This is a genomic window from Roseibaca calidilacus (genome assembly GCF_001517585.1).
Lineage (GTDB): Bacteria > Pseudomonadota > Alphaproteobacteria > Rhodobacterales > Rhodobacteraceae > Roseinatronobacter > Roseinatronobacter calidilacus.
The window spans coordinates 2,294,518-2,525,203 of record NZ_FBYC01000004.1 but is presented as its reverse complement, the minus strand read 5'-3'; the positions used below and the strand labels follow the sequence as shown (position 1 = coordinate 2,525,203).

Below are 230,686 nucleotides of genomic sequence, written 5' to 3'. Positions count from 1 at the left end.
GCCGCGAAAAGGGGTGATTTCATGTCTCAATCTCCATTCTTCACGACAGGCGGAGATGAGCGCGGGCGCGATGCGCCCTGTCCCTTCCCTCCGCCGGTCTTAACCGGTTCAGGTTCAACGGGTTCATGCGTTTCGCACATCTCAGCCCAAAGGGCACCCCGAGGTGATGGGAGAGGTAACGCTTTTGCACGGTCGCGGCAAGCTGTCTGGTTGCAAGCGAAACAAGAACCAAATAGTGTTGTGTGTAGTATAGGACTCCCTAAATGTTGCATGACCGTCTGCCCGATTTCGTAAGACAGCACTACGAAGTGCATGAATGGCGGCATGCCAGCGCAATTCTTGCGTCCGACTATCCAAAAGAGTGGCGTGATATCCTCGATGTTCTTGGGGCATTCAGGCTTCGGAAAAGTTGGATTGCAACGGGTGGTGGGAGCAAGAGTAAGGTCTCTGGCTTCATAGATGACTTTTTGTATGAAAGAGGTTGGATTGAGAAGAAATTCGAGACCGGCGTCCTGTTGGACGGGGTGCGGCTGGATTCACCGACACATCAGATTGACTGCTATCGCAACGAGGTCGCGCTAGAGATTGAATGGAACAACAAGGACCCGTTTTTCGATCGTGATTTGAACAACTTTCGTTTGTTGTTCGACCTGCGGGCAGTAAGCGTTGGGGTGATCGTGACACGTTGCGACGAATTACAAGATATTTTTAAGAAACTTGGGCGAGGATCATCATATGGAGCCTCAACAACGCATATGAGTAAATTGCTGCCGAAGATCGAAGGTGGTGGTGCTGCTGGATGCCCTCTTTTGGTATTTGGCATCTCACCAAGCCTGTATGTAGAGGACGAAGCATGAAAAGCGCCGCAGACGATCTGCTCGACACACTGAGAGGGCAGAAGTTTCAGACAATTCTTGCTGACCCGCCTTGGCAGTTTCAGAATCGCACTGGCAAAATGGCACCGGAACATAAGCGCTTGTCACGTTATCCAACCCTGTCGTTGGAAGAGATTTGCGATATGCCGGTCGAAGCCTTGGCCGGAGAACCGGCGCATCTTTATCTTTGGGTTCCAAACGCTCTTTTGCCCGAGGGACTTAAGGTGATGGAGCATTGGGGTTTCAGTTACAAAAGCAACCTTGTCTGGTATAAGGTGCGCAAAGATGGTGGGCCAGATCGGCGCGGCGTGGGGTTCTATTTTCGCAACGTCACGGAAGTTCTGCTGTTCGGGGTGCGCGGCAAGAATGCGCGGACACTGCCGCCGGGTCGGTCGCAAGAAAATATTCTTGTCACGCAGAAACGCGAGCACAGCCGCAAGCCGGACGAACAATATGACCTGATTGAGCGGTGTAGTTTCGGGAATCGCTTGGAATTATTTGCACGCGGCCCGCGCGATGGATGGACCGTTTGGGGCAATCAATCTGAAGATTACACACCCACATGGAATACCTATTCCAATCACTCCCAGAGCAATGTAGTCCCATTAACCGTGAAAAACCGGTAAAATTCGATGAGCTTCAACACATTCGGCCATTTGTTTCGCGTGACCACATGGGGCGAAAGCCATGGGCCTGCCTTGGGGGCGACAGTCGATGGTTGCCCGCCGGGTGTGGCGCTGGATGAAGCCATGATCCAGCAATGGCTGGACAAGCGTAAACCGGGGCAGAACCGGCACACAACGCAGCGGCGCGAACCCGACGCGGTGGAAATTCTGTCGGGGGTTTACGAGGGCCGCACCACCGGCACGCCGATTCAGTTGATGATCCGCAACGTGGATCAGCGCAGCAAGGATTACGGCAATATCGCCGACACGTTCCGCCCCGGCCATGCCGACATAACATATTACCAAAAATACGGGCTGCGTGACCCGCGCGGGGGTGGCCGGTCCTCTGCGCGCGAAACGGCGGCGCGGGTGGCGGCGGGCGGCGTGGCGCGCGCGGTGCTGGGCCAGCTTTTGCCCGACCTGCATATACTGGCTTACATGGTGCAGATGGGGCCGCACCATATTGACCGCGCCCGGTTCGTTGAGTCAGAGATCGCGCGCAACCCGTTCTGGGTGCCCGATGCACAAGCCGCCGAAGATTGGGCCAGGGCGCTGGACGCCATGCGCCGCGATGGCAACTCCGTTGGCGCCACCATCGAAGTGGTGGCCAAGGGGCTGCCCGCAGGCATTGGCGCGCCGATTTATGCCAAGCTGGACACGGAACTCGCCGCCGCGATGATGTCCATCAACGCGGTCAAGGGGGTCGAGATTGGCGCGGGAATGGATGCCGCCGCCCTGACCGGGGTGGAAAACGCGGACGAAATCGACATGGGTGCGGATGGCCCGGATTATCGCAGCAACAAAGCGGGGGGTATCTTGGGCGGTATTTCGACAGGGCAGGATGTGGTTGTGCGCTTTGCTGTCAAACCGACCAGTTCCATCACCACCCCGCGCGAGTCGATCCTGCGCGACGGCAGCCCCAACAGCGTTGTCACCAAGGGGCGGCACGATCCTTGCGTGGGCATTCGCGCGGTGCCGGTGGCCGAAGCAATGATGGCCTGCGTGCTGCTGGACCAAGTGCTTATGCAGCGCGCGCAAACGGGCGCGATTGGGCCGGTCGGCGTGATCGGTTAACGCCGCGCCGGGTCTGCCGGGTAGCTGCCCAGAATATTCAGGTAGGATGTGAAATAGCGCAACTCGTCCAGCGCCAGTTTGACATTGGCGTCGTCCGGGTGGCCCTCTATCTCGGCAAAGAACTGGGTCGCGGTGAACGACCCGTTCACCATATAGCTTTCCAGCTTGACCATGTTCACCCCGTTGGTGGCAAACCCGCCCATTGCCTTATACAGGGCCGCCGGAATGTTGCGCACGCGGAACAGGAAGCTGGTCATCATGCCGTGATCGCCGCGCCGCGACAGGTCGGGCTCTTGTGCCATGATGAGAAAGCGGGTGGTGTTATCGGGCCGGTCTTCAATCTGTGGGGCCAGAACCTGCAACCCATAGATCTGCGCGGCCATTTCGCTGGCAAGCGCTGCATGGGTCGGGTCGCCGCGTTCGGCAACTTCGCGCGCGGCGCGGGCATTGTCGGAACTGACCACGCCGCGAATGCCATGGGCGCGCAGAAAGCCAGAGCATTGCGGCAGGATTACCGGGTGGCCATGCGCCTCTTGCACTTGGTCCAGCGTGGCACCGGGCACGCCCAGCAGGTTCACATGCACCCGCACGAAGGCTTCGGCCACGATATGCAGCCCGCTTTCGGGCAGCAGCGAATGCACATCTGCCACACGGCCATAGATCGAATTCTCGACCGCGACCATGGCCAGATCGGCCGCGCCAGAGCGCACTGCTTCCATCGTGTCGTGAAACGTTGCGCAGGGAAACGGGTCGTAATCGGGCCGCGTGTCGGCGCAGGCCTGATGGCCATAGGCGCCCAACTCTCCTTGAAAAGCGATCTTGCCGGTCATGTTTCCGCTCGCATCTGTCAAATTCGCCCGAAACGACGTTTCGTCGCGGTAACTATCGCTTGAAACCGAGTATGGGAAGCGGATACATACCGCCAAAATCTCTGGTTTAGGGACTGCGCTATGTTCGACACGATGGTGATTACCAAAACTGTGGCTTCGCTTTGCGGTGCGTTGCTGGTTCTGCTGCTGGGCCAATGGGCTGCCAGCGCGCTGTATGTGCCCCGCAACGCCGATGCGCCCCAAGCCTATGCCATCGATACCGGCGAAGAGGATATGGATGCAGAACCGGTCGCCGAACTGACATTTGAAGAAGCGTTCGAAGTCGCCGATGCCGATGCTGGCTCGCAGGTCTGGGGCCAGTGCCGCGCCTGTCACGCGCTGGAAGCCGGGCGCAACGGTGTCGGCCCTTACCTGCATGGCGTTGTGGATCGTGACATCGCCAGCGTGGACGGGTTCAACTACTCCGGCGCTCTGGCGCAGGTGGGCGAGGTGTGGTCGCCCGAAAACCTGAACACTTTCATCGAATCCCCGGCCAATAGCGCCGAAGGCACGTCGATGAACTTTCGCGGCATTGGCGATGTGCAGGACCGTGCCAACCTGATCGCCTATATCCAAAGCCAAAGCTGATTACACGCCGCGCGCGTGACAACAGGCCGTCCGTTTTTGCGGGCGGCCTGTTTGCTTTTTATCAACCGCGATCAAAATACCTTGTGAAATGATCCGCGCGTGTCGACAGGGGCGCGGAAAACCTGAATAGTAGCCCAAATCCCCGCGTCAGACGGGGCCAGCAGGAGGAGTTGCCGATGTTTCACCGTATGACCCGCGTCGCCGTCTTTGCGCTTGCACTTGGGGCCGCGCCCTTGGCCGCGCAAGATGACGACATCATTCGCGCGCATGGGTATTCCTTTTATGGCGAGTTGAGCTACCCCGAAGATTTCACGCATTTCAACTACGTCAACCCCGACGCGCCCAAGGGCGGGGCGATCGCGCTGCCCGCCCAAGGCACGTTCGATTCGATGAACCCCTTCTCGCGCAAGGGGCGGGCGGGCGCGCTGTCATCGGCGATATATGAAAGCCTGCTGGAAACCGCGGAACCCATGGGTGGCGGCATGGCCCCGGCAGATGCTTATGGCGAATATTACGGGCTACTGGCGCATATGGTGGAATATCCGGCCAGCAAGGAGTGGGTCATCTTCCACATGCGGCCCGAAGCGCGGTTTTCAGACGGTACGCCCGTGACCGCGCATGACGTGGTCTTCAGCCATAACCTGTTCATTGAACAGGGCCTGCCGTCCTACAGCCAAGCGGTCAGCAAGCGCGTTCTCTCTGCCGAGGCGTTGGACGATTACACCGTGAAATTCACCTTTGCCGATGGCATATCGCGCCGGTCGTTGATTGACCAGGTGGGCAGCACGCCAGTGTTTTCCAAAACTTGGTATGAGGAGACCGGCGCGCGGCTGGACGAATCGCGCATGGAAATTTCGCCCGGCTCCGGCCCCTACATGCTGGATGAGTTCGAGGTGAACCGCTCCATCACCTACAAGCGCGACCCGGATTACTGGGGCGCGGACCTGCCCAACAATGTGGGGCGGCACAATTTCGATGAAATTCGCATCGAGTACTTTGCCGATGGGGCGGCGGCCTTCGAAGGGTTCAAAAGCGGGATTTACACCTTCCGGGCCGAGAACAATTCGCGCCAATGGGCGACCGGTTACGATTTCCCGGCCATAGAGCGCGGCCATGTCGTGCGCGACGAATTGCCAACCGGCTTGCCGCCCACGCCCACCGGCTTTGTGTTCAACCTTGGGCGCGAGATGTTCGCCGATGCCCGCGTGCGCGAAGCGATCTCTCTGGCCTTCAATTTTGAATGGACGAATGAAACCCTGCAATACGGGCTGTTCAAGCCGCGCGCGTCCTACACCCAAGGCACCCGCTTGCAAGCCGATGGCCCGCCCGAGGGTCTGGAACTGGAATTGCTGGAATCCTTGGGTGATCTGGTGCCGCCCGCCATGCTGACGGAACCGGCCCGGATGCCGCATCTGTCCAATGCCAACCGATTGGCCGACCGTCGCAACATCCGCCGCGCGCGCGGCCTGCTGGAAGAAGCGGGCTGGACCGTGGATGACGCAGGCGCTTTGCGCAATGCCGATGGCCGGCAGATGGTGATCGAGATCCCGGTATCCTCTGCCGGGTCCGCCACGATGGATTCGATTGTCGAAACCTACACGCAGAACTTGCGGCAGTTGGGCATTGACGCGCAATTCCAGCGTATCGACGCGGCCCAGCACACCGACCGCCGCCGCAACCGCGACTATGACATGATCTTCGACCAGTATGGTGCGTTCATGGACACGGGCACCGGGCTGCACCAGCGCTTCGGGTCGGAAACCGCCGAATTCAGCCTGTTCAACCCTGCCGGCTTGGCCAGCCCGCTGGTGGATGCAATCATCGACGCGTCTTTGGATGCCGACACCCCCGAAGCACGGGATGCGGCGCTGATGGCACTGGACCGCGCGCTGCGGCATGAACTTATCATGGTGCCTGCATGGTATAACGATACGGTCTGGGTCGCTTATTGGGATATCTTCAAACACCCCGAAACCATCCCGCCGTTTTCCACCGGAGAGTTGGATTTCTGGTGGTATGACGCGGACCGCGCCGAAGAACTGCGCGCCTCTGGCGCATTGAGGTAACCCATGGGCGCTTATATCGCGCGACGCTTGCTGCTGATCATCCCCACGCTGCTGGGGGTGATGCTGATAAACTTCTTCCTTGTGCAATTCGTGCCCGGCGGCCCGATCGAACAGGTGATTGCCCGCATGGAAGGGCAAGGCAATGTATTCGGGGCTTTCGACGGGGGCGGCGCGGATGTGAACGCGGGCGCCATGGAAAACGAACGCTATGTCGGCGCGCGCGGGTTGCCACCCGAATTTATAGAAGAGTTGGAACGCGAATTCGGCTTCGACAAACCGCCGCTCGAACGTTTTTTGCATATGATGTGGAACTATATGCGGTTTGATTTTGGCGAAAGCTACTTCCGGTCCATTTCGGTTGTTGATCTGGTGGTGGAAAAGCTGCCCGTGTCGATCACGCTGGGCCTGTGGTCTACGCTGATCGCTTACATGGTTTCCATTCCGCTTGGCATTCGCAAGGCCACGCGCGACGGAACGCGGTTTGACACATTCACGTCGGGGCTGATTATCGTGGCCTATGCGATCCCCGGTTTCCTGTTCGCAATCCTGCTATTGGTGTTGTTCGCAGGGGGGTCGTATTACCAGATATTCCCGGCGCGGGGCCTGACCTCTCCGCAAGAGGTGTGGGACCAGTTGTCGCCCATCGGCAAGGCGTTGGATTACCTCTGGCATATTACCTTGCCTGTGATCGCATCCACCATTGCCGCTTTTGCAACACTGACACTGCTGACCAAGAACTCTTTCCTCGATGAAATCCGCAAACAATACGTCATGACCGCGCGCGCCAAGGGGCTGATGGAAAACCGCGTGCTGTATGGCCATGTGTTCCGCAACGCCATGCTGATCGTGATCGCGGGTTTTCCGGCTGTGTTCGTCAGCGTGTTCTTTGGCGGTTCGCTGATTATTGAAACCATCTTCTCGCTTGATGGCTTGGGCCGTCTGGGGTTCGAGGCCGTCGTGGCCCGTGATTACCCGGTCATGTTCGGCACCTTGTTCGTGTTTAGCCTGTTGGGGCTGGTCGTGGGTCTGCTGTCAGACCTGATGTATGTCTGGATCGACCCGCGAATTGATTTCGAGTCGCGAGAGACCTGACGCCATGGACCAGACAAATTTCCCGCCGCGCACCCAAACCCGTAGCCGTTTTGCGCTGTCGCCGCTGAACCAACGGCGTTGGGCAAATTTCAAGGCCAACCGCCGCGCGTGGTGGTCGCTGATTATACTTGGCACGCTGTATTTTGTTTCGCTTTTCGCGGAATTCATCGCCAATGACCGGCCCATCGTAATCAATTATCAAGGGGCCTATTACTTCCCCATCGGCAATTTCTACGCCGAAACCACCTTTGGCGGCGATTTCCGCACCGAAGCGCAATATACCGACCCGGTGGTGCAATGCCTGATCCGCGCAGGCGGCGCGGAGCTGTGCTTTGACGACCCGGAAGAGGCCAGCGCGCAGGCCGAAACAGGCGTTGTTGACGGGGCAGAGATTACCCAAGGCTGGATGATCTGGCCCCCCATCCCCTATAGCTACGATACCGTGAACGAGATCGGCGGTGCGGCGCCCTCTGCGCCCGATGACCGGCACTTGCTGGGCACCGATGACACCGCGCGCGACGTGCTGGCGCGGATTATCTACGGGTTCCGGCTGTCGATAACCTTCGCGCTTGTCGTGACCGCGCTCAGCTCTGCCATCGGGATCGCGGCGGGGGCGGTGCAGGGCTATTTCGGCGGCGCGTTGGACCTGCTGTTTCAGCGCGTGATCGAGCTGTGGAACTCTGTTCCGTCGCTTTACATCATCATCATCATTTCCAGCATGGTCGCGATGAATTTTTGGCTATTGGTGTTCTTGATAACCCTGTTTGGCTGGACAGGGTTGGTCGGCGTGGTGCGTGCTGAATTCCTGCGGGCGCGGAACTTTGAATATATCCGCGCCGCGAAAGCGCTGGGCGTGTCGAACACGCGCATCATGTTCCGCCATGTTCTGCCCAATGCCATGGTGGCCACGCTGACGATGTTGCCCTTCATCATCACCGGGGTCATCGGCACCTTGGCGACGCTGGATTTTCTGGGCTTTGGCCTGCCGTCTTCGGCCCCGTCGCTTGGCGAACTTACGCTTCAGGCCAAGAACAACCTGCAAGCGCCATGGCTTGGGTTCTCGGCCTTTTTCACCTTTGCGGTCATGCTGTCGCTTCTGGTTTTTATCTTTGAAGGGGTGCGCGACGCGTTCGACCCCAGAAAGACGTTCCGATGAGCCTGCTGAACGTGCAAGATCTGACCGTGACCTTCCGGCAAGACGGTCAGCCCGTGCCTGCGGTGCGCGGCGTGTCCTTCCATGTGGACAAGGGCGAAACCGTTGCGATCGTGGGCGAATCGGGGTCGGGCAAATCTGTCAGCGCCTTGTCCTGCGTGGGGCTGTTGCCCGATGCCGCGCAGGTGGCGGGCTCTGTAACCTTCAAGGGCGCGGAACTGGTGGGCGCGCCTGCGGCCAAGCTGCGGCAGGTGCGCGGCAATGACATCAGCTTCATCTTCCAAGAGCCGATGACCTCGCTGAACCCGCTGCACACGATTGAAAAACAGATCGCGGAAAGCCTGTCATTGCATCAGGGCCTGTCGGGGGCGGCGGCGCGGGCGCGCGTGCTGGACCTGCTGAACAAGGTGGGTATTCACGACGCCGAAAGCCGCCTGTCGGCCTATCCGCACCAGTTGTCGGGCGGGCAGCGGCAGCGCGTGATGATCGCAATGGCGTTGGCGAACGGCCCCGAATTGCTGGTCGCGGATGAACCGACCACCGCGCTGGATGTGACCATTCAGGCGCAAATTCTGGAATTGTTGGTCGATCTGAAACGCGCCGAGGGGATGAGCCTTTTGTTCATCACCCATGACCTGAACATCGTGCGCCGTTTTGCCGACCGGGTGTGTGTGATGCAAGCGGGCGAAATCGTGGAACAGGGGAAAACATCGGAAATTTTCGACGCACCGCAACACCCCTATACCCGCAAGCTACTGGCCGCCGAACAGCACGGCACGCCGCCCCCCGTCCCCGATAGCGCGGCAGAGGTGTTGCGCACCGATGGTTTGCGCATCTGGTTTCCTATAACGCGCGGTTTCCTGCGCCGCACGGTTGGGCATGTCAAAGCCGTGAACGGCGCCAGCCTGACCCTGCGCGCGGGTGAGACCTTGGGCGTGGTCGGCGAATCCGGGTCGGGTAAGACCACGCTGGCGCTGGCCATTTTGCGGCTTATTTCCAGCGAAGGGCCGATCTGGTTTGACGGCGCCGATATTCAGGGCCGCAAATCTGCCGATCTGCGGGCGCTGCGCCGCGATGTGCAGATCGTGTTCCAAGACCCGTTCGGCAGCCTTAGCCCGCGCATGACGGTCGAACAGATCATTTCCGAAGGCTTGGGCGTGCATGGCAGTCCCACCGGGCAGTCGGAACGCGAATTGGTGGCAGAGATCATGACCGAGGTGGGTCTGGACCCCGCCACGATGGAACGCTACCCGCATGAGTTTTCCGGTGGGCAGCGCCAGCGCATTGCCATCGCCCGCGCCATGATCCTGCGGCCCAAGCTGCTGGTGCTGGACGAACCGACATCTGCGCTTGATATGACCGTTCAGGTGCAGATCGTGGAATTGCTGCGCGACTTGCAGCGCCGCCACGGGCTGGCCTATCTGTTTATCAGCCACGATCTGCGGGTGGTGCGGGCCATGTCGCACAAGGTTGTGGTCATGAAGCAGGGCGATGTCGTGGAAAGCGGGCCGGTCGACCAGGTGTTTGACGCGCCGCAACAGGATTACACCCGCGCGCTTTTGGCGGCGGCCTTCGACATGACCGCTATCGGCGCCGATTGACGGGGTGACTGCGTGAAAATTCTGTTCGTCCATCAGAATTTTCCGGCCCAGTTCAAGCATTTGGCCCCTGCCCTTGCCGCGCGCGGGCATGACGTGGTGGCCCTGACTGCCGAGAGCAACCAGCAGCAAAGCCCGATCCGAACCTATCGCTACCCCATGCCCGATCCGGCCCCCAAGCCAGGGCAAGCGCGGCTGGCCACGACCTATATGGCCATGACCGACCGCGCGCACCGCGTGGGCCGCGCGGCGGCGCAGTTGCGCGACAAACTGGGGTTCGTGCCCGATGTGATCTTCGGGCATAGCGGTTGGGGCGAAACCCTGTTCCTGGCAGAGATTTTCCCGCAGGCCCGATTGTTGGTCTATGCCGAATTCTATTATGGCACCACCGGGTTGGATGTAGGGTTTGACCCGGAATTCAGCAGCGCCGACCCGTTTGCGGGGTTTGGCGTGATCGCGCGGCAATCGCATCTGGCGCTGTCCATGGTGCAGGCCGATGCGGCACTTGCCCCGACCGAATGGCAGGCCGACACCTTCCCGCCCGAATTGCGCGCCAAGATCACCATTACCCATGACGGGGTGGATACCGATTTGCTGGTCCCTAACCCGGCCGCGCAGTTCACGCTGCCCAATGGCCGCAGCTTGCGCGCGGGGGATGAGGTTCTGACCTATGTGACCCGCAATATAGAACCCTATCGCGGGTCGCATATCTTTATCCGCGCCTTGCCGCAAATCTTGGCCGCGCGGCCCGGCGCGCAGGTTGTCATTATCGGCGGTGATGGGGTCAGCTATGGCATGGCCCCGCCGCAAGGCACATGGAAAGACCGATTCCTGTCGGAAATTGCAGGCGCGCCGGGGTTGGAGCGGGTGCATTTTCTGGGGCGTGTGCCCTATCGCGACTTTGTCACGCTGGTGCAGATTTCGCGCGCCCATGCCTATCTGACCATTCCGTTCGTGCTGTCGTGGTCGCTGCTGGAATCGATGGCCATGGGCGCGCATGTCATCGCGTCGCGCACCGCCCCGGTCGAGGAAGTTGTGGTCGATGGCGTAAATGGCCAGTTGGTCGATTTCTTCGATATTGACGCTTGGTCGGACGCGCTGATCGCGGCGCTGGGCAACCCAGCCCGCTTTGCCGCGCGCCGGGCGGCAGCGCGCAAGACGATTGTTGAAAACTATGATCTGAAACGGTTGTGCCTGCCGCGGCTTATTCGCTTTACCGAAGGTTAGCGCGGGGTTTTCGGCGCGCGGCTGAACACCATTTTCTGGTTCGCCAGCTTTTCGGTCGCGCCCATCCACGCATAGGCCAGCAGCGACGGCTCGTGGTCGGCCACAGTAATGCGATGCAACTGCCCCGGCTGGTTGAAGATCAGCGAGCCGGGCGCATACACCCCTTGGTCGTTTTCCGATACCGCGCCAGACAGGCACAGGTAGCTTTCGGTAATCCCATCATGCGCATGGGCCGGATAGGTGCAGCCGGGCGCGAACAGCACCAGGCCTAGGATCACCTCGTTCGTGACAACCGGGCCGGTGGGGCCGACCAGTTCGGCATAGGCGTATTTCTGTTCCAGCCCGCGCGGCACTTTTTCGTAGCCATATTGCCATTGCAGTCGCTCGTGCACCGCGTCAATCGTGCGGATGAAGGCGGCGTGCTGGGCTTCGCGCCCTTGGTCAAGCGCGCGGCGGAAATGTTTGGTGACGGGTTTTTCCATCGGCGGCAGATCGGCGATCGGCGGGTTGGCCTTGATGACCTTTGCGATCCGCTCACGCACCCCGCGCTGATGCGCGCGAATCTTGGCGCTGCCACCGGCGGGCAGGTGCCGATACAATTCGTAGAAATCGCGCAGCAGATACCGCCAGTCCGGGCGGTCGGACAGGCGCAACAAGGGCACCGGGGCGGGATCTGGCAAAGGCTCTGACATGGCACGACGCTACTGATTCGGCACAGAAAAACGCCGCCCTGAACGACAGGGCGGCGCCAAATCACGACAACGGGGCGAAAGATCAGCCCTGACGTGCCTTGAATTTCTTCTGGGTCTTGTTGATGACATACACGCGGCCTTTGCGGCGCACGATTTGACAATCACGGTGGCGCTGCTTGAGCGACCGGAGCGAATTCTTGACCTTCATCGGTCTTCTCCTTCTCGCGGCGCGCGTGCGCCTGCCTGTAATCTTGTCCTGCCGGGGCAGGGGTGAAATGGTGGGCACGACAAGGTTCGAACTTGTGACCCCTACGATGTCAACGTAGTGCTCTACCACTGAGCTACGCGCCCGACTGGACTGACATGCGCCCCAAACAAAAGGGACGCGGGCCAAGACCGCGTCTGTGAAACGGGTCTATAAATAGAGTCGCGGGCGGGATCAAGGGCTTTCGCACCGGGAAATTCGCGCTATAACCCGATATGACAAGGAATTATCGGATGCACGCTTTTCATTTCATACCGGCGGAACCGGCGACGACTGCGGTTTTGTTCGCTTCGCCGCATTCCGCGCGTGACTATCCTGCCGAGTTTCTGCAAGCGTCGCAACTGGATGAACTGGCCTTGCGGTCGTCCGAAGATGCCTATGTCGACATGTTTCTGCGTGCTGCCCCTGCTGCCGGGGCGCATGTGCTGCTGGGCGGTGTGCCCCGCGCCTATGTCGATTACAACCGCGCCGCAAGCGAGCTTGACCCGGCGCTGATTTCCGGTGTGACCGTGCGGGCCATGAATGCGCGGATCAGTTCCGGGCTGGGGGTTATTCCGCGCGTCGTGGCCGCGGGGCGGGCCATCTATTCGGGGAAAATCAGCCGTATGCAGGCGCAGGACCGTTTGCGCAGCTATTGGCAACCCTACCATGACAAGCTGGCAGAGTTGATGGCCGACCATGTCCACGACATGGGCCGCGCGATCCTGCTCGATATGCATTCCATGCCGCGCGACGCGGTGATGCTGCGCAACACCACCCGGCCCGATGTGGTACTGGGCGATCGCTTTGGCGCGTCCAGCGATGGCCAGATCGTAGATGCCGTTGCCGCCATCTTTACCGCTGCCGGGTTGCGCGTGGCGCGCAATGCACCCTTTGCCGGGGCCTATGTCGCTCAGCGTTACGGGTTGCCGTCGGTCGGGCAACATGTGGTGCAGGTGGAAATTGACCGCGGCTTGTATCTGGACGAGGCGCGCGTGGCCCCAAATCCCGGTTTTACCGCGTTTCAGGCGCTGATGGATGATATCGTGGCCGCCTTGGCCCAGATCGGGCGCAACGACCGCAAATCTGTGGCGCTTGCGGCTGAATAAGCCTGTGCCGCGTTCCATTCGTCTGGCCAGTGCGTTAGGCTAAACCCCATGGATATCATCGCTTTTTCCGGCGCGGTGGCGCTGCTTTTTGTCGTTATCGGCGTGTCAGAGCCGCTGGCCGAGCGTCTGCGCCTGCCTTTTACAGTGATCTTGGCGATCATGGGCGCGCTTATCGGTGCGGTGGCGCTGACGCTGTCCACCTCTGGCCTTGGGGACACGCTTAGCCCGGTGGTGCGGCGCCTGCTGGATTTGCCGATCCGGTCGAACGTGTTCCTGTATATTCTGCTGCCCACATTGCTGTTTCAGGTCGCGCTTGTGGTCAATGCGCGGCGGATGCTGGATGACTGGGTTCCCATCCTGCTGATGGCGGTGGGGGCGGTTCTGGTGTCTACCGTGGTGATCGGCTATGCGCTGACGCCGTTTACCAGCCTGCCCTTGGCGGCCTGTTTGCTGATTGGCGCGGTTGTGTCCACCACGGACCCGTCTGCCGTGGTCAGCATCTTTCGCAACATCGCCGCGCCGCAACGTCTGACCCGCATTGTCGAAGGTGAAAGCCTGCTGAACGACGCCGCCGCGATTGCGCTATTCGGGTTTTTCTTGACCTTTGTCATGCTGGGCGTGCCCAACCCGACCCTGCAAGAGGCGGCCCTGACCTTTCCGTGGTTGATCGGCGGCGGGGTGGTGCTGGGCTGGGTCTTTGCCCGCGTTGCCATTGCACTTATGGCGGTGCTGCCAACCTTTCCGCGCGCGCAAGTGTCGGTCAGCGTGGCCTTGCCTTACCTGACCTATATTGTCGCAGAACAATATGCCGGGGCCTCTGGCGTTATTGCGGTGGTCGTGGCCGGGCTGGTGCTGAACTTGACCGGTCCAAGCCGCCTGACGCCCGCAAGCTGGGGCTACCTACGAGAGGTCTGGGATATTCTGGCCTATTGGGCGGGGGCGTTCATCTTCATTCTGGCCGCGCTGCTTATTCCGCGCCTGATGGGCGACCTGCGCCCAAGCGATCTGTTGCTGATCGGGGTGATCGTGGTTGCGGCCATCGCGGCGCGCGCGGTCATGCTGTTCGGGGTTTTACCGCTACTGGGCCGGATGCGCCTGTCGCCACGGGTGGACCCAAGCTACCGTGCGGCCATCCTATGGGGGGGCTTGCGCGGTGCGGTTACGCTGGCGCTGGCGCTGGCGGTCACGGAAAGCGCGCTGGTGCCCCCGGCCATCAAGCGCGAGGTGGGTATTCTTGCCACCGGCTTCACGCTGTTCACGCTGCTGGTGCAGGGCACGACCTTGCGCTGGATGATCGCGCGTTTGGGGCTGAACCGCCTGCCCGCGCTGGACGAGGCACTGTCGCGGCAGGTCATTGCCGTTGCGCTGCAAAACGTGCGCGAGGCCGTGTCGGACAGCGCGCGCGACTATCAACTGACGCCCGATGTTATTCGGTCAGAGGCCAAGCGCTTTGCCGGGCGGCTGGACGGGGCGGTGGCCGATGCCGAAAGCGTCGATATTCCGGACCGCGACCGCATTACCTTGGGGCTGGTGGCGCTGGCCGGGCGCGAGCGCGACCTGATTATCGAGCATTTCCGCCAACAGCTCTTCTCATCCCGGTTGGTCGAGCGGATGCTGTCCGATGTTGACGGCCTGATCGAACGCACGCGGTTGGGCGGGCGCAACGAATACCGCAGCACCGCGCGGCGCGCGCTGGGCTTTGGTGGGCGCTACCGGGTCGCGGTGTGGCTGAACAACCGGCTGCGCTGGTCGCGCCCGCTAGAGGCCATGACCGCCGACCGGTTCGAACTGCTGCTGAACCAACAGCTTGTCTTGCAGGAATTGCACGGCTTTATCGCGGGCAAGATTCGCCGCATTCATGGCCGACGCGTGGCCGATCTGTTGCACGAATTGCTGCGCCGCCGGGCCGAGGAAACCGCCAGTGCCATCGAGGGGCTGCGCCTGCAATATCCCGGCTATGCCGAAGAGATCGAACGCCGCTTCCTGCGCCGCACCTCGCTGCGGCTGGAAGAGCGCGAATATGAAACGCTTTTTGCCGATGGGCTGATCGGGCGCGAATTGCACGCCACGTTGCGCACCAAGCTGGATGCGGCCCGCAAACAGTTGGATGAGCGGCCGCGTCTGGATTTCGCCTTGCAGCGCGAGGAATTCCTGCGCGCCTTTCCCGTTTTCGACAACATGCCCGCCGATGCCCATAAACGTCTGGCCCGCGCGCTGACCACCTATTATGTCGAACCGGGTAAGGTTTTGATCCGCAAGGGGGAAGTGCCGCGCTCGGTGTATTTCATCGCCTCTGGCGCGGTCGAGATGGAACGCCGCGGGCAGAAATTGCGGCTGGGCCGGGGCGAGTTTTTTGGCCATCTGGGAATGCTGACCGGCCAACCGCGCCGCGCCATGGTCAGCGCGATCACGCATTGCACCTTGTTTGCGCTGGATGAAGCGCGCTTTCGGCGCCTATTGGCCCGCAACACCGCGCTGCAACAGGCGGTCGAGGCAAGCGCCCGCGCCCGCGGGGCCAATGTTGAAAAGGTCATGTCGCAGGCCCTGCCCCGGTGACATCTGTAAACCCAGCTTGTCATGCGGTCCCCCGCGTGGCACATCAAGGCAAAGCTACAAGGAACCTTGCCGATGACCGATCCTGATTTTGACGACCGCAAGGCCCGCGCCGCTGCATGGTTCCGCGCGCTGCGCGACCAGATTGTCGCGGCGTTCGAGGCGGTCGAGGACAGCCACGGCACCGGGCCCATGTCCGACCGCGCGCCCGGGCGGTTCGAGGTGACCGATACCAAGCGCCACGCGCCCGACGGTTCCGACGCAGGCGGCGGCTTGATGAGTGTCATGCGCGGCGGTCGGGTGTTCGAGAAGGTCGGCGTGAATGTCTCTGCCGTTTACGGCCAGTTGGGCGACGCGGCGCAGCGGTCCTTGACCGCGCGCAAGGAAATTCCGGGGCTGGACAGTGACCCACGCTTCTGGGCCAGCGGCATTTCCTTGGTCGCGCATATGCAAAACCCGCATGTCCCCGCCGTGCATCTGAACACCCGCATGTTCTGGACACCGGGCGCGTGGTGGTTCGGCGGCGGCACCGACCTGAACCCCTGCATCGAATACCCAGAGGACACGGCCGATTTTCACGCCACGCTGAAAGCGCATTGCGACCCGCATGGGCCGGATCTGTATCCGCGCTTCAAGGAGTGGGCGGATGAGTATTTCTATATCCCCCACCGCAAGCGCGCGCGGGGTGTGGGCGGCATTTTTTACGACGATTATTGCACCGGCGATTGGGACGCTGACTTTGCCTTTACCCAAGATGTAGGCAAATCCTTTTTGCCCGCATTTCTGGCGCAGGTGGACCGGCGGCGCGGCATGGCGTGGACGGATGCGGACAAGGAAACGCAGCTTATCCATCGCGGGCTATATGCCGAATACAACCTTGTCTATGACCGGGGCACCAAGTTTGGCCTGCAAACCGGGCACGACCCCGACGCCGTGTTGATGAGCCTACCGCCCTTCGCCCGCTGGGTGTGAATTGGCGCGCTTGGCGCGCGGTTTACTGTCAAATTCCCCCACTTCCCCCGTAGCCGCTTTTCCTGTATGGCACGGCCTATCTGAGACGTGACGCTTCGGCCCCGGCGTGATGCACAAGGATTGGGGTCGGCGGCAATGGGGCCGCCATACACATCAGGAGATCCGGGAAGGGCCCGGAAGTGCTCCGACGAGGAATGACGTATGTTCAACATTACCAAGAAATCCATCCAGTGGGGCCAAGAAACCCTGACACTGGAAACCGGCAAGATTGCCCGTCAGGCTGACGGGTCGGTCATTGCCACGCTGGGCGAAACCAGCGTTATGGCCAACGTGACCTTCGCAAAAGAGGCCAAGCCGGGGCAAGACTTTTTCCCGCTGACCGTGCATTACGTTGAGAAATACTACGCAGCCGGCAAGGTGCCCGGCGGTTTCCTGAAGCGCGAAGCGCGCCCGTCCGACAAGGAAACCCTGACCTCGCGGCTGATCGACCGTCCGATCCGCCCGCTGTTTGTCGAGGGCTTCAAGAACGAAGTTCTGGTGATCTGCACCGTGCTGAGCCACGATCTGGTCAATGAACCCGACGTGGTCGCCATGATCGCCGCTTCCGCCGCGCTGACCATTTCCGGCGCGCCCTTCATGGGGCCGATTGGCGCTGCGCGCGTGGGCTATGCCAATGGCGAATACATCCTGAACCCCGAATGCCAAGACATGGAAAAGCTGCGCGAAAACGCCGAGCAGCGCCTTGATCTGGTCGTCGCGGGCACCAAGGACGCCGTGATGATGGTGGAATCGGAAGCCTATGAGCTGACCGAAGCCGAAATGCTGGGCGCGGTGAAATTCGCGCATGACAGCATTCAGCCGGTGATCGACTTGATTATCGACCTGGCCGAAGACGCCGCGAAAGAGCCGTTCGACTTTACGCCCCCGGATTACTCGGACCTGTATGCCGCCGTGAAGGCCGCTGGCGAAACCCAGATGCGTGCTGCCTTCGCCCTGCGCGACAAGCAAGAACGTGTGGCGGCGATTGCTGCCGCGCGCGACGCGATCAAAGCCGCGCTGACGGAAGAGCAACTGGCTGATGCGAACCTTGGGTCGGCGCTGAAAAAGCTGGAATCCTCCATCCTGCGGGGCGACATCATCAACGGTGCCCCCCGCGTGGACGGGCGCGACACCAAGACCGTGCGCCCCATCGTGGCCGAAACCAGCCTGCTGCCGCGCACGCATGGGTCCAGCCTGTTCACCCGTGGCGAAACGCAGGCTTTGTGCGTTACCACGCTGGGCACGGGCGATGATGAACAATTCATCGACGCGCTGACCGGCACCAGCAAGCAAAGCTTCTTGCTGCATTACAACTTCCCCCCCTATTCGGTGGGCGAGGTTGGGCGCTTCGGCCCTCCGGGACGGCGCGAAGTGGGCCATGGCAAGCTGGCATGGCGCGCGTTGCAGGCAGTTCTGCCTGCGGCAACGGATTTCCCCTACACCATCCGTCTGGTATCCGAGATCACGGAATCGAACGGGTCGTCCTCTATGGCAACCGTCTGCGGCGGGTCGCTGTCGATGATGGATGCGGGCGTGCCGTTGAAAGCGCCGGTTGCCGGTGTGGCCATGGGCCTGATTCTGGAAGATGACGGGCGCTTTGCCGTTCTGACCGACATTCTGGGCGACGAAGACCACCTTGGCGACATGGATTTCAAGGTCGCAGGCACGGAAGCAGGCATCACGTCCTTGCAGATGGATATCAAGGTTGCGGGCATCACGTTCGAGATCATGGAGCAGGCTTTGGCGCAAGCCAAGGACGCGCGGATGCATATCATGGGCGAAATGGCCAAGGCGCTGACCGCGCCGCAGGGCTTTAGCCAATATGCGCCCAAGATCGAAACCATGCAGGTGCCGACGGATAAGATTCGCGAAGTCATCGGCACGGGCGGCAAGGTTATCCGCGAGATCGTGGAAGTGTCGGGCGCGAAGGTCGACATCAACGACGATGGTGTCATCAAGATCGCCTCTAGCGATGCAGAGGCCATCAGACGCGCCTATGACATGATCTATTCGATCGTGGCAGAGCCGGAAGTTGGCAAGATCTACACAGGCCGCGTGGTGAAACTGGTCGATTTCGGTGCCTTCGTGAATTTCTTCGGCAAGCGTGATGGTCTGGTGCATGTCAGCCAGATCGAAAACCGTCGCCTGAACCACCCGTCGGATGTGCTGAAAGAAGGCCAAGAGGTGAAGGTCAAGCTGCTGGGTTTTGATGATCGCGGCAAGGTGCGTCTGGCCATGAAGATGGTCGATCAGGAAACCGGCGAAGAGATTGCGGCAGAGCAGGCCGAATAAGCCTGTTCCTTTGTAAAAATCTGAAAGCCCCGGATGTTGGTCCGGGGCTTTTTAATGCGCGTCGCGTTCATTCACACGCGCCCCACTCTATCCTTTTATGATCGCACGTCTTTTTGCGCAAAACCGGGAACCACTTTTGCGCGACGTGCTCTAATGCCTGCGGTGGTCAGGCGCGTGCAGATCACAAACGCGCATTCATCCTGTCTGCCGGGTTGGCAGATGCGCCAGACTGTAGAAGTTGCCCGTAAGCGGTGCTGACCGTGTCTGCTGCGCCGTTCTTGTCCGCAATGGCGCGAACCGCGCCATCGGGGTCTGCGCCCTGCGGTTCCAGCGATGCTGCCACTTCCGGCGGGTCGTTTCGGGTTTCGCGGATATGCTGTAGCAGGTTCACATCGAATGTCGGCGGTGGGCCGACAAGGCGGTTGCGCTTGTCTGTTACCGGCACAAGGTCGCGTGTGCTCAGCAGCTCTGTCCGGGTTCCGGCCTTGGCCTGTTGCACGGCGGCCTGCGTTTGGGTTGCGCTGATCGCGGGGGTGGCGCGCTGGGCTGCGGTCACAGCCAATGCCGACATGTCGCGCGCCTGTAGGGGCGCAGCACTGGGTATGACGGGCGGTAACAGTGACATTTGGCCCTCCGGTTCCACGGAAAACAGCTTAAGTCACTTACGCTAGCTGATTCGGCTTAATAGTTTGTAAGCGCGCGCAGGTCCGCCCGCGCGCGCCACAAGGGATTAGCGCAGGATTGACCGGCCTGCATAGATCGCCGTTTCACCCAGCATTTCTTCAATGCGGATCAGTTGGTTATACTTGGCCAACCGGTCAGACCGTGCCAGCGAACCGGTCTTGATCTGCCCGCAATTCGTGGCGACAGCCAGATCGGCAATGGTCGCATCCTCGGTCTCGCCCGAGCGGTGCGACATGACGCAGGTCATGCGCGCGCGGTGGGCCATGTCCACGGCGGCCAGGGTTTCGGTCAGCGTGCCGATCTGGTTCACCTTCACCAGCAGCGAATTGCCGCAGCCCTTGGCGATGCCATCGGCCAGACGCGCCGGGTTGGTGACGAACAGGTCGTCGCCCACCAATTGCACGCGGTCGCCCAGACGGTCGGTCAGCAGTTTCCAGCCGTCCCAGTCATCTTCGGCGCAGCCATCTTCGATGCTGATGATCGGGTAATCGTCACATAGCTTGGCCAGATAGTCGACATTCTCGGCCGCACTCAGCGACAGCCCTTCGCCCACCATCTCATACTTGCCGCCCTTGAAATACTCGGTCGAGGCGCAGTCGAGCGCAAGGTAGATATCCTGCCCCGGCGTGTAGCCTGCCTTTTCAATGGCTTTCAGAATGAAATCCAGCGCGTCGCGGGTGCTGGACAGGTTCGGCGCAAAGCCGCCCTCATCGCCAATCCCGGTGGACAGGCCTGCCGCATGCAGTTCCTTTTTCAGCGTGTGGAACACTTCGGCACCCATGCGCACCGCGTCGCGAATGCTATCTGCCGCGACCGGCATGATCATGAATTCCTGAATGTCGATCGGGTTGTCGGCATGTTCGCCGCCGTTGATGATGTTCATCATCGGCACAGGCAAGGTGCGCGCAGAGGTGCCGCCCACATAGCGGAACAGCGGTTGGCCGGTGTAGTCAGCGGCGGCTTTCGCCACGGCCATGGACACACCCAGAATGGCATTCGCGCCCAGACGGCCCTTGTTGGCGGTGCCGTCCAGTTCCATCATGGCGGCGTCGATGGCGACCTGTTCGGTCGCGTCAAAGCCCACAAGCGCCTCTGCCAATTCGCCATTCACGGCGGCGACGGCTTCCAGCACGCCCTTGCCCATGTAGCGGGATGTGTCGCCATCGCGGCGCTCTACCGCCTCATGCGCGCCGGTCGAGGCACCCGAGGGCACGGCGGCGCGGCCCATGGTGCCATCTTCCAGAATGACATCCACTTCCACGGTCGGGTTGCCCCGGCTGTCAAGGATCTCGCGGCCGATTACGTCGATGATAATGCTCATGCTCTGTCCCTATGCGCTGGCAAGTTGGTTGCGCTTGCTATACCTGTCTGGCGCGCCCAAGGGAAGGGCGGCGCGTTTCCCGCCACAGGGTAAACAGGCCAGCCGCCACGATAATCGCGGCGCCGATATAGGTCAGCGTGTCCGGGCGTTCGCCAAAAACCAGCAAGGCCACGAACAGCGCAAAGACCATGCGGGTGTATCGGAAGGGCGTGACAACCGGGATGTCGCCCACACGCATGGCTGCGACGACCATGTAATAGGCAATCACGCCAATGATGAGCGTGCAGGCCAGATAAGCCAGTTGCAGCCCTTCGGGCCAGACCGCGCGACTGCCCATGACCCACATCATGGCAAGGCCAGTGGGGGCCATCAGGCCAAAGGCCCAAGCCGACATCTGAAAGCCAGAGATGCGCATGGGCGCGGCGCGGGTGGCAAGGTCGCGCGTGGCCAGCCCCAGCACGCCGATCACGGCCCAGAGCGAGGCAGGCTCAAACCCCGCCATGCCGGGCCGCACGATGAGCAGGACACCGAACAAGCCCGCCAGAATGGCCATCCAGCGTTTCCAGCCGACCTGCGCGCCAAGGAACAGCGCCGCGCCCAATGTTACGACCAGCGGTGTGGCCTGCAAAATGGCAGAGGCCGTGGACAAGCTGGCCAGCACGAAACCCAGCACGAAGCCGACCGTGCCCACGACCTCTCCGATATTGCGGATAATCATGGCGCGGCTGGCCATATCGGCGGAGAACAGTTTTTGCCCCTTTGCGTTGGCAAACAGCCCAAAGACCAAGGCGCCGCTGGCCCCTAGCATAAACAGGATTTGCCCGACCGGGATTGTCCCGGACAGAAGCTTGATAAACATGTCTTCCAGCGCGAACCCGGCCATGGCCAAGGTCATCAGCAGGGCGCCGCGCAGATTGTCCGACATGATCCGATCTTTCACAGGTTAAGCTTGCGTAACAGCTACACCTGCTGCCACCGGCTGAAAAGCAAAAAGCGCGCCCAGATGGGGCGCGCTTTTCAGGATCGCGGTGGCGGTCCGTCAGTCTTCTTTGGCGGCCCGCTTGATGGGCGCCCAAAGCTGCTTGTTGGTCAGATACAGCAATGCGGCCAGAACCGACAGGAAGATGACACCGACGAACCCGGCCTGCTTACGCTCAACCATCTTGGGTTCTGCGGCCCACATCAGGAAAGCGGCGACATCTTGCGCCTGCTGATCAGCGGTCGCGGTCGTGCCATCGGCATATTCCACCCCGTCATCATACAGCACCGGTGCCATCGACACCCAGCTTGACGAAGCCTCGTTGTAGTAGAACATCGACCCGGCTTCGAATTTCTCGTCGCCGTTAAAGCCGTTGGTGAAGGACGCGATGTATTCTGCGCCGCCCATGCCGTTCATTAGCTGGTTGATGCCCAGACCGTAGGGACCAGAGAACCCGACACGCGACTTGGCCATCAGGCTTAGGTCAGGTGCGCCCTCGAACTGCGATTCGGGGAAATGGTCTGGCGCGGTGGCGGTGCGCCAGTCGCGCAATTCCGGGTCCCAGATTTCGAACATTTCCGCATAGGCGCGCATCTGGTCGTCGGGCAGTTCCGGGCCGTTCGGGTCGCTCAGGTTGCGGAAAGCAACCTTTTCCAGCCCGTGGCACGAGGAGCACACTTCCGTATAGACCTGAAGCCCGCGCTGAAGCTGGTTACGGTCATAGGTGCCGAAAGGGCCTTCGAACGAAAAGTCGTAATCGGTGATCTTCCCCAGCCCCCCGGCCGCAAGGGCCGGAGAACTGGCAAGCAAGGCTGCCGTGATCGTGGAAACGGCGAGTTTCTTGAACATTCTATCTCTCCAATTTCCGTCGTTTATTCAGCCGGGACCGGTTCGGGCGAGGGGCCCTTGCCGCCGCTGGACTTCTTCTTGATCGAGGCTTTGAAGTCTTCCTCGATCGTGGCGGGCTGCGGCAGCGGTTTCTCGATCACGCCCAAGATTGGCAGGATCACAAGAAAATACGCGAACCAATAGGTCGTCCCGATCAGCGATATGACACCATAGATGCCATCCGCCGGCATGGCGCCTGCCCACATCAGCACGAAGAAATCGACGACCAGAAGCCAGAACCACCATTTGAACATGGGGCGGTAACGGCCCGACCGCACCGAGGACCGATCCAGCCACGGCACCAGCGCCATGACGAAGATCGCGCCGAACATGGCCAGAACCCCGAAGAACGCGGCGTCGATGATCCCGAAGGACAGCCAGTTGGCCGCCATCACCACCCAGACATCTGCCGTGAAGGCGCGCAGGATTGCGTAGAAGGGCAGGAAATACCATTCCGGCACGATATGCGACGGCGTCACCAACGGGTTGGCTTCGATGTAGTTGTCCGGGTGGCCAAGGAATTGCGGCATAAAGCCGACCAGCGCCCAGAACAGGGCAAAGATCACGGCCAGTGCAAACAGGTCCTTGATGACGAAATACGGCCAGAAGGGCAGCGTATCTTTCGCGGCTTCCTCTTTCGAGCTGCGGCGCACATCGACACCGGTCGGGTTGTTGTTGCCGGTGGTGTGGAAGGCCCAGATGTGCAGGATCGACAGACCCAGAATCACGAAGGGCAGCAGGTAATGCAGGCTGAAGAAGCGTGTCAGCGTCGCATTGCCAACGGCAGGCCCGCCCAGCAGCCAAGTTTGCAGCATTTCACCAATGCCGGGGATCGCCCCGAACAGACCGGTGATAACAGTTGCACCCCAGAAAGACATCTGACCCCAGGGCAGAACATAGCCCATGAATGCGGTTGCCATCATCGCCAGATAAATGAACATCCCGATGATCCACGTCACTTCGCGCGGGGATTTGTAGCTGCCGTAATACAGGCCACGGAAGATGTGGATGTAAACGGCTGCAAAGAACAGCATCGCGCCGTTCTGGTGCAGGTAGCGCAGCATATGCCCGCCATTCACGTTGCGCATAATGTGCTCTACACTGGCAAAAGCCAGATCAGCGTCAGGCGTATAGTGCATGACCAGCACGATGCCGGTGACAATCTGCAACACCAGACAGAACATCAGCACGATGCCCCAGATCCACATCCAGTTCAGGTTCTTGGGCGTGGGGATCATGATGGTGTCGTAAATCAACCCGACGATAGGAAGACGCTTGTCAATCCACTTCTCGGCGTTGGTGGTCGGCTCGTAATGGTCGTGTGGAATACCAGACATGTATTCTCTCCTTTAACCAAGCTGGACGGTGGTTTCGTCAACAAAAGTTGCCACCGGAATATGCATGTTTTCCGGGGCCGGTCCGCGACGGATGCGGCCAGCCGTGTCATAATGCGACCCGTGGCAGGGGCAGAACCAGCCGCCGAAGTCACCCGCGCCATTGCCCAGAGGCACACAACCCAGATGGGTGCACACACCGGTCATGACCAGCCATTCGCCAGCGTCATCCATGGTGCGGTTTGCGTCGGACGCATCGGTGCCGGGCTTGTTGGGGTTGCGCGATTCCCGGTCGATGCTCAGGTCTTCCACGCTCACGGCGCGCCCGGCTTCGATTTCCTCGGCGGTGCGGCGGCGCAGGAAGACCGGCTTTCCAAGAAAGCTGACGGTCAACTGGCTGCCAGGTTCAAGACCGCCGACATCAACAAAAATAGACGACAGGGCTTGCACGTCGGCCGTAGGATTCATCTGATTGACGAGCGGCCAGACGGCTGCGCCAACAGTCACGGCACCCGCGCCTGCGGTTGCGTAATAGATGAAATCCCGCCGTGTGCTATCGTGGTCATCTGCGTGGGACACGAGCATTCTCCCTTTTCAATGGGTACGAGGGCTGCAATTACCAAGCGGGCCACGTCGGAATGCGGCCCCTCGGGATTGCATTTAGCGGGGAAACAAAGGTGCGTCCAGCTTTCAAAGCGCGCACTTGTGTCGCAGTTGCGGTGAAGTTACCGCATTTTGGGCAGGTTTGCGCTATCTTGGCGGTGCTGTGGCGGTCATGCTGTCACGCTGCACGAAGCCATCCTGCCATTGGGCAAGCTGTGGCGCAGCGCCGCGCCAATCGCGCGTAAGCAGCCGAAAATCGACATAGGCCAGCGCGCAGCCCAGCGCGATTTGCCCCATGCAGGGCGGCCCGGCCAGATAGGCCAGCCAGCGCTCTTCCAAAAGCGCGACGCTGCGCGCGATCTTGGACCATTGGCCATCAACCAGTTCGGGCATTTGCATGCTGTCGGGCCGCAGGCGCGATTCGTAGACCATCAGCAAAGCTGCATCCAGAATGCCGTCTGCCGTGGCTTCCAGTGTCAGGCAATCCCACTGCCGTGGCCCCGAGGGATAGAAACGGTTCCCCGCCAACGCATCCAGATAGCGGCAGATCACCCGGCTGTCATACAGCGCGCCGCCATCGGGCCGTGTCAGAACCGGCACTTTGCCAAGCGGGTTCGCGCCCACGGGCACCGTGCCCGGGTCCAGCGGTGTACCAGAGGCCGGGACCAGCGCGATCCGGTCTATCACCCCCGCTTCATGGGCCAGCACCATGACCTTGCGCACATAGGGCGAGGTCGGGCTATGATACAGCGTCAGCCCGCTCATACCCGGCGCAACCGGATGCGACCCAACAGGCTGGCGTCGATTTCCACGCCGGGGCCGGATGTTCCCAGCCGCACCACGCGCCGAAAGCGCCCGGCCATGTTCCATTGCTGGCGGTCGCGCGCGTGCTGGCCGGTCAGCCCCTCGGGCAGGTCGTCAAACGCGTCTTCGGCGCGCTGATCGACGCGGCCCCGTTCCATCTGCCGGGCCAGAACATATCCGGCCAATGCAATGGCACCATAACGCGCGGCGGTGGCGGCAATCGGAGCAAGGGGGACAGGCATGGCGGGGCCTTTCAGGATGTTTGTTTTGCAAAGGTAGTCAGCATCGTCACGCCTGTCCAATCAAGTTCTTTCAAGCGCGGCGGTTTAACTTTCGACGCGCATGTTTTCGCCCAAGGCCGCGCGTGGGTCCACCGCCAGCCGGGGCAGGGGCCATGTCAGGTCAACCAGCGCGCCATGCAGGACCGGGTTGCCGGGCAGGGTTTTGATAGCCCCGTCGCAGTTCAAAAATTCCAGCCGCGCGCCGGTGCGTTCCAGAAGCGTTTTGGCAATGAACATGCCCAGCCCCATCCCGGAATAGCCCGGACGGCGTTTGGGACGATTCGGATCGCGCCCGCGCCCGATAAACGGCTCCCCGATGCTGCCCAGCACTTGCGGCGAAAAGCCCGGCCCGTCATCGAAGATACGGATGCGCAGGTTTTGCCCGGTCCAACATGCGGTGACCCAAACCTCGGACGCGGCGAAATCCACCGCGTTCTGGATCAGGTTGCGCAAACCATGGATTAGTTCGGGGCGGCGCTGGATCAGCGGTTGCGGCGTTTCGCAATCTTTTGCCGGGTCCAGCAGGAAATGCACGCGCTTGCCGCGGTCCAGATGCGGTTCTGCGGCTTCGCGCAGAACGGCTTCCAGAAGCGCGCGGCGCATATGGGTGTCGTCCTTGCCGCTGCGCCCCATGGACTGCAGGATCGTGCGGCAGCGGTCGGCCTGTTGCACCAGCAAGCGGGCATCGTCGGCAAGGTCTGGCCGGTCGGCCAGTTCTTCGACAAGCTCGGCGCTGACCAGCTTGATCGTGGCCAAGGGCGTGCCCAGTTCATGCGCGGTGGCCGCCACGACGCCACCAAGGTCGGTCAATTTCTGTTCCCGCGACAGCGCCATTTGCGCGGCCAGAAGCGCATCGGCCATGGAATTGGCCTCTGCCGCCACGCGTTGGGCGTAGAACGCCTGAAAGGCTATGCCGATCACGATTGCGGCCCAATGCCCGAAAACTAGGATCGGGACCATTTCCAGAACGGTGCCATCGACAAAGCGCAGGGGCCGATATGTCAGGCTGACCAGCGTAATCAGGGCAATGGCCACAAGCGACAACAGCAAGGTGGTGCGCAGCCGCAGCGCCATGGCGGCCACCGCCACCGGTGCCATGATAAGCAGCGCGAACGGGTTGGTGATGCCGCCGGTCAGATACAGCAGGCAGGTCAATTGCGCGATATCGAACAGGAAGGTCAGCGACGCTTCGGTTTCGGACAGGCGCTTGGCGGCCGGAAACAGGAACAGCGCGAGCAGGATCGAAACACCTGCCGCGCCCACCACCAGCGCGACCAGCCCCGTTTCAAAGCGCAACCCAAAGGCCATATGCGCGGCCACCAGCGCGCCGACCTGGCCGGACAGCGCGACAATGCGCACATAGGTCAGCGTGCGCAGCCGCACCCATTCGGTGCGGTTGTCTTGCGTGATCTCTCCGAAGGTCGGGTCCATGGGGGCGCGTTGTCACATCTTGGGGAAAGGGGATTGTTACGCGCGCGACGCTTTGGCATCAAGCGTCAGCAAGTCACAGGGGTGCGCAGATGCTACGCAAATATTCCATTTTGGCCGCCGGGTTTCTGGCGCTGGTTCTGGGCGGTTTGGGCGGAATGGTGTTTTTCGCGCCCGAAGAAGGGCAGTTCGCGCAATGCCGTGAAACCTCTGTCGCGGGTGGCAGCGGCGCCATTGGCGGGCCGTTTACCCTGACAGACCATACCGGCCAGCAGGTGACGGAAGCCGATTTCGCGGATCGCCCGGTGCTTTTGTATTTTGGCTACACGTTCTGCCCAGATGTCTGCCCCTACGACCTTGCCCGCAATGCCGAGGCCGTCTACGCGCTGACAGAGCGCGGCTATGACGTGACGCCGGTGTTCATCTCTGTGGACCACGGGCGCGATACGCTGGAAGCACTTTCCGAATTCGTCAGCTTCTTGCACCCGGACATGATTGGACTGACCGGGACAGAACAGCAGATCCGTGACGCTGCGCGCGCCTACCGCGCCTATTACGCGGTGCAGGAAACGGATGACGAATTCTACCTCATCGATCATTCCACTTTTACCTATCTAAACCTGCCGGGGCATGGTTTTGTCGAATTGTTCCGCCGCGAAGCGACGCCCGAAGAGATGGCCGATCGTGTGGCCTGCTTCATTGACAATGCAAGAACCGGCACCTGAACCGGGGTAAACCCGGTTCAAATTGACCTTTCCTGCCGCGCGGCCTAACTATCGTGTAACCCAAAAGGGAAGCACGATGACCGAAGCTGCAAAACTAGACCTTGGCCCTGACCCGTCGCTTTTGATTGTTGATGACGACGAGGTGTTCCTGAAACGTCTGGCGCGCGCCATGGAAAAACGCGGTTTTGCCGTGGAAACCGCCGAAACCGTGACCGCTGGCAAAGCCATCGCAACCGCGCGTCCGCCCGCCTATGCCGTGATCGATCTGCGGCTGGAAGACGGCAACGGGCTGGATGTGGTCGAAGTGCTGCGCGCCAAGCGCGAAGATGCCCGGATCGTGGTCCTGACTGGCTATGGCGCAATCGCGACTGCGGTCGCGGCGGTCAAGATCGGCGCGACAGATTACCTGTCCAAACCGGCCGATGCCAATGACGTGGTGCGCGCCTTGCTGGGCGATGGCGAAGCAATGCCGGATCTGCCCGAAAACCCCATGTCCGCCGACCGCGTGCGATGGGAACATATCCAGCGTGTCTATGAGCAATGCGACCGCAATGTATCTGAAACCGCGCGGCGGCTGAGCATGCACCGGCGCACGCTTCAGCGCATTCTGGCCAAACGCTCGCCGCGCTGACATTGCTTGCCGCCGGATGCGGGCTATCCTTGCGCGGCAAGACAGTCGCAGGGAATGGCATGTCGCTTCTGGCGCTAGAGGATATTCGCAAGAGCTTTGCCAGCACCGAAGGCCCGGTGCCGGTGCTGCAAGGCGTGTCGCTGTCGGTGGATGCGGGCCGCGTGGTGGCGCTGACCGGCGAAAGCGGCAGCGGCAAATCGACGCTTCTGCACATTGCCGCCGGGCTGGAAACCCCGGATGCGGGCCGCGTGCTGGTCGGCGGGCAGGACATGGCCGCGCTTCCCGATGCCGGACGCGCGCAGCTGCGGCGCGGCACGGTGGGGCTGGTGTTTCAGCAGTTCAACCTTGTGCCGTCGCTGACCGTTGGGGCCAATCTAGCCTTTCAGGCCCGGCTTGCGGGCGTGCATGACGCGGGCTTTTGCGCCGATCTGGCCGCGCGGTTGGGCCTGTCGGACCTGTTGGCGCGCTACCCCGAGCAGCTTTCGGGTGGGCAGCAACAACGTGTCGCCATTGGCCGCGCCCTTGCCGCGCGCCCCAAGGTGCTGCTGGCGGATGAACCAACCGGCAACCTTGATGAAGCGACGGGCGATGCCGTGTTCGCGCTGATGCTGGAACTGGCCCGCGCCCAAGCCGCTGCATTGCTGCTTGTCACGCATTCGGCGCGGCTGGCCGATATGTGCGACCGCAAAGTGCTGTTGCGCGGGGGGCGTCTGGCATGACGCTGGCTGCGCTTTTGTCGCACTGGGTGCGCAACAAAGTGCAACTGGCCATGTTGCTTGCGGGCCTGACCTTGGCGACAGCGTTGTGGTCGGGTGTGCAGGCGCTGAACACGCAGGCGCGCGGGGCCTATGCAACCGCCGCGGCGCTGGTGTCAGAAGACGGTGCGCCCCGGCTGGACAGCGCGACCGGCCAGCTACCGCAGGCGCGTTTCGTCGAATTGCGCCGCGCGGGGGTGCTGGTGTCGCCGGTGGTGGAAGGGCGGGTCATGCTCGGCGATGCCCGTGTGACCCTGCTGGGAATTGACCCGCTGACCGCGCCCCCCGGCACCGCCGCTGCCTTGGCCGATGGCGATTTGCAAGGCTTCCTGTCGGGCGACGGTTTTGCACATCCCGAAACACTGGCCGAGATTGGCGCAACCGACATCGCGCTAAGCGCGTCGCAAGCCGTGCCAGTTGGCACCGTGCTGGTTGATATTGGCACCGCGCAAGACGCTTTGGGCATGGCGGGCCAGATCAGCCACCTGTTGCTGACCGGCCCCGTGCCGCGAACCATGCTCGACGGGCTGCGCCTGAGCCAGCCCGAAGCGGGCGCGGAACTGGCCGGGCTGACCGACAGCTTTCACCTGAATCTGACCGCGTTCGGCGCGCTGGCCTTTGCGGTGGGGCTGTTCATTGTGCATTCCGCCGTTGGGCTGGCGTTCGAGCAACGCCGCGCCCTGTTTCGCACCCTGCGCAGCCTTGGCGTGTCGCTGCGCGCGCTGACGCTGGCCTTGGCGTTGGAACTGGCCGTCTTCGCGCTGCTGGCAGGGCTGGCGGGTCTGGCCTTGGGCTATGTCATGGCGGCGGCACTGCTGCCCGACGTGGCCGCTACCTTGCGCGGGTTATATGGCGCGCCGGTGCCGGGCAGTTTGCAATTCAGCCCGGTCTGGGCGCTGGCGGGTCTGGCCATGGCGTTCGCCGGGGCCGCTTTAGCAGGGGGGCAGGCGCTGTGGCGGTTGTGGCACATGCCGGTGCTAGCGCCCGCGCAGCCGCGCGCATGGGCCATGGCTTCTGGACGGGCGATGCGCTGGCAGGTGCTGGGCGCGGGGCTGTTGGCCGTGCTGGCCATAGCGCTGGGCCTGTTCGGGCGGGGCCTGTTTGCCGGGTTTGCACTGTTGGCAGCGGCGCTTTTGGCGGCGGCTTTGCTAACCCCGGCCGTATTGGCGCTATGCTTGCGCGGGGCCGCAGCCATGGCACGTGCGCCGGTGCTGCACTGGTTCTGGGCCGATAGCCGCCAGAACCTGCCGCGCTTGTCCTTGGCGCTGATGGCGCTGATGCTGGCGCTGGCCGCCAATATAGGCGTGGGCACGATGGTGGCCAGTTTCCGCGCCACTTTCATTGGCTGGCTGGACCAGCGGCTGGTGGCCGAGATGACCATCACCCCGCGCGACACCGCGCAAGCCGTCGCGTTAGAGGATTTTCTAGCGCCGCGCGTTCAGGCCGTGTTGCCGCTGCGCCGGGTCGAGGCCACGCTTGCAGGCCAGCCCGGCGCGGTGTTTGCCATGCGCGACCATGCCACGTTCCGCGACAACTGGCCGCTGATTCAGGCCGGGCCAGACCCGTGGGACCGTTTGGCGAAGGAACAAGGCGCGCTGATAAACGAGCAACTTGCCCGCCGCGCGGGGCTGTGGCCGGGTGATCGCGTGGCGCTACCCGGTGCGGGCGATGTGCCGATCCTTGGCGTTTATCCCGATTACGGCAACCCGCTGGCGCAAACCATCGTGACCGAAAGCTGGTTCGACCGGCTTTACCCCGACACGCCCACGCGGCAACTGGCCATCCGCACCGACGCCCCCGCCGCTACCCGCGCAGCACTTCTGGATGAATTCGGGCTAAGCGCCCAAGCGATCACCGATCAGGCGCAGGCCAAGGCGCTGTCACTGGCAATCTTCGAGCGCACCTTCCTGATTACCGGCGCGCTGAACGTGCTGACCCTGTCGGTCGCGGCCCTTGCATTGTTCGCAACGTTGGTCACGCTGTCGGGCTTGCGGCTGGTGCAGCTTGCGCCCTTATGGGCGATGGGGCTGACGGTGCGGCACTTGGCGGGGCTGGAACTGGCCCGCGCGCTGGTTCTGGCGGGGCTGACCATGGTTCTGGCGCTGCCCGTTGGGTTGATGCTGGCGCAGGTGCTGCTGGCGGTCATCAACGTGCAGGCTTTTGGCTGGCGCTTGCCGTTGCAGGTTTTCCCCGCCGATTGGGCGCGCTTGGCGCTTTGGGCGGGGTTGGCGATGCTGGCGGCCAGCGCTTGGCCCGCATGGCGGCTATGGCGCGGGGGCGGGGGACCATTGCTCAGGGTGTTTGCCAATGAACGTTAAGGTTTTGATCGCCGCGCTTTTTCTGGCCCCACCCGCTTTGGCGCAAGGGTTCGCGGGCCTTGGGACCGACGCAGACGGGTTCGCCGTTCCCGAACGCGGCCGCGCATTGCAATTCCCGCGCGATCACGGCCCGCACCCGGAGTATCGCATCGAATGGTGGTATCTGACCGCCACGTTGCAGGGCGCGGATGGCCGCGACTACGGCGCGCAATGGACGTTGTTCCGTTCCGCCCTTGCACCCTACGACGCGGAAGGTTGGGACAGCCCGCAAGTCTGGATGGGCCATGCCGGGCTGACCACGCCAGAGCGCCATTTCAGCGCCGAACGCTTTGCACGCGGCGGCATCGGTCAGGCCGGCGCGCAGGCCGACCCCTTCACGGCGTGGATTGACGACTGGCATATGACCAGCATCGCCCCCGAGGGGGCCGATGCCTATTCCGCGTTGCAGATTGCCGCCACCGGCCCCGATTTCGGCTATGATCTGCGTATGCAGGCCCAAGGCCCCTTGGTGCTGCATGGCGCGGGCGGATATTCCGTGAAATCCGCCGCGGGGCAGGCCAGTTACTATTATTCCCAACCCTTCTACACGGTCGAGGGTACGCTAAACCTGCCCGATGGGCCTGTTGCTGTCACGGGGCAGGCATGGCTTGACCGCGAATGGTCCAGCCAGCCCTTGGCCAGTGACCAGACCGGGTGGGACTGGTTTTCCATCGTGCTGGAAGATGGCCACCGGCTGATGGGCTTTCAGTTGCGCGGCGAGCAGACCTTTACGGCGGGTACATGGATTACGCCGCAGGGGCAGGCCACCGCCTTGCCCGATGGCGCGCTGTCCTTCACCCCGCAGGGGACCGAGCGTGTCGCAGGCCGCGAGATCCCCGTGCTCTGGCGCATCGACTGGCCGGAACAGGGGCTTGCCTTGCGGACCGAACCTGTGAACCCGCAATCTTGGATGGACCTGACGGTCAGCTATTGGGAAGGGCCGATTACCGTCACCGGCAGCCACCAAGGGCGCGGCTATCTGGAAATGACCGGCTATTGACGCCGCGTTGCGCTGGACCGACGCGTCGGGCCGCGGCTAGGATTGCCATCTAGCCGGAGGAAACCCATGCCAACCTACCCCCATATGCTTGCGCCGCTGGATCTTGGTCATACCAGTCTGAAAAATCGCGTGCTGATGGGGTCCATGCATACGGGCCTTGAAGAACGTGGCGACTGGGCGCGCGTGGCCGAATACTACGCCGAACGCGCGCGCGGCGGTGTCGGGCTGATCGTGACGGGGGGCATGGCGCCGAATGCCGAAGGCGGTGTTTTCCCCGGTGCGGCGGGGCTGTATACGCCGCAGGATATCGCCAACCACCGGCTGGTCACAGACCGCGTTCATGCCGAAGGCGGCAAAATCGCCATGCAGATTTTGCACGCTGGGCGCTATGCCTATAGCCCCGATTGCGTTGCCCCTTCGGCGCTCAAATCGCCCATCAGCCCATTCAAGCCGCGCGCGTTGGACGAGGACGGGATCGAGAAACAGATCGCCGATATTGCCACCGCTGCCGCCCGCGCACAGCAGGCAGGCTATGACGGGATAGAGGTGATGGGGTCCGAGGGCTATTTCCTGAACCAGTTCCTATGCGCCGCCACCAACCACCGCACTGACCGCTGGGGGGGTGCCTATGAAAACCGGATGCGGCTGCCGGTCGAGGTGGTGCGCCGCGTGCGCGCCGCCGTTGGCCCCGATTTTATCGTGATCTACCGCATCTCGTTGATTGATCTTGTGCCGGGCGGGCAGAGTTTTGATGAGGTGGTGCAACTGGCCAAGGCAATAGAAGCCGCGGGGGCCAGCATCCTCAACACCGGCATTGGCTGGCATGAAGCGCGGGTGCCCACCATTGCCACCTCGGTGCCGCGTGGTGGCTGGGCTTGGGTCACGCGCAAGCTGATGGGGCAGGTGGGGATACCTGTCATCACCTCGAACCGGATCAACACACCCGAACTGGCAGAGGAGTTGCTGGCAAGCGGTGCCGCCGACATGGTGTCACTGGCGCGGCCCTTTCTGGCCGATCCCGATTTCGTGGCAAAAGCCGCGTCGGGGCGGGCCCGCGAAATCGCGCCTTGCATTGCCTGCAATCAGGCCTGTCTGGACCATACGTTTCAAGGCAAGATCTCTAGCTGTTTGGTCAACCCGCGTGCCGGGCACGAAACCGCGCTGCGCTATACCCCGACCGATGCGCCCAAACGCATTGCCGTGGTGGGCGCCGGGCCCGCCGGGCTGATGGCCGCACTGGTGGCCGATCAGCGCGGGCATGATGTGACCCTGTTAGAGGCTGACGCCCGCATTGGCGGACAGTTGAACATGGCGCGCGTCATTCCCGGCAAGGAAGAATTCCACGGGTTGGTCGCGTGGTTCCAGACCATGCTCGACCGCTCTGGAATTGCGCTGCACCTGAACACCCGCGCCACCCCTGCCGCCTTGGCAGGTTATGACGAGGTCATCATCGCCACCGGCGTCACCCCGCGCGATCCGCAGATCGAGGGGCAGGATGCTTCCCATGTGCTGCGATACCTTGATGTGTTGCGCGGCAAAGCGCCCGTGGGCGCGCGCGTGGTGGTTGTCGGCGCGGGTGGTATTGGCTTTGATGTCGCTGAATATCTTGCCCATCAGGGGCCAAGCGCCGCTTTGGACCTGTCCTTGTGGCAGCGCGAATGGGGTGTGAGCGACCCTGCGGAGGCCCCCGGCGGGCTGGCCCCGGACGGCCCGCAGCCCACGCCCCCCGCACGCGACATAACGCTGGTGCAGCGCAAACCGGGCAAACCCGGCAAGGGCTTGGGCAAGACCACGGGCTGGATTCACCGCGCAAGCCTTGCCGCCAAAGGCGTGACCATGCTGGGCGGGATGGCCTATAAGCGCATAACCGCAGATGGGCTGGTGGTAGAGCGCGACGGAGGGGAACATCTGCTTCCCGCCGACACGATCGTGCTGTGCACCGGGCAAGACCCGTTGCGCGATCTGGCAGATGCTTTGCCCTATGCCCATGTCATTGGCGGGGCCGATGTCGCAGCGGAGCTTGACGCGAAGCGCGCCATTGACCAAGGCGCGCGGCTGGCGGCACGGCTTTGATCTGCGCGCCCGCACAGATCACGCATGCGGCGCTATCCTAACGCAACTCTACCTCTACCCGGGCCGCGCGGCCTGCGGCATCGACCACCGACAGTGTGACAAAGCCGGGGCCGGGCAGGGGCAGGTGCGCCTCGCGTTCATGGCTGCGGGTCAGCACAGGCGCGCCATTGGCGAACCATGTAAAGGGCGCGCGGCCGCGGTCCACGCGCGCCAGCACCCGGCCCCCAACCGGGCGCAGCGCCGCGCCTTTGGGCGGGAAGGCCAGTTTCGGCGCATCGGCATCCATGGCCAGTTGCGGGCCGAAGCGGCGCAGGGGCGCGGGCAGCTGGGAATGCGCCACATCCAGCGTGCCCGGCGGGGCGGGTGGTAAGGGTTCTGGGCGCGGGCCAAGGCGCGCGAAGGCCTCGAACAGCACGGGGGCTGCGGCATCCAGCCCGAATGTGCCGGGCAGGGGCGTGCCATCGGCGCGGCCAATCCAGACGCCGGCAACGTGGCTGCCGTCAAAGCCCACGGCCCATGCGTCGCGGTGCCCATAGGATGTGCCGGTCTTGAAGGCCAAGGGCCAGCCCGGCAGATGGGCCGGGCGCGGGGCACGCGCCAAGATCTGCCCCAAATGCCAAGCGGCTTCGGCCCCGATCACTTGCGCGCCGCTTTGCACCGGGCCGGGCGTGCTCTGCAAGGCAACTGCCGCCCCGCCCCGCGCGATCCCGGCGTATAGCTGCACCAGCCCGTCCAGCGACAGGCCCACCCCGCCCAAGGCCACGGCCAAACCTGGTGGCCCGTCAAGCGCGGTTGCCACCCCCGCGCGGCGCAACGCCGCCATCAGCCGGGCGGGGCCAAGCGTGTTCGTCATCTCGACCACTGGCAGGTTCAGCGAGAGTTGCAACGCCTCGCGCACCGAGACCGGGCCACGAAACCGCCCGTCGAAATTCTGCGGCGCATAGCCGCCAAAGCTGGCGGGGCGGTCATTGACCAGCGTTTCGGGGTGCGCCAGCCCGTCGGAGAACGCCAAGCCATAGACCAGCGGTTTCAGCGTGGACCCGGGCGAGCGCAGGGCGCGTGTCATGTCGTTGAACCCGCCGCGCGCGTCATCGCCATAGGCCCCGCCGATATGGGCGCGAACGCGGCCCGTCTGTGCATCGGCCAGCACCAGCGCTATCCCGGCGCGCGGCGGCAGATCGCGCAAGGTATCTTCGGCCACCTGTTCCAGTGCCGCTTGCAGGGTCGCGTCCAGCGTGGTGCGGTGCAGCCTTTGGCCCGGATGCGCGGCCACAAGCCGGTCCGCCAGATGCGGGGCAAGCGCCGGGAAGGCGCGGCGCGCGCTGGGCACGGGTTCGCGTTTGGCGGCATCCGCTTCGGCACGGGTCAGCACGTTTGCAACCACCGCGCGCTCCAGCACCCGGTCGCGGGCTAGGCGCGCGGCATGTGCGTGGCTGTCGGGGCTGCGGGCGGCGGGGGATTGCGGCAGCGCGATCAGCAGCGCGGCCTGCGCGGGTGTCAGCCGCGCGGGGTCTTTGCCAAACCACGCCCGCGCCCCGCTGCGCAGCCCTTCCAGATTGCCGCCCATCGGGGCAAGGTGCAGGTAAAGCGACAGGATCGCGTCCTTTTCCAAGCGCCGCTCCAGCGCCAAGGCCAGCCGGATTTGCCGCGCCTTGCCTGCCCATGTGCCGGTTGGCCCGTCCTCCAGCAGCCGCGCGACCTGCATGGTCAAGGTGGACCCACCCGACACCATGCGCCCTGTCCGCACCGCCGACCACGCGGCGCGCAGCAGCGCCACGGGGTCAATGCCCATGTGGCTGTGAAAGCGCTGGTCCTCGTAGGCCAGCAGCATGGCCAGATAGGTTGCATCCACGCGGGCGGGGTCCAGCGCCAGCCGCCAGCGCCCATCTGCGACCGTGTAGGCGCGCAGCAGCGTGCCATCTTCGGCCAGCACTTCGGCAGAAGTGGCCGGGGCAAGGGGCGGCAGATCGGTCGTGGCCACCCAGCGGTCCAGCACAAACCAGCCCGCGGTGGCACAGACCGCGACAAGGCAAAGCGCCCATCTCATGGCGCGATGGTCACGCGGCCCGTGTCGGTGATGGCGCGCAGGCTGGGGCGATACATATCTTCGACCTGCGCGGCCGGGTGGTGAAAATCGCCCGGTGACACCGCGCGCACCGCATAAGCCAGCCGCAAGGGGGCGCTTTCGGTCCAGTCCACGGCGGCCAGAAAACGGTCGCTGCGCGCTTCGGTCATCTGGGCCGCGCCGTGCAGGTTCAGCCAGTCCAGCGCCCGAATATCACCGCTGCGCAGCAGGTTGGGATTGTCAATCTCCAGCCCTGCGGGCAGCGCGTCATCCACCATCAGCCGACCCCCGGCAATGCCGCGATCAGGCCGCACGTCTAGCACAGCGATCAGCCGGTCGCCCACGCGCAGGCTGTCCAGATCGGCAGGCGCGCCCTCTGGCGTGTAGTAGCTGCGGGTTATGGCGTAGCCGTTGCCTTGGGCGGGCGGGGCGACATCTGGCACCCCGAAGGCCGTTAGCGTCACGGTCGTTGGCGCGTCCCCGGTATTGGTGATGCGGCGCGCGCTACCATCGTAAAGCTGCACCACATTGCCCGCGACCGCGCGACCATCGACGCTAAGCCCCCCGCCATCCGCTGCAAGCGCCACGGCAGCTTGCAGCGACCACGCGGCTTCTTGCGTGGACAATTCATGCACCGCCCCGCGCTGCGAAATTTGCCGCGCCAAAAGCACGCGGTCCACCGCGCCGCTGCCCGCTTCGGAGGCGAGCGCCAAAAGCCCTGCGCGGTCGCGCAGGCCCGTGCCATAATCGCGGCGGTAGCCTTGCGCGCCGTTGGTTTGGGCCAGCGCGGCAGCTTGGCGGAACATCGCATCGGCGCGGGCCTGCTCGCCATAGGCGGCAAGCGCCCCCCCCAGTTGCGCGGCGGCCAGCGGCGTGTCGAACTTTTCGGCCAACGTGTCGGCATAATAGCGCAAATCGCCAATTGCCGCTTCGCCCGCGCGCGCCAGCACATAAAGCGCATAGGCAATGGCGGCGGCGTTGTCGTACAGCTCGCCCGCCTGTGCCACCTCGTTGCGCAGGTTGTCGAGCGCCATGCGCAGCGCGGTATCGGGCACCGTTGCCCCTTGGTCCGCCGCGCGGGTCAGCACATCGGTGACATAGGAATCAAGCCACAGGTCATACCCGCCCGCGCCCCACAGCCCGAAATTGCCGGTGCGCGATTGGCGCGTCAGGATACGGTCGATCGCGGATTGAATGCGCGCTTGCGCCTCGGGTTCGGTGACAAGCCCCAGCTCTATTGCCGCACCCGATGCCAGTAGCAGCGGTTGGATGCCAGAGGCCAGTTGTTCGGTGCAGCCATAAGGGTAGCCCGTCAGCCGTTGCACCAGGCCGGGCAGGTCCAGTGCAGCACCCGCGCCTGCAACCAATGTGGCGCGCGCGCCGTCGCGCAACCCATCCAGCGCGTTGGCGTCAAAGCGGAAACTCTCGCCCGGGGCCAGCACGAATTGCGACGACCGCGCGATGTCCGGGTCGGTGCGTTGCACCGTTAACGTCACTTCGCGGGTCAGGACACGGCCCTCTGGCGTGGTCAGGTCCACGCGGTAGGCATGATCGCCCAAGGCGGTGGGGGAGAGCGCCAGATCCAGCACGGCGCGCCCGCCATCTGCCAGCGTTACGCTGTCTGGCACAGTGCCAAGGCCATGGCCGGTCACGCGCAGCGCCATCTCGCCTGCCACACCTGTTGCATGGGTCAGCTCCAGCCGCATCCGGCTGGTATCGCCGGGCGTCAGGAAGCGCGGCAGGCTGGGCTGCACCACGACCGGGTCGCGGACCAGCACATCGGTGCTGGCTTGGCCGACGCCCGTGTCGGACCATGCCACCGCCATCAGCCGCACCGTGCCGTTGAAGGCGGGCAGGTCAAACCCGACGGTGGCTTGGCCATTTTCCAGCGTGATCGGCCCTTCGAACAGCGCCAGCAGCGCCTCGGTCGGCGCGGGGCCAGCGCGGTCAATGCCCGATGCGTCGCCGCCAGAGCGCACCTGCCCCATCGCGCCCGCCCGCGCATCTATCAGCCGTCCGTAAATGTCGCGCAGCGCCACGCCAAGGCGGCGCTGGCCGAAGTAATGCGCCGCCGGGTCGGGGCTGTCGAAATCCGTCAGCGTCAGAATGCCAAGGTCCACCGCCGCAAGCGTGGCATAGACCGGGCCGTCGCTGTCTGACGTCAGCGTCACTTCCATCCGTCCGCGCGGGTCGGCGGCTTCTGGGGCATCAATCGACACGCTGAGCGCTTTCGCGCCCGGATCAATTGCGGCATGGGCCAGCCCCATGCTGCGGGTGGGCATCTCTTCCACGCTGTCGGCGCCGCGCAGCAGGCTGGCGGTCACATAAGCGCCTGTGCCCCAGTCATCGGTCACGGGCAGGGTGATTTCGGACTCTCCTGCCAATTCAACCAGTTGCATGTCGATCACCCGGTCCGACAGCACGCTGACCAGCGCCATGCCTTCGCCGGTCAGGCGCAGGCGCGCGGTGTCGCCGGGGCGGTAGGCGTCGCGGTCCAGCGCCACGGCCAGCCGGTCGGGCGTGTCGCGCCCTGCCGTGGCCCCATACCATCCGGCAGCAAAGGGAATAGAGGCACTGGCATAGTCCGCACCGTCATGGGTGACGCGCAGCTCATACTGGCCCCAGTCCAACGGCACGGCAATTTGCCCGGTGCCGTCCAGCGACCCCTCGGCCACGCGGTTGCGCTCGGTCACGGGTTCCCAGTTCCAGCGGCCATCGACGCTATACCATTGGTAGCGCGTTTCCACACGGTCGACCTGCCACGCCAGCGCACCCGGCATGGCCTGCCCGTCCGTGCCGACCAGCGCCAGATCGAACACGGCTTCGGCCCCTTGGGGAAGCGTGTCGTCAAAACCCGGGCGAATGCCGATCATGGGGCGCGTGGCGGCGACCGGCGCGGTCAGATTGCGTTCCACAGGCCGCGCGGCCCCGTCCAGCAGCGTGGCGGTCAGCTCAAGCGTGTAGGGCCGCGCATCGAAGGTGGCATCCTCGAAAAGAAGCCGGGTCGACAGGCGGCCTTCGGCATTGGTCACAGCAGCGCCCAATGGAAAGCGCTGCGGGTCCACCCGTTGATCGTGGCGGCCAAAGACATAGCCTGCCCAGCCGTCGCGTGTTGTGGCGGGGCGCAAAATGGCACTGCCGGACAATTCCAACCCCTCGGCGGCAGCGCCGAACAGGTGGCGCGCGGCAATTTCCAGATGCGGCGGGTTCAGCGAATTCACCGGGCCGTCAGCGGAAAGCGACAGGTCAAAGTCGATCCGTTCGGGCAAGAAATCCTCGACCAGCAGCCGCGCGCTGGCCAGCGCGGGGGCATCCGGGTCCGACAGCATATCCAGCCGCCACGCGCCGCGCGGCACATCGGCCCCAAGCGGCAGCGTGAACACGTGGCCCCCCGCGCGGTCGTCGGTGCTAAGTGCGCGGGAATATTCCACGCCATCGGGCCGCATAAGCCGTGCGATCACCGGCAGGCCGGGCAAGGCCGCGGCACGGGCGTCGCGCGCAAGGGCGGTGGCGTGGATCACCTCTCCGGGCCGATACGCACCGCGATCGGTGGCGATGAACATGTCCACCGGGCCGGGGGCTGCGCGCCCTTCGACGCCGCGATCGGACAGGTCGAATTCGGGGTCTTTCAGCGACAGCGCGGTCGTATCCTTGCCTTTCGCAACGGTAATCAGCGCGGGCGCGGCGCTGCCTGTGCCTGCGGCGAGCGCAGCAGGGAAATGCACCATGCCCTGCGCATCGGTCACGGCCTGCCCCAGCACACGGTTTGACCGCGCGACCAGCGCCACGTCGGTGCCTTCCACGGGTTGCCCGGTCGAGAGTGCTTGCACCACCACATGCAACCCGTCGCTGCCCGACAGGCTGCTGACACCCAGATCAGACACCATGAACCATTGCGAGGCTGGGGCCGTTTGATACGGGTCGCGCCCCGGCACGGCGGCTTGCAGCAGGTAAGCGCCCGGTTGCAGCGTTCCGGCTTCGGCCAAGGGCAGGCGCGAGCGGGTTTCGCGGTTCAGCGTGCCCGAAAGCGTGGCGCTGCCCTGCCAGATTTGTTCGGCTAGATCTTCGGTTAGGCGCTCGCCCTCCCACATGTCTAGGGCTTGGGCAAAATTGCCGTCGCGGATAGTGGCAACTAGGTTGCGGTCGGAAATGCGGTAAAGTGTCAGGTCCAAACTGTCGGCATTGACCGTTTCCACCGGCAGGGCGCGCGGCCCGGTGGCGGGCAGCACATAGCCGCGCCCCGGAAAGCGCACCAAGGGCGCGCGGTCGCGGATATAGACGGCCAAGGGCAGGTCGCGCGCCAGCGTGTCGCCCCCCGCTGCGGGCATGCCCGCACGCAGGCGGATGTCATAGCGCGCGCCATAGTCAACGCCGGTCAGGCATAGCTGGCGGTCGTCGACCTCTGGCACCAACCCGCGCACATCCCCCGCCAGAAAAGGCGTGTAATCGCGATTGGCCAGAAGCGGTTCGGAAAATCTTGCGCAAATGCGCGGCGCGGCGCTGCTGCTGTCCACATCATGCGAAAGCAGCCGGAAGCCGTATTTGTCGCGCAGTTCCGTCAGAAGATCGGGGGCGATGCCGGGGCGCAGGGCCTCTGCCAGACGGATCGCGGCCAAGGCATCTTCTCCGCGAAAGCGTTTTTCCAATGCATCGGCCAAGGTGACAAGCGCGGGCGCGGGGCTGTCCAGACGCAGCGCGGCATTGGTCGCGGCAAGGATTGCCCGGCGTTGCAGATCTGCGCTGGGCTGGTTGTCGCGGGCGGCTTGCGCCAGAAGCGCGTTTGCATGGGCCAGCCACGCCGCGCCCGAATCTGCGACGGTCACGGCAGCGCCGGTGAACAGAACCGCGCGGTCTCCGGTCGCGCCCTCTAGCAGCGCGGCTTCGCGCATGCCATTGGCGTAATAGCGCTCTGCCATGGTTTCGGCTTGTGCGCGTGCGCGGTCATGGTCGGCAGCCGAAAGGAATGTCAGGTCGGCACGGGTTTGCGCCGCGCGGGTTTGCGTGGCGCGGTCGTGTTCGGTCATACGCCCGGACAGCGCGCCCTCGAACGGCACTGCCGCACCCGGTTGCGATTTGGGAAAGCACGCGCCCGCACGCTGGTTGAACGTGAAGGCCGTGCATTCGGGATCGCGCAGGCAAGCGGCATGGCATTGCGCCAGATTGGTGTTGAATATCGGCATCAGGTCGCCGCCCGGCAGGTCGGTATTGTCCAGCATTGTGGCAAATCGGGGGGGCAAGGGGTTGTCTTGGGCGGTGGCCTGCGTGGCCCAGACCAGCGCGGCCCCCAGAATCAGCCCAAGAAGGGGGGCTTTGCGCCGCGCGCCATGCACCGCATGGCCCCCCTGCAAACTATGTGTCGCAAGATGAAAAACCGACCGCATGGCACGCCCCTGATGTGACTACATATCCAGACCATAGCACAGCGAATGACCGCTGGCAGCATTGGCGTGGGGTTATCTGTAAAGCAGGTCGCGGTGATACTGCCGCAACAACAAAAGCCCGATGACCATCGGCACCAAGGCACAGGCGGCGGTATAGGCAACAGAGATATAGCCGGGCGAATAGACCGGGTAGAAACCCTCTCGCATCAGCCCGGTGATGTGCATGATCGGGTTATACCACAAGATATCCTGCGCAAAGGGGGGCAGGTCTTCGTACAGAAACAGCACCCCGGAAATGACGAAAAGAGGGGCTGTCAGGATACCCCAAATGTCGTCCCAGACCGGGAACCTTTGGAACAGGTAGCAATTCAAGCACCCGATGCCGAATCCCAACGCACAGATCAGCACCACCGCAAGAAAAATCTGTCCCCAGTCAAGCACGGTTTTCAGGTCTTCGAACAGGATGATGCCAACAAGGATGATGCACGCCGCGGCCAATGACACCAGCGCGTTGAGTAGGAAGCGCGCGATCACCGCGTCTATCCAGCTGACCCGCGGGAAGAACAGAAGCGCGCGCGAGTAGTTCATGGCGCGCCCGACATTGCTGCCCAATGCGTTGAAGGTCTGCAAAACAAGCATCCCGGTCGCTTTGAACAACAAGAAGCTGGTGCCAAGCGCGGGCGATTGCGCGATCAGCGAAAATGCGAAAGCAATGATGATGATGATGCCCAGCGGTTGCAGCACCGCCCAGACATAGCCGCCGGGACGTCGACCATAGCGCGTGCCCATCTCTCGAAGCATCAGCGCCGCAATGCACCGCAGGGCCGACACGGCCGGGCTTTCTGTGGCTGGCAGCGGCAAGTTGTCGATTTTAGGCGGCGTGCCGGGCACTTATCGTCTCTGCGCTGGTTTTTACAACCGCAAGTATGTAGATAATTAAATTTAGAATCAATCTGGCAAGCAAAGCAGGTTCGGAGCTTTGAACACGCAGGCCCCAACGCACAACCCGGCGGCGCAAACTCCGGTCCAGACGCTTGCGCAGAAGATGGCGAAACATGCGGTTTTGCGCAGCCGTCACAAGGGCCTGATTATAAGCCTTTTGCTGATGGTGGCCCTGCCGGTGCTGCTGACATCGCTGTATCTGGTCGTTCTGGCGAAGCCGCAATATGCGTCAGAGACCGGCTTTGTGGTGCGGCAGGACGAAAGCGTGTCAGCAGGCCAGATGTTGGGCGGCCTGTCGCAGGTTCTGGGCACGCCCTCTGCCAGCAATTCCGACCTGTTGTTCGAGTTTATCCAGAGTCAGGAAATTGTTCGGCGCATTGATGCGGAGCTGGACCTTGTCGGCCATTACACCCAGTTCTGGCCGCTGGACCCGGTCTATTCCATCCCGCCCGATGTCACGATCGAGAAACTGTCGCGTTTCTGGCGGCAGATGACCCGGATCACCTATGACAAGTCCTCGGGCGTTATCATGGTGGAGGTGCGCGCGCGCGACGCGGACATGGCCCAACGGATTGCCAGAGAGATCGTGGCCCAGAGCGAAGCCATGATAAACACGCTGAACGCGCAGGCCCGCCGCGACAGTATCGCCAATGCAGAGGCCGATCTGGAACAGGCCCTGACCGATTTGCGCAGCGCGCGCGAGGCGCTGGTGGCATTTCAGGCCCGCACCCAGATCCTAGATCCGCAAGCCGATATTCAGGGGCGGATGGGTGTGGTCGCAAATTTGCAGCAGCAGCTTGCGCAGGCGATGGTCGATCTTGATTTGCTGTTGCAAGCCACCGATGCCAGTGACCCGCGTGTGCGGCAGCTTGATCGCCGCATTCGGGCCATAGAGGAACGCATCGCGGGGGAACGCGCCAGCTATTCTAGCAACGGCACTGCGCAGGATGACGACAGCTATCCCAGCTTGCTGGCAACCTATGAAGGGCTGCGCGTTGATGTGCAATTCGCCGAGGAAATCTACCATGTGTCGCTGACCGCGTTGAACCAGGCCCGTGCAGCGGCGGAACGGCAACAACTGTATCTGGCGACCTTTATCGCGCCCACGGCCGCAGAAACCGACGAGTATCCGCGCAAGCTGTTGCTGGTGGCCTTGACGGCTTTTTTCGGCCTATTGGCGTGGTCCGTGGGCGCGCTGGTCTATTACAGTCTGCGCGACCGGGGCTGACGAGGCCGCATGATCCAGCTTCAGAACCTGTGCAAAACATTCGATATTCCGGGCGGCAAGCATACCGTTTTCAAAGATCTGACACTGGATCTGCCGCCGGGCCGGTCCTTGGGGTTGCTGGGGCGCAATGGCGCGGGGAAATCCACGCTAATGCAGATCATCGCGGGCACCATGCAGCCCACGGCGGGCCATGTCATCCGACGTGGCAAGATTTCGTGGCCCATCGGTGGCGCGAACAGCTTTCACCCCGACATGACCGGGCTTCAGAATACGCGGTTTCTGGCCCGGTGCTACGGCGTCGACACGGATTCCCTAGCCGCGTTCGTCGAGGAATTCGCCCAGATCGGCACGCATTTCAACATGCCTTGGCGCACCTATTCTGCGGGGATGAAGTCGCGCCTGTCCTTCGGGGTGGCCATGGGCATTCCCTTTGACACCTACCTGATTGACGAGGTCACAGGCGCGGGCGACAAAAGCTTTCGCGAACGCAGCCAAACAGTGTTCAAGGCCCGCATGGCGCAAGCCGACGCCATCATGATTAGTCACAATATGTCGGACATGCGCAATTTCTGCAACAGCGGGCTGGTGTTGCACAATGGCGTGTTGGAGTTCTTCGACGATATCGAGACCGCCATCGCGCGCCATGAAGAATTGATGCGCCTTGGCTGACACGGCTTAGGCTTCGCGCAGAAAACCGTTGGCATCGACCGTGGTATTGGCAGAGGTCCAAAGTTTCGACCAAGTTATCGCCCCCGTGGCCGCAGCGCGCGACCCAAGCCAGAACCCTTGCGCGGCCCCGCTGGCAACCGGCAATCCCAGCAGAAAGGTGGCCCCTGCCGCGGCACCCATGACCAGCAGCGTGCCCGCGCCGCTTTGGCCTGCGGGTACGCCTGTTGCCGTGGCCATATCGGGAATGCTGTAGAACCCCGCTGCAAGGGCGGTTGTCAGGTCCGACACCGCCGGGGGCGTCATGGCACCCAGCCCAAAATCGCCGACCTTTAGCAGCCTGTCCGCGCTGGTATCGGTTGCGCTTTGGGTCACGGCGGTCCCGGTCAGCGTGCCGTTCACGTCCAGACCGGCGGGAAAGCTGGCCATACCGTTGGCGGCGTCGATTACCATCGCCTCGTGCCACGCGCTGCCATTGGCGCTGACCTTTAGGCTGAAATCGTCATTGCCTGCTGTCCCCAGTTCGGCCCGCCCCGACCAGTTGGTTTGGAACAACAGGCTTGCGGTATCCGTCACCCCCGCCTTGTTGATCTTGACCTGATGCCCCGCGCCATCATGCGTGAACAAGCTGGCCTCCGAGGACAGCGCCAGCCGGTTCACCGCATCGGCGCTGGCATTGATGCCTATGCCCGTCATATTGTTCAGACTGTCAGGCGCTGCGATTTGCCATGCGGTGCCGTCCCAGATGTATAGCGTTGTGCCCATTGCCGCGCACCACCCCGGCAGCGGCGTGATGAAGTGCCACGCATCGCCCATCCATGCCGCCAACCGCCCGTCATTGCCCGACCAATCGCCAGTCGCACCGGTGCCCAGTGCCCAGACCTGCCCGGTGCCGGGGCTGACCGGCGGAGTGACAGCCGCGATCCCTTCCAGCGTCAGATGCACGACGATATCAAGCGTCTCCAGCGCCTCGTTATGCGTGACGTGTTTCTGAGCCTGCGCGGGCAACAAAAACGGCAGCCCAAGGCGGGGCGATAGCTCTGACATGGTCGGGCCTCCTGAACCGGGAATTCTGGGGCACCTTACCGTGGCCGGGTAATCGAACCGTCAGGGCAGCGCGCGCGGGCCATGCAACATCTCAGACCATCATATTGCGCGGGTCTGCAAGAAGCTGGCAATAGCGCGCCATGAACCGCGCGGCATCGGCACCGTTGATAACCCTGTGGTCATAGGACAGGTCCAGCGGCACCATCGGCACCGGGCGGGGGGTGTCGCCCTCCCAGAGCGTGACGGTTCCGGTGCGGGTGATGCCCAGAATCGCCAGTTCCGGGGGGTTGACGATGGGCGAAAACCCAATGCCGCCAATGCCGCCCAGATTGCTGATGCTCATGGACGCGCCGCCCATCTCATCCGGGCCGATCTTGCGGGCCTGCGCGCGGGCGGCCAAGTCCGCGATTTCGGCGGACAGCTCCCACAGCCCTTTGCGGTCTGCGTTGCGGATAACCGGCACCATCAAGCCATGGGGCGTGTCCACGGCGATGCCGATATGCACGTAATCTTTCAGAATCAACGTCTCACCATCGGCGGAAAGCGAAGCGTTGAACCGTGGAAACGCGCGCAAGCACTGCGCCAGCGCCATGACATGAAACGCAAGCGCGGTCAGTTTTAGCCCGCGCGCCTGCGCCTCTGCGCGCCACGCTTTGCGCAACGCATCCACCGCAGAGATATCGGCGCGGTCATGATGCGTGACCTGCGGGATCAACGCATGTGCCGCGCTCAGGTTCGCGGCGGCAACCTTGGCCATGCGCGACAGCGGTTCTTCGGACACAGGCCCCTGCGCGGCATGGTCCACAGCCCAATAACGGGACTGGTCCGGCCCGCCCATGGCAGGTGCGTTGCCGCCCAGGTGTGCGTCAACATCCTCTCGGCCCAAGGTGCTGCGCCCGGTTTTTCGGGCCAGTTCTTCCAGATCAACGCCCTTGTTGGCGGCGTAGCTCTTGGTGCTGGGGCTTGCTTTCAGGTCCATGATGCCCCCTTACCAACTGGCCGAGATATATTGCGTTTCCATGAATTCCAGCATCCCCTCATGCCCGCCTTCGCGGCCCAGCCCGGATTGCTTGGTCCCGCCAAAGGGGGCTGCCGGGTCGCTGACCAACCCGCGATTGAGGCCAACCATGCCGTAATCCAACCGCTCGCAGACCTGCAACGCGCGCTTGAAATCGCCCGAGAACACATAGGCGACCAGCCCATATTCGGTGTTGTTGGCGCGGGCGATCACGTCTTCTTGGTCGCTAAAGGTCTGTATCGCGGCAACCGGACCAAAGATTTCATCCTGCACGCAATCGGCGTTTTCGGGAACGTTCGACAGCACGGTCGGCGGGTAGAAATAGCCTGTGCCCTCTGGCACCACGCCGCCGCACTCGACCTTGGCGCCCTTGGCGACGGCATCGGCCACGAACGCGGCCACCTTGTCGCGGGTTGCGGCATTCACCAGCGGGCCAACATCGACCGACGGGTCGGTGCCGTCACCCAGTTTCAGCGCCGACATGGCGGCGGTCAGCCGGGCGGTAAACTCTGGGGCAATGTCGGCGTGAACGTATATGCGGTTCGCGGCGGTGCAGGCCTCGCCCAGGTTGCGCATTTTGGCCAGCATCGTGCCCTCGATTGCCGTATCCATATCGGCATCGTCAAACACGAGCACGGGCGCGTTGCCGCCCAGTTCCATCGCCGGTTTCAACACTTGGTCGGCGGCCCCTTTCAGCAATGTGCGCCCGACACCGGTGGACCCGGTGAAGCTGACCACCCGCACGCGCGGGTCATGCAGCATGTGGTCCACAAGCGCCCCCGTGCGCTTCGAGGGCAGCACATTCACAAGGCCGGGCGGCACGCCGGCCTCTGCCAGAAGCGGCATCAGCGCCAGCATGGTCAGCGGCGTCTCTGACGCGGGTTTGATGATGACCGCGCAGCCTGCCGCCAGCGCGGGCGCAATCTTGCGTGTGCCCATCGCAGCGGGGTAGTTCCAAGGCGTAATCAGCACCGCCAGCCCGGCGGGCTTGTGCTGCACCATGATCCGCGCGCCGCTGCTGGGGGCATGGGTAATCATCCCATCGGCGCGGACGGCTTCCTCTGCGAACCAGCGGAAGAATTCGGCGGCATAGGTCGCCTCGCCCCGTGCGTCCGCGCCTGCCTTGCCGTTTTCCAGCGTAATCAGATGCGCGAAGTGATCCAGCCGCGCGGTCATCAACTCCCACGCGCGGCGCAGCACTTCCGAGCGTTCGCGCGGGGTGCGCTTGGCCCAATCGGCCATCGCGGCTTCGGCGGCGTCCAGCGCGGCGTCGGCATGTTCGAGTTCGGCACTGGCGACAGAGGCCAGAACGGTTTCGGTTGCCGGGTTGATGACGTCAAACCGCGTGTCGGTCTGCACCCATGCGCCGTTGATATAAAGATCGGTGTGGTCCATGTCGGTCCCCTTTACTGCAGGTGGCGAAGCGGTTGCGCCACGCGTCCTGCAACAGTGTTCAAAAGCTCGATTGCGTCTGCCGCGCTTAGGTGGTCGGGCGCGCATTCCAGCACCAGCAGTAGCCCTTTGCCTTTTGGCAGCAGCGTCAGCACGGGCGTATTCTCTGCCCCGAGATCCACGTCCTGCACGAAACTGTCGCGCAGATCGCGCAAGATCAGGGCGGGCGCGTCTTGGGTTTCGGCAACCTGCGACAGGCGGTGCGCGATGGTGAAACTTTGCAGGCGGCCTGCCCGCTCTATGCCCAACGTTGCGACATGCCCTTTGCCCAGCAGCCCCGCCAAGGCGGCATCGGGGTTGTCCAGCCCTTGCGCCTGCGCCCAGTTCAGGAACACGTCCAAAGCCGGGTGTTTGACCCGTGCGGTCAGGCGGCGGCTGGTTTGGCTTGCGGCCTGCGGGGCCGCGGCATTGGGCAGGGCGCGCAGCACCTCCAGATCGGCGACATGATAAGGCTGCGGGTGGCCCGCTTTTACCAAGCGCGACAGGTCCAGCCCCTGTTGCAATGCCAAGCGCCGCGCCTTGGGCGACGCCAGAATGCGCCCGCCCTTTGGGACCGGCGCTTTGGGGGGTGTTGCGGCTTCCGCGGCCCTGGGTGGCGGGGCTTTTGGTTCGGGTGGCACCGGGGCGGGGGGCGATGATGGGCCTACATCTGCTGCCGCGCGCGCAACGGGGTTTTCCGGCGCCTCTGCGGTCAGGATCGCCACGGGTGCGCCGACGGCCACATCCTCTCCCGGCTGCGCCAAGGTCGCGGCCAGATAGCCGCTGGCCCCTGCGGGCACTTCCATCGTGGCTTTGTCGGTTTCGACCTCGAACAGCAGATCATCCGGGCCGACCTGCGCGCCCAGTTCGACCAGCCAGCCCACCATCTGCCCGCTATCTTGCGCCATGCCAAGCTGCGGCATGGTGATCTGTTGGCCCTCTGGCAGGGCGTCGCTTACAGGCGCGGCTTCCGGGGCGGCAGCAGGCGCAGGGCTGTCATCCTCGGCACTGTCGGAGATGCGCGCGATCACTTGCCCCACAGGCACGTCATCGCCTTCATCGGCCAGAACGCCGGTCAAGTAGCCCGAAGCCTGCGCCTCTACCTCCATCGTGGCCTTGTCGGTTTCGACCTCGAACAGGGCATCGCCCTTGGCAACCGCGTCGCCCGGCGCTTTCAGCCAGGCGACGATACGCCCCGCGTCCTGCGCCATGCCCAGTTGAGGCATTGTCACATCATGCGGCATGGATCATCTCTCCTGCGCAGAGCTTGCGCGCATTCGCGGCCACGCCTTCGGGCGTCGGCACGGTGATATCTTCCAGCGCGGGGCTGAACGGCACCGGCACATCCATAGCCCCCATGCGCAGCACAGGTGCATCCAGATGGTAGAATGCCTTTTCGTTCAGGCGCGATGCGATCTCGGCGGTTACGCCATAGCTTTGATGGCCCTCATCTATGACAATCGCGCGGCTGGTTTTCTTTACGCTGTCCAGCAACGTTGCTTCATCCAAGGGCACAATGGTGCGCGGGTCGATGACCTCGGCGCTTATGCCTTCGGCGGCCAGCATCTCGGCGGCTTTTTCAGCCACCTGCACCATCGAAGACGTGCCGATCAGCGTAATGTCGGACCCTTCGCGCTTGATATGCGCTTGGCCGAAGGGGATCAGATATTCCTCCTCCGGCACAGGGGCCTTGTCCTGATACATCAGCTTGTCTTCGAAAATCACCACCGGGTTATTGTCGCGGATGGCGGTTTTCATCAGCCCCTTGGCTTCATAGGCTGATGAAGGCATGGCCACTTTCAGCCCCGGAATATGCGCCACGATGGCTTGCAGGCTTTGGCTATGCTGCGCGGCAGAGCGGCGCGTCGCGCCCATATTCGTGCGCAACACCATCGGCACGGTCAGTTTGCCGCCCGACATGTAATGTTGCTTGGCGGCCTGATTACAAAGCTGGTCCATGACCAGATAGATGAAATCGCCGAACATCAGGTCCACGATGGGGCGCGCGCCGGTCATCGCGGCGCCGACGGCCATGCCCACGAATCCGGGTTCGGAAATCGGTGTATCCAATACGCGCTCGGTTCCGAATTCCTCGACAAGGCCCGACAGCACCTTGAAGGGCGTGCCCGCCTCGGCCACATCTTCGCCCATCAGGAACACGGTCGGATCGCGGCGCATTTCCTCGGCAATCGCCTCGTTTACGGCCTGCGACAGGGTAATCTCGCGCATGATCTTTCCTCCTCAGGCGGCGTAAATATGCATGTCCACTTCGGACACATCGGGGTAGGCGGCAGCTTCGGCATAGGCGACGGCATCGGCTGCGTCCTTCTCGACCGCCGCATTGATCGCCTCGATCTCCTCCTCGGATGCGATGCCTTGTTCGACCAAGTAGCCCCGGAACCGCACGATCGGGTCGCGGTTGTCTTTCCAGTCCTTTTCTTCGTCCTTGGATCGGTAATATTCGCGGTTGATGTCGCCGACATGGTGGCCGTGGTAGCGATAGGTCATCAACTCGATGAAGAACGGCCCTTCCCCCTTGCGCGCACGGGCGACCAGCTTTTGCGTCAGTTCATTGACGGCCAGCACATCCTGCCCATCGACCTGGTGGCTTTCGATCCCGAAGGCTTCGGCCCGCGCGGTGATGGACCCGGCGGCGATTTCCTCTGTCTTGGTGTATTCGGAATAGCCGTTATTCTCGCAGGCATAGATGACCGGCAGCTTCCAGAGTGCCGCCATGTTCATCACCTCGTACCACAGCCCTTGCGCGGTCGCGCCGTCGCCAAAAAAACACACGGTCACGTCGTCTGACCCTTGCAGCTTGGCGCGCAGGGCGGACCCTGTGGCAATGCCCATGGACCCGCCGACAATGGCATTCGCGCCAAGGTTGCCGTGGCTTTGGTCGGCAATATGCATTGACCCGCCCTTGCCCCGGCAATAGCCCTCGGCCTTGCCCAGCAACTCGCAGAACATTTCCTTGAATTCCGCGCCCTTGGCCACGCAATGCCCGTGGCCCCGGTGGGTGCTGGTGATGCGGTCGTCATCCGTCAGCGCTTCGCAAATGCCCACGGCCACCGCTTCCTCGCCGGAATACATATGCGTCAGGCCCGGCATCTTGGCGGACAGGTAAAGCTGGTTCGCGTTATCCTCGAAGGTGCGGATGCGCACCATCTGGGTATACATTCGCAAGTAGTCTTCGGTATTGGTCTTGGCCTTGGCCATCGGCTTATCCCTTCAGCCCCCGCAGGGACGCTTGTTTCATCCTTGCAAAAATATCCTCGGGGGGAATCCGGCCCTTGGGCCGGATGGGGGGCAGACAGCCCCCCTTCCACGCCCGATCAGTAGCGGTTCGCAATCGGCAATTCTTCGGCCGGGAACAGGCTGATCACCTCGCAACCGGTTTCCGTGACGACCACCTCTTCCTCAATCCGGGCGGCGGAATAGCCATCGGCGGCGGGGCAATAGGTTTCCAGCGCAAAGACCATGCCGGTCTGGATTTCCATCGGGTGGTCCAGACTGACCGCGCGGCTGATGATGGGCCGCTCGTGCAGCGCCAGCCCCAGACCGTGGCCGAATTGCAGCCCGAAGGCGGCATCCTCGTTCGGGAAGCCCAAGGATTCCGCGGTGGGCCAGACTTCGGCCACCTTGTCGGTGGTGACACCCGGTTTGATCATGGCAATCGACGCATCGATCCATTCACGCGCCTTCACATAGGCGTCGTTCTGCGCCGGTGTTGCGCGGCCCACGTTGAAGGTGCGGTAGTAGCAGGTGCGGTAGCCCTGATAGCTTTGCAGAATGTCAAAGAAGCACTGGTCGCCGGGCCGGATCAGCCGGTCGGTAAAGTTATGCGGATGCGGGTTGCACCGCTCGCCTGAAATGGCGTTGATCGCTTCCACATCGTCCGACCCCATCTCATACAGCAGCTTGTTCGAGAGTGCCACGATGTCGTTCTCGCGCACGCCGGGTTTCAGTTCTTCGTAGATCATGTGGTAGACGCCATCGACCATCGCAGCGGCCTGCGTCAGAAGCTGGATCTCGTCCCAGTTCTTGATTTCGCGCGCGGCAAGCATGATCTGCTGGCCGTCGATGACCTTGATGCCTTCTTCCTGAAGCGCATGGAACATAGCGGTTTCGGCGTAATCCACGCCCACCGGCATATCGGCCATGCCCGCATCCTTGATGAGCTGGGCGATCATCTTGGCGTATTTCTTCATCAGCCCAAATTCGGGCGGGATGGTGCCGCGCATACCGACCACACCGGCCAAGCAATGGTCCGGTTCCAGCCAGTCGGAATGGCGCTGATGGTGCACGGCAGCCGAGCCGAAATCCCACACATAGGGGCTGTCATCGCCGGTCAGCAGGCAGAAACGGCACATCTTGTCGCGTTCCCATTCGCCGATCTTGGTGGCGCTGACATAGCGAATATTGTTCACATCGAACAACAGCAGCGACCCGGCGGGCGAGTTCTGCAAGCTTTGCCGGGTGCGCGCCAGCCGGTAGCGGCGCAGGCGGTCATGGTCGACCCGGCGTTCGAAATCGACCGAGGTATGGCCCCAAGCGGGCAAGCGATCACGCCATTCCCAATTGGGCTTCAGGTCTTGCGGGGTCAGAAGGTTCGGCATCAGGGCGCGTGTCATGAAGGTCTCCTTTCGGGTGTGCAAGGCACGCCCGCTCATGGGTAGGAAGCAAATAAAAACAACGGGTTACTTTGTAACCCAGCCACCATCGATAGAGATCATCTGGCCAGTCATGTAGTCGCTGTCATCGGAGCATAGGAACGACGCCGTGCCGACCACATCCTTGGGGTAGGACACGCGCTTGATGACCAGATTGTTCGCGACAATGTCGTCATAGGCTTGGCCCGCGCGTTCCTTGAAGCCGATTTCGACCAAATCTTTGTCCAGCTGTTCCCATAGCGGCGTGACCACCACGCCGGGCGCGTAGCCATTGACGGTAATGTTATGTTCCGCCAGCCCAAGCGCGCCGCATTCGGTCAGCGCCAGACAGCCGTATTTCGAGGTGCAGTAAACCGTCACATCCACCAGCGGTTTGCGGCTGGCGATAGAGCCGACATTGACTAGCTTATAGGGCTTGTCCTGCGGGCCTTGCGCGATCATCTGGCGCGCGACCTCTTGCATGCCCAGCCACATCGCCTTGGTGTTCACATTCATGATCATGTCCCAGTTGTCTTCATCGATATCCATGAAGAACCGGGGCTTGTTCAGGCCCGCATTGAACAGGCCGACATTGATGGACCCGAAGGCGTCAACCGTGGCGGCAACGACGGCGGCGTTGTCCTCGCGCTTGGTGACATCCATCTTGACCGCGATGGCCTTGCCGTTTCCGGCGGCGTTGATGCGGTCGGCCACCTCTTGCGCTTCTTCCAGCGACAGGTCGCCAAGGCAGACATTGGCACCTTGGGCGGCAAAGGCTTCGGCATTGGCGGCACCCATGCCGCGCGCGGCACCGGTAATCAGGATGTTTTTGCCCTTCAGGCGGTTGGGGTCCATGGTGTCCTCCCTAAGTGACCTTGGATTTCAGGATTTTCTCTGCCTCGGACTGCACACGGTCCAAGGCGTCGCGCGGGGTGACGATCCCCCGCAGCATGTCGTGCAGCTCGCGCCCGCACAGGTCGATGATGTCCGACACTTGCGGAATCGGCGGGCGCGGCCAGAATTGCAGCTCGTCACGCCATGACATCTGGTCCAGCAGCCCGAAAATGGGCGACAAGCGCCGCACCTCTGGGTCTGCGCCTACGGAATAGCGCGGCTCTGTCCGGCTGCCGTTCTGGGCGTATAGCTTCTGCGCGCCGGGCGAGGTGAAGGTGACAAGCGCTTCGACAGTATCGTCAATGCGCTCTTCCGCCAGATTGGCCGGCACGCACAGAACATAACCCCCCACCGGCGCAATCGGGTTGCCTTTCGGCCCATGTGGATGCGGCAGATACCCGGTATTGCCATGCGCGGGGCTGTTTTCGTTCAGCTCAAAATACGGGGCCAGCAGCGTGTAGCCATAGGCCATGGCCACATGGCCCGCACCGTAGGGGCGCACCCTCTCATACCATGACATGGATAGAATATCGGGCGGTGAGTAATCCAGAAGCTGCATCAGGTAATCAGCTGCTTCCAGGGCGCGATCGGTGTTCAGCGTTGGGGTGAACCCGCCTTGCGCCAGACGGTCAGTGTCATACCCGCCAGCAATGCGGGGCATATCGATTATCGGCTGGCCGAAGGCACCGCAGGTCATCATGAATGTATGCCCCAGCGCCGTGCCGCGCGCGGCATTCCATGCCACCCCGTAGCGGCCCCGCTGCGGGTTGTGCAACTGGCGCGCGGCGGCGATCACGGCATCTGTGGTTGTGGGCGGCTCCAGCCCCTCATTGGCGAACCAGTCCTTGCGGTAGAACATCAGTTCCGGCGTGGTCTGGCTGGGCACGCCGTAGGGGCGACCGTCCCAATGCGCAGCGCGCCACCCGGCTGTGTGAAAATCGGCCGGGTCCAGTCGCGCCACGTCCATAACCCCGTCCAGCGGGCGGATGACGCCCTTCTCTACGAACTCGCCCACCCAAGGCAGGTCCACGGCGATCAGATCGTAACGGCTTTTGGGGCGTTCGGCGTTGCGCAACGCTTCTTCGCGCAGCCGGTCGATGCTGAAAGCACGCTGATGAATGGTGGTGCCAACGATTTGTTCAAATTGGCGTTTTAGCCCTTCCATGACCATGAAGGTCGGGTCGCCATGCACCAGAATGCGCAAACCCCCCGACAGTTTCAGCGGTTCTGGCAGGGCGCGCGGCGGGGCAATGGCGGCGCGGCCGGGCTGGTATGATCCGCCGAAATAGTAATCCGTGGTTTCGGGTGCTGGCCCGGCCAGACCAAAGGACTGCCGTGCAAGCCGGTCGATGCGGTCTGCCAATTGGCTGAACCCTTCCAGCAGGTTGGCGCTGGGGTGTAAGGAATGGCTTTTTCCGGTGCGGGTGCGCGCGCGGCGGTCGATCAGGCCAGCTGCTTCCACCTCTGCCAGTTTGCGGGTGGCCGTGGCATAGGGCACGCCCGCAGAGGCAACCAGCGACGAGGGCGAGACGATCCGCCCTTCCGAATGGCTGCGCATCAGGTGCAGGATCATCCGCAAATGCGGGTTGGGCGTGCTGGGTTCTAGCCCGCTGTCCAACTCGACCAGAAGATCGCTTAGAAAATCAGCTACCCGGTCCACATCGGGGTCGTTCAAGGCCACAGCAGCATCGCGCGGCTGGACTGCCACGGATTGTCCGGTTTGAATATTTCGTGCCGTGCTGTGTTTCATTTTCCCAAAATCTAAGTGTTGGTCTGGCGGCAATCTGACGCGCATGGGATCTCTCCTGTTTGAATTCGCTCAAATCGGATGCCAAAAATATCGCCAAAAAATCCAAAATGATAATAAAACTATCCAAAGTTGATAAATTGTCAGAGGCATGACGCGCCAGAATCGCGATGACTCTAGGGGCGTTCGGTCAGAGCCTGTTGTGCTCCGATGCTGGGAGGCTTGCGATCGCATACGAATTCACACGGGAGGAAAACGATATGAAGACAACAGCAAAACTGGCCTTGGCGTGCAGCACGGCGCTGATCGGTGCCGCCGCAAGTGCAGACACCATGAATATCGGCATTACCCAGAACAACGTGGGTGTTGACAGCTATCAGACCACTTATGAGCGGGCTTTCATTGCCGCCGCCGAAGCAAACCCGGACGTGAACGCGGTCGTTCTGGACGCCGGCGGCGACGTGGCGCGCCAGCTGGCGCAGATGGATGACCTGATTCAACAGGAAGTGGACGCAATCATCATCTGGCCGACGAATGGCGAAGCCGTGATCCCGGCTGTGCGCCGCGCGGCGCAGGCTGATATTCCGGTCATTGTCACCAATTCGAACATTGCCGAAAGCGGGTTCGATTTTGTGGCGTCCTTCTCTGGCCCTGACAACATCACCCAAGGGTCCCGCTCGGCAGAGATCATGTGTGACAAGTTCACCGATATGGGGATCGAGGACGAGGCCCGCGTGGTGCAGATTTCCGGTCAGCCGGGCTACACCACCGCAATCGAACGCGCCAAGGGGTTCGAGGATCGTCTGCCCGAAGTCTGCCCTAACGTGATGCTGGTCGAAACCCAGCCGGGCGACTGGAACCGCGAAAAATCTCAGCAGGTGATGGAAGCCTTCCTTGTCAAGTATGACGACATTGATGGCGTCTACGCGGGTGACGACAACATGGGCGTTGGCGCATTGAACGCGGCCAAAGATGCCGGGCGCGACGGGATCATCTTCGTTGGCGCGACCAATTTCGCCGTGGGCTATGACGCCATGGCCGACGGCGACTACTGGGGGTCAATCTACCAGTCCCCGGTAGATGATGCCGAGGCCGCGCTGCAAACCGCCATCGACGTGCTGAGCGGCGAAGACGTGCCGTTCCTGAACTATTTCGACACGCCGAAGATCACCCAAGACAACATGGACGAGTTCACCAAGCCGGTGTTCTGATCCATCCCAGGGGGCGCGGGGCGGCCAAGGCTGCCCCGCGTTTTTTGGCACTTTTCCACACATAACCGACGAGGGCGACATGGCGCGTGTTGCAGGACGGTCCTGTATCGTGACAGGGGCTGCGCAGGGCATAGGCCGCGCAATCGGAGAGGCGCTTCTGGACGAAGGCGCGCATGTCTGTTTTGCCGATATCAACGCGGCAAAGGTGCAGGAAGTGGCCGATGCAAACGCCGCCCGCGCCGCAGCGACGGGCGCAAAGGTCGCTCACGCCGCCGTGGATGTGACCGACCGCGACCAGGTCCGCGCCATGATTGCGCATACCGTGGACCGCTTTGGCCGTCTGGATGTGAAATTCAACAATGCCGGCGTGAACAAGCCGATGAACTTTCTGGATGTGACCGAAGATAACTGGAATTTCATCATGGCCATAAACGGGCTGGGCTGCCTGATCGGAATGCAGGAAGCCGCGCGCCAGATGATCGCGCAAGGCACCGGCGGCAAGATCGTGAACACGGCCAGCATTGCCAGCCGTCAGGGCTTTGGTAACGTGGCACCCTATTGTGCCAGTAAATGGGCCGTGGTGGCGCTGACTCAATCGGGCGCGCGCGATTTGGCGGCGCATGATATTACCGTGACAGGTTTCGCGCCCGGCGTGGTCGCCACGGAAATGTGGGAGCAGGTCGACCAAGACCTGATGGCCATTGGTGCCGCCGAACGGCCCGGTCAGGCAATGGAAGAGTTTTCCGCCGACATTCTGAAAGGGCGTGTTGCCACGCCACATGACATTACCGGAACGACAACTTTTCTGGCCTCTCGTGACAGCGACTACATGACTGGCCAGATCATAATGATTGACGGGGGCATGACGCTGGTCTGAGCGCGGCCTTTGGGAGGAAAGCAAATGCAGATGACAAAGCAGGATATCGGCAGGCTGCTGGGCAAACAGGGCATTCTGATTGCCTTTGCGGTGTTCATGATCGGCTTCGCGCTGGCCAACCAACGGTTTATCGCGGTCGACAATATCGCGGGTGTGATCCGGTCCTCGGCAATTCTGGGGGTCATGGCGCTGGGCGTCACCTTCGTGGTGATCGGCGGCAATCTGGACCTGTCCGTGGGGTCCATGATGTCGTTTTCCACCATCGTAGTGCTGGACTTGCACGACAAGATCGGCCCGGCGCTGGCCATCCCGGCCATGTTCGCGCTGACCTTGTGCCTGGGCGCGTTTATCGGGTTTCTGGTAGGGTATCTAAAGCTCAATTCCTTGATCGTAACGCTGGGAATGCTGTCTGCCATCCATGGGCTGACGCTGACATGGTCGGGCGGCAAGAACATGGATATTGCCGAAAAGTCAGAAACTTGGTTCTCGGTTTTCGGGCAGGAACGCATCATGGGCATTCCCGTGCCGATCCTGATTCTCGCGGCCTTGGCGGCGCTGCTGGCCATACTGCTGGCAAAAACCCCGTTCGGGCGCAAGGTCTATGCCGTGGGCGGCAATGGACAGGCGGCAACCTTTTCCGGCATCCCGCGCGCGCGGGTGGTGTTTTATACTTACCTGATTTCCGCGTTCTGCGTGGCCGTGGCGGGGCTGTTGCAGGCCAGCCGCAGCTTGGGCAGCCAGAACACCGTGGGGCAGGGGATGGAGCTAGAGGTTCTGGCCGCTGTCATCCTTGGCGGGGCGTCGCTTTTGGGCGGGTCGGGCACCGTGTTCAAGACCGTGATCGGTGTGCTGATCCTTGGGTTTATCCAGAACGGACTGTTGTTGGTGGGGCTGGATTTCTACGTTCAGTACATCGTGACATGGGCCATCATCATCCTTGCCGTCTGGCTGGATGTCGCCGCCAAGCGGGGCCGTTTGTGGTCCCCGATTGCATAAGGACGCTGTGACATGACCAACCGCAAAGACCTACTAAAACGCAGCGCGATCTGGGGCTTCATCCTGCTGGAATTGGTGTTTTTCTCTGTCATCGGCGATGTGTTGTCGTCCTCTGACAAACCGTTTCTGGCCGTGGACAACATGCTTCTGGTGCTGAAGCAATCCGCCCCTATCGGGATTATCGCGCTGGGCATGACGATTATCATGATTAACGGCAATATCGACCTAAGCGTGGGGGCAACCTTTGCCCTTGCGGCCATTGTCCTGCTGGAAAGCCTGACATGGCCCTTCATGCAGGACTTGGGCGATTGGGCGATCCTGCTGGCATGGCTGTTCGCGCTGTCGACGGGGGTTATCATGGGGGCGATTAACGGCATCATTGTGTGGAAAACCGGGGTCGATGCCTTCATCGTCACGCTGGGCGCGATGCTGGGCTTTCGAGGCATTGTGTTCATGTTCAACGGTGAACAACCCACCAGCCACCTGAACTGGACCTTGGTCGATTTCGCCGAAGCGCAGTTTCTGGGCCTACATACCGCGACATGGTTCCTGCTGGGCACGGCGCTTGTGCTGTGGCTGCTGATGACCAAAACCGTTCATGGCCGCAACGCCTATGCCATTGGCAACAACCGAGAGGCGGCGGTGAATGCCGGTATCCGCGTGGGTCCGCATTTCTTGTGGAACTTCATACTGATCGGCTTTCTGGCCGCATTGTCGGCGGTTGTGTTCTATTCTGAAAGCGGGTCGGTAAACCCCAATGACGGGATGCTGTATGAACTATGGGCCATCACCGCCGTCGTGCTGGGCGGCACCAAGCTGGCAGGGGGATATGGGTCCATCATCTCTACCCTTGGGGGCGTGATTGCCATTCAATTGTTGCGCAAGGGCTTGGGCCATATCGGCGCCGACACGCAGACCGTGAACCTTGTGATCGGCCTGATTCTGATCGCCGTGCTGGTCTTGGACCGCCAATTGAACCGTCAGGGCCAAGGGGAGTTGAAGATATGACCGAGCAAACACCGGTTCTACGCCTTGAGGGCATTGTCAAAACCTTTCCCGGCGTGCGCGCACTGGATGACGTGTCTTTCGATGTTCGCCCCGGCGAAGTGCACGCCCTGATGGGCGAGAATGGCGCGGGCAAATCCACCTTGATGAAGGTTCTGGGCGGCATTCATTCCCCCAATGAAGGGCAGATCTTTGTTGGCGAAGAACCCGTCACCATGACCTCGCCCAAACAGGCCAAGGCCTTGGGGGTGGTGTTCATCCACCAAGAGCTGAGCCTTGCCGGTGAACTGACCGTGGCCGAGAATATCTTTCTGGGTGAGTTGCCGCTGAAAAGTTTCGGGCGTGTCGATTGGGACAAGCTATATGCCGAGACAGACGCCATCCTGAAAACGCTCAATGTCGGGTTCAACGCGAAAACCCGCGTGGGCGACCTGTCCCTTGCCAACCAACAGATGGTCGAGATCGGCCGCGCGCTGACCGTGTCGCCCCGCGCGGTCATCTTCGACGAACCCACCGCGTCGCTGACCGATTCCGAAAAGGTGGTTTTGTTTCAGGTGATTGCCGGGCTGCAAAAGCAGGGCGTGGGGATCATTTATATCTCGCACCGGATGGAAGAGATCTTCAAGATCACCGACCGCATCACCGTTTTGCGCGACGGGCAGTATCGGGGCACGGTGACCACCGCCGAAACCAACGAAGATGCCGTGACCAAGATGATGATCGGGCGCAGTCTGGATTTGTCGCGCAGGCCTGTCACCCATGACTTGGGCGATGTTGCACTGGAAGTGCAGGGGCTGGCCTGCGGCGATCTGTTCGAAGATGTCAGCTTCAAACTGCGCAAGGGCGAGGTGCTGGGCTTCTACGGGCTTGTCGGCGCGGGCCGGACAGAGATTGCCGAAACCATTTTTGGGCTGCGCACGCCCTCGGCCGGGCAGATTTGGATCAACGGGCAAGAGGTTCAGATCAAGTCGCCCATCGACGCTGTGCGCCACGGCATTTCGCTTGTGCCAGAGGACCGCAAGGATCAGGGCTTGGTGCTGGGTATGAATTGCCGCGACAACATGACCTTGCCGCAGGTCGATGACCTGACGGCGGGGCCTTTCGTCAGCGACGGGGCCGAAATCGCGATTTTCGACCAATACCGCGACAAGCTGGATATTCGCACGCCGGGCTGGCGACAGACCGTGAAGAACCTATCGGGTGGGAACCAGCAGAAGATCGTCATTGGCAAATGGCTGTCCATGCGCCCCGATGTGCTGATCGTGGACGAACCCACGCGCGGCATCGACGTGGGGTCGAAATCGGAAATCCACAACCTGATCCGAGAGCTTGCGGCGCAAGGTTACGCGGTCATCGTCATCAGTTCGGAAATGCCAGAGGTGCTGCGCGTGTCCGATCGGATTGTTGCCATGTTCAGCGGCCGTATCATGCGCGAGTTCACCGCCCAAGAGGTGACAGAGGACAACCTGATTCAGGCAATTTCGGGGTTGGGCGACAAGGTGGCATGACACGCCGCGCAACCTAAGCGGGCCAATGTCTAGCCGTTGGCCAGATGATCCGGCACAATCAGCCGCGTTTCATAGCGAATCCCGCGGGCGATTTGCCGTAAATCGCCCCGGTCCAGCCCGATACAGCCCGCCGTGGGCCGCCCTTGCCCGCGCCATTGGTGGATAAAGATCGCAGAGCCGCGCCCGCGCTCGGCGCGCGGCCAGTTCCAGCCGGTCAGGATAACAAGATCATACATCGGATCGGCGCGGCGCAGCTTTTCATGGCTGAATGGGTAGGGCGCGCGGACCATCAGGTTGTAATCCTCATGCTTTGGGTCGTCCGACCACAGGTCGCGCGGGCCGATGGGCACGGCCCAATCGGTCGGGCGGGCCATGCGGTCGGGCCGATACAGCATGCCGACTATTCGGTGCGTGCCGGTGGGCGTGGCGCCGTCGCCTTCGCGCTTGTCTGTGCGGATGCCGCCGCGGCCGATGGTGCAGCGGAACAAGCGGCCCCGAAAGCGCAGCCCTTGCCGGGTCAGCACCATGTCAAAACGCGTCACAGCAGATGCCCCGATTTCGCAGCCTTGGTTGCAAGATAGCGCGCGTTCTGTGCGGTTTCGCCCACTCGCAGGGCCACGCGGTCAACAACCTTTAGCCCGTGGGCATTTAGCATATCGACCTTGCGCGGGTTGTTGGTCAGCAAACGCACCTGACCGAATCCCATCTGCCGCAACAGCCCGGCACCGATGCGAAAATCGCGCTCGTCATCCTCAAAGCCAAGGCGGTGATTGGCCTCGACCGTGTCAAAGCCCTGATCTTGCAGCGAATAGGCGCGCATCTTGTTTGCCAGACCAATGCCCCGCCCTTCCTGATTCAGGTAAAGCAGCACACCTGCGCCCTCGGCCCCCATTTGCGCCAAGGCCGCGTTCAACTGTGGCCCGCAATCACATTTCAGGCTGCCCAGCACATCGCCGGTAAAGCAGGCCGAATGCAGCCGCGCCAAGACCGGTTTCGTGCGGTCGGGCTGGCCAATTTCGATGGCGTAATGTTCTTCCCCGCCGTCGCGTGGGCGGAAGATGTGTACGCGCCCAGCTTGTGACGCGACCATGGGCAGACGTGCATTGACCACGGGGGCAAGCTGGCTTTCGCGGGCCAGCGCCTCTGCCAACAGGTCAAAGGGCAGTTCGGTCAGATCATTGCCCGCAATCAGCGCGGCGGGCGGGCTTTCCAGCACCAATGCCGCTGGCAATAGCTGCGCTGTTTTCACCAGCGCAATCGCGGCCCGGTGCAGGTCTGCCGTGCCGTCGCGGGCGCAGTGGAACGGGCCTTTCATCGGGTGGCGCAGGTCGTCAGCGGGGTCTGCCATGGCGCGCAACCAGCCCAACCCGCCGTCGCGCGGCACGATGATGCGCGCCAGATCGCCGTCATAGGGGCGGGCTTTCAGGGTTTCGGCCCTGTGGCGGGTGATCGCCAGCACTAGGCCGGGGTCGCGCAAGGCGTCCAGCCGGTCGGCGGTCGCGGTTTCCGCTGCCATGACCAGTGCCGGACCCTGCGCTCCGGACAGCACAATCGGCACACCAAGCCGCAAATCCGCCCGCGCGCGGTTGATCCGTTCCACCAATGAAAGCCCGAACGCCATGCCTGCCCCTTTCCCGTTTCAAGACATCTAGTCCGCTTGCGGTGAAATTGAAACAAAACCTGCAAATACGACACATGGGCGTGACCGGTCTGTAGCATTTGTTGCAGTTGCGGGGCGCGCACCGACATATCCATCAAAGCAACCCGAATGGAGCACCGATACCATGCCCAAGCTGAACCGTATCCTTTTGGTGGATGACGATGACGACCTGCGCGAGGCCCTGGCGGAGCAACTGGTCATGACCGACGAATTCGACGTGTTCGAAGCCGCAGATGGCGCTGCCGCGATGGAACAGGTGCGCGCCGGCCAGTTTGACCTTGCGGTGCTGGATGTGGGCCTGCCCGACACAGATGGGCGCGAGCTGTGCAAGCGCATGCGCAAGGCCGGGTTCAAATCGCCCGTTGTCATGCTGACGGGGCATGATTCGGACGCCGATACCATTCTGGGCCTTGATTCCGGGGCGAATGACTACATCACCAAGCCATTCAAATTGCCGATCCTTCTGGCCCGTCTGCGCGCGCAACTGCGCCAGCACGAGCAATCGGAAAACGCCGTGTTCCAGCTTGGCCCGTATATGTTCAAGCCCGCGCAGAAAATGCTGATCGACGAGAAAGACCGCAAGATTCGCCTGACAGAGAAAGAGACGAATATCCTGAAATTCCTGTATCGCGCACCTGAAGGCGTGGTGCCGCGCGATGTGCTGTTGCACGAGGTTTGGGGCTATAACGCGGGCGTCACGACGCATACGCTGGAAACGCATATCTACCGGCTGCGGCAAAAAATCGAACCCGATCCTTCGAACGCGTCGCTTCTGGTCACGGAATCGGGCGGGTATCGTCTGGCCTCATGACGGTCACGTGACAGTCTTATTGTTGCCAGAATCGATAGCAATGTTAGTGTAATAGGATGATTGTTCTCCAGATCCCTCCTGCGTCGGGGTTATGACGCAGAGTTCCTCCCTGTTGGACTGTCCGGGCATAACTTGCCCGGACTTTTTTCATCTTGCGGGGTCAGGCAATCCGCCGGAAGGTCGACACGCCGGTCGAATTGTCGAAAAACGGGACCGTGGCGGATAGATCCTCGCCCAAGGCCATGGCCTGCACTTCGGCCAGCACCACTTCGGTAATGAAGGGCAAGTTCAGCTTGCGGGCTTCGGCCAGCGGCACCCAATGCAGGTGCGACAACTCTTCACACGCGGCCGAAAAATCGTCCAGATCGCCTGCGATGGCACCCGCATCGGCCAGAAAAAACCGCGCATCAAAACGGCGGGGGCGGCCCGGCGGGGTGATGGCGCGAAAGACAAAGCGCAGGCCCCCGGCATCGGGCCGCAACCCATGCGCGGCGAACCCGGCCCAGTCAGCGGGCGCATCGGGCCAGTCCCCGGGCAGGCCCATCATCAGGCCGGTTTCCTCCCACATCTCGCGGATGGCGGCGGCGGCCAATGCGTCGGGGTTGGCGTGGCCTTGGGCCATTCGGGTGCGGCATGGCTCTGGCATGGCCACGGGCACCAGCGCATCCGTGGCATCCACTGCGCCGCCGGGAAAGACGAATTTGTCGGGCATAAAGGCCGCAGTCGCGCCCCGTTGCCCCATCAGCACCGCAGGGCCGTCCGGCCCTTGGCGCAGCAGGATGATGGTGGCCGCGTCACGGATGACTGTCGTGTCAGTGCTTTGCGTCATCCCCGAACCCGTGCATGCGTTTCGCCCATTGGAACGCCACGATCATGCCCTTGAAGCGGGGCAGAAGAAAGAGGGTCATAGCCACAAGCAGCAGTGCAGATAGCGCGAACAGCAAGGTCGGGTTCATGTTGTGGTTGAACATGACATAAACCATCAGCGGCACGACCGTTTTCAGCGTGACCAGCATGGTCAGGTAGGCGGGGCCGTCATCGGCGCGCTGGTGACTTAGGTCTTCGCCGCAGGCCGGGCAGGTGTCACGCACGCTCAGATAGGCGCGCAACATGGGGGCCGCGCCGCAGGCCGGGCATTTGCAGCGAATGCCGCGCAGCATGGCTTGGCCTAAGGGCCGCTCGTCGTCTGCGATAGTGTCGATCTGCGAGAGGGTCATACGCGCGCTCCTGTTTACGCGCAACGCATACGCCCCTGTGTTTAAAAATGCACCCATAATACCGAATTTGCGTCAGCGTGTCGCAAGATCCTGCTTGCTGCCTGCCCGAATTTTCCGCGACGGAACCGGGCGCGGCCTGCGTTGAACATGTATCAGGCGGCCAGAGGGGCCGCGCAACATGAAGGATGCCGACCATGAAAAAGACAATGATCTCTGCCTTGGCCCTGTCGATTGCCCTTGGCGTGGGGGCTGGCTATGCGCATGGCTCTGGCGGTATGGGACCGCGCGCTCTGCCCAGCTTCGAAGACCTTGACCGCGATGCCAGCGGCGGCATCACGATGGATGACCTTTCCGCTTTCGCCGAGGCGCGCCGCGCCGACCCGATGCCGCAGATTCGCGCAAAGTTGATGGAGCATGCGGGCGAAGACGGTCTGCTAAGCGAAGACGAGTTGCGCGACGGCATGGCAGCCTTGCGCGATGACATGACGCGCCGCCTGCGCGGCGACGCCGAGCGCGACCGTGCCGAGATGGGCCAGCGCATGTTCGACCGGGTTGATGCGAATGACGATGGCGTGGTCGATGCCGAGGAATACGCGGCCTTCACCGACCGCATGGCAGAGCGTATGGAGAAGCGTGGCAAACGCGGCTGGGGCCGCAACTGAGCGCTGTGAATGCGGGTGGGGCAGGGTGCCCCGCCCGATGGAAGGATGACAGGTGCTGTCAGAGCAGGACGAAGCCGAGTTGCTGGCGCGGTTCGCGCAAGGCGATCTGCGCGCGGCGCAGGCGCTGACAGACCTGTTGGCCCCGCGCCTGTTGCGCTTTGCCGCCCGCATGTTGGGGGACCGATCCGAGGCCGAGGACGTTACCCAAGACACCATGTTGCGGCTGTGGCGAATCGCGCCGGAATGGGATGCGGGGCATGCCAAACCCTCGACTTGGGCGTTCCGGGTGGCGCGCAACCTGTGCACCGACCGTTTGCGCCGCCGCAAGCCGATGGTGCCCGACATGCCCGACCTGCCCGATGATGCGGCTGGGGCCGATGCCCGCCTGATGCAAGATGCCCGCGCGCAGGCGCTGGATGCCGCGCTGTCACAACTGCCGGACCGGCAGCGCGAAGCGGTGATCCTGCGCCACATAGAGGGGCTGTCGAACCCCGAGATTGCCGCCATATTGATGGTGGGGGTGGAAGCGGTCGAAAGCCTGACCGCGCGCGGCAAACGCAAACTGACCGCTTTGCTGAGCGGCCGAAGAGAGGAGTTGGGATATGACGCGGAAGACATCTGACGACGATCTGGCGCTGTTTTTCGAAGCCGGGCGGTCTGCCGATCTGCCCGATGCCTTGCGCGCCCGCATTCTGGCCGATGCCGAAGCGCAACTTGCCAGCGCCGCCGGCCCGACATGGCGCGCAAAATTGTTGGCTTGGGCACAGGGCTGGGCCATGCCCTCGGTTGCGGGCGGTGTTGGGGCCACGCTGGCCGGGCTTTATCTGGGGTTGGTGATGCCCCTGTCGGTTTACGATGCGCCGGTCTGGATGGATGGCGCGCTGGGCGTGTTTGAACAGGTCACGGCACCGCTGGTCGGTGTGGATGACCCGCTGGAAATGGGGTTCTTGCAATGACGCAAACAGCCAAGGCACCGGGCCGCTGGAAAACATGGGCGCTGGTCGTCTCTGTCACGCTGAACCTTTTGCTGATTGGCATGATTGGTGGCGTGGCGCTGCGCGGTGGCCCGGATGGCAGCCTGATGCGCGCCGCTATTAGCGCGCTGCCTGACGACGCGCGCCGCGACATGCACCGCGAAGGCCACGAAGTGTTTCGCGGCGCGCGCGATCATGCCGAATTGCGCGCCGCGCGGGCAGAATTGCTGGATGCCTTGCGGGCAGAGCGTTTTGACACTGACCGCTTCCGCGCCGGGCTGGACGTGGCGCAAATGCGGCTGTTGGAGATTGGCGATCGGCTGGAAGGCGCGTTGCTGGTCCGAGTGTCGGGAATGGATGCCGCCGAACGGCGCGCCATGGCCGACCGGCTGGAAGAGCGCACGGCGCGCTTTGCTAGGTCGCGCGATTAGTCCTTGATCTTGCGGCCCAGCAATTCCAGGCGGTGCCCTTCCAGCCTGTAGCCTAGCCGACGCGCGATCTTTTCTTGCAGCGCTTCTATGTCAGGGTCGATGAATTCGATCACCTCGCCCGTGTCCATGTCGATCAGGTGGTCGTGGTGGGCGCGCTGGCTGTCTTCGAACCGGGCGCGGCCATCACCAAATTCCAGACGGTCCAGAATGCCCGCTTCTTGGAACAGTTTGACAGTGCGGTAAACGGTTGCCAGCGAAATGCGCGCATCGCGGGCATTAGCGCGGGCGTGCAATTCTTCCACATCGGGATGGTCGTCGGCGTCTTCCAGAACGGCGGCAATGGTCCGGCGTTGGTCGGTCAGGCGCACGCCTTGCGCCTGTAACCTTTGCATGATCGGTTTTGCCATGTCACGCCTCTTGCCCTGACCAGTAGAGGCCAGAGTTTACGAGGTTCACCCGGCGCTGAAAACCGTCAATCGGTTCAGAGCTTGCCGTTTAGGAAACCGCCCAGCATGGATTGCAGCGACCCGAAATCCATGTCCTGCGCTTGACCTTGCGGGGTTAGTTTGTCGATCATGGCGGGCAGCGCCTGTGACAGCACGTCCGACGCTTCTGACGGGGCCATGTTGGCCTTCTCGGCAAGCTGTCGCAGCACATCGCCGCCAAGTGCCTTTTCAATATCCGCGCCCGCCACGGGCTTGTTCGGGCCTTCGCCCAGCCAGCTTTGCACCGCGTCGCCCAAGCCCGCATTCTGGAATTGCGCCAGCAGGCCCTGCACGCCGCCAACCGGGCTGTCCTTGGACAGCAGGCCCATGACCCCTTCCATCAGCTTGGGGTTTTGCATGACAGAGTCCAGCAGACCGGCCTTTTGGCCACCCGCGTTCAAAACCATGTCGGTAAGGGATTTCAAAAGGCTCATATCGCATTACTCCTTGCGCACTTATACCTTGAACAAGGTTAACACGGCCCTTTCGCGCTGTCACCGCCCGTAATACAGGCCCACGACATGTTCGGCTTCGGCAAAGAACAGCCAGCGCTGCGACAGCATTCCCGCAATATGCAAGCCCAGCGCCGCGAATGCGGCGGCATAGCTGGCAGGCAGCATCAGCAACAGCGCCGGGGCCAATGCGCCAAGGCCCAGCGCGATCAGCCGCAGCTTGTGCGCGTGTTTGCGGCCCACGATATGCACCATTTCGCGCAGCAGGTAGTTGCGGCCGGAATGGGGGGGCTCCAGCAGGCGCACCTTGCCCAGTTTGCCCAAGCCGGTCGCCGTGCCCGCATCGCTGCCCGAGGACGCAAAGCGCCGGTCGCCCGCGACCCAATGCGCGACCATGGCGATGGATAGCGCCAGCATTAGCCATAGCGCAACCGTCAGCTTGGCGGCCAAAAGCGCGCCGCCTGCCAGCCCGGCCAGCAGGAACACCGGCGGGGTAGACCAATGGTGCCAGCGCGGCACGGCGCGGATTTGCGCGTAGATCATGGCGGTGGCCAAGATCGTGGCCAGCGACAGCGCGCCGCCCAGCCAGCCCAGCACGGGCAAAGGGGTGTTCCAGAATGCCGACGCGGCGGCATGAGGGGCCATCACCGCCAGCGTCGCGGCGGACAAAACCGCCTCTCGCGACAGCCAGCTTGACCGCCATTGCGTGAATGCCAAAAGCGCGCGTTCGGGGTGGCCAAGGTGGAAGGCGGCGGCGATCAGGCCAATCCCCGCCAGCCCATAGCCCAGCCCGAAAAACACGATCGCGGCAAAGCCCGTGGGCGCGGTCAGGCCAAAACCCAGCCATGCCAGCAGCCCAAAGCCAAGGCCAGAGAGCGTGGTGAAGATAATCAGCGACGGGGCGGGATGCATGTCAAAGCTTCTCCAGCGCGCGGTCCAGCCAGCCAAGGAAGCCCGTCGCTTCGGGAGCAGGGTCGCACAGGCTGGCAAGGTCGGGGATATCCAGCGCGTCGCGCTCGCGCGGGGGCAGGTATTTGTTGACGGGCGCGGTGCCTTGTTCGGGCATGAGGTCGAACCCCTCGCGCGCGGCCACGAGTTTCGACACATCGCTTTCGGGGTCCGACAGGTCGCCAAAATGCCGCGCGCCTGCCGGACAAGTGCGCACGCAAGCCGGTTCGCGGTCTTCCTCTGGCAGGTTGTCGTTATAGATGCGGTCCACGCAGAGGGTGCATTTCTTCATTACCTTTTCTGCCCCGTCCATTTCGCGCGCGCCGTAGGGGCAGGCCCATGCACACAGGCCGCAGCCGATGCAGGCGCTTTCATTTACCAGCACGATGCCATCTTCGGATCGCTTGTAGCTGGCCCCGGTCGGGCAGACCGTGACACAAGGGGCGTTGTCGCAATGCAGGCAGGATTTCGGGAAATGCACGACCATGGGCGGGGCTGCGTCGCGCGTCACCTCGAAGCTGTGGACGCGGTTCAGGAAGGTGCCGTCGGGTTCCGCGCCGTAGGCGTCCATGTCCGACAGCGGCGCGCCATAGTTTTGCGTGTTCCAGCCCTTGCAGGAAATCACGCAGGCATGGCAGCCGACGCAGGTATCAAGGTCGATGACAAGGCCCAGTTTGCGGTCTGTTTTGGTGGGCAGGCTGGTCATGCGGCGCGCTCCACTTGGGCGGGGACCATTGACATGGGCGCGCGCTCGTCCGGGTTCCACGTGGCCACGAACCAGATGAATGACCCAAGCATCAGCGCGATGAAGGCGAAGATAAGCAAGAGCGTTCGGGTCATGCTGCGCCCTTGGTCAGTGTTGTGTCGTGAGTATTTGGGGCAAGATGAAGCTGCATCGGCCTAGTCCTTTACCACATGCGCCAGATTGCGCGGGGCGGGCGCCACGGGGCTGTCTTGGTGGCCCGTGTCTGGGTAGGCAACGCTCTGGCCTGCGGGCGCTTTTTCGATCCGCACGCGCAGGTCATACCATGCCGCTTGCCCCGTGACCGGGTCGGAATTGGCCCAGCGCAGCCCGTCGCCCTTGGGCGGCAGCAATTCGTGGATCAGGTGGTTTAAGAGCTGCGATTTGGTGGCCTCTGGCGCGTCGTCATCCAGCGCCCAAGCGCCGCGCCGTTTGGCGATGGCGTTCCATGTCCAGACGGTGCGGCCGTTCAGCGCATCCATCCGCACCACGGGCAGGGTAATGCGGCCATGGGGCGAGGTGAGGATCGCCCAGTCGCCCTGCTGGAAGCCGTGCTGCGCCCAGATTTCGCCTGAGACGTAAAGCGGCGTGTGACCATGTATCTGGCGCAGCCACGCATTCTGACTGCCCCATGAGTGGTAATGCGCCATGGGGCGTTGCGTCAGGGCATGAAGGGGGTATTCCGTAGGGTCGGTGGCTGCATCGGTAAAGGTGGGATACCAGATTGGCAGCGGATCCATCGTCTGGCGCAGGCGCGCACGCAGGTGGTCAGGGGGCTGGCGGTGGCCATGCCCTTCGGCGGCAAGCTGGAACTTGCGCATGGGTTCGGAGTAAAGATTGAACAGATAGGGCTGCGGGCTGTCATAGATGCCGCGCGCCACGGCCCAATCCTGATAGGCTGCGTTCCACGGCTTGAAGAACTGCGCCTCTGCCGGGATATGGTCGATCCAGAAGCCGCCATTTTCGATGTAGCGCTGTATCTGGTCAGGGTTGGGGGCGCCGCGGCCCTTGCCGTCGCCATTGCCACGAAAGCCCGCCAACGGCCCGACACCGGGGCGGCGTTCGTGGTGGGTGATGTAATCGGCGTAATCCTTGAACTTGGGCGCGCCGCTATCCGTGACCATGCCGGGCAGGCCCAGCCGTGCGCCAAGCTCCAGCAGCGTGCTCTGGAAGGGGCGCACATCGCGGTCGGGTTCGGTGACAGGCCAGCGGATGGAATCGGCCAGCGCCTCTGCCTCGCAAATCGGGCGGTCGAGGAGCGAGATACAATCGTGCCGTTCCAGATAGGTCGTGTCTGGCAGGATCAGGTCCGCATAGGCCACCATTTCGGAAGCGTAGGCATCGGAATAGATGATGCGCGGAATTTTATAGCTGCCGTCGGCGTTCTGGTCAGTCAGCATATCCATGACGGCGCTGGTATTCATGGACGAATTCCATGCCATATTCGCCATATACAGAAACAGGGTGTCGATCGGGTAGGGATCGCCCGCATGGGCATTGCTGATGACCATATGCATCAGACCATGGGCGGACAGCGGCGCGTCCCATGAAAATGCCTTGTCTATGCGTTTGGGCTGGTCTGCGTCATCCAGCAGCAGATGTTCCGGCCCCAGCGGATAGCCTAAGTGCGGCCCATCCAGCGGCTGGCCCGGCGTGTAGCCTGCATGGGGGCGGGGGTGCGCCTCTGGCGGTTTGGGGTAGGGCGGTTTGAAGCGGAAGCCGCCGGGGCTTTCGACAGACCCTATCAAGATTTGCAGCATATGCAGCGCGCGGGCGGTCTGGAACCCGTTGGAATGGGCCGAAATCCCGCGCATGGCGTGCATGGCCACGGGGCGGCCCACCATTTTGTCGTGCTTGATCCCGCGAAAATCGGTCCAGGGCTGGTCGATGGTGATCTCTTCCTCGAACGCGACACGCGCGATTTCAGCGGCTATGGCGCGAATGCGGGCGGCGGGGATGCCGCAGCGGTCGGCCACCGCATCGGGCGCGTAATCGGGCGACAGGTAGCGATCAGCCAGATGGCGGAATACGGGCAGGTGCGTGACACCGCCAATCTCTACCCCCGCGCCAAGGTCCGGGGAAATGCCGGGGGTGTCCCACGCCACGGCCTGCCCGGTGCGGCGGTCGCGCACCATGGGTTTGCCGTTTGCGTCGCGCAGGAAAAGCCCCTTTTCCGGCCCGTCATGGGCGTTTACCAAATAGGGCGCGTTGGTGTAGCGGATCAGGTAGCCAAGGTCGATCTTGCCCGCGCGCAGCAGTTCATGCACCAACGACAGGATGAACAGGCCATCGGTGCCGGGGGTGATGGCGACCCAGTCATCGGCAATCGCGTTATAGCCCGACCGGATCGGGTTCACGCCAATGACCCGCGCGCCGCGTGCCTTTAGCTTGCCCAAGCCCATTTTTATGGGGTTGCTGTCATGGTCTTCGGCCACGCCGAACAGGATGAACAGCTTGGTGCGGTCCCAGTCTGGCTGGCCGAATTCCCAGAACGCGCCGCCCATGGTGTAGATGCCCGCCGCCGCCATGTTCACGCTGCAAAACCCGCCATGCGCGGCCCAGTTGGGCGTGCCAAAGGCTTGCGCCCACCAGCCGGTAAAGCTTTGCGACTGATCGCGCCCGGTGAAAAATGCCAGCTTTTCCGGGGCGGTGTCGCGCAGGGGTTTCAGCCAATCGACCGCCGTTTGCAGGGCTTCTTCCCAGCTAATCTCTCGGAACTTGCCGGACCCGCGCGGGCCAACACGCTTCAAGGGCGCGCGTAGCCGGGCGGGCGAATTGTGCTGCATGATCCCGGCGCTGCCCTTGGCGCATAGAACGCCCTTGTTCACCGGGTGATCGCGGTTGCCTTCGATATAGGCCACCTTGCCGCCCTTCATATGCACGTTTATCCCGCAGCGGCAGGCGCACATGTAGCATGTGGTTTTGCGGACCTCGTCCGAGACCTGCGGCGACAGGTCCGGGGTTGGCTGGCTTGGCATACCCTGTTCCTCCCTCATCGCGTTCCACGCGGGTGCCGAAGCGTGGAACGGTGTGCCGCTAACAGAGCAGAAACGGAACGGTGTTGTCCAGATGTATCAATTCGCGCCCTTGTCGGCATGCGGGCAGGCGTGCATGTAAGGGTGCAAAAGGAGAGACCGGATGCCCTTTACGCTTGCTACATGGAATATCAACTCTGTCCGCCTGCGTGCCGGGCTGGTGCAAAAGCTGCTGCGCGACGAAGCGCCCGATGTGCTGTGCCTGCAAGAATGCAAATCCCCGGTCGAGAAAATTCCGTTCGAGCTGTTTGCGGCGATGGGCTACACCCATTGGGCCGCACGCGGGCAAAAAGGGTATAACGGTGTCGCCATCCTGTCGCGCATTCCGTTGCAAGATGCAGGGCATATCGACTGGTGCGGCAAGGGCGATGCGCGCCATGTGGCCGCCACGCTGGAAAACGGTGTGACCATTCATAACTGCTATATCCCGGCGGGGGGCGATGTGCCCGACCGAGAGGTGAACGAGAAATTCGGCCACAAACTGGATACGCTGACAGAGATGCGCGATCATTTCAGGGCAAACCGCCCAGAGAAGTCCATCCTTGTGGGGGATCTGAACATCGCCCCGCGCGAGGATGACGTCTGGTCACACAAACAGCTTCTGAAAATCGTGTCGCACACGCCGATAGAGGTGGAACACCTGACCAATGCGCAAGAGGCGGGTGGCTGGGTGGATGTGACCCGCGCCGATATTCCAGAGGGCTTGCTGTATTCGTGGTGGTCCTACCGCGCCCGCGATTGGGACGCCGCCGACAAGGGCCGCCGGTTGGACCATATCTGGGCCAGCGGCGATATTGCGGCGGCGGGGCATGGCTCTCGCGTGTTGCGCGAAGCCCGCGGGTGGGAGCAACCCTCCGACCACGCGCCGGTTTTTGCCAGTTTCGACCTGTAAGCGCCCTTTCGTTTCGGGCCGGTCGCGCCCATATATATCGCAACGCGAATTTTTCGGACCAAGAGGACCAAGATGCTGGAATTTGGGCAAAGCGCCGGTGGCGCGGGTGACGACATCATCAAGGATACAACCGACCAAAACTTCATGGCCGATGTGATAGAGGCCAGCCGCGAGGTGCCGGTTATTGTCGATTTCTGGGCGCCGTGGTGCGGGCCGTGCAAGCAGCTTGGCCCGGCGCTGGAAGCAGAGGTCAAGGCTGCGCGCGGCAAGGTGCGCATGGTCAAGGTCAACGTGGATGAGAATCAGGCCGTGGCCGGGCAGTTGCGGGTGCAATCCATTCCGACCGTGTATGCCTTCTTTCAGGGCCAGCCGGTGGACGGGTTCCAAGGCGCGCAGCCGCCTTCGCAATTGAAGGAATTCGTGAATAAACTGGCTGCGTTGGCGGGCGATGGCGGGCTGGGCGCGGCGCTGGACGAAGCCGATCAGATGCTGGACCAAGGGGCGGCGACAGATGCGGCCCAAGTCTTTGCCGCCGTGCTGTCGGAAGAGCCGGAAAACGCGCGCGCCTTTGGCGGTCTGGCGCGGGCCCATATTGCGGCGGGCAATCTGGAGCAGGCCGAGGCGCTGCTGGCCAACGCGCCCGCGGCCATCGCCAGCGCGCCGGATGTGGACGCCGCACGCGCCAAGCTGGCCTTGGCGCAGCAGGCCGCCAGTGCGGGCCCGGTCGATGATTTGCGCGCGATGGTCGACGCCAACCCCGACAACCATCAGGCGCGGTTCGATCTGGCGCAGGCGCAATATGCCGCCGGGCAGGTGGCAGAGGCCATCGACACGCTTCTGGAATTGTTCCGCCGTGACCGTGAATGGAATGACGGCGCGGCAAAGGCGCAACTTTTCACCATTTTCGATGCGCTTAAGCCGAATGATCCTTTGGCCGCGAAAGGGCGTCGCAAGCTATCGTCTATGATATTTGCCTGAAGGCCGGTTCGGGTTAGATTGACACGCATGACGCGGATCAAAGATTTCCCGGACCTTATATCGGTCTTTCCCTTGCCGGGGGCGCTGCTGTTGCCGCGCGCCCGGTTGCCCCTGCACATATTCGAGCCGCGTTATATCGCGATGCTGGAAGACTGCATGAAAACACCGCACCGTCTGATCGGGATGGTGCAGCCGCGCAACGTGCCGGACGGGTCGGACCGGTGGCACAGCATTGGGTGTGCGGGGCGCCTGACGGCTTTTTCCGAAACCGAGGACGGGCGCTACATGATTACCCTGACCGGAATTTCCCGGTTTCGGGTGCGTCAGGAAGTGGCGGGGTTCACGCCCTATCGCCGCGCAGAGGTAGAGTGGTCCGATTTTGCTCGCGATTGCGGCGCGGCTGAAACGGATCTTGGCTTTGACCGGGAAGAGTTCTTTCCCCTGCTGGAACGGTTTTTCACGCATCATGCGTTGTCAACGGACTGGAGCAGCCTGAAAGAAGCGGATGACGAAATGCTCATCAATTCGCTCTCTATGTTGTGTCCGTTTGAACCCGACGAAAAGCAGGCACTGCTGGAAGCGCCGTCGCTGGCCACGCGGCGGGAAACACTGGTGACGTTAATGCAATTTGCCCTGCATGGCGGCGAAGGCGAGGCGATGCAATGACGCCAGATGAGCGCGGGTTTGACCGTCACATGCTGGAAGCCTTGGTCTGCCCGATCACCAAGGCCCAGCTGCGGTATGACGCGGCGGCGCAAGAGCTGATTTCGCGCCCCGCCCATCTGGCCTTTCCGATTCGCAACGGAATTCCCGTTATGCTTGTGGACGAGGCGCGAGAGATCGAGTGACCTTGAGGATCTGAAAAAGCCCTGGCCAAGGTGGCCAGGGCTTTTGAGTAGAAACCACGCGCCGGTGTTCAGGCGACGCGCTTGGAGATCGGGCGACCGGTCAGCACCTTCTGACCTGCCCGAATAACGATCATGCCGTTTGCCAAGCGCTTCACCAGAATGCCTTGGGCTTGGACGTGACGGCTGATACCGATGGTTGCAAGCATTCCTAATCCCTTTTTGTTACTAAAAAACTACCATGAGGTGAGATATTGCCAACGGGCATTAACCAAGTTTTGCCCCATTTGTGCCACTTTTGGGCGGCGCAAAATCTTGAGATGGTTTTATCGTGAAACGGTTTTCTTAAAGCCGCGCCACTGTTTCCGCACCGGGTGCAAAGCTCACAGCCAGTCGCGCAGGATGGGAATCAATGGCAGGTCGGCTGCGGGCATTGGGTAGTCGCGCAAGCGTTCGGGGCGCACCCATTTCAGGGATTGCCCTTCGCGCGATTGCGGCTGCCCCCCCCATTTGCGACAGGCAAATAGCGGCATCAGCAAGTGGAAGTCGTCATAGCTGTGACTGGCGAATGTCAGCGGAGCAAGACAGGAACCCCATGTCTCAATCCCAAGTTCCTCGTGCAATTCGCGGATAAGCGCAGCCTCTGGGGTTTCTCCGGGCTCGACCTTGCCGCCGGGAAATTCCCACAGCCCTGCCATGGGTTTGCCCGGCGGGCGCTGGGCCAGCAGCACACGCCCGTCCGCGTCGATCAGCGCCACGGCAGATACCAGAACCATTCTCACGAGCGGTAATCCGCGTTGATTTCTATATACCGGTCGGTCAGATCGCAGGTCCAGACCTTGGCCGCCCCCACGCCTAGCCGCAGGTCCACGCCGATCACCAGCTCTTGGCCCTCCATGTAGCTGGCGCCGATTTCTTCTGTATAGCTGGGCGCAACCTGCCCCTGATAGGCAACCAGATGCGGCCCGAAGCGGATGGACAGGCGGTCGCGGTCGGCCTCTGCCCCCGATTTGCCGATGGCCATGACCACGCGGCCCCAGTTGGGATCTTCGCCCGCGATGGCGGTTTTCACCAGCGGCGAATTGGCAATGGCCAAGGCCACGCGGCGGGCATCGGCATCTGACCGCGCGCCGGATACGGCGACCTCGACAAATTTGGTCGCGCCCTCGCCGTCGCGCACAACCTGATGCGCAAGGTCCAGCATGACGCCGTTCAACGCGGCGGCAAAGGTTTTGGCGTTGTCGCTTGTCATGTCATCAATCAGCGGCGCGTTGCTGGCCCCGGTTGCGGCCACCAGCAGCATGTCGGATGTGGATGTGTCGCTGTCCACCGTGATGCAGTTGAAGCTGGCATCCGTGCCGCGCGCCACGATGGATTGCAGCACGCTTTGGGTGATCTTGGCATCGGTGAAAATATAGACAAGCATCGTCGCCATATCGGGCGCGATCATGCCGGAACCTTTGGCAATGCCCGCAATCTGCACGGTTTCACCGTCGATGGTCACGCTGGCGCTTGCACCCTTGGGGTAGGTGTCGGTGGTCATGATGGCGCGGGCGGCATCGGGCAGCGCGTCTTCGTGCAGCGCATCTGCCAGCGTGTCCAGCGCAGCGGTAATGCGCTCATGCGGCAGCGCTTCGCCGATCACCCCGGTGGACGAGGTAAAGACCCGCGCAGCCGGCAGGCCCAGACGCTCTGCCACGGCCCCGGCAATCGCCTGCACCGACCGATCGCCCGCCGCGCCGGTAAAGGCGTTTGCATTGCCGGAATTGACCAGAATGGCCGCGCCTTCCGGGCTGTGCGCGCCGATCTTGGCCTGCGCATCCAGCACAGAGGCGGCGCGGGTGGCTGACCGGGTAAACGTGCCCGCCATAACCGTGCCGGGGGCCAGATGCGCCAGCATCACGTCGGTCCGGCCGCCATAGCGCACACCGGCCATCGCGGTGGCAAAACGCGCACCGGCTATGACCGGCAGCTTGGGGAAGGCGTCTGGCGCCAGCGGCGACACGGTTGGCGCGGCTTTGGCCGCACCGGCCAGCGCGGCTTCGGTCGCGGCCAGCCGTGCTTTCAGCGCGTTGACCTTGGCTTTCAGCTTTTTCTTCTTGCCCATCGGCATCCCCATGAAAAAGCCGGCCCGCGAAGGGGCCGGCGGTCTGTGCCAAGCGTTACACGCTCTGCGAAACCTCGTCCAGAATCTACTGTTGGTCCGGCGCGTCCGGCGTTTCCAGTGTTTCGGGCGCGATCTCGTCCATGTTGCGGGTGATCTCTGCGGTTTCGGTCACGCGGGCAATTTCCGCTTCCACCGCTTCGCGCTGAATGTTCTGCACCAGCGCGTCGCGCACCTCGTCCAATTCGGGCGCGGTGGACATGCGGGTGTCGTTCAAAACGACCAGATGCCAGCCGAATTGGGTCTGCAAGGGGCCCTTGACCTCGCCCACTTCCATCGTGGTGACCGCCTCTTCGAATTCCGGCACCATCGCGCCCAGACCGAACCAGCCCAAAGAGCCGCCATTGGTCGCGGCACCGTCGGTCGAGTTCTCGCGCGCCAGCTCGGCAAAATCTGCGCCTTCGTCCAGTTGCGTGCGCAGGGCCTGCGCTTCTTCCTCGGTTTCGACAATGATATGCGAGGCGTTGAATTCGGGCGTGGGTTCGCGCCCGTCAAATTCGGTGACAAAGGCGTCATAGGCTTCGGCAATCGCCTCTTCGCTGACGGCGGCCTCGGCGGCGCGGGTCAGGGCGGTATTGGCCATGAAGTCACGCCGCCCGTTTTCCAGCGCAACTTCTTCTGCCGTGGTCAGGGTTCCGTCAACCGATTGCATCAGCGCGGTCTGGTCGATCAACTGGTCCACCAGCGGCTCGAACAGCGACTCCATCGGCATGTCCTGAAACTGCTCGGGCAAGCTGGTGCGGGCCTGAAGCACATGGCCCAGTGTTATCTCTACCCCGTTCACGGTGGCGACAACCGTTTCCGGGTCGCTGTCTTGGGCTGTGACCGGACCGGCAAGTCCTAGAACAAGGGCGGCTGCGGGCAATGTTCGCAAAAAACTGACCATATCGGGCTCTCCATTCTGCGCAGGCAAGGTGCGCTTTGTTGACTATCTCATGGCCGCCCATTACATCGCTGCCAAGGTTCTGCGATGCTCGGGGCCGTGCGGTTCACCTGCCCTTCTATGGAAGCCTGCGCGTGCCGACAACCCCGGCGCGTGGTCAACGGCAATGACGATTTGGTCAGAGGCGCGTGCAAGCGCCGAAAGGTGGAGTGAGCATGCTGGGTCTTGGGGCAGTATCGAAAAAGATCTTTGGCACGGCGAATGACCGCAAGGTCAAGGCGGTGCGCCCGCTTGTCGACAAGATCAACGCATTGGAGCCGGAGTTCGAGGCGCTGTCCGATGACGGCCTGATCGCCAAGACACAAGAGTTGAAAACCCGTGTGGCAGAGGGCGCCAGCCTTGACGATGTGCTGCCCGAAGCCTTCGCAAACTGCCGCGAAGGGGCGCGCCGTGCACTGGGCCTGCGTGCCTTTGATGTGCAGTTGATCGGCGGCATCTTCCTGCACCAAGGCAATATTGCCGAGATGAAAACAGGTGAGGGCAAGACACTGGTCGCCACCTTCCCCGCCTATCTGAACGCATTGGCGGGCCAAGGCGTGCATGTCGTGACGGTGAACGACTACCTTGCCAAGCGCGACAGCGCCTGGATGGGCAAGGTGTTCGAGAAGCTTGGCATGCGCACGGGCGTTGTCTATTCGCAGCAGCCCGATTCAGAGAAGCCAGACGCGTATTCCGCCGATGTGACCTATGCCACGAATAACGAACTGGGCTTTGATTACCTGCGCGACAACATGCGGATGCGGCTGGAGGACATGAACCAGCGCCCGCATTTCTTTGCCATTGTGGATGAGGTCGATTCGATCTTGATCGACGAAGCGCGCACCCCGCTGATTATTTCCGGCCCTGCCGATGACCGCTCGGAACTATACGTCAAGGTCAACGCGCTGATCCCCGGCCTGACCGAGGAACATTTCACGCTGGACGAAAAGCTGCGCAACACCACGCTGACCGAAGAGGGTAACGAGTTCATCGAAGAGCGCCTGCGCGATGCGGGGATGCTGGAAGATGGCATGTCGCTCTACGACCCGGAAGCGACCTCGCTGGTGCACCATGTGAACCAAGGCCTGCGTGCGCATAAACTGTTCCACAAGGACCAGAATTACATCGTCCGCGATGGTCAGGTCGTGCTGATCGACGAATTCACCGGACGCATGATGACGGGCCGCCGCTTGTCCGAAGGGCTGCATCAGGCGATCGAGGCGAAGGAAGGCGTGGCCATCCAGCCGGAAAACGTGACCTATGCCTCTGTTACCTTCCAGAACTATTTCCGCATGTATAAAAAGCTGGCGGGCATGACCGGCACCGCCAGCACCGAAGCGTCGGAGTTCCGCGAAATCTACAACCTTGGCGTGGTTGAAATTCCGACCAACCTGCCGATCGCGCGCAAGGACGAAGACGACCAAGTCTACCGCACCGCCGCCGAAAAGCTGCAAGGCGTGTTGGAGGAAATTCGCACGGCGCATGACAAAGGGCAGCCTATTCTGGTCGGCACCACCTCTATCGAGAAATCGGAAGAGTTGTCGGCCATGCTGAAACAGGCCGGTATTACCCATAACGTGTTGAACGCGCGCCAGCATGAACAGGAAGCGCAGATCGTGGCCGATGCGGGCCGTTTGGGCGCGGTCACGATTGCCACCAACATGGCCGGGCGCGGCACGGACATTCAGTTGGGCGGCAATGTGGATATGCGCGTGATGCAGGCCCTGGCCGCAAACCCCGAGGCCGACCCCGCGGAAACACGCGCCCGGATTGAAGCCGAAGTTGCCGACGAAAAGCAAAAGGTGAAAGACGCGGGCGGGCTGTTCGTGCTGGCCACCGAGCGGCACGAAAGCCGCCGGATTGACAACCAGCTGCGCGGGCGGTCCGGGCGTCAGGGCGATCCGGGGCGGTCCGTTTTCTTCCTGTCGCTGGAAGATGACCTGATGCGCATTTTCGGGTCCGAACGTCTGGACAAGGTGCTGTCCACGCTTGGCATGAAAGAGGGCGAGGCGATCGTCCATCCATGGGTGAACAAGTCGCTGGAAAAAGCCCAGGCCAAGGTCGAAGCGCGCAATTTCGACATGCGCAAGGAGCTGTTGAAATACGACAACGTCATGAACGAACAGCGCAAGGTCATCTTCGACCAGCGGCGTGAGATCATGCAGGCCGATGACCTGTCAGAGATTACCGGCGACATGCGCCACCAGGTGATTGACGACCTGATCGACGAATTCATGCCGCCCAAATCCTATTCGGAACAATGGGACATGGAGGGGCTACAAGCCGCGTTGCGCGACAAGATGGGGCTGAACCTGCCCGCGCCCGAATGGGGCGAAGAAGATGGCGTCGATCAGGACGTGGTGCGCGAGCGTGTGGCCGAAGCCTCTGATGCGCTGATGGCGCAGAAAGAAGAGCAGTTCACGCCCGACACGCTGCGTTCATTGGAAAAGCAGATCCTGCTAGAAACCATCGACCGCAAATGGCGCGAACATTTGCTGACGCTGGACCATCTGCGCTCTGCGGTGCGCTTCCGCGGCTATGCGCAGAAAGACCCGCTGAACGAATACAAGGCCGAAGGTTTTGTCCTGTTCGAATCGATGCTGAATTCGTTGCGCGAGGATGTAACGCAATATCTTGCGCGTATTCGCCCGCTGACCGAAGCCGAACAACAGCAGATGTTGCAGAAAATGGCCTTGCAGCAACAAGGCCAGCGTGTTGCCGAAGAGAATGGCGGAACCGCGCCCAGTCCGCTGGTGGATGGGTTCGACGAAAGCGACCCGGCGACATGGGGCAATCCGGGCCGGAACGACCCGTGCCCTTGCGGTTCGGGCAAGAAATTCAAGCACTGCCACGGACAAATTCTGTAGAAACGGTCGGATTGAACCGGTTTCGGCGCTATAACGCCGAAGCGCCAAGCTTTGGCCCCTTTCCTGCCAGATTCCCACGTCAGCCTGAGTGTAGGTGAAATAGTGGGTGTGACGATGGATCGGCAATTGATTATTCGCGGGGCTGCGGTTTCTGTCGCGGCGATTGCGGCATCGGTTTTTCTGGCAGGGCAGTTTCTTGGCGACAAGCAAACACTTGCAGGCGGGATGATTACCGAAACCCCGGACGAAGTGCGCGGGGCCAGCGTGGTCAATTCCTTCGGGTCTGCCGACAAGGTCGATGAGATAGCGCCAGAGCTTGAATTCTCGGCGTTGGACCGCTCGACCGCCCCAGCCACTGTGCCAAGCGTGCAGGACGGGTTCCAACCGGAACTGACCTTCGCAGATGCAACGCCTGCGACCGAAACACCACTATGTGACGCAAGTTTGACCGCCGCGCCCGCAATCGACGGGTTGATCGAAATTCGCCTGTCCGCCCCGTGCAGCGCCAATGAACGCGTGGTTATCAGCCATGCGGATCTGGCCTTTACGGCGACATTGGACAATGCTGGCGTGTTTGCGGCCTATATCCCCGCGCTGGCAGAGACAGCCGCTGTCGATGCGTTCATGTCCGATGACACTTTGTTGCAAGCGCAAACGCAGGTTCCCGATTTTGACCTTTATGCGCGGATGGTCGTGCAATGGACCGGGCCGGATGCCGTGGCGCTACATGCCTATCATCGTGGCGCAGACTACGGCGAGCCGGGGCATATCCACGCCCTGAACCCGTTTGACCCAGAGTTGGAGGATGCGTTCCTTGTGGCCTTGGGCGACAGCACCGCGCTGGAACCGTTGCTGGCACAGGTTTATTCCGTGCCTTTGGCGCAAGCGTCAACGTCGCGCATGCAGCTAGAACTGGCGGTCACCGACGCGACCTGTGGCAAAGACATGACCGCATTCATTCTGCCCACGCACGGCCCGGATGCCGGGACCTCGCAAGAGGTGTCGGTGGCGATGCCTGATTGCGCGAATGGCGCGGGTTTCGTGCTTATGGACCTTCCTTTTGATACGGCAACGCCGCCACCGGCCGATGTGCTGTTGTCTTTGGATGCGCCGCAGGAAACCGACGCACCGGAACTGGTTATATCAGACCCGTCGCCCGAAAGCTGATTTCACAGGATTTGCCGATGACAAGGTGATCGTGCAACGTAATGGACAGGCATTCCGCGGCACGCTTCACTTGCTCTGTCATCGCGATATCTGCCTGAGAAGGTGTCGGATCACCCGAAGGGTGATTGTGCACAAGGATCAGCGCGGTTGCGTTCAGTTCTAGCGCGCGGCGCATAATCTCGCGCGGGTAAACCGGGACATGGTCCACCGTTCCACTGCCTTGCACCTCATCCGCGATCAGCGTGTTCTTGCGGTCCAGAAACAGCACGCGGAATTCTTCCGTTTCCTTATGCGACATCGCTGTATGGCAGTAATCCAGCAAGGCGGCCCAACTTGAAATTGCCGGGCGGTTTATGATTCGGGCGCGGGCCATGCGCTGCGCGCAGGCATCGGCCAATTTCAACTCGACCAGAACCGCGTCGCCAATGCCCGACACTTTGCGCAATCGCGCTTCGGGCGCGGAAATGACCCCGGCCAGATCGCCGAACAGGTCGATCAATTCGCGCGCAAGTGGTTTGACATCTTGCCGCGGGATGGCACGAAACAGCAGCATCTCAAGCAATTCGTAATCCGGCATGGCCTGTGCGCCCCCGGCCATGAACCGGTCGCGCAAGCGTTTGCGGTGGTCGCGCAGATAAGACGGTTGGCGCGCGGCGACAGGTTTTTCAGGTGCCCCCGCCTGCGCCACAGGGGCCTTGGAAAACAATGGCAGACCGAAGTCCTGAAACCCTGGGGATGCTTGTGTCATGCGCCGCAGTTTGCATCGTCAGCCCTAACAATTGGTTAACCACGCCAGATCAGTTGCCTGCCTGAAACGCTGGTGCTAGCATTTTCCAACTGCTTGATCTTGGTGAAGAAGACCATGCCTCTTGCAGTGCTGCGAGGCAGCGGCGGTAAATGTAAAAATTTGTTTCAGGAGATGTATCAATGACAAGAATCGCGCTTCCGGCCTTGGCTTTGGCCATGGCCCCGTTTTTCTCGGCACCGGCGGCAGCATGGGAAGGTCACGTTCAGGAATGCTACGAAACGGTTTATGTTGCCCCGGAATACAAATACAGCAAACGCTTGATAAAACGTGCTGAAACGGTGCTGGAATATCGCGGCAAGGGCAAGAATCGGCAGGTCGTGCGGGTGCACTACCCCGCGGTTTACGAAGAAATTCGCAACTTGGCGCAGCCCGGCCATTATGTGTTGCGTCCCGCCAAGTGCCGGAACTGACCAACTGAAAGCTGGGGCGCGGTTGCGGGTAACAGCTTGCGCCCCAGATTGGCCTGTCAAGCTGTGCAGACCGCGCCTGCCGCTGATTGAAAGACGGATTGACCCTTTGCTTGAACCGGGCGAAGTGCAAGGCGAAAGATCACGCCACAAGGGTCAAGAACAATGCGCTATACTGCGTCCCATTGGGGGGCTTACCAGTTTGACGGGGACGGGCTGGCCCCCATCGCCGATGATCCGTCACCGGCCCGCATTGGGCGCGGGTGGCTGAGTGCGGCGCGTGACCGCAACAGCCGTATCCTGACGCCTGCAATTCGCGACGGCTGGTTGGCGGGTGATGGCGGCGCTGGGCGCGGGCGCGACGGGTTCGTGGCCGTGTCATGGGACCGTGCCGCCGCACTGGCCGCGCAAGAATTGGCGCGCGTGCGCGAGACGCACGGCAATGGCGCGATCTTTGCGGGGTCGTATGGCTGGGCCAGCGCGGGCCGCTTTCACCACGCGCAAAGCCAGTTGCGCCGTTTCCTGAACCTGTGCGGTGGTTTTGTCAGTGCGCGCGACACTTATTCTCATGCGGCCGCCGAAGTGCTGTTTCCGCATGTTCTGGGGCTTAGCAACCGCGCGGTGCAGGATGGTCAGACAAGTTGGCCGCTGGTGGCAGAGCATTGCAGCTTGCTGGTGGCCTTTGGCGGGATTTCACCGCGGACTGCGCAGATCAATTCCTCGGGCACTGCGGGGCACGAGGTGGCGCATTGGCTGGGGCAGATGCGCGCGCGGGTGGTCAATGTCTCTCCGCAAGAGAGTGATTATCCGGGTGCCGATTGGTGGGCCATTCGGCCGGGGACCGACACCGCGCTGATACTGGCGCTGGCCCATACGCTTTGGGCCGAAGGCTTGCAGGATGACGCGTTCCTGACCCGCTGCACCAGCGGATGGCCCGAATTTCGCGACTATCTTTGCGGGGCTGCCGATGGCGTGGCGAAAACCGCCGATTGGGCCGCGCCCATCTGCGACCTGCCCGCAGCACGTATTCGCGCGCTGGCCCGTGACATGGCGGCGCATCGCACCATGATTGCGCTGAATTGGGGTATGCAGCGCGCCGACCATGGCGAGCAGCCGCTTTGGGCCGGGCTGGCCTTGGCGGCCATGCTGGGCCGGATCGGGCAACCGGGCACAGGCTTTGCTTTTGGCTACGGGTCCACAACGGCCGTGGGCCGGCCCGCGAAGCTGTATGATTGGCCCTCGCTGCCGCAGGGGCGCAACCCGGTGGCAGATTTCATACCCGTGGCGCGCATTGCCGATATGCTGGAACAGCCCGGTGCGCCCTACCGTTACAACCTAACGGACCGGACCTACCCGGATATTCGGCTGGTCTGGTGGGCAGGGGGTAACCCGTTTCACCACCACCAAGACCTGTTCCGGCTGGAGCGCGCATGGCGCCGCCCCGAAACCGTCATCGTGCAGGACCATAGCTGGACCGCCACGGCGCGGCGGGCCGACATCGTGCTGCCCGCCACCACGCCACTGGAACGTGATGACCTGATGTTGTCGCGCCGCGACCCGTCGCTGATCTACATGTCGCAACGGATGGACCGGGTGGGCATGGCGCTGGACGATCATGAGATTCTGCGCCGGATCGGGGCGGAGCTTGGGGTTGCAGAGGCCTTTACCGAAGGGCGCACCGCCGAGGGTTGGCTACGTTGGCTGTGGGATGGCGCGATCGCGCAGGCGGCGCAGCATGGGGTCACGTTGCCGGGCTTTGACCATTTCCGCCAGATGGGGCGCTTCGACATGCCCGATGCCGCAGAGGCGCGCGTGTTTCTGCGCGACTTTGCCGCCGATCCGGACCTGCACCCTTTGCCCAGCGAGAGCGGAAAGATCACCTTGTTCAACCGCGCAATTGCCCGGGCAAATCTGCCCGATTGCCCCGGTCATCCGGCATGGATGCCGCCGTTCGAATCTTTGCTGACTGCGCCGGAAGGTATGCTGCACCTGATTTCGGGCCAGCCTGACACGCGTCTGCATTCGCAAAATGACCGTGGGTGCGAATCGCAATCTGACAAGATCGCCGGGCGCGAAGCGTGCTATTTGCATCCTGATACCGCGCGGGCTGCGGGGCTTGCAGAGGGGGCGGTGGTCAAGCTGTGGAACGCGCGTGGTGCGTGCCTTGCAGGGCTGCGCCTGACCAGCGGCATTCGCCCGGATTGCGTGGCCCTGCCGACCGGGGCGTGGTTTGACCCAGATAAAACCGGGCCAGATGAAACTGGGTTGGAACGTGCGGGCAACCCAAACGCGCTGACCCGCGATGTCGGATGTTCCAGCCTAAGCCAAGGCAACAGCGCACATACAACGCTTGTGCGGGTTTCGGCATGGGATGGGGCGCTTCCGCCCCTGTCCATTGACCAACCGCCGCCGATCCGCGGTGCTTAGGCCATGGCGCGCAAACTGACCTGCGATTTGCCTTAAATCGGCAAACCGCGCATCAGGCGCGGCAGATCCCCCGTCAGGCCAGCCGCCTCGCGGATGCTGGCCCGGCGCAAGGCGGGAACTGCGTTGACCACCCCAAGCCCGATGTCACGAATACCACGCAACAGCGGGTTGTCGTTGGAAAACAGCCGGTTCACGCTGTCCGTGCCCACGGCCATTACCATCGTGTCGAAGCGTCGCCATTGCTGGTAGCGTTCCAAGACAAGCGGGCTGGCGATATCTTCGCCGCGGCGCGCGGCGTCTGCGATCACCTCGGCCAAGGCCGCGATATCGCGCAGCCCGAAATTGAACCCTTGCCCGGCAATCGGGTGCATTCCATGCGCAGCGTCCCCCACCAGCGCAAGGCGCGGCGCAATGAACTGGTTGGCGATGGTCAATTTCAGCGGATAGGCATAGCGCTTGCCTGCCAAGGCGATATCCCCCAGAAAATCGCCGAAGCGTGGGCGCAGAACGTCCAGATAGGCGGCATCCCCCATGGCGGCGATTTCTGCGGCGCGTTTGGTCGTCTCGCTCCAGACAATGGATGAACGATTGCCCGGCAAGGGCAGAATGGCCAACGGACCCGGCGGCATGAAGAACTGATGCGCCGTGCCGTGATGTGGCAAGTCGTGCTCGACCGCGCAGACCAGCCCGGTCTGGCCATAATCCCACCCCGTGCGGCGAATTCCGGCGCGCGCGGCGGTGCCGCTGTCGCGCCCGTCGCAGCCCACCAGCAGGCGTGCGCGCAGACTGCGGCCAGAGGCAAGCTGCACGGTCGCCGCGCGCTCATCCACGGTTTGCGCGACCACGGTTTCGCCGGAAAGCTGGGTAATCCCGGCGGCATCCATCGCGGCCAGCAGGGCCGGGCGCAAATAGCGGTCTTCCAGCATGTGGCCCATCGGGCCTTCTTCGATTTCTGCATGGTCGAAGGCCAGAAAGAACGGCGCGGCACCTTCGCCTGCGCGCCCATCGCTGGCCACGATCTTTAGCATTGGTTGTGCGTGGTCGGCCACATGCGACCACAAGCCGATGCCGTCCAGCACCCGGATAGAGGCCAGCGCCAAAGCATAGGCGCGCCCGTCGAACTCGGGGTCCGCGCGCATGTCGCGCGGCAGTGCATCGACCACGGTTACGCTCTGCCCGGTGCTGGCCAGCGCCAAGGCCAAGGCCGGGCCGTTCAGCCCGCCGCCCACGATCAGGATATCGGTGTTATAACTCATGGTAGCAGATATGCGGCAGACTTGGCCGCAAGTCCATGTGGCATATTGATCGTTCCGGTGTCATCTTGCCACAAATAGCCTGACATAACAGGATGTCATTTCAAGTCCGGGGGGATGATGCAGGATTGGCTGAACAAAAGCGCGGTGTCGCAGGGGCGCGCGATCGAACGGGGGGCGCTGTGCCCGCTTGCCCTGACAGAAGCCTATCTTGCACAAATTGCCACGGATCCGTTGCGCGACCGCATTTATTCCGCCGTGACCGAAAAACGCGCCCTGCTGGAAGCGATGACGGCGCGCGATCGCGCGCGTGACGGGGTGCGCCGCGGGCCTTTGGACGGGGTGGCGCTGTCATGGAAAGACCTGTTTGACAGCGCGGGCACGCCTACAGCGGCAGGGTCGGACCTGCTGGCCGGGCGCATTCCGTTGCGCGATGCGCAGGTGCTGCGGGTGGCGCGGCAGGCGGGCACGATCTGCCTTGGCAAAACCCATATGACCGAATTTGCCTATTCCGGGCTTGGCGTGAACCCTGTCACTGCCACGCCACCTTGCGTGAATGACCATGGCGCCGCACCCGGCGGGTCGTCGTCCGGGGCGGCAGCGTCGGTGGCCTTCGGGCTTGCGGCATTGGGGGTCGGGTCCGACACGGGCGGGTCAGTGCGCATTCCGGCGGCATGGAATGACCTTGTCGGGTTGAAAACCACGCATGGCCGCCTGCCGCTTGAGGGCGTCGTGCCGCTGGCGCGCCGCTTTGATACGGTTGGGCCGCTGGCCCGCAGCGTCGAGGATTGCGCCGCGTTCTTGGCCACCTTGGAAGGCCGCGTGCCGCCCGATCTGCGCGGAGCAACCCTGACCGGGCGGCGCTTTCTGGTACTTGACGGCGTGCCTTTCGACGGCATTCGCACAGAACCCGCGCGGGCGTTCGAGGATGCGGCGGACCGCATGGCGCACGCGGGCGCTACCCTGACCCGTGCCAAGCTGCCAGTGGTGGAGGAGGTGCTGGCCCTATCCGCCATCATCTACACGCCAGAGGCTTGGGCCGAATGGCGCGACCTGATCGAAACCCGACCGGAAGCGGTGTTCCCGCCCATTCTGGCGCGGTTCCGTTCGGGCGCAGAGCATTCCGCCGCCGATTACAGCGCAGCCTGGGCCAGCCTGGACGGGCTGCGCAAACGCTATCTGGCGCAGGTTGCGGGCTATGATGCTGTTTTGCTGCCCACCGCACCCAACATGCCGCCCAATACCGAGCGCCTGCTGGCGGATGAGGCCTATTACACCACCGAAAACCTGCTGACCTTGCGCAACACGCGCATCGCCAACATGCTGGGGCTATGTGCGCTGACATTGCCCACAAATACGCCCTCTGCCGGGATCAGCCTGATGGTCGGACCGATGGAGGAGGACCGCCTGTTGCGTTTGGGTGTCGCAGCGGAATCCGTGGTGCGCGGCTAGAGCTAGGGTTTGCGCGGGCTATGTGCCGCTATATCTGGTAGGTGGCAAAGATCCTGCGAAAATACCACAATTTCGCGGGGTTATGGCGCAGCTTTCATCCAAGATGCTGGACGCAAACGCGTCTGCGCGCTATTCTGCATTCAACATCGGGGCAAAAGATCCCGAAACACAGAGGCAGTCCATGCAAGGTCCAGAGCGGTTTTCGAACCTGCCTGAATACGCGTTTCCGCGCTTGCGCGCGTTGCTCGACCATCACGCCCCCGGCGGCGCGGTCGTGGCGATGACGATTGGCGAACCGCGCCACGAGATGCCGCCGTTTCTGGACGAGGTGTTGCAGGCGCACACGCATCTATTCGCCAAATACCCGGTCAATGAGGGTATCCCCGAATTGCTGGACGCCATCAGCGCATGGCTGGGGCGGCGTTACGGTGTGGCCTTGCCGCAAAATCAGATCATGGCGCTGAACGGCACGCGCGAAGGCTTGTTCAATGCCGCATTGGCGCTTTGCCCGGAACAAAAGAACGGCCAACGTCCGATCATTCTAACGCCGAACCCGTTTTACCAAGTCTATGCTGTCGCCGCTTTGGCCGTGGCGGCAGAACCGGTCTTTGTGCCAGCAACGGCGGAAACCGGTTATCTGCCCGATTATGCGGCGCTTGGCCCTGACCTGCTGGACCGTGTGGCGATTGCCTATGTCTGCTCGCCATCAAACCCGCAAGGTGCTGTGGCCGATGCCGCCTATTGGCGCGACCTGATCGCATTGGCTGAAAAGCATGATTTCCGCATTTTCGCGGACGAATGCTATTCCGAGATTTACCGCAGTTCCCCGCCCCCCGGCGCTTTAGAAATTGCCGCCCGGATGGGTGCCGACCCTGAGCGCGTGCTCAGCTTTCATTCGCTGTCGAAGCGGTCGAACCTGCCGGGGCTGCGTTCCGGTTTCGTGGCCGGCGGCCCGGACAGCATCCGCCGCCTGCGCCAGTTGCGCGCCTATGCGGGCGCACCGCTGCCCGAACCCTTGCAGCATGTCGCCGCTGCCGCTTGGGCGGACGAGGCGCATGTCGACCGGTCGCGCGCGCTTTACCAGCAAAAATACGCGCTGGCGGACCGGGTTTTTGCCCATGTTCCGGGTTACCTGGGGCCGGAAGGCGGGTTTTTCCTGTGGTTGCCCGTGCCCGATGGCGAAGCCGCCGCGTTGCAGCTTTGGCGGGAAACCGGCATTCGCGTGCTGCCGGGGGCTTATCTGGCGCGCGATGTTGATAGCCAGAACCCCGGCAAAGGGTTCGTCCGAGTGGCGATGGTCACGCCGATAGATGAAATACAAGCCGCGCTGATCCGCTTGCGCGACTGTCTGTATCGCTGAGAGGTCTTTCGATGGCATCCTACAACATCAACCAACGTGAACCGCTTTTGGACAGCAACCTGTCTGCCTTGGTGCAGAAACGCGGGCGCGAATTGGTCGGGCTGTGCTTGGTGGGGCTGGCCATGTTGTTCGCGGTGATGCTTGGGTCCTACACCCCCGATGATCCCGGCTGGATGGCCGCGTCCGATGAGCCGGTGCGCAATTCGCTGGGCCGCGTGGGGGCCACTCTGGCCGCGCCTTTGATGGTGATCCTTGGCTGGGCAAGCTGGGGCCTGGTGCTGTTCACGGCGGCGTGGGGTCTGCGGCTTGTGCTGGCGCGCGGGCATGAACAGTTGATGGCGCGCGCTGTGTTCCTGCCCATCGCGCTGGCGGTCGCCGCGGTCTGGTGCGCAACGCTTGTGCCGGGTGAAAGCTGGCAGCCCGTGACCGGCTTGGGCGGCGTGTTCGGTGACACGGTGCTGGGCGCGGTGGTCAATGCCTTGCCAATGAGCGCGGGCGCAGGCGTGCGCTTGATGTCGCTGTTGATGCTGGTTGCCAGTATGGCAATTTTTGGCTTTGTGCTGGGCGTGTCATGGCGGGAAATGCAGCGGTTCCTGACCTTCACCATATCGGGGATCGTGCTGCTATATGCCGGGCTTGTCGTGCTGTTGCGGGGCGGTGTCGGGCAGGGTGTGAAAAGCGCGCAGCGCGCTGGCGGGGCGATGCTGGACCATGCCCGGCAAAAAGTGCAAGCGCGCGCTATGCAGCGCGAAGCCGCAGCCGCAATGCCGCCTCAAGCCCCTGCACAGACCCACGACTGGCAAGAGCCGCCCCTGTCGGTGGCCCCTGTTGCCGCGCGTCGCGCGCCACCTGTTATCCGCGCCACGCCCGCTTTTGCGCAACCGCCGGTCACGGCACACCGCGCGCCAGAGCCGCAGTTGAACACCCCTGCGCCTGCGCAATACGCGGATGACCATGACGAGCTTGGCGAACGTCCCAGCCTGCTGGCGCGTCTGAAATCGCTAAGCGCGCGCCCGGCCCCCATGCCCGAGCCAGAATTGATCGAACCGCCCCTGACACAAAGCGCGGCCGCTGCCCATGCGCCCGAGGGCGAGCATATTCGCTCGCGGATTGCAGATGCGATCCGCCACCGCAAGCCGTCGAAGCCTGTCTTCCAGTTCAACCGCGACCAGCGCCCTAGCGAGCCGCGACTGGAACCGCAGCCGGACCCTGCGCCGCAAGTTGTTGCGGAGCCGCATTTTGCCGCGCAGCTTTCCGCCAGCCTGTCGCCGGATATGCCGCCCGTGCCCATGCCCGATTGGATGCGCGCCGCCGCCCCCGCGCACACGCTCCATGCGCCAGAGCCTGCGGCGCACCATGCGCCCGATATGCCCTTTAGCGCCGAACCCGAACCGTTTGCTGCGGCTGCCCGCTCTGGCGCTCATGTGTTGCAACGCCGCGTTGTGACGCCAGCCGGGCGCAAAGCGCAGCCTTCGCGCCAAGCCAAGGCCGAAGCCGAACCCGCCTTCCGTTTCGACCAAGATGCGCCGGGTTTCGAGCTGCCGCCGCTGGGCTTGCTGCAAAACCCGTCAGAGGTTGAACGCTTCACCCTCAGCGATGACGCGCTGGAGGAAAACGCCCGCATGCTGGAAGCGGTGCTGGATGATTACGGCGTGCGCGGCGAGATTGTCAGCGTTCGTCCCGGCCCCGTGGTCACGCAATACGAACTGGAACCTGCGCCGGGCCTGAAGGCCAGCCGTGTCATCGGTCTGGCCGACGACATCGCGCGGTCCATGTCGGCGCTGTCGGCGCGGGTGTCTACCGTGCCGGGACGGTCGATCATCGGGATTGAACTGCCAAATGCGCACCGCGAAAAGGTGGTGTTGCGCGAAATCTTGGCTGCGCGCGATTTTGGCGATAGCAACATGCGCCTGCCCTTGGCGCTGGGCAAGGGCATTGACGGCGAGCCGATTGTCGCCAATCTTTCCAAGATGCCCCATTTGCTGATCGCGGGGACCACCGGGTCGGGCAAGTCGGTTGCGATCAACACCATGATCTTGTCGCTGCTGTATCGTCTGACGCCGGATGAATGCCGGATGATAATGATCGACCCGAAAATGCTGGAATTGTCTGTCTACGACGGCATTCCGCACCTTCTGTCGCCGGTTGTGACCGATCCGAAAAAGGCGGTCGTTGCCCTGAAATGGGTCGTGGGCGAGATGGAAGAGCGCTACCGCAAGATGTCGAAAATGGGCGTGCGCAATATTGACGGCTATAATGGCCGCGTGCGCGAGGCTTTGGCCGCGGGCGAGATGTTCAAGCGCACCATCCAGACCGGGTTCGACGATGAAACCGGCGATCCGGTGTTCGAGACAGAGGAATTCGCGCCCGAGATCCTGCCCTTCATCGTTGTCGTGGTCGATGAGATGGCCGACCTGATGATGGTTGCGGGCAAGGAAATCGAAGCCTGCATCCAGCGCCTTGCGCAAATGGCGCGGGCGTCGGGCATCCACCTTATCATGGCCACGCAGCGCCCCTCGGTCGATGTGATTACCGGCACGATCAAAGCGAACTTCCCGACGCGGATTTCGTTTCAGGTGACCAGCAAGATCGACAGCCGCACCATTCTGGGCGAACAGGGGGCCGAGCAGCTTCTGGGCATGGGTGACATGCTGTATATGGCAGGTGGCGGACGCGTAAACCGTATTCACGGGCCGTTCGTCAGCGATGAAGAAGTGGAAGAGGTCGTCAACCACCTGAAATCCTTCGGGCCGCCCGATTACAAATCCGGCGTGGTGGAAGGGCCGGAATCCGACAAGGAAGCCGATATCGACGCGGTTCTGGGCCTTGGCGGCAACACGACGGGCGAGGACGCGCTTTACGATCAGGCCGTGCAGGTGGTCATCCAAGACCGCAAATGTTCGACCAGCTACATCCAGCGCAAGCTGGGGATTGGTTACAACAAGGCCGCGCGTCTGGTGGAACAGATGGAAGACGAGGGGCTTGTCACCCCTGCCAACCATGTCGGCAAGCGCGAGATTCTGGTGCCAGAGCAGGGGTAACGCGCCCCGCCATGACCCCCGCGTGGCGCACGGGTTCGGGGGGCGGGCGGCGGCTTGTCGGCAACTCTCTGCCTTGTGTGGCGGCGTGAGCGCATCTCGTCTTCCGTAGAGCGAAAAAACCGCTATCTAAGGCACATGAGTATCACGCGTCGTTCCCTGCTTATGTCCGTGCCCGCGCTTGCGCTGGTGCGTCCCGCCTTGGCCGATCGTATCCCGCTGGATGAGATATCGCGCTATTTCAACAGTTTCACCACGGCCGAGGGTGAGTTTACCCAGATCAACCCAGATGGCAGCTTGGCCACGGGGCGGATTTACATTCGCCGCCCGGGGCGGGTGCGGTTCGAATATGACCCGCCGGAAGAAAGCCTTGTCATGGCCGGTGGCGGGCAAGTCGCAATCTTCGATGGGCGGTCCAACCAAGGACCAACCCAGTACCCGCTAAGCAGAACACCGCTGAACCTGATTCTGGAAGAGACTGTCGATTTCGGCAATCGCGACATGATCGTTGACCACATGGATGATGGCACCACCACCACCGTGGTCGCCCAAGACCCCGAGAACCCGCAATACGGGTCGATCCGGCTGGTCTTTTCGGCGCAGCCCACCGAACTGCGCCAATGGGTTGTCCGTGACGATACCGGGGCAGAGACGACCGTGATCCTTGGCAATATGCGTTTTGACGGCGATCTGCCGGCACTGTTGTTCAACATCACGGCAGAAGTTGACAAGAGGGGGCGCTGACGAGACCTTCAGCTGCACGACAGGCAGCAGGAACCCCGCATGACAGACCCGAAAATCGTTCTGATTACCGGCGCAAGCCAAGGCATTGGCCGGGCTTGTGCGCTGGCCTTCGCACAGGCCGGGCACAAGGTTGTTCTGGCCGCGCGCTCTGCCGACAAGCTGGCCGCGCTGGCCGACACCGCACCGGGGCAGATGCTGGCTCACCCCTGTGACGTATCGGACCCAGACGCCGTGGATGCCCTGTTCGCGACAATCCGTGACCGCTTCGGGCGGCTGGATGTTGCGTTCAACAATGCAGGGCTTGGCCTGCCCGCGACAGAGATTGCCGATATTTCGTGGCAAGACTGGCGGCGCGTGGCATCGGTCAATCTGGATGGCGCATTCCTGATCGCGCGCGGGGCCTACGCCATGATGCGCGCACAAGACCCCAAAGGCGGGCGGATCATCAACAACGGGTCAATCTCGGCGCATGTGCCGCGGGTGGGGTCGATGCCCTACACCGCCACGAAACACGCGATCACCGGGCTGACCCGAACGCTGTCGCTGGACGGGCGGCAGCACAATATTGCTTGCGGGCAGATCGACATTGGCAATGCCGCGTCAGAGATGACCGACGCTTTCACGCGCGGCGTGCCGCAAGCCGATGGCAGCCTGCGCGCAGAGCCAGTGATGGATGTGCAGCATGTGGCCGATGCGGTGCTGCATATGGCCAGCCTGCCGTTGGATGCCAATGTCCAATTCATGACCATCATGGCCACGGCCATGCCCTATATCGGGCGCGGGTAATGAAAATACCCCGCCGGGCGCTGGGCCGGGCGGGGTTTCTGGGGTTCGCTGTGCTGGCGCTTAGGCCATGGCAGCTTTTGCTTTTTCCACGATCTGGCCGAAGGCCTCAGGCTCGTGCACGGCCAGATCGGCCAGAACCTTGCGGTCCACTTCGATCCCGGCCAGCATCAGCGCGTTGATGAAGCGCGAATAGGTCAGGGTCGGGTCGATAGCGCGGACAGCAGCGTTGATACGCTGAATCCACAATGCGCGGAAGTTGCGTTTGCGCACCTTGCGGTCGCGGGTGGCGTATTGGTTCGCTTTGTCCACGGCCTGCGTGGCGGTGCGGAAGTTGCGCGAGCGCGCGCCATAATAGCCAGCGGCGGCCTTGATGACCTTGCGGTGGCGGGCGTGGGTGACTGTGCCGGATTTAACGCGTGACATGTTCCGCTCTCCTTACCGGTTATAGGGCATGTAGGTCTTGACGATACGGGCATCCTGCTCTGACAGCAGGGTGGTGCCGCGCGCGTCGCGGATGAATTTCTTCGTCCGCTTAATCATGCCGTGCCGCTTGCCCGCTTGCCCGGCTTTGACTTTGCCGGTCGCGGTCATGGAGAAGCGCTTTTTCGCGCCCGATTTTGTCTTCATCTTGGGCATTTCCGACTCCTTCTTCGGTCAGGGGGGCGACTCGGCATGCCACAACGGCCGGACGCCCCTTCGAATGGAAACCGCGCAGTAAACCAGAAACCGCGCGGGTGCAAGGGTCAGAACGCCTGCCACAGTCGAACGATCAGGGCCGCGCTTAGTTCCGGGATGTCGCGCAATCCGTATCTGCCATCCGGGCGCAGAACTGACGCCAGCACTGCCAGCCCGACACCCACAGCCCCCAGCCCAAGCGCGACATAGGGCTTGCGCCCATCGGCCCAAGCCCCAACGGCGCTGACCAGTGCCAACGGGACAAGATAAACACCCAGCAGAAAGATGATCCCGGTATCCATGTTGCCCCTTGTCGGTAGGGGAACAGGTTACTCGGGTTCGCCCGACACGATCAAGTGTTCTGCGCAGGGCGCGACCCGCAAGATGTTCGTGGTGCCCGGCTGGTTGAACGGAATGCCCGCGGTCACAAGGATCTGGTCCTTTTCCGTGCCGAAGCCGTATTTGCGGGTCACACGCACGGCATTGATGACCGCTTTCTTAAAGCGCTCGACCTCTGCCACTTCCTCGCAATGCACGCCCCAGACCAGTTGCAGGCGCCGCGCGGTCTTGGTGATGGGGGTCAGCGCCAGAATCGGCACATGCGGACGTTCACGCGCAACAAGGCTGGCTGTGGTACCAGATTCGGTGAAACAGCAGATCGCGGCAATATCGGTTTTCTCGGCCAGTTCACGCGCGGCGGCCACGATGCCGTCGGCGATGGAACTGTGCTTGTTCTTGCGCGACGCGTCGATGATCTCGATGTAGGTCGGATCGCTTTCGACCTCACGCGCGACATTGTCCATGGTGAGCACGGCCTCGATCGGGTAATCGCCCGCTGCCGATTCTGCCGACAGCATGATCGCATCCGCCCCTTCGTAAATTGCCGTGGCCACGTCCGACACTTCGGCGCGGGTGGGCATGGGGCTTTCGATCATCGATTCCAGCATCTGCGTGGCCACGATTACCGGCTTGGCGGCGGCACGGGCGCGCCGGACAAGACGTTTCTGGATAGGCGGCACGTTTTGCACCGGCAGTTCCACGCCCAAATCGCCGCGCGCAACCATAATGCCGTCTGACACGGCCAGAATTTCGTCAAAGGCTGCGACAGCGGCGGGTTTTTCGATCTTGGACAGGATCGCGGCGCGGCCCTGCGCCAGCGTGCGGGCTTCGGCCACGTCGGCGGCGCGCTGCACGAAGGACAGCGCCAGCCAATCCACGCCCAGACGGCAGACGAATTCCAGATCCTTGCGGTCCTTGTCTGACAGGGCCGCGACCGGCAAAACCACGTCCGGCACGTTCACTCCCTTGCGGTTGGAAATGGTGCCGCCCACGGTCACGGTGCAATTGGCGAAATCCTTGCCGCAGTCGTTCACTTTCAGACGAATTTTGCCGTCATTGACCAGCAGGTCCGCGCCGGGTTCCAGCGCAGCAAAGATTTCCGGGTGGGGCAAGGTCACGCGGCTTGCGTCGCCCGGCTTGTCGGTCAGGTCCAGCCGGAACGCAGCGCCTTCGACCAGTTCCTCCGCTTCGTTCGCGAAAACGCCCACGCGCAATTTCGGCCCTTGCAGATCGGCCAGAATGGCTATCGGGCGGCCCGTGTCAGCTTCGATCTTGCGAATGATCGCATGCCGCGCGGCGATGTCGTCATGGGTGCCATGGCTCATGTTCAGTCGGAACACGTCAGCGCCCGCTTCGAACAGGGCGCGAATGGTGTCATAATCGGATGAGGCCGGGCCAAGCGTGGCGACGATCTTTATCATGCGGTGACGGCGCAAAGGCGTCATGGGCTGTCCTCTCTGGTTTTGCGTGCCTGACGGCATATGGCCCTGATATGACAGGGCCTGATGTCAGGAAGAATTCGTTAGCGCAAACATCTACCGATTATGACTGAAAAAGCAAGCCTGCCGCGCTTGACCCGCCCCGCGCGAACGCGCACCTTTGACTATATAACGGAGGATCGCACATGGACACCACCACCCGCACAGAGCTGGAGGCTGCCGCCTTTCGCGCGCTGCTGGCCCATCTGGACAAGCGCAGCGATGTGCAGAACATTGACATGATGAACCTGACCGGCTTTTGCCGCAACTGCCTGTCACGCTGGTATATGGAAGCCGCGCAGGAACGCGGGCTGGACATGACAAAGGACGCCGCACGAGAAGCGATTTACGGCATGCCCTATGACGACTGGAAGGCCAAGCATCAGACCGAAGCCGACGCCGCGCAAAAGGCCGCTTTTGACAAGGCCTTTGCCGAGAATGTCGGCGCCAAGGGCTGACGGGTGAAGCCCTCGGAACAGCTGGCGGCCTTTGTGCAGGACGGCTTGCGCGCCGGGCATGGCCCAAATGCTTTGCGCAAGGCGCTTTTGGCAGAAGGCTGGTCATCTGCGGAAGTGACCGCCGCGCTGAATGGGTGGTCGGATCAGGGGCTTGGCGTGCCCGTGCCACGCCCCCAGCCCCAAGCCAGCGGGCAAGAGGCGGTCTTGTATGGCCTGATGTTCGTGGCCTTGCTGACAATCACCTATAACCTAGTCCAACTGGGTTTCGACCTGATCGAGGCGTGGTTGCCCGACCCGTTGCGGGGCGGTCATAGTTTTGGAAATGCAGGGTCTATGCGCTGGTCCATCGCGGTGCTGATCGTTGCCTTGCCGGTGTTCTTGTGGTTGGACCGCCGCGCCGCGCGCGGGCTTGTCCGCGATCCGGGCCAACGCCGCACACCGCTGCGCCAGAAATTCGGTGCGCTGACCCTGTTCTTGTCCACGCTGGCCCTGTTGGGGGCTGCGGTCGCGGTGGTCTATGCCGGATTGACCGGTGTTGTGACCGCGCAATTCATGGCAAAAGTCGCGCTGGTGGTGGTCATGGCATTGCTGGTCATCGCATGGTTCCGCGATTTTCTGGCAGAGCCATGATGCAGCCGGTTTTGCGCAAATTGCTGGTGCCTTTCACGCTTGTGGTGATTGCGCTTGGACTGTGGCAGGTCGGCGGCCCGGAACAGGCGCGCCGCGACTACCGCGACGATCAGCGCGCCAGCGACCTATATTCACTGGCTGCCCATATAAGGTGCGAGCGCAGTCAGCAAGCGCAGGCAGAGTTGCCATGCGGCACCGCGCCGCGTGACCGTGACCGTTTCACGAACGCCCCTTACCGGATCACCCCGGACGAGATCTGCGCGCAATTTGAAAACCCAGTTCGAATCGCTTCATTGCATAATGGCGACATTGTGGCCGGATGCCTTTCCATACGGTGATCGGGCTGGAAATTTTCCGATATTCATCTGGAAATTATAAACAATCATTAACCAATTCTGCGATTGTCGTGCTTGCCGAACCAATCACGGGGAAAGCCGGTGGCTGGGCCTGAAACTGGCTTGCCAATCATGCCTCTACGGTTAAGATTTTGCTAGTTTTAGTTTTTGGGGTTAAAGATGTTTGGAACGGGTCTTCTTGCCTTGTTGTTCGCTTTTGGTGCGCTCGCCTTCATCGGCGGTTCAGGGAATGATGCTGCCGACACGGATGATGATCCTCGGCCAAACGACAATCCCGACACTCCCAACAATCCGGACAACGACCCCGGCATGACCGGTCAGGGCGGGCCCGGCAACGACCTGATCAACTCGCGCGACGATGTGAGCGTTTATAACGGCTTTGGTGGCAACGACACGCTTGTCGGCTTTCTGGAATTCGGCGTGCGCCTGAATGGCGGGACCGGAAACGATCTGTTGCTCGTTCTGGACAATGACCACGGGTATGGTGGCGACGGCGACGATCTCATTCTTGGTGAGAATGTATCCAATTCCGGCTCTGAGCAGGTCATGCGTGGCGGTGCGGGCAATGACGTGCTGGTTAGTTCGGGCGGCTCTATCATGGTCGGCGGCAATGGCACGGATAGTTTTGTCATCTCACCCGGTGGGCTGGACGAGAATGACAATATGCAAAGCGTGTATGGGGATCCGCTGGGCCCGCCATTGATCCGCGACTTCAACCCCGACGAAGATCGGCTTGTCATTGACCTAGAGCGCAGCTTTCAGGACTCATTCGATCAGATTTTCCGCACCGAACTTGGGGCACCAGACGGTGCGCGCGATCCCATCGACTTTGACGGCCGTGTAAGCCTGACCGCAGAACGTAGCGACGATGGCAGCGCCGTGGTGATTTTGGCAAATGGCGTTCCCATGGCGCATCTTGAAGGGTTTGCCGATCTTGCGCCAGAGGATCTGCTGAACCAGATTGACGTGGCCGTGATCGGCGCTTCGGAGGGCGAAACAACTTTGGCCCCGGGGCTGATTTATCAGGATGCGGGTAATGACAATGTGCGGCTGTTGCTGACCGACGAATTCGAAGGCGGCGGCAATTTTGGCGGCGGTGACCGCTTCAGCGTGCTGGACATGTCGCAGCTTTCGGCGGACATGCGCGTCACTGTGGCCGAAACGGGCATCATCACGGTAGAACCGGCCGATGGCAGTTGGCCCGCCGTCACCTTTGAAGAAATCGATCAGGTCGTGCTGGGCGATGGGGATGACGTGTTTGATGGCTCTAACGGCCCGGGTTGGGTGACAGCAGTTGCCGGGAATGGCGAGGACACGCTGATCGGCGGTGACAGCGCCGATATTGGCGACCGCTTGGCCGGTGCCGGGTTCGCCTTGTTCGAAGACGGTCCCGAAGCGCGGGGCCGTGTTGGCGCAACCTCTATCTTTGGTGGAGAGGGCAGGGACAACCTGCTGGCTGGCTTGGGCGACACCGTGACAGGTGGCGCAGGCGAAGATCAGTTTGTGGTCTACGGCTTTGGCACCGAAGGAGCAGGCCCGACGATTATTACCGACTTCAACCCGGAAGAGGACTTCTTGGAATATAACTGGGTTGATACGGCCGATGACACCGATGGGCCGCACGAGATTGTTGTTGAAGATGGCGAGGACGGTCTGGTGATTACCGATAATGGCCGGATCGTGGTGCGTGTGCCCGGCGTGACCATGGCCGACAATCCGATCATTGCCGCGGGCGACCGCAGCGTTGTCTGGTAGGCCGGGCACATGCCGCAGGCAAAGCCATGCGGCATGTCATGGGTTGCCCGTCAGATCGCGGCTTTGCGGCTTTCTTCGATGTAAATCTCGCGCAGGCGGGTGGCCAAAGGACCGGGCACGCCGCCGCCCAGTTCGGCGCCATCAATCGACACCACTGGCATCACGAAAGCGCTGGCAGAGGTGACGAAGGCTTCATCCGCTGCTTTTGCTTCGTCCACGGTGAAGTTGCGCTCTTCGACCTGCATCTGCGCTTCACGCGCAAAGCGCAGCACGGCGGCGCGGGTGATGCCGTGCAGAATGTCGTTCGACAGCGCCCGCGTGACGATCTTGCCATCTTTGATGATATAGGCGTTGTTTGACGTGCCCTCTGTGATCGCGCCGTCCTGCACCATCCAGGCATCATCCGCGCCTTGTTTGATGGCCATCATCTTGCCCATGCTGGGGTAAAGCAGTTGCACCGTCTTGATGTCGCGCCGTCCCCAGCGAATATCGTCTATGGTCACGACCTTCATGCCCCTGCGCGCTTTCGGGCTATCGACCAGCGCGGGGTTCGACTGGGTGAACAGCACGACCGTGGGCGCAGTTGTGTCGGGGTCGGGGAAAATGAAATCCCGGTCGCCCGGTGCGCCGCGCGTCACTTGCAGATAGACCATGCCCTGATCGACCGCGTTCTGTGCGACCAGTTGGCGGTGCACTTCCAGCCATTGGTCGCGGTCCATCGGGTTGGCGATGTCCAACTCATTCAGCGACCGTTCCAGCCGGGTGAAATGCCCGTCAAAGTCGATCAGCTTGCCGTCGAGGACGGTCGTCACTTCATAGACGCCATCGGCCATCAGGAAGCCACGGTCGAAAATCGACACCTTGGCCTCGCCTTCGGGCAGGTAGTCGCCATTCACATAAACGATGCGGGTCATTCGGTTCACCATCCTTCAGGCAATTTGCGCACGGCCCCCATGGCCGCCGATGTGGTCAGCGCCGCGTAGGCCCGCAGCGCGGTCGACACCTTGCGCGGGCGCGGCTTGGCCGGTTTCCAGCCTTTTTCATCCTGCGCGGCGCGGCGCTCGGCCAAGGTCGCATCATCGACCTTCAGCTCAATCCGGCGCTCGGGGATGTCGATCTCGATCAGGTCGCCATCCTCGACCAGCCCGATCAAACCACCTTCCTCTGCCTCTGGCGAGACATGGCCGATCGACAGCCCCGACGTGCCGCCCGAGAAGCGCCCGTCGGTCACAAGCGCACAAGCCGCGCCCAAACCCTTGGATTTCAGATAGCTGGTCGGATACAGCATTTCCTGCATTCCCGGCCCGCCGCGCGGCCCTTCATAGCGGATGATGACCACCTCGCCCGCCACGACCTTGCCAGTCAGAATGCCGCTAACCGCGTCGTCCTGAGACTCGAACACCCGCGCGGGGCCGCTGAATTTCAGGATGCTGTCATCCACGCCTGCGGTTTTCACGATGCAGCCTTGTTCCGCCAGATTGCCGAACAGAACCGCCAGACCGCCATCTTGGCTGAAGGCGTGTTCCTTGCTGCGGATGACACCCTTCTCGCGGTCTGTATCCAGCGTCTTGTAGCGGTTTGCCTGCGAAAACGCCTGCGTGGTGCGCACCCCGCCGGGGGCAGCGCGGTAAAACTGGTGCACGTCCGGGTCTTGCGTGCGCGACACGTCCCACATGTCCAGCGCCATGCCCATGGTCGGGCTATGCACGGTTGGCAAATCGCGGTGCAGCAGCCCTGCATTGTCCAACTGCCCAAGGATCGACATGATGCCCCCGGCGCGGTGCACATCTTCCATATGCACATCGTCCTTGGCCGGTGCTACCTTGCACAGGCAGGGCACGCGGCGCGACAGTCGGTCTATATCGGCCATGCTGAAAGCGATCCCGCCCTCATGCGCGGCGGCCAACAGGTGCAGAACCGTGTTGGTGGACCCGCCCATGGCAATATCCAGCGACATGGCATTCTCGAACGCCTTGAAGCTGGCAATGTTGCGCGGCAGCACGCTGGCATCATCCTGCTCGTAATAGCGCTTGGCGTTTTCCACGATCAGATGGCCTGCGCGCTTGAACAGCTTTTCACGGTCCGCATGGGTCGCAAGGGTAGAGCCATTGCCCGCCAGCGACAGTCCCAAGGCTTCGGTCAGGCAGTTCATGGAATTGGCGGTGAACATGCCCGAACATGACCCACAGGTCGGGCAGGCGGCTTCTTCAATCGCCTGCACTTGGGCGTCGGTGTATTTGTCATCGGCGGCGACGACCATCGCGTCTACAAGGTCCAGCGCCTTTTCCAGCCCGTCGATCTCTATCTTGCCCGCTTCCATCGGGCCACCAGAAACAAAGACGGCCGGAATGTTCAGCCGCATCGCGGCCATCAACATACCCGGTGTGATCTTGTCGCAGTTGGAAATGCAGACCATCGCATCGGCGCAATGGGCGTTGACCATGTATTCGGTCGCATCCGCGATAACCTCGCGCGAGGGCAGGGAATACAGCATCCCGTCATGGCCCATGGCAATGCCATCATCCACCGCGATGGTGTTGAATTCCTTGGCCACGCCGCCGGCTTTTTCCACTTCGCGCGCAACCAGTTGGCCCAGATCCTTCAGGTGCACATGGCCCGGCACGAACTGCGTGAAGCTGTTGACGATGGCAATGATCGGCTTGTCCCAATCATTGTCGGTCATGCCCGTTGCGCGCCATAATCCGCGCGCGCCTGCCATGTTGCGGCCATGGGTGGTGGTGCGGGAACGATAACGCGGCATCTGGCTCTCCTTGTGGCGGCTGGGCTGTCCTTAGCCTATGCGCAAGCCGTGGGAAAGAGTAGTCAACCCCAGAGCGTGCGCAAGGCAGGATGCACGCCTGCGCTGTCGTAGTGCAGGGGCGGATCGCGGTCTTCGGCCAGCAGAAGCGGGCCGTCCAGGTCCACGATTTCGGCACCTTGCGCGACCAGCACCGCTGGGGCCATGGCCAGCGAACTGCCGACCATGCAGCCCACCATCACGCGGTAGCCTTCGGCGCGGGCCGCCTCGCGCAGCGCCAGCGCTTCGGTCAAACCGCCGGTTTTGTCCAGCTTGATGTTCACCATGTCATACTTGCCGCGCAGGCGCGGCAGGCTTTCGCGGTCATGGCAGCTTTCATCCGCGCATACCGGCAGCGGGCGGGCAATTTCGGCCAGCATGTCATCTTGGCCGGCGGGCAGGGGCTGCTCGACCATCTCCACCCCCAGCCGCAACAAATGCGGGGCCAGATCGGCATAGATATCGGCATCCCAGCCTTCATTGGCATCAATGATGATCCGCGTTGCAGGCGCGCCGCGGCGCACCGCTTCCAGCCGCGGCATATCCTCTGGCGTGCCCAGCTTGATCTTCAACAGGGGGCGCGCCGCATGTTTGCGCGCGGCGGCTTCCATTTTGTCAGGGCTATCCAGGGACAAGGTGAACGCGGTCACAACCGGCTCTGGCGCGGGTAGCTCGGCCAATTCCCAGACAGGGCGCCCGGTGCGCTTTGCCTCCCAGTCCCACAATGCGCAATCCACGGCGTTGCGTGCGGCACCTGCGGGCAGGGCGGCTTGCAGCTCTGCCCGATCCACCGCGTCCGCCAGCCCTGCAATCTGCTTATGCACAGATGCCATCGTTTCGCCATAGCGCGCATAGGGCACGCATTCGCCTTGCCCGGCTATATCGTGCCGCACCAGTTCTGCACGCAACACATCCGCATGGGTCCGCGATCCCCGCGCGATGGTGAAAACTTCCGCCAAGGCAAAGCGATCCTGGAAAACCCGAAACACCCTGTCCCCTTTCATCCTTGCCCAAATATCCTGGGGTGAATGGGGCCGCAGGCCCCAGAGGGGCAAAGCCCCTTAAACCGCTCCCAAAGCATCGACCAACCGTCCGGCCCCATGGCGGAACGGGTCCACCGTTGCCAGGCCCATCCGCGCTTCGATCTCGGCGCAGCAGGCCAATGCGGCCTCATCATCCAATGCGGCCGTATTGACCGAAATCCCCACAACTTGGCACTTGGGGTTTGCCACCCGCGCCAGTGCCAGCGCCGTGTCGCGCAGCACTTCCAGCGAGGGCAGGCCATAGCCCGGCAAACCGCGCATATGGGTGCGCGTGGGTTCGTGGCTCAGGATCAGCGCATCGGGCTGGCCACCATGGATCAGCGCCATCGTCACGCCAGAATAGCTGACATGAAACAACGATCCCTGCCCTTCGATCAGATCCCAATGATCGGGGTCGTTATCCGGCGTCAGCCATTCGACAGACCCGGCCATGAAATCCGCGATCACGGCATCCAGCGGAACGCCATCGCCGGTAATAAGGATGCCGGTCTGCCCGGTGGCGCGGAAACTGGCCTTCATGCCGCGCGCGACCATCTCGCGTTCCATGCACAGCGCGGTATACATCTTGCCCACCGAACAATCCGTGCCCACCGCCAAGCACCGCTTGCCGCGGCGCTTCTCGCCATTGGCGATCGGGTATTGCACGGATGGCACGCGGACATCGTGCAGGGTGCGACCCGTGGCCTCTGCTACGGCTTTCAGGTCCGGCTCGTCGCGCAGCAGGTTGTGCAGGCCGGATGCCAGATCGAACCCTTCCTCCAACGCCGCGATCAGCACCTTTTTCCACGCCGCAGAGATTACTCCGCCCCGGTTCGCGACCCCGATGACCAGTGTTTTCGCGCCTGCGGCCTTTGCCTCTGCCAGCGTCATGTCGGGCAGCTTCATATCGGCACGGCAACCCTCCATCCGGAACTGACCCAAGGCAAAATCGGGCCGCCAATCCTTGATCCCTTGGGCCACTTTTGCGGCCAACGGGTCCGGTGCATCGCCCAAGAACAGCAGATAGGGGGTCTGGATCATCGATGGCTCCATCAGGTCGCAGGTTCGTGTGTGTCGAACTTTACTTCATCCAAGGGGGAAACTGTCGTGAATTTCGAAGGTTTTGCTTTACTATAAACAGGAATTCACGAAAATTTCGCGTTTTGCGCAATATTCCACCAATCGTTATGCCGCAACGCGGCGCAATTCGTGCAGCCGCAGAAAAATCCTTGCATGGCGGTATGCAACAATATACCAAAATTTCGCATCGTTTCGACATTTCCTGTCCTGAAAGGTCACATCATGAGCTTCCGTCTGCAACCCGCACCCGTTGCCCGCCCCAATCGTTGCCAGTTGTTTGGCCCCGGCTCGCGCGTGGCCCTGTTCGAGAAAATGGCCTCCAGCGCCGCCGATGTCATCAATCTGGACCTAGAGGATTCGGTCGCCCCCTCTGACAAGGACAGCGCGCGCGCGAATGTCATTGCCGCCACGCATGACGTGGATTGGGGCAAAAAGACGCTTTCGGTGCGGATCAACGGTCTGGACAGCCCCTTCTGGTATCGCGACGTGGTTGATCTGCTGGAACAAGGCGCGGAGCGGCTGGACCAGATCATGATCCCCAAGGTGGGCTGCGCCGCCGACATCTATGCCGTGGACGCGCTTGTCACCGCCATTGAGGCCGCGAAAGGTCGCCAGAAACCTATCGGGTTCGAGGTTATCATCGAATCCGCCGCCGGCATCACCAACGTGGCTGAAATTGCCGCCGCCAGCCCCCGCCTGACCGCGATGAGCCTTGGCGCTGCAGATTTTGCCGCCTCTATGGGCATGGCCACGACCGGCATCGGCGGCACGCAGGAAAACTACTACATGCTGCGCGAAGGCGCGCAATATTGGTCCGACCCGTGGCATTGGGCGCAATCGGCAATCGTTGCCGCGTGCCGCGCCAATGGCGTGCTGCCAGTCGATGGCCCCTTCGGCGATTTCAGCGATGATGACGGCTTTCGCGCGCAGGCCCGCCGTTCGGCCACATTGGGCATGGTCGGCAAATGGGCGATCCACCCCAAGCAAGTGGCGCTTGCCAACGAGGTATTCACCCCGTCAGAGGCCGCCGTGGCAGAGGCGCGCGAAATCCTTGATGCGATGGAACAGGCCAAGGCACGCGGCGAAGGTGCGACCGTCTACAAGGGCCGCTTGGTCGATATCGCGTCCATCAAACAAGCCGAGGTAATCGTCCGTCAGGCAGAGATGATCGCGGCCTAACCTGCGCCCATTCATCCTTGCAAAAATATCCTGGGGGAGTCCGGCCCGAATGGGCCGGGCGGGGGCAAAGCCCCCTTCAATCCCCCTGTCGGTTTCGCTACTGTCCACGCCACCGTCTTTACCCGGAGCGCCTGCGTGAGCGAGACCGTCACCCCCATGATGGCCCAGTATCTGGAGGTCAAGGCGCAGCATCCCGATGCGCTGTTGTTCTACCGCATGGGCGATTTCTACGAATTGTTCTTCGATGACGCGGTCGCGGCAGCGGCGGCGCTGGATATTGCGCTTACAAAACGCGGCAAGCATCAGGGCGATGATATCGCCATGTGCGGCGTGCCGCATCATGCCGCCGAAGGGTACCTGCTCACGCTGATCCGCAAGGGCTTTCGCGTGGCGATTGCCGAGCAGATGGAAAGCCCCGAACAGGCCAAGAAACGCGGCTACAAAGCGGTTGTGCGTCGCGAGGTCGTGCGCCTTGTCACCCCCGGCACCCTGACCGAAGACAGCTTGCTTGATGCGCGGCGGCATAACTTCTTGGCTGCCTATGCCGAAATCCGCGACGCGGGCGCGCTGGCTTGGGCCGATATTTCCACGGGCCAAGTGCGGGTCATGCCCTGCATCCGCGCACGGCTTGGGCCGGAACTGGCGCGGTTGGCCCCGCGCGAAGTGTTGCTGGCCGACCCGATGGCAGAGGCGCTGCGCCCGGTGATCGAAGATATGGGCGCGGCGCTGACCGCGCTGGCACCCGCCAGTTTCGACAGTGGGTCCGCCGAGCGGCGGTTGTGCGATCTTTACGGCGTTCAGACGCTGGACGGGTTCGGGCAATTCGGGCGGCCCGAGCGTGCGGCGCTGGGCGCGCTGGTCGATTATCTGGACCTGACGCAGCGCGGCAAGCTGCCCCTTTTGCAGCCCCCCACGGTGGAAAGTGCCGATGCCGCGGTGCAGATTGACGCCGCCACGCGCCGCAATCTGGAACTGACGCAGGCGCTGTCGGGGGGGCGTGATGGCTCGCTTCTGGCGGTGATCGATCGGACTGTCACCGCCGCTGGCGCGCGCCTGCTGGAGCGGCGGCTTTCCGCGCCCGCGCGCCGGGTAGATGTTGCGCTGGCGCGGCAGGCTTGCGTCAGCTTCCTGCACGGCCAGTCGCGGTTATGCACCGATCTGCGCGCTGCGTTGAAAGCGGTACCCGATCTGGACCGTGCTTTGTCACGGCTATCGCTAGACCGGGGCGGCCCGCGCGATCTGGGCGCGGTGCGGCAAGCCTTGGCGCAGGCAGGTGCCTTGGCCGCGATGTTGGATGTGGCGGGCCTGCCCGACCTGTTGGGTCAAGCGCGCGCGGCACTTCTGGGACATGATGACGTGCACGATGCGCTCGATGCCGCCTTGGTCGCGGAACCGCCGCTTTTGGCCCGCGATGGTGGTTTCATCGCCCCCGGCCATGACGTGGATCTGGACGAGGCACGCCGCCTGCGCGACGAAGGGCGCAGCGTGATTGCCGCCATGCAGGCCGATTATGCGGCAGACACTGGCATCGGGTCGCTCAAGATCAAGCATAACAACGTCTTGGGCTATTTCGTTGAGGTGACCAGCACCCATGCCGAACGGATGCTGGCCCCGCCCTTGTCGGACCGTTTCATCCACCGCCAGACCACCGCAAACCAGGTGCGCTTCACCACGGTCGAGCTGTCCGAAATGGAAACCCGCATTCTGAACGCGGGCGGGCAGGCGTTGGAAATTGAAAAGCGCCTGTTCGACGGCTTTCGCGCGCAGGTGCTGGATGCCGCCGCCAAACTGTCGCAGGCCGCGCGGGCCTTGGCCGAAATCGACTTGGCCGCCGCCTTGGCCGATCTGGCGCGTGCGGGCGATTGGTGTGCGCCGAAACTGGATGACAGCCGTGCCTTCGCAATCGAAGGCGGGCGTCACCCGGTGGTGGAAGCTGCGCTGAAGCGCGAAGGCGCGCCGTTCATTGCCAATGATTGTGACCTGTCGGCGGGCGACGGTGCGACCATCTGGCTGCTGACCGGGCCGAACATGGCGGGTAAATCGACCTTTCTGCGGCAAAACGCGCTAGTCGCCATTCTGGCGCAGATGGGTGCTTGGGTGCCCGCGCGCGCCGCGCATATCGGGATGGTCAGCCAAGTGTTCAGCCGGGTGGGCGCCAGCGACGATCTGGCGCGCGGGCGCTCGACCTTTATGGTCGAAATGGTCGAAACGGCGGCAATCCTCAATCAGGCGGATGAGCGCGCCTTGGTGATCCTTGATGAAATCGGGCGCGGCACGGCCACCTATGATGGCTTGTCAATCGCTTGGGCGACGCTGGAGCATTTGCACGATGTGAACCGCACCCGCGCGCTGTTCGCCACCCATTACCATGAAATGACGGCCCTGTCAGACCGGCTGGCAGGTGTGCAGAATGCAACCGTTGCGGTCAAGGAATGGGACGGTGATGTCGTATTCCTGCACGAGGTGCGGCGCGGTGCCGCCGACCGCAGCTATGGCGTGCAAGTGGCCAAATTGGCAGGTCTGCCCGCGCCGGTGATCGCGCGCGCGCGCGAGGTTCTGGCGGCGCTGGAAGATGGTGCGCGCAGCAATTCGCCCAAGGCGCTGATCGATGATCTGCCGCTGTTTTCCGCCGTGCAGGCCCCGGCACCTGCGGCCGCGAAACCCTCGCCCGTGCTGGATGCCTTGGCAGAAGTAAACCCCGACACGCTGTCGCCGCGAGAGGCGTTGGATGTGCTGTATCGGTTGAAGGGGATGACCGAACCCTGACGGGGTTATGCGCCCGCGGTCAATTGCGCGCTGTCATGCCCGGCAATCCGCGCCTGCACAATCTGGCCCACGGGTTGATCGGCACCGAATACCACTTCGGCAAATTGCGGCGTGCGCCCCATGCGCGGATTTTCCATAAGCACCGGGTGCGTGGTCCCGACCTGTGCGCCCAGATGGCGCGCAACCGCAGCGTCACCCACGGCGCGTAACCGTGCGGCACGGTCGCGGATGGCGGCACCATTAACTTGCGGCATCCGCGCAGCAGGCGTGCCCTTGCGCGGGCTGAAGGGGAAGACATGCAGCCATGTCAGCCCGCAGTCTTCAACCAGCTTGACCGAGTTTTCGAACATGGCTTCCGTTTCGGTCGGAAAGCCCGCGATGATATCGGCGCCAAAGGCCATATCGGGGCGCAGGCGGCGCGCTTCTTGGCAGAAGGCAATCGCGTCGTCGCGCAGGTGGCGGCGCTTCATGCGTTTCAGGATCATGTCGTCGCCCGCCTGCAAGGACAGGTGCAGATGCGGCATCAGGCGCGGTTCCGTGGCGATGGCGTCCATCAGGGCGGGATCGGCTTCGATGGAATCGATGGATGATATCCGCAGGCGCGCAAGGTCAGGCACCAGCCGCAGAATGCGGCGCACCAGATCGCCCAAGCGCGGTTGGGCTGGCAGGTCCGCGCCCCAGCTTGTCAGGTCCACGCCGGTCAGGACCACTTCCAGATAGCCCTCGGCCACCAGCCGCTTGATCTGTTCGACCACGACACCGGCAGGCACGGACCGCGAATTGCCGCGCCCATAAGGGATGATGCAAAAGGTGCACCGATGATCGCAGCCGTTTTGCACCTGCACATAGGCGCGGGCGCGCGTGCCGAACCCGTCGATCAGGTGGCTGGCGGTTTCACGCACCGACATGATGTCATCGACCATGACGCGCTCTGTCTGTCCAATCAGATCCGGGGTCAGGCTGGCCCATGTCGCGGCCTGCATTTTTTCTGCATTGCCGATCACGCGGGTCACTTCGGGCATGGCGGCGAAGGTTTCTGGTTCGGTCTGTGCCGCACAGCCTGTCACGATAATGGGCGCATCCGGGTTGTCGCGGCGCAGGCGGCGGATTTCCTGACGCGCCTTGCGCACGGCTTCTGACGTGACAGCGCATGTGTTGACAACCAGCGCATCGCGCACGCCTGCATCTTCGGCCAGCCGTTTCATGGCTTCCGTCTCATAGGCGTTCAGGCGGCAGCCTAGCGTGGTAAAGCGCGGCGCGCTCATGCGCCGAATCCTGCGGCCAGCGTCGCGGTGAAAACCGTGGCGACGGGCCCGGTCAGCCAGACGCCATCCTCGCGCCAATCGACCATCAGCGCGCCGCCATCGGCGGTGATGGTCACTTGCCGCCCGGTCAGGCCGCGCAAATGGGCGGCGATTGCGGTGGCACAGGCCCCGGACCCACAGGCGAGCGTTATGCCGGTGCCGCGCTCCCACACCCGCAGGCGCAGGTGGTCGGGGGCAACCACCGACGCGAATTCGACATTGGTTGCTTCCGGGAAAAGCGGGTCATGTTCGACTTGGGCGCCATGCTCTGCCACAGGGGCTGTGTCTGCATCTGCCACGAAGAACACGCAATGCGGGTTGCCCATGCCCACCCCTGCCGGGTCGCCGGGCAGGGGCAGATGCAGTGTATCGCACGCATGCGCTAGCGGAATGCTGTGCCAGTCCAGCACCGGCGCACCCATATTGACCCAGATTTGCCCGTCGCGGTTTTCGGCCAGCAGTAGCCCGCGCGCGGTGCGGATGGTCAGTTTTTGCGCGCCGGTCTGCCCCATGACCATCGCCGCCACGCAGCGCGTTGCATTGCCACATGCCCCGGCACGAGAGCCATCGGCATTCCAAAAATCAAGTGTCAGATCGGCATCATCCGCCGCGCGCAGCTCCGCCAATTGGTCAAAGCCCACGCCGCGATGCCGGTCGCCAATGGCGCGCGCCAGCGCAGATGTCATCACCCCGCCCGCATGATGGCGCGAGTCGATCACGACGAAATCATTTCCCGCGCCGTGCATCTTGATAAATGTTTGGGCCGTGCTGGTCATGCGCGCCATATAGCGACGGGTTTACGGCCTGACCAGCCCCGCGCCACGGTGCATCCAGAAAACATTGCGCGCATGTGGCTTTTGTCCTTGACCCTGTGACGCGGCTTTTCTAAGTAGCGGCTTCAGAGTGAGCCGGTAGCTCAGCCGGTAGAGCAACTGACTTTTAATCAGTAGGTCCAGGGTTCGAACCCCTGCCGGCTCACCATGATCCCCTCAAAGCAAGCCCGCAGTGCCCAGTATGCTGGGGATTTTCGTTTTCACCTTGAAGAACCCGGCGGTGGCATGGGGCCAGACATGGCGGTCCCAGTCGCGCTGCATCTCGGCCAGCGTAATGCCATGTGCTTCCAACGCGGGTGTGGCGCTGTTCAACCAGTCGCGCAGCGGCCCGCGTGGCACGAAGGGCGTGACGATCTGGCGCGCACCGGCCTGCGCGGCCCATTTCGCCAGATCTCCGGGCAGGCCCGCACGCATGTTGACCGCGTTATGGCCCAGCCGTTGCACCGTGTCGTGCAGTGCGGCGCGTTCGAACGCGGCGACATGGTCGCCAACCGGTTCGGGTGAACGCAGATGGCTGGCCGCAAGCGTGGCGGTGGTGACAATGTTCAACCCTTCGGGCAGGGTTGGGGTGCAGTCCTCTTCGGTCAGCAGCAGGGCGGTGGGTTTGGAAAGGTCCGGCACGACCGGGGCGCGCAGGCCCAGACGGGAAGGCAAACCGTCCGGCTCCTCATGTACAAGCGCGGGGGCGTCGGGGGCCAGATCGGCCTCGCGCGGGGCAAAGCGCCCGTCAGTGAACTGAGCGATGTTCCACGCCTGCGCGGCATAGGTCTTGCCGCGCGTGTGCAGCCCTGCGACCCAGCGCCAGCCAAGGGTGTTCGATGCCGGGTCGCCATCCAGCAGGTTGCGCAGAAAGAAATCCGCGCCCACACGCCATGGCAGGCCGAAGGTGAATATCCAGATAGATGCAAACCACATCCGGGCGTGATTGTGCAGATAGCCGGTTTCCAGCAGTTCGCTGGCCCAGGCATCGAAACAGGCCAAGCCGCTGCGCGCTTCGGTCGCGGCCTGTACTTGTGCGCGCAATTTGCGGTCAATCGCCAGTGTTTCGAAATCGCGCTCCAGCCCGTCGCGGTAGCTGTCCCAAGTGGTGGGGCGCTGCTCTAGCCAGCCTTTGAAATAGCTGCGCCAGACCACTTCCTGAATGAACTTCTCGGCCCCTTCCGGGCCATGCGCGGCCAGAGCGGCGGCGATCACTTCATCCTCTGCCACCAAGCGGCGGCGGATATGCGGCGACAGACATGACACCGCGCCATGCCGCCCCGGCCCGTAATCGGTGTTGCGGCGCTTGGCGTAGCGCGTGCCCATATGTGGCGTGAAATCGGCAAGATGCGCAAGTGCCGCAGCACGCGTCGGGGCGGGTAAGGTCATGCTGTCCTCTTTGGCTTTGGGCGGCAAATGGCGCGCCCAAAGCCAAAGTCAAAACCTTAGAACAGCACCCCGGGCAGCCACAGCACAAGCTGCGGGAATATGAACAGCAGCACGATGGCCGTGATCTGCAACAGAACGAAGGGCACCGCACCTTTGTAGATCATGCCGGTCGTCACCGAATTGGGCGCAACCCCGCGCAGGTAGAACAGCGCAAAGCCGAAAGGGGGAGTCAGGAAGCTGGTTTGCAGGTTGACCCCGATCATCACGCCCAGCCAGACCGGATCGACCCCCAGCATCAGCAGGGTCGGCGCGGTGATGGGCAGCACGATGAAGATGATCTCGAACGTATCAAGGATGAAGCCCAGCACGAACATCAGAACCATGACGGTAATCATCGCGCCCAATGCGCCGCCCGGCATGGCCGACAGGAATTCATGCACCAGATCGTCGCCGCCCATCTGGCGGAACACGATGGCAAAGACCGACGCGCCGAACAGGATGATGAAGATCATAGAGGTGATGACCGCCGTGCGCCGCGCCACATCGACAAAGATTTGCGCCTTCAGACGTCCGCGCAGGCCGGCCAGCAGCGTTGCGCCCACGGCACCGACTGACGCAGCTTCGGTCGGGGTGGCGATGCCGCCAAGGATGGACCCCAGAACCGCAAAAATCAGCAGCAAGGGCGGGATCAGCGCGGTCACGATCTCGCGCCCCAAGCCTGCCTTTTCCTCTGGCGGGATGGGGGTGGCCGGGCAGCTTTCGGGGTCGAACACGGCCTTGAACAGGATATAGGCGATATAGAGCGCGACCATCACCAGCCCCGGAATGAACGCGCCTGCGAACAGGTCGCCCACCGAAACGGTGGTGGGCGCGAAATTTCCAAGGCTCATCTGCACCTGGCTGTGCATGCCCGCGATCATGTCGCCCATGAAGATCAGCACAGTCGAGGGCGGGATGATCTGGCCCAGCGTGCCGCTGGCGCAGATGGACCCGCACGCGAGTTTCGGGTCATACCCGGCCCGCAACATGGCCGGCAGCGAAATCAGCCCCATCGTGACCACGGTTGCGCCCACAACGCCGGTGCTGGCCGCCAACAGCGCGCCCACAAGGATGACCGAAATTCCAAGCCCGCCGCGCATGTCGCCGAACAGCCGCCCCATGGTGGATAGCAACTGTTCCGCGATATTGCTGCGTTCCAGCATCACCCCCATGAAGATGAACAAGGGCACGGCGACCAACACCTCGTTCAGCATGTAGCCGGTGTAGCGCCCGGCCAGCGAACGCAGGTTCGACATGTCGAACACCCCGAAATACAGCCCCGCAAAGGCGAACAGAATGGACGTGCCCGCCAGCGTAAATGCTACCGGAAAGCCCAGCAGCAGAAAGCCGATCACGCCAAGGAACATTGTCCCGGCGAGGATCTCGCCAATCAATACCGGATCCATGTCAGGCTTTCTCCAACTCGTATTGGTAGCGGTAGTCGGGCGGCACAAGGTCTTCGCGGCCCGCGATAATCAGGATGGACCGGATCGCCATGGCCACGCCTTGCAGGGCGATCAGCGCCGCGAAAACCAGAATGAAGCTTTTCAGCACGAACAGGCCGGGCATACCACCGGGGTTGGGCGAAGCTTCGAGCAACCCGATGGACCGGTTCACGAAGGTCAGCGAATAGATCCAGACCACGGCGGCGAAGGGCATCAGGAAGATGCACACACCCAGCAGGTCCATCCATGCCTTGCGCAGCGTGCTGGCCGGGCGAAAGAAGATATCCACGCGCACATGGTCATTCCGATACAGCGCGTAGCCCGCAACGGAGGTGAACATCACCCCGTTCATCCATGGATACAAATCCTGCATCCACAGCCGCGTATTGGCGAACAAGTAGCGTTCCACGACGACCCAGAAACAGACCAGCACAATCCCCACCGACAACCACATGAAAATGTTGCCGACAAGTCGGTTCAGCGCGTTAATCGCTTTCATCAAGGTGGCGAGTGCGGTCATCTTGGCCCTCGTGATCGGGTGCTTGATTGCCCAAAAGGCCCCGGATCATGTCCGGGGCCTTCGGGATTATTGTAGCGGATGGCCTTAGCCAAGGTCCGAAATGTCGAAATATTTCTCCCGTGCGAGGGCGAAAGTCTGATCGGTATTTTGCGTGCGCGTGCGAAGAAGGTTGAACGCTTTGATATAGCTGTCCGCAGTTTTGCGTGTGAGTGCATCAGCCCCACCAATGATCTCTTCAAGAAGTTCGCGCGCAGCTTTGGCACCAGCGACGATGATCTCTTCGGGGAATTCTTTGTGAACGATGACGCCATGGTTCTTGACAATATCATCAAGCGCAATCGGATCGTTGTAGTAGAATTCCGACGGCATATTGTCATATTCGGCTTGCGCCGCGTCTCGGATTATCTGCTGCAAATCGCTCGGGAGATCTAAGAACTTGGCCTTGTCGATTGCGACCTCAGTCGCCAATCCCGGCTCGACGAAAGACGACGTGTAATAGTGCTTTCGCACCTGATGGAACCCAAAAGCGCGATCATTGTAAGGACCGACAAACTCTGCTGCATCAAGGGTGCCGGACTGCAAGGCTGGGAAAATCTCGCCCGGTGCAACATTTGTGACCGAAGCGCCCATCTTCTGCCAAACTTGACCACCAAGGCCTGGCGTGCGGAAGCGCAGGCCTTGTATATCGGCAAGACCAGTCAGTTCATTCGCAAACCATCCACCCGCTTGAGTGCCGGTATCTCCCGACAACAACCCAACAAGTCCAAACTGATCATAAATTTCGTCCCAAATCTCTTGACCGCCGCCAAAGCGCACCCACGCGGACAATTCACGCGAAGTCATTCCAAAAGGGACACCCGTGTAGAAGGACAAGCCAACCGATTTGTTTTGCCAATAGTAGGAGGCACCGTGGCTCATTTCGGCCGACCCGTCTATGACAGCATCAAGGGACTGCAAGGCTGGGACGATTTCACCAGCAGCAAACAATTCTACTGTCAAACGCCCGTCAGATGCAGCTGTGATTCGGTCTGCCAACCGTTGGGCACCAGTCCCAAGGCCGGGAAAGTTCTTGCCCCAAGTGGTGACCATGCGCCATGTGATGCGGCCCTGCGCCACAGCAGGCGCAGCCAGTGTGGACGCAGCAGCGGCAGACCCGCCCAGCGCCGACGTTTTCAAAAAGGAACGACGATCCATTCTTACTCCTCCCGAGTTTGTTTTGTTGGGCAGTCAGTGCCCGCGCGATGTGTTAGACCATACGCCACGCACAGAGTGAATAAATAATCTTACCAATGTTATCGATAACATAACGATTCGGAACCTTAACCACCCATATGCAGGGTGCCCCGCTGGACCGCCAAGGCAATCTGGCGCTGGCGCTCGCGAAACCCCTCGCGGCGTTCGGGCGTGAATTCGTCCACGCAATGGTGGCATTGCACGCCGTCCTCATATTCCGGGCGCTTGGTGTCTTCGGGCCAAAGCGGGCGGCGGCAGGCATGGCACATGACATGCGGGCCGGGCTTTAACCCATGTTCCACCGACACGCGCTGGTCGAACACGAAACACGCGCCATGCCACAGGCTTTGCTCTGCCGGCACCTCTTCCAGATATTTCAGGATGCCGCCTTTCAGGTGGTAAACCTCTTGCACCCCTTGCCCCAGCAGGTAATTGGTCGACTTTTCGCACCGAATGCCGCCGGTGCAGAACATGGCAATCCGCTTGTTGTGAAAGCGGTGACGGTTGTCTTCCCACCATTGCGGGAACTCGCCAAATGCCTTTGTGCCCGGATCAATCGCGCCTTCAAACGTGCCGATGGCAACCTCGTAATCATTGCGCGTGTCGATCACCGCCACATCGGGCGCGCTGATAAGGTCGTTCCAATCGGCAGGATCCACATAGTGGCCAGTGCCCGCGCGCGGGTCCACATCGGGCTGGCCCATGGTCACGATCTCGCGCTTCAGGCGCACTTTCATGCGGCCAAAGGGCATGTCGGGGGCGTGGCTTTCTTTCCACTCCAGCGCAGCACATCCCGGCAGCGCGCGGATATGCGCCAGCACCGCGTCGATCCCCTCGCGGCGACCTGCGATGGTGCCGTTGATCCCTTCGCCCGCCAGCAGTAGCGAGCCTTTCACACCGTTGGTGCAGCATAAAGCGGCCAACGGCGCTTTCAGCGCGGCAGGGTTTTCGAACCGGGTGAAGTGATAGAGTGCGGCAACGGTATACATGCCCGCGCTTTACTGCGCGCCGCGCCCGTGCGCAAGACAGCCGCCATTGACGCGCCCGCGCCTGCCCCTTAGCCCTATCACAAAAGGAGAGCCGCCATGTCCCATGCCCTGATCGTGATTGACCTGCAAAACGATTTCTGCCCCGGCGGCGCGCTGGCCGTGGCCGAGGGCGGCCAGATCGTACCCGGCGTGAATGCCCGTATGGCAGAGGCAGAGGCCGTGATCCTGACGCAAGATTGGCACCCTGCTGACCACAGCTCTTTCGCCAGCCAGCACGCGGGGCGCGCGCCCATGCAGATGATTGACATGCCCTATGGTCCACAAGTGCTGTGGCCGGACCATTGCGTGCAAGGCTCGCAGGGCGCGGCGTTTCATCCGGGTCTGGAAACCGACCGCGCTGATCTGATTATCCGCAAAGGGTTTCGTCGCCAGATCGACAGCTATTCGGCGTTCTATGAGAATGACCAGACCACGCCCACGGGTCTGGAAGGCTATTTGCGCACCCGTGGCCTGACAGAGTTGGAATTTGTCGGGCTGGCCACCGATTTCTGCGTGGCATGGTCCGCGATGGATGCGGCCAAGCTGGGCTTCAAGGTGCGGGTGTTGACCAGCCTCTGCCGCGGCATTGATCTTGACGGGTCCATGGCGCGCGCGCTGGATGACATGCGCGCCGCTGGTGTTGAACTGGTCTGACCGATGGATATCGCGACCCGCGTCTATAACCACCGCTGGAAGCTGGACCCGATTGTCCGCTCGCTGATTGACACCGATTTCTACAAACTGCTGATGTGCCAGTCGGTGTTCACCAATCACCGCGACACGCGCGTTACCTTCAGCTTGATTAACCGCGCCACCGATGTGCCGCTGGCCAAGCTGATCGACGAAGGCGAATTGCGCGAACAGTTGGACCATATCCGCAAGCTGCGTCTGTCGCGCGGCGAATCGACCTTTCTGCGTGGCAACACGTTCTATGGCAAACGCCAGATGTTTCGACCCGATTTCATGGAATGGTTCGAAGGCTTCCAACTGCCGCCATACCATCTGGAACGTGTGGGCGACCAGTATGAGCTGACATTCGAAGGCCCTTGGCCCGAAGCAATGCTTTGGGAAATTCCGGCGCTTGCGGTGCTGATGGAACTGCGCTCGCGGGCTGTTCTGGGCCAGATGAAACGCTTTGAATTGCAGGTGCTTTATGCCCGCGCGATGACCCGCGTCTGGGAAAAGATCAAGGCCCTGCAAGGGCTGGACGGATTGCGCATTGCCGATTTCGGCACCCGCCGCCGACATAGCTTTCTATGGCAGGATTGGTGCGTGCAGGCGATGATGGAAGGGCTGGGAGGGTGCTTTATCGGCACCTCGAACTGCCTGATCGCCATGCGCCGAGAGGTCGAGGCCATAGGCACCAACGCGCATGAACTGCCCATGGTCTATGCCGCCTTGGCGCGCGATGACGCGGAACTGGCGCAAGCGCCCTACCGCGTTCTGGCCGATTGGCAGGCCGAACACGACGGCAATTTGCGCATTATCCTGCCCGATACCTACGGCACCCAAGGGTTTCTGGACCGTGCCCCCGATTGGCTGGCCGAATGGACCGGCATCCGCATTGATTCGGGGGCGCCGGAAGCGGGGGCAGAAGCCGCGATTCGCTGGTGGAAGGACCATGGACAAGACCCGCGCGAGAAACTTGTCATCTTCTCGGACGGGCTGGACGTGGAGCGCATTCAATCGCTGCACCGCGCTTTCTTCGGGCGGGTCAAGGTCAGCTTTGGCTGGGGCACCTTGTTGACCAATGATTTCCGGGGCTTGGCCGAAGGTGATGGGCTGGCCCCGTTCAGCTTGGTGTGCAAGGCGATCTGTGCCGATGGGCGACCCACGGTCAAACTGTCAGACAATCCGAACAAGGCGATGGGGCCAGATGCGGAAATCCTGCGTTACAAGCGGGTTTTCGATGTGGGCACGCAGCAGGCACAGACGGTGCAGGTGTAAACACTCTGAGAAGGATGGTGGCATTTTTCAGCGCAGTCGCGGCCCGGTCACACCGATTTTTGCTGACAGGTGGCGATTGCTGTGATGCAATAAAACTGTCGCAATCAGAGAAGGAGGACACCTAAATGTCATTAACCTCGCATCTTGCCACGCTGCGCGCGAAACACGCGCACCTCTCTGACAAGGTCGACATGATCCAGCGAAGCCCCGGTAGCAGCGATCTGGAAATTGCAGAGCTGAAAAAGCAAAAGCTACGCCTGAAAGAAGAAATCGAACGCCTGTCGCACGCATGACGTGCGTCTGAAAGTTGCAAACGGCCCGCTAAGCGGGCCGTTTTTGTTTGGTTTTTCGGTTGTTTACACGAAAAACTGCGCGCCGTTGGCGCTGATCGTAGACCCGTTCACAAAACCCGCATCATCCGACACAAGGAAGGCCACGCAGCGCGCGATTTCTTCTGGCTCGCCCAAGCGGCCCGCAGGGATCCCCGCGATGATCGATTCGCGCACCTTTTCCGGCACGGCCATGACCATTTCGGTCGCAATATAGCCGGGGCAAACCGCATTCGCCGTAATGTTAAAGCGCGCGCCCTCTTGCGCCAGCGATTTCACAATGCCCAGATCGCCCGCCTTGGTCGCGGCATAGTTCACCTGACCAAATTGGCCCTTCTGCCCGTTGATGGAACTGATGACCACCACACGGCCAAATTTGCGCTCGCGCATGCCGGGCCAGATGGGGTGGACGGTGTTAAACACGCCGGTCAGGTTGGTGTCGATCACCTCGCGCCACTGGTCTGGCGTCATTTTGTGGAAGGGCGCGTCGCGGGTAATGCCCGCATTCGCCACGACCACGTCAATCGGGCCAAGGTCCGCTTCGACCTGCGCAATGCCCGCTTTGGATGCGTCATAATCGGCGGCATTCCATTTGTAGGTTTTGATGCCGGTTTCGGCGGTGAAATTCGCTGCGGCTTCGTCATTGCCAGCATAGGTTGCCGCAACGGTATAGCCTTTGTCTTTCAGTTCCTTAGAGATCGCTGCGCCAATGCCGCGCGATCCGCCTGTGACCAATGCCACTCTTGCCATGATGTCCCCCTCTCTAGGTTTTTCCGTGTGTAATATTTGCTATCGAACTAGCAAGGCGTGCGCAAGAATATTGCGCACGCCTTTTCGCTTTAGCGTTCGAGGCACATTGCCACACCCATGCCGCCACCGATGCACAGCGTCGCCAGACCCTTTTTCGCATCCGCGCGCTGCATTTCGAACAGCAGCGTGTTCAGGATGCGGCAACCCGAAGCACCGATGGGGTGACCGATGGCAATTGCGCCGCCATTCACGTTCACCTTGGCCGGATCCCAGCCCATGTCCTTGTTCACGGCGCAGGCTTGCGCGGCAAAGGCTTCGTTCGCTTCGATCAGGTCCAGATCCTCGGGCTTCCAGCCGGCCTTTTCCAGCGCCTTGCGGCTGGCATGGATCGGGCCGACCCCCATGATAGACGGGTCCAGACCGGCGGTTGCGTAGCTGGCGATGCGCGCGAGCGGGGTCAGGCCACGCTTCTCGGCCTCTTCCGCGCTCATCAGCATGACGGCAGCGGCGCCATCGTTCAGACCGGACGCGTTGGCGGCGGTCACAGAGCCGTCCTTGGTGAAGGCGGGGCGCAGTTTTTGCATCGCTTCCATGGTCGCGCCGTGGCGGATATATTCGTCGGTATCGACCACGATATCGCCCTTGCGGGTTTTCACCGTGAAAGGCGCGATTTCATCCTTGAACTTGCCGGCCTTTTGCGCGGCTTCGGCCTTGTTCTGGCTGGCGACGGCGAAGGCGTCTTGCTCATCGCGGCTGATCTGCCATTTCTCGGCCACGTTTTCAGCGGTCTGGCCCATGTGGTAGCCGTTGAACGCGTCCCACAGCCCGTCTTTTATCATGGTGTCGATCATTTTCATGTCGCCCATCTTGGTGCCTGCGCGCATATGCGCGCAATGGGGCGACAGGGTCATGTTTTCCTGACCACCGGCCAGCACGATCGCGGCATCGCCCAGCATGATGTGCTGTGCGCCCAGCGCGACCGCGCGCAGCCCAGAGCCGCAAACCTGATTGATGGACCAAGCGGCGGACTCTATTGGCAGGCCCGCATTGACATGCGCCTGACGTGCGGGGTTCTGGCCCTGACCGGCGGTCAGAACCTGCCCCAGAATGGTTTCCGATACTTCGGATTTGTCGATTCCCGCGCGTGCGACGACCGCTTCCAGAATGGCCGCGCCAAGGTCATGTGCGGGGGTATTGGCGAAAGCGCCGCCGAAAGACCCGACAGCCGTGCGGGCTGCGGATACGATAACTACGTTGGTCATAGGTGCTCCTCTGTCATTGACACTGCGTGCTTTGACCATAGTTCACACGCCTAACATTGCGCTTGTAACACGGGTCTGCGGTCTTGCAATGTGCCAAACTGACCTGTTTGCGCAATATTATTTCGCAAGCCTGCTGCACGGCTGGGTTTGTCACGCGCCATGTCACAAACTGTTTCCGCGAAACGTGGTCCATGGCATGGACTCTGGTGGCGGTTTCGCGCTAGGAGAGCGGCAGAGGCGCTGATGGAAAAAACTTGGGCGAAATACCACTTGGGCCAAGTGGTGCGACATAAAAAACACCCGTTTCGCGGGGTGATTTTCGATGTCGATCCCAAATTTTCGAATACCGAAGATTGGTATCATGCCATCCCCGAGGACAGCCGCCCGCGGAAGGACCAGCCGTTCTACCACCTGTTGGCAGAGAACGAAGATAGCTTCTATGTCGCCTATGTGTCAGAGCAGAACTTGCTGCCCGACGAGTCGGGCGAACCGGTGGAGCATCCGGATTTGTATGAGCTGTTTGGCGAATTCCATAATGGCCGTTACCCGCTGCAAATAGAGATGAACTGACCCCAAATCGCAAGTGGGGTGGTCTGCGTCTTCTGGGTGCAAAGCAGGCCAACCCTGCGAATTCGGCGTCTAATCGCTCAAAAAGCTCTCGGGGAGGCATGTCTCAGTCCGCGAGTTCCGCCACCGGCAATTTGTGGTCGACCGGTACCCAGAAAGTCAGGCAATTGGTGTCGCCGACCCGTTGATAGGTCAGGGCGCGCGCCAGACTGCGGATCAAGAACCAGCCGTAGCCCCCTTCGCGCAGCCGGGCCGGTTCGGGCGAGGTGTGTCCGAACTGGCTGGGGTCGAAAGGGCGGCCCGTATCGCTGACACGGCAGAACAGTTCATTTTTGCCAAGCCGTATTTCCAGGTCAATTCGGCCCGAATGGTCGCTAAACCCATGCCGTGCAATGTTCGATAGAACTTCGGCAAGGATGATGTTCATATCTTCAACCCAGGCGGACGGTGCGCCATTGCTGCGCAAGAATGTGTCGGCCCGCACAAGCAAGACGCGGACATCTTGCAAAGAGCTGGTGCAGCAGGAGGTCAAAACCGGCAGAGGCGTTCGATCGCTTTGGGTCATCGGTCGTTTCCAATTCTGGCCGCGGCACTTCGGGCGGGTATGTTGCCTTCCCGTTTACCCGGCGGCGGGAAGGGCTTGCGCATCTGGCGCGCGGTCGTGAATGCGAAAGACTGTGTCCATCCGTGTCAGTCGGAACACCTTGCGCACACCGGGCGACAAGGCTGCAATTTCCAACGGGCGTTCCGGGCCAAGCAGCTTCATGGCCCCCACAATCGCCCCAAGGCCGCTACTGTCCATGAATTCGACCTTTCCAAGGTCAAGAATAACCGGGCTGCCCGGATGCGCGGTCGCGCTGCGTATCGCATCCTTGAAACGAATGGCGACAGCGGCGTCCAGCCGGGTTTCGCGTAGTTCGATCACAAGGGCGCCGCCTGCTTCGCCGAGTGTCATTTGCATGTGATGTCCTTTTCTGGCTGGTAGGCACCTTAATAGCGTGAAAATGTTACCAACTGCTTGCCAGCTTGCGGCTTCTCTTGCGCCGCGTTACCCAAACTCAAAGCCTGACAAACGGGGAGAGCATGACACATCTTTGGATCCGCGCCGAACAGCGCCCGCAGGAAGAACGGATTGGCATTATGCCCGAAGGTGTGGCACAGTTGCGCGCCAAGGGCTTTCGCGTAACGATAGAAGACAGCCCGCAGCTTGCAGTGCCGATTGATCCTTATCTGCGCGCGGGGGCCGTGCGGGCCGACTGCGCCGCTTGGCCCGGCGCACCCGAGGATGCGATCATCTTCGGGCTGAAGGAGCTGCCGGAAGATGGCCCCCCCTTGCGGCACCGTCACATCATGTTCGGCCATGCGTTCAAGGGGCAGCCCGCCGGACAAGACCTGTTGCGCCGGTTTCGGGCCGGCGGCGGGGCGCTCTATGATCTGGAATACCTGACAGACGATTCTGGGCGTCGGGTTGCCGCCTTTGGGTATTGGGCCGGGTTTGCCGGGGCGGCGGTGTCGCTTCTGGCCTATGCCGCGCAGGCGCGTGGCGGGGTCTGTGCCCCGGTGGCCCGATTTGCCGATCAAACGGCTATGGTTGCGGCTGTGTCGCAGGCGCTGGCAGGGCTGACCCCGCCGCGTGTTCTGGTCATTGGCGCGTTGGGCCGTGTGGGCCGGGGGGCCGCCGATTTATGCGCGGCGGTCGGTGCATCGGTTACCGCATGGGACAAGGCGGAAACCGCCACAGGCGGCCCGTTTCCAGAGGTGCTGGCGCATGATGTGTTCCTGAACTGCATCCTTGCCATGCCGGGCACGCCGGTTTTCGTGCCAGCTGCGGCAGTGACGGCCCCGCGCGCCTTGCGGGTAATCGGCGATATCGCCTGCGACCCGACATCCGATTTCTCTCCGGTCAAGGTCTACACACATGCAACCGATTGGGCGCGCCCCGTCTTGCGGGTGCATGGCGCGCCGGTGCTGGATGTGATGGCGATCGACAATCTGCCGTCATTGCTGCCGCTGGAAGCGTCCGAAGATTTCGCGGCGCAGCTTCTGCCGCATTTGCTGGCGCTTGATGCGCTGAATGCGGGGGTCTGGGCGCGCGCGCGCGCAGAGTTCGACCACCATGTTGCGGCGCTTGGGTCTTGATGTTTCAGGCTTGAAATATAAGCTGGCCGATGAACCGGGGAGGGGTGCATGACCGGGCTGATAGATTGGGACGCCGCGTTCGAGAACGGCGCGCATATTCCCGGCGGGTCGGAGTATCCTGGGCGCTGGCAGGCATTGGCCGCCGACTATCGCGCGACGGCGCATGCGCGGTTTGACCTGCCTTATGGGCCGGGCGGGCGCGAACGGTTTGATCTGTTCTTGCCGGACGGCGCGCCCAAAGGGTTGGCCGTTTTTGTTCATGGTGGCTATTGGAAGGCGTTCGACAAGTCCACTTGGTCGCACCTGGCGCAGGGTGCTGTCGCGCGCGGTTGGGCCATGGCCCTGCCCAGCTACACATTGGCGCCAGAGGCGACATTGGCCCAGATGACGGCCCAGATCGCCCGCGCGGTTGCGGCCGCGCGGGCAGAGGTGCCCGGTCCGGTGCGGTTGGCCGGGCATTCGGCGGGCGGGCATCTGGTGGCGCGGATGCTGTGCGCCGACCAGCCCGATCTGGCGGAACGGGCCGTGTCGATTTCTGGCCTGCACGACCTGCGGCCGTTGCTGCACACAAAGATGAACGATATCTTGTGCTTAACCCCTGACATGGCGCAGGCCGAAAGCCCTGCCTTGCAGCCGCAGCGCCCCGGCACGCATCTTACAGTCTGGGTTGGCGGGCATGAACGCCCTGAATTTTTGCGCCAATCCGCGCTAATGCGAGAGGCGTGGCCCGGCACGCGGCTGGTGGTGGATGGCGATTTCCACCATTTTAACGTGATCTCCGCCATGGCCGACCCGGCCAGCCCCTTGACCGACGCCATCTTGCAGGACGTGCCATGACCGTTTCCGTCACCCAAGAAGGCGATATCGCCTGCGTAACGCTGGACAACCCGCCGGTGAACGCGCTGGGCCAAGCGCAGCGCGCGGGGCTTGCAGACGCGGTGGCGCAGACCAACGCGATGCTGGGCTTGCGCGCCGTGGTGTTGCTGTGCGCCGGGCGCAGTTTCGTGGCGGGGGCGGATATCCGCGAATTCGGCAAACCGCCCATGGAGCCGCATTTGCCCGATGTTCTGGCGCAGATCGAAGGCGCGCGCGTGCCGTGGATTGCGGCCATTCACGGCACCGCGCTGGGCGGTGGGTTGGAACTGGCCTTGGCCTGCCGTTACCGGGTTGCCCTGCGTAGCGCCAAACTGGGCTTGCCAGAGGTGACATTGGGCCTGATCCCCGGCGCGGGCGGCACGGTGCGTTTGCCGCGCGTAATCGCGGCCGCAGATGCCCTGACCATGGTGGCCGGTGGCAAGCCCGTTGGGGCTATGCAAGCGCAGGACATGGGCTTGGTCGATGCGCTGGCAGATGCCGATCTGCTGGATGCGGCCCTGAGATTCGGGGCAACGCTGGCGGATCGTCCCGATCCCGGCCCGGTTCTGGCGCGCCCGGTTCTGAACCCCGACCCTGCGGCATTTGACAGATTGGCGGCCAAGCTGGCCGCGCGCGCGCGTGGCCGGAATTCGCCGAAGGAAGCGATTGCCGCCTTGCGCCGCGCATTAACCCTGCCTGCGTCTGACGCCTTGGCGGCAGAGCGCGCCGCCTTCCTGCGCCTGCGCGACGATCCGCAATCCAAGGCGCTGGCGCATGTTTTCTTTGCCGAACGCGGGGCAGGGCGGCTAGACCGGCTGAAGGGTATAAGCGCACCCGCGCCCGACCGCGTGGGCGTGGTTGGCGGTGGCACCATGGGCGCGGGGATTGCCGCCGCCTGCCTGCTTGCGGGGCGGTATGTGACCTTGCTGGAGCAAACGCCGGAGGCCGCCGAGGCCGCAGCAGCCCGCGTGACGGGCATCTTGCAAGATAGCCTGTCGCGCGGGGTGATCGATACGGGCCAACACGCGGCCTGTCTTAATGCCTTCACCGCCACGTCAAACGCCGCCGACCTGTCGGGCGTGCAACTGGCCATCGAAGCCGTGTTCGAGGATTTCGACGTGAAGCGCGCCGTTCTGGCGCAGCTTGAAACCGTCACCGCGCCCGATTGCGTGCTGGCCACCAACACGTCCTATCTGGATGTGACCGCATTGGCCGCGACCATGGCGGACCCGTCGCGGCTGGTGGGGCTGCATTTCTTCTCTCCGGCGCATGTCATGAAATTGCTGGAAATTGTCGTGCCGGATGCGGTGTCGGATAATGCGTTGGCGAGCGGGGCCGCGTTGGCCAAGGCCTTGGGCAAGATCACTGTTTTTGCCGGTGTCTGTGACGGGTTCATCGCAAATCGCATTATGTCGGCCTACCGTGCGGACTGCGAATACATGCTGGAAGAGGGCGCACTGCCATGGCAGATCGACGCTGCCATGGTTGATTTCGGCTTTCCCATGGGTATTTATCAAATGCAGGATCTGGCCGGGCTGGATATAGCATGGGCCATGCGCAAACGCCGCGCCGCCGAGGGCAAGCGCCCGGCAAATTACGTTCGTATACCTGATATTCTATGCGAAGCGGGGCGCTTTGGCCGCAAGGCGGGGCGCGGCTGGTATGATTACAGCAGCGGCGAACCCTTGCCGGACCCGGAGGTGGAGCGCGTGATTTTGGACGAGTCCACGCGCAAAGGGATTGTGCGGCAAGCATTCGCCGCCGAAGCCATTATGGCCCGCATTCTGTCGGTCATGCAGGCCGAAGGCGACGCCATCCTGCGCGAAGGCATCGCCGCGCGGGCCGAGGATATCGACGTGGTGATGATAAACGCCTTCGGCTTTCCGCGCTGGACCGGCGGGCCGATGTATTTGCGCGACCAGCCACCACGGATTGCAAGCGATTAGTCGTCCCGCCGCCCTTCCAGATGTTTGCGCAACTTGGATGGCGGAGCCTTCTTGCGGCCCTTGAAGGGGTTCTTGTCGGATTGCGACCGCATGAACATGCGAATCGGCGTGCCGGGCATGTCGAAATTGTCGCGCAGCCCGTTGACCAGATAGCGCGTATAGGCCGTGGGCAGGTCTTCGGGGTGCGAGCACATGACCACGAAGGCAGGCGGGCGCGTCTTGACCTGCGTGGCATAGCGCAGCTTGATCCGCTTACCCCCCGGCGCGGGTGGCGGGTGCGCCGTGACCATCGCTTCCAGCCATTGGTTCAGCTTGGCGGTGCCGATGCGGCGGTTCCAGATGTCATGCGCGCGCAGCACGGCGGCGTGCAGGCGGTCCAGCCCCTTGCCGGTCTTGGCTGATACGGTGACCATCGGCGCACCGCGCAACTGCGGCAGCAGCTTTTCGAACTTGTGGCGCAGCTCTTTCAGCTTGTCCTGTTTTTCATCTTCCAAGTCCCATTTATTCACCGCCACAACCACCGCGCGCCCTTCGGTTTCTGCAAAATCGGCAATGCGTAGGTCTTGGGATTCGAACGGGATCGCAGCATCCAGCAGCACCACGACCACCTCTGCAAAGCGCACGGCGCGCAAGCCATCGGCCACAGACAGTTTTTCCACCTTGTCGACAACGCGCGCTTTTTTGCGCATGCCCGCCGTGTCGAAAATGCGGGTGGGCGTGCCCATCCAGTCCAGCGTCAGCGAAATTGAATCACGCGTGATCCCGGCCTCTGGCCCGGTCAGCAGGCGGTCTTCGCCCAAGATCTTGTTAATCAGGGTGGATTTACCGGCATTGGGCCGCCCGATCACGGCCACTTGCAAGGGCCGTGCGGCGCTGGGGGCGTGGTCAGGGGCGTCCTCGTCATCAGACACGTCAAGGTCCACCACCGGGGCGGTGGCTTCGGCGCGCTCTTCGAATTCCTCGGCCAGCGGGCGCAGCATGTGGTAAAGCTCGTCCATCCCTTCGCCATGCTCGGCAGACAGGCGCAAAGGTTCGCCAAGGCCAAGCGCATAGGCATCCAGCAGCCCGGCTTCGCCCGCGCGCCCTTCGGCCTTGTTGGCGCCAAGGATCACGTTGCGCCCGCGCTTGCGCAAGATCTCGGCCAGTCCTTCGTCGCTGGCGGTGACACCCGCGCGCGCGTCGATCAGGAACAGGCAGATATCGGCCATGTCCACCGCGCGTTCGGTCAGGCGGCGCATCCGGCCTTGCAAGCTGTCATCGGTGGCGTCTTCCAGCCCGGCCGTGTCGATCACGGTAAAACGCAGATCGCCCAGTTTGGCGGCCCCTTCGCGCAGGTCGCGGGTGACGCCGGGCTGGTCATCGACCAAGGCCAGCCGCTTGCCGACAAGCCGGTTGAACAGGGTCGATTTGCCGACATTCGGGCGACCGATGATGGCGAGGGTGAAGCTCATGAATCCCTCCGGGGATAAAACGCAGGACGGCCCCGCACCGGGCGGGGCCTGTCAAAGAGCGCGCTATAGCGCAAAGCTTAGCGATAGGCCAGCAGGCTCCCGCTTTTTGAAACGACATAGAGCGAACCACCCACCGCAATGGGCCCGCTGGCCGCGCCGCCCGGCAGGTCAACCTCGTCAAGAAGCTTGCCATCGGTCGGGTCGAAACTGCGGATCAAACCGTCGCTAGAGGCCACGACCAGGCGCCCACCCGCCAGCAGCGGGCCGAAATGTGCATAAATCTCGGCGCGTTTGCGCTCGCGCTCGGTGGTGTGCAGGGGCAGGGGCTGGCCCCAGATAAATTCGCCAGTGGCGGCATCCAGCCGGATAAGGCGGTTGCGGTCAGACATCAGGAACACAGAACCGCCCACCGGCCAAACCGGACCATAGGCCGCTTCTTCTGCGGTCCACAGGCGCGAACCATCGTTTAGGTCCAGCGCCATGACGCGGCCGGACTGGTTGCCGATGATCACGCTGTTGCCAGAGATAACAGGATCGCCGGTAATATCCTTGACCTGTGCATAGGCCACGCCTAGCCGCGTGCCCGCAATGTTGGTGCGCCATTCGATCATGCCGGTGTCGCGGCGTGCGGCGATCAACTCTCCGGCCGGTGTCGGCAGCAGCACAAGCGCGCCGGCGACCGCCGGAGCCGCGCCGCCAACCATGGAAGAGACGGACGGCGTGCCCGGCAACTGCCAGTCTGTCTTGCCGTCACGGGTTTCCAGCGCCCATGCCGTGCTGTCGGCGGCCACGACATAAACCCTGTCACCCGCGATTGTCGGCGGGGCCGTGACCGGGGCATCGAATGCTTTGGTCCAGACCACATCGCCGCTTGCCGCATCCATCACTGTCAGGCTGCCAAAGGCCGAGGTGACATAAAGCCTGCCATCGGCCAATGCCAGCCCGCCGCCAGAAGCGCCATCGGCGCTGCGCGTGGCGGTTGGGGTCAGATCACGCGTCCAGACTGTGGCGCCAGATGTATTGGTTGCAGTCACCTGCGCGCGGCTGTCCAGCGTGTAGATCATGCCATTCGCTGCAACCGGTTCGGCGGTAATGCGGTGGCGACGTTCATCTCCTTGGCCGATGGGGGCTTCCCATTGCTGGGTCAGCGCCGCGCCAAGCGCAGGATGCTCGATTCGGGTGTTAGGTGTGCCAAGGCGGTGGGTCCAAGCGGCGTTGACCTGCGTTCCGGGCAGATTGATCGGTGCGGCACGGTTGGCGGGTGCTTCGCCTGCATCTTCCGCGAAAGGCGCGCGCAACGGAAAGCGTTCCCCCTCAAGGATGAATTCGCGGTCACAGGCTGACACGGCAAGTGCCATGGCAAGCAAGGTTGTGGATGTCCAAAATCTCACCTCAGGCTCCTATCTTGCTTTGCCCGCGCGTTACGCGGCGCCGGTTTCGGCACCCAGGCCGATCAAAAGTTGGGTCACGCGCTGGCGTAGGGACTCTGATACGTCGGACTGCTCCAGCAGGTCTTGCAGAATGGCGATAGCGCCAGCTTCGTCCCCGGCTTCCAATGACAGCAAGGCGCTTTGTTCCAGCGCGAGCGGGCGAAAGGGCTGGCCCGCTTGTGCCAGACCCGCAACGACCGATTGGCGTTCCTCCAAGGGAAGAACGCCCTGCCCCGCGATCACCCGCTTGAGCGCGGCAAGTTGGCGGTAGGCGTCGGGCAGGTTGTCATCCTGTGCCGCGGCCTCCAACGCGTCCAGCGCGGCGACGCGGTCGGTTTCCAGCAATTCCCCGGCGCGCAAAAGCTGCAACAGGCCTTGCTGTGCGCCTGTTGCCTCTATGTCCGCCAAGACCGCAATGCGGTCCGCCGTGTCATTGTTTTCAAGCGCGGATAGAACGCTTTCGCCAAACGCCTCGGCGCTGGCTTGCGCGCTGGCCTTGCGCCATTCGTTCCATGCTGTTCCGCCAACGATCAGCACAACCACCACAACAGCGATCCAGCCGTATTTGCGCAAATACTGCATAGCCCGGTCGCGCCGCAGTTCTTCGCTCACCTCGTCGATGAAACTTTCCGGATTGCTCACGTCGGACACCTTTACGCTTGGTCTTGCGCTGTCTTAGCGTGAAGCAGGGGTAATTGCCAAGCCCCGCCAATCGAAACCGCACAACACAGCGGCTATGGCCAAAAAGAGAGCGGCGCACGATTCTGCGCCTGCGAAACAAATCTGAACTGGTCAGTCTAGCGTATCACGTCTATATAGGCGGACAGTTTTGGACCATGAGGCGGCAATGCGCATTTTTCCCTTGATAACGGCTTTGACCGTGGTGGCTGCTCTCTACCTGCTGGTGATGGAGCGGGGCGCCCTGTTCAGTTTTGCCGGTGTTGTCACCGAGGCAGAGGCTCAGAGCGATGACGCGCCGGCGCGCGATTTGGTCAAGGTGGTCGCGATGCGGTCGGTCGCGCAGCCCGTGGACAGCAGTGTGGTCTTGCGTGGGCGGACCGAAGCGCCGCGCTCCGTAGAAGTGCGGTCTGAAACATCTGGGCTGATCGTGTCAGAACCGTTGCGCCGTGGCGCGCGCATTGCCGCGGGCGAGCCGCTCTGCGAAGTCGCGCCGGGTGTGCGCCGCGCCGCGCTGGATGAGGCCCGCGCGCGCCTAAGCGAAGCAGAGATCAACTTTCGCGCCGCCGAAGGGCTGCGCGAGGGCGGTTTTGCTTCGGAAACGCGCCTTGCCAACGCCCGCGCCGCGCTGCAATCCGCGCAAGCTGGTCTGGACCGCGCGGTCGAAGAGATGGCGCGTCTGGTCATGCACGCCCCGTTCGATGGGCTGTTGGAAAGCGATACGGCGGAATTGGGCAGCCTGTTGCAGCCCGGCGCGCTGTGCGCGACCCTGATCCAGCTGGACCCGATGAAGCTGGTCGGTTTTGCCAATGAATTGCAAGTCGCGCGGCTGACCGAAGGCGCGCGTGCCGGTGCCCGGCTTGCAGGTGGGCGCGAAGTGGTCGGAGAGGTCACATTCATTGCCCGGTCCGCCGATCCGCAGACCCGCACCTTCCGCGTGGAAATTACCGTGCCGAACCCCGATAACAGCATTCGTGACGGCCAGAGCGCCGACATCATGATCGCGGCTGATTCGCGCGAGGGGCATTTGGTTCCGGCCTCTGCGCTGACCTTGAACGACGCGGGCGAATTGGGCCTGCGCTTGGTGGATGAGGATGGGCATGTCAGCTTCGCGCCCGCGACCGTGTTGCGTGATACCGAAGATGGTATGTGGCTGGCCGGGTTGCCCGAAGAAATTGGGGCGATCATCGTCGGGCAAGAATTTACCCGCGAGGGGGCCATGGTCGAAGTGACATGGCGCGAGGAGGCCGCGCAATGATCGGTATCGTTTCTTGGGCCGCGACCCACGCCCGTATGGTGCTGGCCCTGCTGGCCATGACCTTGGGCGCCGGGGCGGCCGCCTATTTCGGCCTGCCCAAGGAAGGCGAGCCGGATATCGAAGTGCCCGCCGTTATCATCACCGTGCCTTTTCCCGGCATCAACGCGGTTGATGCCGAAGATGCCATCGTCAAGCCCATGGAAACCGAATTGGCCGGGCTGGACGGGCTGAAAGACCTGGGGGCTTTCTCTTCCGACGGGATCGGCGCGGCGGTTCTGGAATTCGAATTCGGCTGGAATAAATCCGAAACCATGGCCGATATCCGCGACGCCATGACCCGCGCGGAAGCCCAATTTCCCGAAGGCGCCCAGAATTACACCATTACCGAGATCAATTTCTCTGAATTTCCCATCGTGATCGTTGCCTTGTCGGGCGACGTGTCCGAACGGACGCTGGTGAATGCCACGCGCAACCTGCAAACCCGGATAGAGGCGCTGGATTCCGTTCTGGAAGCTGAAATCGCCGGTGCGCGGGACGAGATGGTCGAGGTGCTGATCGACCCGCTGAAACTGGAAGCCTATAATGTGACGGCGGGTGAATTGATTCAGGTGGTTGGCAATAACAACCAACTGGTCGCCGCAGGGCAGGTCGAAACCGCGAGCGGCGCGTTCTCTGTCACCGTGCCGTCAACCTTCGAGACAACGCAGGACATTTATAAGCTGCCGGTCAAGGTGAATGGCGATTCGATTGTCACCTTGGGTGATCTGGCCGAAATCCGCATGACATTCGCGGACCGCGAAGGCACCGCCCGCTTCAACGGCGAAGAGAACCTTGCCATTCAGGTCGTCAAGCGCAAGGGCTTCAACGCGATCGACACGGTTGCCGCGGTACGTGCAGCCATAGAGGCGGAACAAGCCAGTTGGGACGCAGAATTGCGCAATTCCATCCAGATCACGACGGCGCTGGACCAGTCCGTGCAGGTCGATGAAATGGTCGCGCAGCTAGAAGGGTCGGTGCTGACCGCGATTGCATTGGTGATGATCGTGGTGCTTGCGGCGCTTGGCACGCGCTCGGCGCTGCTGGTGGGGTTCGCGATCCCGGCATCATTTTTGTTGTGCTTCATCCTATTGGGGATAATGGGCGTCGCGGTGTCGAATATCGTGATGTTCGGTCTGATCCTTGCCGTGGGTGTTCTGGTCGATGGCGCGGTGGTTGTGACCGAATATGCCGACAAACGGATTGCGGCAGGCGACGGACCAATGCGGGCCTATGTCCGCGCGGCAGAACGCATGTTCTGGCCGGTCATTGCCTCTACTGCGACAACGCTTTGCGCGTTTTTGCCCATGCTGTTCTGGCCCGGTGTCGCGGGCGAGTTCATGGGAATGCTGCCAGTGACGCTTATCTTCGTGCTGACGGCGTCACTGATCGTGGCGCTTGTGTTCCTGCCGGTCATGGGGGGCGTCACGGGCCGGATGGCACGCCGCGTGGGCCAGATGTCGGACGGGTTGCGCCGCCTGCCATGGCTGCTGCGCCTGCCCTTTGCCGCGCTTTCCGTGGCTGGGATGTGGCTGGGCGCAATGTTGTTGCTGAACCCCGGCTACCTGACCGGCGGCACGCAAGCCGCGCAAACGGCCCTTCAGCTTCTGCCCGGTGCCGCCCTGATGATGGTATCCGCCATCGGCGTCTCTGTCAGCTTTGGCGCGCTTGCCATTCGCCGCCAGCCCAAATCCATCGACGCCAGCCGCCATTACGGGGTGACTGGCTGGCTGGCCAAGTTCTTGGTTAGCAACCCGGTGATGCCGGTCGTGGCGGTTGTGGCGGTGTTCGCCTTCGTGATGTCGGTGTTCCAGTATTACGGTGCCAATAACCGCGGGGTCGAGTTTTTCGTCGAAACCGAACCCGAGCAGGGGATCATCTATATCCGCGCGCGTGGCAACCTGTCGCTGGCCGAAAAGGACGCCTTGGTGCGGCAGGCCGAACAGGTTGCGATCGACACCGAGGGTGTGGAATCCGTCTTTGCCTTTGCCGGGGATGGTGGGCTGAACACCAATACCGGCGGGACGGGTGCCCCGAATGATGCGGTAGGACAGGTTCAGTTCGAACTGACCCATTGGCAGGCACGGACCAATGACCCAGAAATGTCCGGCTCGCGAATTGTCGAGCGGATGCAGGAACGGCTGTCCGACATTCCCGGCATCTATGCCGAAACGCTGATCCAGTCCGGTGGGCCGGCAGGGGCCAAGCCCGTTCATCTGCGCCTGACGGGGCAAGATTTCGGAAGTTTGGAAGCTGCGGTCGAGCAGGTGCGCGCGAAATTTGGTGACACTGCGGGCCTGTTCGGTCTGGAAGACACCCGCCCGGTGCCGGGCATTGACTGGCAGATCAATGTCGATACCGAGGTTGCGGGCCGTTTCGGGGCGGATGTGCAGACCATTGGCGGGATGGTGCAGCTTGTCACCCGTGGCTTGTTGCTGGACACGATGCGCGTCGACACCTCGGAAGAGGAAATCGACATTCGCGTGCGCCTGCCTGAACGTGACCGTCTGCTGTCCACGTTGGAAACCCTGCGCGTGCAGACGAATTTCGGAATGGTGCCACTATCCAATTTCATCACGACGGAAACCGTCTCCAGCCGGTCGCGGATCGACCGTATCGACCAGCAACGGTATTTCGACGTGAAAGCAGATGTGCGCCCCAATCTGGAACAGATTGTCGATGCCGATGGCAATGTCGTGCGCGTCGTCAACCGTGCAGATACGCATCCGGATGACCACGCGCCGGGGTCAGAGGCGTTCAACCGCGCCACCGACCTGCGCGCCGAAATTGCCCGCAATGACTGGCGTGTGGTCCCGATCAACGCGACAGAGCGGATCGAGACCCTGACCAACTGGTTGCAGACCGAGGCCGAGCTGCCCAACGGTGTAAGCTGGGAATGGACGGGCGAGCAGCAAGACCAACAGGAAAGCCAGACATTTCTGATCTATGCGTTTGGTGCGGCCTTGGGCCTGATGTTTGTCATCCTGCTGACGCAGTTCAACAGCTTCTACAACTCGGTTCTGGTGCTGCTGGCGGTGATCTTGTCCAGTGCCGGGGTGCTGATTGGCATGATCGTGATGGAGCAGACCTTCTCTGTCATCATGACAGGCACCGGGATTGTCGCGCTTGCGGGCATTGTGGTGAACAACAACATCGTGTTGATCGACACCTATCAAAGCTATGCCAAGATCATGCCGCGGATCGAAGCGATCATCCGCACGGTCGAGGCGCGGATTCGTCCCGTCTTGATGACCACGATCACCACCATGGCGGGCCTGACCCCGATGATGCTGGGGATCAGTCTGGATTTCGCCAATGGCGGCTACAGCATAGATAGCCCGACCGCGCTGTGGTGGAAGCAATTGGCCACGGCGGTAGTGTTCGGCCTTGGCGTGGCAACAGTGCTGACGCTGATGCTGACGCCCGCGATGCTGGCGCTGCGCGTCTGGATAGAGAAAGGCGCTTATCGCGGTGCATTGGGGCTGCGCTGGCTGTTTGCCAAAGGCGGCAGTGCCGCGCGGCGCGACCGGGAGTTGCACAAAAAGCTGGCGCGCGTGCGCGATACAGAATTGATCTGGGATACGGGCCTGCCTGCGCGGCGCCCTGTCACTGTTGCGCCCGACCCGGAATTGGAACCAGAACTGCCCTTGCGCGCGGCGGAATAGCGGCGCGCAGGGTCAGGTGGCCGCGAGTTTTGCGATCAAGAGCACGGCAAACCCGAAGCCGCTTAGCCCCATCGCGGCCAGCACCCCGTCACGAATGACAAGCGCGCTGGCCAGAATGCTGACGACGATTGCCAAGGTGGTCGCCGAAAAGGGCACGAGTTCGAAAAACGGCATGATAAGACCGCAGGCCATGCAGATAAGCAGCGCAAGGTGACGCCCCGGAAAGCCGAACACCCATTCCGCCCGTGTGCTGGTCTTGCGGTCGATGAAGGCCGCAGCGCGTTCCAACTTGGACAAGGCCCAGATTAGCCGCGCAGTTGGAAGCTGACGTCGCAGCAAGAAACCGGGCAGCCAGATCGCGGGTCTGCCCAGCAGAATCTGCCCCGCGACCAGCGCAATTGTCAGCCCGCCCAGCGATGACAGGCCCGGAATGCCGCTAAGAGGTGACACCAGAATCAATGCGGGGAGCAGCAGCAATACGGGCTGACTGCGGGCATCCATCGCGCGCAGAATGTCACCAAAGGAAATGCTTGGCCCATCGACCGCGCCGCGCACGGTGTCCAGAAGGTCTTGGATGGGGCGGTGCTGCGCATGGGTTGTTTCGGCCACTTCTGGTGACACGGTAATTTTTGCCCCTGTCTTGTGCTCTGTGCCGTCTGCCAGCGTATCCGCTTGGTTGAACATGGTCAGCGGCTATACCCCATAACAGGCGCGGGGCAACCGCACATGGCTAATAGTGTCTGCGCGGGCCGTATCCCGACAAGCCTATCTATATCCGAGTATGAACCGGAATCCTGCCCGCTCAATGCTGGATAACGCCAAGTTGACCGAGCGCCCGACGATTTCAGCTTTCACGCAGGAAAACCGGTCGATCCTGTGTCGACTGCTCTGGCACGAAAGCATAGCCACCGGTGTCGAAGTCGCGCAACCCGGCAGGGTCGGTCAGGCGGTTTTCCAGAATGAAGCGTGCCATCGCGCCGCGCGCTTTCTTGGCATGAAAGCTGATGATCTTCGGCTCTGCCCCGTCCTTGCTGTCCAAAAACTGCGGGGTCACGACGCGCGGGCGCAAGGCACCCATGTCCACCGCGCCAAAGTATTCTTGCGATGCGCAATTCACGATCACCGACGCGCCCACGTCGGTGGCCGCTGCATTCAGCGCCTGCGAAATTCGGTCGCCCCAATAGTCATAAAGTGATTTGCCCTTGGCGGTTTTCAGACGGCTGCCCATTTCCAGCCGGTAGGGCTGCATCGCATCAAACGGGCGCAAAAGGCCATACAAGCCCGACAGAATGCGCAAATGCCCCTTGGCCCAGTCCAACGCATCGCGGTCCAGCGACCCGGCATCCAGCCCGGTATAGGTGTCGCCCGCGAAGGCATGGATGGCGGGGCGCATGGCCTCTGGCGCGGGGTCGGCCTGAAACGCATTGAACCGGTCAAGATTCAGCTCTGCCAGCTTGTCGCTGATATGCATCAGCTTTTTCAACCCCGGCGCGCCAAGATCGCGCGCGATATCTGCCAGCGCGACCGCATCGGCCTGAAAGTCGGGCTGGGTGGTGGCATCGGGCCGGGCGGTCCAGTCCAGTTTCTTGGCAGGTGACAGGATAACAAGCATTCGGGTGTCCTTGTGTGGCAACGTCCCTTACCTAGTGATTGCGTCGCCCATGTCCAGACGGGTGAAATGGTTGCTCTTGCGCGCCTTCGCCCTTAGTTATGGCGCAACCCAACGAAAAAGGCTCAAGATGCTGTCGATTCTTCAGATTATCCTGCTTGTGCTGAACGTGGCGCAATTCATCATCATCATCCATATCATCCTGAGCTGGCTGATAAATTTCAACGTGCTGAGTTTGGGTTCGCCCATCGTGGCGTCAATCTGGGATGGCATCAATCGCTTGGTCGAACCGGTGTATCGCCGCATCCGCCAGTTCCTGCCGGATCTGGGCGGGATCGACCTTGCGCCGCTGGTCGCACTTTTGGCCATTTATGCCCTTCAGATCATCATCACCAACAATGCAGCCATGTTCCTCTGAGGGCGCTGACCCGCAGGCGATCCTCAAACAGGTATTCGGCTTTGACGGGTTCCGCCCCGGTCAGGCAGAGATCGTGGACTCTGTCGCAGAAGGCCATGACACGCTTGCGCTGATGCCCACGGGCGGCGGCAAATCCTTGTGCTTCCAGCTACCCGCGCTATGCCGCGATGGGATGACACTGGTCATCTCGCCGCTGATTGCGCTGATGCGCGACCAAGTGCGCGGCTTGCAGGAATTGGGCGTGGCCGCAGGCGCGCTAACCTCTGGCAATACCGAAGCCGAACGGGACGCCGTGTTCGACGCCATCGACCGGCGTGCGTTGAAGCTTCTGTATATTGCGCCAGAGCGGTTGGCATCATCCGGCACCATCGACCTGTTGCGCCGCGCGCGCTGCACCCTGATCGCGGTGGATGAAGCGCATTGTGTCAGCCAATGGGGCCATGATTTCCGCCCCGATTACCTGCGCATCGGTGATCTGCGCCGCGCTTTGGATGTGCCCATGGCGGCATTTACCGCCACTGCCGACGCCGAAACCCGCGCCGAAATCCTGAAACGCCTGTTCGACGGGCGCAGCCCCAATATCTTTCTGCGCGGCTTCGACCGGCCGAATATCACGCTGAACTTCACCGTAAAGGACAGCCCCCGCAGGCAAATCTTGACCTATGCCAGCGCCCGGCGCGGACAATCGGGCATTGTGTATTGTGCGACCCGTGCGCGCACCGAGGCGCTTGCCCAAGGACTGCGCGAAGCGGGCCATAACGCCCGCGCCTATCATGGCGGGATGGAGGCGGATACGCGCCGCGCCGTGGAAGAACTGTTCCAGCGCGAAGATGACCTGATCGTGGTCGCCACCGTGGCCTTCGGGATGGGCATAGACAAGCCCGATATTCGCTGGGTCGCCCATGCCGATCTGCCCAAGTCAATTGAGGCGTATTATCAGGAGATTGGCCGCGCGGGCCGTGATGGCGCGCCTGCCGACACGTTCACGCTGTATGGCCCAGACGACATTCGCCTGCGCCGCGCGCAGATAGATGAAAGCCCCGCCCCCCCGGAACGGCGCGAGGCGGACCATGTGCGGCTGAACGCGCTTCTGGGGCTGGCAGAGGCGTTGGGCTGTCGCCGTCAGGTTCTGCTTTCCTATTTCGGCGAAGCGTCGGACCCTTGCGGGAATTGCGATCTGTGTGCCCGCCCGGTCAAGCAGTTCAATGCCACGACGCTTGTGCGCAAAGCGCTGTCGGCCATGCTGCGCACGGACGAGCGGTTCGGCGTGGGCCACTTGGTCGATATTCTGACTGGAAATGCCACAGACAAGGTGCGCGCGCGCGGGCATGACCATTTGCCCACCTTCGCCGTGGGGCGCGAGTTAAGCCGCGCCAAATGGCAGGCGGTGTTCCGGCAGATGATGGGGCGCGATCTGGTCCGCCCCGATGCCGAGCGGCACGGGGCCTTGCGCATGACCGAAGCGGCGCGCCCCATATTGCGGGGCGAGGCCGAGATCACCCTGCGCGAAGACACGATCACCGCCGCGCGCGACGGACCTGCGGTGAAAGCGCTGGTCTCGGACGAAGACGCGCCGCTTTTGTCGGCGTTGAAGGCCAAACGCCGCGCGCTGGCCGAAGCCGCGCGCGTGCCCGCCTATGTTATCTTCACAGATCGCACGCTGGTCGAAATGGCGGAAAATCGCCCCGACAGCATGGATGCGATGGCGCGGATTTCTGGCGTGGGGGCGACGAAGCTGGAACGCTACGGGGCAGAGTTTCTGGCCGTCATCACCGGTGCCATGCCCGACGCGCAACACCCGCAGCGCCGCAAATTGGCCGGGCGAGAGGCGGGCGCGCTGTTCGATGACTTGGCCGAACTTGCGCGCGGCTTGGAACGCGGCGCGGGCGGCACCGACAAGCTGCTGACCCTGACGCCCGCCACATTACGCGCCATTGCCGAACGACGGCCCGCCAATAATGCCGAGCTTGCCCGGATAAAGGGCATGGATCAGGCGCGCATGGACCGGTTCGGCGCGGCAATCCTGTCTTGCCTGCACAGCCTGTGACGGGCTGGTTTACGTTGGGGCGGGGCTTGACCCTGCCGCCCAAGCGCGCGACGCAGTCGACGAAAGGACACCCGATGTATCCATTCCTGCGTTTCGCCGCCCAAATGCTGAAATACCGCAACGCCCCCCGTTTGGGCCTGTTGGACACGCATGTCTCGCACCACCGCTGCTGGCCGTGGGATCTGGACCCATGGGTTGAATTGAACAATGGCCGCACGCTGACGCTGTATGATCTGGGCCGCATTCCCATGGCCATGCGCACCGGGCTGGGCGATGTGCTGCGCGCGCAGGGCTGGGGCATTACGGTTGCGGGCAATTCCACGCGCTACCGCAAACGAATTCGCGCCTTTGAACGGTTCGAGATGCGCAGCCGTTGCATAGGCTGGGACGCGCGCTTCATTTATACCGAACAGTCGATGTGGAAGGGCGCGGAATGCGCCAATCACATTCTGATCCGCTCTGCCGTGACCAGCGCCAAGGGAATTGTGCCGCCAGCGCAGGTGTTGGACCGGTTGGGGCATACAGGCGATAGCCCCGCGCTGCCCGACTGGGTTCAGGCCTGGATCACGGCAGATGCGATCCGCCCATGGCCACCTGTGATGTGATAAATCATCTATCATCGATGTTTAATTTATAATCATTCCAAGGTTTGATCTGGGTCAAGGTGCGCCCCGATTCCTCACGCTATAGTTACCTCAGACGCGCGAAAGTTTTGCGGCAGGTGCCGCAGGACCGTCAGGAAACGATCGCATATGGAGGCTGACATGACCCCCCGCAACCTTCCCCGGCTTGGTGCAACGGCGCTTGCCCTTGTGCTTGGCGCAACCGCTGTCCATGCCGAGGATATCGCCGAATATATGGATTTCTTCGAGCCGCTGCCCTATCTGCCGCCGATCCCGGCCGATAACAGCATGGACCAAGTCAAGATCGACCTTGGCCGGATGTTGTTCTTTGAACCGCGCATTTCCGCGTCGGGCGTGATTAGCTGCGCGACCTGCCACAACCCGGCACTGGGCTGGACGGACCGCATCGACCGCGCTGTCGGCCATGCTGGCCAAGTGGGTAACCGCAACACGCCGACCGTGCTGAACTCGGGCTTCCTTGGCGCGCAATTCTGGGACGGGCGCGAGCCTGATCTGGAAGGCCAGTCGCTTGGCCCCATTCAGGCCGATGTGGAAATGAACATGTCGCTGGAAGAAGCCATCCAGCGCCTGAAGGAATTCGAGGTCTACCAAGAGCATTTCGCAACCGCCTTCCCCGACGATGCCGATCCGATCCGCGCCGAGAACGTGGCGCTGTCCATCGCCGCTTTCGAGCGGACGCTGAACACGCCGAATTCGCCGCTGGACCGTTTCCTGCGCGGTGACGTGCAGGCGATGACCGACCAGCAGGTCGAAGGCATGAAACTGTTCGTCGATGCAGGTTGCGTGGCTTGCCACAATGGCCCGGCCCTGACCGACAGCAACTACTATCGGTTCGAGCTGCCCAGTTCCAAGGACGAAGGTCGCTTCCTTGTCACCGGCGACGAATACGACAAATTCGCGTTCCGCACGCCGACGCTGCGGAACGTGGCTGTGACCTACCCGTATTTCAACAACGGGTCTGTCGACAACCTGCATGACGCGGTGAACCTGATGGCGGACCAGATGCTGGGCCGGGAATTCGCGGAAGATGAAAACGACGCGATCGTGGCCTTCTTGCACGCGCTGACCGGCGAAATGCCCGCGGTTGAAATCCCCGCGCTGCCATAAGGCGCTGATACATACAGGGTGCGCCGGTAATATTCGGCGCGCCCGCCGTCTTCTAACAACAGTCTCCCAACATCCTAACGCCCCTTGCGTCCTCCCACGCGGGGGCGCTTTTTTACAAAAGCGGGCTGGCCAGCGCGATGGTGTTGTTGCGCAACCGCCGCCAAAGCGGCCATGCCGCGACATCGGCGCGGTCAAGCGGCGTTGCGCGGTCAACATAGCTTTGTTGGCGCATGTCCAATTCAGCGGTAAACGCCGGGCAGGCCAGCAGCAGCGAGTTTTCGTAGTTCAGGTCGAAACTGCGGTGATCCAGATTGGCCGTGCCCAGCATGGCGAATTGACCGTCCACTGTCACGATCTTGGAATGGATCAGGCCGGGCCGGAACAGATGCACGTGCACGCCCGCGTGCAGCAATTCGGGCAACAGGCTTTCGCTGGCGGCACCCACGATGGCGCTGTCATTGCGTGCGGGCAAGACCAAGTTGACCGCCACGCCGCGTTCGGCCGCCGAACAGATCGCGACATGCAGCGACTGGTCGGGAACATAATAGGGCGTGGTCATGGTCAGCCGCTCGGTCGCGGCGTAGATCATGGCGCATAGCGCATCGGCTGGCGTGGTTTGCACATCGTCGGGGCCGGACGAGATGACTTGCGCGGTCACGGCTCCGGGTGGTGCGTCGACAAGGGGCGCGGATAGGGTGGCGCTAAGGTCTTCGGCGTGATGCGTCATCCAGTCCTGCACGAACACGGCCTGTTGTTGGCGCACGACCGGCCCTTCCAACCGGACAAGGATGTCCACCCAAGGCGCGAATCGGCGCTTGATGGCAAAGGCGGCATCGGCGCAGTTGCGGCTGCCGACCCATGACAGGCGATTGTCCACCACCACGATCTTGCGGTGATTGCGCAGGTCGATGCGGCCAAATAGCAGGCTGATGAACGGATTGCCCAAGGGGGCGGCGCGTTGCAAGGCAACGCCTGCGGCTGCCATCTGCCGCCACAGCGCCGAGCGTATCAGGTGCCGCGCGCCGTGGTCATCCACCAGAACCCGGCAGGTAACGCCGCGGCGAGACGCGCCGCACAGGGCCTGCGCCATGCGGGTGCCGGTGTCATCGGGCAACCAGATGTAATACAGCATGTGCACATGGTCATGCGCGGCGTCTATGGCGCTGATGATGTCATTCATCATGGCGTCGCCCTCTGGCAGCAAGGTCAGCAGATTGCCCGCGACCGGCGGGAACTGGCTGGTGGCCTGCCCGGCCGCGAAAGCCGGACGCGCAGGACCGCTGATTTCTGCCCTTGGGCTGTCTTGTCCGATCTGCGCGGCGTTCAGACGGTGGCGGATGTCGCGGATGCGTTCGCGCTGGGCGCGCGCCATGCGGATTTCGCCGAAAAGCGCATAGGCCCCAAGCCCGACCACCGGCAGCGCAAGGATGATCGTGACCCATGCCAGTCGGGCCGAGGGCGTCAGGCCAGACCGCAACAACGCCCGCAAGACGAAGGCGGCTTGTACCACGAACACCAATAAGACCCAGATCGAGGGCATCGCTGCTCCAGAGTTGATTGCGCTTGGTCCCGGTATTTGCTTGAAGCAGAAAGGTAGGACCTATCTAGTCCCGACATATAAGAAGTTCTTGCCCCGATTGGACAGACCCGATGCCGTTTTCGCAAGCTCAGGATAGATTTGTTGCCCCGGCCCGGTTGCGCCCGCAACTTTGGCGGCTGCTGTTGGGGGTTGGCTTGATCTTGCTGATCTACCTTGTGTGGATGGCGGTGATCGGGCTGGGCGTGACCTTTGCGGTGGGCGTTTCCGGCGCAGGGCGGGCCTTGGGAGAGATGGGGGTCGGATCGTCGCCTGTCTCTATTCTGGTTTTGCTGATGACCTTCGCGGGGCTTGTCCTTGGCAGCTTTGCCGCCGTGCGCTGGGTGCACAAGCGTTCTATCGCCAGTCTGTTCGGCCCGCGTGACCTGCTGATCCGCGATTTTGGCGTGGCCTTTGGCGTGTTGCTTGTGGTGTCGCTGCCGGGCATTCTGTGGCTTCTGGCCTCTGGCACGCTGATGCCCGGGGTGCCCTTCGCGACATGGCTTGTTTTTCTTATTCCCATGTTGCTGGGTCTGCTGGTGCAGACCGGCGCAGAAGAGATCGTCTTTCGCGGCTATCTGCAACAACAGCTTGCCGCGCGTTTCGTGGCGCGCTGGGTGTCGTTCGTGTTTCCATCCGTCCTGTTCGGCCTGTTGCACTACGCCCCCGAACAGATGGGGCAGGGCACATGGTTGCTGGTGGGGCTGACCGGGTTTTTCGGGCTGCTGATGGCCGATCTGACGGCGCGCAGCGGATCGCTGGGGCTGGCATGGGGTATGCATTTCGGCAATAATCTGCTGGCCATTCTGATCTTCACCACCGGAGAGGCGCTGGACGGTATCGCGCTGTTCCGTTTGCCGTATTCGCTGAGCGAGCCCTCTACAGTCTTCGGGCTGGTTCTTGTCGATATGGTCGGGCTGCTGGTGGTTTGGGCTGTTCTGCGGCGTTACCTGCGGGGTCGCTGATTGCAATTACCGCAGGCTTTGCTTATTTCGGCACAAAGCCTGCGCAGGGACGCCCCATGAACTGGATCACCAATTACGTTCGCCCCACGATCAGCTCTTTCTTCAACAAAAGAGAGATGCCGGAAAACCTGTGGGAAAAATGCCCCGAATGCGGGACGATGCTGTTCCACCGAGAGTTGACCGACAACCAGCAGGTCTGCACCAATTGCGGCCACCATATGGCACTGACCCCGCGCGAGCGCTTTGCCGGGTTCTTCGACGGCGGGCTGTATCAGGAAATTGAGGTTCCGGCGCCCCTGCCCGACCCGCTTCAATTCCGCGACCAGAAAAAATACCCTGACCGGATGAAAGCCGCGCAAAAAGGCACCGGCGAGAAAGAGGCGATGCTGGTGGTAGAGGGCGAAGTGCTGCGCACCAAGCTGGTTGCCGCGGCACAGGATTTCAGCTTCATGGCCGGGTCGATGGGCATGTATGTGGGCAATGCGATCATTGCCGCCGCCGAACATGCCGTGGCGCGCAAGCTGCCCTTGGTGCTGTTTTCCGCCGCTGGTGGTGCGCGCATGCAGGAAGGCATCTTGTCGCTGATGCAGATGCCGCGCACCACCGTCGCCATAGACATGCTGCGCGAAGCGGGGCTGCCCTATATCGTAGTGCTGACGCATCCGACGACCGGTGGTGTGACCGCCAGTTACGCCATGCTGGGCGATGTGCAGATCGCAGAACCGGGCGCGCTGATCTGCTTTGCCGGGCCGCGGGTGATTGAACAGACCATCCGCGAGACATTGCCAGAGGGGTTTCAGCGTGCCGAATACCTGCTGGAACACGGCATGTTGGACCGCGTCACGCCGCGCAAGGAACAGCGCGTAGAAATCGCCACCATCCTGCGTATGCTGACCGGGCAAAGCGCCGTTGTGCATGGCGACCTGCCGCCGCCGCCCGCACCCGCACCTGCACCGGCGGTTTGACATGACCACGGGTTCTGACGCGCTGCTGGCGCGGATGATGGAATTTCACCCCAAGATCATTGACCTGACTTTGGACCGTGTCTGGCGCTTGCTGGCCGCGCTGGACCACCCGGAACGCCGCCTGCCGCCGGTCATTCACATTGCAGGCACCAACGGCAAGGGCAGCACGCAGGCCATGATCCGCGCCGGGTTGGAAGGGGTGGGGCTGACGGTCCATGCCTATACCAGCCCGCATTTGGCGCGGTTTCACGAACGCATCCGGCTGGCGGGCGATTTGATCGCCGAGGACGCCCTTAGCACCATTCTGGACGAATGCTTGCAGGCCAATGGCGCGGACCCGATCACCTATTTCGAGATCACGACCTGCGCCGCGCTTCTGGCATTTGCCCGCACCCCCGCCGATTACACGCTTCTGGAAGTGGGGCTTGGCGGGCGGTTGGATGCGACCAATGTGGTCGATGCGCCTGCGCTGACGATCATCACCCCCGTCAGCATGGACCATGAGCAATATCTGGGCAACACGCTTGCCAAGATCGCGGCCGAGAAAGCCGGCATCATGAAACGCGGCGTGCCTTGTGTGGTTGCGGCCCAAGGGGATGACGCGCTTGATGTGATCGAAGCGCGCGCCGCCCGTCTGGGCGTGCAGCTGATGGTGCAAGGCCAGCATTGGCATGTCACGGTCGAAGCCGGGCGGCTGGTCTATCAGGATGAAACCGGCCTGTTGGACCTGCCGTTGCCGCGCCTTGCCGGGCCGCATCAGGTGCAAAATGCCGGAACCGCGATTGCGGCGTTGCGCGCGTTGGGCCACGGGGCCGGGGCCGAGGCCGCCGTCACGCGCGCAGATTGGCCTGCGCGGATGCAGCGCCTGCGCCACGGCCCGCTGGTCAATGCGCTTCCGCAAGGCACGCTCTGGCTGGATGGCGGGCATAACCCGGCGGCGGGCCAAGCAATTGCCGCCACGCTGAAGGCGCAGGGCGACCAGCCGCTCTGGGTTATCTGTGGCATGCTGAACACGAAGGATGTGTCCGGCTTCATGGCCCCGCTGGCCGTTCATGCGCGCCAGCTTTACGCTGTCTCTATCCCCGGAGAAGCCGCTACCCTTAGCGCGCAAGCCACGGCAGAGGCCGCGCGCGCCGTCGGGATCGACGCGGTAGAGGGCAAAAGCGTGCTGGATGCCTTGCAGGACATTGCCGCAAAAGACCCCGCCGCGCAGGTGTTGATTTGCGGCTCGCTCTATCTGGCGGGCAATATTCTGTGCGAGAACGGCTAACAGCCGCGCATGAAAAAGGGGCCATGCGGCCCCTTTTGGTAATCTGTCATCCGGCGGCTTATTCGGCGCCGAACTGTGCGAGATACGCGTAGATGTCTTCGGCAGACCCGCGCAGACGGTGGTTCATGTTCGAACGTGCGCGCGAATCGCCGGTCACTTCGCGCAGATAGCCGGTCGGGTCGGCAACATAGGCGACGAAGTTTTCTTCGGTCCAGGTGATCCCGGCCTCACCCGCAGCTACCATGGCTTTGGAAAAACGCTTGTAACCATCATAAGACCCGGCCACGCGATCGGCGACACCCCAGAGGTTTGGGCCGGTGGGTGCAACGCGGTGGGTCACCTCGCCATCGGGCGAAGCAATGCCATGGCAGGTCGTGCATTGGCGGAAATTGCTTTCGCCAGCGGCGGCATCGCCGGTGGCTTGGGCATTCGCGGTCAGTGGCAGGGCGCAGAATGCGGCTAGGGCGGCGGCTTTAAGCTTCATGGGGTCCTTTTCCTCCTTGGCTTGCAGTCGTCAGAATTCGGTTGGATACCGGACAACACATGCACAATACCCGACAAATTGCCCTGCGCAATGCGGTAAATATGAAATCTTGAATATACCTTTTACCGGCGATGATCGCGAATTTGCGAAAGCCCGCTGGAAACCATGACAGGCAGCCTGTATCGGTTCACATGTGCAGCAAGCCGACGAAAGGGCAGGGCATGGATATTCGCGCGCTGATGATGGGGCTGGCCTTTGCCTTCATGTGGTCTTCGGCTTTCGCATCGGCCAAGGTTATCGTGCATCATGCACCGCCGCTGATGTCGCTGTCGTTGCGGTTTCTGATATCCGGGCTGATCGGCATCGCGCTCGCGCGGGCGCTGGGCCAGACATGGGCCCTGACGCGCGCGCAATGGCGGGCCATTGCCGTGTTCGGACTGTCGCAGAACGCGCTTTACCTTGGGCTGAACTTCATCGCCATGCAAACGGTCGAAGCCTCGCTGGCGGCAATCATCGCATCCTCTATGCCACTTCTGGTGGCCTTTGCCGGATGGGCTTTTGCAGGCGAGCGTTTGCGGCCCTTGGGTATTGCGGGGCTGGCTGCCGGGTTTGGCGGCGTGGCCCTTATCATGGGTGCGCGCATGGGGGGCGGGGTGGACCTGTATGGCGTGGCGCTTTGCGTGGCGGGCGTCATCGCGCTGACGGTGGCGACCCTATCTGTGCGCGGCGCGTCGGCAGGCGGTAGCAACCTGCTGATGATCGTGGGCTTGCAAATGCTGGTCGGGTCGGTGCTGCTGGCTGGCCCCGCACTGGCGCTGGAAAGTTTCGAAGTGCAATGGTCATGGCAGCTTGGCGCGGCCTTCAGCTATACGGTGCTGATACCGGGTCTGGCCGCGACATGGGTGTGGTTTTTGTTGGTCGGGCGCATTGGTGCGGTGCGCGCGGCGACCTTCCACTTCCTGAACCCGTTTTTTGGGGTGGCGGTTGCGGCGGTTCTGCTGGGCGAAAGCCTTGGCATTTATGACGTGATCGGTGTCGCGATCATTATGGCGGGTATCCTTGCGGTGCAACGGTCCCGCGTAGTCACGAAACTGGGCTAGGCCGCGCCCTACGGCGTTGCGACTGCGCAATCCATCCCGCGCGCAGATAGCCTTGCACAGGCGCGGTCGGCTTCGGATTGGGTCAGGCCGGCAAAGCTGGCTTCGAACCGCCCTTTGACCTGCCTAATCCGGCTGATGCCGCTGGCAAGCGCCTGCGATTCGGCCATGCGCACCGTGATAAGGCTGCGCTCTGCATCGTGCCGAGAGTTGAACGCGCCCAGCGACACGCCCCAAAGCCGCCCAGCGTCAGAGGTCGAGACGCGGCTGATAACCTGCGGTTCCGAAGCGGCGAAGCGTTCAGCGACCATGGCCGTTGCCAGTTCTTCGTCGGTTACGGCGCTGCGGGTCAGGATAATGCCGGTTTCCGCCGGAAGCTCTGGCGCGGTCGAGACAGTCGGTTCGGCGTTCAGGTCAATGTCGGTGCCGATGGGTGCCGGCAGAAAGGATTCGGGCGCGCCGGTCCACAGCATGTCGGGCGCGGGGCCTTCATTCTGTGCGACCACTGCGGGCTGTGGCAGCGGATCAGACTCGACCTGTGTTTCGGTGGCAAGAAGCGAGAGGGTCTCTGACGTGTCCGTCACTTGCGCGATTTCTGTCGTGTCCGTCGCATCCGCGACCGGGTCAACCGCGTCTTGGTCGGTCGCTGCGGCATCCAGCGCTTCGATATCGGCATCTGTGGATAGCGCGGCCAAATCTTCAGGGGCGGCCAGTGTGAAACCCGCGGCTTCTGCAAGGGTGGTATCCAGCGTTTCGGCAATCTCGGCAGCGTCGCCGTCTGCTACCGGGCGCGGGGGCGGGCTGACATCCAGCGCTTCGGGGGCAAGTTCTGCAAGGCTCAATTCCGCCGCCGTTTCCGAAATCGAGACATCGACGCCTTCGGCAACGGCCACAAGCATATCTTCGGACAGTTGCGGGGCAGGGCGGGCGCGTGGGCGCAGGCTGGTGCGCACGGCGGTCACGATGCGGATGGTCTTGGCCCCGGCATTGGGGTCGTCATCGCCATTGCGGGGGCTGGCGACAAGCATGTCGCGCCCCTGATAGGCCGGGGTTGCCGGTGCGCGCACCGCCACGCGCGACTTGGCGCGGCTAAAGCCCATATCCAGCAATTCGGCGACCCGCGCATTGCGGGCGGCGGTGGACGACCCGCCGAACATGGTGGCAATGATATGCTTCGACCCGCGCTGTGCCGATGCCGTAAGGTTGAATCCGGCGGCGCGGGTATACCCGGTCTTGATACCATTCGCGCCGCTATAGGCGTCCAGAAACCGGCGGTTGGTGTTGGGCACATTGCCCACGCCCGCAAAATCCGAACGGCGCGAGAAGATGTTGAAATATTGCGGATAGTCGAAGAACAACTGCCGCCCCAGAATGGTCATGTCCCGCGCGGTCGAGACGTGGCCAGCTTGCGTCAGGCCATGCGGGTTTTTGAAGGTGGTGTTGCGCATACCCATCGCGCGGGCGGTGCGGGTCATGCGGTCGGCAAAAGCTTCGACACTGCCGGAAATGCCTTCGGCAATCACGACAGCGGCGTCATTGGCAGAGCGCAAGGCTGCGGCGCGGATCAGGTGGCGTAAAGAAATCCGCTGCCCTTCGCGAAGCCCAAGGCACACGCATTCGGCAAGCGTTGCGCGGCGGCTGACCTTGAATTTGGTGTCCAGCCCAACCTCGCCGTGTTTGACAGCCTCGAACGCCAGATACAGCGTCATCATCTTGGTCAAAGATGCCGGATGCAGCTTCGTATCGTGATTGCGCGCATGGATCACCTCGCCATTGCGGGCATCCATTACCATGGCGGCATAGGGCGCAGCCGACAGCGGCAAGAGTGCGGCCACAAGCGTCCATGCCAGCACCACAATGCCAAGCCCCATGCGCCGCATGATCTGCGCCTGCATATTCATGCCTCTACCTTTTGTCCGCTTGTTTTTGCGCGGTTATTTACTGCTCTGGTTTAAGGTATCATGAACGCGAACAATGGAAAAGCATGTTTATTCAACATGTTTCGGACAATTCTTAATGTTTTTTGCGCAAGTATAGCGGTCTGCCCAAGATTGGCCGCAAGATGCTGCGTCAGCAGCCGTCGATCCAGCCGACAAGATCGGGCAACTCTCCCAAATGGTGCAGCGCGCGAAATCGCGGGTGGGCGCGGGGCGGGTCCGCGCGCTCGATTTCCCATTCCAGCCCTTGCGGCACATGCACGCCCCAAGCCCCGGCCATGATCGGGGCGACCACGTCTGACCGCAGCGAGTTTCCGACCATAAGCGCGTGTTCGGCCCCGTCGCCATGGCGGGCGAAAATTCTTGCATAGGTGTCGGGTGTCTTTTCCGACACGATCTCTATCGCGTCGAACAGATCGCCCAGGCCCGACTGCGCCAGCTTGCGCTCTTGGTCCAGCAAGTCGCCCTTTGTAATCAGGACCAGACGGTGTGATGGCGCCAGCGCGCGGATGCTCTCTTCGGCATGGGGTAGCAATTCGATCGGGTGGCGCAGCATGTCCTGCCCCGCGCTTAGGATGTCAGAGATCACCGATCCCGGCACGCGGCCATCCGTTACCTCTATCGCGGTTTCGATCATTGACAGCATGAACCCCTTTATGCCGTAGCCATAGCGCGCAAGATTGCGCTTCTCTGCGTCCAGCAGGCGGGCCATCAGGGTGGCGCGCTCGGTATACTCTGCCAACAGCCCCGCGAAATGCTCCTGTGTCATGTGAAAGAAGCGTTCATTGTGCCACAGAGTGTCATCCGCGTCGAAGCCGATGGTCGTGATCCTGTCCATTTCGGCTCCTGCCAAGGGTTTTCAGAGGGGTGACTTGCCCTATATTCCCCGTTATATCAGCCAATACAAACCAAGCGGAAGAGCGTGATGCAGTTTGCACCGACCATGACAGAGGGTGATGGACCGGAAAATGATGGCGCGGTCGTCACCAAGACGAAAACCCGCACCCAGCGGCCCCCTATGTATAAGGTCATGCTGTTGAACGACGATTACACGCCAATGGAATTTGTCGTGCATGTGCTGGAACGCTTTTTCGCAATGTCCCACGCGATGGCCTTCGACATCATGTTGACGGTGCATAAAAAGGGCGTTGCGGTTGTTGGCGTCTTCTCGCATGAGGTGGCGGAAACCAAGGTTGCGCAAGTGATGGATTTCGCGCGCCGCCACCAACACCCGTTGCAATGCACGCTTGAAAAAGAATAACTGCGCTTTATGCCCCATAATCCTGTGACCTTGGCCGCTCCGGCCCCGCGCGCCGAGCGCCTTGGCCATGCCATGGACGAGGGGCTGGTGCTGCCCGATGGCGCAGTTACCGTTCTGCGGCCACATGCCGGTGAAAGCTTCGCGCCGCTGACCGTTGACCGCCTGCATCTGGTGCAGGGGTTCCGGCCCGACCATGACGCGCTGGCGGCGGCGGGCCATGATGTTGGTGTCCATGCGCAGCCCGCGCCGACCGTTCTGGTCTGTTTGCCGCGCGCCAAGGGCCACGCCCTGATGCTGATCGCGCAGGCCGCCGGTTTGGCACGCCAGATGGTTCTGGTTGACGGCCAAAAGACCGACGGAATCGATTCCATCCTGAAAGCCCTGCGCACGCGGGTGGCTGTGACCAACATTTCAAAAGCGCATGGCAAGCTGATCTGGTTCGACCCGCGTGGCGCAGATTTTTCAGATTGGGCGGGGGCGGCACAAAGTGTCTCGACCGAATTTGGCCCCATGGTGACAACGCCGGGCCTGTTTTCCGCCGATGGGGTCGATCCGGCCTCTGCCATGCTGGCCCGCGCATTGCCGCCCGAATTGCCCGCCCGCATGGCCGATTTCGGCGCGGGCTGGGGGTATCTGTCCGCCGCGATCCTGTCACGCAAGGGGCCAGAGGTGCTGCATCTAGTTGAATCCGAGCATGACGCGCTTGACGCCGCGCGCCAGAACATTCCCGACCCGCGCGCCCAATTTCACTGGGCCGATGCGACGGGTTTCGCGCTGCCCGATGCGCTTGGCGGGATCGTGATGAACCCGCCCTTCCACGTTGGGCGCGACGCGCGGCCGGAACTGGGGCTGGCCTTTATTGCCAATGCGGCCCGCGCCTTGGGCACACGCGGCCAGTTATGGCTGGTCGCCAACCGGCATTTGCCGTATGAGCAGGCGCTGGAAGATCGGTTCGTGCATCTGACGGTGCTGGAAGAAGATAACCGCTTCCGTGTCTGGCACGCCAAGCAACCGCGCAGGGTGAAACGATGAGTTTTTCGATCTCTGGCAAGACCGCCATCATCACCGGGTCGGCCAATGGTGTTGGTCTGGCGATTGCCCGGCATTTCACCGATCAGGGTGCGAATGTCGTTATGGCCGACCGCGATGAGGGCAAACTGAAATCCGAAGTCGCCACGATGTCGGGCGCTGATGAGAAGGTCATTTTTTTCGCCGGCGATCTGCGCGAGCGTCTGACCATCGCCAACCTGCTATCGGCAACGGTCGATGCGTTCGACCGCGTGGATATTCTGATAAATGCAACGCGGCAATGCGTGTGCTCTGACCCGCTGGATGACCAAAGCGACACCGTCGAAGAGGCATTGCAGCAAAACCTGCTGGCCAGCCTGAAACTGAGCCAGCTTGTCGCCAAGCGCATGATCGCCCAAGCCGAGGATGACACGGATATCAAGACCGCAGGGTCCATCGTCAACCTGTCCTCTATTGCCGCACGGCGCACCCAGCCCGAATTGATGGCCTATTCCATCGCATCCGCTGCGCTGGACCAGATGACCCGCTCTATGGCGGTGGCTTTGGCCGCGTCACGGGTGCGGGTGAACGGGGTGGCGCTTGGGTCGGTCATGAGTGCCAATCTGAAAGACCAGATGCAGGCGAATGATGGCTACCGCGACCGCATTCTGCACCATACCCCGATGGGGCGGATCGGCGCTGCGTCCGAAGCCGCCGAAGCCGTGCAATTCCTGTCCTCGGATGCCGCGGCCTTTATGACGGGGCAGATCGTGACCATCGACGGCGGGCGCACGCTGCTGGACCCGGTGTCGGTTCCGGCGCATTAAAGCGTCGCGGTGCCGCTGCGATCGGCCTGCGTAAATTGGATCAGATCCCAACGGTTGCCCCAAGGGTCGCGCCAGACCGCAACACGGCCATAAGGCTCATCGCGCGGGGTGCTTTCAAACGACACGCCCTTGGCCAGCATGGCGCGATAATCGCGGTCAAAATCGTCTGTGTCCAGAAACAGCCAGACGCGCCCGCCGCCTTGATCGCCGATGGCGGCATGTTGCCGCGCACCCACCGCGCGTGCCAGCAGAATTTCGGTTTCCGCGCCCGGCGGCGCAATGCGCACCCAGCGTTTGCCGCCACCAAGATCGGTATCTTCGCGGCACTCAAAGCCGATGCCGGTGAAGAACGCCAAAGCCGCATCGTAATCCGGCACCAACAGCGAAAATAGCGCAATGCGGCGGGGCATGGCCTATTTATACACGTTGTCCGGCGTGGGGAAGCTGCGGTCCTTGACCTCTTCGGCATAGGCCGACACCGCGCGCTCTATCGCCGGGCCAAGATCGCCGTAGATTTTCACAAATTTCGGCACGCGCGGGTTCAGGCCCAGCATGTCCTCCAGCACCAATATCTGCCCATCGCAATTTTTCGATGCGCCAATGCCGATGGTCGGAATATCCACCGCCGCTGTGATGCGGTCGGCCAGTTCCTCGACCACGCCTTCGACGACCAGCGCAAAAGCGCCTGCCTCTGCGACCGCTTTGGCGTCGTCGATATGCGTGGCCCAAGCGGCTTCATCCCGGCCCTGCACCTTGAAGCCGCCCATCGTGTTCACCGATTGCGGCGTCAGCCCGATATGCGCCATGACCGGAATCCCGCGTTCCGACAGAAAGCGGATGGTGTCGGCCATGCGCGCGCCGCCTTCCAGCTTGACGGCCCCGCAGGCGGTTTCTTTCATGATCTTTGCGGCGTTGCGAAAGGCCATTTGCGGGCTTTCCTCATAGGTGCCAAAGGGCATATCGACCACGATCAGAGCGGCTTGGGTGCCGCGCACCACCGCCTTGCCATGCATTATCATCAGGTCCAAAGGCACGCCGATGGTGCTGTCCATGCCGTGCATGACCATGCCCAGACTGTCGCCCACCAGAATGAAATCGGCGTATTTGTCGACGATCGCGGCGGTATGCGCGTGGTAGCTGGTCAGCGACACGATCGGCTCGCCCCCTTTGCGGGCACGGATTTGGGGCGCGGTGATGCGGCGGATGGGGGCTTGGGCGCTCATGTGCTCTCCTTCGGGGAAACGACGCGGTTGTCGATCAGGAACACCTGACCGAATTTGACCGCCAGCAGGATGACGGCGGGCCGTGTCAGCGGCCCGGAAATGGTTTCGAGTGTTTCGGCATCACGAATATCGACCGATTGCACCTGTGCGCGCGGCTCGGCTTCCAGCGTAGCGCGCACATGGCTGCGCAGCCGCGATGCGGTCACGCCGGCCGGGGCCATGTCGGCGGCCTCGGTCAGCGCACGGGCCAGAACGGGGGCGGCGGCGCGGTCCTCTGGTGTCAGGCGCACATTGCGCGAGGACATGGCCAGCCCGTCCGCCTCTCGCATGATCGGGCCGCCGATAATCTGCACATCCATATCCAGATCGCGCACCATGGTGCGGATGACCGCCAATTGCTGATAGTCCTTTTCCCCAAACACGGCGGCATCGGGGCGGATGATGTTGAACAGCTTTGTCACCACCGTTGCCACCCCGCGAAAATGGCCGGGGCGCAGTTTGCCGATCAGCACCTTGGCCAGGTCTGTGGTTTCAACAATGGTCTGGGCGGCGGGGTCATAAACCTCTGCCACGTCGGGGATGAACACGGCATCGACGCCAGCGTCGCGCAGCATCTCCAGATCGCGGGCCTCGTCGCGCGGGTAGGTGGACAGGTCTTCGGTCGGGCCGAACTGCGTGGGGTTCACGAAAATCGACACCGCAACCTTGCCGCCTTCGGCCCGCGCACGGCGCACCAGCGACATGTGGCCGTCGTGCAGAAAGCCCATGGTCGGAACCAGCGTGACATGGCCCGCAGCCTTGCGCCAAGCCCGGATCGCGGCCTTTGTCCGGCAAATTTCCATCCAGTCCCCCCGGTGTTTGTCTCTGCCTTTTACGGCGCGCCGCGCCCGCTGCCAAGCTGCGACACTCTGTCAAGACGGAACAGTAGGACAGATGCGTTTGTATGACTGTCACAAACAAGGAAACGACACATGAAACTTACCATCCTCGCCGCCGCCCTGCTTCTGCCGCTGCCTGCCTTGGCCCAAGGCAATGGCACGCCGGGCGCAGGCTTTATCGCGGAATGGGATATGTCGGGCACTGGTGCTGTTACGCCCGCTGATGTAGTAGAACGCCGCGCCAGCCTGTTCGAAATGTTCGATCTGGATGGCAGCGGAGTGCTGGACGCGGCAGAGTTGCAGAACATGGCCCAGACGATTGCCGACAGAGAGGCGGTAGAGGCTGAGCAGCGCAAGGGCCAAGGCAAGGGTGACGGGTATGGCAGCAACGGGCCGGGCCAGATCATTCACGACGCGATGGGATTGGCGTTTAACGACACCGATGGCGACGGGCAAGTGACCGCTGCCGAATTCGCGGCGGCCAGTGAGCGGCTGTTCCCCATGATCGACCGCAATGGCGATGGGGTGATCGATATGGCCGATTTCGGTCGCTAAACGCCCAGACATGGCGCGCCTGTCATGGGCGCGTCGTTTTTCTGCTGCGTAGCGTCGCCACGGCAAGGCCCGTGCGTGCGGCGATTTGCGAAGACAGGCGCAAGTTTACCCTTGCCGGAGTCCGCGCCCATGCAAACCCATGTCAAAGCCCTTGTTGTCGGCGGTGGGGCCGTCGGGGCCTCTGTCGCTTATCACCTTGCGAAAGCGGGCTGGCAGACCACGCTTCTGGAACGTGACGAGCTGACCTCTGGCAGCACATGGCACGCCGCTGGGCTGCTTCCGCTGTTCAACATGAGCTATGCGACCAGCCATATCCACGACTACAGCGTGAAGTTCTACAAGACGCTGGAAGAAGAAACCGGGCTGAACGCAGGTTTTGCCGTGGTTGGCAATTTGCGCATGGCGCAGACGGCAGAGCGTATGGACGAATATATGCTCTATGCCTCTACCGCCGAAACCGTGGGCATTCCTTACGAGTGGATGACGCCTGCGCAGATCAAGGAACGGTGGCCGCTGGTCCGCACCGAAGACCTGAAGGGCGCGATCTTCCACCCGACCGATGGTTACATCAACCCCGCCGATGTGACGCAGGCCATGGCCAAGGGTGCCCGCCAGCGCGGTGTTGAGATCGTGCGCAAGGTGCAGGTGGATGGCTACCGCTGGACCGGGTCGGAATGGGTCGTGACCTGCACGCGCATGGTGGAAAAGGGCGGCAATCTGGTTGCCTCTGATGAGCAGTTTGAAATTACCGCCGAACATGTCGTCACCTGCACCGGCAACCACGCACAGCGCACCGCCAAGATGTTGGGTATTAAAATGCCCGCCATCCCGGTGGAACATCAGTTCATCGTCACCGAACCTGACGCGGCGCTGGTCGAGTATCGCAAATCCAACCCCGAACACCCGGTTTTGCGCGATGCCGATGCGAAATGGTATGTCCGCGAAGAACGCGGCGGCTGGATTCTGGGGCCGTATGAACGCAATGCGCCCGCCTGTTTCGAATATGGCGTGCCCGATACCTTCCGCGCCGATCTGTTCCCGCTGGATCTGGAACGGATCGAGGAAGAATACATGTCCATGATCCACCGGATTCCGTCGTCCGAAACCGTGGGGTTGAAAGACGATTACAACGGCCCGATCTGCTACACGCCCGATGGCAACCCGCTGGTCGGCCCGGCGCCGGGCTTGCGCAACATGTGGCTGGCCGAAGGGTTCAGCTTCGGGATTACGGCGGCGGGCGGCACTGGTCACTACCTTGCCCAGATGATGGTTCAAGGAGAGGCCGAGATCGACATGGCCTCGCTTGATCCCAAGCGCTTCGGGTCTTGGATGACCACCGAATACGGCGCGCGCAAGAACGAAGAAGCCTATGAACACGTCTACATCCTGCACCACCCGGATGAGGAACGAGAAGCCTGCCGCCCCTTGCGCACCGCCCCCTGCTACGACCGGGTGAAGGCGCGCGGCGCGCAGTTTGGCTGCGTGAATGGCTGGGAACGCCCCAATTACTACGCGCCCGAAGGGTTCGACGATCACGCCGCGCGCAGCTTCCGCCGGGGCGGCTGGTGGCAATACGCGGTCGAGGAAGCGAAAGCTATCCGCGAAGGTGTTGGCATGATCGACGCCACCGCCTTTACCAAGCACCTTGTGCGCGGGCCGGGCGCGACGCAGTTTCTGGATTGGTTCACTTGCAACAAGCTGCCGAAGGTCGGGCGCATTAACCTGACCTATGCGCTGACCGCCACTGGCACCACGCGCACCGAATACACCATCGTGCGGCTGGCAGAGGATGAATATTACCTGATCTCTGCGGGCGCTTGGACCGCCTATGACAGCGACTACCTGCTGAAAGCCGCCCAAGACAAGATGGGCGAATTCGGCTGGATCGATATTCACGACATCACCACGCAATGGGGTGTGTTCGCGGTCGCTGGCCCGAAATCGCGCGATCTGCTGACCAAGCTGGTGAAAGATGCGGACCCGTCCACGGTCTTGTCGAACAAGCGCTTCCCGTGGCTGTCATGGCGCAATATCGAACTGGGCATGTGCCCGGTCCGCGCCGTGCGCGTGGCCTATACGGGCGAGCTGGGCTGGGAATTGCACCATCCGATCGAGATGCAGACCTACCTGTTCGACCAGATCATGGCCGCGGGCGAGGATGTGGGCCTAAAGCTGGTCGGCGCGCGGGCGCAGAACTGGCTGCGGCAGGAAAAATCCTACCGTGCCTTTGGCAATGAGCTGGGCCGCGATGCGACGCCGATGGAGGCCGACCTGCCGCGCTTCATTGATATGTCTAAGGATTTCCATGGTAAAGCGGCGATGGAGGCAACCGGCATCCGGTCGAAATGCTGCACGCTGCTGATTGACGGACCAGCCGACGCCGACCCATGGGGCCGCGAGGCGCTGTATGATGGCGACACGAAAGTGGGCCGTCTGACATCGGGGGGCTATTCGGTCGCTTTTGGCAAATCCATCGGCATGGGCTATGTGCGCCCCGATCTGGCGGTGGAAGGGACTAAGCTGAAGGTCCGCATGTTCAACGAGTTGTGGGACGCGACCGTCACCTGTGACAGCCCCTATGACCCGGAAAATGCCACCATCCGCAAGGACGGCTAGGCCCTAGCCGCCCAACAGGTTGCGCCAATCGTTATGCTGGGGTGAAAACCCCAGCATTTTCTTGGCCTTGGCGTTGGAATAGAAGCTTTCTTCCGGCCCAAGGCGGCACGTCACCGGCACGTCTGGGTAAAACGCGCCCAGCAGATCATCCGTCGTCATCCCCACCGAATGCGTGTCATTGGCAACGTTGAACACTTCGTAGCCCAACCCGTCTGTGCGCAGGCAGCAGTCCACCATATGCCCCAAGTCGCGCGCGTCGATATAGGCGAAGATATTGCGCCTGCGGCTGGCGGGATTGGCCACATAGCCCGGAAAATCGCGCGCATATTCAGGCGGCTCCACCACGTTGTTTATGCGCAGACCGTAAATATCGGCGCCTGTCCGGCGCTGAAACGACCGCGCCGTGACCTCGTTCACGACCTTGGACATGGCGTAGCTGTCTTCGGGGATGGTGGGGTGGTCTTCGTCTATCGGCAGGTAGTCGGGGTTGCGGGTGCCATCGGCAAAGCAGATGCCGTAGGTGGTTTCGGAGGATGCGAAGATCACCTTGCGCACACCCATTTTCAGCGCTGCATCCAGCACGTTATAGGTGCCTTGGGTGTTGATGCGGTAACATTCGTTGTCGCTGCGCAGCAAGATGCGCGGCACGGCGGCGAAATGCACCACGGCATCGAAGCGGGGCACACCTGTGCCGGGGTCCAACTCGTCAAAGCCCGCATAGCTGTGCATCACGTCGAACATCTGCCCGGCATCGGTGATGTCCGCGATGCGGTTGTCCACCCCCGGCAGGTCCAGCGGGGTCAGGTCCAGGTTCAGCACCCGGTGCCCCTGTTCCAGCAGATAGGCGATGGCGTGGCGGCCTGCCTTGCCAGAGCCGCCGGTGAACAGAATGCGCATGGTTTTCCCTTTGGGTCCGTGGTGTTTGTCGCGGCATAACCTATCGACCCCATGCGCAACAAGCTTTGCCGGTTCCGCCGCCGCGAACCACCGACTGGCGCTGCGCGAAAGGCGGCCTTGTGCGGTGCCCCTGCCCGAAGGCGTTTGCGCGGCCCTGTGCCGCAAAGTCGCATCGCGCATGTCGGTTCCGGGCATTTATGCGGCGGTGCAGCATTAGTCATGCCCCAAGTGCCGCGCTAGGTCTGGCCCAAGATCGCGCGAAAGGTTCCTTGCATGTTTCAGGTGTTCTCCGGCGTCTGGGCGCTGCTTTTGGGCATTGTCCTGATTATGCTGGGCAATGGTATGCATTTTACCCTGATCGGCCTGCGCGGCGGCGTAGAGGGCTTCTCGGCGCTGGAATTGTCCATCGTGGCCTCTGGCTATTTCATGGGCTTCCTCTCGGGCGCGCGGTATACGCCGGTGCTGATCCGCCGGGTTGGGCATGTGCGGGTCTTTGCCGCGCTGGGCAGTTTCATGTCGGCGGCGCTGATCGCCTTTCCGCTGCTGGCGGACCCATGGTTCTGGACGATCCTGCGTATCCTGATCGGGTTCTGCATGTCGGGCATTTATGTTGCCGCCGAAAGCTGGCTGAACAATGCCGCCAGCAACGAAAACCGGGGCAAGGTGCTATCGGCCTATATGATCGCGCAGACCATGGGCATTATTGGGGCGCAAGGGCTTTTGGCGCTGGGCGACGCGGCGGGCCCGGCGCTGTTTATTGGCGCGTCAATCCTTGTGTCGGTGTCTTTTGGCCCGATCCTGCTGTCGGCCACACCGGTGCCCGCCGCCGACGTGTCGCGGCCCATGTCGTTGCGTGCGCTGCTAGAGGCTTCTCCGCTTGGGACGGTGGGCATTTTCCTGCTGGGCGCGGGCTATGCCGCGCAAACCGGCATGGCGGCGGTGTTCGGCAATGAAATTGGGCTAAGCGCCAATCAGATTGCGCTGCTGGTCGCAACGCTGTTTGGCGGCGCGATGATATTGCAATACCCGATTGGCTGGCTGTCCGACCGTATGGACCGGCGCAAGCTGATCGCCATTGTCTCGGCGCTGGGGGTTGGGGCTTGTGCCTTGGGCTTTGTCACGAATGGGGGCGTGAGCTACATGCTGGTCGCGGCATTTTTTGCAGGCGGTGTGGCGACGCCTTTGTATTCGCTGTTTTTGGCCTACACCAATGACACCCTTGCGCCAGAGGATATGGCCGCCGCGTCGGGCGGCTTGGTGTTTACCTTCGGATTGGGGGCCATCCTTGGCCCATTGGTGATAGGTGCCGCGATGGAGCATTTCGGCGCGATGAGCTTTTGGTTCGTGCAGGCGGCGGCCTTCGGGGCGATTGCGCTCTATGCCCTATACCGCATGACACAGCGTGCGGCACCCACGGCGGAAGAAACCGAAAGCTACCTTGGCGTTCTGCCCTCGGCCTCGCCCGTGGCGGTAGAGGCAGCGGCGGTCTGGTCCGTCGAGAATGCAGAAGCCGAGGCAGAGGCAGCAGCCGAAGCGGCAGAAGCAGAGACAGAGGCGCAAGAACCGCGTTGAACCCGGCTTGCATCGGCCCTAGCTTGTGCGGCACCCAAGCATGAAAAGGGCCGATCATGACCAACCCGCTTCTGGCCGACTGGCACAGCGATTTCGAACTGCCCCCTTTTGCGCAGATCACGGATGACCATTTTGCGCCCGCCTTCGACGCCGCCATGGCCGAAGGGCGCGCAGCCTATGCGGCCATCGCCAACAACCCGGAGGCGCCCAGCTACGCCAACACGATCGAAGCGATGGAACAGGCGGATGCGCTGTTGGACCGCGTGGCGGGTGTGTTTTTCAACCTTGCGGGCGCGGACAGCACGCCCGCGCGCGAAGACTTGCAGCGTGATCTATCGCCCAAGCTGTCGGCCTATTCGTCCGAGATCATCAACAACCGCGCGCTGTTCGACCGGATAGAGGCGCTCTGGGCCGCGCGCGATACGCTGGGGCTGGATCCCGAACAAGACCGCGTGCTGATGCTGTATCGGCGCATGTTCTTGCGTGCAGGAGCGGCGCTTCAGGGGGACGCAGCCGCGCGGCTGACAGAAGTGAAATCGCGCTTGGCCAGTCTTGGCACGCAATTCACCCAAAACCTGCTGGCGGATGAACGCGATTGGGTCATGCCGGTCGATGATCTGTCGGGTTTGCCGGATTTCGTGGTCGCAAGTGCTCGCGCGGCGGCAGAAGAGCGTGGATTGAGCGGACATGTCATCACATTGTCACGCTCGCTGATCGTGCCGTTCTTGCAATTCTCGACCCGCCGCGACCTGCGCGAGCGGGCCTATACCGCTTGGGCGGCGCGCGGTGCAAATGGCGGGGCGACTGACAACCGCGCCATCGCCGCAGAGGTGCTGGCCCTGCGCGCCGAGCGCGCCAAGCTTTTGGGCTATAATACGTTTGCCGATTACAAGCTGGAAACCGAAATGGCTGGCACTCCGCAGGCGGTGCGCGATTTGCTAATGCAGGTCTGGACGCCCGCGCGCGCCAAGGCGGTGGCGGATGCCGAAAAGCTGGAAGCGATGCTGCACGCCGATGGCCAGCCTAGCCCCTTGCAGCCGTGGGATTGGCGCTATTACGCGGAAAAGCTGCGCCGCGCCGAACATGATCTGGATGAGGCGGCGCTGAAGCCATATCTAAGCCTAGACAACATGATCGCCGCGGCCTTTGACTGCGCGCACCGCCTGTTCGGGCTGGAGTTCCGCGCCCTCGACGTGCCTCTTTACCACCCCGACGCCCGCGCGTGGGAGGTTACGCGCGCAGGCCGCCACATGGCCGTGTTCATCGGTGACTATTTCGCGCGCGGGTCCAAGCGGTCGGGGGCGTGGTGTTCAACCATGCGCAGCCAGCGCAAACTGGGCGGCGATGTGCGGCCAATCGTTGTCAATATCTGCAACTTCGCCAAGGGCGACCCGGCGCTTTTGTCCTATGACGACGCGCGCACGCTGTTTCATGAATTTGGCCATGCGCTGCATCAGATGTTGTCGGATGTGACGCATGGCTTTATTTCCGGCACGTCGGTGGCCCGCGATTTCGTGGAATTGCCCAGCCAGCTTTACGAACATTGGCTGGAGGTGCCCGAAGTGCTGGCGCAGCACGCCCGCCATGTGACAACGGGTGAACCGATGCCGCAGGATCTGCTGGAACGCCTGCTGGGTGCGCAGAATTTCGACCAAGGGTTTTCGACCGTCGAATATGTCGCCTCTGCCATGGTGGATCTGGAATTTCACGCAGGCCCGCCGCCTTCTGACCCGATGCAAAAACAGGCCGAAGTGCTGGACGCTTTGGGCATGCCCCAAGCCATTCGGATGCGCCACGCGACCCCGCATTTCGCGCATGTGTTTGCGGGCGACGGCTATTCCAGCGGCTATTACAGCTACATGTGGTCCGAAGTGATGGATGCTGACGCCTTCGATGCTTTCGTTGAGGCGGGCGATGCGTTCGACCCGGAAACGGCCGGCAAGCTGGAACGCTTTATCCTGTCCGCCGGTGGCAGCAAAGAGGCCGAGGCGCTTTACACCGCCTTCCGGGGCCGTATGCCGGGGGTGGATGCGCTGCTGCGGGGGCGCGGGCTGGCGGCATAATTTTACATGCTTAGGCAAATTTCACAAAGCTGTGACGGTTGCAGGCCCCACGGACCCTTCCTATATACGCCTCAACCGCCCAGATGGGCAGACATTCGGGCAAGCAGGGGCCGCGTCGGACCTCTTTGCCCCATCGCTTGAAGAAGAGGATGAAGCATATGGCCAAAGTCATCGGGATCGACCTTGGAACAACCAACTCTTGCGTTGCCATCATGGATGGTAGCCAAGCCCGCGTTATCGAAAACGCGGAAGGCGCGCGCACCACGCCGTCCATCGTGGCGTTTACGGAAGATGAGCGCCTTGTCGGCCAGCCCGCAAAGCGCCAAGCGGTGACCAACCCCACAAACACCGTCTTCGCCGTCAAGCGTCTGATCGGGCGCCGCCTGACCGATGCAGAGGTCGAGAAGGACAAGAACCTTGTGCCCTATGCCATCGTCAACGGCGGCAATGGCGATGCATGGGTCGAAGCGCGCGGCGAGAAATATAGCCCCAGCCAAGTGTCGGCCTTCATTCTGCAAAAGATGAAGGAAACCGCCGAAAGCTATCTGGGCGAGAAGGTCACGCAAGCGGTCATCACCGTGCCCGCCTATTTCAACGACGCGCAGCGCCAAGCCACCAAAGACGCCGGTAAAATCGCCGGTCTGGAAGTGTTGCGCATTATCAACGAACCGACCGCTGCCGCGTTGGCCTATGGTCTGGACAAGAAAGACAGCAAGACCATCGCGGTTTATGACCTTGGTGGCGGCACGTTCGACATTACCATTCTGGAAATCGACGACGGGTTGTTCGAAGTGAAATCGACCAACGGGGACACGTTCCTTGGTGGTGAAGATTTCGACATGCGGATCGTCAACTACCTTGCAACCGAGTTCAAGAAAGAGAACGGGGTCGATCTGACCGCCGACAAGATGGCGCTTCAGCGCCTGAAGGAAGCGGCAGAAAAGGCGAAGATTGAACTGTCCTCGTCGCAGCAGACGGAAATCAACCAGCCGTTCATCTCGATGGACAAGAACACCGGCCAGCCGCTGCACTTGGTCATGAAGCTGACCCGCGCCAAGCTGGAATCGCTGGTGGGCGACCTTATCAAGAACTCTCTGAAGCCTTGCGCCGCAGCGCTGAAAGATGCGGGCCTGTCCAAGGGTGACATTGACGAGGTGATCTTGGTCGGCGGTATGACCCGTATGCCCAAGGTGATCGAAGAAGTGACCAGCTTCTTCGGCAAGGAACCGCATAAGGGTGTGAACCCCGACGAAGTGGTGGCCATGGGTGCCGCCATTCAGGCGGGTGTGTTGCAAGGCGACGTGAAGGATGTGGTCCTGCTGGACGTGACGCCGCTGAGCTTGGGCATCGAGACCTTGGGCGGTGTGTTTACCCGCCTGATCGACCGCAACACGACCATCCCGACCAAGAAGTCGCAGGTGTTCAGCACCGCAGAGGACAACCAGAACGCCGTGACCATCCGCGTGTTCCAGGGCGAGCGTGAAATGGCCGCAGACAACAAGATGTTGGGCCAGTTCAACTTGGAAGAAATTCCGCCCGCGCCGCGCGGTATGCCGCAGATTGAAGTGACCTTCGATATTGACGCGAACGGCATCGTGAACGTGTCCGCCAAGGACAAGGGCACGGGCCGCGAGCAGAAGATCACGATCCAAGCCTCTGGCGGGTTGTCGGATGCGGATATTGAACAGATGGTGCGAGACGCAGAGGCAAATGCCGAAGCCGACAAGAAGCGTCGTGAACTGGTTGAAGCCAAGAACCAAGCGGAAAGCCTGATCCACTCGACCGAGAAATCGCTTGAGGAATACAAGGACAAGGTGGACCCGACCACGGTCGAGGCGATTGAACTGGCCATTGTCGCGCTGAAAGACACGCTGGAAGGCGAAGATGCGGGCAAGATCAAGTCCGGCATCCAGAACGTGACCGAAGCGTCGATGAAACTGGGCGAGGCGATCTACAAGGCGCAGGCTGAAAAGGCCGAAGGTGCGGATGCGTCGGATGATGATGGCCCGCGCGAGGTGGACGAAGACATCGTCGATGCCGATTTCGAAGACCTTGAAGACGACAAGCGCAAGTAAGCCTGTCCGCTAAGCAAACAGGACCGGTCTGACTAGGGTCGGGCCGGTCCCCGTGTTCGGAGCCCACAGCCATGGCCAAGCCAGATTTCTACGACCTGCTGGGTGTCAGCCGGTCCGCATCGGCGGACGAGATCAAGAAAGCCTATCGCAAGAAGGCCAAGGAACTGCACCCCGACCGCAATTCCGATAACCCCAATGCCGAAGCGCAGTTCAAGGAAATCAACGAAGCCTATGATGCGCTGAAAGACCCGGAACGCAAAGCGGCCTATGACCGTTACGGCCATGCCGCGTTCGATGGCGGTATGGGTGCCGGGCAGCGTGGCGGCGGCCATCCGGGTTTTGGTGGCGGCAATGGCGATTTCGCCAGTGCCTTTTCCGATGTCTTCGAAGACCTGTTCGGCGATTTCGTCGGCGGGCGTGGCGGTGGTGGCCGTTCGCGTGCAAGCCGCGGCTCCGACCTGCGCTATAACATGCGGATCACGCTGGAAGAGGCGTATGCGGGCACCCGCAAGACCATCCGCGTGCCGCGCCTGTCGGAATGCGACAGCTGTCACGGCAGCGGCGCAGAGGGCGGTGCAGAACCTGTTACCTGCCCGACCTGTTCGGGCATGGGCAAGGTGCGCGCGCAGCAGGGCTTCTTTACGGTGGAACGCACCTGCCCGACCTGCGGCGGTGCGGGCCAAATCGTCAAGAACCCGTGCAAGGCGTGCGGTGGCGCGGGGCGCAAGGAAAAAGAGGCTAATCTGTCGGTGAACATCCCGGCCGGCGTGGAAACCGGCACCCGCATTCGCCTGTCCGGCGAAGGCGAAGCGGGCCTGCGCGGCGGGCCCGCGGGGGATTTGTATATCTTCGTAAACGTCGCTGAACACGCGCTGTTCAAGCGCGACGCAACGACGCTGTTCTGTCGCGTGCCCGTTAGCGTGACCCGTGCCGCCCTGGGCGGCGAGGTTGAGGTGCCGACCATTGACGGTGGCCGTTCGCGCGTGAAGGTGCCAGCGGGCAGTCAGTCGGGCCGCCAGATGCGCTTGCGCGGCAAAGGGATGCCGGCTTTGCGCGGGGCGGGCCACGGGGATATGCTGATTGAACTGGCCGTAGAAACACCGGTAAACCTGACCGCACGGCAAAAAGAGCTTTTGGAAGAATTCGAGAAGCTCAGCGCCGAAAATAATCCCGAGTCCAACTCGTTCTTTGACAAGGTCAAGGGGTTCTGGGACGGGATGAAGGGCTAAAGCTGCGCCAGCAATTCCGCGTGGCGCGCCAGAAAGCGTGCCCGCGCATCGGCGGGCGGTGTCAGGTCCAGCGACAGACCTTGCAGCACGGCCGCATCGGGGCGGCCGAAAAAACGGTTGGCTTCTGGTTCCGAAAATCCGGCGATTTGCGTGGCTTCCAGCCATGCCGACACTTTATCCGCCGCTTTGATGCGGCGTTTAATGGCCATGGGCAGCGCGGCAGGCAGACCGAACCGAATGTGGATCGCGGCGCTCAGGCGCGCATCTAGCGCGCCGTAATCCGGGCCAACCGCGGCCTTGACCGGCGAAATCATGTCCCCGATCACATATTCCGGCGCGTCATGCAGCAGGGCTGCCAATTGCCAGCGCGGTTCCGGTGCTTTGCCCGCGCGTGTGAAAATCCGTTCCACCAGCAGCGAATGTTCAGCCACGGAATAGGGCCAGTCACCCTTGGTCTGCCCGTTCCAGCGCGGGACAAAGGCAAGGCCATGGGCGATGTCCTCTATTTCGATGTCTACGGGCGTCGGGTCCAGCAGGTCCAGCCTGCGACCAGACAGCATGCGCTGCCATGCACGGGGGGGAGGGGGCATGAGATGTCCTTTCAGCCGCTGACTTAGCGCATGGCAATCAAGGCTGGCAAGCACAGAGGTGCGGAGGCATTATGCCCCCAATCCGACCAGCAGCATGGGGGCGATATGACTGCGAAACTGGGCTTGGCCTTGGGCACAGGGGGCGCGCGCGGGTGGTGCCATATCGGCGTGTTGCGCGCGCTAGATGAGATGGGCGTGCGGCCCGATGTGGTCGCAGGCAGTTCCATGGGCGCTTTGGTTGGTGCGGCCTATGCTGGCGGCGCACTGGATGCGCTAGAGGATTGGGCGCGCGCGCTAACCCCGCGCCGCGTCTGGTCGCTGATCGATATGCGGCTGACCGGGGGTGGGCTGGTCGGTGGCACAAGTATTGCCAAGATGCTGGAAGAAATCGGCCTTGATTGCCGGATAGAGGATCTAAGCCTGCCTTTCATAGCCGTGGCCGCCGATCTTTCCAGCGGGCAAGAGGTCTGGCTTCAAGAGGGTCCGCTGGCAAGCGCCACGCGCGCATCCGTCGCCATTCCGGGTATTCTCAGCCCCGTATGCATCGACGGGCGCTGGCTGATTGATGGCGGAGTGGTGAACCCGGTGCCGATCACACCTTTGACTGCCGCAGGTGTCCGGGTGGTTGTTGCCGTGAACCCGAATGCCGCCACCGGAGGGCTGTTCTGGACGCCGGGGCAGGATTGGCCGGGACTGCCGGATTTCTCAGAGATGGTCGACCAAGTTTCAGAGAAACTGCCGGATGCGCTGACGCAGTTCTGGCGATCCGGCACCAATGAGGCCCCGTCCAAAGACCCGAACCCGCCCAGCTATACGGCCTTGATCAATGCCACGATTGACATGATGAGCGACCAGATCCGCCGCGCTAGGCTTGCGGCGGATGCGCCCCATGTCCTGATCTCGGCACGGCTGGCGCATATGAATATCATGCAGTTTCACCTAGCGTCACAGGCAATTGATGAAGGTTACAGGGCGACCATGGCACAGGCTGACTGGATAGATACGTTGATGTCGTCCTAAAGCAAAACCCCCGGCCGGGGCCGGGGGTTGCAACGCTGTCCTAAAGTGTTGGATCAGTTCGGAATTTCCGAGGTGATGCCTTCGACATAGAAATCCATGCCCAGAAGCGTGCCGTCATCGGCCACTTCGCCTTCGGCCAGCCACGGCGTGCCGTCCTGACGGTTGATCGGCCCGGTGAACGGGTGGAAGCTGCCATCTGCGATGGCGGCGATCATGGCCTCGGCCTCGGCGCGCAGGTCTGCCGGGATCTTGTCGCTGAAGGGTGCGAAGCCGACCATGCCTTCGTCAATGCCGTGCCAGACATTGACAGGTTCCCATGTGCCGTCCATCACGGCCTTGACCCGCTCAATGTAATAAGGCGCCCAGACATCGACAATGCCGGTCAGGTGCGAATCCGGTGCAAAGCCCGACATGTCAGATGCTTGGCCAAAGCCCATGACGCCCGCATCCTGCGCAACCGTCAGCGGCGCGGTGGAATCGGTGTGCTGCATGATGATATCCGCGCCCTGTTCAATCAGCGCTTCGGCGGCGGCGGCTTCTTGTGCCGGGTCATACCAAGAATAGGCCCAGATGATCGAGAATTCGACATCGGGGTTCACGGCCTTGGCAGCCAGATAGGCAGCGTTGATGCCCATAATGACTTCGGGAATCGGGAACGACGCGATATAGCCGATCTTGTTGGTTTCGGTCATCTTGCCCGCGATATGTCCGATCACAGCGCGGCCTTCGTAGAAACGCGCGTTATACAGGCTGACATTGGGCTGTTCCTGAATGTAGCCGGTCGCGTGTTCGAATTTGATGTCAGGGAAGCGCGCGGCGACATTGTTCATTTCCGGGCCATAGCCAAAGGACGTGGCGAAAATGATATCCGCGCCGCCAAGCGCCATCTGCGTCATGACACGTTCGGCGTCGGGGCCTTCGGCCACGGTTTCGACATAGGTGGTTTCCACCGCGTCGCCGAATTCAGCTTCGACCGCCAGGCGGCCTTGGTCATGCGTATAGCTCCAGCCATGGTCGCCGATGGGGCCGACATAGATAAAGCCGACCTTGGTCGGGTCTTGGGCAAACGCCGGCGCGGCAAGCGCCAAGCCAAGCGCGGTGGCCGCGCCGAGGATGGATTTGAGGGTCATTTAGGTGTTTCTCCCTGTTTTGGCAGCAAGTTGCCTCAGCCCGAGGCATGGAAAGGCCGGTTCAGCGATCCGGGTGCGTTCAGCGACCCGCGCGCTTTGCCCGACGAGATGAAAACAAGCACAACGATGGTTATCAGGTAAGGCGACATTGACAAGTATTCGACGGGTATCTTGACGCCCGCCGCTTGCAGATTCAGTTGCAAAACCACAATTCCGCCGAACAGATAGGCACCGGCCAGCGCGCGGAAGGGCCGCCAGCTTGCGAACACAACCAGCGCGAGCGCGATCCAGCCTGCGCCCGCGGTCATGCCTTCGGTCCATTGCGGCACGCGAATGAGCGACAGGTAGGCGCCGCCCAACCCCGCGCAGGCGCCGCCAAACACAATCGCCAGCGCCCGCACGCGTTTCACATGGTAGCCCAGCCCATGCGCCGCGTCATGGTTTTCGCCCACTGCGCGCAGGATCAATCCGGCGCGGCTGTATTTCAGAAACCACCAGACGCCGATAACGATGGCAATGGCCAGATACACCAACGCGTCATGGCTGAAAAACGCGCGGCCAAAGAACGGGATGTCCGACAACGGGCCAAGGTCCAGCTTGGGCGTGCGCGGGGGTGAAATGCCGACATAGGCTTGCCCCAGAAGCGCCGACAGCCCCAGCCCGAACAGCGTTAGTGCAAGGCCGGAGGCGACCTGATTGGCCATCAGCGCCTGCGTCAGCAGCGCGAATAAAAGCGCCAAAAGCCCCCCTGCCACCGCCGCGCTGACAAAGCCCAAGGCCGGGTTGCCGGTCTGCACCGCCACGATAAAGCCCGCGACCGCGCCAAGGATCATCATGCCTTCCACGCCAAGATTCAGCACGCCTGCCTTTTCAACCACCAATTCGCCAATGGCGGCCAGCAGGATCGGTGTGGCCGCGACCATCAGCGCGGCGATCAGAACGGCAGGTTGGATAGAGCCAAGGATCATGCGCGCGCCCCTTTCGTGAATCGCAGCCTGTAATTTGTCTGGAAATCCAGCGCCAGCAGGAAAAACAACAGCATCCCTTGGAACACCTGAATGGCCGCGCCGGGAAGTTGCAGCATCATCTGGCTTAGCTCGCCGCCAATATAGGTCAGCCCCAAAAGCAGCCCTGCCAACACAATGCCAATGGGGTTCAACCGGCCCAAAAATGCCACGATGATGGCGGTAAAACCGTAGCCGCTGGCAAAGTCGATCCGCACTTGGCCGGAAGGGCCGCTGACCTCGAACATACCGGCAAGCCCTGCCAAAACGCCAGAGATGCCCAGACAGATCACCACCAGCCGTGCGGGCGAGACACCTGCAAAGCGGGCTGCGCGCGGGGCTTGGCCCGCCAGTTGCACTTGGTAGCCAAGGCTATGGCGGGTCATCATCACATAAGCGAAAATCACCGCTATCATGGCTGCGACAACACCCCAGTGCATACCGGTATTGGCGATCAGGTCGGCATTATGCGCACTTTCATAGCGGCGCAAATCGCGCGAACCGGGAAAGCCTGCCACATCGGGGTTGCGCAACAGCCCCAGCGCCATGCCCGCCAGCAGCCGCTCGGCCACATAGACCAGCAACAACGAGACGAGGATTTCGTTGGTATTGAACCGTGTTTTCAAAATGGCGGGGATCATGGCCCACAGGAAGCCGCCCAAGGCGCCCGCGATCACCATCAGCGGAAAGATATACCACCCCTCGACCGGGTAGAAAGCCAGCGCCACGCCCGCGCCGCACAAAGCCCCGATAATGTATTGCCCTTCCGCGCCAATATTCCAGATACCCGCGCGGAACCCGATGGCCAGCCCCACCGCGATCAAGATCAGGGGGGCCGATTTTATCAGCAGTTGCGGGCGCGAATAGCTGCCGAATTGTTCCGAGAAGATCGGGTCGAAAAAGATCAGCCGGATGGCCGCGACCGGATCTTTGCCAAGGGCTGCGAACATCAATCCGCCCGCGATCATGGTCAGCAGAACCGCCAGAAACGGGTTCAGATATTGCGCGCGTTTCGAGGGTGCGAGGCGTTTTTCCAGCCGGATCATATGCTTGCTCCCTCGGCCACGTCCATGTCATGCGCGCCGCCCATCATCAGCCCGATTGCATCGACGGTCAGACCCTTGGCAGGGCGCGGCGCGGTCAGGCGGCCTTCGTTCAGCGCGGCGAAACTGTCGGCCACTTCCAGCAGTTCATCAAGGTCTTGGGAAATGACAACCACGCCCGCACCTTGGCTGGCAAGGTCCAGCAGCGCTTGGCGGATGGTCGCGGCGGCGCTGGCATCGACGCCCCATGTGGGCTGGTTCACGACAATCACCGCCGGGTTTTGTTCAATCTCTCGCCCAATGACGAATTTCTGCAAATTGCCGCCCGACAGCGCGCGGGCCACCACATGCGGCCCCGGCGTGCGCACATCGAAGCGTGTGATCACCGCTTCCGCGAAAGCGCGGGTCTTGGCCCAATCGACAAATCCGTTCCGGACCAGCCCTTTGCGATATGCACCCGACAGATAGGCATTTTCGGTCAGGCTCATATCCGGGGCGGCAGCGTGGCCCAGCCGTTCTTCGGGCGCGGCGACCAGCCCCAAGGCGCGCCGCCCGTTCGGCCCCAGATGCCCGACCGGCTGGCCCCGCAGGCGCACGCGGTCCGAGGGGCTTTGCAATTCGCCCGACAGCATCAGCAACAACTCGTCTTGCCCATTGCCCGCGACACCGGCAATGCCCAGAACCTCTCCTGCGCGCAGGGAGAAGTGAATGTCTTTCAGCGAGGTGCCAAACGGATTGTTCGACGCCAGCGACAACCCGTCTACCTGCAAGACCACATCGCCAAAGGGGCGTTCGGGGCGTTCGGGCGGGGTCAGAAGCTGGCCGACCATCAGTTCCGCCAGTTCGCGCGCCGATTTCTCGCGCGGGTCGCATGTGGCGACCTTCTTGCCGCCGCGCAGGATGGTTGCTTCCGAGCAAAGCGCGCGAATCTCATCCAGCTTGTGGCTGATATACAGAATCGCCGTGCCATCGTGCGCCAGCTTGCGCAGAGTGAGAAACAGGATGTCCACCTCTTGCGGGGTCAGAACGCTGGTGGGTTCGTCCATGATAAGCAGCTTGGGGTCTTGCAGCAGGCAGCGAATGATCTCGACACGCTGGCGTTCGCCTGCCGATAATTCGCCCACCAAGCGCGCCGGGTCCAATGGCAGGCCATAGGCTTCGGACACGTCGCGGATACGCTTGGCCAGATCGCGCAGGGGCGGCGGGTTCTCCATGCCAAGGGCCACGTTTTCGGCCACGTCCAGCGCATCGAACAGGCTAAAATGCTGAAAGACCATGGCAATGCCACTTTTGCGCGCGTCCGATGGCTGGCCGGGGGCATAGGCCGCGCCGCGCAGCCGCATCTCGCCCGCGTCGGGCTTAACCAGACCATAGATCATTTTGACCAAAGTCGATTTGCCTGCACCATTCTCGCCCAGCAGCGCATGAATCTGGCCCGGCCCAATGTCGAAGGACACATCGTCATTTGCGACCACGCCCGGATAGGCCTTGGTCAGGCCGGAAAGCTGCAACAAGGGTGTGGCGTCTGTCATCTGTGCGGGAACCCCGTGTTGCGCGAAACCGTGCCATAACAAACCGTGACAACGCGCCAAGGGCAAGCGAAAGCTGCGCGCTTTTCGCCCGGTCTGGGAAAATGCCTGTCAGATGGCCATTGCATCTTTTGTGTTGCGACTGGCGGCGGTAACATAAGCAGATGACCCAAGCCCCTCGTTTCATCCATCTGCGCACCCATACCGAATATTCTCTTCTGGAAGGTGCGGTGCCGCTGAAAAAGCTGGTGAAAACCTGCGCGGAAAAGGGCTATCCGGCGATTGCCGTGACCGATACCGACAATATGTTCGCGGCGCTGGAGTTCTCGGTTCTGGCGTCGGGCATGGGGGTGCAGCCGATTCTGGGGTGTCAGGTCTCGGTTGCCTATGATCCGCCCGCGCCCGGCGAAAAGCTCCGGATGCCCGCGCCCGTGGTTCTGCTGGCGCAGTCAGAGGCGGGCTACATGAACCTGATGGCGCTGAATTCGTGCCTATATCTGCCCAAGGACCGCCCCGTGCCTCAGGTCACGCTAGAGGAGCTAGAGACGCATTCAGGCGGCGTGATCTGCCTGACTGGCGGGGCTGAAGGGGCGCTGGGCAAATTGATCCAGACCAACCAGATGCCGAAAGCCCGCGTGCTTCTGGAACGGCTGGCGCGCGCTTTCCCGGACCGGCTGTATGTTGAATTGCAGCGCCACGCGGGCGATGACGGTCAGATGATGGAAGCCGAGCGCCTGACCGAGCGCCCGTTTGTCGAAATGGCATATGAGATGGGCCTGCCGCTGGTGGCCACGAACGATGTCTATTTCCCCAAATCCGACATGTTCGAGGCGCATGATGCGCTGCTGTGCATCAAGGAAGGCGCGTATGTGGACCAATCCGCACCGCGCCGCCGCCTGACGCCGCAGCATTATCTGAAATCGCCCGAGGAAATGGCCGCGCTATTTGCCGACCTGCCCGAAGCGATAGAAAACACGGTCGAGATTGCGCGCCGCTGCGCCTACAAGGCCGAGAAACGCGCGCCTATTCTGCCCCGCTTTGCCGAGGACGAGGTCGAGGAATTGCGCCGCCAAGCCCGCGAGGGGCTGGCCGCGCGTCTGGCCGTGATCCCCCATGCCGCCCCAGTCGAAGATTACGAAAAGCGGCTGGAGTTTGAACTGGGGATCATCGAGGGCATGGGCTTTCCCGGCTATTTCCTGATCGTGGCCGATTTCATCAAATGGGCCAAGGAACAGGATATTCCCGTGGGGCCGGGCCGGGGGTCGGGTGCGGGCAGCCTTGTGGCTTATGCGTTGACCATCACCGATCTGGACCCGTTGCGCTATGCGCTGCTGTTCGAGCGGTTTTTGAACCCCGAACGTGTGTCCATGCCCGATTTCGACATCGATTTTTGCATGGATCGCCGGGAAGAGGTGATCCGCTACACGCAAGACAAATACGGCCATGACAAGGTTGGTCAGATCATCACCTTCGGTGCTTTGCTGTCCAAAGCTGCCGTGCGCGATGTGGGCCGCGTGCTGCAATTGCCGTTCGGACAGGTCGACAAACTGTCGAAAATGATCCCGGTTGAAGGGGTCAAACCCGTCAGCATTGAAAAAGCCTTGGCCGATGAGCCGCGCCTGCGCGAGATGGCCAAGTCGGAAGAGGTGGTCGACCGCCTGCTGACCCATGCGCAAAAGGTCGAAGGGCTGTTGCGCAATGCGTCCACCCATGCGGCAGGCGTTGTGATCGGTGACCGCCCGTTGGACCAGTTGGTGCCGCTCTATCGTGATCCGCGCTCTGATATGCCCGCCACGCAGTTCAACATGAAATGGGTCGAACAGGCGGGGCTGGTAAAGTTCGACTTTCTGGGCCTGAAAACCCTGACGGTCATTCAAAACGCGGTCGACCTGCTGAAACGGCGCGGGGTGACGTTGGATATTTCCGCCATCCCGCTTGATGACAAGGCGACCTATGACCTATACGCCAGTGCGCGCACCGTGGCCGTGTTCCAGGTGGAAAGTTCTGGCATGATGGACGCGCTGCGGCGCATGAAACCCACCTGCATTGAAGATATCGTGGCACTTGTGGCGCTGTATCGCCCCGGCCCGATGGAGAATATTCCAACCTATTGCGAGGTGAAGAACGGGCAGAAAAAGCTCGAATCCATCCACCCGTCAATTGACCATATCCTGGAGGAAACCCAAGGCATCATCGTTTACCAAGAACAGGTGATGCAAATCGCGCAGGTCATGGCGGGATATTCGCTTGGCGGCGCAGACCTGTTGCGCCGTGCGATGGGTAAGAAAATTGCCGAAGAGATGGCCAAGGAGCGCCCGAAATTCGTGAAGGGCGCGATTGAGAACGGGGTGAATGAGAAAAAGGCGGGCGAGGTGTTCGACCTGCTGGAGAAATTCGCCAATTACGGCTTCAACAAATCCCACGCCGCCGCCTATGCGGTTGTCAGCTACCAGACCGCGTATTTGAAGGCGAATTACCCGGTCGAGTTCATGGCCGGTGTCATGAATTGCGATATTCATCTGACAGAGAAGCTTGCGGTCTATAAGCGCGAAGTGGACCGGCTGAATATTGCTGTGATCCCGCCATGTGTGAACCGCTCGCGCGCGCGGTTCGATGTAAAGGACGGTGCGCTGGTCTATGCTCTCGGCGCGCTGAAAAACGTGGGCGTCGATGCCATGCGCCTGCTGGTCGATGGGCGCGGCGACAAACCCTTTGCCACGCTGTTCGACATGGCCCGCCGGGTGGACCTGAAACGCGTCGGCAAACGCGCGCTGGAAATGCTGGCGCGGGCGGGCGCGTTCGACCAGTTGGACCGCAACCGCCGCCGGGTGTTCGACAGTCTGGATGCGCTTGTGACCTATTCAGCCGCCGTGCATGAGGCGCGCGCCTCCAACCAAGTGTCGCTATTTGGCGAAGCGGGCACCGATATTCCCGAACCCCGCATGGCCCAATGTGACGATTGGTTGCCCACGGAACGGCTGGCCGCCGAACACCAAGCCATCGGGTTTTACCTGTCTGGTCACCCGCTGGATGATTACGCGGGCGCGCTGAAACGCAAGAAGGTGCTGACACTGGCCGAGATTGAAAAACAGGCCAAGGGTGGTGGCATTGCCGCGCGGATTGCAGGTGCCGTGTCGTCCCGGCAGGAACGCAAATCGGCGCGGGGCAATCGCTTTGCCTTTGTGCAGCTGTCCGATTCTACGGGCCTTTATGAAGTGACGGTGTTTTCCGAAGCGCTGGAAGCGGGCCGCCAATATCTGGAACCGGGTCAGAACGTGGTCATTTCGGTCGAAGCAACCATGGAGGCCGACACGCTGAAACTGCTGGCGCGCGGCATTCAACCGATTGATGCGGTCGTGGCCGATGCGGGCGCGGCGGGTTTGCGCGTGCATGTGGAAACACCCGATGCCATTGGCGCTGTGGCCAACTTGTTGGCGCGCTATGGGAAGGGCCAAGCGCGCGGGCCTTTGTGGTTTTGCGTGACAGATGCCGAACGCGGGCAGGAATACGACATCGACACCGGCCAGCACTACGCGATCACCCCGCAGGTGAAAGGCGCGGTCAAGTCGCTTGAGGGTGTGGTGCTGGTGGAAGAACTGTAGCCCCGTCCGGGGCTGGACAAGCGCGGCCTTGCGCCACAAAAACGGGGCACAAGCGACAAAGGATCAGACCTATGAGCACTGCACGGATTGTCACGGTTGGCGATATTCAGATCGGGGCCGCAAACCCGTTTGCCCTGATAACGGGGCCTTGCCAGTTGGAAAGCCTTGACCACGCGCGGATGATGGCCGCGCGCATTGCCGAGGCTTGCGCGCCCACCGGCACGCGCTTCATTTTCAAAGCCAGCTACGACAAGGCGAACCGCTCGTCCATCAGCACCCAGCGCGGGTTGGGGATGGAGGAGGGGTTGTCGATCCTGTCGAAAATCCGCGACGAATTCGGCTGCCCGGTGCTGACTGATGTGCACGACGCGCGCCAATGCGCGCCTGCCGCCCAAGCTTGCGATGTGTTGCAGATCCCGGCCTTTCTGTGCCGCCAGACCGACCTTTTGTTGGCTGCGGGCGAAACGGGTGCTGCGATCAACGTGAAGAAGGGTCAGTTCCTTGCCCCTTGGGACATGGGCAACGTGGCCGAGAAGATCGCCTCTACCGGAAACGAGCGGATCATGCTGTGTGACCGGGGCACGTCGTTTGGCTATAACACCTTGGTCAGCGATTTCCGGGGCCTGCCGATCATGGCGCAGACGGGCTACCCGGTGGTGTTTGACGCCACGCATTCGGTGCAGCAACCCGGCGGGCAGGGCACCACATCAGGCGGGCAGCGCGAATTCGCGCCGGTTCTGGCGCGCGCAGCCTGTGCGGTGGGCGTGTCGGCGCTGTTCATTGAAACGCATCAAGACCCGGACAACGCGCCGTCGGATGGTCCGAACATGATCCCAGTGGACCAGATGGAAGGGCTGGTCGCGCAGCTTCGTGCATTCGATGCGCTGGCCAAAGGGCTGGCCGTATGACCGACATCGCCATCATCATCCCGGCGCGCTATGCCTCTACCCGGTTTCCGGCCAAACCGCTGGCCCCGTTGCGCGGGGCGTCGGGGCAGGTGAAATCGCTGTTGCAACGCTCGGTCGAGGCTGGGCGCGCCGCTGTCGCGGATATGGGCGTGCCGGCGGCGCTTTATGTTGCGACCGATGACAGCCGCATCGCGGAAGAAGCCGCGCGCATTGGTGCTGACGTGATTATGACGGATGAGCGCTGTCGAAACGGCACCGAGCGTGTGGCTGAAGCCGTCCAGAACGCCGGAATAAGCGCCGAGATTATCGTAAACCTGCAAGGCGACGCGCCGCTGACGCCGCCGCATTTCGTGACCGCCCTTGTGCAGGCCATGCAGGCAGACCCGGAGTGCGGCATTGCCACACCCATCTTGCGCTGCGACGGGGAAGCGGTGCAAAACTTCATTGCCGACCGTGCCGCCGGGCGCGTGGGGGCGACGACCGTTGTGGCAAACCGGCTGGGCCAAGCGCTTTACTTCTCGAAAGAGGTGATCCCCTTCACCAACGGGCGCGGTGTGGTCGATGGCGTGGTGCCGGTGTTCCACCATGTTGGGCTGTATGCCTATCGCAGCGCGGCGCTTGACGCGTATATGGGCTGGGAGGTCGGCCCGCTGGAAGCGCTGGAAGGGCTGGAACAATTGCGCTTTTTGGAAAACGGCCACCCCGTGCGCGTGGTCGAAGTGTCGGCCCCCGGTGCCGTGTTTTGGGAATTGAACAACCCGTCCGACACCGCGCTGATAGAAGGCTATCTGGCCAAGATGGGGTGGGACTGACCCTGCCCTTGACAGCCCGGAATGCAGGCACATGTGCCGGGTTTCGGAAGATAGGCCAGATTCCGGGTAGCCGCGCTGCGGCATTTCCGGTAACTGTAAGTTTGACGTGACAGATCGGCCAGGCAGGATGAACAAGGCTTTGGCAGAAAACCGGGACAGGCCGCCAGTCGGTTTCAACGCAGGGCGCAGCGCGGGGGTGGTCTGGCAGGTCGCACAGGCCTTGCTGGTTTTCGGGGCGCTGGGCTGGTTGGTCTGGCGTGGAATCGACGCCATGGAGTACCGCTGGCAATGGTTCCGGGTCGAACCGTTCTTTTTCCGTATGATCGATGGCGAAATCATCTGGGGCCCGCTGGTGCGCGGGCTGCTTCTGACCATAGAGATCGCGGCAATCGCGGGGGCGTTGGCCATTGGTATCGGGTTTGTCACGGCGCTGGCGCGCTTGTCGAATTCTTTCGCCGCGCGAATTCTGGCCACGGCCTATCTGGAAGCCATCCGAAACACGCCGCTGCTGGTGCAGTTGTTCCTTGTCTATTTCGTGCTGGCCCCGATCATCGGGATCGACCGGTTCTGGGCGGGGGTGCTGTGCCTTGCCTTCTACGAGGGGTCATTCGCCGCAGAGATCATTCGCGGCGGATTGCGCGGCATTGACCGCGGCCAGTATGAGGCCGCCGATGCCGTCGGCCTGACCACTTGGGACAAATACCGCTACATCATCGTGCCGCAATCCATGCCGCTGATCCTGCCGCCGCTGACGGGCTTGCTGATTTCCACGATCAAGCATTCGGCTATTGTCAGTGTCATTGCGCTGGCGGAATTGACCACGCAGGGGCTGAACCTTGTGTCCAACACATTCATGGCTTTTGAGGTTTGGTTCATTGTCGCCGGGATCTATCTGGTTCTGACGGTGAGCCTGTCTTTTGCAATCACCTTGTTCGAGCACATCCTGAGCAAGCCCAAACGGTAACCAACCAGAGAGTATACCCATGACATTTCCATCCCTGAAAACCATGACCATCGCGGCCACGATGGCGCTGGGCGCCGTGCTGTCCTCCGCCGCCCAAGCCCAAGAAAGCGTTCTGGACACAATTCAAGAACGCGGCACGCTGACTGTTGGCATGTCCACCTTCGTGCCTTGGGCCATGCGCAGCACCGAAGGCGAGCTGATCGGCTTTGAAATTGACGTGGCCACCAAGCTGGCCGAAGACATGGGCGTCGAGGTTGAATTCGTGCCGACCGCGTGGTCAGGCATCATCCCGGCGCTGCTGGCGGGCAAGTTCGACGTGATCATCGGCGGCATGTCGATCACGCCGCAGCGCAACCTGACCGTGAACTTCACCGCGCCCTATGCCAATTCCGGCAACCAACTGGCGGCCAATGTCGAACTGACCGCCGATTTCACCGACATGTCAGATTTTGACGATACCTCGGTGAACCTTGTCTGCCGCCGGGGCGTGGTGGGCTGCGATGTGCTGGCCGCCAGTTTCCCGCGCGCCAATATCCTGCAATTCGATGACAACGCCCAAGCCCTGCAAGAGGTGCTGAACGGCAACGCCCATGCCATCATCGCCAGCGCGCCCGAACCTGCCTTCTGGGTTGAAGATAACGCGGGCACCATTGAACTGGCCTTCGGTGGCGAATACCTCGCCCGCGGCAACGAGGCCTTTGCGCTGCGCAAGGGCGACCCGGACGCGCTGAATTTCTTTTCCAACTGGATTCTGGTGAATCAGGAAAACGGCTGGCTGGAAGAGCGGCATGATTACTGGTTCTCGGGCCGCAAGGCATGGATGGACGTGGTCGCCACAGAGTAACCTGTTTTGACCCGCCGCACCCCACCGCCCCTGCCGCGCCGTCGCCTGACGGTTTTGGACATGGCCCTGTTCGGCCTTGTCGTGGCGGCTGTGGTTTTCGTGGCGTGGCGGGTCAATTCCGTGCTGGTCTATAACTGGGACTGGTCGCGCGTTCTGGGTTTTGTCGCGCGTATTGATGGTGAAACCGGCCAATGGGTCAGCAATCTGTTGCTACAAGGGTTGTTCACCACGATCCGGCTGGCCTTCTGGGGCACCCTTCTGGCCGCGATCATCGGGCTGGTCATGGGCTATTGGCGCACCTGCGACACGCTGGCATTGCGCATCATCAGCCGCACCTATGTGGAACTGATCCGTAATATCCCGCCTTTGGTGTTCATCTTCATCTTCTACTTCTTCATTTCCAGCCAGCTTTTCCCGGCTCTGGGTTTGGACAGCATCGACCGCGACAGCCCTTGGGTGGATAACGCTTTCTTTCGTTTCGCATTTGGCGAACCGGCGCTGTTCACGAATTTCCTGTCTGGGCTGATCTGTCTGGCGCTGTTCGAAGCGGCCTATATTACCGAAATCGTGCGCGCGGGAATTCAATCCATCGACCGTGGGCAATGGGAAGCGGGGCGCGCGATTGGCCTGTCACGCGGCAACCTGCTGCGCGACATCATCTTTCCGCAGGCCATTCGCAAAATCCTGCCGCCATTGGCGGGGCAATTCATCACGCTTATCAAGGACAGCGCGATCATTTCGCTTATCTCGGTGCAGGAATTGACCTTTCTGGCCACCGAAGTTGCCGCCACAACCGGCAAGACATTCGAGACATGGATCTTGGTCGCCGGCATGTATTTCGCGATCTGTTACCTGTTTGCCTTCGTCTTTGCCCGGCTGGAACGCCGCGCAGGCCGCGCCCGCCGCTAGGAGCTTTCCCCATGACACACCCCCCGCTGGTCGAGATTTCCGGCCTGTGCAAATGGTATGACGACTTCTCGGCGCTCTATGACATCAATCTTAGCGTGGCAGAGGGTGAAAAGGTCGTTATCTGCGGCCCGTCCGGGTCGGGCAAATCCACGCTTATTCGCTGCATCAACCAGTTGGAAGAACACCAGCAAGGCAGTATCCGCGTGGCGGGCCAAGAGGTGCGGCCGGGCATGAAAGGGATCGAAGCCATCCGCCGCGAGGTCGGCATGGTGTTTCAAAGCTTCAACCTGTTCCCGCATATGACCATCCTCGACAACCTGACGCTGGGCCCGATGCGCAATCGCGGCATGCGCGGTGACGCCGCGCGCAAACTGGCGATGGAATATCTGGACAAGGTGCGTATTGCCGAGCAGGCCGGGAAATACCCGCCGCAACTGTCGGGTGGGCAACAACAGCGCGTGGCCATTGCGCGGGCATTGTGTATGCAGCCGCGCATCATGTTGTTCGATGAACCCACCTCTGCGCTGGACCCGGAAATGATTGCCGGTGTGCTAGAGGTGATGGAAAATCTGGCCCGCGATGGCATGACCATGATCGTGGTCACGCATGAAATGGGCTTTGCGCGGCGTGTGGCCGACCGTGTGGTGTTCATGGACCAAGGCGAGATTGTCGAGACCGCCCCGCCAGAGCAGTTTTTCAGCGCCCCGCGCAGCAACCGGGCCAAGCAATTCCTTGGGCAGCTTCTGGCGCATTGATAAGGCTTTGAAACCGCCTGCCCGCGCTTCTATACACAGATAACAACCGGAGGAGCCGCCATGCCAAACCCCACCGCCGCCATGCTCGTGATTGGCGATGAAATCCTGTCCGGGCGCACGCGCGACGCCAATATGCATTACCTTGCGGGCGAATTGGCGCGTGTGGGCATTGACCTGGAAGAAGTGCGCATCGTGTCCGACAAGGCCCCGCGCATCGTGGCCGCGTTGAACGCGCTGCGGGGCGGTTACGATCATGTCTTCACCTCGGGCGGCATTGGCCCCACGCATGACGACATCACCGCCGATGCGGTGGCGGCGGCTTTTGGTGTGGGTATTGGCGTGCGCGACGATGCCCGCGCGATCTTGGCCGCGCATTACCAGCGCACCGGGTTGGAACTGAACGCCGCCCGCCTGCGCATGGCGCGCATTCCCGATGGCGCGGCGCTGATCGACAACCCGGTGTCCTCTGCCCCCGGGTTCAGCCTTGGGAATGTGCATGTCATGGCCGGCGTGCCTGCGGTGTTTCAGGCCATGGTCGCGTCTGTGTTGCCGGGGTTGCAGGGGGGGGCGGCGCTTTACAGCCAGACCCTGTGCATCCGGCGCGGCGAGGGAGAGATCGCGGGCGCGTTGTCCGACCTTGCCCGCGCCCATCCAAACGTGTCGATCGGCAGCTACCCGTTCCAGCGCGACGGGGCGTTTGCCGTCAACGTGGTGGTGCGCGGGGCCGACAAGGCGCAGGTCGACGCGGTCATGGTCGCGCTTTGCGCGCAGTTCCCAGAGGCGGTGGCATGATCGACGGCCCGGCCTGCATGGCGGCGCTTGCCGCCACATGGCCTGCGGCGCGGGTCTGGCAGCAAGACGGCTGGACATTGCGGGACGGTGCGGGCGGCGGCAAGCGTGTTTCAGCCGCCAGCGCCGATGACACGGCGCGCGCGGCCAGTCTTGCCGGCCTGATGCCCAAGGGCGCGCTGGCCATGCTGCGCGCAGAGCAAAGCGCGCTTGATGCCGATCTGGCAGCACTTGGCTACAGCATTCTGGACCCGACGCTGATCTATGCCGCGCCTGTGGCCGATCTGGCGCAAAAGCCGCCGCATGTCAGCCTGTTTGACATCTGGCCGCCCTTGGCGATCATGCGCGAAATCTGGTCCGAAGGCGGTATTGGTCCGGCGCGGCTGGCTGTGATGGACCGCGCGACTGGCCCCAAGACCGGGCTGATTGCGCGGCTGTCGGACCGCGCAGTGGGCTGCGGTTTCTGCGCTATTCACAATGGTATCGCCATGCTGCACGCGGTCGAAATTGCCCCCGCCTATCGCCGCCAAGGGGCTGCGCGGACCATGCTGCATGGGGCCGCGCACTGGGCGCAGGGCCAGGGGGCCAATTGGCTGGCGCTGGCAGTGACAGAGGCCAACACCACCGCCCGCGCGCTGTATGAAAGCGCCGGGATGCAGCACATCACGCGCTACCATTACCGGCATTTGCCCGGTTGAAGGATCATGTGTGACCCGAGCTAACAAGGACAAGCCCCCGAAACGCGCGCGGCCACGCAGCGGTTTGCTGCATATTGTCGATGCCGCGGGCTATTCGCTGGCAGGGCTGCGCCGTTTGTGGGGGGAAACCGCCGCGCGGCTGGAAATTGGCGGTGCTGCGGTCGTGGCGGTGCTGTTCGCCCTGCGCGGGGCAGAGCCATGGCACTGGCTGGTTGCCCTGTTCCTGTTCGCGCTGGTGCTGGCCATGGAAGCGATCAACACCGCGCTAGAGGATCTGGCAGACCACCTGTCGCCCGAATGGTCGCAGATGGCGAAAAATGTCAAAGACCTTGGGTCGCTTGCGGTGGGCCTGATGCTGCTTGCGACCAGTGGCTTTGTCGCCGCTGTCTTGCTGGCGTGGCTTTGATAGCAATTCCCATAGCCGTGCCCATCCGTTAACGTGCTGAAAAATTAGCATGGAGCAGAAAATGCATTTTCTGAAAACACTCGCCGTTGCGGCAACACTGATCGGCACCCAGGCGCAGGCGCAAAGCTGTGGCGGCGATTTCGGCAGTTTCATTGGCGGGTTGAAAACAGAAGCTGTCAGCATGGGCTATGACCGCGCCTTGGTGGACCGGTTTTTCGCCGGTGTCAGCCGCGATCCTGCGGTCATCACTGCCGACCGGCGACAAGGCATCTTCCAGCGCCCGTTTCTGGATTTCTCGCGCGCGCTGATTTCGCAGAACCGTCTGGATAACGGGATTCGCAATTACGAGCGTTACAGGGCGGTTTTTGATGCGGCCGAACGCCAATTCGGGGTGAACCCCGGCATATTGCTGTCCTTCTGGGCGTTTGAAACCGATTTCGGCGCGGTGCAGGGCGATTTCAACACGGTGAATGCGCTGGTCACGCTGGCGCATGATTGCCGTCGCCCGGAATTGTTCCGCCCGCAGGTTTTCGCGGCGCTGGAAATGCACCGCCGGGGCGATCTGGACCCGCGCAGCATGACCGGCGCTTGGGCGGGTGAGATCGGTATGGTGCAAAAGCTGCCCTCGGACATTATCAACCACGCAGTCGATGGCGATGGCGACGGGCAGATCACGCTGAAAACCTCTGCCGCCGATGCGATCATGTCGGGCGCGTCGATGCTGCGCGCCAAGGGCTGGCGCGCGAATGAACCGTGGATGCATGAGGTCGCGTTGCCCCAAGGTATGGACCTGACCCGCACCGGCCTGCGCACGAAGATGAGCGTGTCTGACTGGCAAGGCATGGGCATAAACCCCACGCATGGCAGCTTGCCACAGGGCGATCTGCAAGCCTCTATCATAGTGCCGCAGGGCCATCGTGGCCCGGCCTTTATGGTGTTCGACAATTTCAGCACGCTGTTCGAATGGAACCAGAGTTTCATTTACGTCACCACCGCCGCCTATTTTGCCACGCGGCTGACGGGTGCGCCGGTGTATCAGGCCGGAAACCCGGAAACCGGGCTGAACCAGGACCAGATGCGCCAATTGCAAACCAGGCTTGTTGCGCGCGGCTTCGATGTTGGGGCCGTTGACGGTATTCTGGGCGCGAACACCCGCGCGGCGGTGCAGGATGTGCAGGCGCAGCTTGGCCTGCCCGCCGATGGCTGGCCGACGCCGGCCCTGTTGCAGGCGCTTTAGAGCGCGTCGCGTTCATTCGCATTCACGCGCCGCACTCTAACCTTTTATGATTGCACGTCTTTTTGCGCAAAACTGGGAACCACTTTTGCGCGACGTGCTCTAATCATCGGGTTGTAGCCAATAGCTGTGATCGCCACGCTTGGCGCGCTGTGCAGTTTTATTCTGTCCGCCGCGCAGTTGCGGAACCTGCTGTAGCGCCCGGCGCAAGCGTCGTAGGGCAAGCGGTTTCGTCATGACCGGTATGCCCAGATTTTGGGCCTGCTCCATCAAAGCGGGGCCATGATCCGCCGTCACAAGGATGGCGGGTATATCCCCATGCTCGCTGCGCAAGGTTGCGATGGCCGCCAGCCCGGTCGCGCCACCATCAAGTTGATGGTCGGCCATGATGACATCGGGGGCAAGCCCCAGCGCTGCGATCTGCACGCGGGCATCGGGCAGCGAGGTGGCTTCGATTGGGCTTGCGCCCCAGTCTTCCAATATACCCATCAGCGCACGGCGGCTGGTGGCGTCATTTTCCACCACCAGAACCAGCATGTCGGACAACACGCCGGGGGGTGTTTCTGGGCCGGGGGGGCGTGGCGATAGCGCCGTTTCGGCCAGCGCAATCGGGACATGCAGCGCGAACACGGTGCCATGACCCAGCCGCGAGCGTAGGGTCAGCGGGTGGTCCAAAAGCGCACAGGCCTGTTCAACAATCGCCAGCCCCAAGCCCATGCCCGTCTCGGTGGCGGGGTTCAGGCGCGTGAATTCCTTGAAAATCTCTGCCTGCTGGTCGGGCGGAATGCCGGGACCGGTATCCCACACCTCTAGCCGCAGATTGGCGCCGCAGCGCCGTGCGCCCAGCAGCACGCGCCCTGTCCGTGTGTAGCGCAGGGCATTGGACACAAGGTTCTGCAAGATGCGTTTCAGATAGACCGGGTCGCTGCGCACGGCCTGTGCGCAGGGCATGACCACCAGTCGCAGCCCGCGCTTGTCGGCCATGGGCTGAAATTCGTCCCGCAGGCGCGCGAAAAGCGGTGCCAGCGGGACAGCCTCGCGCCGGGCACGCGCCGCGCCGATGTCGAACTTCGACAGGTCCAGCAATGCGGCAAGAATATCCTCTACGCTGGTGAAGGCGCTTTGCACGCGGTCGACCAATCGGCTTTGCGCAGGCGTGTTCTCCAGCGTGGCCAGCGAAGACAGGAACAGTTTGGCCGCGTTCAGCGGCTGCAACAGGTCATGGCTGGCGCTGGCCACGAACCGCGATTTGCTGGCATTCGCGCGTTCGGCGGCATCGCGTGCGGCTTCCAGTTCCATGGTGCGGGCCTGCACGCGGGCTTCCAACGTTTCGTTCAGCCGGTGCATTTCCGCAATAGCCCGGCGTTCGGTTGTCAGGTCGTTGAAGGACATCACAAAGCCGCGGTCGGGCATGGCCTGCGCCGACAGGTGCAGTTCCGTGCCATCCTCTTGCACGATGTCCAAACCCAGCGGCGGGCGCAAGGCCGGGCCATCAACCCAATCGGTCAAGACCTGCCGTATGCGACCCTGCCCCAACTGGCGACGGCGCATCAGGTCATCCAGCACCTGAGTAAAGGGCGTGCCACTGGCTAGCAGCGCACTGGGCGGGGCGAAAACCTCTCGCAGGCGGCGATTCCAGCCAGCAAGCCGGGCTTTCGCATCGAAGATCAGCACCGCTTGGTCAATATGGTCAAGAGTAGCGCGTACCATCTGCGCTTGTTCATCCAGCAGTTTTTCGCGTTCCAGCCGTTCAGTGCGCACCATGGCGGTTACGTCGGTTTGGATAACGGCTGTGCCGCCGGAATTCATGCGCTGTTCGCTGACCTGCAACCAATGATCGCCTTCCAGCGGCACCGTGAAATTGGCGTTGCGCCGTGTGTGGCTTTGCAAGCGCCGTTTGGCCCAATCGCGCCGCTCTGACACGGTGGTCAGGCCAATCCTGTCACTGTCCGACACCATGTGCACATAATCGCGAAATGGCAGGCCCGCGGCCAATTGTGCGCGGATGTCGGGCAGGGCGGCGCAGAACTGGCTGTTCCACATGGTCAGGCGGTCGCGGGAATCGAACATGGCGAAACCTTCGCCCATGGCTTCCAGCGCATCGACAAGGCTGTTGCGCGCGCTCACCGCGTCGCGTTCGGCCTGCGATAGCCGTGCATGTGTGACCCGCAACTTGTCGAGGGCTTCGGCAAGGTCGCGGGTGCGGGTGCGCACCTGTTGTTCCAGCGCTACAACATGGGCCAGTTGCCCCATCGGGCGGCTTTGCATCTGCCCGCGTTCCGCGCGGTCCATCAGCGCCGACAGAATGGCACGCAGGCGCGCATTCTGTTCGGCCAGCGGCAAGGAGGGGTCAATCAGGTCTTGCAGCATCATTCCACCCCGTAGGCGGCCAGATCATCGCCCGAATCGGGCGGGTAGAAGGCCAGCCCGGTAAAGGTCTGGTTCACATGCACCATGTTGAACTGTTCGCCATAGGTATTGAACCCGGTCACACCATGCCGGTCCAGCACATCCGACACCGCGCGCGCGGTTTGGGTATTCTCCGCCTCCAGCCGCCGCAGAATGCAGTCGCAGGCCAGAATGTCGGGGGTCACGCCGCCGGCGCTCAACCCGCCCAAGGCGCGGTCCAGATGCGCCACAAGGTCGGTGCCTTGGGCAAGCCGCAGCACCAGCCCGCGTTCGATTGCGGAAAAGAAACGCAGCGTTCCGTCCGGTTCCACCCGTTGAATGGCCAAAACATGATGGGCGTCCCCGACCTTTGAGACCACTGGGTTTGCGGCGAAGATGAACGGTGACAGCTGGCCGGGATCTTTGCCCAGAATGCGCGCATATTCCGGGCCTGCGGGCATACCGTTTATTTCCAGCACCAGCCGTTGTGCGGGGTCGGCATTTGTCACAACCATGCGGTGCTCGGTTGGTTCCAGATGGTCGAAGCGAAAGGCCGTCACGGTGCAGGGCGTGCGTAGCACCGCCAGCGCGGCGGTATTGGTCTGAAAGCGACGATCGACCAGCACGAAGGTCTGGCCAAAGCGCAAACCGTCACCTGCCGAGCCGCCGACAAGCGGGCTTTGGCCCAGAGCTTCGGACAGGGTCCAGACAAGTTGGTCTTCCATCAGCGACAGCCCGTCCGTCAGCAGAAAGGCCACCTCGTTCGCCCAATCGGCGGTTGAAAAGGTCAGCCCCGCGCGCAGATCGAAAGCCATGGTGCGGGCGCGTTCCGGGTCAAAGGCGCTCAGGGTCGGGACCGACCCGACGGCCACGCGAAACAGGTCGCGCGGCAGGCCAAGCGCGGTGATGCTGTGATCCAGATAGCCGCCCTTGCCGATTTCGCCCGCCGTGGTGCAGCCCATCAGGTGAACCGTCTCTGGCAGGTCGGCCAGCGCGTGTTCAATCTGGCGCAGGTCATGCCCTTCGCCCACGAACAGCACGATCAGCGCCAAGTCCTCTGGGGCAAGCCCGATCAGGACTTCGGCAATCGCATCTGCGGTCTTGGGCCGCACGGATTGCGCGCGGCGCATGATGCCCGGTCGTGTCATTCGCGCCGCCCCCCCCCTTGCTTGCGTTTTTTGCCCCGACGGGGCAAGCCTACGTCATAACGCAGGCAAGGCAAGCCCGCCGCTATTTCCGCAAGATCTCGGCAAAGCTGGCTGAATTGGCGATGCGCACCGCTTGCGTGCGGCTTTGCGCGCCCAGCTTGCGCAAGATCGCAGTCACATGTGCCTTGACCGTGGTTTCGGTAATCGACAGTTCATAGGCGATCTGTTTGTTCAGGTAGCCTTCGCAAACCAACGCCAGGATGCGCGCTTGTTGCGGGGTCAGGTCCGCCAACCGGTCGATGACGCTGCGTTCGGCAGTTTCTGGCGCGCTGGCGCTGGGGGCTGTGTAACCGTCTGGCGTGTAAGTGCCGCCTTGCAACGCGGTGCCAATAGCGGCGACAAAAGCGTCGCGCGGGCTATGTTTGGGCACGAACCCTGCCGCGCCAGCATGCATGACGGCGGCGATGATGCGGTCATCCGACATGGATGACACGACCACCACCGGCACACCGGGGGCCATGTTGCGAAGGCGGGTCAGACCGTCCAATCCGGCCACATCGGGCAAGTTCAGATCCAACACAATGGCATCGGCCATGGGGCCTGCGGCGAGGGCTTGCAGCCCTGCATCCAGCGTTGCTGCGGTCGCCACTTGCGGCAGGCCCAACGACTCTGACAGGGTCATCTGCAAGGCTTCGCAAAACAGCGGATGATCGTCGATGACTAGGATCATCCCGCTGCCTTGTTGTGTCAAATGTCCAACTGTTATCATATCGGAGCGCATGTCGTCGCCGCAACTGTCACAAATTGATAGCATAAGCCATTTTTCGTCAGCCTGCGCCCCCTTCTATCGTCGTAGTTCAACTGCTGCGAGTAGTTGACCGCACCGGGCCTTTGGATAATGTAGCTCCGAGCGGAGTGTGTGGTTCGGGGCTTCCGCTGGGGACCGCTTGAACCCGCGCCTGAGACGGCAGGACAGACATGATTGAGATTTCTCGCCGCGCCCTGTTGGGCACAGGAACAGCTTTTCTGGCGACGGGCTGTGCTGTCGCGCGCGATTCTGCCCGCAAAGCCGAGATCGTCTCTGGGGCGGATGCTGGCGACGGGACGTCAGATGCGGATTTCACCCTGATAGAGGTCACGCCCGAATCGCTGGACGAAATCGCGTCATGGCCGGTGACAGACCCACGCCCGAAACGCCGTTGGCCAAGCCGTGGGGCTGGTGTGACCAGCCAGAAAATTGCACCGGGGGACCGCATTTCCGTGCGCGTCTGGACCACTGAAGACGCTTCTTTGATTACCAGTGCCGGGCAACGCTATGCAGACATTCCCGATCTGGCGGTGTCGCCATCCGGGCATATCGTTCTGCCCTATGTCGAAGAGGTCCATGTCGCAGGATTGGCGCCAGAGGTCGCGCGCACGCGGGTTCAGGAACGTCTGAGCACGGTTATCCCGTCGGCGCAGGTGCAGATCACTTCGCATGCCGGACGGCGGAATTCGGTCGATGTGCTGGAAGGTGTCCGCAATCCGGGCACCTTTCCCTTGGCAGAGCGGAACCTGACAGTGCTGAACCTTGTCAGCGCCGCCGGTGGGGTTGCCGACAGTACTGGAAACCCGCAGATCATGATTACGCGCGGCGGGACCGTCTATCGGATGCCCTATGAGGACGTGCTGGAAGCCCCGGAACTGGATGTTGCCTTGCGCGGTGGGGACCGTGTGATGATCCGCCCCGACGCGCGCGGTTTTACCTCTTTGGGGGCAACCGGGGGGCAACGCATGTTCCCGTTCCCCTCTGAAAAGCTGAGCGCCTTGCAGGCCCTGTCGGTCATTGGGGGTATTGCCGATAATCGGGCCGATCCGCGTGGCCTGCTGATCTTGCGGCGCTACCCCGCCGGAACCGCACTGGGACCGCATGGGCCAAGCCGCGACAAGGTCGTGTTCAGCTTTGACCTGACACATGCCGAGCGCTTGTTCGCCGCTGACCAGTTCCAATTGCAAGATGGCGATGTTGTGTTGGCGACCATGGCTGCTGGGACCACGCTGCAACGCGCCTTGGGCCTGTTTGGCGGTCTTTTGAATGCCGGGCGGGCGCTGCGCGTGGATTGACGCAGTACCATAGTCAGGCAGGCAGGGTGAACCCGGCCTCTGCCATCAATTCGTTCGAACGGCTTTCGACCACCGCTTCCAGTTGCACCAAGAAATCGCGCTGGTTCTGGCCCGCAGGGATGGGCGGCAAAAATTCGACCACCGCAGTGCCGGGCTTGCGATACAGGCTGCGCTTTGGCCAGAACAGCCCGACATTTGTGGCAACCGGCACACAAGGCTGACCCAACTGGCCGTATAGCACCGCAGAGCCGACCTTATACGGTTTGTGGTCGCCCGGCGCGACACGGGTGCCCTGCGGGTAGATAATGATCTGCCCGGCAAGCTCGCGGCCCTGTTCCACGCGGGCCAGCATGTCGCGGATCGCCGCGCCGCCTGCGCCACGGTCAACCGGGATGCAGTTCAGCCATTTCGCATACCAGCCCAGAAACGGCGTGCGCATCAGTTGCTTTTTCATCACGAAGCGAGGGTTCGGCATGGCCCCGAAAATCATGAGGATATCGCAGAAGCTTTGGTGCTTTGCGGCCACAAGCGCGGGGTAATGTGGCACCTCGCCACGAATTTCGATATGCAGGCCCACCATCCAACCGGCGGTCCAACGCACATATCGGCAATAGGTGTGGCAGGCTTTCAGCGCCATGTCGCGGCGCACCATCGCGAAAGGAGCAAAGCCCACGGCCACCACCGCCATGGCCAGATACATCTGCCCGATGAACAGCACCGAGCGAAGATATTGCACCGCGTGTCGCATTCAGGTCACTCCTCTTAGTACGGCAAAAGCCGTCGCCATGGCCGCCGCCCATGCCACCAGCGCCGCCAAAATGGGGATTGCCAGGGGTGCAAGCCAGCTTGCGCCCTGAAACCCCAGCCCGCTTGTTGCCTCTGGCCCAAGGCTTGGCAAGCCCATTACCGATACCATCCCAAGCGCTGTGCCGATTGTGGCCCCAAGGGCGGCGCGGTGCGTCATGCGGCGCACAAAGGCACGGGCGATGAAACGGTCGCGCGCCCCCACCAGACGCAACACCCGGATAACCTGTGCGTTCGACGCCAGCGCCGCACTTGCCGCCAGTGCTATGATTGCGCCGGTCACGCCGCCAATCAGCGCCAGTGCCAGCAGCGAAAGCGCGCGTAGCCGCGCGGCGGCCTCGATCAGCGGGCGGCGCCATTGCGTGTGATCGTCATAAATCGCGCCGGGGGCTTCGGCGCTTAGCCTTAGGCGCAAGCCTTGCCGGTCCGGGCCTTCAGCACTTTCAAACACTTCGATCATGCGAGGCAGGGGCAGCGCATCCAGCGGCAGATCGGGGCCAAGCCAGACTGCCAGAAGATCGGCCTGTTCTTGGGCTGACATCACGCGGGCGTCGTCAATGCCGGGCGTGGTGCGCAGCACTTCCAGTGTGGCATCGGTTTGCGCGTTCAACTCGGCAGGGGGGGCGGAAATCCGCACGGTTGCTGATTGGGCCAGCGCCGCCGACCAGCTATCGGCCAGCCGTTCGGCAGAAACCGACAGCGCCAGTGTGAATACCGCAAGGAAGGCCATCGCGCCTGCCCCCAGCCAGACCAGCCATGCGCCGTGCCCGCTACGAGGAACAATCCGGTCCGAGATCGTGCTCACAGGTCTGACCCCGCGCTTTGCAGTTTGCGCCCGGCAATGCGCAGAACCCGTGCAGAGACCTGCGATTTCGCCGTGCGGATCAGGTTCATGTCATGCGTTGCAATCAGAACGGCTGTGCCCATGCGGTTCAACTCGATCATCAGCGACAGCAAGCGTTGTGACATGTCCCAGTCCAGATTGCCGGTCGGTTCATCCGCCAGCAACACGCGCGGGGCGGCGATTACCGCACGGGCAAGGGCCGCGCGCTGACGTTCGCCCCCCGACAAGGTGGGCGGCAAGGCATCGGCCTGCGCTTTCAGCCCGACCCAGTTCAGCAGATCATCGACATCGCGCTCTGACACGTTGCGGCCCGTGGCACTTAGCGGCAGCGCGACATTGCTGCGAATGTCCAGATGGTCCAGAAACTGGCAATCCTGATGCACGATGCCAATGGAATTGCGCGCCTCTGCCAGCGCATCGCGCGACATCTGGCGCAGGTTCGTGCCTTGCAGTGCAACCGTGCCGCGGCTGGGCAGCAATTCGCCGTAGCACAGTTTCAGAAACGTGCTTTTGCCCGCGCCCGAGGGGCCGGTCAGAAAGTGAAAGCTGCCCGGTTCCAGCGCAATGGTCACGCCTTCGAACAGCGCGCCTCCACCGTAATCATGTGCGACGTCTTGAAATTCGATCATTCTTCACGTTGAAATATGTGTCCCGGTTGTGGGACAGGGCGGCTTACTGGCAAAAAACGCTAATCCTTGTTGGAAGGTGCTGGTAGGCTTGCTACAACATCTGATGTAACGCGCCAATGGCAGATATGGCGTCGAGGTGGAGTGACTATGCGTCTGGTATGCCCGAACTGTACCGCCCAATATGAGGTAGACGCCAGTTTACTTCCCGACGAAGGAACAGAAGTGCAGTGTTCTGCCTGTAGCACGGTCTGGTTCCAGCCGGGTCAAGCAAAGGATGGCACAATGCCGCCCCCTGCGCAAAAGCCGGAAGCCGCGCCGCGCCCGTCGCGCCCTCAGCCGGACGGCCAGCAAGCCGAGCGTTCGCCGCGCCCCGCGCGGCCCCGGCCCGATGCCCAGACAAGCGACGGCCCTTCGCAGCCGCCCCAAGCCGCTTCGCAGCCCGATACCGCTGCGCCAGAGCCTGCCAACCCGGCCCCCGCGGCGCGCTCGCTTGACCCGTCTGTCGCAGAAGTGCTGCGCAAAGAAGCCGAATTCGAAGCCGCGAAGCGCGCGCAAGAAGCATCCTCGCTGGAAATGCAGGAAGAACTTGGGCTTTTCGGGCCTGTCGAGGGCTCTGCACATCCGCGCGGCGGGGCGTCACGCCTGCCCGATATAGATGATATCAGCTCTACGCTGGAGCCGATCGACAGCGGACGCGGGGGGCAGTCTGGCCTGCCGCAGACGCAATCGGCCCGCAAGCGCAGCTTTCTTGGCGGGCTGATCCTGCCTATTGGGCTGGCATGTATCATGTCCGCGCTTTACTTGGCTGCCCCTATGCTGGCGCAATCTCTGCCCGCCCTAGATGCCCCGCTCGGCAGCTATGTCGCGCTTGTCGACAAGGCGCGGCTGGCTGTGGCCAGCCTGATCGGCGTTGCGCCGTAATCGGGTTGGCAGATACGACAGCACCCTGAACCGGCAGTTGTGACCAGCGTGTTTTTTCCGGTGGCCGCTTAATTTCCGCCAAATATCGACCCCAGAATGCCGCGGATCGCGTCATCCAGCGGGGCGGTGCGCGGGGCGGATTGCGCAGGTCGCGGCGTAGCCTCTGAGCGCGGGCTTTCGGGCGCGATCATCGGCAATGGGCGCGGGGGCAGATCTTCATGCACGCGGATCATGGTTTCGCGCCAGATGTCGGCGGGCAATCCGCCGCCGGTAACACCTGTCAGCGGCGAGTTGTCATCCGTGCCCATCCAGACCCCGGCGACATAATCGGCGGTGAACCCGATGAACCACGCATCGCGCGCGGCTTGCGTGGTCCCGGTTTTTCCGGCGGCCTGATGGTCTGGCAGTTTAGCCCGTCGCCCGGTGCCTTCTTCCAGCACGCGGCTCATCATCCATGTCAGCATTTGGGCCGAGCGCTCTGAAATGACACGTTCACCGATGCCGCTAGAGACCCCGAAAAGCGGGGTCGAATCGCCCAGCAGCTTCAATTCCTCTATGCCATAGGGCCGAACCGCGCTGCCGCCGTTCAGAATACCGGCATAGGCGGCGGTCATTTGCAGCAGGTTGGCCTCGGACGCCCCAAGTGCAAGCGCCGGCCCTTCGGCCAATTCGCTGCGCAGCCCAAAGGCATTGGCCACCTCGCGCACGCGGTCGCGCCCCATGGCTTCGGAAATCCGCACGGCAGGTGTGTTCAGCGATTCCGTCAGGGCTTCGGACATGGTGACAAAGCCCCGGAATTCGCCATCATAGTTGCGCGGCGACCATGGGCCAGACCCGGGCGTGTCGATGGTCAGCGGCGCATCCTCGACAATGTCGAAAGGCTGGAACCCGTTTTCCAACGCGGCCGCGAACAGGAACGGCTTGAAGGCTGAGCCGGTTTGCCGCTTCGCCTGCACCGCGCGGTTGAAGCCACCGGTTTGCGATTGCCTGCCACCGACCATGGCACGCACTGCGCCATCGGGGGACATGACGACGACGGCGACCTGTGCTTCTGAATCGTCGCGGACCTTCTCGGTAAAGACCTTTGCCACGGCGGCTTCTGTCGCTGCCTGCAAATCCGGGTCGAAGGTGGTTCGCATGATCACATCTTCGGTGGTTTCGCGCGCCAGATATGCCGGGGCGTCCAGCATCAGCCAGTCTGCAAAGGCGATCCCTTGCTGTTTCTCGGCGCGTTGCGACAAGGTGGCCGGATGCGCGCGGGCCTCTGCATATTCATGGGCATCCAGATACCCCTGATCGTGCATCAACTCTATCACAACGGCGGCGCGTTGTTGCGCGCGCTCTAGGTTCCGGGTGGGCGCGTAATAGGATGGCGCGACCAACAGACCGGCGAGCATGGCGCTTTCGGCGGGGCCGACCTCGTTTGCAGAGCGCCCGAAATAGCGCTGTGCGGCGGCTTCGAACCCGCGTGCGCCCGCGCCAAGGAAGGCCCGGTTCATATAGATTGTCAGGATGTCTTTCTTGGAAAACTTCGCTTCCAGCGCGAAGGCGTAGGGCAGTTCCTTGATCTTGCGCCATAGCGTGCCGCGGCGGCAATCTGCCTCGTATTCGGCCTCTGAACTCCATGTGTCGGAATTATAGGGCACGCCCAAGCATAACAGCTTGGCCACCTGTTGGGTTATGGTGGACCCGCCCGCACCGGAAAACGCGCCGCGCCCGTCAGACAGGTTTGCTCGGATCGCCCCGGCAATCCCGCGAGGCGATACGCCGAAATGCCGGTAGAACCGACGATCTTCGGTAGCGACGATCGCGTTTTTCAGATGTGGGCTGACATTGGCCGCCGTGATCGCCCCGCCGAAGGTTTCCCCGCGCCAAGCAAAGACCTCGCCGTTGCGGTCCGTCATTGTCACAGAGCCTTGCGCCCGGTTGTCGAGCATCTCTGCCAACGGGGGAAGCGTGGTGTAGAAATAGAATGTCGCCAGCCCAAGGATAAGCACCACCACTGCGGTGCCGCGCCACGCCACGCCCCATATGATCCGCCAGATCAGTGTCAGTGCTGCCCTGAAAAACCGCGAGATCGGGTTGCCGCCCTTGGGTTTGCCCGATCTTGCGGGTTTGCGTGCGGTAGCTTTGCCCGCCGACGGTTTTGCGCCCGGCGCGGCGCGGCGCGGTGCGACAAGATTTTTCCGGGGGGGTCTGGCGCTGCTCATCTGTAATTATGCCTGTTTGCCGTGGATCGGCTTTGAAAACATTTTTAACCTTTTGCCACGGGCGGAAGCTGTTTTCCACCACCTTCGGCGCGACACCGCAGAACTGTGCCAAGGCCGACTCGCTGTATTTCCGGTCGCTGCCACCACGATTTGTAACGATGGGACGGGCGTTCTCGTGCAAGGTATGCCCAAAAAATATGCAGTGATATAAATTTGTGCACTCTTTTTCGGATATTGCTGCATAGCGGCGTTTAAACACCTCCCGATCGTTGAGCCTATCCGCGCTTCACTTTCTGTTTACGGGGTGAGGCTGCGATTGGCCGACAACGTGGATGAAAGGGGATGACACCGTGAAATATATCATTGCGGCGATAAAACCGTTCAAGCTGGAAGAGGTTCGCGAAGCGCTGACCTCTATCGGCGTGCGCGGCATGATGGTGACCGAAATCAAGGGGTTCGGCGCACAATCCGGGCATACCGAAATCTATCGCGGCGCGGAATATGCCGTGAATTTCGTGCCAAAGCTGAAACTGGAAATCGGCGTCAGCGACGCGATGGCCGATCAGGTGGTCGAAACCCTGCAAAAAACCGCGAAAACCGACAAGATCGGCGATGGCAAGATCTTCGTGCTGGATCTGGCGTCAGCCACGCGCGTGCGCACCGGTGAAACCGGCGAAGACGCGCTTTGATTTCGTGGACCCAGTTCAAAAAGGACAAATGCTGATGCAACTCAAGAAACTCTTTCCCATTGTGGCCGCGGCGGCGCTTGTGCCGACACTCGGCCTCGCGCAGGACGAAGCGCTGAGCGCTGAACGCGTAAATTCCGAAATGGTCTTCATCATGAACACGCTGCTGTTCCTGATGGGTGGCTTTCTTGTATTCTTCATGGCTGCGGGCTTTGCCATGCTGGAAACCGGGCTGGTCCGGTCCAAGAACGCAACCATGCAGTTGGTCAAGAACGTGGCGCTGTTCTCGTTGGCGTCGATTGCCTATTTCGTTGTCGGCTTCAACCTGATGTATCCGGGCGATGGCTGGATCATCGAGGGTTGGATGGGCGGCTTCTCGTCGACGTCTCTGGAACCTGTTGGCGTGGCCTATGACGACCTGAACGACGTGACCTATGCATCTATCGGGTCTGACTTCATCTTCCAGCTGATGTTCTGTGCCGCAACCGCTTCGATTGTTTCGGGCGCCGTTGCTGAACGCATCAAGCTGTGGCCCTTCCTGATTTTCGTCATCATCCTGACCGGCCTGATCTATCCGATTCAGGCAAGCTGGAGCTGGGGCGGCGGCTTCCTGTCCGAAGCTGGCTTCTCGGACTTCGCCGGTTCTTCGATCGTGCACGGCGCAGGCGGTTGGGCAGCCTTGGCCGGTGTTCTGATCCTTGGTTCGCGGGCTGGTAAATATGGCAAAGATGGCCGCGTAACTGTCATGCCGGGGTCGAACCTGCCGCTGGCCACGCTGGGCATGTTCATCTTGTGGCTGGGTTGGTTCGGCTTCAACGGCGGTTCGCAGCTTGCCATGGGCACTGTCAGCGACGTTGCCGATGTTAGCCGCATCTTCGCCAACACCAACACGGCGGCTGCCGGTGGTGCAATTGCCGCGCTGATCCTGACGCAGGTTCTGTACAAGAAGGTCGACCTGACCATGGTGCTGAACGGCGCGCTGGCTGGGCTTGTATCGATCACGGCAGAACCGCTGGCCCCCGGCCTTGGTCTGGCCACGTTGATCGGTGCCGTGGGTGGTGTGATCGTGGTCTTCACCGTCCCGATGTTGGACAAGATGAAGATTGACGATGTGGTCGGTGCCATTCCGGTTCACCTGTTCGCCGGTATCTGGGGCACCTTGGCCGTGGTGTTGTCGAACAGCGATGCCAGCATTGGCGCGCAAATCTACGGGATCGTTGCGATTGGTGCCTTCATGTTCGTGGTTTCCGGCATCTTCTGGTTCATCCTGAAAATGGTGATGGGTATCCGCGTCAGCGACGAAGACCAGATGACCGGTCTGGACACGTCGGAACTGGGTATGGAAGCATATCCTGAGTTCGGTAGCCGCTGATCCGGCCCGTTCATGAAAACGCAAAGGCCCGGTCGCAAGACCGGGCCTTTTGCATATCAAGACAGCCGCCACGCGCGCGGGCAAGGCAGGGCCTATAGCGGAAAAAAAGGAAATGGTGGGCGATAACGGATTTGAACCGCTGACATCTTCGATGTGAACGAAGCGCTCTACCGCTGAGCTAATCGCCCCACGACGGGCCTGATAGCGCCGCCGTCTGGGCAGCGCAAGCCCTTTTCGCGCGAAACCCGGCCCCGCCATGCCAAGCTGGCATTACGGGGCCGGTCGCTGTTCAATGCGCCGGGCGCGTTGCGGCCTCGTCCGGCTTTGGGGCCATGCGCGCAAGGCGGGCGGCCTCATCGGCTTCGGCATCCCATTCCACCGGGTCCGGGGTTCGGACAAGCGCATGCTTTAGCACTTCGCGGACATGGCCCACCGGAATGATGGTCAGCCCTTCCTTCACATTGTCCGGGATTTCCGGCAAATCCTTGGCGTTTTCCTGCGGGATCAGCACCGTGTCGATGCCGCCGCGCAGGGCCGCGAGCAGCTTCTCTTTCAGGCCACCGATGGCCAGAACATTGCCGCGCAGCGTAACTTCGCCGGTCATGGCGACATTCTTACGCACAGGGATCTGCGTTAGCACCGACACGATGGATGTCACCATCCCCACGCCAGCACTTGGCCCGTCCTTGGGGGTTGCCCCCTCTGGGACGTGGACGTGAATATCCCATGCGTCAAAGCGCGGTGGCAAAACGCCGATTTCCGGCCCGATAGAGCGCACGAAAGAACTGGCCGCGTCGATCGATTCCTTCATCACATCGCCCAGCTTGCCGGTGGTTTTCATCCGGCCCTTGCCGGGCAGGCGCAAGCCCTCGATCTGCAACAATTCGCCGCCTACTTGCGTCCATGCAAGGCCGGTGACAACGCCGATCTGGTCCTCTTTCTCGGCAGAGCCGAAGCGGAAACGCGGCACGCCCAGAAAATCTTCAAGGTTGTCGCGCGCCACGATCACCTTGTCGGTTTCCTTTTTCACGATCTTGGTGACGGCCTTGCGCGCGATCTTGTTCAACTCGCGCTCAAGGTTCCGCACCCCGGCTTCGCGGGTATACAGCCGGATCGTTTGCGTGATCGCATTGTCGGAAATCGTCAATTCGCCGCGCTTCAACCCGTGGTTCTTGACCGATTTGGGCAGCAGATGCGCGCGGGCAATTTCCAGCTTCTCATCTTCGGTATAGCCCGACAGCGGGATCACTTCCATCCGGTCCAGCAGCGGCCCCGGCATGTTGTAGCTATTGGCCGTGGTCAGGAACATGACATTGGACAGGTCGTATTCCACTTCCAGATAGTGGTCGACAAAGGTTGCGTTCTGTTCCGGGTCCAGCACTTCCAGCATGGCGCTTGCCGGGTCGCCCCGGAAATCCTGTCCCATCTTGTCGATTTCATCGAGCAGGATAAGCGGGTTGGTCGTTTTGGCCTTTTTCAGCGCTTGGATGATCTTGCCCGGCATGGACCCGATATAGGTGCGCCGATGGCCACGAATCTCGGATTCGTCACGGACGCCGCCCAAGCTGATGCGGATAAATTCGCGCCCTGTTGCGCGGGCCACAGAGCGCCCAAGGCTGGTTTTACCCACACCCGGAGGGCCGACAAGGCACATGATCGGGCCTTTCAGCTTGGCAGAGCGCGACTGAACCGCCAGGTATTCGACGATCCGTTCCTTCACTTTGTCTAGGCTGTAATGGTCGGCATCCAGCACCTGTTGCGCGCGGCCAAGGTCTTTCTTGACCTTGCTCTTCACGCCCCACGGGATGGACAACATCCAGTCCAGATAGTTGCGCACCACGGTCGCTTCGGCGGACATGGGCGACATGCTCTTCAGCTTCTTCAGTTCGGCTTCGGCCTTTTCACGCGCTTCCTTGGAAAACTTGGTCGCGGCAATCTTGGCTTCCAGTTCCGCCAGTTCGTTCTGGCCGTCCTCGCCGTCGCCCAATTCCTTCTGAATGGCTTTCATCTGCTCATTCAGGTAATACTCGCGCTGCGTGCGCTCCATCTGGCTTTTGACGCGGGTCTTGATCTTGCGCTCCACTTGCAGGACAGAAAGTTCCCCCTGCATCTGGGCGTAAATCTCTTCCAGCCGCGCATTCAGCGCCGTCATTTCAAGGATGGCCTGTTTCTTGTCCACGCTCGACCCCAAGTGCCCAGCGGCCAGATCGGCCAAGCGTGCGGGGTCGGTGGCGTCGGCGATGGCCGCCAGCGCTTCGTCGGGGATGTTCTTGCGGATCTTGGCGTAGCGTTCGAATTCGTTCTGCACCGACCGCATCAGCGCGTGGATTTCATCATCAGGCCCGGCCGTGTCCGGCATTTCCGCCACAAGCGCTTCGAAATACCCGTCCTCGCGCGTGAACTCGGTGATGCGCACACGGCGCTGCCCTTCGACCAGCACCTTGACGGTGCCATCAGGAAGCTTCAGCAATTGCAGCACGTTCGCCAGAACGCCCACGCGGTATATGTCGCCGCTGGCGGGGTCTTCCTGCGTATGGTCCACCTGAGAGGCCAGCAAGATCTGCTTGTCGTCATTCATCACGGTTTCGAGCGCGCGCACGGATTTGTCGCGGCCCACGAACAGGGGCACGACCATATGCGGAAACACCACCATGTCGCGCAGGGGCAGGACGGGATAGCTGCTCAATTCGGTCACGTATATATCCTTTGTCTGGTCGGCACGCGGATGCCGAACATGTCTGAATGTGGGCCACAGGTCATGCGAATTCAAGCTGTCCGCGTGGCGGCGTGTAATAGGCTTGGTTTAAACAAAAGGAAAATGGTTTAAACGAGACATGACTTAGGCGTTGTCTGGACTGCGCCCCAAGCGATCAAATTCTGGGAAAGGGGCCCCGGTTGTGACCGGGGCCCAACATCTCACCCGCGTGCCCTTCACGTCACGAGAGGATCGTAAGCCCGGTCGTCCTGACCAGATATCCCACGATCGTCGATTAACCGCTCCAAGGCAAGCCGGATAACAGCTAAAAGTTTCGGCAATGACGGGTCAGCCGTAGACCGCTTCCTTGCCGAAATGCTTGGTCAGCAGATAGTAGATCACGGCGCGATACTTGTTGCGCTCGGACCGGCCGTATTGCTCGATCACGGCGTCTATGGCCTTGTCCAGTTCCGGCCCATCGGCCAGCCCCAGTTTCTTGACAAGGAAACTCTTGCGCACCGTTTCCAACTCATGCTCTTGCGAGCCGGCGACGGTGCTGGCATCGGGGTTGTAAATGGATGGCCCACAGCCAATCGTGACCTTGCGCAACAGGTCCATATCTGGCGTGACACCGCATTTTTCTTTCAGGTCAGAGGCATATCGTTCAATCAATTCGTCGCGACGTCCCATGGTTCGCTCCTTATTATGGTGTTCGCACTGGTTACTCAAACAGCGCATGATGCGCCTGACCAGACTTTGCGCAACTCTGCGCGCCAAACCAAGCAAAAAGCGCAAGGCTGTGTCAGGCTGCTTTGCGCTGTTGCCCGGCCACATAGGTTTGCACCACGGCGCGGTCATCGCCCATCACTTGCAGGGTGAACAATTCATCCGCCAGCCCGCGCGCACGTTCCATGCGCTGCGCCATTGCGGGGGTTGCGTGGGCGTTCAGCACGACGAAATCGGCCTCTGTGCCCGGTTCCAGCGTGCCGATGCGGTCGGTCAGCCCCAAAGCCACGGCATTGCCCCGCGTAATCCAGTGAAACGCGCGGTAGGGGTGCAGCCGCTGGCCTTGCAGTTGCAGCACCTTGTAGCCCTCTGCCAAAGTTTGCAGCAGGGAATAGCTGGTGCCGCCGCCGATATCGGTGGCGATGGCGTTGGTCAGCCCGCCCCCGCGCAGCTTGGCATCGTTGAACAGGCCCGACCCCAAAAACAGGTTCGACGTGGGGCAGAAGACGGGCTTGGAACCGGCCTCTGCCAGCGCGCCGATCTCGCGGTCGCTAAGGTGAATGCAATGGCCCAGCAGGCTGTTGCCGCGCAGCAACCCATAGCGGGCGTAGATGTCGGTGTAATCCTTGGCATCCGGGTAAAGCTGGCAGGACAGTGCGATCTCGGCGTGGTTCTCGCTCAAATGGGTCTGGATGTGGCAATCTGGGTGCTCTTGCGCCAGCGCTTGCGCCGCTTCCATCTGCGCAGGTGTCGAGGTGATGGCAAAGCGCGGGGTAATCGCATAGCCCAAGCGCCCCTTGCCGTGCCAACGCGCGATCAAGGATTTGCTGTCATCATAGCTTGATTGCGGCGTGTCGCATAAAGCGTCTGGCGCGTTGCGGTCCATCATCACCTTGCCTGTGATTAGCCGCATGTCACGCTTCAAGCCTTCGGCAAAAAGTGCTTCGGCAGAGGCTGCGTGCACCGACGCATAGGCAACAGCCGTGGTGGTGCCATGGTCCGTCAGCCGGTCCAGAAAAGCGCTGGCCATTTTGGCGCAGAGCGTAGGGTCGGCATAGCGCGTTTCCTCGGGGAAGGTGTAGTCATTCAGCCAATCCAGCAATTCTGCCGCCCAGCTTGCAATGACCTGCGTTTGCGGAAAGTGCAGATGGGTGTCGATGAACCCCGGCATCAACAGATGCGGGCGGTGGTCGATGATTTGTGCTTCGGGGGCTGCAACGTCGCGCGCCTCGCCCATGGCGCGGATCATGCCGTCCTCGACCAGCAGCGCGCCATCCTCGATATAGGTTAATGCGCCCTCGTCATCGGGCGTTTGCGGTTCGCGGTGGAAGGTCAGCAGCCGCGCGCGGATCAGGGTCTGGGTCATGGGGTTCCTTTGGTTGCGCGCGCGAAGGCGGCGAAAATCTCTTGCGCGGCCATCAGGGCGATGACCTCTGGCCGCTTGTCGCCAAGGCCCGCCGCACCTATGGGGCAGGTCAGCGCCGATGCGTCGGTGTTGTGGTCCTGCGCGAAACGGGTAAACCGCGCGCGTTTGGTCGCGGACCCTATCAGCCCGACATAGGCGGCATCGCCGCGCTTCAGCGCCGCAAGGGTCAGCAGAAAATCCAGCCCATGGTCATGGGTGGTGACCACGAATGCCGTGCCGGGCGGCGCATGGTCAATCTCGGCCTCGGCCATCGGCGTCAGGCGGTGATCGGCGCTGGCGGGCGCTTGCGCCAGTTCCTCGGCCCGGTTGTCCACCAACACCACGCGGCAGGGCAGCGGGGCCAAGACCTGCGCCAATGCCCGCCCCACATGGCCTGCGCCCAAGATCATGACGGTTGGGGCTTGCGCGCTTTCAAGCCGTGCCAGCAGGGCCGCGCGGGCGTCCGGGGTCAGCACGCTGAGCATAACCGTCACCCGCCCGCCGCAGCATTGGCCGATATCCGGCCCAAGCGCCAAGGTCAGGCTGTCTTGTGCGGTGCCTATGGCCAACATCTCGCGTGCTCGCGCCACCGCGCGAAACTCCATCTGTCCGCCACCGATGGTCCCCGCCTGCGCATGTCCCGACACAACCATCTCGGCCCCCACCTCGCGCGGGGCCGATCCTGCGACCGCGCTCAGTCGCAGATGCACCAAAGGCGAATCTCTTTCCAACAGAGCGCGCAGGGTCATCCGCGCAACCGCTCCACCGCCATCAGCACGCGTTCCGGCGTGGCGGGTGCGTCCAGCCTTGGGCATTCGCGGTAATCGGCCACCGATGCCACGGCCATGCCGATTGCCTCAAACACCGAAACGGGCAGCATGAAGGGCGGCTCTCCCACGGCTTTGGAGCGTTTGATGGTGCGTTCGGGGTTCACCGACCATTCCGCCAAGGCCACGTTGAACACACGCGGGCGGTCGCCGGCCAGTGGAATCTTATAGGTGCTGGGGGCGTGGGTGCGCAGACGGCCTTCCGCGTCCCAAACCAGTTCTTCCGAGGTCAGCCACCCCATACCCTGCACGAACGCGCCTTCGACCTGCCCTAAATCCAGCGCCGGGTTCAGCGAGCGGCCCACATCATGCAGCACATCCACCCGGTCCACGCGCGACTCGCCCGTCAGCGTGTCCACGCTTACCTCGGAACAGGCCGCGCCATAGGCGAAGTAGTAGAAGGGGCGGCCCTGCCCCTTGGCGCGGTCCCAATGAATGTCGGGGGTTTTATAGAACCCCGCCGCCGATAGCTGCACCCGCGCCATATAGGCGGATTTGATGAAAGCGTCCCAGGTCAGAATCTCCGCACCCACCGCCACGCGACCGGGCAGGAATTGCACCGCATCCTCGGCCACGCCCCATTTCGCTGCCGCGAAGGCCACAAGCCGCGCCTTGATCTGCTCGCACGCGTTCAACGCGGCCATACCGTTCAGGTCCGACCCGCTGCTGGCGGCGGTGGCGGAAGTGTTCGGCACTTTTTCCGTGGTCGTCTTGGTGATCTTGATGCGCGACAGGTCCACCTGAAACGCCTCTGCCACCACTTGCGCGACCTTGGTGAACAGGCCTTGACCCATTTCCGTGCCGCCGTGGTTTAGGTGGATGGAGCCGTCCGAATAGACATGCACAAGCGCGCCCGCCTGATTATACCATGTCGCGGTAAAGCTGATGCCGAATTTCACCGGCGTCAGCGCGATGCCCTTGCGGATAACGCCCCCCTTCGCGTTGAAAGCCAAGACAGCCTTGCGCCGCGCTTGGTAGTCGCTGGACGCCTCCAACTCATCCACCAGCCGCGTCAGGATGTTGTCCGTCACCTGCTGGTGGTAGGGCGTTACATCCGCCCCCTCGCGATAAAAATTCGCGCGCCGCACGTCTAGCGGGTCGCGGCCCAGCTTATAGGCGATTTCCTCGATCATACGTTCGGCGGCGATCAGCCCTTGCGGGCCGCCAAAGCCGCGAAACGCCGTGTTGCTGACCGTGTTGGTCTGGATCGGGCGCGACCGAAGGCGCACATGGGGGTAGTAATAGGCATTGTCGGCATGGAACAGCGCGCGGTCGGTCACGGGGCCGGACAGGTCGGATGACCAGCCACAGCGCGCGGCGAACATACCATCAACTGCGATAATGCGCCCGTCCTCGTCAAATCCCAGATCGTAATCTATGCGGAAATCATGGCGTTTGCCCGTAATCTCCATGTCCTGATCGCGGTCGGGGCGTAGCTTGACAGCGCGACCCGTGGCACGCGCCGCCAAAGCGGCGACCGTGCAGAACAGGTTCATCTGGGTTTCCTTGCCGCCGAAACCCCCGCCCATGCGGCGCACATTCACCACGACCGCGTTCGCGGGCACGCTCAAAGCATGGGCGACCATGTGCTGCGCTTCGGACGGGTGCTGGGTAGAGGCGACGACCACCATCTCGTCATCCTCGCCCGGAATGGCGAGCGCGATCTGCCCTTCCAGATACATGTGGTCCTGCCCGCCTACGCGCATTCGGCCCTGAATGCGGTGCGGGGCTTTCGCAAGTGCGCTTTCCGCGTCGCCACGCGCCAGCGTCAGCGGCGCGGTCACGTCGGGGTATCCGGCGGCCTCTGCGGCGTCGATGTCGGTCGCATGGTCGGCGCGGTCATAGCTGATCTTGGCCAAGGTGCAGGCGCGGCGGGCCAGATCGCGGGTTTCTGCCACCACGGCGAACAGGGGCTGGCCGTGGAACTGCACGTCACGGCTAAAGATCGGCTCATCATTGAGGCCAGTGGGCGAGATGTCGTTGTGGCCGGGAATGTCATCCTCGGTCAGGACCGCGACTACGCCGGGGGCCGCGCGCACGGCGGACAGGTCCAACGCGGTGATATGCCCCTTCGCTACCGTCGCGGTGCCGATATAGGCGTGCAGGCAGCCCGTGGGTTCGGTGATGTCGTCGGTATATTCCGCGCGCCCGGTGACGTGCTTTACGGCGGAATCGTGGATCACGCTGTCATGTGCCGCACCGGTGATGCGATCTGCGTCTTTCATTGCACATCCTCCAATGCCGCCGCTTCGCCCGAGTGTTCCAGCCAGAAGCGCGTCAGCAGGTTTTGCGCGGCTTTCATGCGGTAGGCGGCACTGGCGCGCATGTCCGAGAGCGGCGCGAAATCCTGCGGCAGGGCTTTGGCGGCTGTTTGCAGGGTTTCAAGCGTGAAGGGCTGGCCGGTCAGCGCCGCCTCCGTTTGCGCCGACCGCTTCGGCGTTGCGGCCATGCCGCCAAAGGCCAGCCTTGCCCCGGTAATCGTGCCATCTGCCACGGTCAGGGCCATGCCAAGTGCGACTGCCGAAATATCCTCGTCCCGTCGCTTCGACAGCTTATAGGCTGCGTGCAGCGTGCCGGGCACGGGTTTGGGCAGGATGATGGTTTCCACGAACTCGCCTGGCGCGCGGTCCTGTTTGCCGTAATCAAGGAAGAACTCTTCCAGCGGCATCTCGCGCCGCGCCGCCCCCTTGCGCAGCACCAACCGCGCGCCCAAAGCGATAAAGGGCGGCGGCGTGTCGCCAATGGGCGAGCCATTGGCGATATTGCCCCCCAGCGTGCCCATGGCGCGCACTTGCCAGCCTGCGATGCGGTCCCAATATCGGGCCATATGGGGGAAATGCTCAAGCAAGGGCGCGCGTGCATCCTCGTAGCTGACAAGCGCGCCAAAATGCAGGGCATCTGCGGTTTCCGTGACCGCGCGCAACCCGTCCAGATGCCCGATGAACACAGCCACCGGCAGATCGCGCAGAAATTTCGTGACCCACAGGCCCACATCGGTGGCCCCCGCGACGATACGCGCGTCGGGGTGCTGGTCCAGCACCTGCGCCAGATCCTCGACCGTGGCAGGCAAGATTGCGCGGCTTTGGCCATTGGTCATGTCCACCTGCGTGCCATCGGCCCATGCCGCCAGCCGCGCGGCCACCTGCGCGCGTTCTTCCATCAGCGGATCGGTCGTGCCAAGCGCGCCCATGGCCCGCGCCGCGCGGATGATGGGGGCGTAGCCTGTGCAACGGCACAGGTTGCCTTGCAGCGCGCGTTCGATTTCCGGCTCTGTCGGGTGCGGTGTTGCCATCCACAACGCATAAAGCGCCATCACGAAACCGGGCGTGCAGAACCCGCATTGGCTGGCGTGATGCTCCACCATGGCGCGCTGCACCGGGTGCAGGCCGCCATCTGTCCCGCGCAGATGTTCAACCGTGACCACATGGCAGCCGTCGCAGGATGCCAGAAAGCGGATGCAGGCATTCACGGGCTGATAGCGCAACGCGCCGCGCTCGATGCGCCCCACAAGCACGGTGCAAGCACCGCAATCGCCCTCGGCGCAGCCCTCTTTGGTGCCGCGCAGGCGCTGATACAGCCGCAGATGGTCCAGCAACGTGGCGGTTGCGCTTATGCCATTCAGCATCACCTCTCGGTCGTTCAGCAGAAAGCGGATATGGTCGCGGGCCACGGTGCGTCCTTTGGCGTTAGAAGATTGTCATGCCTGCAAGATAGCCTGCGCCAAAGCGGCATTCCATGCAAGCGGGCGCAAGGTTAAGGTGTTTTCGGGATTTATTGTCAGTCTGCGCACCGGTTGCGCACAGGCACCGGACAAGGGGTAGGAATTTGTTACGATCGGCAGAGGTTTTCGGCGCGTTCCTGCGGCTTGGCCTGACCTCTTTTGGCGGTCCGGTCGCGCATATCGGCTATTTCCGCGCGGAATTCGTGACCCGCCGCGAATGGCTGACCGATGCGGATTATGCCGAACTGGTGGCGCTGTGCCAGTTTTTGCCCGGCCCGGCCTCTAGCCAGGTGGGTTTCGCGCTGGGGCTGATGCGCGCGGGCTGGCTGGGGGCGGTTGCGGCTTTCGTCGGCTTTACGCTACCCTCGGCGATTATCATGCTGGCCGTGGCACTGGGCGCGGGGCTGGCCGGGCTGACAGGCGTGATCGCGGCGCTGAAGCTGGTGGCGGTCGCGGTGGTGGCGCAAGCGGTGCTGGGCATGGCGCGCACGCTTTGCCCGGATGGGCCGCGCGCGACGATCGCCGTGGGCGCGGTGCTGGCCTTAGGCCTGCTGGCAGGGCCATGGGCGATGGTCGCGGTAATCGTGGCGGGAGCGCTGATCGGCGCGGTGCTTAGGCTGGATACGGGCACAGGGCAGGGCGGCCTGCATATTCCAGTCGCGCGCCCGGTTGCCTTTGCGGCTTTGGCGCTGTTCGCCTTGGGCCTTATCGGCCTGCCGCTTTTGGCAGATCACAACGCGGGTATTGCACTTGCCGATAGCATGTTTCGTGCGGGCGCGTTGGTCTTTGGCGGCGGGCATGTGGTGTTGCCATTGTTGCAGGCGGAACTGGTCGCGCCCGGTTTGGTCAGCGACGGCGATTTTCTGGCGGGCTATGCGGCGGCGCAGGCTATTCCTGGCCCGCTGTTTACCTTTGCAACCTATCTGGGGGGGCTGGGTGGTCTGACGGGCGCATGTATCGCCACTTTGGCGATTTTCGCGCCGGGCTTTCTGCTGCTGGTGGGTGTTCTGCCCTTCTGGCAAGCCCTGCGCGGCGTGCAGGCCGTGCGCGCGGGTATGGCAGGGGCGAATGCGGCGGTGGTCGGCATTTTGGGCGCGGCGCTGTATGACCCTGTGTTTACCAGTGCGGTGGGCAGCCTTTGGCAGTTCGGTTTCGCGCTGGCCTGTTTTGTCGCCTTGCAGGTCTGGCGACTGCCTGTTTGGGCCGTGGTGCTGGCCGCAGGGCTTGCAGGTGCTGCTGGGTTGGCCATGTAAAAAGCCCCGCCGCGAAGGGCAGGGCTTTCGGGAATTGCGGTGCGGCGAAGATCAGTTCTTCGCGTAGAATTCGACCACGAGGTTCGGTTCCATCTGCACTGCATAGGGCACATCGGCCAACGACGGGGTGCGGGTGAAGGTCGCGGTCATCTTGGAGTGATCGACCTCGACATAATCGGGCACGTCACGTTCAGCCAGTCCAACAGCTTCCAGCACGATGGCCAGTTGCTTCGACTTGTCACGAATCGCGATCACGTCGCCTTCTTTCACGCGGTAGCTGGGGATGTTCACGCGCTGGCCGTTCACGGTGATATGGCCGTGGTTCACGAACTGACGCGCAGCAAAGATGGTCGGCACGAATTTCGCGCGGTAGATCACGGCGTCCAGACGGCGTTCCAGCAGGCCGATCAGGTTTTCACCGGTGTCGCCCTTGATCCGCTCGGCTTCGGCATAGATGCGGCGGAACTGCTTTTCGGTCAGGTCGCCATAGTAGCCTTTGAGCTTCTGCTTGGCGCGCAGCTGAATGCCGAAATCGCTCAGCTTGGTCTTGCGGCGCTGGCCGTGCTGGCCGGGGCCGTAGTCGCGGCGATTGACGGGGCTTTTGGCGCGGCCCCAGATGTTTTCGCCCATGCGGCGGTCAATTTTATACTTGGCAGAGGTGCGTTTGGTCACCGTCTGATCTCCTTCTTTATGTGCCCAAGACAGGCTATGAAGGGCGTTGTCCTTCCCCGCGCAGCGGGTGACAGGCCTTCCCTTGCGGGAGCCACCAACACCAACGAATACGCAGTCCCGATGGCCTGCGCGTGGCGTGCATTAGGGGGAAGCGAGCAGGGTGTCAATGCGGTTGGGTCAAACAATCTGGATATAGTCGGCCAGCATGGGCAAATCCGACAAGCCTGCCAGCGTGACCACGTCGCCGGTGCCGAAATCCAGCACCAGCCCCGCTGGTGTGACCGCGCCATAGATCGAGACGACTTGCGATGCGGTCAGCCCGCCGCCCCAGAGCGCACTGTCCAGTTCCAGTATGTCCGCATCGGCATAGGCGAAATCCTCTACCAGCAAGGTTTCTTCGCCATCGAGGAAAACGAACGTATCCGCGCCGGGCCCGCCGCGCACCGTGTCGTCGCCCGGTCCGCCATGTATCCGGTCATCCCCGCGACCGCCGCCGATGAAATCATTTCCGGCCCCACCGATAAGCGTGTCGTTGCCGTCCATGCCCCAGATTTCGTCGTCGCCCGCCCCGCCATCGACATAGTCATTTCCCTCAATCGCACCACCATAGATCGTGTCATTGCCCGGTCCGCCATAAATTGTGTCATCACCGCCCCCGCCGCCAATACGCCCGCCAAGGGTGCTGCCATAGATCAGGTCATTGCCGCCCATGCCCCATAATCGGGTGTCGTCCCCTTCGCCATGAATGGTATCGTCGCCGCTGCCGCCATAGATGGTATCGTTTCCGTCACCCCCGAACAACAGGTCATTGCCCGGTCCGCCGCCGATCATGTCATTTCGCGGCCCGCCATGGATCGTGTCATTGCCATTGCCGCCCCACAGACGGTTGTGACCATTGTCGCCATAAATCAGGTCGTCGCCATCGCCGCCGCGTACGGTATCATTGCCGCGCCCAGCCCTGATCGTGTCGTTGCCTTCGCCGCCTAGAATGCTGTCATGGGTATTGGTGCCCAATAGGCTTAGCCCCGGCGGCAAAGGTGACGGAACCGGTTCCGTTTCGCCCGCGATAATCAAAATGCTGTCCGGCCCATACAGCCCGTTGGGGAAGATGTCTTGCAGGCTAAGTGGGGCGGTGTTGAACGCGGTCAGGATGATTTCTGTGTCGCGAAAGCTGATGGTTGCCCCGGTGGGCGTGCTGGTGATCGCGAGTTGGCCCAAATTGCGCAACATCGGCAGGTCGGACATGTCCAGTCGGTCCGATCCGGGCTGGAAATCGGTGATCGTGACCCGCGTGCTGTTGGCGCGGATCACGAACAGGTCATTGCCCATGCCGCCTGAAAGCGTGCTTTGCCCGGCACCGGAAGACAGTATGTCCTGTCCGGCCCCGCCGATCAGCGTGTCGCCATCAGAGCACGCCATCAGAATGTCGTCGCCACTGCCCCCGGTCAGAAGGTCTGCGCCATTGCTGGAACTGCTGGCGACCTGCCCAAGGTTGGCGTGCCCCGCTTGCAGGTGCACCATGGCGGATGTGTGCTGCGTGCCGATAAAGGCATGTAAAACGCCATTCTGGATCGAGGCGGTTATTGTAGAGGGCGTGTTCAGCGAACCGCCCATGTCATCGTTGAACGCTTCCGTGAACACCAGATGCCCATCGGGCATCATGCGAAACAGGCTGACCCCATGATCCGCACCGACGGCCAGAACGAAGACATGATCGCCCTCTTGCACCAATGCTAGGTCTTGCACATTGGCGAACCGCGTGCTGGCGGTGTCGACAAGCTGTTGCGTCGGGGTCAGGCTGCCATCCGGTCCAACCTTGATCACGCTCAGCGACGACCCGGTGGCAGAGGCAATGATCGCATAAGCCGCGCCGCCCAGATTGGCGATTTCCATGGCGGTTGGGTTGCTCAGGGCCAACCCATCGGCCGCACCAAGGCTGGCAACCTGCGTGTAGATCGTTCCCGACCAGACGCTGTGGCTGAACAGCTCGCCTGATGACCCGTCCAGCGAGAGTACATAGTCAACGCTTGGCATTGACAAGTTATGTGCCGCAATCAGGTTGTCGGTGGCGATGGGCGCGTGAAACCCCATCCCTGTCTGGGCTGAAATCTGCCCCCACGCCTGCAACGCACCGGGCGCGTTCGCGCCCGCCGCGTCCGCCATTGCGTGCCATTCGACCATCTGCAAAGCGCCGATCCCGCCATCGGGTTGCAGACTGTATCCAAAGGCATGATCTGCGGTGCCGCCGACGAACAGAACCGGCGCGCCGTCAATTTCGGCCATGGCTACGTTGGGCATCAAGCCCGCTTGCAAAGCGTCGGGAAAGACCTGCATGTCATGCAGGGCCAAGCCGCCATCGGGCAACAGCCGATACACGCTTAGCCCACCGGCCGCACCGCTGCTCAAGATTACGAACGTTCCGGCTTGATTGGTCACGATCTCGCTGTCGGACACGCCAATGTCCAACGCGTCGGCGCCTGTCTGATAGACGCCCCCAAGATGCAACGACATCCCACCACCCATGTATTCACCCAAGGGTTAGAATGGCGGCCGGGCAGCGCGGCCATGCGGTGCAATTCGGGCAACAGCATGGTCTTTGAAGACGATTTGATCCTTTGCCCGCCTCTGCCATTGGGACGGTCGGTCTTGCGCAGCCGGGCCGCGCTGGGCTAGGGAAACTTAGGGTATCGGGTATTCGCCCAAGGGCAGGCATGTGCGTATTCTGCATTACAACTGGGTAGATCCATGCGACCCCGCAGCGCGGGGGGGCGGTGTCAGGATCTATGCCAAGGCTCTGATGGACGAGCAGCGCAGATCGGGCGGACATGACTGTGCGGCGCTTAGTGCGGGAATGGTCTATGACCTTTCGTCCCGGGCTAAACCGCGCTGGCAGGCATGTGGGCCGGGACGGTTCGAATTCGTCAACACGCGGCCTGTTGCCCCGTCACATGCCGAATTCGCGGCGGCAGCGCAGATCGCGAACCCCGCGACAGAGGCATTGTTCCGCGATTTCCTGCTGCAAACTGGCCCCTATGATGTGATCCATTTCCACGGCCTTGAAGGGCTGCCAGCGCGGGTGCTGTCGTTGCGCCGCGATTTCCCGAATACTCGCTTCGTGCTGTCGCTGCATAATTACTACCCGTTCTGCCCGCAGGTGAACCTGTGGTGGCAAGAGCGCGCACATTGTTCTGACTACGACAATGGCGCGCGCTGCCGCACTTGCCTGCCGGTGGCGCCGAACCCGCTTGCGGTGCGGCGCGCCTATGCGGTGGAAACGGCTTTCGCGCGGATTGGCGCACCGGCGGGAAGCTGGCCTTATGACCGTGTGCTGCGACCGGCCCTATCTGCCGGATGGCAAGCGCTGAAAGCCGTGCGGGGGCGCAAACCGGCCCTGCCTGCACCTGACCGGCCCGACACCGCGGCACCGGACTACGCAAAGCGCCGCGCAGAAATGGTCAACCTTCTGGAGCAATATTGCGACGAGGTTCTGGCGGTGTCCGATCGTGTCCGCGACATTGCGCAGGGTTTTGGCGTGACGAAGGCGCGCACCTGTTACATCGGCACGCGCCATGCGGAAGCATGGGGCCGCACGCGCCCGCGCCCGCTTGGGGCCGATCCGCTTCGGCTGATCTACCTTGGCTATATGCGTGCGGATAAAGGGTTCTTCTTCCTGCTCAGCGCGCTGGAAGCCCTGCCGGACCAGACCCTTGCCCGCCTGCATCTGACCGTAGCCGCCCGCAAAGGGCCGGCACAGGTCATGGCGCGCCTGCGCGGGCTTCGGCCAAGGCTGGCCGGGCTGACCTTGCATGACGGCTATGCCGCAGCCGATCTGGACAGGATCGTGGCGCAGGCCGATATCGGCATCGTGCCGCCCTTATGGGAAGACAATCTGCCGCAAGTTGCGCTGGAACTTCATGCACGGCATATCCCGCTGATGACCTCTGACAGGGGCGGGGCACAGGAACTGCCCGGCACGCGCGATCTGGTGTTTCGCGCGGGCGACACTGCCGATTTCGCGTGTGTGCTGGCGCGGGTCATGGCGGGGCAGGTTGATCTGTCTGGCTATTGGGAACACGCGCGCATTCCGACCGGGATCGCGGCACATGCCCAAGAGCTGGAAAAATTATACAAGGGCGCGCAATGAAAGCCGTCATTCATATCGGGATGCCCAAATCGGGCACATCCACCATACAGGCATTCTTGGGCATGAACGCGGCGGCACTGTCGCGGCAGGGCGTGCTTTATGACAGGTTCGATCCTAGATTTGGCAGCCAGTTCGAATTGCCGATCATCGGGCTAAGCGCGGTGGGGCACGCCATCCAACCGGAATTTGAGCGCAATCTTCTGGGGTTGCATACCGTGCAGGATCTGCGGGATTACGCAAAGCGCTATGCCACGCATCTGTCACAAACGCTCGCGGCGCGACAGGGGCATGAGGTTTTCGTGGGGTCCAGCGAACATCTTTTCGCATGGCTGGACAGTGTCGATCAAATTCGGGCACTTGACAGGTTTCTGAGCGAAAGGTTCGTGCAGGTGCAATATGTGCTCTATCTGCGCGCTCAAGACGAACTGGTTCTCAGCGGCTATTCCGAAGCGATCCGCCGCGTGCATTCGCATAGTCTTGCACAGCATGTTGCGACCGGCGGAAAGATCAACTTGCATGTGCCGGTGGATCGCTGGGTGCAGGCCGTTGGGAAGGATCGGCTTGTCGTGCGTATTCTGTCGCGGGACGTTTTGCAAAATGAAGATCTGCTGGCGGATTTCTGCCATCACACCGGGATTGACGCCGATGGCCTGCAACGCCCGGGGCGGGTGAATACAGCCCTGTCGGCAGAGGAGGTCGCCATTCGCAGAGCCTTGAACCGCATCCTGCCACGCCAAGCGCGCGGCGGCGACATGCATCCGGTGTATCGTGTGGCCTTGCAGACCTTGCTCAAGTTTCGGCGCAAACGCACACCCCTGACCCTGACAGACGCCCAGCGCGCAGAGATTCTCAAAAAGAACGCGGCCCAGAACGAATTGCTGCGGCAAGAGTTCTTTCCCGGGCGTCCAAGCTTGTTCTAAGCCCCCTGCACTGGCCGCAAGTTATAACAAGCGGTGCAGGCGTTTTCCGATATGCGCAGCTTGGGGTGGCTTGGGTAAACGGCCCGCGCGCCTTGCAACCCCCCAGATCAGGGCATGTGCGACCCGCCTTGCGCGCCCGGCTTGCGCAGACACGGCCAGCTGTGCCAGATGCGCGAAGAGCGCCGCCGCCTGACGGGGCGACACCAATCCGCTTGACACCATCTGCCGAAGCGTTCGCACTGTCGCGCGCGGGCTGTCCGTTGGGCGCGGTGCCAGCACCATCATCGCGTCCTCGACCCGCGCGGTTTTCGTCGGTCCATGCGCGACCGCGAAGCGCAGGCCGGTGGCCCAATCCGGGCCATCCGGGCTGGCGCTTGGGGGCAGCGCGGTGGCGAATATCAGCGCGGCCGGGTCCGGGCAGGGCAGGTCCGGCAGGGCAAAACCGGGGTCCCAACCTTGCGCGCCGCGTGTGACCGCGCAGACTGCCAAGGTTGCATCAGCTGGCTCTTGCAATGCACCCAGCATCTTGGCCGACCAGTCCGGCAAAGGCGTGTCGCCCGCTTTCAGAATGGCGCACCACGGCGTTTGGATGCTGGGTCGGGCTTGGGCAAAGAGTTTTGCCACAGGTCCGTCCGCCAATTCCAGAACACCTGTCGGGGGCAACCTTTGTGCTGCAAGTGCGCGCCGTGTTTGGTCTGCGCCGTCGCCTGCCTGCACAAGCACCGTATAGCGCAGCGATGGCGATATCTCGGGGCCGGGGCGCAGGTCTATGTCAGATGCACCGTCCCAATCCCAAGTCAGATCATGCGCCGCGAAATACGCACCCGCCCGGTCAATAAAAGCGCGCCGCAGGGCCGGATCGGTGACAGGTTGCAACCGTTCATGAACCAGCCGCGTGGCCAAACGAGACAAGGCGCAGCGACGATGCGGCATGCCGGCGCTATCCATCAATGCGCGCACTTCGTCCAAACGGTCGAATTGCTCGAAAATCTGCCGGTCGCCCTGCGCGGTGATCTGCCCGTGCCGGCCGCGCCGATGATGATATAACGGCTCTGGCACATACCACATCTGATCTGACCGGCAGGCCAAGGCCCAGTAGAACGGGTGGTCCTCATAGACTGCACCGGGTACGAACCTGAGGTCGCCTATGAAATCCCGACGGTATAGCTTGTTCCAAGCCGACGGAAAATGTCGCGCGACCATGCGGGCATCGTCAAGGTGACAAGCGCGCGCCGCTCCGGTGATGTCAGGAGCGCCATGGATCGCGGAATGCGCAAATCTTGATCCTGTGTCAAACTCCAGCCAAAGCGCCGAGGCCGCCCAATCCGCGCCCGTTTCTTCAAGCGTCCTGACCATGTGCGACAGAAATTCTGGTGCGAACCAGTCATCGCCATCCAAAAATGCGACATAGGTGCCGGATGCTTGGTTCAGACCGGTGTTGCGCGCGCCTGACAGCCCTTGCCGGCGTTGGGACAGCAGTCGGAACCGGGCATCGCCCGCGATCGCGGCGCGCACGATATCGGCAGAGGCGTCGGTCGATCCGTCATTGACCACAAGCGCTTCAAAATTCTCGAAGGTCTGGGCCTTCAGGCTGTCGATGGCCGTGCCGATATATTCCGCCACATTGTAGCAGGGCAAAATAACGCTCACCATGGGGGGCGCTGCGGTCGGGCGCTTGCCAGTCATATCCAAGGGCTTCCCAGATTTCGCGGCGCAGGCCAATGCATATTTTCAACCCGCATCTGTTTCTTTGACTGGGTGCTTTTGGGGCAATGCCCCGGCTATCTGACCACCAATTCTGCATGCAGCGCGCCTGCCGCGCTGATGCTGCTTAGAATGTCAATCATGTCCCGAGGTGCGACCCCAAGCGCGTTCAACCCTGCAACGATCTCGGAAAGCGATGTCCCGCCTTCGACTTCGGCCAAAGCCACTGGTGGCGCGTCCTCCAGTTCAGCGGCGGTCCGCGGCACGACGACGGTTTCGCCATCCGAAAAGGGGTTCGGCTGCACAACAAGAGGACGTTCTTCCACGCGCAGGGTCAGCCCACCCTGTGCAACGGCAACCCGGCTGATTCGCACGTCAGCGCCCATGACGATCGTTCCCGAACGCTGATCGACAACAACGCGTGCTTTGCTGGCAGGGGCGATGCGCAGGTTTTCGATCCGCGCAAGCGCGTGCGCGGTAGAGCGTGCGCCAGTCTTGGGCACCTGTAGAATCACCGTCCCCGAGTCGGTCATCCGCGCGGCGTGAACGGCGAATTCACGGTTGATCGCCTGCTCTATCTGAAGCGCTGTCGAGAAATCAGGCACGTTCAATGCCAGCCTGACCTCGCTCAGGCTGTCGAGCGCGAAATCGACCTCGCGTTCAACCCGCGCGCCGCCGGGAATGATGCCAGCCGTTGGCACGCCACGGGTTTCGCGTGCGGCGGCGCCTTCGGCAACGGCCCCCCCGGCCAGTATGCTGCCCTGAGCGACGGCATAGATCGTGCCATCTGCACCGTTCAGCGGCGTCATGACCAGCGTGCCGCCCAACAGGCTGGTCGCGTCGCCCACGGCCGAGACAGTTACATCCAGTGTCGCGCCGGCGCGTGCGAAGGGAGGCAGGCTTGCGGTGACAATTACGGCGGCAACATTCTTGGGGCGAAACTGCTCACCCGTGACATTCACGCCAAGGCGTTCAAGGATATTCGTCATCATGTCTTCGGTGAACGGGGCATTGCGCAGCCCGTCGCCGGTGCCATTCAACCCGACGACCAGCCCGTATCCCAGCAAATCGTTCCCACGCACGCCGTCGAATTCGACCATGTCCTTCAACCGCACGGTCGCGTGCGCGACATGGGCGGTCAGTGCAAGCACGCACACCAGTAGTCCGAGAATGCCGCATCTCATCGCAGATACTCTGTCAAGGATAGGCGCGACAAACGCGCTGTGACAAGGTAAAGCGCGTCCAGCTTCTGGGCTGCCGATTCGAGGGCCATAGCGTTTTCATAGGGGTCTGCTGCGCGCAATTCGGTGCGCAGAATCTTGTAGGAGGCTGATTTTGCTTCAGCTTGCGCAAGGGCTTTCGCTGCGCGGGCTTCTTGCGCGCCGATATTCGCTTGCGCTGCGATCCGTCCGTCGGTTGACGCGGTCATTGCCTCTGACCCGGCCGCCAGAAGCGCGCGCCTATCGGCAAGCGGCATCTGCGCAGACAGCGTTTCGGCCATGGCGCCCAAGGCCATGGCGGCGAGCGTATCGCGAATCCCCGGACTGGCGCCGGTCGTGTCTAGCCGGAAGCTGTTGCCATCACCCAGATCTATCGAATTGCTTGGGGCAGGCCCCCCCTGATAGGCGAGCGCTTCGAATGGACCACCATCGGCAAACCATGCCGTGACATGGGCCGTGACATCGGCAGGTGTCGCGTTGGCCGGCAAGCCCGCTGTGATAGAGTCGAGCATGTCTTGTGCCCCGGCAAATGGGCGCTGATCCCCGTCGATTCCGGCGAAAATGTAGCGCCCCGCGACCTTTGTGTTCAGAAGGCCGATCGCATCTTCGAACCCGGCCCGCGCTCTGGCCGCTGCTGCGCCAAGCGCATCGGGGCTGGTCGGCTGCGCTGACATGCGCAGGTCGGGCGCAAGCCGTTCGGTGATAATGCCGATCTGCTCTACTGAATTTTGCTGGCTTGCCAACAGGGTTGCCCCGAATTTGGCAGAGCTTGCATAGCGGTCCGCTTGCACCAGCCCGTGCTCTATTGTTGCAAGCTGCATCAGGTTTCCACCCAAGGCGCGCGCGGGATCTGACCTTTGGCCACTTGCGATTTCGGCGCTCACGCGTGCGATTTCTTGCCGCAATCCGCCGCCAATTCGTCGCAGCATCAAGGTCTGGCTCAAGTCGCCGGTTCCATAAGGGATCATGTCAAATCTCCAGCAAGTTGCGCATCATTTCGTCGATTGCCGACAAGACGCGCGCATTGGCTGAATAGGCGCGTTCCAGCGTGAGCAGGTTTTGCATCTCGCGATCAGTGTCTACACCTTGCGCGGCAAGATCTTCGTGCAAGGTCGCGTGCTTGGCGTTCGCGAAGGTAAGGGTGCTGTCCGCGTCGAGCCGCGCTGTCGCAAGGGCGGATACCTGTGTTGCGATATGCTCGGTAAAGCTGCGCGATGGTGTGCCGGGCTGAAGGGTGGTTGCGCCCGACAGCGCGGCTGACAGTCTGGCCAGACCGGTAGCGTCCAGAATCGGCCCGGGGGACGGGGCATTCAGGCCAGCCCGCAACCGCCAAAGCCCTGTGCCGGCCTGCGGATCAATCTGCGCGTTTAGCCGCAGTTGTCCGGCCAACCCGTCTGGCATGCTGGGCAATGTGGTTGTTCCATCAAGTGCGAACAATCCGAATTCGCCCGGTGCAAGGCTTTGGTCTGCGCTCGGGCCGGAGAAGCGGTTCAGAAGGTCCCGGGCGAGTGTGTCGAGCTGCGCTTGCGCACGCGGCGCGATCTCATCTCGGACGGCCAGATGGCCCCCGAGCCCTCCGCTGGCCAAGACCGGGCTGGCCGGGGCCAAGGCACGTCCGTTGAGCGATACCGGCGACAGTGCGCCATTCGCTACCGAGTCGCCCGCGGTGATGCCAATTGTGGGCGTGAAGCCGAATTCTGCGCGGGTCTGGTCGGCCAGAACCTGCCCGTCGGCAGACAGAAGCATGATGCGCCCATTGTCACGCGGGATTTCGGTAATTGGTATGATCGCGGAGATGTCGGAGGTAACGCGCTGCCGCTCGTCCATCAGGCCATGTGGGTTGCCCCCCAGAAGGGACTGCCGCTGGATTTCGATATTCAGCGCCACAACCTGGTCAAGAGCCGTGTTCAATTTTGCAACATCGGCGGCGACCGCATCATCCGCGTTCTGGCGGATGGATTGGGCGGTCTTTTCGAGGGTATTGAACCTTGTGACAAGGTGGCTTGCGTTCTGTGCGACCGCTTGAAGTGCTGCGTCCGAATCCGGCGTGGACACTGCTTGATGCAGGCTGGAATCCAGCGCCGCGACGAGTGAATTCAAAGAACCGGGATCGCCTGGCACGCCATAGGCACGTTCGAGTTCGGCGATGGCGGTTTGCCGGATTTCGGCATGCAGACGCATGGAATCTGCTGACCGCGCCGCACCTAGAAGCACCGGGTTCACGGCACGTTGCACCGGCAGGTCGCGCCCATTCACCAACAGGCTTGTCGGCACAAGATTGCGCACCCCATAGCCTTCGACATCGGCATTTGCGAGGTTTTCGGCAACAAGGCGGGTGCCGAGGGTCGTGATGCGCAGACCGCCCATCGCGGCATTTGTTGCTAGTCCAAGGCTCATCGCATCCTCATGTCATGTGTTGGGTTGGATCAACGCTTGATGTTGTTGGTTTCCTGAAACATTTCATCGACGGTTTGGATGACCTTCGCATTCGACGAATAAGCGCGTTGGGTTTGGATCAGGTTCGTCAATTCCTCTGCGACATCTGTCGCGGATTCCTGAAGGGCGAAGCCCACGAATTCGCCGACGGGGCCATCGCCCGCGTCCCAAAGGAAGAACGGACCGCTTTCGCGGGAAATTTGGAAGGATTGATCGTTTACCGATGTCAGCCCATTCGGATTGGGGACATCAACCAAGGGCACGCGGAAGAGCGTGCGACGGAAACCTTGATCATAGACAGCATCCAGATTGCCGCTGGCATCAATCGTCAGCCCGATCAGATCGCCCGCGCCGAAGCCATCCTGTGTGACCCCAGCCGGAGAAAAGGTAGAGCCGCGTTGCGTTACGCCACCTGGTTCGCCCAGACGCCCAAGCTGCATGTTGATTTGTTGCACCCCAACCGTCAGGTTGACGCTGCCGGTTGCCGGGTCATAGCTGTTCGAGCCGCCCAAGGCTGTCACAGAGGCAAGGGTGCCGCCGCTGCCGGGGCTGGTGTCGAAAACCAACTCGTATTCGCCGACGGTCGTGCCGCTTGCTTGGTCTTCAATGCTCATTGTCCAAGTATTGGCCGTTCCGGTCGGCTGAAAGGTCGCTTCCAGCGTTCCGGGCAAGCCAAGCGTGTCGAAATAGGCGATGGACAGAATCGATGGGTCCCCAAGCGCGCTTGGCGCGCTGTCGCTGGCAGGCAGGTTGACCGGCATGGTGATACGGCTGGTCGGGAACGATGCCTGTTGGTTCATCGCGATCTGGATCGGGCGCAGACCACTGCTGTTGTCGCGTACATTGGGCGGAACAATGCCATCTTCGCCCGCTGGCCAGCCCATGAGGACCATTCCTGCCGGGTTGCGCAAGAACCCGTTTGCATCCTGCCGAAAAGACCCTGTGGCCGTCAGAAGCATTGGCGCCGTGCCATCTTGCAACTGTGCGCCAAGCTCTGATGTGACGGGCAGAAAGCCACGCCCGTTGACCGCGATGTCAGTTGCATTCTGCGTGCCAATCAGCGCGCCCCCTTGGTCGGCAAGCCGCAAGGTGGATGTTCTGACACCCCCGGCGCTATAGGCGCCCTGATCGGCGAGGCCGCTGCCAATAACCATTGAATGAAACGAGGTTTGCGCCCGTCTGTAGCCATAGGTTGCCGAATTCGCGATATTGTCGGAAATGGTCGACAGCCGGTTCGCATTGGCGCGCAGTCCCGAAATACCGGCGTTCAGGGAAGAGGTAATGCTCATGGCCGCTCCGTCATGGGTTGGTGATTCTTCCCATGACTATCGGCGGCGCGGCTTAATTTATCCCTAATCGCGCCTTACGCTTGGATGCTGCGCAGCAATATCAGTTCCAGCCGGTTATTCCCGACTGCCATGGTGTTTTCAGGCAAGGCCGGGGATCTGTCGGCATGGCCTGTCACCCTGCTTAGGCGTTCGGGAGTGAAATCTGTGTCCAGAAGAAGCTGGCGGGTTGCAGCCGCGCGCGCAAGCGTCAGCTCCCAGACCGGATTGGTGCGCAGAACCGCTGGAAAGGCTTGCGAATGCGCGCCTATGGCAAGGGGGTTCTGCACGATGCGCATGGCTTCCGTCAGCAGGTGCAGCAGTTGGCGCAGAACCGGGCGCGGGTTTGCGCCGTCAGGGTTGAACAGCGGCGCGTCGGGCAGATCCGACACGGTGAACACAAGCCCCTCATCTGTAAGCTTGATGTTAACGTGTTTCAGCAATTGTTCAGCCTGCGCGCTTTCCCCGGCAAGGGCGGCGAACCGATCGGCGACATCTTGCAGCGCCTGCGATTCCGCTTGGTAGGCTTCGGCGGTGGCGATTTCGTCTGTCAGAGAGGCAATGGTTGAAATGGAAGACCCCCCAAGCGCCCCATCGCCCCCCGAAGATTGGCTGTCGACAGCGAAGGTCGGCGAGAAATAATCCGCGATCCCTTTGCGTTCGTCATCCGTGACCGAACCGAGCAACCACAGCATTAGAAAGAATGCCATCATTGCCGTCACGAAATCTGCATAAGCTACTTTCCAGGCCCCACCATGATGCCCACCCCCCGCAACGATCTTTTTGCGTTTGATGATGATCGGCCTGACATTGTCAGAACGTGCCATGTTCACCCACCTTTTTACCCGTCTTGGATTTTAGCATGAGGGTCTGAACGGTTGGTAAAGGTCGCAGGGTGGGGAAAAACGGTCACGTTTTCGCCACCATGGCAGGGCTTGGGACAGTTGGGGGCTTACTTTTCAGGCCAGAACCGTTAGAATCCTGTCAAAAATCGAGGCAGACATGAGCAGATTTCCTTTGATCATCGCGGTTGCGGTGTTGCTGTCGGCATGTGGCGGTCGAGAGTTTTCGGCGCCGCGCAACCTGGATGATGCTTGCGCAATGCAATCCGAAAGACCGAAATACTTCGCGGCCATGCGGGCTACAGAGCGCCGCTGGGGTGTGCCGGTTGCCGTTCAGGCAGCCATTATCCATGCCGAAAGCCGCTTTATCGGCGATGCGCAAACCCCGGTGCGCTACGCACTGGGTGTTATCCCGCTGGGGCGTCAAAGCTCCGCAATGGGGTATAGTCAGGCGCTGGACGGCACATGGGATGAATATCGTCGCGAAACGGGCAACCGCCGCGCGGACCGCACCGATATTCGGGATGCAACCGATTTCGTGGGGTGGTATTCCAACAAATCGCGCGAGCGTAACGGGATTGCCTTGAACGACGCGCGCAATCTGTATCTGGCCTATCATGACGGGCATACCGGGTTTTCGCGCGGCAGCTACAACTCCAAGCCTTGGTTGTTGCAGGTGGCGGACCGCGTGGCCAGCCGTGCGGTCATGTATGACCAGCAATTGCGGAATTGTCGGCGCGGTTGGTGGTAGCGCTTAGCTGACCGCCACCCAGATGGCGACGGCAGCAAGCAGCAGGGCAAAGCCTTTGTTGATCCTACGCAAATGCGCCGGGTTTTGGATGCGGGCAAGCAGGGTTTGGCCAAGCCCGGTCCAGAGCATGAAGGCAACCGCGTTGTTCAGGGTGAACACGGTCGCAACCCATGCCACGGTGTGCCAGTCTGCGGATGGAAACTGCGCATAAAGCGCGGCCATGATCGCCCACGCCTTTGGGTTCAGGGCCAGCAGCGCTGCACCGTCCCATAGGCCGGCATGTGCGGTGTTTGTCCGCAGGGGCAGCGCACTGGCGCGCCAAAGCCGTAGCGCCAGCCATAATATATAGCCGTTGCCAACCCATAGCAGCAGCCGGGCCGTGTCCGGCCCGGTCGCAACCAGCAGGCCGCCACCCACCGCAAGGGCCGCAGCCAGCGTTGCGGCGTGATAGCCGAAAAGCGCAGGCAGAGAGTTGCGCCAACCGAACCGTGCGCCATGTGCCGCGAAAAACAGGTTGCCCGGTCCGGGGCTGTAGGCCAGCGGCAACAGAAATAGCAGCAGGGTCAGGGTGGTCATCGGCGCGCGCTCCTTGGTGTAGAGTTGCGGATTACGCTGCCACACCCGCCCCTGCCGACCCGGAACCTGCGCAAAATGGGTCGGGGCGGCATTCCAATTTCTGCCGGATCGCACTAGATCAGGGGCAAGCCCGCACAAAAGGAATGCCCGATGCACAGTGATGATCCGACCGCCCCGCTTGCGCCTTTGACTCAGGCCATGTTGCGCGCGGCCAAAGCGGCGGGGGCAGAGGCCGCCGATGCTTTGGCTGTCGAGGGGCGTTCTGTTTCTATAGATGTGCGCAAGGGCGGTCTGGAACAGGCCGAACGCTCGGAAGGGTTGGAGATTGGTCTGCGGGTGTTTGTCGGGCAGCGGCAGGCCTGTATCTCTTCGTCCGACACGCGGCCAGAAACGCTTGCGGCCATGGCAGAGCGCGCGGTCGCCATGGCCCGCGAAGCGCCCGAAGACCCTTATGCCGGTCTGGCCGATAGCCAGCGCCTTGCCATGTTGCGCAGCGCCGACGGGCTGGACCTGTTCGACCCGACCGCCGACCCCGACCCGGCCATGCTGCAAGAGGACGCGCGCCGCGCAGAGGCCGCCGCCCTAGCAATTGACGGCGTGACACAGGTTCAGTCCGCCTCTGCCGCCTATGGCCAGCAGGCAATTTGGCTGGCGGCCACCAATGGGTTCAGCGGCGGCTATGCGCGCACGTCGCGCCACACAAGCTGCGTGGCCATCAGCGGTGAAGGCACGGCGATGGAACGCGACTGGTGCGGCGAAGGGCGGGTGTTCCAAGCCGATCTGCCCGCGCCCGAAGCGGTGGGCCGTCTTGCCGGCGAACGGGCCGTGGCGCGCCATGGGGCCCGCCGCCCGAAAACCGGGGCCTATCCGGTGCTGTATGACGAACGGGTGGCCAGCGGGCTGATCGGTCATCTGGTGGCCGCCATCAACGGCGTGTCAATCGCCCGCGGGTCCAGCTGGTTGCTGCGGGCCATGGGCGAGCAGGTCTTGCCCAAGTGCCTGTCGCTGATCGAAGACCCGCACCGAACACGCAGCAGCGCCTCGCGCCCGTTCGATGCCGAAGGGCTGCCGACCCGCGCCCGTAACCTTGTGGCCGATGGGGTATTGCAAGGTTGGGTTCTGGACCTCGCCTCTGCCCGCAAGCTGGGCATGGAAAGCACCGCAAACGCCATGCGCGGCACCTCGTCCCCGCCCAGTCCCGGCACGACAAATTGGGCGCTGACCCAAGGCACCGCCAGCCGCGCAGACCTGATCGCACAGATGGGCACCGGGCTGCTGGTGACGTCGCTGATCGGGTCCACCATCAACCCCAATACGGGCGATTATTCGCGCGGGGCCAGCGGCTTTTGGGTGGACAACGGCGAAATCGTCTATCCGGTCAACGAATGCACCATCGCGGGCAATCTGCGCGACATGCTGGGCCGGATCATCCCGGCCAATGATGCGCGGCCACATCTGGCGCATGTGGTGCCGTCGCTGTTGGTCGAGGGGATGACCCTTGCAGGCGACTGATGACCTGAAGCTGGTCATACAGGCGGCAGAACGGGCGGGCGAGATTGCCCTGCGCCGTTTCGGGCGCGCTCCGCGTGTCTGGGACAAGGGCCAAGGCCAAGGCCCGGTGTCAGAGGTCGATCTGGAAATCGACGCCGCGTTGCGGGACATGTTATTGGGCGCGCGGCCCGATCATGGCTGGTTGTCCGAAGAAACGCCCGACAGCCCGGACCGCTTGGGCCGGTCGCGGATATTTATCGTCGACCCGCTGGATGGCACCCGCGCGTATCTGGACGGGCAGGACGGGTTCGCCCACCCTGTCTGCCTTGTCGAAGACGGGCGCCCGATTGCCGCCGCGATCCATTTGCCTCGACTGGGGCAAACCTACAGCGCGGCGTTGGGGCAGGGCGCGTTCTGCAACGCTGCCCCGATTCATGTGGCTATGCCTGCGGACGTGCCGCGCGTGCTGGCCGCGCGCAGCCAGCTAGAGGCCGGGTTCTGGCCCGGCGGCGCGCCTATGGCCGAACGGTTCTTTCGCCCCGCCCTTGCGTGGCGCATGGCGCTGGTTGCGGATGGGTCTTTCGATGCGATGTTGACCTTCAAGCCAGCATGGCATTGGGACATTGCCGCCGGCGCGCTGATTGTGGCAGAGGCCGGCGGATGCGTTAGCGACGAAACTGGCGCTGCGCTGCGGTTTAACACCGCAACGCCGCGCGCGCCGGGGGTCATTGCCGCCAGTCCTGCCTTGCACGCTGACCTGTTGGCGCGCAAGCTGGGATAATCGGCGCAGCGTCAGAGCAGGAGAGCAGCACGGGTGACCGGCCATGTAGAACAGACGGCGCAATATCCCGACCTTGGCCTGATTGCCGGGTTGGGTAGCCCCTTGCTATGGCTGCATTGCGACACGCCGCGCCGTTTGGAAAAGCTCGCGGCGCTGTCAGAGGCCGTTTTGCAGGCGGATGAGGCTGTTGGGCTGGTGCTTAGCTTTCCGGTCGGGTGCACGCCGCCGCCGGAAATTCCGCGCCGTTTATGTGTCGCCTGCCAAGATGACGGGGCGCAGCTTGCCCGCCTGCTGGGGCGGGGGGCGCGGGTTGCGACAGCGCTACTAGCCACACGTTCGCTGGCGGCGCGGCTTGTGCTGCGGCTGCGGCGGCAGAATACGCGTGTTTTGCTGGCAGAAATGGCTGCACCCCGTGTAACCGGGCTATGGTCCGTCCTTCCGGGCCATACGCGCCGGGTTCTGGGCCGCGTGGACCATGTTTTTCTGGCGCGCGAGTCTTGGCAAGACCGATGGCAGCGCGCAGGCGTGCCGGGGGAGCGCATGTCTGTTATCGGCGCGCTGGCGCAAGCGCCGCTTGCGCTGAAGTGCAACGAGGCAGAGCGCGAGGCTTTGGCCGAATCCTTGCGCCAGCGCACCGTGTGGCTGGCTGCGGGTGTCCCGCCCGAGGAAGAAGAGCAGGTCATTGCCGTTCAGCACGAAGCCCTTCGCGAAACCCATCGGCTGGCGCTGATCCTGCATCCTTCCGACCCGATGCGTGGCCCGGCGCTGTATGACCGTTTCGCGCATCAGTTCAACATGGCGCTGCGCTCGCGCGATGACCCGCTTTTGCCCGAAACGCAGGTTTACATTGCCGATACAGAAGGGGAGCGCGGCTTGTGGTATCGGTTGGCGGTGGCGTGCTATATGGGGGGCAGCTTTAGCACCGGCAGCACCTATTCGCCGCTGGAACCCGCAGGGCTGGGTTGCGCCATCGTCCACGGCCCCGAAAGTGGCCGCTTCGATGCTGCCTTCGATATGCTGACAGAGCGGCGCGCCTCGCGGCGTGTTACGCGGTCCGATGCCCTTGGCGCGATGATGCGCAGCGTCTTGCGCCCCGAGCGCGCCGCAGAAATGGCGCATGGCGGCTGGCAGGTTGTGTCGGAAGGCTCGGAAGCGACCGAAACCCTTGTCACCGCCCTGTTGGCGGCAAACCGGGATTGATGCCATGCAACCACCTGCCTTCTGGTTCCGTCCTTGGTCTGTCATGGCCGTGCTGTTGGCACCGCTCGGGCTGGTTTACGCCGCAGCGACCGCGCGGCGTGTCGCGCAGCCTGCGCGTTTTGCGCCGGGGGTGCCGGTTATCTGCGTGGGTAATATCAATATTGGCGGCACTGGCAAAACGCCCACGGTGATTGCGCTTGTGCAGATGTTGCAGGCCATGGGGGTGCAGCCGCATGTCCTGTCGCGCGGCTATGGCGGGCGGTTGACCGGTCCGGTGCAAGTGAATGAACGCCAGCACAGCGCCACGGATGTGGGCGACGAACCACTGCTGATGGCTGCCTTCGCGCCGGTCTGGGTTGGGCGTGATCGCGCGGCGACCGCGCAGGTGGCCCAAGCGGCCGGTGCAAAGGTGCTTATTCTGGACGACGGGTTCCAAGATCCGGCCTTGCGCAAGGATCTGTCACTCGTGGTGGTGGATGCCGCGCTGGCTTTTGGCAATGGCAGGGTCTTGCCCGCAGGCCCGCTGCGCGAACCGGTGGCCGCAGGCTTGGCGCGGGCGGATATGATCCTTGCCATTGGCGAGGCGGGCCAGGTCGCGGCTTTTCGTAAGGGCACCGATTACCCGGTTCCGGTTCTTGGCGCGGCGCTGAAACCACTTGCCATGGGGCTGTCATGGCAGGGCCAGCGCGTGCTGGCCTTCGCGGGTATCGGACGGCCAGAGAAATTCTTTGCCACTTTGCGCGCCGAAGGGGCTGTGCTGCTGCGCGCAGAGGCGCTGTCGGATCATCAACCCCTGAGTGATGCGTTGATGACCCGGCTAGAGATCGAGGCCAAGGCGCTGGGCGCGCAGATGGTCACGACCGAAAAAGACGCCGTGCGCCTGCCGCGCCGCTTTCGTCAGAAGGTCATGACGCTGCCTGTGCGGCTGGCTTGGGAAGATGAAAGCGCGATCCGCGCAGCCTTGGGCCGGATTTTGGGCCCCAGTGCAGGTTAACCCCTGTCAAACAAGCCGCTGATTGCGCGCGACACTATATTGCTGGTGCGCGGCTTTTGCGCAGCGACGAAGGGCAGGGGGCGGCAGATGCTCATGGCGGCAATGCCCAGCCGCGCGGTCAGCGCGCCGTTCACCAACCCTTCGCCAAAGCGGCGCGACAATTTCGACACCACGCCGCCAGAGGCGACAGATCCCAGCATATCTTCGCCCACCGCCACGGCACCGGTGGCCAACAGATGCGCCACCACACCGCGTAGCAAGCGGATGCTGCCTAGCGCACCGGCGCGCCCCCCGTAGATTTCGGCAATGCGCCGGATCATGCGCAGATTGATTGCCAGCGCCGCGACCACATCGACCAGCGCCATGGGCAGCATGGCGGTCAGAAGCGCGACTTGCCGCGCGGCGGCCTCGACCTCTGCTCGGGCGGCTTGGTCCAATGGCACCAGAAGCGTGGTTTCAGATAGGTGCAGCAGCCCTTCGGCATCGGGTTGGTCCGGGGCCAGTTCGGCCAGCCTGTCGCGGTGCCAGCGCATCTCGGGGCGGTTGGCATAAAGCGCGGACAGGCGGGCCATAAGCCGCAATGCGGTGTTGCGGTTGCCATCATTGCGCGCCCTGTCGGCCTGTTGGCGCAAATCATCCAACCGCGCGAGGCGGCGAAACCCCATCCATTCGCGCAGGGCCACGCCAAGGCAGGCCACGCCCACCAGCGCGAGAAGCCCGCCCGCCACCCAGCCCAGCGACGGGTTGCGCGCGATCAGCCCGGTGACGAAATCCCATGCCGCAATCGACAGGGCCATGCCCAGAAGTGCCAACGCCGCGCCCCAGCCCAAACGGCCCAGCCATGTCATGCGCCGCCGTCCCAAGCTGAGGGTGGCACGCATCGCTGCGCCTGTTGGGGGCCCGTCTTCGGGGGGCTGCGCGGCGGTTGCCGGGGTTTCCGTCGCGCTGTCCTCCAACTCGAACAGGGTGGGCCCGCGGCTCATAGCATGTCTCCGATCAGGAATTGCGCGGCGCGGTCCAGCCTTATATGCGCCAGCCCGTCGCCCGGGCGGCGGGACAGGCCCACCGGGGCGAATTGCATCACCCCGAAATCGGCATCCAGCCATTTCGCTGCCCCGTCCCGCGCGGGCCCAATCAGGGCCATCGGGTCTTCGGGCAGGTCGCCTGCGAAAAACGCGGCCTGTTTGCCGGTGTCAGCCAATGTGCCGCGCACGCAGTCAAGCATCTCGCTGCCATGTGGGCGCTGATCTTCGACCGTGGCGCGCACGGCGGCAATGGCCATGGCTTCGGTCTGGGCGCCAGCGAAATCGGCCCGGTCGCGTGCTTGGCGCAACAGCGCGGCCATCAGCGCGGTCAGTTTTGCATGCTGGCCGTGGTGCAAATGGTCGGCCTTGGTTGCCGCGAACAAGATGCGTTCCACCCGTTTGCCGCCCAGCAAGCGGGTCAGCCACGCGTTGCGACCGGGGCGAAAGGCTGACAGCAATTCGGTCATGGTGCGGCCCAGTTCGGCTACGGCATCTGGCCCGGCATGGACTGCGCCCAGCACATCGGCCAATACGATCTGCCGGTCGATCCGGGCGAAATGGTCACGAAAGAACGGGCGCACGACGCGCGTTTTATACGCCTCGAACCGGCGTTCCATTTCGCGCCCCAAGCTGCCGCGCTGGCCTTTGTGGGCCATGGGCGCGAAGGTCAGCGCCGGGCTGCCTGCCAGATCGCCCGGCAGCAAGAACCGCCCCGGAGAGATGTCGGGCAAGCCCGCCGCCCGCGCCGCGCCAAGGTAGTCGGTAAAGCTGGCGGCAAGCTCTTGGGCGCGGGTTTCGTCATGCGGGGCATCTGGGTCGGTCTTGGCCAATGCGGCCAGAAAGGCCTGCGCATAGCCGCGCCGCGCCATGGCGGTCAGCAGATCTGTGCTCCATTGGGTGAAGGATTTGTCCAGCAGGGTCAGGTCCAGCAGCCATTCGCCGGGGTAGTCGATAATATCCAGATGCTGCACCCGTGCACCGCGCAAGCCCCCCAGCACCCCGCCCGAGCGCACTCGGAAGGACAGCCGCAGTTGCGCCACCTGCCGTGTGCTGTCTGGCCAATGCGGGTTCGGGCCGGTCAATGCCGCCAGATGGCGCTCGTATTCGAAACGCGGGATCGTGTCATCTGGCTGGGGTTGCAGATAGGCGGCGTCGATGCGGCCGTCGCTGACCGCTTGCAGCCCGCCCATGCGCCCCCGGTCCAGCAGGTTCGCCACCAGCGAGGTGATGAAGACCGTCTTGCCCGCCTGCGACAGCCCCGTTACCCCCAAGCGCAGCGAATTGTCGAACGCGCCACCGGCAATCGCATGGCCGACTTGGGTGGCGGTTTCCTCCACGCCCCGTAACACGTCACCTGCAAACCGACCGATACCCATAAGCCCCATACCCTTCGTTTTGACCTAGATAAGGGGCGCGCCGCCCTAGGGGAAGAGGCGGGGCGCAGCGCCCTCTGCCCAAACCGGGCGCTTGGCCATAACAGCGCCAAACCGATCCGAGGCCAGAAAACGCGCCAACCATGCATGCAGGCGCGGCCAAGGCTGCGCGTCGAACCACGTTTTGTCGATGAATGCGAATTGCCGGATGAAGGGCAAGATGGCGTAATCGGCCAGCGTGGGGTGGTCGAACAGCCAGTTATTCAAGGCCGCGTCCAGCGTGGCAAGATGGGCGCAGGCCTTGGCCCGATAGGTGTGCGCATCCTTTTCAGGGTAGCGGCTGGCGTATTTTACCCGGTCCAGCGCGTGCTTGAATGGCCCGTCATTTTGGGCGATCCAATCTTGGCCCGATGGCGGCATTTCCAGCCAGCCTTCGGGGTCGGACTGCCCAAGCGCCCAGAGCATGATATCTAAGCTCTCATCAAGAACGCCGTCGCCGGTGACAAGGCAAGGCACGGTGCCAGAGGGTGATGCGGCCAGAAACGCCGAAGGCTTGTCGCGCAGCAAGATTTCGCGCAACTCTACCTGCACGCCGCTTGCCGCCAACGCCAAACGCGCCCGGATGGCATAAGGGCAACGGCGGAAGGAGTAGAGGACCGGGATCATGCCCATGGTCTAGCGCAGGCGCAAGCGGATGCCAATTCCAACGCGGGCGCTGCTCTGCTAGTGCTTTGCCAAATCGAAAGGGTGGCCATGCAAGACGCAGATTTCTGGAGCAAGATGGCGCCCCGCTACGCCCGCGCCAAGATTGGGGACAGCGCGGGCTATGAACGGACCCTGCGCCAGGTCGCGCCATTGTTGCAAGGCGCCCGTGTGCTGGAACTGGGCTGCGGCACGGGGCTGACTGCGCTGGCGCTGGCCCCGCATGCGCAAAGCTACCATGCGACCGATATCGCGCCGGGCATGATAGAGATCGCCCAAGGGCGTGTGGCCAATGACCCGGTCGCGAACCTGTCCTTTCAGGTGGCACAGGCCGAAGATTTCGGGCCGGGGCAGTTTGACGTCGTGTTCGTGCAGAATTACCTGCACCTGCTGCGGGATTTGCCGGGCACCTTGGCGCATATCCATGCGATCTTGCCGTTGGGTGGGCTGCTTA

General features: G+C 62.3%; 205 protein-coding genes, 3 tRNA genes, 1 pseudogene and 1 riboswitch (2 of these 210 running past the window's edge). Of the genes and pseudogenes, 104 read left to right on the top strand and 105 right to left on the bottom strand.

Annotation, left to right across the window (positions count from 1 at the left end):
- A protein-coding gene (locus AWT76_RS15900; RefSeq protein WP_072247254.1) for a thiamine ABC transporter substrate-binding protein crosses the window boundary here: on the bottom strand, positions 1–23 show its 5' portion. Its footprint begins 955 nt before the window's first position; 23 of the gene's 978 nt are visible here — the first part of the coding sequence; it begins with the start codon at positions 21–23; its stop codon lies off the left edge, out of view.
- Between the two features lie 45 nt (positions 24–68).
- Positions 69–171, bottom strand: a riboswitch (TPP riboswitch).
- Between the two features lie 92 nt (positions 172–263).
- Between AWT76_RS15900 and AWT76_RS15895 the strand changes: the two genes are divergently transcribed.
- The 3 genes from AWT76_RS15895 to aroC are packed head-to-tail and all read left to right on the top strand — an operon-like array spanning position 264 to position 2,614.
- Positions 264–857, top strand: a complete 594-nt coding sequence (locus tag AWT76_RS15895) for a BglII/BstYI family type II restriction endonuclease (RefSeq protein WP_072247253.1) — start codon at positions 264–266, stop codon at positions 855–857.
- Positions 854–1,501 carry an MT-A70 family methyltransferase gene (locus AWT76_RS15890; protein ID WP_072247251.1) on the top strand — a complete coding sequence of 216 codons (648 nt, stop codon included), beginning with the start codon at positions 854–856 and terminating at the stop codon, positions 1,499–1,501. Before AWT76_RS15895 ends, AWT76_RS15890 begins: the two co-directional genes overlap by 4 nt.
- Before the next feature lie 6 nt (positions 1,502–1,507).
- The gene (aroC, locus tag AWT76_RS15885; protein WP_072247249.1) at positions 1,508–2,614 is read left to right on the top strand and encodes a chorismate synthase; all 1,107 of its coding nucleotides are present in this window, start codon (positions 1,508–1,510) and stop codon (positions 2,612–2,614) included.
- On the opposite strand, the gene AWT76_RS15880 is transcribed toward aroC, so the two are convergent.
- On the bottom strand, positions 2,611–3,444 hold the full coding sequence (locus AWT76_RS15880; RefSeq protein ID WP_072247247.1) for a prephenate dehydratase: 834 nt from the start codon (positions 3,442–3,444) through the stop codon (positions 2,611–2,613). The genes aroC and AWT76_RS15880 overlap by 4 nt on opposite strands.
- A gap of 120 nt (positions 3,445–3,564) precedes the next feature.
- Between AWT76_RS15880 and AWT76_RS15875 the strand changes: the two genes are divergently transcribed.
- The 6 genes from AWT76_RS15875 to AWT76_RS15850 all read left to right on the top strand — a co-directional run bounded on the left by AWT76_RS15875 (position 3,565) and on the right by AWT76_RS15850 (position 11,207).
- Positions 3,565–4,071 carry a c-type cytochrome gene (locus AWT76_RS15875; RefSeq protein ID WP_072247245.1) on the top strand — a complete coding sequence of 169 codons (507 nt, stop codon included), beginning with the start codon at positions 3,565–3,567 and terminating at the stop codon, positions 4,069–4,071.
- A 176-nt stretch (positions 4,072–4,247) separates the two neighbouring features.
- Positions 4,248–6,137, top strand: a complete 1,890-nt coding sequence (locus AWT76_RS15870) for an extracellular solute-binding protein (protein ID WP_072247243.1) — start codon at positions 4,248–4,250, stop codon at positions 6,135–6,137.
- A gap of 3 nt (positions 6,138–6,140) precedes the next feature.
- Positions 6,141–7,229, top strand: a complete 1,089-nt coding sequence (locus AWT76_RS15865; protein WP_072247241.1) for a microcin C ABC transporter permease YejB — start codon at positions 6,141–6,143, stop codon at positions 7,227–7,229.
- A gap of 4 nt (positions 7,230–7,233) precedes the next feature.
- Positions 7,234–8,385, top strand: a complete 1,152-nt coding sequence (locus tag AWT76_RS15860) for an ABC transporter permease (RefSeq protein ID WP_072247240.1) — start codon at positions 7,234–7,236, stop codon at positions 8,383–8,385.
- On the top strand, positions 8,382–9,983 hold the full coding sequence (locus AWT76_RS15855) for an ABC transporter ATP-binding protein (protein ID WP_072247239.1): 1,602 nt from the start codon (positions 8,382–8,384) through the stop codon (positions 9,981–9,983). Before AWT76_RS15860 ends, AWT76_RS15855 begins: the two co-directional genes overlap by 4 nt.
- Before the next feature lie 12 nt (positions 9,984–9,995).
- On the top strand, positions 9,996–11,207 hold the full coding sequence (locus tag AWT76_RS15850; protein WP_072247237.1) for a glycosyltransferase: 1,212 nt from the start codon (positions 9,996–9,998) through the stop codon (positions 11,205–11,207).
- Here the strand turns inward: AWT76_RS15850 and AWT76_RS15845 are convergent.
- The 3 genes from AWT76_RS15845 to AWT76_RS15835 form a co-directional block, all read right to left on the bottom strand.
- On the bottom strand, positions 11,204–11,899 hold the full coding sequence (locus tag AWT76_RS15845) for a dimethylsulfonioproprionate lyase family protein (RefSeq protein WP_072247235.1): 696 nt from the start codon (positions 11,897–11,899) through the stop codon (positions 11,204–11,206). The genes AWT76_RS15850 and AWT76_RS15845 overlap by 4 nt on opposite strands.
- An 82-nt stretch (positions 11,900–11,981) precedes the next feature.
- Positions 11,982–12,107, bottom strand: coding sequence for a type B 50S ribosomal protein L36 (gene ykgO, locus AWT76_RS15840; RefSeq protein ID WP_072247233.1), 126 nt, complete (start codon positions 12,105–12,107; stop codon positions 11,982–11,984).
- Between the two features lie 68 nt (positions 12,108–12,175).
- Positions 12,176–12,250, bottom strand: a tRNA-Val gene (locus AWT76_RS15835).
- Positions 12,251–12,397: 147 nt separating this feature from the next.
- On the opposite strand from AWT76_RS15835, the gene AWT76_RS15830 reads away from it, so the two are divergent.
- The 4 genes from AWT76_RS15830 (at position 12,398) to pnp (ending at position 19,108) form a co-directional block, all read left to right on the top strand.
- The gene (locus AWT76_RS15830; protein WP_072247230.1) at positions 12,398–13,252 is read left to right on the top strand and encodes an N-formylglutamate amidohydrolase; all 855 of its coding nucleotides are present in this window, start codon (positions 12,398–12,400) and stop codon (positions 13,250–13,252) included.
- 48 nt (positions 13,253–13,300) lie between these two features.
- Positions 13,301–15,808, top strand: coding sequence for a cation:proton antiporter (locus AWT76_RS15825; protein WP_072247228.1), 2,508 nt, complete (start codon positions 13,301–13,303; stop codon positions 15,806–15,808).
- Positions 15,809–15,880: 72 nt separating this feature from the next.
- Positions 15,881–16,777: an oxygen-dependent coproporphyrinogen oxidase gene (gene hemF / locus AWT76_RS15820; protein WP_072247226.1), complete on the top strand. Its 897-nt coding sequence runs from the start codon at positions 15,881–15,883 to the stop codon at positions 16,775–16,777.
- Positions 16,778–16,978: 201 nt separating this feature from the next.
- Positions 16,979–19,108, top strand: coding sequence for a polyribonucleotide nucleotidyltransferase (gene pnp / locus AWT76_RS15815; RefSeq protein WP_072247224.1), 2,130 nt, complete (start codon positions 16,979–16,981; stop codon positions 19,106–19,108).
- A gap of 181 nt (positions 19,109–19,289) precedes the next feature.
- Here the strand turns inward: pnp and AWT76_RS15810 are convergent, their stop codons facing one another.
- The 9 genes from AWT76_RS15810 to regB all read right to left on the bottom strand — a co-directional run bounded on the left by AWT76_RS15810 (position 19,290) and on the right by regB (position 27,433).
- Complete coding sequence (locus AWT76_RS15810) at positions 19,290–19,733, bottom strand: hypothetical protein (RefSeq protein WP_141655981.1); 444 nt, start codon at positions 19,731–19,733, stop codon at positions 19,290–19,292.
- Positions 19,734–19,838: 105 nt separating this feature from the next.
- Positions 19,839–21,113 carry a phosphopyruvate hydratase gene (gene eno, locus AWT76_RS15805; protein WP_072247221.1) on the bottom strand — a complete coding sequence of 425 codons (1,275 nt, stop codon included), beginning with the start codon at positions 21,111–21,113 and terminating at the stop codon, positions 19,839–19,841.
- Positions 21,114–21,150: 37 nt separating this feature from the next.
- Positions 21,151–22,038 carry a DMT family transporter gene (locus AWT76_RS15800; protein ID WP_072247220.1) on the bottom strand — a complete coding sequence of 296 codons (888 nt, stop codon included), beginning with the start codon at positions 22,036–22,038 and terminating at the stop codon, positions 21,151–21,153.
- A 114-nt stretch (positions 22,039–22,152) separates the two neighbouring features.
- The gene (locus AWT76_RS15795) at positions 22,153–22,941 is read right to left on the bottom strand and encodes a cytochrome c1 (RefSeq protein ID WP_072247219.1); all 789 of its coding nucleotides are present in this window, start codon (positions 22,939–22,941) and stop codon (positions 22,153–22,155) included.
- Positions 22,942–22,964: 23 nt separating this feature from the next.
- Positions 22,965–24,317, bottom strand: coding sequence for a cytochrome b (locus AWT76_RS15790; protein WP_072247217.1), 1,353 nt, complete (start codon positions 24,315–24,317; stop codon positions 22,965–22,967).
- A 12-nt stretch (positions 24,318–24,329) separates the two neighbouring features.
- Positions 24,330–24,893, bottom strand: a complete 564-nt coding sequence (gene petA, locus AWT76_RS15785; protein ID WP_072247781.1) for a ubiquinol-cytochrome c reductase iron-sulfur subunit — start codon at positions 24,891–24,893, stop codon at positions 24,330–24,332.
- A 171-nt stretch (positions 24,894–25,064) separates the two neighbouring features.
- Positions 25,065–25,673, bottom strand: a complete 609-nt coding sequence (locus AWT76_RS15780) for a glutathione S-transferase (protein WP_072247780.1) — start codon at positions 25,671–25,673, stop codon at positions 25,065–25,067.
- 5 nt (positions 25,674–25,678) lie between these two features.
- Positions 25,679–25,963 carry a hypothetical protein gene (locus tag AWT76_RS15775; RefSeq protein WP_072247215.1) on the bottom strand — a complete coding sequence of 95 codons (285 nt, stop codon included), beginning with the start codon at positions 25,961–25,963 and terminating at the stop codon, positions 25,679–25,681.
- Positions 25,964–26,047: 84 nt separating this feature from the next.
- Entirely contained in the window at positions 26,048–27,433 is a 1,386-nt protein-coding gene (regB, locus tag AWT76_RS15770; protein WP_072247213.1) for a sensor histidine kinase RegB, read from the bottom strand.
- Between the two features lie 89 nt (positions 27,434–27,522).
- On the opposite strand from regB, the gene AWT76_RS15765 reads away from it, so the two are divergent.
- The 6 genes from AWT76_RS15765 (at position 27,523) to AWT76_RS15740 (ending at position 34,971) form a co-directional block, all read left to right on the top strand.
- Positions 27,523–28,155, top strand: a complete 633-nt coding sequence (locus AWT76_RS15765; RefSeq protein ID WP_072247211.1) for an SCO family protein — start codon at positions 27,523–27,525, stop codon at positions 28,153–28,155.
- Between the two features lie 76 nt (positions 28,156–28,231).
- Positions 28,232–28,786: an ActR/PrrA/RegA family redox response regulator transcription factor gene (locus AWT76_RS15760; RefSeq protein WP_072247209.1), complete on the top strand. Its 555-nt coding sequence runs from the start codon at positions 28,232–28,234 to the stop codon at positions 28,784–28,786.
- Between the two features lie 59 nt (positions 28,787–28,845).
- Positions 28,846–29,505, top strand: a complete 660-nt coding sequence (locus AWT76_RS15755) for an ABC transporter ATP-binding protein (protein WP_072247207.1) — start codon at positions 28,846–28,848, stop codon at positions 29,503–29,505.
- Entirely contained in the window at positions 29,502–31,859 is a 2,358-nt protein-coding gene (locus AWT76_RS15750; protein ID WP_072247205.1) for an ABC transporter permease, read from the top strand. Before AWT76_RS15755 ends, AWT76_RS15750 begins: the two co-directional genes overlap by 4 nt.
- Positions 31,849–32,898, top strand: a complete 1,050-nt coding sequence (locus tag AWT76_RS15745; protein WP_072247203.1) for a lipocalin-like domain-containing protein — start codon at positions 31,849–31,851, stop codon at positions 32,896–32,898. Before AWT76_RS15750 ends, AWT76_RS15745 begins: the two co-directional genes overlap by 11 nt.
- Positions 32,899–32,964: 66 nt before the next feature.
- The gene (locus AWT76_RS15740) at positions 32,965–34,971 is read left to right on the top strand and encodes an NADPH-dependent 2,4-dienoyl-CoA reductase (RefSeq protein ID WP_072247202.1); all 2,007 of its coding nucleotides are present in this window, start codon (positions 32,965–32,967) and stop codon (positions 34,969–34,971) included.
- 37 nt (positions 34,972–35,008) lie between these two features.
- Here the strand turns inward: AWT76_RS15740 and pbpC are convergent, their stop codons facing one another.
- The 3 genes from pbpC to AWT76_RS15725 form a co-directional block, all read right to left on the bottom strand.
- Positions 35,009–37,018, bottom strand: a complete 2,010-nt coding sequence (gene pbpC / locus AWT76_RS15735) for a penicillin-binding protein 1C (RefSeq protein WP_072247200.1) — start codon at positions 37,016–37,018, stop codon at positions 35,009–35,011.
- A complete protein-coding gene (locus AWT76_RS15730) occupies positions 37,015–42,417 on the bottom strand; it encodes an alpha-2-macroglobulin family protein (RefSeq protein ID WP_082700245.1) in 5,403 nt (1,800 codons plus the stop codon). Before AWT76_RS15730 ends, pbpC begins: the two co-directional genes overlap by 4 nt.
- Positions 42,418–42,489: 72 nt before the next feature.
- Complete coding sequence (locus AWT76_RS15725) at positions 42,490–43,248, bottom strand: ABC transporter permease (RefSeq protein WP_245638830.1); 759 nt, start codon at positions 43,246–43,248, stop codon at positions 42,490–42,492.
- A 214-nt stretch (positions 43,249–43,462) separates the two neighbouring features.
- Here AWT76_RS15725 and AWT76_RS15715 point away from each other — a divergent pair, with 214 nt between their 5' ends.
- On the top strand, positions 43,463–44,587 hold the full coding sequence (locus AWT76_RS15715) for a KpsE/RkpR family capsule polysaccharide export protein (RefSeq protein WP_072247196.1): 1,125 nt from the start codon (positions 43,463–43,465) through the stop codon (positions 44,585–44,587).
- Positions 44,588–44,596: 9 nt separating this feature from the next.
- Complete coding sequence (locus AWT76_RS15710) at positions 44,597–45,256, top strand: ABC transporter ATP-binding protein (protein WP_072247194.1); 660 nt, start codon at positions 44,597–44,599, stop codon at positions 45,254–45,256.
- A 6-nt stretch (positions 45,257–45,262) separates the two neighbouring features.
- Here the strand turns inward: AWT76_RS15710 and AWT76_RS15705 are convergent, their stop codons facing one another.
- The 9 genes from AWT76_RS15705 to AWT76_RS15665 all read right to left on the bottom strand — a co-directional run bounded on the left by AWT76_RS15705 (position 45,263) and on the right by AWT76_RS15665 (position 56,045).
- A complete protein-coding gene (locus AWT76_RS15705) occupies positions 45,263–46,300 on the bottom strand; it encodes a DUF2793 domain-containing protein (protein ID WP_072247192.1) in 1,038 nt (345 codons plus the stop codon).
- A gap of 91 nt (positions 46,301–46,391) precedes the next feature.
- Entirely contained in the window at positions 46,392–47,279 is an 888-nt protein-coding gene (locus AWT76_RS15700; protein WP_082700244.1) for a 2-oxo acid dehydrogenase subunit E2, read from the bottom strand.
- Between the two features lie 9 nt (positions 47,280–47,288).
- Positions 47,289–48,713: an NAD-dependent succinate-semialdehyde dehydrogenase gene (locus AWT76_RS15695; protein ID WP_072247188.1), complete on the bottom strand. Its 1,425-nt coding sequence runs from the start codon at positions 48,711–48,713 to the stop codon at positions 47,289–47,291.
- Between the two features lie 11 nt (positions 48,714–48,724).
- Entirely contained in the window at positions 48,725–49,993 is a 1,269-nt protein-coding gene (locus tag AWT76_RS15690) for a biotin/lipoyl-containing protein (RefSeq protein WP_072247186.1), read from the bottom strand.
- Positions 49,983–50,978 (bottom strand): alpha-ketoacid dehydrogenase subunit beta, encoded by a 996-nt coding sequence (locus tag AWT76_RS15685; RefSeq protein ID WP_072247185.1) that lies wholly within the window; start codon positions 50,976–50,978, stop codon positions 49,983–49,985. The genes AWT76_RS15690 and AWT76_RS15685 overlap by 11 nt, the downstream gene beginning before the upstream one ends.
- A 12-nt stretch (positions 50,979–50,990) precedes the next feature.
- Positions 50,991–51,968, bottom strand: a complete 978-nt coding sequence (locus AWT76_RS15680; RefSeq protein WP_072247184.1) for a thiamine pyrophosphate-dependent dehydrogenase E1 component subunit alpha — start codon at positions 51,966–51,968, stop codon at positions 50,991–50,993.
- Positions 51,969–52,084: 116 nt separating this feature from the next.
- On the bottom strand, positions 52,085–53,383 hold the full coding sequence (locus AWT76_RS15675) for a M24 family metallopeptidase (RefSeq protein WP_072247183.1): 1,299 nt from the start codon (positions 53,381–53,383) through the stop codon (positions 52,085–52,087).
- 66 nt (positions 53,384–53,449) lie between these two features.
- Positions 53,450–54,256, bottom strand: coding sequence for an SDR family NAD(P)-dependent oxidoreductase (locus tag AWT76_RS15670; protein WP_072247182.1), 807 nt, complete (start codon positions 54,254–54,256; stop codon positions 53,450–53,452).
- Between the two features lie 10 nt (positions 54,257–54,266).
- Positions 54,267–56,045, bottom strand: a complete 1,779-nt coding sequence (locus AWT76_RS15665; RefSeq protein WP_072247180.1) for an ABC transporter substrate-binding protein — start codon at positions 56,043–56,045, stop codon at positions 54,267–54,269.
- A 257-nt stretch (positions 56,046–56,302) separates the two neighbouring features.
- On the opposite strand from AWT76_RS15665, the gene AWT76_RS15660 reads away from it, so the two are divergent.
- The 5 genes from AWT76_RS15660 (at position 56,303) to AWT76_RS15640 (ending at position 61,639) form a co-directional block, all read left to right on the top strand.
- Positions 56,303–57,253, top strand: coding sequence for a sugar ABC transporter substrate-binding protein (locus AWT76_RS15660; protein ID WP_072247178.1), 951 nt, complete (start codon positions 56,303–56,305; stop codon positions 57,251–57,253).
- Positions 57,254–57,332: 79 nt separating this feature from the next.
- Entirely contained in the window at positions 57,333–58,130 is a 798-nt protein-coding gene (locus AWT76_RS15655; protein WP_072247176.1) for an SDR family NAD(P)-dependent oxidoreductase, read from the top strand.
- Positions 58,131–58,160: 30 nt separating this feature from the next.
- Complete coding sequence (locus tag AWT76_RS15650; protein ID WP_072247777.1) at positions 58,161–59,126, top strand: ABC transporter permease; 966 nt, start codon at positions 58,161–58,163, stop codon at positions 59,124–59,126.
- Positions 59,127–59,138: 12 nt separating this feature from the next.
- Positions 59,139–60,134: an ABC transporter permease gene (locus AWT76_RS15645; protein ID WP_072247174.1), complete on the top strand. Its 996-nt coding sequence runs from the start codon at positions 59,139–59,141 to the stop codon at positions 60,132–60,134.
- Positions 60,131–61,639, top strand: coding sequence for a sugar ABC transporter ATP-binding protein (locus tag AWT76_RS15640; RefSeq protein WP_072247172.1), 1,509 nt, complete (start codon positions 60,131–60,133; stop codon positions 61,637–61,639). Before AWT76_RS15645 ends, AWT76_RS15640 begins: the two co-directional genes overlap by 4 nt.
- 29 nt (positions 61,640–61,668) lie before the next feature.
- On the opposite strand, the gene AWT76_RS15635 is transcribed toward AWT76_RS15640, so the two are convergent.
- On the bottom strand, positions 61,669–62,181 hold the full coding sequence (locus AWT76_RS15635) for a L,D-transpeptidase family protein (RefSeq protein ID WP_141655980.1): 513 nt from the start codon (positions 62,179–62,181) through the stop codon (positions 61,669–61,671).
- Positions 62,178–63,260: a GTP cyclohydrolase II gene (gene ribA / locus AWT76_RS15630; RefSeq protein ID WP_072247170.1), complete on the bottom strand. Its 1,083-nt coding sequence runs from the start codon at positions 63,258–63,260 to the stop codon at positions 62,178–62,180. The genes AWT76_RS15635 and ribA overlap by 4 nt, the downstream gene beginning before the upstream one ends.
- Positions 63,261–63,423: 163 nt before the next feature.
- On the opposite strand from ribA, the gene AWT76_RS15625 reads away from it, so the two are divergent.
- Complete coding sequence (locus tag AWT76_RS15625) at positions 63,424–64,110, top strand: response regulator transcription factor (RefSeq protein ID WP_072247168.1); 687 nt, start codon at positions 63,424–63,426, stop codon at positions 64,108–64,110.
- Positions 64,111–64,270: 160 nt separating this feature from the next.
- On the opposite strand, the gene AWT76_RS15620 is transcribed toward AWT76_RS15625, so the two are convergent.
- Together AWT76_RS15620 and AWT76_RS15615 are read right to left on the bottom strand one after the other, a co-directional pair.
- On the bottom strand, positions 64,271–64,939 hold the full coding sequence (locus AWT76_RS15620) for an NUDIX hydrolase (protein ID WP_072247166.1): 669 nt from the start codon (positions 64,937–64,939) through the stop codon (positions 64,271–64,273).
- Positions 64,923–65,327 carry a DUF983 domain-containing protein gene (locus AWT76_RS15615; protein ID WP_072247164.1) on the bottom strand — a complete coding sequence of 135 codons (405 nt, stop codon included), beginning with the start codon at positions 65,325–65,327 and terminating at the stop codon, positions 64,923–64,925. Before AWT76_RS15615 ends, AWT76_RS15620 begins: the two co-directional genes overlap by 17 nt.
- Before the next feature lie 194 nt (positions 65,328–65,521).
- On the opposite strand from AWT76_RS15615, the gene AWT76_RS15610 reads away from it, so the two are divergent.
- From AWT76_RS15610 to AWT76_RS15595, 4 genes are read left to right on the top strand one after another with little or no spacing between them, the layout of a single operon-like run.
- Entirely contained in the window at positions 65,522–65,989 is a 468-nt protein-coding gene (locus tag AWT76_RS15610) for an EF-hand domain-containing protein (protein ID WP_176699416.1), read from the top strand.
- 52 nt (positions 65,990–66,041) lie between these two features.
- Positions 66,042–66,611: an RNA polymerase sigma factor gene (locus tag AWT76_RS15605; protein ID WP_072247160.1), complete on the top strand. Its 570-nt coding sequence runs from the start codon at positions 66,042–66,044 to the stop codon at positions 66,609–66,611.
- Positions 66,592–66,945, top strand: a complete 354-nt coding sequence (locus AWT76_RS15600) for a hypothetical protein (protein ID WP_072247158.1) — start codon at positions 66,592–66,594, stop codon at positions 66,943–66,945. The genes AWT76_RS15605 and AWT76_RS15600 overlap by 20 nt, the downstream gene beginning before the upstream one ends.
- Complete coding sequence (locus AWT76_RS15595; protein WP_072247156.1) at positions 66,942–67,394, top strand: periplasmic heavy metal sensor; 453 nt, start codon at positions 66,942–66,944, stop codon at positions 67,392–67,394. Before AWT76_RS15600 ends, AWT76_RS15595 begins: the two co-directional genes overlap by 4 nt.
- Here AWT76_RS15595 and AWT76_RS15590 read toward each other — a convergent pair.
- The 6 genes from AWT76_RS15590 to AWT76_RS15570 form a co-directional block, all read right to left on the bottom strand.
- Complete coding sequence (locus AWT76_RS15590; protein WP_072247154.1) at positions 67,391–67,801, bottom strand: Fur family transcriptional regulator; 411 nt, start codon at positions 67,799–67,801, stop codon at positions 67,391–67,393. The genes AWT76_RS15595 and AWT76_RS15590 overlap by 4 nt on opposite strands.
- A gap of 74 nt (positions 67,802–67,875) precedes the next feature.
- On the bottom strand, positions 67,876–68,313 hold the full coding sequence (locus AWT76_RS15585) for a YidB family protein (protein WP_072247152.1): 438 nt from the start codon (positions 68,311–68,313) through the stop codon (positions 67,876–67,878).
- A 60-nt stretch (positions 68,314–68,373) separates the two neighbouring features.
- Positions 68,374–69,243: a dimethyl sulfoxide reductase anchor subunit family protein gene (locus tag AWT76_RS15580; protein WP_072247150.1), complete on the bottom strand. Its 870-nt coding sequence runs from the start codon at positions 69,241–69,243 to the stop codon at positions 68,374–68,376.
- Between the two features lies 1 nt (position 69,244).
- The gene (locus tag AWT76_RS15575; protein ID WP_072247148.1) at positions 69,245–69,985 is read right to left on the bottom strand and encodes a 4Fe-4S dicluster domain-containing protein; all 741 of its coding nucleotides are present in this window, start codon (positions 69,983–69,985) and stop codon (positions 69,245–69,247) included.
- Entirely contained in the window at positions 69,982–70,119 is a 138-nt protein-coding gene (locus AWT76_RS17040) for a hypothetical protein (protein WP_176699415.1), read from the bottom strand. Before AWT76_RS17040 ends, AWT76_RS15575 begins: the two co-directional genes overlap by 4 nt.
- Before the next feature lie 60 nt (positions 70,120–70,179).
- A complete protein-coding gene (locus AWT76_RS15570) occupies positions 70,180–72,999 on the bottom strand; it encodes a molybdopterin-dependent oxidoreductase (protein ID WP_072247146.1) in 2,820 nt (939 codons plus the stop codon).
- Between the two features lie 160 nt (positions 73,000–73,159).
- On the opposite strand from AWT76_RS15570, the gene AWT76_RS15565 reads away from it, so the two are divergent.
- The 4 genes from AWT76_RS15565 (at position 73,160) to AWT76_RS15550 (ending at position 75,774) form a co-directional block, all read left to right on the top strand.
- Positions 73,160–73,948, top strand: coding sequence for an exodeoxyribonuclease III (locus AWT76_RS15565; protein WP_072247144.1), 789 nt, complete (start codon positions 73,160–73,162; stop codon positions 73,946–73,948).
- Positions 73,949–74,020: 72 nt separating this feature from the next.
- On the top strand, positions 74,021–74,926 hold the full coding sequence (gene trxA / locus AWT76_RS15560) for a thioredoxin (protein ID WP_072247143.1): 906 nt from the start codon (positions 74,021–74,023) through the stop codon (positions 74,924–74,926).
- 27 nt (positions 74,927–74,953) lie between these two features.
- On the top strand, positions 74,954–75,592 hold the full coding sequence (locus AWT76_RS15555) for an LON peptidase substrate-binding domain-containing protein (RefSeq protein ID WP_072247142.1): 639 nt from the start codon (positions 74,954–74,956) through the stop codon (positions 75,590–75,592).
- Entirely contained in the window at positions 75,589–75,774 is a 186-nt protein-coding gene (locus AWT76_RS15550; protein ID WP_072247141.1) for a Trm112 family protein, read from the top strand. The genes AWT76_RS15555 and AWT76_RS15550 overlap by 4 nt, the downstream gene beginning before the upstream one ends.
- A 68-nt stretch (positions 75,775–75,842) precedes the next feature.
- Here the strand turns inward: AWT76_RS15550 and AWT76_RS17035 are convergent, their stop codons facing one another.
- The 4 genes from AWT76_RS17035 to AWT76_RS15535 form a co-directional block, all read right to left on the bottom strand.
- Complete coding sequence (locus tag AWT76_RS17035; RefSeq protein WP_176699414.1) at positions 75,843–75,980, bottom strand: hypothetical protein; 138 nt, start codon at positions 75,978–75,980, stop codon at positions 75,843–75,845.
- Between the two features lie 174 nt (positions 75,981–76,154).
- Complete coding sequence (locus tag AWT76_RS15545; RefSeq protein WP_072247140.1) at positions 76,155–76,553, bottom strand: (deoxy)nucleoside triphosphate pyrophosphohydrolase; 399 nt, start codon at positions 76,551–76,553, stop codon at positions 76,155–76,157.
- The gene (argJ, locus tag AWT76_RS15540; protein WP_082700282.1) at positions 76,550–77,878 is read right to left on the bottom strand and encodes a bifunctional glutamate N-acetyltransferase/amino-acid acetyltransferase ArgJ; all 1,329 of its coding nucleotides are present in this window, start codon (positions 77,876–77,878) and stop codon (positions 76,550–76,552) included. The genes AWT76_RS15545 and argJ overlap by 4 nt, the downstream gene beginning before the upstream one ends.
- An 85-nt stretch (positions 77,879–77,963) precedes the next feature.
- Positions 77,964–78,821 carry a peptidylprolyl isomerase gene (locus AWT76_RS15535; protein WP_072247139.1) on the bottom strand — a complete coding sequence of 286 codons (858 nt, stop codon included), beginning with the start codon at positions 78,819–78,821 and terminating at the stop codon, positions 77,964–77,966.
- 212 nt (positions 78,822–79,033) lie between these two features.
- Between AWT76_RS15535 and secA the strand changes: the two genes are divergently transcribed.
- Together secA and AWT76_RS15525 are read left to right on the top strand one after the other, a co-directional pair.
- A complete protein-coding gene (gene secA, locus AWT76_RS15530) occupies positions 79,034–81,724 on the top strand; it encodes a preprotein translocase subunit SecA (RefSeq protein WP_072247138.1) in 2,691 nt (896 codons plus the stop codon).
- Between the two features lie 114 nt (positions 81,725–81,838).
- Positions 81,839–82,891: a hypothetical protein gene (locus AWT76_RS15525; protein WP_072247137.1), complete on the top strand. Its 1,053-nt coding sequence runs from the start codon at positions 81,839–81,841 to the stop codon at positions 82,889–82,891.
- On the opposite strand, the gene radC is transcribed toward AWT76_RS15525, so the two are convergent.
- Complete coding sequence (gene radC / locus AWT76_RS15520; RefSeq protein WP_072247136.1) at positions 82,863–83,639, bottom strand: RadC family protein; 777 nt, start codon at positions 83,637–83,639, stop codon at positions 82,863–82,865. The two genes, AWT76_RS15525 and radC, sit on opposite strands and share 29 nt — an antisense overlap.
- Positions 83,640–83,818: 179 nt before the next feature.
- Here radC and AWT76_RS15515 point away from each other — a divergent pair, with 179 nt between their 5' ends.
- The gene (locus AWT76_RS15515) at positions 83,819–84,109 is read left to right on the top strand and encodes a hypothetical protein (protein WP_072247135.1); all 291 of its coding nucleotides are present in this window, start codon (positions 83,819–83,821) and stop codon (positions 84,107–84,109) included.
- 162 nt (positions 84,110–84,271) lie between these two features.
- A complete protein-coding gene (locus AWT76_RS15510) occupies positions 84,272–86,533 on the top strand; it encodes a molybdopterin-dependent oxidoreductase (RefSeq protein WP_072247134.1) in 2,262 nt (753 codons plus the stop codon).
- 32 nt (positions 86,534–86,565) lie between these two features.
- Here the strand turns inward: AWT76_RS15510 and AWT76_RS15505 are convergent, their stop codons facing one another.
- Positions 86,566–87,789: an FAD-dependent monooxygenase gene (locus AWT76_RS15505; RefSeq protein WP_072247133.1), complete on the bottom strand. Its 1,224-nt coding sequence runs from the start codon at positions 87,787–87,789 to the stop codon at positions 86,566–86,568.
- A gap of 117 nt (positions 87,790–87,906) precedes the next feature.
- On the opposite strand from AWT76_RS15505, the gene AWT76_RS15500 reads away from it, so the two are divergent.
- From AWT76_RS15500 to AWT76_RS15480, 5 genes are all read left to right on the top strand, one after another.
- Entirely contained in the window at positions 87,907–89,238 is a 1,332-nt protein-coding gene (locus AWT76_RS15500) for an amidase (protein WP_072247774.1), read from the top strand.
- 181 nt (positions 89,239–89,419) lie between these two features.
- Positions 89,420–90,598 carry an aminotransferase class I/II-fold pyridoxal phosphate-dependent enzyme gene (locus AWT76_RS15495; RefSeq protein ID WP_072247773.1) on the top strand — a complete coding sequence of 393 codons (1,179 nt, stop codon included), beginning with the start codon at positions 89,420–89,422 and terminating at the stop codon, positions 90,596–90,598.
- Between the two features lie 11 nt (positions 90,599–90,609).
- On the top strand, positions 90,610–93,639 hold the full coding sequence (locus AWT76_RS15490; protein WP_072247132.1) for a DNA translocase FtsK: 3,030 nt from the start codon (positions 90,610–90,612) through the stop codon (positions 93,637–93,639).
- Positions 93,640–93,774: 135 nt separating this feature from the next.
- Positions 93,775–94,380 (top strand): LolA family protein, encoded by a 606-nt coding sequence (locus AWT76_RS15485; RefSeq protein ID WP_072247131.1) that lies wholly within the window; start codon positions 93,775–93,777, stop codon positions 94,378–94,380.
- Between the two features lie 39 nt (positions 94,381–94,419).
- Positions 94,420–95,166, top strand: coding sequence for an SDR family oxidoreductase (locus AWT76_RS15480; protein WP_072247130.1), 747 nt, complete (start codon positions 94,420–94,422; stop codon positions 95,164–95,166).
- Between the two features lie 60 nt (positions 95,167–95,226).
- On the opposite strand, the gene rplT is transcribed toward AWT76_RS15480, so the two are convergent.
- From rplT to pyk, 4 genes are all read right to left on the bottom strand, one after another.
- Positions 95,227–95,589 carry a 50S ribosomal protein L20 gene (gene rplT / locus AWT76_RS15475; RefSeq protein WP_072247129.1) on the bottom strand — a complete coding sequence of 121 codons (363 nt, stop codon included), beginning with the start codon at positions 95,587–95,589 and terminating at the stop codon, positions 95,227–95,229.
- Between the two features lie 12 nt (positions 95,590–95,601).
- On the bottom strand, positions 95,602–95,802 hold the full coding sequence (gene rpmI / locus AWT76_RS15470; RefSeq protein ID WP_072247128.1) for a 50S ribosomal protein L35: 201 nt from the start codon (positions 95,800–95,802) through the stop codon (positions 95,602–95,604).
- Between the two features lie 107 nt (positions 95,803–95,909).
- Positions 95,910–96,143, bottom strand: a complete 234-nt coding sequence (locus AWT76_RS15465; RefSeq protein ID WP_072247127.1) for a hypothetical protein — start codon at positions 96,141–96,143, stop codon at positions 95,910–95,912.
- A 27-nt stretch (positions 96,144–96,170) separates the two neighbouring features.
- Positions 96,171–97,616, bottom strand: a complete 1,446-nt coding sequence (pyk, locus tag AWT76_RS15460) for a pyruvate kinase (RefSeq protein ID WP_072247772.1) — start codon at positions 97,614–97,616, stop codon at positions 96,171–96,173.
- A 188-nt stretch (positions 97,617–97,804) separates the two neighbouring features.
- On the opposite strand from pyk, the gene AWT76_RS15455 reads away from it, so the two are divergent.
- The 4 genes from AWT76_RS15455 (at position 97,805) to AWT76_RS15440 (ending at position 100,857) form a co-directional block, all read left to right on the top strand.
- Positions 97,805–98,116: a DUF1244 domain-containing protein gene (locus AWT76_RS15455; RefSeq protein ID WP_072247126.1), complete on the top strand. Its 312-nt coding sequence runs from the start codon at positions 97,805–97,807 to the stop codon at positions 98,114–98,116.
- 3 nt (positions 98,117–98,119) lie between these two features.
- The gene (locus AWT76_RS15450) at positions 98,120–98,746 is read left to right on the top strand and encodes a DUF5671 domain-containing protein (protein ID WP_072247125.1); all 627 of its coding nucleotides are present in this window, start codon (positions 98,120–98,122) and stop codon (positions 98,744–98,746) included.
- Positions 98,743–99,084, top strand: coding sequence for a hypothetical protein (locus AWT76_RS15445; protein WP_072247124.1), 342 nt, complete (start codon positions 98,743–98,745; stop codon positions 99,082–99,084). The genes AWT76_RS15450 and AWT76_RS15445 overlap by 4 nt, the downstream gene beginning before the upstream one ends.
- 177 nt (positions 99,085–99,261) lie before the next feature.
- Positions 99,262–100,857, top strand: a complete 1,596-nt coding sequence (locus AWT76_RS15440; protein ID WP_072247123.1) for a hypothetical protein — start codon at positions 99,262–99,264, stop codon at positions 100,855–100,857.
- Between the two features lie 50 nt (positions 100,858–100,907).
- Here the strand turns inward: AWT76_RS15440 and AWT76_RS15435 are convergent, their stop codons facing one another.
- The 4 genes from AWT76_RS15435 to dgcN form a co-directional block, all read right to left on the bottom strand.
- Complete coding sequence (locus AWT76_RS15435) at positions 100,908–101,771, bottom strand: D-amino-acid transaminase (protein ID WP_072247122.1); 864 nt, start codon at positions 101,769–101,771, stop codon at positions 100,908–100,910.
- A 5-nt stretch (positions 101,772–101,776) separates the two neighbouring features.
- Complete coding sequence (ilvD, locus tag AWT76_RS15430; RefSeq protein ID WP_072247121.1) at positions 101,777–103,618, bottom strand: dihydroxy-acid dehydratase; 1,842 nt, start codon at positions 103,616–103,618, stop codon at positions 101,777–101,779.
- A 62-nt stretch (positions 103,619–103,680) separates the two neighbouring features.
- Positions 103,681–104,643, bottom strand: coding sequence for an N-acetyl-D-Glu racemase DgcA (gene dgcA / locus AWT76_RS15425; RefSeq protein ID WP_407071415.1), 963 nt, complete (start codon positions 104,641–104,643; stop codon positions 103,681–103,683).
- Positions 104,644–104,715: 72 nt separating this feature from the next.
- Positions 104,716–105,717 carry an N-acetyltransferase DgcN gene (gene dgcN / locus AWT76_RS15420; protein WP_072247771.1) on the bottom strand — a complete coding sequence of 334 codons (1,002 nt, stop codon included), beginning with the start codon at positions 105,715–105,717 and terminating at the stop codon, positions 104,716–104,718.
- Positions 105,718–105,978: 261 nt separating this feature from the next.
- Here dgcN and AWT76_RS15415 point away from each other — a divergent pair, with 261 nt between their 5' ends.
- Positions 105,979–106,935: an L-malyl-CoA/beta-methylmalyl-CoA lyase gene (locus tag AWT76_RS15415; protein ID WP_072247119.1), complete on the top strand. Its 957-nt coding sequence runs from the start codon at positions 105,979–105,981 to the stop codon at positions 106,933–106,935.
- A gap of 156 nt (positions 106,936–107,091) precedes the next feature.
- On the top strand, positions 107,092–109,701 hold the full coding sequence (gene mutS, locus AWT76_RS15410; RefSeq protein ID WP_072247118.1) for a DNA mismatch repair protein MutS: 2,610 nt from the start codon (positions 107,092–107,094) through the stop codon (positions 109,699–109,701).
- Positions 109,702–109,706: 5 nt separating this feature from the next.
- Here the strand turns inward: mutS and mtaB are convergent, their stop codons facing one another.
- Positions 109,707–110,966: a tRNA (N(6)-L-threonylcarbamoyladenosine(37)-C(2))-methylthiotransferase MtaB gene (gene mtaB, locus AWT76_RS15405; RefSeq protein WP_072247117.1), complete on the bottom strand. Its 1,260-nt coding sequence runs from the start codon at positions 110,964–110,966 to the stop codon at positions 109,707–109,709.
- Positions 110,963–111,781: a diaminopimelate epimerase gene (gene dapF, locus AWT76_RS15400; protein WP_407071414.1), complete on the bottom strand. Its 819-nt coding sequence runs from the start codon at positions 111,779–111,781 to the stop codon at positions 110,963–110,965. Before dapF ends, mtaB begins: the two co-directional genes overlap by 4 nt.
- Before the next feature lie 129 nt (positions 111,782–111,910).
- On the opposite strand from dapF, the gene AWT76_RS15395 reads away from it, so the two are divergent.
- A tRNA-Lys gene (locus AWT76_RS15395) sits at positions 111,911–111,986 on the top strand.
- A gap of 8 nt (positions 111,987–111,994) precedes the next feature.
- Here AWT76_RS15395 and AWT76_RS15390 read toward each other — a convergent pair.
- The 5 genes from AWT76_RS15390 to trhO all read right to left on the bottom strand — a co-directional run bounded on the left by AWT76_RS15390 (position 111,995) and on the right by trhO (position 117,432).
- The gene (locus tag AWT76_RS15390; protein WP_072247115.1) at positions 111,995–113,206 is read right to left on the bottom strand and encodes an FAD-binding domain-containing protein; all 1,212 of its coding nucleotides are present in this window, start codon (positions 113,204–113,206) and stop codon (positions 111,995–111,997) included.
- A 56-nt stretch (positions 113,207–113,262) separates the two neighbouring features.
- The gene (locus tag AWT76_RS15385; RefSeq protein WP_072247114.1) at positions 113,263–114,651 is read right to left on the bottom strand and encodes a TRAP transporter large permease; all 1,389 of its coding nucleotides are present in this window, start codon (positions 114,649–114,651) and stop codon (positions 113,263–113,265) included.
- A gap of 1 nt (position 114,652) precedes the next feature.
- Entirely contained in the window at positions 114,653–115,210 is a 558-nt protein-coding gene (locus AWT76_RS15380; protein ID WP_072247113.1) for a TRAP transporter small permease subunit, read from the bottom strand.
- Between the two features lie 84 nt (positions 115,211–115,294).
- Positions 115,295–116,404, bottom strand: a complete 1,110-nt coding sequence (locus AWT76_RS15375) for a TRAP transporter substrate-binding protein (protein WP_072247112.1) — start codon at positions 116,402–116,404, stop codon at positions 115,295–115,297.
- A 125-nt stretch (positions 116,405–116,529) separates the two neighbouring features.
- The gene (trhO, locus tag AWT76_RS15370) at positions 116,530–117,432 is read right to left on the bottom strand and encodes an oxygen-dependent tRNA uridine(34) hydroxylase TrhO (protein ID WP_072247111.1); all 903 of its coding nucleotides are present in this window, start codon (positions 117,430–117,432) and stop codon (positions 116,530–116,532) included.
- A gap of 96 nt (positions 117,433–117,528) precedes the next feature.
- Here trhO and pncA point away from each other — a divergent pair, with 96 nt between their 5' ends.
- From pncA to AWT76_RS15355, 3 genes are all read left to right on the top strand, one after another.
- Positions 117,529–118,125, top strand: coding sequence for a bifunctional nicotinamidase/pyrazinamidase (pncA, locus tag AWT76_RS15365; RefSeq protein ID WP_072247110.1), 597 nt, complete (start codon positions 117,529–117,531; stop codon positions 118,123–118,125).
- A 3-nt stretch (positions 118,126–118,128) separates the two neighbouring features.
- Entirely contained in the window at positions 118,129–119,418 is a 1,290-nt protein-coding gene (gene pncB, locus AWT76_RS15360; RefSeq protein ID WP_072247109.1) for a nicotinate phosphoribosyltransferase, read from the top strand.
- A 125-nt stretch (positions 119,419–119,543) separates the two neighbouring features.
- A complete protein-coding gene (locus AWT76_RS15355; protein ID WP_072247108.1) occupies positions 119,544–119,711 on the top strand; it encodes a YdcH family protein in 168 nt (55 codons plus the stop codon).
- A 63-nt stretch (positions 119,712–119,774) separates the two neighbouring features.
- Here the strand turns inward: AWT76_RS15355 and phbB are convergent, their stop codons facing one another.
- Positions 119,775–120,497: an acetoacetyl-CoA reductase gene (gene phbB / locus AWT76_RS15350; RefSeq protein ID WP_072247107.1), complete on the bottom strand. Its 723-nt coding sequence runs from the start codon at positions 120,495–120,497 to the stop codon at positions 119,775–119,777.
- Between the two features lie 89 nt (positions 120,498–120,586).
- On the bottom strand, positions 120,587–121,759 hold the full coding sequence (locus AWT76_RS15345) for an acetyl-CoA C-acetyltransferase (protein ID WP_072247106.1): 1,173 nt from the start codon (positions 121,757–121,759) through the stop codon (positions 120,587–120,589).
- 243 nt (positions 121,760–122,002) lie between these two features.
- Between AWT76_RS15345 and hspQ the strand changes: the two genes are divergently transcribed.
- Positions 122,003–122,329, top strand: a complete 327-nt coding sequence (gene hspQ / locus AWT76_RS15340) for a heat shock protein HspQ (RefSeq protein ID WP_072247105.1) — start codon at positions 122,003–122,005, stop codon at positions 122,327–122,329.
- A 103-nt stretch (positions 122,330–122,432) separates the two neighbouring features.
- Here the strand turns inward: hspQ and AWT76_RS15335 are convergent, their stop codons facing one another.
- Complete coding sequence (locus tag AWT76_RS15335; protein WP_072247104.1) at positions 122,433–122,891, bottom strand: ATP-binding protein; 459 nt, start codon at positions 122,889–122,891, stop codon at positions 122,433–122,435.
- Positions 122,892–122,945: 54 nt separating this feature from the next.
- Positions 122,946–123,287 (bottom strand): STAS domain-containing protein, encoded by a 342-nt coding sequence (locus AWT76_RS15330; RefSeq protein ID WP_072247103.1) that lies wholly within the window; start codon positions 123,285–123,287, stop codon positions 122,946–122,948.
- 122 nt (positions 123,288–123,409) lie between these two features.
- On the opposite strand from AWT76_RS15330, the gene AWT76_RS15325 reads away from it, so the two are divergent.
- Genes AWT76_RS15325 through AWT76_RS15315 form a run of 3 tightly spaced genes read left to right on the top strand, consistent with a single transcriptional unit; the run spans position 123,410 to position 127,266 of the window.
- Complete coding sequence (locus tag AWT76_RS15325; protein WP_072247102.1) at positions 123,410–124,465, top strand: saccharopine dehydrogenase; 1,056 nt, start codon at positions 123,410–123,412, stop codon at positions 124,463–124,465.
- 48 nt (positions 124,466–124,513) lie between these two features.
- Positions 124,514–125,302, top strand: coding sequence for an alpha/beta hydrolase (locus tag AWT76_RS15320; protein WP_218055483.1), 789 nt, complete (start codon positions 124,514–124,516; stop codon positions 125,300–125,302).
- On the top strand, positions 125,299–127,266 hold the full coding sequence (locus AWT76_RS15315; protein WP_072247101.1) for a 3-hydroxyacyl-CoA dehydrogenase NAD-binding domain-containing protein: 1,968 nt from the start codon (positions 125,299–125,301) through the stop codon (positions 127,264–127,266). The genes AWT76_RS15320 and AWT76_RS15315 overlap by 4 nt, the downstream gene beginning before the upstream one ends.
- Here the strand turns inward: AWT76_RS15315 and der are convergent.
- The 3 genes from der to AWT76_RS15300 form a co-directional block, all read right to left on the bottom strand.
- The gene (der, locus tag AWT76_RS15310; RefSeq protein ID WP_072247100.1) at positions 127,263–128,717 is read right to left on the bottom strand and encodes a ribosome biogenesis GTPase Der; all 1,455 of its coding nucleotides are present in this window, start codon (positions 128,715–128,717) and stop codon (positions 127,263–127,265) included. The two genes, AWT76_RS15315 and der, sit on opposite strands and share 4 nt — an antisense overlap.
- Before the next feature lie 77 nt (positions 128,718–128,794).
- On the bottom strand, positions 128,795–130,108 hold the full coding sequence (locus tag AWT76_RS15305; RefSeq protein WP_245638829.1) for a PQQ-like beta-propeller repeat protein: 1,314 nt from the start codon (positions 130,106–130,108) through the stop codon (positions 128,795–128,797).
- Between the two features lie 30 nt (positions 130,109–130,138).
- Positions 130,139–130,789: a hypothetical protein gene (locus AWT76_RS15300; protein ID WP_072247099.1), complete on the bottom strand. Its 651-nt coding sequence runs from the start codon at positions 130,787–130,789 to the stop codon at positions 130,139–130,141.
- A 205-nt stretch (positions 130,790–130,994) separates the two neighbouring features.
- Between AWT76_RS15300 and AWT76_RS15295 the strand changes: the two genes are divergently transcribed.
- On the top strand, positions 130,995–132,083 hold the full coding sequence (locus tag AWT76_RS15295; protein WP_072247098.1) for an efflux RND transporter periplasmic adaptor subunit: 1,089 nt from the start codon (positions 130,995–130,997) through the stop codon (positions 132,081–132,083).
- Positions 132,080–135,784: an efflux RND transporter permease subunit gene (locus AWT76_RS15290; protein ID WP_072247768.1), complete on the top strand. Its 3,705-nt coding sequence runs from the start codon at positions 132,080–132,082 to the stop codon at positions 135,782–135,784. Before AWT76_RS15295 ends, AWT76_RS15290 begins: the two co-directional genes overlap by 4 nt.
- Before the next feature lie 12 nt (positions 135,785–135,796).
- Here the strand turns inward: AWT76_RS15290 and AWT76_RS15285 are convergent, their stop codons facing one another.
- Positions 135,797–136,468, bottom strand: coding sequence for an exopolysaccharide biosynthesis protein (locus AWT76_RS15285; RefSeq protein WP_082700243.1), 672 nt, complete (start codon positions 136,466–136,468; stop codon positions 135,797–135,799).
- A gap of 160 nt (positions 136,469–136,628) precedes the next feature.
- Positions 136,629–137,396 carry a peroxide stress protein YaaA gene (gene yaaA, locus AWT76_RS15280; RefSeq protein WP_072247097.1) on the bottom strand — a complete coding sequence of 256 codons (768 nt, stop codon included), beginning with the start codon at positions 137,394–137,396 and terminating at the stop codon, positions 136,629–136,631.
- A gap of 127 nt (positions 137,397–137,523) precedes the next feature.
- On the opposite strand from yaaA, the gene AWT76_RS15275 reads away from it, so the two are divergent.
- From AWT76_RS15275 to AWT76_RS15260, 4 genes are all read left to right on the top strand, one after another.
- Positions 137,524–137,811 carry a YggT family protein gene (locus tag AWT76_RS15275; protein ID WP_072247096.1) on the top strand — a complete coding sequence of 96 codons (288 nt, stop codon included), beginning with the start codon at positions 137,524–137,526 and terminating at the stop codon, positions 137,809–137,811.
- A complete protein-coding gene (gene recQ / locus AWT76_RS15270) occupies positions 137,792–139,858 on the top strand; it encodes a DNA helicase RecQ (RefSeq protein WP_072247095.1) in 2,067 nt (688 codons plus the stop codon). The genes AWT76_RS15275 and recQ overlap by 20 nt, the downstream gene beginning before the upstream one ends.
- 74 nt (positions 139,859–139,932) lie before the next feature.
- The gene (locus tag AWT76_RS15265) at positions 139,933–140,463 is read left to right on the top strand and encodes an acyl-CoA thioesterase (protein ID WP_072247094.1); all 531 of its coding nucleotides are present in this window, start codon (positions 139,933–139,935) and stop codon (positions 140,461–140,463) included.
- A 159-nt stretch (positions 140,464–140,622) separates the two neighbouring features.
- Positions 140,623–141,609: a cytochrome-c peroxidase gene (locus AWT76_RS15260; protein ID WP_072247766.1), complete on the top strand. Its 987-nt coding sequence runs from the start codon at positions 140,623–140,625 to the stop codon at positions 141,607–141,609.
- Between the two features lie 112 nt (positions 141,610–141,721).
- Here AWT76_RS15260 and cls read toward each other — a convergent pair whose 3' ends face one another.
- Positions 141,722–143,149: a cardiolipin synthase gene (gene cls, locus AWT76_RS15255; protein WP_072247093.1), complete on the bottom strand. Its 1,428-nt coding sequence runs from the start codon at positions 143,147–143,149 to the stop codon at positions 141,722–141,724.
- Positions 143,150–143,259: 110 nt separating this feature from the next.
- On the opposite strand from cls, the gene AWT76_RS15250 reads away from it, so the two are divergent.
- Genes AWT76_RS15250 through AWT76_RS15240 form a run of 3 tightly spaced genes read left to right on the top strand, consistent with a single transcriptional unit; the run spans position 143,260 to position 146,385 of the window.
- Positions 143,260–144,150, top strand: coding sequence for a CPBP family intramembrane glutamic endopeptidase (locus tag AWT76_RS15250; protein WP_072247092.1), 891 nt, complete (start codon positions 143,260–143,262; stop codon positions 144,148–144,150).
- A 56-nt stretch (positions 144,151–144,206) separates the two neighbouring features.
- A complete protein-coding gene (accD, locus tag AWT76_RS15245; RefSeq protein ID WP_072247091.1) occupies positions 144,207–145,115 on the top strand; it encodes an acetyl-CoA carboxylase, carboxyltransferase subunit beta in 909 nt (302 codons plus the stop codon).
- Position 145,116: 1 nt separating this feature from the next.
- Complete coding sequence (locus tag AWT76_RS15240) at positions 145,117–146,385, top strand: bifunctional folylpolyglutamate synthase/dihydrofolate synthase (protein WP_072247765.1); 1,269 nt, start codon at positions 145,117–145,119, stop codon at positions 146,383–146,385.
- 58 nt (positions 146,386–146,443) lie between these two features.
- Here the strand turns inward: AWT76_RS15240 and AWT76_RS15235 are convergent, their stop codons facing one another.
- Positions 146,444–146,869, bottom strand: coding sequence for a c-type cytochrome (locus tag AWT76_RS15235; protein ID WP_072247090.1), 426 nt, complete (start codon positions 146,867–146,869; stop codon positions 146,444–146,446).
- Positions 146,870–147,090: 221 nt separating this feature from the next.
- On the opposite strand from AWT76_RS15235, the gene AWT76_RS15230 reads away from it, so the two are divergent.
- Positions 147,091–147,969: a DMT family transporter gene (locus tag AWT76_RS15230; RefSeq protein ID WP_072247089.1), complete on the top strand. Its 879-nt coding sequence runs from the start codon at positions 147,091–147,093 to the stop codon at positions 147,967–147,969.
- A gap of 8 nt (positions 147,970–147,977) precedes the next feature.
- Here AWT76_RS15230 and AWT76_RS16790 read toward each other — a convergent pair whose 3' ends face one another.
- A complete protein-coding gene (locus AWT76_RS16790; protein WP_072247088.1) occupies positions 147,978–149,867 on the bottom strand; it encodes a serine hydrolase in 1,890 nt (629 codons plus the stop codon).
- A gap of 169 nt (positions 149,868–150,036) precedes the next feature.
- Positions 150,037–150,741: an HAD family hydrolase gene (locus AWT76_RS15220; RefSeq protein WP_072247087.1), complete on the bottom strand. Its 705-nt coding sequence runs from the start codon at positions 150,739–150,741 to the stop codon at positions 150,037–150,039.
- Positions 150,742–150,828: 87 nt separating this feature from the next.
- On the opposite strand from AWT76_RS15220, the gene clpS reads away from it, so the two are divergent.
- Genes clpS through AWT76_RS15205 form a run of 3 tightly spaced genes read left to right on the top strand, consistent with a single transcriptional unit; the run spans position 150,829 to position 152,999 of the window.
- Positions 150,829–151,164 carry an ATP-dependent Clp protease adapter ClpS gene (gene clpS / locus AWT76_RS15215; RefSeq protein WP_072247086.1) on the top strand — a complete coding sequence of 112 codons (336 nt, stop codon included), beginning with the start codon at positions 150,829–150,831 and terminating at the stop codon, positions 151,162–151,164.
- 9 nt (positions 151,165–151,173) lie between these two features.
- Positions 151,174–152,196 (top strand): class I SAM-dependent methyltransferase, encoded by a 1,023-nt coding sequence (locus tag AWT76_RS15210; RefSeq protein ID WP_072247085.1) that lies wholly within the window; start codon positions 151,174–151,176, stop codon positions 152,194–152,196.
- On the top strand, positions 152,193–152,999 hold the full coding sequence (locus tag AWT76_RS15205) for an SDR family NAD(P)-dependent oxidoreductase (RefSeq protein ID WP_072247084.1): 807 nt from the start codon (positions 152,193–152,195) through the stop codon (positions 152,997–152,999). Before AWT76_RS15210 ends, AWT76_RS15205 begins: the two co-directional genes overlap by 4 nt.
- Here the strand turns inward: AWT76_RS15205 and AWT76_RS15200 are convergent.
- The 3 genes from AWT76_RS15200 to panC are packed head-to-tail and all read right to left on the bottom strand — an operon-like array spanning position 152,996 to position 155,064.
- Positions 152,996–153,409, bottom strand: a complete 414-nt coding sequence (locus AWT76_RS15200) for a VOC family protein (RefSeq protein ID WP_072247083.1) — start codon at positions 153,407–153,409, stop codon at positions 152,996–152,998. The two genes, AWT76_RS15205 and AWT76_RS15200, sit on opposite strands and share 4 nt — an antisense overlap.
- A gap of 3 nt (positions 153,410–153,412) precedes the next feature.
- Entirely contained in the window at positions 153,413–154,222 is an 810-nt protein-coding gene (gene panB / locus AWT76_RS15195) for a 3-methyl-2-oxobutanoate hydroxymethyltransferase (protein ID WP_072247082.1), read from the bottom strand.
- Positions 154,219–155,064 carry a pantoate--beta-alanine ligase gene (gene panC, locus AWT76_RS15190; protein ID WP_072247081.1) on the bottom strand — a complete coding sequence of 282 codons (846 nt, stop codon included), beginning with the start codon at positions 155,062–155,064 and terminating at the stop codon, positions 154,219–154,221. Before panC ends, panB begins: the two co-directional genes overlap by 4 nt.
- A gap of 129 nt (positions 155,065–155,193) precedes the next feature.
- On the opposite strand from panC, the gene AWT76_RS15185 reads away from it, so the two are divergent.
- Together AWT76_RS15185 and AWT76_RS15180 are read left to right on the top strand one after the other, a co-directional pair.
- The gene (locus AWT76_RS15185; RefSeq protein WP_072247080.1) at positions 155,194–155,655 is read left to right on the top strand and encodes an EF-hand domain-containing protein; all 462 of its coding nucleotides are present in this window, start codon (positions 155,194–155,196) and stop codon (positions 155,653–155,655) included.
- A 129-nt stretch (positions 155,656–155,784) separates the two neighbouring features.
- Positions 155,785–158,271, top strand: a complete 2,487-nt coding sequence (locus AWT76_RS15180) for a GcvT family protein (RefSeq protein ID WP_072247079.1) — start codon at positions 155,785–155,787, stop codon at positions 158,269–158,271.
- Positions 158,272–158,274: 3 nt separating this feature from the next.
- Here the strand turns inward: AWT76_RS15180 and AWT76_RS15175 are convergent, their stop codons facing one another.
- Positions 158,275–159,168 carry an NAD-dependent epimerase/dehydratase family protein gene (locus tag AWT76_RS15175; protein WP_072247078.1) on the bottom strand — a complete coding sequence of 298 codons (894 nt, stop codon included), beginning with the start codon at positions 159,166–159,168 and terminating at the stop codon, positions 158,275–158,277.
- A gap of 273 nt (positions 159,169–159,441) precedes the next feature.
- Here AWT76_RS15175 and AWT76_RS15165 point away from each other — a divergent pair, with 273 nt between their 5' ends.
- From AWT76_RS15165 to dnaJ, 4 genes are all read left to right on the top strand, one after another.
- Positions 159,442–160,740, top strand: a complete 1,299-nt coding sequence (locus tag AWT76_RS15165) for an MFS transporter (protein WP_072247076.1) — start codon at positions 159,442–159,444, stop codon at positions 160,738–160,740.
- A 56-nt stretch (positions 160,741–160,796) separates the two neighbouring features.
- Positions 160,797–162,803, top strand: coding sequence for a M3 family metallopeptidase (locus AWT76_RS15160; RefSeq protein WP_072247075.1), 2,007 nt, complete (start codon positions 160,797–160,799; stop codon positions 162,801–162,803).
- Positions 162,804–162,961: 158 nt separating this feature from the next.
- Positions 162,962–164,878, top strand: coding sequence for a molecular chaperone DnaK (gene dnaK, locus AWT76_RS15155; RefSeq protein ID WP_072247764.1), 1,917 nt, complete (start codon positions 162,962–162,964; stop codon positions 164,876–164,878).
- 71 nt (positions 164,879–164,949) lie between these two features.
- Entirely contained in the window at positions 164,950–166,107 is a 1,158-nt protein-coding gene (dnaJ, locus tag AWT76_RS15150) for a molecular chaperone DnaJ (RefSeq protein WP_072247074.1), read from the top strand.
- Here the strand turns inward: dnaJ and AWT76_RS15145 are convergent.
- The gene (locus tag AWT76_RS15145; protein WP_072247073.1) at positions 166,104–166,697 is read right to left on the bottom strand and encodes an HD domain-containing protein; all 594 of its coding nucleotides are present in this window, start codon (positions 166,695–166,697) and stop codon (positions 166,104–166,106) included. The two genes, dnaJ and AWT76_RS15145, sit on opposite strands and share 4 nt — an antisense overlap.
- 105 nt (positions 166,698–166,802) lie before the next feature.
- Here AWT76_RS15145 and AWT76_RS15140 point away from each other — a divergent pair, with 105 nt between their 5' ends.
- Positions 166,803–167,717 carry a patatin-like phospholipase family protein gene (locus tag AWT76_RS15140; protein ID WP_072247072.1) on the top strand — a complete coding sequence of 305 codons (915 nt, stop codon included), beginning with the start codon at positions 166,803–166,805 and terminating at the stop codon, positions 167,715–167,717.
- Positions 167,718–167,770: 53 nt separating this feature from the next.
- On the opposite strand, the gene AWT76_RS15135 is transcribed toward AWT76_RS15140, so the two are convergent.
- Genes AWT76_RS15135 through AWT76_RS15120 form a run of 4 tightly spaced genes read right to left on the bottom strand, consistent with a single transcriptional unit; the run spans position 167,771 to position 172,426 of the window.
- Positions 167,771–168,847 carry a BMP family ABC transporter substrate-binding protein gene (locus tag AWT76_RS15135; protein ID WP_072247071.1) on the bottom strand — a complete coding sequence of 359 codons (1,077 nt, stop codon included), beginning with the start codon at positions 168,845–168,847 and terminating at the stop codon, positions 167,771–167,773.
- Between the two features lie 35 nt (positions 168,848–168,882).
- Positions 168,883–169,815, bottom strand: coding sequence for an ABC transporter permease (locus AWT76_RS15130; RefSeq protein WP_072247070.1), 933 nt, complete (start codon positions 169,813–169,815; stop codon positions 168,883–168,885).
- Positions 169,812–170,897, bottom strand: coding sequence for an ABC transporter permease (locus tag AWT76_RS15125; protein WP_072247069.1), 1,086 nt, complete (start codon positions 170,895–170,897; stop codon positions 169,812–169,814). Before AWT76_RS15125 ends, AWT76_RS15130 begins: the two co-directional genes overlap by 4 nt.
- Positions 170,894–172,426, bottom strand: a complete 1,533-nt coding sequence (locus AWT76_RS15120) for an ABC transporter ATP-binding protein (RefSeq protein ID WP_072247068.1) — start codon at positions 172,424–172,426, stop codon at positions 170,894–170,896. Before AWT76_RS15120 ends, AWT76_RS15125 begins: the two co-directional genes overlap by 4 nt.
- A gap of 161 nt (positions 172,427–172,587) precedes the next feature.
- On the opposite strand from AWT76_RS15120, the gene dnaE reads away from it, so the two are divergent.
- The 11 genes from dnaE to AWT76_RS15065 all read left to right on the top strand — a co-directional run bounded on the left by dnaE (position 172,588) and on the right by AWT76_RS15065 (position 184,347).
- A complete protein-coding gene (gene dnaE / locus AWT76_RS15115; protein WP_072247067.1) occupies positions 172,588–176,025 on the top strand; it encodes a DNA polymerase III subunit alpha in 3,438 nt (1,145 codons plus the stop codon).
- Positions 176,026–176,096: 71 nt separating this feature from the next.
- Entirely contained in the window at positions 176,097–176,933 is an 837-nt protein-coding gene (gene kdsA, locus AWT76_RS15110; protein ID WP_072247066.1) for a 3-deoxy-8-phosphooctulonate synthase, read from the top strand.
- On the top strand, positions 176,930–177,745 hold the full coding sequence (locus AWT76_RS15105; RefSeq protein WP_072247065.1) for a 3-deoxy-manno-octulosonate cytidylyltransferase: 816 nt from the start codon (positions 176,930–176,932) through the stop codon (positions 177,743–177,745). The genes kdsA and AWT76_RS15105 overlap by 4 nt, the downstream gene beginning before the upstream one ends.
- A 127-nt stretch (positions 177,746–177,872) precedes the next feature.
- A complete protein-coding gene (locus AWT76_RS15100; protein WP_082700241.1) occupies positions 177,873–178,709 on the top strand; it encodes an amino acid ABC transporter permease in 837 nt (278 codons plus the stop codon).
- Positions 178,710–178,728: 19 nt separating this feature from the next.
- Positions 178,729–179,553, top strand: a complete 825-nt coding sequence (locus AWT76_RS15095; protein ID WP_072247064.1) for a transporter substrate-binding domain-containing protein — start codon at positions 178,729–178,731, stop codon at positions 179,551–179,553.
- Positions 179,554–179,559: 6 nt separating this feature from the next.
- On the top strand, positions 179,560–180,462 hold the full coding sequence (locus AWT76_RS15090; RefSeq protein ID WP_245638828.1) for an amino acid ABC transporter permease: 903 nt from the start codon (positions 179,560–179,562) through the stop codon (positions 180,460–180,462).
- 11 nt (positions 180,463–180,473) lie between these two features.
- A complete protein-coding gene (locus AWT76_RS15085; RefSeq protein WP_176699413.1) occupies positions 180,474–181,217 on the top strand; it encodes an amino acid ABC transporter ATP-binding protein in 744 nt (247 codons plus the stop codon).
- Between the two features lie 60 nt (positions 181,218–181,277).
- Positions 181,278–182,009 (top strand): competence/damage-inducible protein A, encoded by a 732-nt coding sequence (locus tag AWT76_RS15080; RefSeq protein WP_072247063.1) that lies wholly within the window; start codon positions 181,278–181,280, stop codon positions 182,007–182,009.
- Positions 182,006–182,704, top strand: coding sequence for a GNAT family N-acetyltransferase (locus AWT76_RS15075; RefSeq protein WP_082700240.1), 699 nt, complete (start codon positions 182,006–182,008; stop codon positions 182,702–182,704). The genes AWT76_RS15080 and AWT76_RS15075 overlap by 4 nt, the downstream gene beginning before the upstream one ends.
- 10 nt (positions 182,705–182,714) lie before the next feature.
- Positions 182,715–183,110 carry a diacylglycerol kinase gene (locus AWT76_RS15070; RefSeq protein WP_072247062.1) on the top strand — a complete coding sequence of 132 codons (396 nt, stop codon included), beginning with the start codon at positions 182,715–182,717 and terminating at the stop codon, positions 183,108–183,110.
- A 61-nt stretch (positions 183,111–183,171) separates the two neighbouring features.
- Positions 183,172–184,347 (top strand): lytic murein transglycosylase, encoded by a 1,176-nt coding sequence (locus AWT76_RS15065; protein WP_072247759.1) that lies wholly within the window; start codon positions 183,172–183,174, stop codon positions 184,345–184,347.
- 99 nt (positions 184,348–184,446) lie between these two features.
- Here AWT76_RS15065 and AWT76_RS15060 read toward each other — a convergent pair whose 3' ends face one another.
- The 3 genes from AWT76_RS15060 to AWT76_RS15050 all read right to left on the bottom strand — a co-directional run bounded on the left by AWT76_RS15060 (position 184,447) and on the right by AWT76_RS15050 (position 188,610).
- Complete coding sequence (locus AWT76_RS15060) at positions 184,447–186,714, bottom strand: hybrid sensor histidine kinase/response regulator (RefSeq protein WP_072247061.1); 2,268 nt, start codon at positions 186,712–186,714, stop codon at positions 184,447–184,449.
- Complete coding sequence (locus AWT76_RS15055; protein ID WP_082700237.1) at positions 186,714–187,880, bottom strand: FIST N-terminal domain-containing protein; 1,167 nt, start codon at positions 187,878–187,880, stop codon at positions 186,714–186,716. Before AWT76_RS15055 ends, AWT76_RS15060 begins: the two co-directional genes overlap by 1 nt.
- Before the next feature lie 82 nt (positions 187,881–187,962).
- Positions 187,963–188,610 (bottom strand): response regulator, encoded by a 648-nt coding sequence (locus AWT76_RS15050; RefSeq protein WP_141655979.1) that lies wholly within the window; start codon positions 188,608–188,610, stop codon positions 187,963–187,965.
- Between the two features lie 248 nt (positions 188,611–188,858).
- Here AWT76_RS15050 and AWT76_RS15045 point away from each other — a divergent pair, with 248 nt between their 5' ends.
- Positions 188,859–189,983: a polysaccharide biosynthesis/export family protein gene (locus AWT76_RS15045; protein ID WP_072247060.1), complete on the top strand. Its 1,125-nt coding sequence runs from the start codon at positions 188,859–188,861 to the stop codon at positions 189,981–189,983.
- A gap of 13 nt (positions 189,984–189,996) precedes the next feature.
- Here AWT76_RS15045 and AWT76_RS15040 read toward each other — a convergent pair whose 3' ends face one another.
- Genes AWT76_RS15040 through AWT76_RS15030 form a run of 3 tightly spaced genes read right to left on the bottom strand, consistent with a single transcriptional unit; the run spans position 189,997 to position 192,260 of the window.
- Complete coding sequence (locus AWT76_RS15040; RefSeq protein WP_072247059.1) at positions 189,997–190,731, bottom strand: lysophospholipid acyltransferase family protein; 735 nt, start codon at positions 190,729–190,731, stop codon at positions 189,997–189,999.
- Positions 190,732–191,592, bottom strand: coding sequence for a cell division protein FtsX (locus AWT76_RS15035; protein WP_072247058.1), 861 nt, complete (start codon positions 191,590–191,592; stop codon positions 190,732–190,734).
- Positions 191,589–192,260 (bottom strand): cell division ATP-binding protein FtsE, encoded by a 672-nt coding sequence (locus AWT76_RS15030; RefSeq protein ID WP_072247057.1) that lies wholly within the window; start codon positions 192,258–192,260, stop codon positions 191,589–191,591. Before AWT76_RS15030 ends, AWT76_RS15035 begins: the two co-directional genes overlap by 4 nt.
- 147 nt (positions 192,261–192,407) lie before the next feature.
- On the opposite strand from AWT76_RS15030, the pseudogene AWT76_RS17280 reads away from it, so the two are divergent.
- Both AWT76_RS17280 and AWT76_RS15025 read left to right on the top strand, forming a co-directional pair.
- Positions 192,408–192,503 (top strand): annotated as a pseudogene (locus AWT76_RS17280) (DUF7836 family putative zinc-binding protein); the annotation flags it as partial.
- A 39-nt stretch (positions 192,504–192,542) separates the two neighbouring features.
- A complete protein-coding gene (locus AWT76_RS15025) occupies positions 192,543–193,181 on the top strand; it encodes a hypothetical protein (protein ID WP_245638827.1) in 639 nt (212 codons plus the stop codon).
- Positions 193,182–193,249: 68 nt separating this feature from the next.
- On the opposite strand, the gene AWT76_RS15020 is transcribed toward AWT76_RS15025, so the two are convergent.
- A complete protein-coding gene (locus AWT76_RS15020; protein ID WP_245638826.1) occupies positions 193,250–195,205 on the bottom strand; it encodes a transglycosylase domain-containing protein in 1,956 nt (651 codons plus the stop codon).
- A gap of 7 nt (positions 195,206–195,212) precedes the next feature.
- Between AWT76_RS15020 and AWT76_RS17165 the strand changes: the two genes are divergently transcribed.
- From AWT76_RS17165 to AWT76_RS15010, 3 genes are all read left to right on the top strand, one after another.
- Positions 195,213–195,602 carry a hypothetical protein gene (locus AWT76_RS17165; RefSeq protein WP_245638825.1) on the top strand — a complete coding sequence of 130 codons (390 nt, stop codon included), beginning with the start codon at positions 195,213–195,215 and terminating at the stop codon, positions 195,600–195,602.
- A gap of 139 nt (positions 195,603–195,741) precedes the next feature.
- A complete protein-coding gene (locus tag AWT76_RS15015) occupies positions 195,742–196,080 on the top strand; it encodes a P-II family nitrogen regulator (RefSeq protein ID WP_072247757.1) in 339 nt (112 codons plus the stop codon).
- Between the two features lie 34 nt (positions 196,081–196,114).
- Positions 196,115–197,449, top strand: coding sequence for an ammonium transporter (locus AWT76_RS15010; protein ID WP_072247756.1), 1,335 nt, complete (start codon positions 196,115–196,117; stop codon positions 197,447–197,449).
- A gap of 113 nt (positions 197,450–197,562) precedes the next feature.
- Here AWT76_RS15010 and AWT76_RS15005 read toward each other — a convergent pair.
- From AWT76_RS15005 to xdhA, 7 genes are all read right to left on the bottom strand, one after another.
- Positions 197,563–197,637 (bottom strand) — tRNA-Val (locus AWT76_RS15005).
- 101 nt (positions 197,638–197,738) lie between these two features.
- Complete coding sequence (gene lon, locus AWT76_RS15000; protein ID WP_245638850.1) at positions 197,739–200,102, bottom strand: endopeptidase La; 2,364 nt, start codon at positions 200,100–200,102, stop codon at positions 197,739–197,741.
- 390 nt (positions 200,103–200,492) lie between these two features.
- Positions 200,493–200,834, bottom strand: coding sequence for a DUF2853 family protein (locus tag AWT76_RS14995; RefSeq protein ID WP_072247755.1), 342 nt, complete (start codon positions 200,832–200,834; stop codon positions 200,493–200,495).
- Between the two features lie 112 nt (positions 200,835–200,946).
- Complete coding sequence (gene guaD / locus AWT76_RS14990; protein WP_072247053.1) at positions 200,947–202,236, bottom strand: guanine deaminase; 1,290 nt, start codon at positions 202,234–202,236, stop codon at positions 200,947–200,949.
- Positions 202,233–203,024 (bottom strand): xanthine dehydrogenase accessory protein XdhC, encoded by a 792-nt coding sequence (gene xdhC, locus AWT76_RS14985; RefSeq protein WP_072247052.1) that lies wholly within the window; start codon positions 203,022–203,024, stop codon positions 202,233–202,235. The genes guaD and xdhC overlap by 4 nt, the downstream gene beginning before the upstream one ends.
- Complete coding sequence (gene xdhB, locus AWT76_RS14980) at positions 203,021–205,327, bottom strand: xanthine dehydrogenase molybdopterin binding subunit (RefSeq protein ID WP_072247051.1); 2,307 nt, start codon at positions 205,325–205,327, stop codon at positions 203,021–203,023. The genes xdhC and xdhB overlap by 4 nt, the downstream gene beginning before the upstream one ends.
- The gene (gene xdhA / locus AWT76_RS14975; RefSeq protein ID WP_072247050.1) at positions 205,324–206,772 is read right to left on the bottom strand and encodes a xanthine dehydrogenase small subunit; all 1,449 of its coding nucleotides are present in this window, start codon (positions 206,770–206,772) and stop codon (positions 205,324–205,326) included. The genes xdhB and xdhA overlap by 4 nt, the downstream gene beginning before the upstream one ends.
- A gap of 155 nt (positions 206,773–206,927) precedes the next feature.
- On the opposite strand from xdhA, the gene chrA reads away from it, so the two are divergent.
- Complete coding sequence (gene chrA / locus AWT76_RS14970; protein WP_072247049.1) at positions 206,928–208,076, top strand: chromate efflux transporter; 1,149 nt, start codon at positions 206,928–206,930, stop codon at positions 208,074–208,076.
- A 51-nt stretch (positions 208,077–208,127) separates the two neighbouring features.
- On the opposite strand, the gene rpsD is transcribed toward chrA, so the two are convergent.
- Both rpsD and AWT76_RS14960 read right to left on the bottom strand, forming a co-directional pair.
- Positions 208,128–208,748, bottom strand: a complete 621-nt coding sequence (gene rpsD / locus AWT76_RS14965; RefSeq protein WP_072247048.1) for a 30S ribosomal protein S4 — start codon at positions 208,746–208,748, stop codon at positions 208,128–208,130.
- A gap of 177 nt (positions 208,749–208,925) precedes the next feature.
- Complete coding sequence (locus AWT76_RS14960) at positions 208,926–211,259, bottom strand: calcium-binding protein (protein ID WP_072247047.1); 2,334 nt, start codon at positions 211,257–211,259, stop codon at positions 208,926–208,928.
- Positions 211,260–211,461: 202 nt separating this feature from the next.
- Between AWT76_RS14960 and AWT76_RS14955 the strand changes: the two genes are divergently transcribed.
- Complete coding sequence (locus AWT76_RS14955) at positions 211,462–212,892, top strand: glycosyltransferase (protein WP_141655978.1); 1,431 nt, start codon at positions 211,462–211,464, stop codon at positions 212,890–212,892.
- The gene (locus tag AWT76_RS14950) at positions 212,889–213,812 is read left to right on the top strand and encodes a hypothetical protein (protein WP_072247045.1); all 924 of its coding nucleotides are present in this window, start codon (positions 212,889–212,891) and stop codon (positions 213,810–213,812) included. The genes AWT76_RS14955 and AWT76_RS14950 overlap by 4 nt, the downstream gene beginning before the upstream one ends.
- Before the next feature lie 21 nt (positions 213,813–213,833).
- Here AWT76_RS14950 and AWT76_RS14945 read toward each other — a convergent pair whose 3' ends face one another.
- From AWT76_RS14945 to AWT76_RS14920, 6 genes are all read right to left on the bottom strand, one after another.
- Entirely contained in the window at positions 213,834–215,465 is a 1,632-nt protein-coding gene (locus AWT76_RS14945) for a glycosyltransferase family 2 protein (RefSeq protein ID WP_072247044.1), read from the bottom strand.
- Positions 215,466–215,593: 128 nt separating this feature from the next.
- Complete coding sequence (locus tag AWT76_RS14940; RefSeq protein ID WP_072247043.1) at positions 215,594–216,700, bottom strand: flagellar basal body P-ring protein FlgI; 1,107 nt, start codon at positions 216,698–216,700, stop codon at positions 215,594–215,596.
- Positions 216,697–217,704 (bottom strand): hypothetical protein, encoded by a 1,008-nt coding sequence (locus AWT76_RS14935; RefSeq protein WP_072247042.1) that lies wholly within the window; start codon positions 217,702–217,704, stop codon positions 216,697–216,699. Before AWT76_RS14935 ends, AWT76_RS14940 begins: the two co-directional genes overlap by 4 nt.
- 1 nt (position 217,705) lies before the next feature.
- Positions 217,706–219,133, bottom strand: a complete 1,428-nt coding sequence (gene flgK, locus AWT76_RS14930; protein ID WP_072247041.1) for a flagellar hook-associated protein FlgK — start codon at positions 219,131–219,133, stop codon at positions 217,706–217,708.
- A gap of 29 nt (positions 219,134–219,162) precedes the next feature.
- Positions 219,163–220,461, bottom strand: coding sequence for a flagellar hook protein FlgE (locus AWT76_RS14925; protein WP_072247040.1), 1,299 nt, complete (start codon positions 220,459–220,461; stop codon positions 219,163–219,165).
- Between the two features lie 74 nt (positions 220,462–220,535).
- A complete protein-coding gene (locus AWT76_RS14920) occupies positions 220,536–221,324 on the bottom strand; it encodes a flagellar motor protein MotB (protein ID WP_072247039.1) in 789 nt (262 codons plus the stop codon).
- A 175-nt stretch (positions 221,325–221,499) separates the two neighbouring features.
- Here AWT76_RS14920 and AWT76_RS14915 point away from each other — a divergent pair, with 175 nt between their 5' ends.
- Entirely contained in the window at positions 221,500–222,090 is a 591-nt protein-coding gene (locus tag AWT76_RS14915; RefSeq protein WP_072247038.1) for a transglycosylase SLT domain-containing protein, read from the top strand.
- Between the two features lie 3 nt (positions 222,091–222,093).
- Here the strand turns inward: AWT76_RS14915 and AWT76_RS14910 are convergent, their stop codons facing one another.
- On the bottom strand, positions 222,094–222,666 hold the full coding sequence (locus AWT76_RS14910; protein ID WP_072247037.1) for a LysE family translocator: 573 nt from the start codon (positions 222,664–222,666) through the stop codon (positions 222,094–222,096).
- A gap of 150 nt (positions 222,667–222,816) precedes the next feature.
- Between AWT76_RS14910 and AWT76_RS14905 the strand changes: the two genes are divergently transcribed.
- From AWT76_RS14905 to lpxK, 4 genes are read left to right on the top strand one after another with little or no spacing between them, the layout of a single operon-like run.
- On the top strand, positions 222,817–224,178 hold the full coding sequence (locus AWT76_RS14905; protein WP_072247036.1) for a TldD/PmbA family protein: 1,362 nt from the start codon (positions 222,817–222,819) through the stop codon (positions 224,176–224,178).
- Positions 224,165–224,938, top strand: a complete 774-nt coding sequence (locus AWT76_RS14900) for a 3'(2'),5'-bisphosphate nucleotidase CysQ (protein WP_072247035.1) — start codon at positions 224,165–224,167, stop codon at positions 224,936–224,938. Before AWT76_RS14905 ends, AWT76_RS14900 begins: the two co-directional genes overlap by 14 nt.
- 33 nt (positions 224,939–224,971) lie before the next feature.
- Positions 224,972–226,138: a 3-deoxy-D-manno-octulosonic acid transferase gene (locus tag AWT76_RS14895; protein ID WP_072247034.1), complete on the top strand. Its 1,167-nt coding sequence runs from the start codon at positions 224,972–224,974 to the stop codon at positions 226,136–226,138.
- Positions 226,139–226,142: 4 nt separating this feature from the next.
- Entirely contained in the window at positions 226,143–227,132 is a 990-nt protein-coding gene (gene lpxK, locus AWT76_RS14890; RefSeq protein ID WP_072247033.1) for a tetraacyldisaccharide 4'-kinase, read from the top strand.
- On the opposite strand, the gene AWT76_RS14885 is transcribed toward lpxK, so the two are convergent.
- The 3 genes from AWT76_RS14885 to AWT76_RS14875 are packed head-to-tail and all read right to left on the bottom strand — an operon-like array spanning position 227,129 to position 230,196.
- Positions 227,129–228,115 (bottom strand): YcjF family protein, encoded by a 987-nt coding sequence (locus AWT76_RS14885; protein WP_072247032.1) that lies wholly within the window; start codon positions 228,113–228,115, stop codon positions 227,129–227,131. The genes lpxK and AWT76_RS14885 overlap by 4 nt on opposite strands.
- Complete coding sequence (locus AWT76_RS14880) at positions 228,112–229,533, bottom strand: YcjX family GTP-binding protein (RefSeq protein ID WP_072247031.1); 1,422 nt, start codon at positions 229,531–229,533, stop codon at positions 228,112–228,114. The genes AWT76_RS14885 and AWT76_RS14880 overlap by 4 nt, the downstream gene beginning before the upstream one ends.
- Positions 229,534–229,578: 45 nt before the next feature.
- Positions 229,579–230,196, bottom strand: coding sequence for a glutathione S-transferase (locus tag AWT76_RS14875; RefSeq protein ID WP_072247754.1), 618 nt, complete (start codon positions 230,194–230,196; stop codon positions 229,579–229,581).
- An 87-nt stretch (positions 230,197–230,283) separates the two neighbouring features.
- On the opposite strand from AWT76_RS14875, the gene AWT76_RS14870 reads away from it, so the two are divergent.
- On the top strand, positions 230,284–230,686 hold the 5' portion of the coding sequence (locus tag AWT76_RS14870; RefSeq protein ID WP_072247030.1) for a class I SAM-dependent methyltransferase. 215 nt of this gene lie beyond the right edge of the window; only the first 403 of its 618 coding nucleotides appear in the window; its start codon is at positions 230,284–230,286; its stop codon lies beyond the right edge, outside the window.

Coding starts and splice junctions, on each gene's coding strand:
- mutS (WP_072247118.1), top strand. CDS start 107,092: ATGATGGCCCAGTATCTGGAGGTCAAGGCGCAGCATCCCGATGCGCTG.
- AWT76_RS15130 (WP_072247070.1), bottom strand. CDS start 169,815: ATGATCCTTGGCTCTATCCAACCTGCCGTTCTGATCGCCGCGCTGATG.
- AWT76_RS15335 (WP_072247104.1), bottom strand. CDS start 122,891: ATGACCCAAAGCGATCGAACGCCTCTGCCGGTTTTGACCTCCTGCTGC.
- AWT76_RS15745 (WP_072247203.1), top strand. CDS start 31,849: ATGAACGTTAAGGTTTTGATCGCCGCGCTTTTTCTGGCCCCACCCGCT.
- AWT76_RS15205 (WP_072247084.1), top strand. CDS start 152,193: ATGAGTTTTTCGATCTCTGGCAAGACCGCCATCATCACCGGGTCGGCC.
- AWT76_RS15700 (WP_082700244.1), bottom strand. CDS start 47,279: ATGGACCTGAAAGCAAGCCCCAGCACCAAGAGCTACGCCGCCAACAAG.
- AWT76_RS15275 (WP_072247096.1), top strand. CDS start 137,524: ATGCTGTCGATTCTTCAGATTATCCTGCTTGTGCTGAACGTGGCGCAA.
- pncB (WP_072247109.1), top strand. CDS start 118,129: ATGGATATCGCGACCCGCGTCTATAACCACCGCTGGAAGCTGGACCCG.
- AWT76_RS15715 (WP_072247196.1), top strand. CDS start 43,463: ATGGCGAAACATGCGGTTTTGCGCAGCCGTCACAAGGGCCTGATTATA.
- AWT76_RS15120 (WP_072247068.1), bottom strand. CDS start 172,426: ATGACAGACGCCACACCCTTGTTGCAGCTTTCCGGCCTGACCAAGGCC.
- AWT76_RS15505 (WP_072247133.1), bottom strand. CDS start 87,789: ATGAGTTATAACACCGATATCCTGATCGTGGGCGGCGGGCTGAACGGC.
- AWT76_RS14880 (WP_072247031.1), bottom strand. CDS start 229,533: ATGGGTATCGGTCGGTTTGCAGGTGACGTGTTACGGGGCGTGGAGGAA.
- AWT76_RS15590 (WP_072247154.1), bottom strand. CDS start 67,801: ATGGCAAAACCGATCATGCAAAGGTTACAGGCGCAAGGCGTGCGCCTG.
- AWT76_RS15740 (WP_072247202.1), top strand. CDS start 32,965: ATGCCAACCTACCCCCATATGCTTGCGCCGCTGGATCTTGGTCATACC.
- AWT76_RS15495 (WP_072247773.1), top strand. CDS start 89,420: ATGCAAGGTCCAGAGCGGTTTTCGAACCTGCCTGAATACGCGTTTCCG.
- AWT76_RS14875 (WP_072247754.1), bottom strand. CDS start 230,196: ATGATCCCGGTCCTCTACTCCTTCCGCCGTTGCCCTTATGCCATCCGG.
- AWT76_RS15160 (WP_072247075.1), top strand. CDS start 160,797: ATGACCAACCCGCTTCTGGCCGACTGGCACAGCGATTTCGAACTGCCC.
- AWT76_RS15435 (WP_072247122.1), bottom strand. CDS start 101,771: ATGACCCGCATCGTTTATGTGAATGGCGACTACCTGCCCGAAGGCGAG.
- AWT76_RS15665 (WP_072247180.1), bottom strand. CDS start 56,045: ATGAAACACAGCACGGCACGAAATATTCAAACCGGACAATCCGTGGCA.
- AWT76_RS15755 (WP_072247207.1), top strand. CDS start 28,846: ATGTCGCTTCTGGCGCTAGAGGATATTCGCAAGAGCTTTGCCAGCACC.
- recQ (WP_072247095.1), top strand. CDS start 137,792: ATGCAGCCATGTTCCTCTGAGGGCGCTGACCCGCAGGCGATCCTCAAA.
- AWT76_RS16790 (WP_072247088.1), bottom strand. CDS start 149,867: ATGAATATGCAGGCGCAGATCATGCGGCGCATGGGGCTTGGCATTGTG.
- AWT76_RS15615 (WP_072247164.1), bottom strand. CDS start 65,327: ATGACCCTCTCGCAGATCGACACTATCGCAGACGACGAGCGGCCCTTA.
- AWT76_RS15625 (WP_072247168.1), top strand. CDS start 63,424: ATGCCCAAGCTGAACCGTATCCTTTTGGTGGATGACGATGACGACCTG.
- AWT76_RS15645 (WP_072247174.1), top strand. CDS start 59,139: ATGACCAACCGCAAAGACCTACTAAAACGCAGCGCGATCTGGGGCTTC.
- AWT76_RS15105 (WP_072247065.1), top strand. CDS start 176,930: ATGACCGACATCGCCATCATCATCCCGGCGCGCTATGCCTCTACCCGG.
- AWT76_RS15595 (WP_072247156.1), top strand. CDS start 66,942: ATGACGCAAACAGCCAAGGCACCGGGCCGCTGGAAAACATGGGCGCTG.
- AWT76_RS15810 (WP_141655981.1), bottom strand. CDS start 19,733: ATGTCACTGTTACCGCCCGTCATACCCAGTGCTGCGCCCCTACAGGCG.
- AWT76_RS15210 (WP_072247085.1), top strand. CDS start 151,174: ATGCCCCATAATCCTGTGACCTTGGCCGCTCCGGCCCCGCGCGCCGAG.
- AWT76_RS15895 (WP_072247253.1), top strand. CDS start 264: ATGTTGCATGACCGTCTGCCCGATTTCGTAAGACAGCACTACGAAGTG.
- AWT76_RS15290 (WP_072247768.1), top strand. CDS start 132,080: ATGATCGGTATCGTTTCTTGGGCCGCGACCCACGCCCGTATGGTGCTG.
- AWT76_RS14950 (WP_072247045.1), top strand. CDS start 212,889: ATGAAAGCCGTCATTCATATCGGGATGCCCAAATCGGGCACATCCACC.
- AWT76_RS15550 (WP_072247141.1), top strand. CDS start 75,589: ATGACGCCAGATGAGCGCGGGTTTGACCGTCACATGCTGGAAGCCTTG.
- AWT76_RS14940 (WP_072247043.1), bottom strand. CDS start 216,700: ATGAGATGCGGCATTCTCGGACTACTGGTGTGCGTGCTTGCACTGACC.
- AWT76_RS17040 (WP_176699415.1), bottom strand. CDS start 70,119: ATGACCCGAACGCTCTTGCTTATCTTCGCCTTCATCGCGCTGATGCTT.
- AWT76_RS15880 (WP_072247247.1), bottom strand. CDS start 3,444: ATGACCGGCAAGATCGCTTTTCAAGGAGAGTTGGGCGCCTATGGCCAT.
- AWT76_RS15865 (WP_072247241.1), top strand. CDS start 6,141: ATGGGCGCTTATATCGCGCGACGCTTGCTGCTGATCATCCCCACGCTG.
- AWT76_RS15345 (WP_072247106.1), bottom strand. CDS start 121,759: ATGACCAACGTAGTTATCGTATCCGCAGCCCGCACGGCTGTCGGGTCT.
- der (WP_072247100.1), bottom strand. CDS start 128,717: ATGAGCTTCACCCTCGCCATCATCGGTCGCCCGAATGTCGGCAAATCG.
- AWT76_RS15760 (WP_072247209.1), top strand. CDS start 28,232: ATGACCGAAGCTGCAAAACTAGACCTTGGCCCTGACCCGTCGCTTTTG.
- accD (WP_072247091.1), top strand. CDS start 144,207: ATGAACTGGATCACCAATTACGTTCGCCCCACGATCAGCTCTTTCTTC.
- hspQ (WP_072247105.1), top strand. CDS start 122,003: ATGGAAAAAACTTGGGCGAAATACCACTTGGGCCAAGTGGTGCGACAT.
- AWT76_RS15710 (WP_072247194.1), top strand. CDS start 44,597: ATGATCCAGCTTCAGAACCTGTGCAAAACATTCGATATTCCGGGCGGC.
- AWT76_RS15185 (WP_072247080.1), top strand. CDS start 155,194: ATGAAACTTACCATCCTCGCCGCCGCCCTGCTTCTGCCGCTGCCTGCC.
- radC (WP_072247136.1), bottom strand. CDS start 83,639: ATGACACAAGCATCCCCAGGGTTTCAGGACTTCGGTCTGCCATTGTTT.
- AWT76_RS15315 (WP_072247101.1), top strand. CDS start 125,299: ATGACCGTTTCCGTCACCCAAGAAGGCGATATCGCCTGCGTAACGCTG.
- argJ (WP_082700282.1), bottom strand. CDS start 77,878: ATGGGCAAGAAGAAAAAGCTGAAAGCCAAGGTCAACGCGCTGAAAGCA.
- AWT76_RS14935 (WP_072247042.1), bottom strand. CDS start 217,704: ATGATCCCTTATGGAACCGGCGACTTGAGCCAGACCTTGATGCTGCGA.
- AWT76_RS15695 (WP_072247188.1), bottom strand. CDS start 48,713: ATGGACCACACCGATCTTTATATCAACGGCGCATGGGTGCAGACCGAC.
- AWT76_RS15500 (WP_072247774.1), top strand. CDS start 87,907: ATGCAGGATTGGCTGAACAAAAGCGCGGTGTCGCAGGGGCGCGCGATC.
- AWT76_RS15375 (WP_072247112.1), bottom strand. CDS start 116,404: ATGGATCGTCGTTCCTTTTTGAAAACGTCGGCGCTGGGCGGGTCTGCC.
- rpmI (WP_072247128.1), bottom strand. CDS start 95,802: ATGCCCAAGATGAAGACAAAATCGGGCGCGAAAAAGCGCTTCTCCATG.
- AWT76_RS15140 (WP_072247072.1), top strand. CDS start 166,803: ATGACTGCGAAACTGGGCTTGGCCTTGGGCACAGGGGGCGCGCGCGGG.
- dnaE (WP_072247067.1), top strand. CDS start 172,588: ATGACCCAAGCCCCTCGTTTCATCCATCTGCGCACCCATACCGAATAT.
- trhO (WP_072247111.1), bottom strand. CDS start 117,432: ATGTATACCGTTGCCGCACTCTATCACTTCACCCGGTTCGAAAACCCT.
- AWT76_RS17035 (WP_176699414.1), bottom strand. CDS start 75,980: ATGCTTGCAACCATCGGTATCAGCCGTCACGTCCAAGCCCAAGGCATT.
- AWT76_RS15165 (WP_072247076.1), top strand. CDS start 159,442: ATGTTTCAGGTGTTCTCCGGCGTCTGGGCGCTGCTTTTGGGCATTGTC.
- AWT76_RS15855 (WP_072247239.1), top strand. CDS start 8,382: ATGAGCCTGCTGAACGTGCAAGATCTGACCGTGACCTTCCGGCAAGAC.
- AWT76_RS15085 (WP_176699413.1), top strand. CDS start 180,474: ATGACACACCCCCCGCTGGTCGAGATTTCCGGCCTGTGCAAATGGTAT.
- rplT (WP_072247129.1), bottom strand. CDS start 95,589: ATGTCACGCGTTAAATCCGGCACAGTCACCCACGCCCGCCACCGCAAG.
- dapF (WP_407071414.1), bottom strand. CDS start 111,781: ATGACCAGCACGGCCCAAACATTTATCAAGATGCACGGCGCGGGAAAT.
- guaD (WP_072247053.1), bottom strand. CDS start 202,236: ATGACCCAGACCCTGATCCGCGCGCGGCTGCTGACCTTCCACCGCGAA.
- AWT76_RS15570 (WP_072247146.1), bottom strand. CDS start 72,999: ATGCCAAGCCAGCCAACCCCGGACCTGTCGCCGCAGGTCTCGGACGAG.
- dnaK (WP_072247764.1), top strand. CDS start 162,962: ATGGCCAAAGTCATCGGGATCGACCTTGGAACAACCAACTCTTGCGTT.
- AWT76_RS15285 (WP_082700243.1), bottom strand. CDS start 136,468: ATGTTCAACCAAGCGGATACGCTGGCAGACGGCACAGAGCACAAGACA.
- AWT76_RS15690 (WP_072247186.1), bottom strand. CDS start 49,993: ATGCCGCATGATGTGACAATGCCTCAACTGGGCATGGCGCAGGACGCG.
- secA (WP_072247138.1), top strand. CDS start 79,034: ATGCTGGGTCTTGGGGCAGTATCGAAAAAGATCTTTGGCACGGCGAAT.
- AWT76_RS15675 (WP_072247183.1), bottom strand. CDS start 53,383: ATGACACGCGCCCTGATGCCGAACCTTCTGACCCCGCAAGACCTGAAG.
- AWT76_RS15355 (WP_072247108.1), top strand. CDS start 119,544: ATGTCATTAACCTCGCATCTTGCCACGCTGCGCGCGAAACACGCGCAC.
- AWT76_RS15600 (WP_072247158.1), top strand. CDS start 66,592: ATGACGCGGAAGACATCTGACGACGATCTGGCGCTGTTTTTCGAAGCC.
- AWT76_RS15750 (WP_072247205.1), top strand. CDS start 29,502: ATGACGCTGGCTGCGCTTTTGTCGCACTGGGTGCGCAACAAAGTGCAA.
- AWT76_RS15260 (WP_072247766.1), top strand. CDS start 140,623: ATGACCCCCCGCAACCTTCCCCGGCTTGGTGCAACGGCGCTTGCCCTT.
- AWT76_RS15125 (WP_072247069.1), bottom strand. CDS start 170,897: ATGATCCGGCTGGAAAAACGCCTCGCACCCTCGAAACGCGCGCAATAT.
- AWT76_RS15620 (WP_072247166.1), bottom strand. CDS start 64,939: ATGACGCAAAGCACTGACACGACAGTCATCCGTGACGCGGCCACCATC.
- ilvD (WP_072247121.1), bottom strand. CDS start 103,618: ATGCCGCGTTATCGTTCCCGCACCACCACCCATGGCCGCAACATGGCA.
- AWT76_RS15670 (WP_072247182.1), bottom strand. CDS start 54,256: ATGGACCCCAACCGCCTGAAGGGCAAAAACATCCTGATTACCGGTGCC.
- AWT76_RS15610 (WP_176699416.1), top strand. CDS start 65,522: ATGAAAAAGACAATGATCTCTGCCTTGGCCCTGTCGATTGCCCTTGGC.
- AWT76_RS15385 (WP_072247114.1), bottom strand. CDS start 114,651: ATGGATCCGGTATTGATTGGCGAGATCCTCGCCGGGACAATGTTCCTT.
- AWT76_RS15010 (WP_072247756.1), top strand. CDS start 196,115: ATGCAACTCAAGAAACTCTTTCCCATTGTGGCCGCGGCGGCGCTTGTG.
- AWT76_RS14945 (WP_072247044.1), bottom strand. CDS start 215,465: ATGGTGAGCGTTATTTTGCCCTGCTACAATGTGGCGGAATATATCGGC.
- AWT76_RS15860 (WP_072247240.1), top strand. CDS start 7,234: ATGGACCAGACAAATTTCCCGCCGCGCACCCAAACCCGTAGCCGTTTT.
- AWT76_RS15030 (WP_072247057.1), bottom strand. CDS start 192,260: ATGATCGAATTTCAAGACGTCGCACATGATTACGGTGGAGGCGCGCTG.
- AWT76_RS15660 (WP_072247178.1), top strand. CDS start 56,303: ATGAAGACAACAGCAAAACTGGCCTTGGCGTGCAGCACGGCGCTGATC.
- AWT76_RS15875 (WP_072247245.1), top strand. CDS start 3,565: ATGTTCGACACGATGGTGATTACCAAAACTGTGGCTTCGCTTTGCGGT.
- AWT76_RS15575 (WP_072247148.1), bottom strand. CDS start 69,985: ATGACCAGCCTGCCCACCAAAACAGACCGCAAACTGGGCCTTGTCATC.
- AWT76_RS15235 (WP_072247090.1), bottom strand. CDS start 146,869: ATGAAGCTTAAAGCCGCCGCCCTAGCCGCATTCTGCGCCCTGCCACTG.
- AWT76_RS14885 (WP_072247032.1), bottom strand. CDS start 228,115: ATGAGCCGCGGGCCCACCCTGTTCGAGTTGGAGGACAGCGCGACGGAA.
- AWT76_RS15230 (WP_072247089.1), top strand. CDS start 147,091: ATGGATATTCGCGCGCTGATGATGGGGCTGGCCTTTGCCTTCATGTGG.
- AWT76_RS15380 (WP_072247113.1), bottom strand. CDS start 115,210: ATGACCGCACTCGCCACCTTGATGAAAGCGATTAACGCGCTGAACCGA.
- AWT76_RS15065 (WP_072247759.1), top strand. CDS start 183,172: ATGCATTTTCTGAAAACACTCGCCGTTGCGGCAACACTGATCGGCACC.
- AWT76_RS14995 (WP_072247755.1), bottom strand. CDS start 200,834: ATGGGACGTCGCGACGAATTGATTGAACGATATGCCTCTGACCTGAAA.
- AWT76_RS15830 (WP_072247230.1), top strand. CDS start 12,398: ATGCACGCTTTTCATTTCATACCGGCGGAACCGGCGACGACTGCGGTT.
- AWT76_RS15870 (WP_072247243.1), top strand. CDS start 4,248: ATGTTTCACCGTATGACCCGCGTCGCCGTCTTTGCGCTTGCACTTGGG.
- kdsA (WP_072247066.1), top strand. CDS start 176,097: ATGAGCACTGCACGGATTGTCACGGTTGGCGATATTCAGATCGGGGCC.
- AWT76_RS15465 (WP_072247127.1), bottom strand. CDS start 96,143: ATGGATACCGGGATCATCTTTCTGCTGGGTGTTTATCTTGTCCCGTTG.
- AWT76_RS15890 (WP_072247251.1), top strand. CDS start 854: ATGAAAAGCGCCGCAGACGATCTGCTCGACACACTGAGAGGGCAGAAG.
- AWT76_RS14915 (WP_072247038.1), top strand. CDS start 221,500: ATGAGCAGATTTCCTTTGATCATCGCGGTTGCGGTGTTGCTGTCGGCA.
- AWT76_RS15825 (WP_072247228.1), top strand. CDS start 13,301: ATGGATATCATCGCTTTTTCCGGCGCGGTGGCGCTGCTTTTTGTCGTT.
- panC (WP_072247081.1), bottom strand. CDS start 155,064: ATGGAAATTTGCCGGACAAAGGCCGCGATCCGGGCTTGGCGCAAGGCT.
- AWT76_RS15050 (WP_141655979.1), bottom strand. CDS start 188,610: ATGATCCTAGTCATCGACGATCATCCGCTGTTTTGCGAAGCCTTGCAG.
- AWT76_RS15250 (WP_072247092.1), top strand. CDS start 143,260: ATGCCGTTTTCGCAAGCTCAGGATAGATTTGTTGCCCCGGCCCGGTTG.
- AWT76_RS15705 (WP_072247192.1), bottom strand. CDS start 46,300: ATGTCAGAGCTATCGCCCCGCCTTGGGCTGCCGTTTTTGTTGCCCGCG.
- AWT76_RS15055 (WP_082700237.1), bottom strand. CDS start 187,880: ATGACACGACCGGGCATCATGCGCCGCGCGCAATCCGTGCGGCCCAAG.
- dgcN (WP_072247771.1), bottom strand. CDS start 105,717: ATGATCCAGACCCCCTATCTGCTGTTCTTGGGCGATGCACCGGACCCG.
- AWT76_RS15800 (WP_072247220.1), bottom strand. CDS start 22,038: ATGTCGGACAATCTGCGCGGCGCCCTGCTGATGACCTTGGCCATGGCC.
- AWT76_RS15265 (WP_072247094.1), top strand. CDS start 139,933: ATGTATCCATTCCTGCGTTTCGCCGCCCAAATGCTGAAATACCGCAAC.
- pbpC (WP_072247200.1), bottom strand. CDS start 37,018: ATGAGATGGGCGCTTTGCCTTGTCGCGGTCTGTGCCACCGCGGGCTGG.
- AWT76_RS15585 (WP_072247152.1), bottom strand. CDS start 68,313: ATGAGCCTTTTGAAATCCCTTACCGACATGGTTTTGAACGCGGGTGGC.
- ykgO (WP_072247233.1), bottom strand. CDS start 12,107: ATGAAGGTCAAGAATTCGCTCCGGTCGCTCAAGCAGCGCCACCGTGAT.
- AWT76_RS15440 (WP_072247123.1), top strand. CDS start 99,262: ATGTTTGGAACGGGTCTTCTTGCCTTGTTGTTCGCTTTTGGTGCGCTC.
- AWT76_RS15510 (WP_072247134.1), top strand. CDS start 84,272: ATGCGCTATACTGCGTCCCATTGGGGGGCTTACCAGTTTGACGGGGAC.
- aroC (WP_072247249.1), top strand. CDS start 1,508: ATGAGCTTCAACACATTCGGCCATTTGTTTCGCGTGACCACATGGGGC.
- AWT76_RS15680 (WP_072247184.1), bottom strand. CDS start 51,968: ATGGCCAAGGCCAAGACCAATACCGAAGACTACTTGCGAATGTATACC.
- lon (WP_245638850.1), bottom strand. CDS start 200,102: ATGGTGGTGTTTCCGCATATGGTCGTGCCCCTGTTCGTGGGCCGCGAC.
- pnp (WP_072247224.1), top strand. CDS start 16,979: ATGTTCAACATTACCAAGAAATCCATCCAGTGGGGCCAAGAAACCCTG.
- AWT76_RS14925 (WP_072247040.1), bottom strand. CDS start 220,461: ATGAGCATTACCTCTTCCCTGAACGCCGGTATTTCGGGACTGCGCGCC.
- AWT76_RS15075 (WP_082700240.1), top strand. CDS start 182,006: ATGATCGACGGCCCGGCCTGCATGGCGGCGCTTGCCGCCACATGGCCT.
- AWT76_RS15175 (WP_072247078.1), bottom strand. CDS start 159,168: ATGCGCATTCTGTTCACCGGCGGCTCTGGCAAGGCAGGCCGCCACGCC.
- AWT76_RS15765 (WP_072247211.1), top strand. CDS start 27,523: ATGCTACGCAAATATTCCATTTTGGCCGCCGGGTTTCTGGCGCTGGTT.
- AWT76_RS15200 (WP_072247083.1), bottom strand. CDS start 153,409: ATGCCCCGCCGCATTGCGCTATTTTCGCTGTTGGTGCCGGATTACGAT.
- mtaB (WP_072247117.1), bottom strand. CDS start 110,966: ATGAGCGCGCCGCGCTTTACCACGCTAGGCTGCCGCCTGAACGCCTAT.
- AWT76_RS15795 (WP_072247219.1), bottom strand. CDS start 22,941: ATGTTCAAGAAACTCGCCGTTTCCACGATCACGGCAGCCTTGCTTGCC.
- regB (WP_072247213.1), bottom strand. CDS start 27,433: ATGGACCCGACCTTCGGAGAGATCACGCAAGACAACCGCACCGAATGG.
- panB (WP_072247082.1), bottom strand. CDS start 154,222: ATGAGCGCCCAAGCCCCCATCCGCCGCATCACCGCGCCCCAAATCCGT.
- AWT76_RS15095 (WP_072247064.1), top strand. CDS start 178,729: ATGACATTTCCATCCCTGAAAACCATGACCATCGCGGCCACGATGGCG.
- AWT76_RS15240 (WP_072247765.1), top strand. CDS start 145,117: ATGACCACGGGTTCTGACGCGCTGCTGGCGCGGATGATGGAATTTCAC.
- AWT76_RS15490 (WP_072247132.1), top strand. CDS start 90,610: ATGGCATCCTACAACATCAACCAACGTGAACCGCTTTTGGACAGCAAC.
- AWT76_RS15790 (WP_072247217.1), bottom strand. CDS start 24,317: ATGTCTGGTATTCCACACGACCATTACGAGCCGACCACCAACGCCGAG.
- AWT76_RS15775 (WP_072247215.1), bottom strand. CDS start 25,963: ATGCCTGTCCCCCTTGCTCCGATTGCCGCCACCGCCGCGCGTTATGGT.
- AWT76_RS15845 (WP_072247235.1), bottom strand. CDS start 11,899: ATGTCAGAGCCTTTGCCAGATCCCGCCCCGGTGCCCTTGTTGCGCCTG.
- AWT76_RS15040 (WP_072247059.1), bottom strand. CDS start 190,731: ATGCGACACGCGGTGCAATATCTTCGCTCGGTGCTGTTCATCGGGCAG.
- AWT76_RS15555 (WP_072247142.1), top strand. CDS start 74,954: ATGACGCGGATCAAAGATTTCCCGGACCTTATATCGGTCTTTCCCTTG.
- AWT76_RS15685 (WP_072247185.1), bottom strand. CDS start 50,978: ATGCGCGAGATTACCCTGTCGCAGGCCGTAAACGAGGCGATTGCCGAG.
- AWT76_RS15220 (WP_072247087.1), bottom strand. CDS start 150,741: ATGGACAGGATCACGACCATCGGCTTCGACGCGGATGACACTCTGTGG.
- AWT76_RS15045 (WP_072247060.1), top strand. CDS start 188,859: ATGATTGAGATTTCTCGCCGCGCCCTGTTGGGCACAGGAACAGCTTTT.
- xdhB (WP_072247051.1), bottom strand. CDS start 205,327: ATGAAAGACGCAGATCGCATCACCGGTGCGGCACATGACAGCGTGATC.
- xdhC (WP_072247052.1), bottom strand. CDS start 203,024: ATGACCCTGCGCGCTCTGTTGGAAAGAGATTCGCCTTTGGTGCATCTG.
- AWT76_RS15145 (WP_072247073.1), bottom strand. CDS start 166,697: ATGCCCCCTCCCCCCCGTGCATGGCAGCGCATGCTGTCTGGTCGCAGG.
- AWT76_RS15025 (WP_245638827.1), top strand. CDS start 192,543: ATGCCGCCCCCTGCGCAAAAGCCGGAAGCCGCGCCGCGCCCGTCGCGC.
- AWT76_RS15515 (WP_072247135.1), top strand. CDS start 83,819: ATGACAAGAATCGCGCTTCCGGCCTTGGCTTTGGCCATGGCCCCGTTT.
- AWT76_RS14920 (WP_072247039.1), bottom strand. CDS start 221,324: ATGGCACGTTCTGACAATGTCAGGCCGATCATCATCAAACGCAAAAAG.
- AWT76_RS15100 (WP_082700241.1), top strand. CDS start 177,873: ATGAACAAGGCTTTGGCAGAAAACCGGGACAGGCCGCCAGTCGGTTTC.
- AWT76_RS15480 (WP_072247130.1), top strand. CDS start 94,420: ATGACAGACCCGAAAATCGTTCTGATTACCGGCGCAAGCCAAGGCATT.
- AWT76_RS15580 (WP_072247150.1), bottom strand. CDS start 69,243: ATGCATCCCGCCCCGTCGCTGATTATCTTCACCACGCTCTCTGGCCTT.
- AWT76_RS15445 (WP_072247124.1), top strand. CDS start 98,743: ATGATGCAGCCGGTTTTGCGCAAATTGCTGGTGCCTTTCACGCTTGTG.
- dnaJ (WP_072247074.1), top strand. CDS start 164,950: ATGGCCAAGCCAGATTTCTACGACCTGCTGGGTGTCAGCCGGTCCGCA.
- AWT76_RS15650 (WP_072247777.1), top strand. CDS start 58,161: ATGACAAAGCAGGATATCGGCAGGCTGCTGGGCAAACAGGGCATTCTG.
- AWT76_RS15655 (WP_072247176.1), top strand. CDS start 57,333: ATGGCGCGTGTTGCAGGACGGTCCTGTATCGTGACAGGGGCTGCGCAG.
- AWT76_RS15565 (WP_072247144.1), top strand. CDS start 73,160: ATGCCCTTTACGCTTGCTACATGGAATATCAACTCTGTCCGCCTGCGT.
- cls (WP_072247093.1), bottom strand. CDS start 143,149: ATGCCCTCGATCTGGGTCTTATTGGTGTTCGTGGTACAAGCCGCCTTC.
- hemF (WP_072247226.1), top strand. CDS start 15,881: ATGACCGATCCTGATTTTGACGACCGCAAGGCCCGCGCCGCTGCATGG.
- AWT76_RS15180 (WP_072247079.1), top strand. CDS start 155,785: ATGCAAACCCATGTCAAAGCCCTTGTTGTCGGCGGTGGGGCCGTCGGG.
- AWT76_RS15485 (WP_072247131.1), top strand. CDS start 93,775: ATGAGTATCACGCGTCGTTCCCTGCTTATGTCCGTGCCCGCGCTTGCG.
- AWT76_RS17165 (WP_245638825.1), top strand. CDS start 195,213: ATGATCCGCCAGATCAGTGTCAGTGCTGCCCTGAAAAACCGCGAGATC.
- trxA (WP_072247143.1), top strand. CDS start 74,021: ATGCTGGAATTTGGGCAAAGCGCCGGTGGCGCGGGTGACGACATCATC.
- pncA (WP_072247110.1), top strand. CDS start 117,529: ATGTCCCATGCCCTGATCGTGATTGACCTGCAAAACGATTTCTGCCCC.
- AWT76_RS15455 (WP_072247126.1), top strand. CDS start 97,805: ATGGACACCACCACCCGCACAGAGCTGGAGGCTGCCGCCTTTCGCGCG.
- AWT76_RS15525 (WP_072247137.1), top strand. CDS start 81,839: ATGGATCGGCAATTGATTATTCGCGGGGCTGCGGTTTCTGTCGCGGCG.
- AWT76_RS15730 (WP_082700245.1), bottom strand. CDS start 42,417: ATGCGGTCGGTTTTTCATCTTGCGACACATAGTTTGCAGGGGGGCCAT.
- AWT76_RS14905 (WP_072247036.1), top strand. CDS start 222,817: ATGCACAGTGATGATCCGACCGCCCCGCTTGCGCCTTTGACTCAGGCC.
- eno (WP_072247221.1), bottom strand. CDS start 21,113: ATGAGCATTATCATCGACGTAATCGGCCGCGAGATCCTTGACAGCCGG.
- AWT76_RS15135 (WP_072247071.1), bottom strand. CDS start 168,847: ATGACCCTCAAATCCATCCTCGGCGCGGCCACCGCGCTTGGCTTGGCG.
- AWT76_RS15390 (WP_072247115.1), bottom strand. CDS start 113,206: ATGACCTTACCCGCCCCGACGCGTGCTGCGGCACTTGCGCATCTTGCC.
- lpxK (WP_072247033.1), top strand. CDS start 226,143: ATGCAACCACCTGCCTTCTGGTTCCGTCCTTGGTCTGTCATGGCCGTG.
- clpS (WP_072247086.1), top strand. CDS start 150,829: ATGCAGTTTGCACCGACCATGACAGAGGGTGATGGACCGGAAAATGAT.
- AWT76_RS15295 (WP_072247098.1), top strand. CDS start 130,995: ATGCGCATTTTTCCCTTGATAACGGCTTTGACCGTGGTGGCTGCTCTC.
- AWT76_RS15535 (WP_072247139.1), bottom strand. CDS start 78,821: ATGGTCAGTTTTTTGCGAACATTGCCCGCAGCCGCCCTTGTTCTAGGA.
- AWT76_RS14960 (WP_072247047.1), bottom strand. CDS start 211,259: ATGTCGTTGCATCTTGGGGGCGTCTATCAGACAGGCGCCGACGCGTTG.
- AWT76_RS15640 (WP_072247172.1), top strand. CDS start 60,131: ATGACCGAGCAAACACCGGTTCTACGCCTTGAGGGCATTGTCAAAACC.
- AWT76_RS15330 (WP_072247103.1), bottom strand. CDS start 123,287: ATGCAAATGACACTCGGCGAAGCAGGCGGCGCCCTTGTGATCGAACTA.
- AWT76_RS15320 (WP_218055483.1), top strand. CDS start 124,514: ATGACCGGGCTGATAGATTGGGACGCCGCGTTCGAGAACGGCGCGCAT.
- AWT76_RS15080 (WP_072247063.1), top strand. CDS start 181,278: ATGCCAAACCCCACCGCCGCCATGCTCGTGATTGGCGATGAAATCCTG.
- AWT76_RS15325 (WP_072247102.1), top strand. CDS start 123,410: ATGACACATCTTTGGATCCGCGCCGAACAGCGCCCGCAGGAAGAACGG.
- AWT76_RS15415 (WP_072247119.1), top strand. CDS start 105,979: ATGAGCTTCCGTCTGCAACCCGCACCCGTTGCCCGCCCCAATCGTTGC.
- flgK (WP_072247041.1), bottom strand. CDS start 219,133: ATGAGCCTTGGACTAGCAACAAATGCCGCGATGGGCGGTCTGCGCATC.
- ribA (WP_072247170.1), bottom strand. CDS start 63,260: ATGGCGTTCGGGCTTTCATTGGTGGAACGGATCAACCGCGCGCGGGCG.
- yaaA (WP_072247097.1), bottom strand. CDS start 137,396: ATGCTTGTTATCCTGTCACCTGCCAAGAAACTGGACTGGACCGCCCGG.
- phbB (WP_072247107.1), bottom strand. CDS start 120,497: ATGGCAAGAGTGGCATTGGTCACAGGCGGATCGCGCGGCATTGGCGCA.
- AWT76_RS15060 (WP_072247061.1), bottom strand. CDS start 186,714: ATGCTGCAAGACCTGATTGACCCCTCCTTGCCGCTGGCCGAACAGAAT.
- AWT76_RS14910 (WP_072247037.1), bottom strand. CDS start 222,666: ATGACCACCCTGACCCTGCTGCTATTTCTGTTGCCGCTGGCCTACAGC.